Annotated in this window: 186 protein-coding genes and 1 pseudogene (1 of these 187 cut by a window edge); 167 read left to right on the top strand and 20 right to left on the bottom strand. The window is 53.1% G+C overall.

The genetic code is table 11. The features are described from left to right. From PT964_RS04505 to PT964_RS04425, 17 genes are all read left to right on the top strand, one after another. Positions 1 to 504 carry the 3' portion of a sugar phosphate isomerase/epimerase family protein gene (locus tag PT964_RS04505; protein ID WP_274362136.1) on the top strand. 258 nt of this gene lie to the left of the window's left edge, so only the last 504 of its 762 coding nucleotides appear in the window; the start codon falls outside the window, past its left edge; its stop codon occupies positions 502 to 504. Between the two features lie 22 nt (positions 505 to 526). After that, positions 527 to 895 (top strand): sensory rhodopsin transducer, encoded by a 369-nt coding sequence (locus PT964_RS04500; RefSeq protein ID WP_274362135.1) that lies wholly within the window; start codon positions 527 to 529, stop codon positions 893 to 895. A gap of 206 nt (positions 896 to 1101) precedes the next feature. Continuing rightward, positions 1102 to 2061 carry an acetylxylan esterase gene (locus PT964_RS04495; RefSeq protein ID WP_274362134.1) on the top strand — a complete coding sequence of 320 codons (960 nt, stop codon included), beginning with the start codon at positions 1102 to 1104 and terminating at the stop codon, positions 2059 to 2061. Positions 2062 to 2148: 87 nt separating this feature from the next. After that, positions 2149 to 2472, top strand: coding sequence for a YbjQ family protein (locus tag PT964_RS04490; RefSeq protein ID WP_274362133.1), 324 nt, complete (start codon positions 2149 to 2151; stop codon positions 2470 to 2472). Continuing rightward, a complete protein-coding gene (locus PT964_RS04485; protein WP_425262670.1) occupies positions 2469 to 2702 on the top strand; it encodes a hypothetical protein in 234 nt (77 codons plus the stop codon). Before PT964_RS04490 ends, PT964_RS04485 begins: the two co-directional genes overlap by 4 nt. A 553-nt stretch (positions 2703 to 3255) precedes the next feature. Beyond that, positions 3256 to 4884, top strand: coding sequence for a helix-turn-helix domain-containing protein (locus PT964_RS04480; RefSeq protein ID WP_274362132.1), 1629 nt, complete (start codon positions 3256 to 3258; stop codon positions 4882 to 4884). A gap of 172 nt (positions 4885 to 5056) precedes the next feature. Beyond that, positions 5057 to 6460 (top strand): ABC transporter substrate-binding protein, encoded by a 1404-nt coding sequence (locus PT964_RS04475; protein WP_274362131.1) that lies wholly within the window; start codon positions 5057 to 5059, stop codon positions 6458 to 6460. Between the two features lie 118 nt (positions 6461 to 6578). Then, positions 6579 to 9560 carry an extracellular solute-binding protein gene (locus PT964_RS04470; RefSeq protein ID WP_274362130.1) on the top strand — a complete coding sequence of 994 codons (2982 nt, stop codon included), beginning with the start codon at positions 6579 to 6581 and terminating at the stop codon, positions 9558 to 9560. A 17-nt stretch (positions 9561 to 9577) separates the two neighbouring features. Beyond that, a complete protein-coding gene (locus PT964_RS04465; protein ID WP_274362129.1) occupies positions 9578 to 10528 on the top strand; it encodes a carbohydrate ABC transporter permease in 951 nt (316 codons plus the stop codon). A gap of 13 nt (positions 10529 to 10541) precedes the next feature. Further along, positions 10542 to 11405, top strand: coding sequence for a carbohydrate ABC transporter permease (locus tag PT964_RS04460; RefSeq protein ID WP_274362128.1), 864 nt, complete (start codon positions 10542 to 10544; stop codon positions 11403 to 11405). A 12-nt stretch (positions 11406 to 11417) separates the two neighbouring features. Further along, on the top strand, positions 11418 to 12839 hold the full coding sequence (locus PT964_RS04455; RefSeq protein WP_274362127.1) for an SMP-30/gluconolactonase/LRE family protein: 1422 nt from the start codon (positions 11418 to 11420) through the stop codon (positions 12837 to 12839). Continuing rightward, the gene (locus PT964_RS04450) at positions 12836 to 13483 is read left to right on the top strand and encodes a Yip1 family protein (protein WP_274362126.1); all 648 of its coding nucleotides are present in this window, start codon (positions 12836 to 12838) and stop codon (positions 13481 to 13483) included. The genes PT964_RS04455 and PT964_RS04450 overlap by 4 nt, the downstream gene beginning before the upstream one ends. Before the next feature lie 11 nt (positions 13484 to 13494). After that, positions 13495 to 15729 (top strand): DUF5696 domain-containing protein, encoded by a 2235-nt coding sequence (locus PT964_RS04445; protein WP_274362125.1) that lies wholly within the window; start codon positions 13495 to 13497, stop codon positions 15727 to 15729. Between the two features lie 2 nt (positions 15730 to 15731). Continuing rightward, positions 15732 to 16595 carry a carbohydrate ABC transporter permease gene (locus PT964_RS04440; protein ID WP_274362124.1) on the top strand — a complete coding sequence of 288 codons (864 nt, stop codon included), beginning with the start codon at positions 15732 to 15734 and terminating at the stop codon, positions 16593 to 16595. Positions 16596 to 16614: 19 nt separating this feature from the next. Then, on the top strand, positions 16615 to 17595 hold the full coding sequence (locus PT964_RS04435; RefSeq protein WP_274362123.1) for a carbohydrate ABC transporter permease: 981 nt from the start codon (positions 16615 to 16617) through the stop codon (positions 17593 to 17595). A 183-nt stretch (positions 17596 to 17778) separates the two neighbouring features. After that, positions 17779 to 18789 carry a medium chain dehydrogenase/reductase family protein gene (locus PT964_RS04430; RefSeq protein ID WP_274362122.1) on the top strand — a complete coding sequence of 337 codons (1011 nt, stop codon included), beginning with the start codon at positions 17779 to 17781 and terminating at the stop codon, positions 18787 to 18789. A 13-nt stretch (positions 18790 to 18802) separates the two neighbouring features. Next, positions 18803 to 19198, top strand: a complete 396-nt coding sequence (locus PT964_RS04425; RefSeq protein ID WP_274362121.1) for a MerR family transcriptional regulator — start codon at positions 18803 to 18805, stop codon at positions 19196 to 19198. A gap of 51 nt (positions 19199 to 19249) precedes the next feature. Here PT964_RS04425 and PT964_RS04420 read toward each other — a convergent pair whose 3' ends face one another. Together PT964_RS04420 and PT964_RS04415 are read right to left on the bottom strand one after the other, a co-directional pair. Then, positions 19250 to 19624, bottom strand: a complete 375-nt coding sequence (locus PT964_RS04420) for a RidA family protein (RefSeq protein ID WP_274362120.1) — start codon at positions 19622 to 19624, stop codon at positions 19250 to 19252. Positions 19625 to 19740: 116 nt separating this feature from the next. Continuing rightward, positions 19741 to 21153, bottom strand: a complete 1413-nt coding sequence (locus PT964_RS04415; RefSeq protein ID WP_274362119.1) for an ABC transporter substrate-binding protein — start codon at positions 21151 to 21153, stop codon at positions 19741 to 19743. 230 nt (positions 21154 to 21383) lie between these two features. On the opposite strand from PT964_RS04415, the gene PT964_RS04410 reads away from it, so the two are divergent. The 29 genes from PT964_RS04410 to PT964_RS04270 all read left to right on the top strand — a co-directional run bounded on the left by PT964_RS04410 (position 21384) and on the right by PT964_RS04270 (position 59611). Then, complete coding sequence (locus PT964_RS04410) at positions 21384 to 22520, top strand: ABC transporter ATP-binding protein (RefSeq protein ID WP_274362118.1); 1137 nt, start codon at positions 21384 to 21386, stop codon at positions 22518 to 22520. Then, positions 22517 to 25507, top strand: coding sequence for an extracellular solute-binding protein (locus PT964_RS04405; protein WP_274362117.1), 2991 nt, complete (start codon positions 22517 to 22519; stop codon positions 25505 to 25507). Before PT964_RS04410 ends, PT964_RS04405 begins: the two co-directional genes overlap by 4 nt. A gap of 3 nt (positions 25508 to 25510) precedes the next feature. Beyond that, positions 25511 to 26503: a carbohydrate ABC transporter permease gene (locus PT964_RS04400; RefSeq protein WP_274362116.1), complete on the top strand. Its 993-nt coding sequence runs from the start codon at positions 25511 to 25513 to the stop codon at positions 26501 to 26503. After that, complete coding sequence (locus PT964_RS04395; protein ID WP_274362115.1) at positions 26504 to 27358, top strand: carbohydrate ABC transporter permease; 855 nt, start codon at positions 26504 to 26506, stop codon at positions 27356 to 27358. Positions 27359 to 27380: 22 nt separating this feature from the next. After that, positions 27381 to 29408 carry a YIP1 family protein gene (locus PT964_RS04390; protein WP_274362114.1) on the top strand — a complete coding sequence of 676 codons (2028 nt, stop codon included), beginning with the start codon at positions 27381 to 27383 and terminating at the stop codon, positions 29406 to 29408. Continuing rightward, the gene (locus PT964_RS04385) at positions 29401 to 31665 is read left to right on the top strand and encodes a DUF5696 domain-containing protein (RefSeq protein ID WP_274362113.1); all 2265 of its coding nucleotides are present in this window, start codon (positions 29401 to 29403) and stop codon (positions 31663 to 31665) included. Before PT964_RS04390 ends, PT964_RS04385 begins: the two co-directional genes overlap by 8 nt. Next, a complete protein-coding gene (locus PT964_RS04380; protein ID WP_274362112.1) occupies positions 31662 to 32552 on the top strand; it encodes a carbohydrate ABC transporter permease in 891 nt (296 codons plus the stop codon). Before PT964_RS04385 ends, PT964_RS04380 begins: the two co-directional genes overlap by 4 nt. After that, entirely contained in the window at positions 32549 to 33532 is a 984-nt protein-coding gene (locus PT964_RS04375; protein WP_274362111.1) for a carbohydrate ABC transporter permease, read from the top strand. Before PT964_RS04380 ends, PT964_RS04375 begins: the two co-directional genes overlap by 4 nt. Positions 33533 to 33566: 34 nt before the next feature. Then, the gene (locus tag PT964_RS04370; protein WP_274362110.1) at positions 33567 to 34337 is read left to right on the top strand and encodes an IclR family transcriptional regulator; all 771 of its coding nucleotides are present in this window, start codon (positions 33567 to 33569) and stop codon (positions 34335 to 34337) included. Between the two features lie 24 nt (positions 34338 to 34361). Next, positions 34362 to 35207, top strand: a complete 846-nt coding sequence (locus PT964_RS04365; protein ID WP_274362109.1) for an SMP-30/gluconolactonase/LRE family protein — start codon at positions 34362 to 34364, stop codon at positions 35205 to 35207. A gap of 79 nt (positions 35208 to 35286) precedes the next feature. Then, the gene (locus tag PT964_RS04360) at positions 35287 to 36057 is read left to right on the top strand and encodes an IclR family transcriptional regulator (RefSeq protein ID WP_274362108.1); all 771 of its coding nucleotides are present in this window, start codon (positions 35287 to 35289) and stop codon (positions 36055 to 36057) included. Between the two features lie 15 nt (positions 36058 to 36072). Next, on the top strand, positions 36073 to 36615 hold the full coding sequence (locus PT964_RS04355; protein ID WP_274362107.1) for an RDD family protein: 543 nt from the start codon (positions 36073 to 36075) through the stop codon (positions 36613 to 36615). A 162-nt stretch (positions 36616 to 36777) separates the two neighbouring features. Beyond that, on the top strand, positions 36778 to 39036 hold the full coding sequence (locus PT964_RS04350) for a ligand-binding sensor domain-containing protein (RefSeq protein WP_274362106.1): 2259 nt from the start codon (positions 36778 to 36780) through the stop codon (positions 39034 to 39036). An 18-nt stretch (positions 39037 to 39054) separates the two neighbouring features. Continuing rightward, the gene (locus tag PT964_RS04345) at positions 39055 to 39792 is read left to right on the top strand and encodes a glycerophosphodiester phosphodiesterase (protein ID WP_274362105.1); all 738 of its coding nucleotides are present in this window, start codon (positions 39055 to 39057) and stop codon (positions 39790 to 39792) included. A gap of 19 nt (positions 39793 to 39811) precedes the next feature. After that, positions 39812 to 42124, top strand: a complete 2313-nt coding sequence (locus tag PT964_RS04340) for an FAD-dependent oxidoreductase (protein WP_274362104.1) — start codon at positions 39812 to 39814, stop codon at positions 42122 to 42124. Continuing rightward, positions 42121 to 42873 carry an SDR family NAD(P)-dependent oxidoreductase gene (locus PT964_RS04335; RefSeq protein ID WP_274362103.1) on the top strand — a complete coding sequence of 251 codons (753 nt, stop codon included), beginning with the start codon at positions 42121 to 42123 and terminating at the stop codon, positions 42871 to 42873. The genes PT964_RS04340 and PT964_RS04335 overlap by 4 nt, the downstream gene beginning before the upstream one ends. Beyond that, a complete protein-coding gene (locus tag PT964_RS04330; RefSeq protein WP_274362102.1) occupies positions 42870 to 43652 on the top strand; it encodes a creatininase family protein in 783 nt (260 codons plus the stop codon). The genes PT964_RS04335 and PT964_RS04330 overlap by 4 nt, the downstream gene beginning before the upstream one ends. Further along, the gene (locus PT964_RS04325) at positions 43649 to 44770 is read left to right on the top strand and encodes a hypothetical protein (RefSeq protein ID WP_274362101.1); all 1122 of its coding nucleotides are present in this window, start codon (positions 43649 to 43651) and stop codon (positions 44768 to 44770) included. The genes PT964_RS04330 and PT964_RS04325 overlap by 4 nt, the downstream gene beginning before the upstream one ends. A gap of 36 nt (positions 44771 to 44806) precedes the next feature. Beyond that, positions 44807 to 46078, top strand: coding sequence for a Gfo/Idh/MocA family protein (locus tag PT964_RS04320; protein WP_274362100.1), 1272 nt, complete (start codon positions 44807 to 44809; stop codon positions 46076 to 46078). A 7-nt stretch (positions 46079 to 46085) separates the two neighbouring features. Next, the gene (locus PT964_RS04315) at positions 46086 to 47393 is read left to right on the top strand and encodes an aspartate aminotransferase family protein (RefSeq protein ID WP_274362099.1); all 1308 of its coding nucleotides are present in this window, start codon (positions 46086 to 46088) and stop codon (positions 47391 to 47393) included. A gap of 5 nt (positions 47394 to 47398) precedes the next feature. Continuing rightward, complete coding sequence (locus PT964_RS04310; RefSeq protein WP_274362098.1) at positions 47399 to 48844, top strand: M81 family metallopeptidase; 1446 nt, start codon at positions 47399 to 47401, stop codon at positions 48842 to 48844. 18 nt (positions 48845 to 48862) lie between these two features. Next, a complete protein-coding gene (locus PT964_RS04305; RefSeq protein WP_274362097.1) occupies positions 48863 to 50113 on the top strand; it encodes an FAD-dependent oxidoreductase in 1251 nt (416 codons plus the stop codon). 28 nt (positions 50114 to 50141) lie between these two features. Beyond that, positions 50142 to 51275 (top strand): M14 family metallopeptidase, encoded by a 1134-nt coding sequence (locus tag PT964_RS04300; RefSeq protein ID WP_274362096.1) that lies wholly within the window; start codon positions 50142 to 50144, stop codon positions 51273 to 51275. 7 nt (positions 51276 to 51282) lie between these two features. Then, positions 51283 to 53097, top strand: coding sequence for an FAD-dependent oxidoreductase (locus tag PT964_RS04295; RefSeq protein WP_274362095.1), 1815 nt, complete (start codon positions 51283 to 51285; stop codon positions 53095 to 53097). 46 nt (positions 53098 to 53143) lie between these two features. After that, on the top strand, positions 53144 to 53926 hold the full coding sequence (locus PT964_RS04290) for a LamG domain-containing protein (RefSeq protein WP_274362094.1): 783 nt from the start codon (positions 53144 to 53146) through the stop codon (positions 53924 to 53926). Then, a complete protein-coding gene (locus PT964_RS04285; protein ID WP_274362093.1) occupies positions 53923 to 54960 on the top strand; it encodes an efflux RND transporter periplasmic adaptor subunit in 1038 nt (345 codons plus the stop codon). Before PT964_RS04290 ends, PT964_RS04285 begins: the two co-directional genes overlap by 4 nt. 45 nt (positions 54961 to 55005) lie before the next feature. Next, positions 55006 to 57906 carry an ABC transporter permease gene (locus PT964_RS04280; protein WP_274362092.1) on the top strand — a complete coding sequence of 967 codons (2901 nt, stop codon included), beginning with the start codon at positions 55006 to 55008 and terminating at the stop codon, positions 57904 to 57906. A 2-nt stretch (positions 57907 to 57908) separates the two neighbouring features. Beyond that, the gene (locus PT964_RS04275) at positions 57909 to 58931 is read left to right on the top strand and encodes an efflux RND transporter periplasmic adaptor subunit (RefSeq protein WP_274362091.1); all 1023 of its coding nucleotides are present in this window, start codon (positions 57909 to 57911) and stop codon (positions 58929 to 58931) included. Between the two features lie 101 nt (positions 58932 to 59032). After that, positions 59033 to 59611: a hypothetical protein gene (locus PT964_RS04270; protein WP_274362090.1), complete on the top strand. Its 579-nt coding sequence runs from the start codon at positions 59033 to 59035 to the stop codon at positions 59609 to 59611. A 51-nt stretch (positions 59612 to 59662) separates the two neighbouring features. Here PT964_RS04270 and PT964_RS04265 read toward each other — a convergent pair whose 3' ends face one another. Both PT964_RS04265 and PT964_RS04260 read right to left on the bottom strand, forming a co-directional pair. Beyond that, positions 59663 to 60952 carry an alpha-L-fucosidase gene (locus tag PT964_RS04265; protein WP_274362089.1) on the bottom strand — a complete coding sequence of 430 codons (1290 nt, stop codon included), beginning with the start codon at positions 60950 to 60952 and terminating at the stop codon, positions 59663 to 59665. Between the two features lie 239 nt (positions 60953 to 61191). After that, on the bottom strand, positions 61192 to 62001 hold the full coding sequence (locus PT964_RS04260; RefSeq protein WP_274362088.1) for a LysM peptidoglycan-binding domain-containing protein: 810 nt from the start codon (positions 61999 to 62001) through the stop codon (positions 61192 to 61194). A gap of 166 nt (positions 62002 to 62167) precedes the next feature. On the opposite strand from PT964_RS04260, the gene hflK reads away from it, so the two are divergent. From hflK to PT964_RS04245, 3 genes are all read left to right on the top strand, one after another. Continuing rightward, entirely contained in the window at positions 62168 to 63181 is a 1014-nt protein-coding gene (hflK, locus tag PT964_RS04255) for an FtsH protease activity modulator HflK (RefSeq protein WP_274362087.1), read from the top strand. Beyond that, positions 63178 to 64050, top strand: a complete 873-nt coding sequence (gene hflC / locus PT964_RS04250) for a protease modulator HflC (RefSeq protein ID WP_274362086.1) — start codon at positions 63178 to 63180, stop codon at positions 64048 to 64050. The genes hflK and hflC overlap by 4 nt, the downstream gene beginning before the upstream one ends. A gap of 84 nt (positions 64051 to 64134) precedes the next feature. Next, the gene (locus PT964_RS04245; RefSeq protein ID WP_274362202.1) at positions 64135 to 64305 is read left to right on the top strand and encodes a hypothetical protein; all 171 of its coding nucleotides are present in this window, start codon (positions 64135 to 64137) and stop codon (positions 64303 to 64305) included. 57 nt (positions 64306 to 64362) lie between these two features. Here the strand turns inward: PT964_RS04245 and PT964_RS04240 are convergent, their stop codons facing one another. Together PT964_RS04240 and PT964_RS04235 are read right to left on the bottom strand one after the other, a co-directional pair. Beyond that, positions 64363 to 64905 (bottom strand): hypothetical protein, encoded by a 543-nt coding sequence (locus tag PT964_RS04240; protein ID WP_274362085.1) that lies wholly within the window; start codon positions 64903 to 64905, stop codon positions 64363 to 64365. Positions 64906 to 65500: 595 nt separating this feature from the next. Next, positions 65501 to 66013, bottom strand: coding sequence for an SRPBCC family protein (locus tag PT964_RS04235; RefSeq protein ID WP_274362084.1), 513 nt, complete (start codon positions 66011 to 66013; stop codon positions 65501 to 65503). Positions 66014 to 66629: 616 nt separating this feature from the next. Between PT964_RS04235 and PT964_RS04230 the strand changes: the two genes are divergently transcribed. The 12 genes from PT964_RS04230 (at position 66630) to PT964_RS04175 (ending at position 85513) form a co-directional block, all read left to right on the top strand. Beyond that, complete coding sequence (locus tag PT964_RS04230) at positions 66630 to 68462, top strand: assimilatory sulfite reductase (NADPH) flavoprotein subunit (protein WP_274362083.1); 1833 nt, start codon at positions 66630 to 66632, stop codon at positions 68460 to 68462. 40 nt (positions 68463 to 68502) lie between these two features. Then, positions 68503 to 70227: an assimilatory sulfite reductase (NADPH) hemoprotein subunit gene (gene cysI / locus PT964_RS04225; protein ID WP_274362082.1), complete on the top strand. Its 1725-nt coding sequence runs from the start codon at positions 68503 to 68505 to the stop codon at positions 70225 to 70227. A 149-nt stretch (positions 70228 to 70376) separates the two neighbouring features. Continuing rightward, on the top strand, positions 70377 to 71693 hold the full coding sequence (locus PT964_RS04220; RefSeq protein WP_274362081.1) for an MFS transporter: 1317 nt from the start codon (positions 70377 to 70379) through the stop codon (positions 71691 to 71693). Between the two features lie 23 nt (positions 71694 to 71716). After that, positions 71717 to 72631 carry a polysaccharide deacetylase family protein gene (locus PT964_RS04215; RefSeq protein WP_274362080.1) on the top strand — a complete coding sequence of 305 codons (915 nt, stop codon included), beginning with the start codon at positions 71717 to 71719 and terminating at the stop codon, positions 72629 to 72631. Between the two features lie 472 nt (positions 72632 to 73103). Beyond that, positions 73104 to 75443: an alpha-L-rhamnosidase-related protein gene (locus PT964_RS04210; RefSeq protein ID WP_274362079.1), complete on the top strand. Its 2340-nt coding sequence runs from the start codon at positions 73104 to 73106 to the stop codon at positions 75441 to 75443. A gap of 127 nt (positions 75444 to 75570) precedes the next feature. Continuing rightward, positions 75571 to 79560: a DUF5722 domain-containing protein gene (locus PT964_RS04205; protein WP_274362078.1), complete on the top strand. Its 3990-nt coding sequence runs from the start codon at positions 75571 to 75573 to the stop codon at positions 79558 to 79560. 106 nt (positions 79561 to 79666) lie between these two features. Then, entirely contained in the window at positions 79667 to 80848 is a 1182-nt protein-coding gene (locus PT964_RS04200) for an enolase C-terminal domain-like protein (protein WP_274362077.1), read from the top strand. 15 nt (positions 80849 to 80863) lie between these two features. Continuing rightward, the gene (locus PT964_RS04195) at positions 80864 to 81634 is read left to right on the top strand and encodes an N-acyl homoserine lactonase family protein (RefSeq protein ID WP_274362076.1); all 771 of its coding nucleotides are present in this window, start codon (positions 80864 to 80866) and stop codon (positions 81632 to 81634) included. Between the two features lie 39 nt (positions 81635 to 81673). Then, a complete protein-coding gene (locus tag PT964_RS04190) occupies positions 81674 to 82696 on the top strand; it encodes a zinc-dependent alcohol dehydrogenase (RefSeq protein WP_274362075.1) in 1023 nt (340 codons plus the stop codon). 20 nt (positions 82697 to 82716) lie between these two features. After that, a complete protein-coding gene (locus PT964_RS04185; protein ID WP_274362074.1) occupies positions 82717 to 83472 on the top strand; it encodes an SDR family NAD(P)-dependent oxidoreductase in 756 nt (251 codons plus the stop codon). Positions 83473 to 83606: 134 nt separating this feature from the next. Further along, positions 83607 to 84707: a GntR family transcriptional regulator gene (locus PT964_RS04180; protein WP_274362073.1), complete on the top strand. Its 1101-nt coding sequence runs from the start codon at positions 83607 to 83609 to the stop codon at positions 84705 to 84707. Between the two features lie 95 nt (positions 84708 to 84802). After that, positions 84803 to 85513: a gamma-glutamyl-gamma-aminobutyrate hydrolase family protein gene (locus PT964_RS04175; protein WP_274362072.1), complete on the top strand. Its 711-nt coding sequence runs from the start codon at positions 84803 to 84805 to the stop codon at positions 85511 to 85513. 48 nt (positions 85514 to 85561) lie between these two features. On the opposite strand, the gene PT964_RS04170 is transcribed toward PT964_RS04175, so the two are convergent. Next, entirely contained in the window at positions 85562 to 88438 is a 2877-nt protein-coding gene (locus PT964_RS04170; RefSeq protein ID WP_274362071.1) for a family 78 glycoside hydrolase catalytic domain, read from the bottom strand. Positions 88439 to 88663: 225 nt separating this feature from the next. Between PT964_RS04170 and PT964_RS04165 the strand changes: the two genes are divergently transcribed. Next, positions 88664 to 89386 (top strand): YebC/PmpR family DNA-binding transcriptional regulator, encoded by a 723-nt coding sequence (locus tag PT964_RS04165; protein ID WP_274362070.1) that lies wholly within the window; start codon positions 88664 to 88666, stop codon positions 89384 to 89386. A gap of 98 nt (positions 89387 to 89484) precedes the next feature. After that, positions 89485 to 90465, top strand: a complete 981-nt coding sequence (locus PT964_RS04160; protein WP_274362069.1) for a Gfo/Idh/MocA family protein — start codon at positions 89485 to 89487, stop codon at positions 90463 to 90465. A 73-nt stretch (positions 90466 to 90538) separates the two neighbouring features. On the opposite strand, the gene PT964_RS04155 is transcribed toward PT964_RS04160, so the two are convergent. From PT964_RS04155 to PT964_RS04140, 4 genes are read right to left on the bottom strand one after another with little or no spacing between them, the layout of a single operon-like run. Further along, positions 90539 to 91612, bottom strand: a complete 1074-nt coding sequence (locus tag PT964_RS04155; protein ID WP_274362068.1) for an ABC transporter substrate-binding protein — start codon at positions 91610 to 91612, stop codon at positions 90539 to 90541. Continuing rightward, positions 91609 to 92364: an ABC transporter permease gene (locus PT964_RS04150; protein ID WP_274362198.1), complete on the bottom strand. Its 756-nt coding sequence runs from the start codon at positions 92362 to 92364 to the stop codon at positions 91609 to 91611. The genes PT964_RS04155 and PT964_RS04150 overlap by 4 nt, the downstream gene beginning before the upstream one ends. 44 nt (positions 92365 to 92408) lie before the next feature. Then, entirely contained in the window at positions 92409 to 93215 is an 807-nt protein-coding gene (locus PT964_RS04145; RefSeq protein WP_274362067.1) for an ABC transporter permease, read from the bottom strand. Beyond that, on the bottom strand, positions 93205 to 94308 hold the full coding sequence (locus tag PT964_RS04140; protein ID WP_274362066.1) for an ABC transporter ATP-binding protein: 1104 nt from the start codon (positions 94306 to 94308) through the stop codon (positions 93205 to 93207). Before PT964_RS04140 ends, PT964_RS04145 begins: the two co-directional genes overlap by 11 nt. A 314-nt stretch (positions 94309 to 94622) precedes the next feature. On the opposite strand from PT964_RS04140, the gene PT964_RS04135 reads away from it, so the two are divergent. Together PT964_RS04135 and PT964_RS04130 are read left to right on the top strand one after the other, a co-directional pair. Further along, the gene (locus PT964_RS04135; protein WP_274362065.1) at positions 94623 to 96020 is read left to right on the top strand and encodes a Mur ligase family protein; all 1398 of its coding nucleotides are present in this window, start codon (positions 94623 to 94625) and stop codon (positions 96018 to 96020) included. A 127-nt stretch (positions 96021 to 96147) separates the two neighbouring features. Beyond that, positions 96148 to 97515 carry a YheC/YheD family endospore coat-associated protein gene (locus PT964_RS04130; RefSeq protein ID WP_274362064.1) on the top strand — a complete coding sequence of 456 codons (1368 nt, stop codon included), beginning with the start codon at positions 96148 to 96150 and terminating at the stop codon, positions 97513 to 97515. A gap of 48 nt (positions 97516 to 97563) precedes the next feature. Here PT964_RS04130 and PT964_RS04125 read toward each other — a convergent pair whose 3' ends face one another. Next, complete coding sequence (locus PT964_RS04125) at positions 97564 to 97725, bottom strand: hypothetical protein (RefSeq protein WP_274362063.1); 162 nt, start codon at positions 97723 to 97725, stop codon at positions 97564 to 97566. Here PT964_RS04125 and PT964_RS04120 point away from each other — a divergent pair, their 5' ends adjacent. Continuing rightward, complete coding sequence (locus tag PT964_RS04120) at positions 97726 to 98859, top strand: YheC/YheD family endospore coat-associated protein (protein WP_274362062.1); 1134 nt, start codon at positions 97726 to 97728, stop codon at positions 98857 to 98859. A gap of 37 nt (positions 98860 to 98896) precedes the next feature. Here the strand turns inward: PT964_RS04120 and PT964_RS04115 are convergent, their stop codons facing one another. Both PT964_RS04115 and PT964_RS04110 read right to left on the bottom strand, forming a co-directional pair. Further along, on the bottom strand, positions 98897 to 100252 hold the full coding sequence (locus PT964_RS04115) for a YheC/YheD family endospore coat-associated protein (protein WP_274362061.1): 1356 nt from the start codon (positions 100250 to 100252) through the stop codon (positions 98897 to 98899). Between the two features lie 87 nt (positions 100253 to 100339). After that, positions 100340 to 100540 (bottom strand): spore germination protein, encoded by a 201-nt coding sequence (locus PT964_RS04110; protein WP_274362060.1) that lies wholly within the window; start codon positions 100538 to 100540, stop codon positions 100340 to 100342. A gap of 174 nt (positions 100541 to 100714) precedes the next feature. On the opposite strand from PT964_RS04110, the gene PT964_RS04105 reads away from it, so the two are divergent. The 31 genes from PT964_RS04105 to PT964_RS03955 all read left to right on the top strand — a co-directional run bounded on the left by PT964_RS04105 (position 100715) and on the right by PT964_RS03955 (position 142138). After that, complete coding sequence (locus PT964_RS04105) at positions 100715 to 101101, top strand: VOC family protein (protein ID WP_274362059.1); 387 nt, start codon at positions 100715 to 100717, stop codon at positions 101099 to 101101. A 130-nt stretch (positions 101102 to 101231) separates the two neighbouring features. Next, entirely contained in the window at positions 101232 to 103070 is a 1839-nt protein-coding gene (locus PT964_RS04100; RefSeq protein ID WP_274362058.1) for a glycoside hydrolase family 127 protein, read from the top strand. A 15-nt stretch (positions 103071 to 103085) separates the two neighbouring features. Next, positions 103086 to 105869, top strand: coding sequence for a glycoside hydrolase family 2 protein (locus PT964_RS04095; protein ID WP_274362057.1), 2784 nt, complete (start codon positions 103086 to 103088; stop codon positions 105867 to 105869). Continuing rightward, a complete protein-coding gene (locus tag PT964_RS04090; protein ID WP_274362056.1) occupies positions 105869 to 106951 on the top strand; it encodes a Gfo/Idh/MocA family protein in 1083 nt (360 codons plus the stop codon). The genes PT964_RS04095 and PT964_RS04090 overlap by 1 nt, the downstream gene beginning before the upstream one ends. A 174-nt stretch (positions 106952 to 107125) precedes the next feature. Further along, on the top strand, positions 107126 to 108094 hold the full coding sequence (locus PT964_RS04085) for an ABC transporter permease (protein WP_274362055.1): 969 nt from the start codon (positions 107126 to 107128) through the stop codon (positions 108092 to 108094). Between the two features lie 17 nt (positions 108095 to 108111). Then, a complete protein-coding gene (locus PT964_RS04080) occupies positions 108112 to 108990 on the top strand; it encodes a carbohydrate ABC transporter permease (RefSeq protein ID WP_274362054.1) in 879 nt (292 codons plus the stop codon). Positions 108991 to 109072: 82 nt separating this feature from the next. Next, on the top strand, positions 109073 to 110686 hold the full coding sequence (locus tag PT964_RS04075; protein WP_274362053.1) for an extracellular solute-binding protein: 1614 nt from the start codon (positions 109073 to 109075) through the stop codon (positions 110684 to 110686). A 141-nt stretch (positions 110687 to 110827) separates the two neighbouring features. Next, positions 110828 to 111844, top strand: coding sequence for a LacI family DNA-binding transcriptional regulator (locus tag PT964_RS04070; RefSeq protein WP_274362052.1), 1017 nt, complete (start codon positions 110828 to 110830; stop codon positions 111842 to 111844). Positions 111845 to 111863: 19 nt separating this feature from the next. Further along, entirely contained in the window at positions 111864 to 113855 is a 1992-nt protein-coding gene (locus PT964_RS04065) for a right-handed parallel beta-helix repeat-containing protein (RefSeq protein WP_274362051.1), read from the top strand. Positions 113856 to 114248: 393 nt separating this feature from the next. Then, positions 114249 to 114704, top strand: a complete 456-nt coding sequence (locus PT964_RS04060) for a VOC family protein (protein ID WP_274362050.1) — start codon at positions 114249 to 114251, stop codon at positions 114702 to 114704. A gap of 154 nt (positions 114705 to 114858) precedes the next feature. Further along, positions 114859 to 115797: an aldo/keto reductase family protein gene (locus PT964_RS04055; RefSeq protein WP_274362049.1), complete on the top strand. Its 939-nt coding sequence runs from the start codon at positions 114859 to 114861 to the stop codon at positions 115795 to 115797. A gap of 637 nt (positions 115798 to 116434) precedes the next feature. Continuing rightward, entirely contained in the window at positions 116435 to 117277 is an 843-nt protein-coding gene (locus tag PT964_RS04050) for a phytanoyl-CoA dioxygenase family protein (RefSeq protein ID WP_274362048.1), read from the top strand. A gap of 48 nt (positions 117278 to 117325) precedes the next feature. Next, positions 117326 to 118732: an ABC transporter substrate-binding protein gene (locus PT964_RS04045; RefSeq protein WP_274362047.1), complete on the top strand. Its 1407-nt coding sequence runs from the start codon at positions 117326 to 117328 to the stop codon at positions 118730 to 118732. 75 nt (positions 118733 to 118807) lie between these two features. Continuing rightward, positions 118808 to 119683 (top strand): carbohydrate ABC transporter permease, encoded by an 876-nt coding sequence (locus tag PT964_RS04040; protein ID WP_274362046.1) that lies wholly within the window; start codon positions 118808 to 118810, stop codon positions 119681 to 119683. A gap of 12 nt (positions 119684 to 119695) precedes the next feature. Continuing rightward, the gene (locus PT964_RS04035) at positions 119696 to 120538 is read left to right on the top strand and encodes a carbohydrate ABC transporter permease (RefSeq protein ID WP_274362045.1); all 843 of its coding nucleotides are present in this window, start codon (positions 119696 to 119698) and stop codon (positions 120536 to 120538) included. 3 nt (positions 120539 to 120541) lie between these two features. Beyond that, positions 120542 to 121570, top strand: a complete 1029-nt coding sequence (locus PT964_RS04030; protein ID WP_274362044.1) for a LacI family DNA-binding transcriptional regulator — start codon at positions 120542 to 120544, stop codon at positions 121568 to 121570. 20 nt (positions 121571 to 121590) lie between these two features. Continuing rightward, positions 121591 to 124080, top strand: a complete 2490-nt coding sequence (locus PT964_RS04025; RefSeq protein WP_274362043.1) for a glycoside hydrolase family 38 N-terminal domain-containing protein — start codon at positions 121591 to 121593, stop codon at positions 124078 to 124080. A 93-nt stretch (positions 124081 to 124173) separates the two neighbouring features. After that, positions 124174 to 128499 carry a right-handed parallel beta-helix repeat-containing protein gene (locus PT964_RS04020; protein ID WP_274362042.1) on the top strand — a complete coding sequence of 1442 codons (4326 nt, stop codon included), beginning with the start codon at positions 124174 to 124176 and terminating at the stop codon, positions 128497 to 128499. Between the two features lie 250 nt (positions 128500 to 128749). Continuing rightward, positions 128750 to 129880: an ROK family protein gene (locus PT964_RS04015; RefSeq protein ID WP_274362041.1), complete on the top strand. Its 1131-nt coding sequence runs from the start codon at positions 128750 to 128752 to the stop codon at positions 129878 to 129880. Between the two features lie 19 nt (positions 129881 to 129899). Then, on the top strand, positions 129900 to 130640 hold the full coding sequence (locus tag PT964_RS04010) for a 6-phosphogluconolactonase (protein WP_274362040.1): 741 nt from the start codon (positions 129900 to 129902) through the stop codon (positions 130638 to 130640). Then, positions 130637 to 131533, top strand: a complete 897-nt coding sequence (locus tag PT964_RS04005; protein WP_274362039.1) for an ROK family protein — start codon at positions 130637 to 130639, stop codon at positions 131531 to 131533. Before PT964_RS04010 ends, PT964_RS04005 begins: the two co-directional genes overlap by 4 nt. A gap of 18 nt (positions 131534 to 131551) precedes the next feature. After that, the gene (locus PT964_RS04000) at positions 131552 to 132937 is read left to right on the top strand and encodes a family 4 glycosyl hydrolase (protein ID WP_274362038.1); all 1386 of its coding nucleotides are present in this window, start codon (positions 131552 to 131554) and stop codon (positions 132935 to 132937) included. A 158-nt stretch (positions 132938 to 133095) separates the two neighbouring features. Beyond that, positions 133096 to 133830: a phytanoyl-CoA dioxygenase family protein gene (locus tag PT964_RS03995; protein WP_274362037.1), complete on the top strand. Its 735-nt coding sequence runs from the start codon at positions 133096 to 133098 to the stop codon at positions 133828 to 133830. Between the two features lie 33 nt (positions 133831 to 133863). Continuing rightward, positions 133864 to 134382 (top strand): glucose-6-phosphate isomerase family protein, encoded by a 519-nt coding sequence (locus PT964_RS03990; RefSeq protein ID WP_274362036.1) that lies wholly within the window; start codon positions 133864 to 133866, stop codon positions 134380 to 134382. A gap of 174 nt (positions 134383 to 134556) precedes the next feature. Further along, entirely contained in the window at positions 134557 to 135771 is a 1215-nt protein-coding gene (locus PT964_RS03985; protein WP_274362035.1) for a hypothetical protein, read from the top strand. A 315-nt stretch (positions 135772 to 136086) separates the two neighbouring features. Further along, complete coding sequence (locus tag PT964_RS03980) at positions 136087 to 136566, top strand: hypothetical protein (RefSeq protein WP_274362034.1); 480 nt, start codon at positions 136087 to 136089, stop codon at positions 136564 to 136566. A gap of 22 nt (positions 136567 to 136588) precedes the next feature. Then, complete coding sequence (locus tag PT964_RS03975) at positions 136589 to 136786, top strand: hypothetical protein (RefSeq protein WP_274362033.1); 198 nt, start codon at positions 136589 to 136591, stop codon at positions 136784 to 136786. Beyond that, entirely contained in the window at positions 136786 to 138312 is a 1527-nt protein-coding gene (locus PT964_RS03970) for a glycosyltransferase family 2 protein (protein ID WP_274362032.1), read from the top strand. The genes PT964_RS03975 and PT964_RS03970 overlap by 1 nt, the downstream gene beginning before the upstream one ends. Positions 138313 to 138321: 9 nt before the next feature. After that, positions 138322 to 139593, top strand: coding sequence for a nucleotide sugar dehydrogenase (locus tag PT964_RS03965; protein ID WP_274362031.1), 1272 nt, complete (start codon positions 138322 to 138324; stop codon positions 139591 to 139593). After that, positions 139590 to 140567 carry an NAD-dependent epimerase/dehydratase family protein gene (locus tag PT964_RS03960; RefSeq protein ID WP_274362030.1) on the top strand — a complete coding sequence of 326 codons (978 nt, stop codon included), beginning with the start codon at positions 139590 to 139592 and terminating at the stop codon, positions 140565 to 140567. Before PT964_RS03965 ends, PT964_RS03960 begins: the two co-directional genes overlap by 4 nt. Further along, positions 140561 to 142138, top strand: coding sequence for a glycosyltransferase (locus PT964_RS03955; protein WP_274362029.1), 1578 nt, complete (start codon positions 140561 to 140563; stop codon positions 142136 to 142138). The genes PT964_RS03960 and PT964_RS03955 overlap by 7 nt, the downstream gene beginning before the upstream one ends. On the opposite strand, the gene PT964_RS03950 is transcribed toward PT964_RS03955, so the two are convergent. Beyond that, positions 142123 to 142827 (bottom strand): replication-relaxation family protein, encoded by a 705-nt coding sequence (locus PT964_RS03950; RefSeq protein WP_274362028.1) that lies wholly within the window; start codon positions 142825 to 142827, stop codon positions 142123 to 142125. The two genes, PT964_RS03955 and PT964_RS03950, sit on opposite strands and share 16 nt — an antisense overlap. Positions 142828 to 143058: 231 nt before the next feature. On the opposite strand from PT964_RS03950, the gene PT964_RS03945 reads away from it, so the two are divergent. From PT964_RS03945 to PT964_RS03900, 10 genes are all read left to right on the top strand, one after another. Further along, positions 143059 to 146478, top strand: coding sequence for a PAS domain S-box protein (locus PT964_RS03945; RefSeq protein WP_274362027.1), 3420 nt, complete (start codon positions 143059 to 143061; stop codon positions 146476 to 146478). A gap of 271 nt (positions 146479 to 146749) precedes the next feature. Then, on the top strand, positions 146750 to 148966 hold the full coding sequence (locus PT964_RS03940; protein ID WP_274362026.1) for a hypothetical protein: 2217 nt from the start codon (positions 146750 to 146752) through the stop codon (positions 148964 to 148966). 39 nt (positions 148967 to 149005) lie between these two features. Beyond that, the gene (locus tag PT964_RS03935) at positions 149006 to 150175 is read left to right on the top strand and encodes a HEAT repeat domain-containing protein (protein WP_274362025.1); all 1170 of its coding nucleotides are present in this window, start codon (positions 149006 to 149008) and stop codon (positions 150173 to 150175) included. Between the two features lie 88 nt (positions 150176 to 150263). After that, a complete protein-coding gene (locus PT964_RS03930) occupies positions 150264 to 151664 on the top strand; it encodes a glycosyltransferase family 2 protein (RefSeq protein ID WP_274362197.1) in 1401 nt (466 codons plus the stop codon). A 27-nt stretch (positions 151665 to 151691) separates the two neighbouring features. Continuing rightward, positions 151692 to 152501, top strand: coding sequence for a response regulator transcription factor (locus PT964_RS03925; protein WP_274362024.1), 810 nt, complete (start codon positions 151692 to 151694; stop codon positions 152499 to 152501). Positions 152502 to 152533: 32 nt separating this feature from the next. Then, entirely contained in the window at positions 152534 to 153889 is a 1356-nt protein-coding gene (locus tag PT964_RS03920; protein ID WP_274362023.1) for a nucleotide sugar dehydrogenase, read from the top strand. An 89-nt stretch (positions 153890 to 153978) separates the two neighbouring features. Further along, positions 153979 to 154788: a hypothetical protein gene (locus tag PT964_RS03915; RefSeq protein WP_274362022.1), complete on the top strand. Its 810-nt coding sequence runs from the start codon at positions 153979 to 153981 to the stop codon at positions 154786 to 154788. Positions 154789 to 154794: 6 nt separating this feature from the next. Next, positions 154795 to 155556 carry an NTP transferase domain-containing protein gene (locus PT964_RS03910; RefSeq protein WP_274362021.1) on the top strand — a complete coding sequence of 254 codons (762 nt, stop codon included), beginning with the start codon at positions 154795 to 154797 and terminating at the stop codon, positions 155554 to 155556. 14 nt (positions 155557 to 155570) lie between these two features. Next, positions 155571 to 156947, top strand: coding sequence for a phosphoglucosamine mutase (glmM, locus tag PT964_RS03905; RefSeq protein ID WP_274362020.1), 1377 nt, complete (start codon positions 155571 to 155573; stop codon positions 156945 to 156947). Positions 156948 to 156959: 12 nt separating this feature from the next. Further along, positions 156960 to 157850 (top strand): hypothetical protein, encoded by an 891-nt coding sequence (locus PT964_RS03900; protein ID WP_274362019.1) that lies wholly within the window; start codon positions 156960 to 156962, stop codon positions 157848 to 157850. 39 nt (positions 157851 to 157889) lie between these two features. Here PT964_RS03900 and PT964_RS03895 read toward each other — a convergent pair whose 3' ends face one another. Continuing rightward, positions 157890 to 159314 carry an S-layer homology domain-containing protein gene (locus tag PT964_RS03895; protein WP_274362018.1) on the bottom strand — a complete coding sequence of 475 codons (1425 nt, stop codon included), beginning with the start codon at positions 159312 to 159314 and terminating at the stop codon, positions 157890 to 157892. Between the two features lie 176 nt (positions 159315 to 159490). Between PT964_RS03895 and PT964_RS03890 the strand changes: the two genes are divergently transcribed. The 23 genes from PT964_RS03890 to arfA all read left to right on the top strand — a co-directional run bounded on the left by PT964_RS03890 (position 159491) and on the right by arfA (position 189924). Next, the gene (locus PT964_RS03890) at positions 159491 to 160402 is read left to right on the top strand and encodes a dienelactone hydrolase family protein (protein WP_274362017.1); all 912 of its coding nucleotides are present in this window, start codon (positions 159491 to 159493) and stop codon (positions 160400 to 160402) included. A gap of 156 nt (positions 160403 to 160558) precedes the next feature. After that, the gene (locus PT964_RS03885) at positions 160559 to 161542 is read left to right on the top strand and encodes a LacI family DNA-binding transcriptional regulator (protein ID WP_274362016.1); all 984 of its coding nucleotides are present in this window, start codon (positions 160559 to 160561) and stop codon (positions 161540 to 161542) included. A gap of 43 nt (positions 161543 to 161585) precedes the next feature. Next, the gene (locus PT964_RS03880; RefSeq protein ID WP_274362015.1) at positions 161586 to 162893 is read left to right on the top strand and encodes an ABC transporter substrate-binding protein; all 1308 of its coding nucleotides are present in this window, start codon (positions 161586 to 161588) and stop codon (positions 162891 to 162893) included. A gap of 12 nt (positions 162894 to 162905) precedes the next feature. Continuing rightward, positions 162906 to 163805: a carbohydrate ABC transporter permease gene (locus PT964_RS03875; protein WP_274362014.1), complete on the top strand. Its 900-nt coding sequence runs from the start codon at positions 162906 to 162908 to the stop codon at positions 163803 to 163805. 18 nt (positions 163806 to 163823) lie between these two features. After that, on the top strand, positions 163824 to 164663 hold the full coding sequence (locus tag PT964_RS03870) for a carbohydrate ABC transporter permease (RefSeq protein WP_274362013.1): 840 nt from the start codon (positions 163824 to 163826) through the stop codon (positions 164661 to 164663). 106 nt (positions 164664 to 164769) lie between these two features. Next, the gene (locus PT964_RS03865) at positions 164770 to 167226 is read left to right on the top strand and encodes a GH116 family glycosyl-hydrolase (RefSeq protein ID WP_274362012.1); all 2457 of its coding nucleotides are present in this window, start codon (positions 164770 to 164772) and stop codon (positions 167224 to 167226) included. Beyond that, positions 167223 to 168314 carry a GTP-binding protein gene (locus tag PT964_RS03860; protein WP_274362011.1) on the top strand — a complete coding sequence of 364 codons (1092 nt, stop codon included), beginning with the start codon at positions 167223 to 167225 and terminating at the stop codon, positions 168312 to 168314. The genes PT964_RS03865 and PT964_RS03860 overlap by 4 nt, the downstream gene beginning before the upstream one ends. A 46-nt stretch (positions 168315 to 168360) precedes the next feature. Next, positions 168361 to 168735, top strand: a complete 375-nt coding sequence (locus tag PT964_RS03855; protein WP_274362010.1) for a DUF488 domain-containing protein — start codon at positions 168361 to 168363, stop codon at positions 168733 to 168735. 85 nt (positions 168736 to 168820) lie between these two features. Next, positions 168821 to 169909 carry a GntR family transcriptional regulator gene (locus PT964_RS03850; RefSeq protein ID WP_274362009.1) on the top strand — a complete coding sequence of 363 codons (1089 nt, stop codon included), beginning with the start codon at positions 168821 to 168823 and terminating at the stop codon, positions 169907 to 169909. Between the two features lie 133 nt (positions 169910 to 170042). Then, entirely contained in the window at positions 170043 to 170738 is a 696-nt protein-coding gene (gene araD / locus PT964_RS03845) for an L-ribulose-5-phosphate 4-epimerase (protein ID WP_274362008.1), read from the top strand. Positions 170739 to 170755: 17 nt separating this feature from the next. Next, complete coding sequence (locus PT964_RS03840) at positions 170756 to 172468, top strand: ribulokinase (RefSeq protein WP_274362007.1); 1713 nt, start codon at positions 170756 to 170758, stop codon at positions 172466 to 172468. Then, positions 172462 to 173952 carry an L-arabinose isomerase gene (gene araA, locus PT964_RS03835; protein WP_274362006.1) on the top strand — a complete coding sequence of 497 codons (1491 nt, stop codon included), beginning with the start codon at positions 172462 to 172464 and terminating at the stop codon, positions 173950 to 173952. The genes PT964_RS03840 and araA overlap by 7 nt, the downstream gene beginning before the upstream one ends. Positions 173953 to 173982: 30 nt before the next feature. Beyond that, positions 173983 to 175152, top strand: coding sequence for a sn-glycerol-1-phosphate dehydrogenase (locus tag PT964_RS03830; protein WP_274362005.1), 1170 nt, complete (start codon positions 173983 to 173985; stop codon positions 175150 to 175152). Positions 175153 to 175738: 586 nt separating this feature from the next. After that, positions 175739 to 177154 (top strand): ABC transporter substrate-binding protein, encoded by a 1416-nt coding sequence (locus PT964_RS03825; RefSeq protein WP_274362004.1) that lies wholly within the window; start codon positions 175739 to 175741, stop codon positions 177152 to 177154. A 101-nt stretch (positions 177155 to 177255) separates the two neighbouring features. Beyond that, positions 177256 to 180246, top strand: coding sequence for an extracellular solute-binding protein (locus tag PT964_RS03820; protein ID WP_274362003.1), 2991 nt, complete (start codon positions 177256 to 177258; stop codon positions 180244 to 180246). Further along, positions 180243 to 181202 (top strand): carbohydrate ABC transporter permease, encoded by a 960-nt coding sequence (locus PT964_RS03815; protein ID WP_274362002.1) that lies wholly within the window; start codon positions 180243 to 180245, stop codon positions 181200 to 181202. Before PT964_RS03820 ends, PT964_RS03815 begins: the two co-directional genes overlap by 4 nt. Before the next feature lie 3 nt (positions 181203 to 181205). Beyond that, positions 181206 to 182069: a carbohydrate ABC transporter permease gene (locus PT964_RS03810; RefSeq protein WP_274362001.1), complete on the top strand. Its 864-nt coding sequence runs from the start codon at positions 181206 to 181208 to the stop codon at positions 182067 to 182069. 11 nt (positions 182070 to 182080) lie between these two features. Next, positions 182081 to 183574, top strand: a complete 1494-nt coding sequence (locus PT964_RS03805) for an SMP-30/gluconolactonase/LRE family protein (protein WP_274362000.1) — start codon at positions 182081 to 182083, stop codon at positions 183572 to 183574. Further along, positions 183571 to 184185: a Yip1 family protein gene (locus PT964_RS03800; protein WP_274361999.1), complete on the top strand. Its 615-nt coding sequence runs from the start codon at positions 183571 to 183573 to the stop codon at positions 184183 to 184185. The genes PT964_RS03805 and PT964_RS03800 overlap by 4 nt, the downstream gene beginning before the upstream one ends. Positions 184186 to 184195: 10 nt before the next feature. Further along, positions 184196 to 186502 (top strand): DUF5696 domain-containing protein, encoded by a 2307-nt coding sequence (locus PT964_RS03795; RefSeq protein ID WP_274361998.1) that lies wholly within the window; start codon positions 184196 to 184198, stop codon positions 186500 to 186502. 2 nt (positions 186503 to 186504) lie between these two features. Continuing rightward, positions 186505 to 187383: a carbohydrate ABC transporter permease gene (locus tag PT964_RS03790; protein WP_274361997.1), complete on the top strand. Its 879-nt coding sequence runs from the start codon at positions 186505 to 186507 to the stop codon at positions 187381 to 187383. A 3-nt stretch (positions 187384 to 187386) separates the two neighbouring features. Further along, complete coding sequence (locus PT964_RS03785; RefSeq protein WP_274361996.1) at positions 187387 to 188364, top strand: carbohydrate ABC transporter permease; 978 nt, start codon at positions 187387 to 187389, stop codon at positions 188362 to 188364. Between the two features lie 45 nt (positions 188365 to 188409). Further along, positions 188410 to 189924 (top strand): arabinosylfuranosidase ArfA, encoded by a 1515-nt coding sequence (gene arfA / locus PT964_RS03780; RefSeq protein WP_274361995.1) that lies wholly within the window; start codon positions 188410 to 188412, stop codon positions 189922 to 189924. A gap of 46 nt (positions 189925 to 189970) precedes the next feature. Here the strand turns inward: arfA and PT964_RS03775 are convergent, their stop codons facing one another. Then, entirely contained in the window at positions 189971 to 190891 is a 921-nt protein-coding gene (locus PT964_RS03775; RefSeq protein ID WP_274361994.1) for an ArsR/SmtB family transcription factor, read from the bottom strand. A 195-nt stretch (positions 190892 to 191086) separates the two neighbouring features. On the opposite strand from PT964_RS03775, the gene PT964_RS03770 reads away from it, so the two are divergent. Then, the gene (locus PT964_RS03770; RefSeq protein ID WP_274361993.1) at positions 191087 to 193108 is read left to right on the top strand and encodes a transglycosylase domain-containing protein; all 2022 of its coding nucleotides are present in this window, start codon (positions 191087 to 191089) and stop codon (positions 193106 to 193108) included. A 172-nt stretch (positions 193109 to 193280) separates the two neighbouring features. After that, on the top strand, positions 193281 to 193484 hold the full coding sequence (locus PT964_RS03765) for a hypothetical protein (RefSeq protein WP_274361992.1): 204 nt from the start codon (positions 193281 to 193283) through the stop codon (positions 193482 to 193484). Between the two features lie 641 nt (positions 193485 to 194125). On the opposite strand, the pseudogene PT964_RS03760 reads toward PT964_RS03765, so the two are convergent. Then, positions 194126 to 194575 (bottom strand): annotated as a pseudogene (locus tag PT964_RS03760) (GNAT family N-acetyltransferase); the annotation flags it as partial. Positions 194576 to 194713: 138 nt separating this feature from the next. Here PT964_RS03760 and PT964_RS03755 point away from each other — a divergent pair. The 10 genes from PT964_RS03755 (at position 194714) to PT964_RS03710 (ending at position 204936) form a co-directional block, all read left to right on the top strand. Further along, positions 194714 to 195496 carry a phytanoyl-CoA dioxygenase family protein gene (locus PT964_RS03755; protein WP_274361991.1) on the top strand — a complete coding sequence of 261 codons (783 nt, stop codon included), beginning with the start codon at positions 194714 to 194716 and terminating at the stop codon, positions 195494 to 195496. Positions 195497 to 195744: 248 nt separating this feature from the next. Continuing rightward, entirely contained in the window at positions 195745 to 196647 is a 903-nt protein-coding gene (locus PT964_RS03750) for an AraC family transcriptional regulator (protein ID WP_274361990.1), read from the top strand. Between the two features lie 129 nt (positions 196648 to 196776). Further along, on the top strand, positions 196777 to 198744 hold the full coding sequence (locus PT964_RS03745; protein ID WP_274361989.1) for an ABC transporter substrate-binding protein: 1968 nt from the start codon (positions 196777 to 196779) through the stop codon (positions 198742 to 198744). 82 nt (positions 198745 to 198826) lie between these two features. Next, complete coding sequence (locus PT964_RS03740) at positions 198827 to 199825, top strand: ABC transporter permease (RefSeq protein WP_274361988.1); 999 nt, start codon at positions 198827 to 198829, stop codon at positions 199823 to 199825. Beyond that, entirely contained in the window at positions 199822 to 200988 is a 1167-nt protein-coding gene (locus PT964_RS03735) for an ABC transporter permease (protein ID WP_274361987.1), read from the top strand. Before PT964_RS03740 ends, PT964_RS03735 begins: the two co-directional genes overlap by 4 nt. A 20-nt stretch (positions 200989 to 201008) precedes the next feature. Continuing rightward, positions 201009 to 202013: an ABC transporter ATP-binding protein gene (locus tag PT964_RS03730; RefSeq protein WP_274361986.1), complete on the top strand. Its 1005-nt coding sequence runs from the start codon at positions 201009 to 201011 to the stop codon at positions 202011 to 202013. A 15-nt stretch (positions 202014 to 202028) separates the two neighbouring features. Continuing rightward, positions 202029 to 203048 (top strand): ABC transporter ATP-binding protein, encoded by a 1020-nt coding sequence (locus PT964_RS03725; RefSeq protein ID WP_274361985.1) that lies wholly within the window; start codon positions 202029 to 202031, stop codon positions 203046 to 203048. Beyond that, entirely contained in the window at positions 203045 to 203380 is a 336-nt protein-coding gene (locus tag PT964_RS03720) for a hypothetical protein (protein WP_274361984.1), read from the top strand. Before PT964_RS03725 ends, PT964_RS03720 begins: the two co-directional genes overlap by 4 nt. Continuing rightward, complete coding sequence (locus PT964_RS03715) at positions 203352 to 203804, top strand: hypothetical protein (RefSeq protein ID WP_274361983.1); 453 nt, start codon at positions 203352 to 203354, stop codon at positions 203802 to 203804. Before PT964_RS03720 ends, PT964_RS03715 begins: the two co-directional genes overlap by 29 nt. Then, positions 203797 to 204936 (top strand): acyltransferase family protein, encoded by a 1140-nt coding sequence (locus tag PT964_RS03710; protein WP_274361982.1) that lies wholly within the window; start codon positions 203797 to 203799, stop codon positions 204934 to 204936. The genes PT964_RS03715 and PT964_RS03710 overlap by 8 nt, the downstream gene beginning before the upstream one ends. 45 nt (positions 204937 to 204981) lie before the next feature. Here PT964_RS03710 and PT964_RS03705 read toward each other — a convergent pair whose 3' ends face one another. Next, complete coding sequence (locus PT964_RS03705) at positions 204982 to 205809, bottom strand: phytanoyl-CoA dioxygenase family protein (RefSeq protein ID WP_274361981.1); 828 nt, start codon at positions 205807 to 205809, stop codon at positions 204982 to 204984. 144 nt (positions 205810 to 205953) lie between these two features. On the opposite strand from PT964_RS03705, the gene PT964_RS03700 reads away from it, so the two are divergent. The 25 genes from PT964_RS03700 to PT964_RS03580 all read left to right on the top strand — a co-directional run bounded on the left by PT964_RS03700 (position 205954) and on the right by PT964_RS03580 (position 229980). Next, positions 205954 to 206847 carry a helix-turn-helix transcriptional regulator gene (locus tag PT964_RS03700; RefSeq protein ID WP_274361980.1) on the top strand — a complete coding sequence of 298 codons (894 nt, stop codon included), beginning with the start codon at positions 205954 to 205956 and terminating at the stop codon, positions 206845 to 206847. Between the two features lie 72 nt (positions 206848 to 206919). Then, positions 206920 to 207840 carry an NHL repeat-containing protein gene (locus PT964_RS03695; RefSeq protein ID WP_274361979.1) on the top strand — a complete coding sequence of 307 codons (921 nt, stop codon included), beginning with the start codon at positions 206920 to 206922 and terminating at the stop codon, positions 207838 to 207840. 197 nt (positions 207841 to 208037) lie between these two features. Next, complete coding sequence (locus PT964_RS03690; protein ID WP_274361978.1) at positions 208038 to 209093, top strand: Gfo/Idh/MocA family protein; 1056 nt, start codon at positions 208038 to 208040, stop codon at positions 209091 to 209093. 37 nt (positions 209094 to 209130) lie between these two features. Continuing rightward, positions 209131 to 210237, top strand: coding sequence for a Gfo/Idh/MocA family protein (locus PT964_RS03685; RefSeq protein WP_274361977.1), 1107 nt, complete (start codon positions 209131 to 209133; stop codon positions 210235 to 210237). Between the two features lie 49 nt (positions 210238 to 210286). After that, the gene (locus PT964_RS03680; RefSeq protein WP_274361976.1) at positions 210287 to 211090 is read left to right on the top strand and encodes a sugar phosphate isomerase/epimerase family protein; all 804 of its coding nucleotides are present in this window, start codon (positions 210287 to 210289) and stop codon (positions 211088 to 211090) included. Between the two features lie 22 nt (positions 211091 to 211112). Beyond that, a complete protein-coding gene (locus PT964_RS03675) occupies positions 211113 to 212516 on the top strand; it encodes a sulfatase family protein (RefSeq protein WP_274361975.1) in 1404 nt (467 codons plus the stop codon). An 86-nt stretch (positions 212517 to 212602) separates the two neighbouring features. After that, on the top strand, positions 212603 to 213601 hold the full coding sequence (locus tag PT964_RS03670; RefSeq protein ID WP_274361974.1) for a Gfo/Idh/MocA family protein: 999 nt from the start codon (positions 212603 to 212605) through the stop codon (positions 213599 to 213601). Between the two features lie 29 nt (positions 213602 to 213630). Continuing rightward, positions 213631 to 214200 carry an adenylyl-sulfate kinase gene (cysC, locus tag PT964_RS03665; protein ID WP_274361973.1) on the top strand — a complete coding sequence of 190 codons (570 nt, stop codon included), beginning with the start codon at positions 213631 to 213633 and terminating at the stop codon, positions 214198 to 214200. Continuing rightward, a complete protein-coding gene (locus PT964_RS03660; protein WP_274361972.1) occupies positions 214197 to 215645 on the top strand; it encodes a sulfatase family protein in 1449 nt (482 codons plus the stop codon). Before cysC ends, PT964_RS03660 begins: the two co-directional genes overlap by 4 nt. A gap of 5 nt (positions 215646 to 215650) precedes the next feature. Next, the gene (locus tag PT964_RS03655) at positions 215651 to 216562 is read left to right on the top strand and encodes an AraC family transcriptional regulator (protein ID WP_274361971.1); all 912 of its coding nucleotides are present in this window, start codon (positions 215651 to 215653) and stop codon (positions 216560 to 216562) included. A gap of 40 nt (positions 216563 to 216602) precedes the next feature. Beyond that, complete coding sequence (locus PT964_RS03650) at positions 216603 to 218021, top strand: sulfatase family protein (protein WP_274361970.1); 1419 nt, start codon at positions 216603 to 216605, stop codon at positions 218019 to 218021. Between the two features lie 106 nt (positions 218022 to 218127). Next, positions 218128 to 219015, top strand: coding sequence for a carbohydrate ABC transporter permease (locus PT964_RS03645; RefSeq protein WP_274361969.1), 888 nt, complete (start codon positions 218128 to 218130; stop codon positions 219013 to 219015). Positions 219016 to 219066: 51 nt separating this feature from the next. Next, positions 219067 to 219876, top strand: coding sequence for a carbohydrate ABC transporter permease (locus tag PT964_RS03640; protein ID WP_274361968.1), 810 nt, complete (start codon positions 219067 to 219069; stop codon positions 219874 to 219876). A gap of 18 nt (positions 219877 to 219894) precedes the next feature. Next, positions 219895 to 221355, top strand: a complete 1461-nt coding sequence (locus PT964_RS03635; RefSeq protein ID WP_274361967.1) for an ABC transporter substrate-binding protein — start codon at positions 219895 to 219897, stop codon at positions 221353 to 221355. 65 nt (positions 221356 to 221420) lie between these two features. Further along, the gene (locus PT964_RS03630; protein ID WP_274361966.1) at positions 221421 to 222179 is read left to right on the top strand and encodes a DeoR/GlpR family DNA-binding transcription regulator; all 759 of its coding nucleotides are present in this window, start codon (positions 221421 to 221423) and stop codon (positions 222177 to 222179) included. A gap of 122 nt (positions 222180 to 222301) precedes the next feature. After that, positions 222302 to 222973: an AlkZ-related protein gene (locus PT964_RS03625; RefSeq protein WP_274361965.1), complete on the top strand. Its 672-nt coding sequence runs from the start codon at positions 222302 to 222304 to the stop codon at positions 222971 to 222973. A 174-nt stretch (positions 222974 to 223147) separates the two neighbouring features. Next, on the top strand, positions 223148 to 223405 hold the full coding sequence (locus PT964_RS03620; protein ID WP_274361964.1) for a DUF1450 domain-containing protein: 258 nt from the start codon (positions 223148 to 223150) through the stop codon (positions 223403 to 223405). Positions 223406 to 223446: 41 nt separating this feature from the next. Continuing rightward, positions 223447 to 223908 (top strand): GNAT family N-acetyltransferase, encoded by a 462-nt coding sequence (locus PT964_RS03615; RefSeq protein WP_274361963.1) that lies wholly within the window; start codon positions 223447 to 223449, stop codon positions 223906 to 223908. A 43-nt stretch (positions 223909 to 223951) separates the two neighbouring features. Beyond that, positions 223952 to 224263 (top strand): DUF1806 family protein, encoded by a 312-nt coding sequence (locus tag PT964_RS03610; protein ID WP_274361962.1) that lies wholly within the window; start codon positions 223952 to 223954, stop codon positions 224261 to 224263. Further along, positions 224260 to 224970, top strand: a complete 711-nt coding sequence (locus tag PT964_RS03605) for a PIG-L family deacetylase (protein ID WP_274361961.1) — start codon at positions 224260 to 224262, stop codon at positions 224968 to 224970. The genes PT964_RS03610 and PT964_RS03605 overlap by 4 nt, the downstream gene beginning before the upstream one ends. A gap of 18 nt (positions 224971 to 224988) precedes the next feature. Beyond that, positions 224989 to 225915: an acetamidase/formamidase family protein gene (locus PT964_RS03600; protein ID WP_274361960.1), complete on the top strand. Its 927-nt coding sequence runs from the start codon at positions 224989 to 224991 to the stop codon at positions 225913 to 225915. A 159-nt stretch (positions 225916 to 226074) separates the two neighbouring features. Continuing rightward, positions 226075 to 226929: a sugar phosphate isomerase/epimerase family protein gene (locus PT964_RS03595; RefSeq protein ID WP_274361959.1), complete on the top strand. Its 855-nt coding sequence runs from the start codon at positions 226075 to 226077 to the stop codon at positions 226927 to 226929. An 8-nt stretch (positions 226930 to 226937) separates the two neighbouring features. Continuing rightward, positions 226938 to 227714, top strand: a complete 777-nt coding sequence (locus tag PT964_RS03590) for a glucosamine-6-phosphate deaminase (protein ID WP_274361958.1) — start codon at positions 226938 to 226940, stop codon at positions 227712 to 227714. Then, positions 227711 to 228880, top strand: coding sequence for an N-acetylglucosamine-6-phosphate deacetylase (locus PT964_RS03585; protein WP_274361957.1), 1170 nt, complete (start codon positions 227711 to 227713; stop codon positions 228878 to 228880). The genes PT964_RS03590 and PT964_RS03585 overlap by 4 nt, the downstream gene beginning before the upstream one ends. A 17-nt stretch (positions 228881 to 228897) precedes the next feature. Further along, entirely contained in the window at positions 228898 to 229980 is a 1083-nt protein-coding gene (locus PT964_RS03580; RefSeq protein WP_274361956.1) for a Gfo/Idh/MocA family protein, read from the top strand. A gap of 47 nt (positions 229981 to 230027) precedes the next feature. Here the strand turns inward: PT964_RS03580 and PT964_RS03575 are convergent, their stop codons facing one another. Further along, entirely contained in the window at positions 230028 to 230525 is a 498-nt protein-coding gene (locus PT964_RS03575; protein ID WP_274361955.1) for a hypothetical protein, read from the bottom strand. Positions 230526 to 230686 lie beyond the last annotated feature (161 nt).

The following is a 230686-nucleotide window of genomic DNA, read 5'->3' as shown; positions in this document are numbered from 1 at the left end:
GGAAACCGGTACATCGGAATAGGAGGAATACCGAGCGAATACCGCGGCAGCGGGGATGGATACCGGGCGTTTGCGAAGGAGGCTTCGGAAATTGCGCGGGCCGTTGCCGATCAAGGGATGCGTTTTATTTATCACAACCACCATTTCGAATTCGAAAAGTTTAACGGGCAAACGGGAATGGACATTTTGTTTGCGGAAAGCGATCCGCATGCGTTTCATTTCGAGCTGGACACGTACTGGGTTCAAGCCGGCGGAGCGAATCCGGTCGATTGGATCCGCAAGGTGACGGGCCGAATGGGCGTCGTTCATTTGAAGGATATGGCGATTGTCGACAACAAGCAAATATTTGCGGAAATCGGAGAAGGAAATCTCGATTGGAACGCGATTATCCGCGCCTGCCGGGAATGTGGCGTCAAATGGTACGTGGTCGAGCAGGACACGTCGCTTCGCGATCCGTTCGAGAGCTTGGAAATCAGTTATCAAAACTTGTTGACATATATTTGAGATGAAACGGGAGGGCTAGGAAATGAAAAAAATCGGGGAAAAGATTTGGTTTATTCCGGACGGGTACATCCCGCCGACAAGCTCCGGCTCGATGGAGAGCCATGAGTCGGTCTGCGTGCTGAATTGTTCGCATGAAGAAGCGCTGCTTCGGTTTACGATTTATTTTGAGGACCGCGACCCGCTGGAAAACATTCAATACGTCGTTCCCGGCAGGCGCACGAAGCACATTCGCACGAGCTCGCTTTCCAGCAACGGAACAGGCATTCCGGCCGGTGTGCCTTACGCGATTGAGGTGGAAAGCGATATCCCGGTGATCGTGCAGTACAGCAGGCTGGATACGACGCAGGCGGAGAACGCGTTGATGTCGGTGATCGCCTATCCGCTGAAGTGACGGAGGGGAGCCGCTATGCCTATGGAAAACAGCATGTTCGCCAACTTTCGCGCAGCGATGAACTGGCTGGAAGAAGGAAAAATCAAGCTGGACGCTAACGACAGTGCTTGATTGGAGTGCTTTGTAAAAATAGAAGGATTTCGCGGACGGCGTATGGAAATAGGTAACGAAGCTTGCACTTTTTATCCGAAGGAGTCGTTGCTTTCGTGAACGCCATCCGTAAACGTATTGAAGATTTGCATCGATATATGCCGCCGTTGACGAACGACCCGGCTACTCTCGACCGATTCTGGGACGCCGTCGAGGCCCGATACGGAGCGAAACCGCTCAACGGCACGATTCGCGCATCGGAAAGCCCGATGTGCGGAGTGGACGTGTATCATGTCTCTTATGAAGGATTTGACGATACGCCGATTTACGGCTGGTACCTCGTGCCGGCGTTTCTGAAACAAGACAAATATCCTTGTGTTGTCATCTATCAAGGCTATACGGAAGATAAAGGGATGCCCGAGCGGTATGCGCCATGGCTGCTGCTCGGGTATGCCGTATTTGCCGTCGATCCGAGAGGTCAAGGCGGAGAGACGGGAAATCGATTGGATTACGACGGCGGGGGCATTAAGGGCTGGATTACGCAAAATATTACGGACAAAGACCGCTGTTACTATTTGGCGCTTGCGGTAGACAGCGCCAAAGCCGTCGATTGGGTGAGCGGCCGTCCCGAAATCGATCGCGGAAAAATTGCCGTCATGGGTGCGAGCCAAGGCGGCGGTTTGGCGCTGCTTACGACGGCGATCAGCGACAAAGTATCGATGACGATCGCCGACATTCCGAATTTATGTCATTTGGACTTCGGCATAATGAATTCAACAGGATCGCTTACGGAAGCCTCCGAATACGTGAAACGAAATCCGCCCGTTTTGGAGAACGTGCTGGATACGCTGTCCTACTTCGATATTATGAATCTCGCTCATCGTATTCGCGTGCCGGTACATTTTTCCGTCGGATTAAAGGATTTGGTCTGCTGGCCGGAGACGATTTTCGCGGCTTATAACCGGATCGCCGGCGAAAAAACGATCGAGGTGCACCCTTTCTCCGGGCATGAAGTAGGGGAGTATCAACAACGGTTGACGATGCAGCGGTTGAAGCGATGGGCACAACATTCATGAATTCGGACGAATTTTGGTGGACGTTATATTCCTTACATGGTAAGTTAATCCTATAATATATTAATTATATTAAAGGAGAATCGGCACATGATTATCGTAACGACGGAAAATATCCCTGGCTATCAGGTGAAAGAAGTTCTAGGCACATGCTTCGGACTCATTGTAAGAAGCCGCGGCATCGGAGCCGATATTCTCGCATCGTTCAAGGGACTGATCGGCGGGGAAATCAAGCAGTATACGGCTATGCTTGAGGATTCGCGCAAGGAAGCGATGGACCGGATGGTCAAAAATGCGCAGGCTATGGGAGCAAACGCCATTGTCATGGTTCGGTTCGACTCGGGCGAAGCGGGTCAAAACATGTCCGAGGTGTTGGCTTACGGCACGGCTGTGGTGGTGGAAAAGCGCAATTGATGTGGGTCTGGATCGGCGCCGGTTATGTGCTTTTTCAAATCGCGTTTTTGTTGACGGTGCTTATATTGTCCAAGAGGAAAGACCGGCGGTATAAAGCAAACATTCCGGCTGCGACAGTTCCCGCGGGATTTGTGCCGACGGCGGAAGTGCAGATCGACCCGGTAAGCGGCAAAAAAACGAGAGTGTATTACAATGCGAAAACGGGCGACCGATTGTATTTGGAAGAATAACTGCATGTGTAAGGACGACCGAGTGTCCGTTAAGCGTATTTGGGGCATACGGCAAAAAGGAAAAGAGCATATGTTTAAAAGGGAGATTGTCTCTTTGATTAGCCGTCGACAGCTGCGTGACGGCCGAATAAGAGAAAATCTCCCTTTCTTATTGTCTTATCATGCCGCGTTAAAAATAAAGTGTTTGATTTTGTTGAATTTTGAAAGTTACTCGTCTTACAATCATTCACTCGCGGCAATAATATGACATATCATATATATCAACCATGCATAGTTCGGCGTTTTATGACTATGTTCAAAATAGATATATCCGATAAGGAAAATTATCGACAATTTTCTACACTTTCACTTCATAAAATATATGTATTGAAACTGCAAGTTATAATGCATATAATATTACATATAATAATATATTGATAATACATGATATTAATTGTAAGTGCTTACATAGTTTCCTTGACAAAATGCCATACTATTTTATTTTTCCATCATCGCTCAATAGAAGTTTTTCCAGGGATTTGCCAAATTAAGACGGGGGAGAAAATTCAGAGAGATGAAGATGTATTCGCTATTGGTTGTGGATGATGAAAAATGGGTGCAACAGGAAAAAAACGGCACGATCAATTGGGAATCGGAAAAGATCAGGCTGATCGGCTCGGCGGACGTTCATGAAGAGGCCTGGAACAGGCTCATGCTAAACGTGCCGGACATTCTAATTGCCGATATTCATACGCTCGGAGATGACGGTCTGGCCCTGATCGAGAGCATTAAGAACGTCAATCGGCGAATTAAAGTGATCGTCCTGAGCAAGTACAGCGATTTTTGTTACGCCCAAAAAGCGATTCGCTGCGGGGCTTTCGATTATGTGCTGAAGCCGATTAAGGAAACCGAGCTGCTTGAAGTGTTAAGAAGGTGCGTCCGCGAGCTGGATCGGGAAGAACAAGTGCGTAATCGGCCGGGAATGTCGACCGGTTTTCTGCAAAGAAGCTCAGCTTTGGCGGATCCTCGTCTGATGGAACTGGCCTTAACGGGACAACCCGCATACCCCCTGGGCAGGATGGAGAACGAAGGCGGAACGTACGACTCACACACAGGTCCCGGGAACATGCTGCTTGCAGTAGTGAAAATTTTGGACTGGGGCAAAGTGAGAACGCACGGCAGAGACCGGCCGGCCATTCGCTACGATTTGGGCAAGCTGGCCGAAGAGACGTGCGCAAGGTGGGGGGAGGCCCTTTCCTGCCCGCTAAACAACCACGAAGATGCCGATTTGGTCATTTTGTACAACGGCTTGACGGATGAATTGCATGAAAAGAAGGAAAAGAGTTTTGTCAAAGGTCTGACCTTGTTTGCGCAAAGCGCCGGACAGCATTTGGACGTGCAGCTGAGTGTGGGCGTCAGCGGGGAGTTCTCTTGGGCGAAGCTTCACCAGACGTTCGACGAAGCGGTTCATGCATGCGCCTATGCCTACTACGAAGGTCCCGGCAAAATCCACAGCGTGCGCAAGCTGCCTAAGCTTCCCGGCGCCAAGCGGCCGTACAGAGGTCCGAACGCTTCATGGGAGAACCGGATTTTCCATGCCATGAAGCTGGGAGACATCGAACAAGTGCAGCATCTTGTCGAAGAGCTTTGCGAGCATGTTCGTGCTTCCAAAGATAAATACGCCCCTTTAAGCGTTTACCGGGGGTTAACCTCATTAATAAGAAATGTCATACATAGGTGGGCGGCTTCGTCTCCGAACGGACCGGAGCGCCTGAACGGTCCTTTTACGGTGCAGCTTCCCGCCGACGGCTTCTCGGGATTGCGCGATTATTTGGGCCCGATGTTTCAAAAATATTGCCACGAAGCGAAATCGGGCGGGAGCCGGAATAAAATTATCGAGCTCGCTCTGGATTATATCGAAGAGCATTTTACCGAAGACATTATGATGAGCATGGTGGCCAAGGACCACTATGTGAACCCTTCTTATTTCAGCAAGCTGTTTCATGAAGAAACGGGAGAAACGTTCAGCAAGTATGTCGCTCGGTTGCGCATTGAAAAAGCAAAGCAGTTGTTAAAGAATTCCACTTTAAAAATCTACGAAATAACCCTCCAAGTCGGATATAACGATTTTCGGCACTTCATCAAGACTTTCAAACAAATGGAAGGTATTACCCCTGCGCAGTATCGGAATTTGGGCAGTTAATGATCTGTAAATGATTCCGCTTTTCTTCGGCACATTCATTTTTCTCAGCAAATAAAGAAACAAAAATACTACACAAAATACAAAAATAACCGCCTTTATACCCCAAAATAAAACGCATACAATGGGAATGCGTCTAAAAAAAGTAATTTATTACATGAGGGAGGAAAAAAGGATGGCAAAAAAGGGACCAATCGAAGCACCTTGGAAAAAGTCTCTTGTTATGCTGCTCGCGGTCATGTTGTCCTTGTCCGTCTTCCTGGCGGGCTGCGGAGGCTCGAACGGAGGCAGCGGAGGCAATGGCGACAAGGCGGAAGGCGAAAACAAAGCCGAGAACAAAAACAGCGGCGAGAGCAAAGGCAGCGGCGAGAAAGTAACGCTTACCATCTGGTATTGGGGGGGCAAAACGAAAACAGATTTCGAAACCATTATGATCCCGGCGTTTGAGGAGAAGCATCCGAATATTAAAGTCAAATATATGCAAGATGAAGGCGGTACCGACAAGCTGACCACCTTGATCGCCGGAGGCACTCCGCCGGACGTTGCAATTCTTGACCGTTTCATGACAGGGGCTTTCGCAGCGAAAGGATCTCTGGAAGACTTGACTCCGTATATCGCGACGGACAATGAAATCGCAGCCGAGAACTATTACCCCAGTACTTGGGCGGAAGGCGGCTTTAACGGCGGTCAGTACTCCATTCCGTGGGGGACCGACGACCGCGCTTTGTATTACAACAAAACATTGATGCAAGAAGCGGGTCTTGATCCGAACAAACCGCCGACAACGACAGCCGAGCTGGATGCGATGGCGGAGAAAATTACGAAGAAGACGGCGAACGGGCAGTATGAGCAGATCGGCTTCATTCCTTGGATGAACCAAGGCTCCATTTTTGCCTCGGCCTGGAACTTCGGCGGAAAGTTTGAAAACAACGGCGAATTGACTCCGAACGATCCGCAAAACGTGAAAGCGCTTGAATGGATGGCAAACTACGCGAAAAAGTACGATATGGCGAAAATCAACAAATTCAACGAATTGTTGGGCCAAAGCGGAATAAACCCGTTCTGGACCGGTAAAGTCGGATTCGTCGTCGACGGTAACTGGATTTTGAACGATTTGATCAACAACGACAAGGTGAAACCGAAATTCGAATGGGGCACCACCCCGATGCCTGCCGGCGACGGTGCCGAGCTGACAACTTGGTCGGGCGGATTCTCCTTCACGATGCCGAAAGGTGTGAAGCATCCGAAAGAATCATGGGAGCTCATCAAGTTTATTACCGGTTACGAAGGCACGCTGCTCTGGGCTAAACGTCCCGGCGCTCAAAACGATATAAGCGCAATGCCGAAAGTGAATGAGGATTTGAAGCTTGCCGACAATCCGAACCTGAAGACGTTCCTGGATATGATGCCGAAAGCGCACTACCGTCCTGTTTCCCCGGCCGGACAAAAATTGTGGGAAGAAATGTTCCGCGTGCAGGGCATGGCGATCGACGGAAAAGGAGAGCCCAAGAAGCTGCTTGACGAAGTGAAAAAGAATGTCGATAACGAGTTGAAGAAGCTCGAAGCGCAAAATCAATAATAAAGAAAGATCGATGAAAGGGGTAGAATCGACTACCCCTTTCCTATGTTGACTGAATTCGAACATGAATAAAGGGAGTCGAACCAGAAGGATTTGAATTGCAAAGAGGTGAAGGTTTTTGAAATGGAATCGGGAAAAAAGGCTGATGTGGAAAAAAATCGTCATGGTCTCGCTCGTATTTCTTACTTTTTCCGTAACCTTCGGTGAGAACCTTCCATCGCATGCCGCCGAACGTTTGCGGGACCGAAATCAGAACCAAGGAAAAGTCGTAGCCGGTTTTGACAGCTTATCGATTGACGATATTTTGCAGCCGACCTATGGGAAAACGTTAGCGGCGTACCAGAAGCAGGGGTTTGTCCCCGCCGCCGGACCGGATATTGTCGTTCCAGCCGGGCAGTTTTCGGCTTACGGCGGTTCCAAGCCTGCCTCGGAATCCGTGGACGGCCGATCTTCCGTGCTTTTATGGGACGAAAAAACCGAGTGGATCGAATGGACGTTCGATGTGCCCGAAGACGGGCTTTACAATCTGGAAGCGGATTATTACCCGCTTTCCGGAAAAAGAAATCCCATCCAACGCGAACTGCTGATCGACGGGCAAAGCCCGTTTCGCGAAGCGCAGCGAATATATTTTTTTCGCAATTGGGTGGATAGAGGAGACCCGGAACGGAACAACCAGGGCGACGATGTGCGGCCGAAGCAAACCGAGAAGCCGATATGGATGAGCACGCCGGTTGTGGACGGCAACGGCTTGTACACGCAGCCTTTTCAATTTTATTTCAGCAAGGGCACGCATGTAATTCGCATGAAATTCCTGTTGGAACCGGTTGCCTTTGATCAAATTAGGGTCACGGCGCCCGAGCAGCCGCCGAGTTATGAAGAAGTGAAGCAAACGTACGAATCCAACGGGTATAAGGAAGTTAAGAATATTAATGTTAAAGTGCAGGCGGAGAACAATCCGGACAAATCCGACCCGACGATTCGAAGGGAAGCCAACGGCGATCCGTTGATGGAGCCTGCGGGGAACGGCAGAATCCGTTTGAATGCCTTCGGCGACTGGCGCTGGAGGAAGGGCGGACAAAAGGCGACGTGGAGCTTTGAGGTGCCGGAAGACGGTTTGTACAAAATCGGCTTGAAATTCGGACATTGGTGGGGAGACGGACTTCCTTCGTTCCGACAAATTCTCATTGACGGCAAAGTTCCGTTCAAGGAGCTGGAGCTTTATCCGTTCACGTATTCGCGCAGCTGGCAGATGGAAACGCTTCATCGCCAAGATCAGGAGGGCAAGGACGCAGAACCGCTGCTGTTTTATTTAACGAAAGGCGAGCACACGATTACGATGGTCGCGGAAGTGGGGCCTTACCAGCCGATTATGGAAAATTTGACGGCCGATACGCAAAAGCTGGCCGATCTGTACCGGCGCATCATTATGGTGACCGGACCGACGCCCGATCCGAACTTCGAGTATGAACTGGGCAAGAAGGTGCCCGACTTGGTTATGGAGCTGAAAAGCCTGGCCGACGATTTGCTGGTGCAGATGGATGAATTGGAGAAAATATCGGACCAGCGTCCGAGCGTGATCAATACCCTTCGGATGATGAACCACACCTTCGAGAGAATGGTAAAAAATCCGGATATTATTCCGCGGCAATTATCGGAACTCAGCAACAGCCAGACGAATTTGAGTACGCTGCTGATGGGGCTGAAGGAAGTACCGCTCGTTCTCGATTACATCGTGGTCAGCTCCCCGGATACGAAATATCCGAACGTGAAATCCAACGCATTCCAGAAGGCGATCAGCACGTTCAAAAACTTCATGGCCTCCTTTACGAAGGATTATACCGGTGTGGGCAGCGTTTACGGAAAGGACGGAAAGAGCAAGGACAACGGACCGGTCATCAACGTTTGGGTTTCCAGAGGCAGGGAATGGGCCGAAATCATGAAGGATTTGGCCGAGGAAGATTTTACGCCGAGCACCGGCATTCGCGTTAACGTCAACACACTTCCTGCGGGACAGCTCAATTCCGGTTCGGTCAACACGTTACTGCTGGCCGCAAGCTCGGGACGGGCTCCCGATGTGGCGACGGGAGTCGATGCGCATTTGCCTGTCGAATTCGCCATCCGGGATGCCGCCGTCGATTTGTCGCAATTTCCGGATTACGAGGAAGTGAGCAAGCGCTTCCTGCCCGGATCGCTTCTTCCCTTCAAATACAATGGAGGCAATTATGCCCTCCCGGAAACGCAAGATTTCAACGTGCTCGTATACCGTAAAGACATTTTGAACGAACTGGGCGTCAACATTCCGCAAACCTGGGACGAGGCTTATGCATTGCTGCCGATTTTACAGCAAAACGGTATGCAGATGTATTATCCTCCGACTTATTTGGGATTTTTGCCGTTTCTTTATCAGAACGGCGGCGATTTCTACAACAAAGACGGGACAAAATCCGGACTGGATACACCTCAAGCGTTTAAGGCTTTCCAGGAATGGACGGAGCTGTACACCAACTATAAGTTCCCGGTTATCGCCAGCTTCTTCAACCGGTTCCGTACCGGCGAAATGCCGATCGGCGTTGCCGATTATTTGACGTATGTCCAGCTGTCGACAGCCGCGCCGGAATTGATCGGACGTTGGGGCATCACGCCTTCGCCCGGCCATTTGAAGAGCGACGGGACGATTGACCGTACGACGGGCGGAGCCGTGCAATCCGTCGCGATCTTTAAACAGTCGAAGCGTCAGAAGGAAGCATGGGAGTTCTTGAAATGGTGGACCAGTACCGACGTCCAGGTGCAATTCGGGCAGGAGCTTGAAGCGCTGCTTGGCGTGGAAGCCCGCTGGAACACCGCAAACATGGAAGCGTTCAAGGAGCTGCCTTGGCCGCCGGAAGATTTGCAGGCCTTGACGGAGCAGTGGAAATATTACAAGGAACAACCGTATGTGCTCGGCGGTTACTATACGTCGCGCAACATCGACAACGCCTGGAACCGCGTCGTGCTCGGCGGCATGAACACACGGGAGTCGCTGGAACAGGGCATTAAGGATATTAACAAAGAGCTTGAAGCGAAGCAAAATGAATTCGGTTTTTCTCCGGATCAGGAATAGCGGGAGGGGGTATCGATATGCAAAACAGCGTAGAAGTGGAAAACCCGCTTCGGCTGATGCCGCATAGAGCCAAAAGGTTTTTATTGTCCAGTACCGGAAGAAAGGTGGCGCTAGGCTATTTATTCCTTAGCCCCTTCCTTATTCTTTTTATTACGTTCACCGTCATTCCTGTCGTTCAATCGGTCTATTTGAGCTTTACCTATTACAATATGCTGCAGCCGCCCAAGTGGATCGGCTTAACGAACTACAGCGTGCTGTTTCTCGAAGACGACATTTTTATCAAATCTCTCAAAAACACATTTGTGTTTGCCGTAGTTGCAGGCCCTCTCAGCTATTGTCTGTCATTCTTGCTGGCCTGGGTCATCAATACGCTGCGGGCTAAGATGGTCTTTTCCTTGGCTTTCTATGTCCCGTCGATTACGAGCGGCATCGCGTTGTCGATCGTTTGGCTTTATATTTTCTCCGGCGACAGGTACGGGCTGTTAAACAATACGCTTCTGAACTGGGGCATGATCAGCGAGCCGATTCTGTGGAACACCGACCCCGATACGATAATGCCGGTCATTATTGTCGTTTCTCTTTGGATGAGTATGGGGACGGGCTTTCTGGTGTTTCTCGCCGGCTTGCAGAATGTTTCGCCCGAACTGTACGAAGCGGGATCGATCGACGGTATTTCCGGCCGCTTTCAGGAATTGTGGTACATTACCATTCCTTTGATGAAACCGCAATTGCTGTTCGGCGCGGTCAACTCCATTGTGGCCGCCTTCGGCGTATTCGATATCGCCGTGGCAATTTCCGGTATGCCGAGCCCCAACTACGCGGGACATACGATCATTTCTCACTTGTTCGACTACGCCTTTATCCGGTTTGAACTCGGATATGCGTCGTCCATCGCGGTGTTCCTGTTCTTTGTTACGTTCGGATTAGGCCGCATTGTGATGAAATTGCTGTCATCAAAAGATCAATAAGGGGGCAAAGGACGTGTCGACAAATTATGCGAAATTTGTTACCCGCTTCAACAGGGGATTATTGTATGTATTCATGATCGCACTGGTCGGCTTCACGGCATTGCCGATCGTCTACATGGTATCAACGGCGTTTAAACCGCTGGATGAGCTGTTCCTGTATCCGCCGCGTTTCTTCGTACAGAAGCCGACGCTGCGCAACTTTTTTGATCTTCTGACCGCAACGGACAGCTCGATCGTTCCTTTCTCGCGCTATATTTTCAACAGCTTGTTTGTTTCGGGCTCGATTGTTGCAGGCACGCTGTTTGTCAGCTGTCTGGGCGCGTATGTGCTGTCCAAGTTCAAGCTGCCGGGCGCAAACGCCTTATTTGCCGTCATCTTGTCGGCGCTGATGTTCTCGCCGCAGGTCACGCAAATTCCGACGTATATGATCGTCTCCAGCTTAGGGATGGTCAACACGTATTGGGCGTTGATATTGCCGAAAATCGCGGTGGCCTTCAACATCTTTTTGATGAAGCAGTTTATCGATCAGATTCCCGACGTTTTAATCGAAGCGGCGCACATCGACGGCGCTTCGGAATGGAAAATTTTCTGGAAAGTCATTATGGCCGTCAGTAAGCCGGCATGGTCGACGCTGATTATTTTTACGTTCATCGCGAACTGGAACGATTTCTTCTCAGCTCTCGTGTTCACGACCAGCGAAACGATGAAAACGCTGCCTCTGGCGATCCAGACGCTTGCCGGCGGACCGGGTGTCGTCGCGCGGTCGGGGGCGCTTGCCGCCGGTACGTTCCTGATAACGCTGCCGCCGATCTTGATCTTCTTGCTGTTCCAACGATTGGTTATGAACACGATGGTTCATTCCGGTATTAAAGCTTAGGGGGAGGAAACGATGAAAAAAAGATTAGCAGCGGGAATACTCGGATGTCTGCTGTTTATGATATACGCCTTGCCCGCTTACGCTCTTCCGGAAATGTCCTATACCCTCGACCCTATGCACGGATACCGGATTCCCATTCCGCTAACGTATACCGTGGATAAAGTGATCATCGATGTAGGCGAACCGGGGTTGAGCAAGCCGAGCGACCTGTTTATCGACAAGGACGGTTTGCTCTACGTGGCCGACACGGAGAACAACCGCATCGTCAAGCTGAATGCCGACGGCAAGGTGCTCGGCATCTACGGGGAGGAGCAGGGGCTATCCTTCAGCAGACCGCAAGGGATTTTCGTCGATGATTACGGCCACATGTTCGTTGCCGATACGGGAAACGGAAAAGTCGTGCATCTGTCGCCGGACGGCGAGTTTATCGAGGAATTTGCGAAGCCGGAGTCCAAGCTGATTAGCGAAGATATGGATTTCGCTCCGGATAAGGTCATTATCGACCGCCGCGGATATTTGTACGTGCTGAATAAGACCGATTACAGCGGCTTCATGATGATCGACGCGATGAACCAGTTCCGCGGCTATATCGGGGCAAACCGCGTTCCGTTCAGCTGGAAAAACCTGCTCGTTCGCGTGCTGGCTACACCGGAGCAGCGGGAGCAGCTGAACAATGCCGTACCGCCGCAAAACTCGAATATTACGATGGACAACAAAGGGTTCATATATGCCCCTACTGTGCTGATTGAAAGCGATCAAATCAAGAAATTCAATGCGATGGGCGAGAACATTTACACGAAGAAATTTTATGGCGAAAATTCGATCGATAGCGGAACGCTTGAGGTGCCTTATTTTGTCGATTTGGCCGTGGATCAGTATGGCATCGTCAATGCGCTTGACGCTACGTCGCGGAAAATTTACCAGTATGACCAGGAAGGCAACCTGCTGGCCGTATTCGGCGGTCATGGCGACGTAAAGAGCCGCTTTGAATATCCGATCAGCCTTGTCGTCGACAAATCCGGCAATATTTATGTGCTTGACCGGGACCGCAACAATATTCAAATGTTTAAACCTACTAGGTTTGCACAGCTGATTCACGAAGCAAGCCAGCTGTATTTCGACGGACGCTACCAGGAAGCTATGGAGCCTTGGAAAGAAGTTCTGAGAATCGACGAAAACTATCCGTGGGCCCACCGGGGCGTCGCCAAAGCGCTGATGAAGGAAGAAAAGTGGAAGGAAGCGATGAAGGAATTCAAGCTGGGCGAGGACCAGGAAGGTTATTCGAAAGCGTTCGCGGAATATCGGCACGACCTGATGCGCAAATATCTCGGTTGGGTTTTGCTTGCGGCTGTAGCGATTGTGTATGTGATATACCTCATTGTGAAGTGGCTGCGTCGTGTTACGAATAACGTCATAAGGAGGTATGGCTTTTGAACAAATTAGCTTCGATCAGGCAGTCCGGGCTGCGTTCTTTCCGATTAGGGGTCGCGGTGCTTTTCCACCCGATTGACGCGTTCGAAGAACTGCAGAAACAGCGGAATGTGGCCGCGGCCTTCATTTTGATCCTTCTGACTTTATGCGTAAGAATTATTACCATTTACATGACCAGCTTTCACATTACGGCTTTGCAGCCGGAAGATGCGAATTTAAATTTGGAGCTCGCCCGATTCGTCTTACCGCTTATTTCGGGAGTCATCGCCTGTTATTTGATCACGGCGATCATGGACGGCGAGGCCCACTTTAGGGACGTATTTGCGGCGATGTCTTTTTCACTAATCCCGTATATCGTCTTTACAATACCGCTGGCGCTCCTTTCGCTGATCATTTCGAGGGGGGAAATCGGCCTTTATCACAGCTTGAACGCCATTGTTTGGATCTGGGTCGCCATACTGATCTTCATCCAGATTAAGGTTTTGAACGATTACACCTTTAAAAAAACGGTCGGCGTGACTCTATTGTGCATTTTTGCTTTTATCATCTTCTGGGGAACCGTCGGACTTGTTTTCGCGTTGACGAACCACGTGCTTCAGTTCATTGACGAAGTTAGCATCGAAATCCGATATTTACTGGAAAATTGAGGGGGGATACCATGCTAACGGTAAAAGCCAAAAGGTGGGTTTACTATATAACCGTAGGCATTATCAGCGCGGCTATTATACTTCTGGCCCTGCCCTCCGTGCTAAGATCCATCGACAAAGTCCGTCAGGAGATGAGTGAGCAGACGGCGGAGGCCGCCATACCGGAGGATGCCGAAATTCCGCCCCCGGTACAGCAAAGCGAATACGAGAAAATCGGCGAATCCGATCGGCTTATTCTGTACTTCCGATCCTCCGATTCCGCCATTAAAGTGCAGGATAAAACCAATGGATACCAATGGAAATCGGCGGTATCGCTGGACGATGTCGAGACGGACGGGAACGAGCTATGGACGGCGAGCAGTCAGTCGATCTTCCATATGACGTATACGGATCCGAGCTTGCCGGCGCTGGAAACGCAGGAAACGAACTCCGTGATCGAACAGCCGAGCTTGAGCACGACCCCGATGGACAACGGCATCTTGGTGCATTATGAGCTGCCGAGACTGAAAATCAGCTTCGATATGAGCTTTCAATTGAAAGGCGATGCGCTGGACGTGACGATTCCGGCCGAGTCGATCAAGGAATCGAAAAACAACTGGATTATGTCGATCGCTCCGCTGCCGTTTTTCGGGGCGGCATCGGACCATCAGCAAGGCTACGCCTTTTATCCCGACGGTCCCGGGGCTATTTCGTACTTCAAGTCCAATCATCCGAACTATTTGAACCCGTATAAGGCAAGCGTGTACGGTCCGGATACGATTACGTTCAACTACTTTAACCGGAGAGAGCAGAGCGCCCTTCTTCCCGTCTTCGGCTTGAAGGTTGAGGACAACGCCTTCCTCGGCATGATCACCGACGGTGAATACGATGCGAATGTGCTCTATTCCCCGAGCGGATATTTGATCAATTTGAACCGCGTTTCGTCCGAGTTTGTTTACCGGCGGGATTATGAAGCGGTGAAGCGGAACGGCAACCTGACGAAGCAAGCGGAGAAGGAATTGATCCGTGAAGACCATACGGTCCGCTATGTGTTTTTCAGCGGGGATGATGCCGATTACAGCCGAATGGCTGCCGCGTACCGCAATTTTCTCGTCGATGAGAAAGGGCTGAAGTCCCGCATTCAACAAGGCGATCCGATCCCATACGGGCTGGATCTGCTAACCGGCATCAAGAAGCATCAAATCTTGATCGATGCCTACATCTCTACGACAACGTTCTCGCAGGCGCAATCGATTATGGAAGACTTGAAGAAGCGGGGCGTAGAGCGAATATCCGCCAATTTGCTTGGCTGGACGGGCAAAGGCTACCTGGAGTACCCTTCCGACGGCAAGCCTGCTCCCGAGTTAGGCGGCATGAGCGGCTTGCAGAAATTAAGCGATTTTACGAAGAAGAACGGCTATCAGCTGTTCCTTCAGGATAATTTCATCGAAGCGTGGAAGAACAGCGGCGGTTTCTCGACCCGCACCGATGTCGTGAAAGGAGCGAACCATTTCGCCGTTACGGACCGTTTCAACGAAATGTTCTACCTGAATGCGCGCAAGCGCAATTTGGCGTTCCAGAACCATTATTTGGATCCGTTAAGCAAGCTGAACATTACAGGCATTAACTTTGACGGAATCGGATCGCTGGTTTATTACGACTATAACGACGATTACCCCCTGCTCAGGGAAGGCACGGCGAAGCAATGGCTGGAGATGATGGACACCTCCCGCAAGCAGTTCGGAGGAGCGGCGGTCGTCGGCGGCAACGGCTACGGCATTCTGATGGCGGACCGCGTGTTTGACGCCCCAATGGACGACAGCGGCTATTTCTTTACGGACGAAGTCGTTCCGTTCTATCAGATGGTGCTTCACGGCTACGTGCCGTATTCCGGAAATCCGCAAAACCTGTTCTACGATCCGGACCTGCAATATTTAAAAATGGTCGAATACGGCTACATGCCTTACTACCAATTGACGGCGGACCATTCCGAGGAACTGAAGGATACGTATTACAGCGATTTGTTCAGCTCCGACTACGACAACTGGGTCGATCGCTCGGTAGAGCAGTACAAGGAAATGAACGAGAGGCTGCGGCCTCTATGGCCGCAAACTATAGTAGGGCACCGGAAAGTACAGTCCGACGTGTATGAGACCACGTACGAGGACGGCACCCGGGTCATTGTCAACTACTTGCCTCGCGGAATCATCGTCGACGGACATACGATTCCCGAGAAAGACTTTATCGTCGTGCCAAAGGGGGGTTGAGCATGAGAAGAATAAGTCTCGAAAGGAAAAAAATGTTTGCAGGCTATGTATATATCGCGCCGTGGGTCGTTGGGTTTCTGTTATTTATGGCTTATCCGCTCGTTTACTCCCTGTGGCTGGGCTTCCATGAGGTTGTAGGCGTCGGCAACTTCAAACTGCAGGCTGTGGGCTGGGCGAACTTCAAGAAAGCGTTCGTGTTGGACACCCAATACATTCCTCTGTTTATTACAGTCGTTCAGGACGCGCTGATCAATACGCCGCTTATTATCGTATTTTCCCTGTTCATCGCTATTTTGTTGAACCACAAAATTAGAGGAAGAGCGTTCTTTCGGGCGGCTTTCTTCCTTCCCGTACTGATCGGTACGGGGCTTGCCATGCAGCAGCTGCTGTATGCGGGCGTCGGAAAAGATACGCTGGTCAACGGGATCGGCGTGCCGGACGAAGTGTTCCTTTATATGGGGCCGACGTTTTCGCAAATTATTTTCGATATGCTTAGCCGTCTGACGGTCATCTTCTGGAAAACCGGCGTGCAGGTGCTGCTCTTTCTTGCCGGGCTGCAAGGGATATCACTCTCTCTATATGAATCGGCCCGGTGCGACGGGGCGACCGAGTGGGAAATGTTTTGGAAAATTACGCTGCCGCTCATTTCCCCGATCATATTGCTGAACACGGTATATACGTTCGTCGACTCCTTCACCGATATCAACAACCGGATGATGGTGTACATCAAGAATACGGCATTTACGAAAATCGAAATGGGCTACGCTTCTGCCATGGGCTGGATTTACTTCTTGTTTATCTTTCTGTTATTAGTCATTGTATTTGTCTCCTCCAGACGCGTAGTTGTTTATACGGGGGAAAAATAAGCAAGGGAGTGAATGCAGCGTGAATCCTATATCGAATCCCGGCCAATCCGTTACGGAGGCGGGCGGACCGAAAACCGCCGACAAAGCGGGCGCCATGTTGAGGCGTTTGCAAAGCCGGGCCATCAGCAAAAGCCGCTGGTATAGCATTATATACCAAATATTCGTATATGTTATTCTGATAGACTTGGCTTTCGTATTCTTGTATCCGTTCATTTACATGATTACGACGGCTCTAAAGCAGCCGGTCGATCTAATGAATTTTACCATCAAATGGATTCCGACAAGCATGGCGTGGGAAAATTTCTATTACGGCGCGCTAGGCTTGCAATATTGGACTCACTTTAAAAATTCGGTCATCATCTCCGGTCTTAGCGTCATCGGTCAGGTCATTTCGTGTTCGTTCGTGGCCTACGGATTTGCCCGGATCCGCTTTCCCGGACGCGAGCTTCTGTTCTTTCTTTGCATGTTTACACTGATCATTCCTCCCCAAACGATCATCGTTCCGATGTTCATGCAATATAAGGGAATGGGATGGCTCGACAGCATGCTCCCCTTGATTGTTCCCAGCTTTTTGGGGAACGGGCTGCGCGGCGCATTGTTTATCTTTATTTTCCGCCAGCTGTTTCGCAACCTTCCTTGGGAGCTGGAGGACGCTGCGCGGGTGGACGGCTGCGGAACGTTCAAAGTATATTGGCGCATTATTTTGCCTTTGACGCCGCCGGCGATCGTTGTCACAACCTTGCTGTCGTTGGTATGGCACTGGAACGATTTCTTCGAGCCGTCCATCTTCCTGTCTTCCGACACAAAGTTCACGCTTCCGATGATGCTGCCGCGTCTGTACCAGTCGCTGGACCAGATGTCCGGCCGAAGCTTCGAAGTATTCAGCTTGACCGTCATTATGGCGGCGACGTTCCTGGTGTTGCTGCCGATGCTGATCGTTTACTTATTCCTGCAGCGCTACTTCATTCAAGGCGTCGAGCGCTCCGGTTTGGTGGAATAAAAAATAGATTTCAGGGACGTTATTCGACCCGCCGGATCGTCCGTCAAAGAAGTCAATGGGAGGGAGGAGACGATGTCTCCTCTTTCTGTATAAGCGAAATGGAGATGCATGAGCGAACCTTATTGACTTAGAGCCGACTCTAACCTTTATAATCCGATACATCAATAAAAAGGGGAGATGTCGATGCATTATTCACGTATAATAGTAAGACGATATGGCGGTCCCGAGGTGCTGGAGCGAGTGAACGAACCGCTGCGTTTACCGCAGCCGGGCGAGGTTCGAATCAAGGTGCAAGCCGCGGGGGTTGCGCTTGCGGATGTCATGCGAAGAGAGGGCGTCTTTCCGGAATCGCCGACTCCGCCGTTCGTCCCCGGCTATGATGTCGTAGGCATAGTTGACGAAACAGGCGAACGTGTGCAATCGTATGGAAAAGGCGATCGCATCGGCGTCCTTTCGAACGGCACGGGCGGTTACTCGGAAGTTTTGTACGCCTCCGAGGAACAGCTGATTCGGGTTCCCGATTCGGTTGACGCCGCCCAAGCTTCGGCCGTAATGCTTAATTATGTTTCCGCGTATCAGATGCTTCATCGTCTGGCGGCCGTAAAGAAAGGAAACAGCGTCCTGATCCATGGAGCGAGCGGGGGCGTCGGAACCGCGCTGTTGGAATTGGGACAAGCGTTGAAGCTTACCATGTACGGCACCGCATCGGCATCGAAGCATCGTATCGTATCACAATACGGAGCGATTCCGATCGATTACCGCAGCGACGATTTCGTCAATACGATCCGCCGGCTCGAACCGGCAGGAGTGGACGCCGTATTCGATCCGATCGGCGGCGGCAACTGGCATCGCTCGTTTCAAACGTTAAACCGCAACGGACGGTTCATCGGGTACGGCTTCACGTCCGCTTTGTGCGATCCGACGGACAAGCAGTGGATGGACGATTGGAAGACCGTCACGGAAACAGGCGCTACGCCGAAAGGCCATCCGGCCTTCATATACAGCATTACTTCGTTAAGAAAGGATAAGCCGGATTGGTTTCAACAGGACGCAGCGATTCTCTTCTCCATGCTGGAGAAGGGCGAAATCAAACCATTGATCTCGCACCGCGTACCGTTTGCCGAAGCGGCGTCCGCACAGCAGCTGTTAAAAAACTCGGAATCGGCAGGAAAAGTAGTTCTTATAAGCTCCTAAGGAGATAAAATGGATGTACACCATCGGAGAAATTTCGAAAATGACCGGGATATCCGCCTTCACGCTCAGGTACTACGAAAAAATCGGAGTTTTGCCCGAGCCCAAGCGCGGCAGCAACGGAATTCGGAGGTACGATGAAGAGGATCTTCGATTCATTCGGTTTGTTGACGGTTTGAAGCAAACAGGCATGAAGCTTCAGGACATTGCGGCGTTCGCACAGGACGGCTGCCTGCTCAGCAAACAGCCGACGGACCCCGGAATAAACCGCATGCTTCATAAGAGAATCGACTTGCTGTCGCGGCATTTGGAGCATTTGGACCAGCAAATCCGGAGGCTGGAAGAGGTGAAAGCAGTCGCGCATGAGAAGAACGCTTATTATGTAAAGCTGTCGGGACGGCCGGAGCCATGAAAAAAGACCGCGGAACGGCTGCGAAACGCAAAAAAACCGCGGTCTTTACGCTTACTTTCTTAGCTTTGCGATGACATCGATTTCCACCAACAGATCAAAATTCAATTGACAGTATACCAGAGTGCGCGCCGGATAAGGGCGGGGGAACAGCTCGGCATAGATCCGGTTGAACGCCTCGTAATTTCTGCGATCGGACAAATACACATTGACCTTCAGGACGTCCTCCAACGTGAGATTCCATTGAGCCAATATATCTTGAATGTTTCGGACCGTAAGCTTGGTCTGGCTTTCCAAATCGACCGCCGTTACTTCCCCTGTACACGGGTCGCATCCGCCTTGCCCCGATACGAACAGGAGAGTTTCCGACTGAGTCGCTACGGAAAAGGGGATAACGTCTGTACCGTACAGGTTGGTTCTCTCATCCAATATTCATGTTCCTCTCCGTAGAAAATTCACTTATGATGTAGTAAGAACGGGACCGCCCCTCATACGCGAGGGTTTCGGCGGCCCCGACCGTCTTTATCATTTCAATAATGCCCGCACTACCAGCCCAATGCTTTGCGTGTTTCCGCCGCTTTCTTGTTGTACTCCTCGACGAACGGAATCACTTCGCTGAAATTGCCGCCTTCGTTCATCATTTTTCCGATTCGGGCGCTCACGCTGTTCACATAATCGCCGAGATCCATTACGTTCATATCGTTCCAGTAGCAGCACATTTGGGCGCTCATCTTGACGTTTTCGATGTTCTTTCCTTTCCAAATCGCCGCTTGATCGTAGTAGGCGTCGATTTCCGGGCTTTTCACCCAAGAGCCGGAACCGTTGTCGATGCTCAGCTTTTGCGCCTTTTCGCTGAAGAGGAAGCTAAGGAACATGAACGCTTCTTCTTTATGCTCGGATGCTTTCACCATGGACATCGGTCCAACTTGATGAAGCGTCACTTGACGCTGCGAGCCGCGCGGGAACGGAAGAACGTCCCAGTCGAAGGTCGCCTGTTGAAGCGTCGGGAGAATCCAGTCAACGCCGGTGATGAACAAGAAGTTGCCGTTTACGAAATTGACGGCCGGATCGCCGGCAAAACCGTTTTCCTTGATTTGCTCCGGGTTCGGCTGCACGTTCCATTTGCGGATCAAGTCTTGAGACCATTGAAGATCCGCAAGCACCTCAGGCGAATCGGCGACGCTCTTCGTCCGGTCTGCGCTCAGCAATCTTGCGCTGCCGGCGCTGCCGTTGGCGATCGCACGAATGTCGTTCATATCGCCGGCAAGCCCGAACATGCCCCAATCGTTGGCATCCTTGTTGGTCGCCTTCTTGGCCATTTCCAGCAGGTCGTCGTAGGTCCAGTCGCTGCCAGGCATTTCCATGCCGTACTTGCTTAACAATTCTTTGTTGACGGCGATCCACATCGGAATATCGGTCCACGGCAGGGCGTACGTTTTGCCGCCGGTGCTGAACGATTCCAGCAATCCCTCAACCAAATTCGAGTTTTGGATTCTCTCGTCCTTATCGAGATAAGGCGTCAAATCTTCCAACAGATCGTTGCCGTTCGTTACCCATTCTGACAAGCCGCGATCCAAAATAACCAGGTCGGACTTCTCGCCGGCGATGATGTTATTAATGACGGCTTGGTTAATGGACGTATTTTCCGTAACCGTAATCCAAGGATACTCCTCCATGAATGCGGCGATTGTCGCCTTAAGCGCCGGAGAGAAAAACCACCCGTGAATCGTCAGCTCTACCGGATCATGCTTCTCGGGCTCCGGCTGCGGTTCCGGCTCATCGGTTGCCGTTCCGGTATCCTCAGCGGCTGGCGTATCCGTCGAGGTCGCTTCCGGCGGATCGCCGGTTGCATTCTCCGAGCCCGAATTTCCTCCGCCGCCGGTACAAGCGGATAAAACCAACAAAGCTACAAGCAAAACAGCCACAACACTTCGATGCTTCAGCCAACGTAAACTCAACTCAATCCCCCCAAAATGAAAGTGGTAAGCGCTTCCTTAACGCCATAAAAAAATGGCCCGATTGGAAGTTCTTGCCTAGATTTTAACACGACCTTTTTTCAAGTCAACAAAAAAATTTCACATATGCTAATTTTATTTTTAAAATTGGTCTGTCATTTTTTGGAGTTAACCGTTATAATTTCACGTATATAAATCAAATTCATAGATTTTAAGTTCATGGGGGTAACCGTATGGGTAACGTAGCGTTCAACCATGTGTACAAATTTTATAAGGGGGAGAGCCGGCCGTCAGTCAATGACTTTCACCTGGACGTTGCCGACGGCGAGTTCCTTGTGATGGTTGGACCTTCCGGTTGCGGCAAATCGACGACCTTGCGGATGCTCGCCGGCTTGGAGGAAGTTACGAAGGGCGACATATTCATTGACGGCAAATTCATGAATTTCGTATCCCCGAAAGACCGCGATATCGCCATGGTGTTTCAAAATTATGCCCTTTACCCGAATTTGACGGTTTATGAAAATATGGCGCTGGGGCTGCAGCTTCATAAGGTTGCGAAGCACGAAATCGAGCTGCGCGTAAACCGGGCGGCCAAGATGCTTGAGATTTCGCAGTTTTTAACGAAGAAGCCGAGCCAGCTGTCGGGCGGGCAAAAGCAGCGCGTTGCGCTGGGCCGCGCTTTAGTTCGGGAACCGAAGGTTTTCTTGATGGACGAACCGCTGTCGAATTTGGACGCGAAGCTGCGGACGCAGACGCGAATGGAAATCAGCAAGCTGCACAATCAATTGAAGACGACTTTTGTTTACGTAACGCACGATCAGACGGAAGCGATGACGATGGGCACGAGAATCGTCGTGATGAAAGACGGCAACATCCAACAGGTGGCTCCGCCGCAGCTGCTGTACGACGAGCCGCGCAATATGTTCGTTGCAGGCTTCATCGGCTCGCCGCAGATGAATTTTATCGAAGGCGCCATTGTAGAACAGGACGGCCATTATTTTTTCGATACGAAGCGTTTGCATTTGAGAATTCCGGAGAGCCAGATCCGGCACATTCGAGCGGCACAAACGAACCTAAGGCAGGTCGTGCTCGGAATTCGTCCCGAGTACGTTTCTTGCGAGCCGTGGGCGATCGATCAATACCTTGAGTGGCATGTTTCCGCGGTCATCGAAATGCGGGAGCCGATGGGCTCCAATACGTATTTGTACGCCGCCGTCGGCGAGCATTCTTTAACGTCCAGGACGGAGCCGCATACGGCTATACAGCCGGGCGATCATGCGAAGCTCGTCATCCGGATGGATAAAGCGCATTTCTTCGACCGGGAAAGCGAAGTTTCGTTGGCGGCGCTGGCGATGGAGGATCGGCAATGAGAAGAAGGAGACGACTACGGACGATTGCAATCGCTTTCAGTTTTTTGCTTGTTGCGGCGTTGTTCATCGGTTGGCGGATGTCGACGAGCGAATCGGCTGCATATCCTGAGCTTCCACAAGAAACGCTTTTTAATAGCATCGGTACGCCGAACGGAATCCCATCCTATATCGAATGGCAGCGAAGCGAAAGCGTACGATCGATGCCGGCGGCGGACGGATTGGAGACGACGGTGCTTGCAACGGATTACAGCGCGGCGTCGGAGGAAGCGGACATCGCGAAGCGGCACGACGATACGTTGTCTTCCGATGTGATCGACTGGAACAATGCGGACGGGTGGCTCGAGTGGGAGATGGAAGCCCCCGCGGACGGCCTGTACGAGTTGATTATCCATTATGCGCCGATTCCCGGAAGCTACTCGCAGATCGTTCGCGGCATTCAAATCGACGGACAATTCCCGTTTGCCGAAGCGGAGCGGATCGGGTTCGAGCGGATGTGGCAGGACAGCAAATATCCGTACGACCGCAATTCGATAAATAACGAAATTCGTCCGGTTCAAACCGAATGGATTGCTTGGAACAAAAAATCCGTGTCCGATTTTTCGCTTTCTTCCGAGCCGCTGCGCTGGTCACTGACGAAAGGAACTCATACGATCCGGTTGGTCGGCGTCAGCGAGCCGATCTCGCTATACTCTATTACTCTTGCTTCGCCGGAGAACATTCCTGCGTATTCGGAATATGCAATTGAGCATCGGAGCAATAACGAAGCGAATCTGTGGTACACGTTGGTGGAAGCGGAACGATTTGCGTATAAATCGGCGCCGGGCATTCGCACGATCAGCGTTAACGAGCCTTATGCTTCGCCGGACCCGCAAGGAAGAATCGTATACAACGCGCTGGGCGGGAGCTTCTGGCAAAGAGCGGGCGAATCCGTCACATGGGAAATTGAAGTGCCCGAAACCGGCCATTACGCAATCGATCTGAAATATTTCCAAGGCTACAACGGGAACGCAAACGCTTACCGGACGATTGCGATCGACGGGAAAGTCCCGTTTCGGGAAATGCTTCATTATCGCTTTCCGCCGAATATCGCAATGGAGATTTCGCCGCTCTCCGACGAAAACGGCAGCCCCTATTTGTTTTACTTGCCGAAAGGGACGCACCGGTTAACGATGACGGCGGACAATTCGCTGATTCGCCCGGTTATATTGGCGCTTGGCCGGCTTAACGAGAGGCTGTCCGATATCGAGCGAAAAGTGCGCGTCATCTCAGGAAATTACGGTTACGCCGGGTCCGTCAATCTGGATACGGCCAGAGTGTGGGAGATGGAAAAGTACGATCCGAACATGGAGGAGAAGCTTCAAAAGCTTAAAGTCGAGCTCAAAAGCATCAGCGATTATTTAAAAGGGTTGAATCAGGGCTCGAACGAAGCGACGACGGCGTTGGACGGAGCGGTCAGCCGGCTCGGGGATTTGCTGGAGGACGTAAACAATTTGCCGAACGAGGTGTCCGCCTTCGCGGAAATCAAATCGGGCATCAATACGTGGACGCAGTCGATCGAAAATCAGCCGATGCATTTGGATTATATTGTCGTGCGTACGCCGAATGCCGATCCGGGACTCAAGGTGCCTGGACTGTGGGATAAGGTTCAATATTCGACCGTAAATTTTGTCCGCACGTTTTTCCAGAAATACGATACGGACGATTCCTCAGACGATGAAGCGCTGACCGTTTGGGTGCAGCGCGGCCGGGATTACGTGGATTTGCTGGAGGCGATGATCGAGCAGGATTTTACGCCGAAAACGGGCATTAAAGTGAACTTGAATCTCGTTCCGAGCCAGAACGTGCTGCTGATGAGCACGGCGGCTGGGCAGCAGCCGGACGTCGCGCTCGGTGCGGGCATGGAAGTGCCGGCGGATTTTGCGATGCGGGGCGCAGCGCTGGAGTTGTCGGCATTCGATGACTTTGAAGAAGTATCGAAACGGTTCAACCCCGGAGTTATGCGTTCATACGCGTACGACGGCAAAGTGTATGCCCTGCCCGAAACGGCGACCTACAATATGCTGTTCGTCCGAACCGATATATTGGAGGAGCTTGGGCTCGAGCCGCCGGATACGTGGGAGGATGTGCTCGACATGCTTCCTGCGCTGCAGGAGAACGGGATGACCTTCATGTTCCCGAAAATATCGACGCTGCAGGAGGGCGGGACCTCCTTCATGACCCGCAAGCCCGATTTTATAACGCCGTATTATCAGCACGGCGCCGAATTTTATACCTCCGACGGGCTGCTTCCGCAACTGAACTCCGAAGAGGGATTTGCGGCGTTCAAGATGTGGTCGGACTGGTTCGCCAAATACGACTTGCCGAAGGACGTGCCGGAATTTTTCAACCATTTCCGCTTCGGCGGCATGCCGGCGGGCGTCGGCGATATATCGATGTATATCCAGTTATCCGCAGCGGCGCCGGAGCTGGCCGGACATTGGAAGATGCTTCCGATCCCCGGGATGAGTCGTTCGGATGGGACTGTGGAGCGTTGGACGTCGCAAGGGGTCGCATCGGCGATGATTTTGAAGGCGAGCGACAAGAAAGAACAAGCGTGGGAGTTTTTGAAGTGGTGGACGTCGGACGACGTGCAAGGAAGGTACGGCCGGGACATCGAGTCGTTTGCGGGCATAGCGTATCGGTGGAATACGGCCAATATCCATGCGCTGCAAACGTTGCCTTGGGCAAAGGAAGATTTGCTCGCGATCAATGAGCAATGGCGGTGGGCCAAAAATATGCCGTTCGTTCCCGGCTACTACATGCTGCCGCGCGAAATGGACTTCGCCTGGAACGAAACGCTGCTGAACGGCACGCCTCCGAGAGAAGCGTTGGAAGATTCGCAAATGTCGCTATTGCGCGAAATGCTTCGCAAGCAGCTCGAATTCGGAATCAAGCCGGGCGACGATTTGGATATTGCGCCGTACGACAAGCCGTACGGAAAGGAGTAGTCAATGGAACCTGCACAATACACACCGCAAAGCGGCGCATCGCCGTCCGTTCCAACGAAGCAAGGCACGCCCCGGTTCGTACGGCGCATCGTCAAGTTTGCCAAGGAATGCTGGAGGGACCGTCTTTCGTATTTGTTTCTCGCACCGTTCTTGCTTTGCTTTACCGCATTCATCGCCGTGCCCGTATTGATGGCCGTATTTTTGAGCATGACGTCCTTTAACGGCATCGGCTTTCCTTCCTTCATCGGACTGAATCATTATATCAACATGCTCACGCAAGACTTTATTTTCATGAAGTACACGCTGCCGAATACGCTCAAGTTTGCCGTGATCGTCGGCCCCGGCGGCTATATGCTGTCGTTCGTGTTCGCATGGCTCATCCACCAGCTGCCCGGAGGGCTGCGCGATTTTTTCACGCTGGCTCTCTATGCGCCGTCTTTGGCTTCCGGGGTAGGATTGTCCGTCATCTGGATCTCGACCTTCAGCGGGGACCGGGTCGGTTATTTGAATAATGCGCTCATGCGCTTCGGCGTCATCGATACGCCGGTTTTATGGCTGCAGGATCCGAAATATTTAATGTGGATCATGATTATCGTCACGCTGTGGACCAGTATGGGCGTAGGCTTCCTTGCCATGCTGGGCGGTTTGCAAACCGTAAACACGGAGCTGTACGAGGCGGGAAGGATCGACGGGATCAAGAACAGTCTGCAGGAGGTTTTCTACATTACGATTCCGTCCATGAAACCGCAAATGCTGTTCAGCGCCGTCATGGCGATCGTAGGAACCCTTAAAGCCGGAGATATTTCCTCGTTGCTTACGGGGTTGACCGTAACTCCCAATTATGCCGGCCATTTAATCACCAACCATATTGAGGATTACGCATTTCTCCGGTACGAGTGGGGATACGCTTCCGCATTATCCGTCGTTTTGCTTTTGATGGGTTACGGGCTGATGAGAGTCAGTTACGCGCTGTTCCGGACGAAGGGGGATGAGTAGATGCTTCGCGCCGTTCGTAAAATAACGCTCCCTCAGTGGCTGCTGCTGATCGCCCTGACCTGCATAGGCCTGTTTATGTTTATTCCGATCGTGTTTCTGTTTAATAACGCCTTCAAACCGTTAAACGAGCTGTATTTGTTTCCGCCGACGATTTTCGTCCAGCATCCGACGACGCGCAACTTCGAGTCCTTATTTCTTCAGGCCGCTTCGGGAGCGGTCCCTTTTACGAGGTACCTGTTCAACAGCGTCGTCGTTTCGGTCAGTACGCTTGCCGCCGTCATTTTGGTCAGCACGATGGCCGGATACGTGTTGTCGAAGCACCGGTTTCATTTTAAATCGATCGTCATGGGCGTCATTATGATCTCGCTCATGTTCGTGCCGGAGATGGTGCTCATTCCCCGTTACTTGGTCGTGAGCGGCTTGGGGCTGAAAGACACATATTTCGCGCTTATTCTTCCGTTCGTCGCATCTCCCGTGGCCGTATTTTTAATGAAGCAGTTCATCGATCAGATTCCGGATGCGCTGCTCGAGGCGGCGAAGCTGGACGGAGCCACGGATATGTATATTTTTACGCGCATCGTTATTCCGCTTACGGCGCCGGCGGTGGCTACGATCTGCATTATTACGTTTCAAGCCGTGTATATGGATACGACGACGTCCATGTACTATATTACGAAAAATACGATGAAGACGATGGCCTTCTATATGACGTCGTTCACGGTGAATATCCCCGGCGTCGCCGCGGCAAGCATCGGAGCTGCGATTTCGCTGCTGCTGTTTTTGCCGAATTTGATTCTGTTTCTGCTGTTTCAACGGAAGATGATCCAGACGATGCTGCATTCGGGCGTGAAATAAGATGGGGAAAGGGGAACAGCAAATGCGCTGTATAACGAAAATCATTGCCGCCATATGCTTGCTTTGCGCGCTCTTTCCGTCCGTTTCCTCCGCCCAGCTGCCGTACGATACGTGGTTCGTTGACCGCCAGAACGGCGGCGTATCGCCGATCCAGCCGATTTATATGCCGAAAAAAATTATCGACGGCAACCGGATGGACGTGCCGTTCTCCGCGCCGAGCGACATCTTCATCGCGGGGAACGGCCATGTGTATGTCGCCGATACGGGCAATAACAGGATCGTCGAGCTTGACGGAGAAGGGGAGTACGTGCGCAGCATCGGAATGGAGGAAGGCGAGGGCAAACTGAATGCGCCGGAAGGCGTATTCGTTGCAGAGGACGGGACGATCTACGCTGCCAATACGGGCGGCCGGACGATCAATATGTATTCGGCGTCCGGGCAGCTGCGTCACGTATTTCAAAAGCCCGAATCCGAGCTGTTGTATGAGGATTACCACTTTCTGCCGACCAAACTTGCCGTTGACCGGCGCGGAGTCATGTACATCGTCGTGAAGGATACGTATCAGGGATTGTTCCGGATGAATTCGAAAGGGGAATTCACGGGCTTCTTCGGAGCGAACAAGGCAAAGCTGACCTGGCTCGACCGGTTGAAACGGGCGGTCTTGTCGAAGGAGCAGCTGGCGAAGGAAGCGCCCAAACGTCCGAACGCCATCGAGAACGTTACGATGATGGAGGACGTATTCCTGCTCGTGACAAGCTCCGGCACGGTAAGCGACGGTCAAATCCGCAAATTGAACGCGGGCGGTGCCGACGCTTTTCACAACAAGCGGTTCGACCCGGGACTCATCGATACGGCTGTCGATTCGCAAGGCTTTTTGTATTCGATCAGCCGAGGGTTCGGGGACGTTACCATTTTCGATCCTACCGGTTTTCAACTCATATTTTTCGGAGCAGGAGACAGCAATGCGCGCCAGCACGGCGTGACCGGCTTTCCGACAAGCATTGCCGTCAGCCCCGCCAATGAAGTGTGGATCGCCGACAGCGCGCTAAATTTGCTGCAGGTGTTTGAAAGAACGAGCTTCGGCGAAACGTTCCTCAAAGCGAACGAGCTGTATTTTCAAGGGGAGTATGAAAAAAGCAAGCCGTACTGGGAAGAAGTGACCCGGCAGAACGGAATGATGGACATCGCGTTCAGCGGACTCGGGAAGAACGCGCTGCACGAGCGGAATTACGCGAAAGCCGTAAATTATTTCCTGGAAGCAAGAGATGCGAAGGGGTATTCGGACGCATTCTGGTACGTGCGGTACGTATGGATTCAGCGACATTTCGTGCTTGCTCTCGTCATTGCGGTTGCCGTCTTATGGGGCTTGAGGCTGCTCATCCGTAAATGGAGGAGCTATGCCGCCAAGCGGGAATGGCCGCCGCTGCTGCGCCGGTACGCCGCCGAAATCCGCGACGCGTTTTACGTCATGTTTCATCCTTACGAGGGGTTTTATCGGCTGAAGGAGAGGAAAATTTCCTGGTTCGTCATTTTGATTATTTTGTTGTCCGCGCTGGGCGTGAATCTGTATTCGGTGTTCGGCGCAAGCATCATTGCGTTCCCTTACGATATTGCAAGGGTGAATATTCCGCTGCGGCTCGGACTGCTCATAGTGCCGTGGATCACCTGGGTCATCGCCAACTATTTGGTAAGCTCGGTGAAAGGCGGGGAAGGCCGGTTTCGCGAGGTCGTTCAGGCCAGCGCGTTCGCAATTATGCCTTATGTATTGATGATGATCCCGATTACGGCGATTTCCAACATAATCGTCTTCGAGGAGTGGATCGTATACGATCTGCTTACGCAAATCATGTGGTTCTGGATACTGCTGTTATTTTTTGTCATGACGCAGGTGACGCACAATTTCGATTTTTTGGAAACCGTCAAAAATATCGCCATAACGGTATTCACCATCGGAGTGATTTGGATATTCTTAACGATTATTATCGCGCTGACTGTCAATCTATACGACTTCATTCAGCAGATTTACCGGGAGGTGATCTTCATTGCTTAAGCGGATTTGGCCGGAGAGCGGTTCGTTGCGGCTCTTGTACCTTCTTGCGGTGGGTGTTTTGCTGATGTCCGCCACGGTAACGATCGTAAGGTGGGAACGCCTCCCCAGCTTGAAAGAAATGAATATCGGCGAGCCCCCGGACCCAAGCTTTAACGTTGCGCAAGGTCAGCCGTGGAAGCCGGCGACGGTGCGTTCGGACGGCTTCGCCGAGATTTCGCAGAACGATCGGTTTGTCCTGTATGTCGAGCCTGAAACGAGTCAAGTGGCGGTTCTCAACAAACAAAGCGGTTTTCTTTGGAGAAGCAACCCGTCAAAGGAACATATCGAGCGCGAAACGGTGTCGGGGACGCAGCTCCAAAATCTTGAGTCTCCGTTTATTTTGGAATACGTCTCCGGCAAAAACACGCGGCGCATCCAAAGCAATTCGCTCGATCCGAAGCTTTCCTTCGGTTACATTGCGATCGACGGGGGCATCCAAGTGACGTATACGTATCAAAATCCGGCTTTGTCGTTTGTCTTGCAGTACAAGCTGACGGACTACGGCTTGGAGCTGCTCATTCCGGATCAAGGCATTCAAGAGTCGGAGCAGGCTAAAGTTTTCGCGATCAACCCGCTCCCGTTCTTCGGCGCCGTGTCGGGCACGGAGGAACAAGGGTATATGTTCGTTCCTGACGGGCCGGGCGGGTTGATCCGCTACGACCGCCATCGTCCGGCCAACGTAAGAGGCTATGAATTTCCGATCTATGGGGACGACCCGGCGCATTTAAAAGAAGGGTTTCGAAAACCGAAGCGGGAGCAAATCAGCTTTCCGGTATTCGGCTTAACTCGCGGGGACCAAGCGTTCGTCTCCATTGTGAAGGAAGGCAAAGGCAACGCGAGCGTTAAGGCTCTCCCATCAGGCATCGTCTCGACGTATCATTCGTTAAGCGCGAACTTTACCTATAGGGAAGAGTACGGGCGCAAGGTGAGCGAGTTGTCGGGGGAAACCGTCAAAGCGGTTGAAGATGGCCGCGTGAGGGTGGACCGCCGCATTGAATATAGGCTTCTCTCCGGCGCCGATGCCGATTATGCAGGCATGGCCCGCTCCTACGGTCAATATTTGGAGGAGAGCGGGGGGCTGCCGAAGCGTCTGCAGCCGACCGACCATATCCCGCTGCAGCTTTCGGTCATCGGCGGCGGAACGAAGCGGAAATTCGGAGGCTACCGTTATGAACCGGCAACGACGTTCGCGCAAGCGGAAGAAATCGTCGATCGGCTGATGGAGCGGGGCGTGGCAAAGCTGCAGGTCGTCTACCAAGGCTGGCAAAGCAGCGGCCGCGAATTTACGGATCAGCGATTTCCGATCGTGAAGGAGCTCGGCGGAGCGGACGGGGCCAAGCGGTTCGTGCAACGCATGAACGAACGGGGGGTTCAGGTTATGTTCGAGGATTTCATCGGCTGGAAAAAGCCGGAGTATTCCGACTTCACGATGAAATCCGACGGCATTCGCAGCATCGATTCCACCGTGCTGCAAGGGCGATTCCGCTTTAACGACAATTTTACGATCATACCGGGCCTACTTGGGGATTTCATCGTGAGCCCGAAGACGGCCATCCGCAAGCAAAAGGAAGTGATCGACGCGCTGGAGTACATCGGCGTGAACGGGATTCATTATGCGGACGGACCCGGCAATTTATTGTTCAGCGACTATAACCCTGCCGCCCGTCTTTCGCGGGAGGATACGGCATTCTACTATAATGCCTTGCTGGATTATACCAAAAGCAGACTTGGAACAGTCGGAGTGACCCGCGGAAACGATTATGCGTTAAGCCATTCGAATCTGATAGAGGCGTTTCCGTTCGAGTCCAGCTACGATCTTGTCGTCGATGAAACCGTTCCTTTTTATCCGATCGCAGTCCATGGCTTTGTCGAATATACGACCAGACCCGGCAATTTGCGCAACGACCCGGCCGTCGATTTTCTGAAGTCGATCGAGTACGGCGCCTTACCTTCCTTTAAGGTAACGTATCGACCGAGCCGCGTGTTAATGAATACCGATTACGAATACGTCTACAGCGGCGAATTCGCCGTCTGGAAAGATCGGATCGCGGAGGAATACAAGCAATTCGATAAGCTGGCGCGCGTGGTTCATCAGCGGATTACGGACCATGAGCAATCGGAAGACGGCGTCTTCGTCACGACGTATGAGGACGGGACGAAGGTAACGGTGAATTACAACACGAAACAATTTGACGTCACGGGAGGGAAAGCGGAATGAACGAGGAGGAACGGCGCAAAGGATACTTGTTATTCCGATGGAAGGAATACGGTGTCGGTTACTTGTTTATGCTTCCTTGGATCATCGGGTTTTCCGCGTTTGTGGCGTTCCCGGTCGGCTGGTCGCTGTACAACAGCTTCAACAAAGTCATGCTCACAAGCACAGGGTTTAAGTATACGTGGGTGGGCTTAGATAACTATTATCGGATGCTGTTCCAAAACAACGCGTATCCGATTTTGCTGATCACGTATTTTCAAGAAATGATTCTGATCATACCGTTAATATTAATCTTCTCGTTCTTCGTCGCGCTGCTGCTCAACCAAAGGTTCCCCGGCCGAGGATTCATGCGGACCGTCTTCTTCCTTCCGGTCATATTCGCAACGGGCCAGGTGCTGATGGAGCTGTTCAATCAAGGGGCGGGCGAGCTGCCCTTTATGGACCAGTACAATGTGACGGAAATCGTCGACCAGTTTTTCAACAACTCGGTCGGGGATACGATTGTAAGCATCCTCGGCAAAGCGGTCATTATTTTATGGTATTCCGGCGTCCAAATTTTAATTTTTCTCGCGGGCTTTCAGACGATCTCAAAGACGCTGTACGAGGCGATCCGCGTGGACGGCGCCTCTCCGTGGGAAAGCTTTTGGAAAATTACGTTTCCCGGCATGATTCCGTTCGTCGGGCTTAATGCGATTTATACGATCGTCGATCTGTTTACGTATCCTTTTAACCCGGTGCTGGAGTCGGTAAAAAATAATATGTTCAATGCCACGACGGGCTACGGATACGCGAGCGCTATGGCATGGTTGTATTTCGGTCTCGTTCTGCTGCTGATCGGCATCGCGATGGGGCTAACGGTTCGGGCAACGAGAGGAGGCGGTTCGCTTTGAAGCTGGAGGAAACGGTACGGCAAATCAAGCTGGAGGTGTCGAGCGCTTTATCCGGCCGCAAAGCGCAGCAGCTGAAACGATTCGCGCTCGGGCAAAACTTGAATGACGGGTGGGTCGCCAAGGTCATTATTTTGCTGCTGCTCACGGTTATCGCATTTCTTTATATCAAGCCGATCATCTATATGGTCTCCACCAGCATGAAAAGCTTGGCCGATCTAATCGACCCGGTCGTGGGCATTATTCCGAGAAACGTGAACGCCCAAAACTTTATCGACGCTTGGAACGGACTCGTATATCCGCAGTCGTTCGCCAGCACGCTGACGATCGCGCTGTTCGGCTCGTTGTTTCAGGTCGTCTCTTGCTCGATAACCGGCTATGCGCTTGCCCGGCTGACGTTCCCGGGGAAAAACGTGTTCTTCTTTCTGACGATCGTCACGTTCCTGATCCCGCCGCAAATTACGATCGTTCCGCTGTATATGATTTTCCAGAAGCTCGGCTGGCTTCATACGCCGTTCGTATTTCTCGTTCCGGCGCTGCTCGGGCAAGGGGTGCGCGGAGCGTTGTTCGTTATTATTTTCCGGCAATTTTTCTTGTCCCAGCCGAAGGCGCTCGAGGAGGCGGCGAAGATGGACGGCGCTTCCGTGTTCCGGCTGTTTTTCCGAATTATGCTGCCGCTCGCCGGCGCATCGTGTCTTGTAGTCTTTCTGTTTTCCTTTATATGGTACTGGAATATGTACTACGAGGCGACGCTGTTTTTAAGCAAAGGGTTTACCCCGCTGTCCATTCGGCTGAACGCTTTGGAAATGCAGCTGATCGGCAATCAAGCGCTCACGTTCGGCGCCGATGCGGGCAAGGATCCGATCGCGGAAGGGCCGAAAATGGCCGCGGCCTTCTTGATCATTCTGCCTCCGCTGATCGTATATATGTTTGCTCAGCGTTGGTTTACCGAAGGCATCGAACGTACGGGCATGGTCGAATAAAAAATGATGAATATAGGGGAGAAAGGTGAAGCGCATGGCACAGCAAACGCCCAAGGTGAAGTCGGCGGACCGCGTATTGGATATTTTTGAATTGTTTACAGGGGAAAAGGATTCGTACAATTTGACGGAAATATCGAAAGCGCTAAATATGCCGCCGAGCAGTACGTATTTGATTATGCAAAATATGCTGAACAGAGGGTATTTGGAGACGGACCGGTCGGGCAAGCAGTTCCGCATCGGATATAAGCTGTTTACGATACGCTCCGGATATATGCGAAGCACGAGCTTGACGGGCGAATTCAACCAAATTGCCGAGAAAATTGTGGACGATTTGAACGAAACGGTGAGCCTGGCCATTAAAGCGGGGGATCAGCTGCTGTACATCGGGGAGAAGGTGAGCAGCCATGCGCTGCGTTTTACGCCGAATATGGGAACGACGCTGCCGCTTCATGCGACGGCTTCCGGTAAAATTATGCTCGCCGACCTGACGATGGAGGAGCTGCGCATGTTGTATCCGACGGAGGAGCTGGGGCAAATGACGGGGAAGACGATCTCCTCCTTCTCCGAGCTGCTGAAGGAGCTGGATAAAGTGAGAGAGCGGGGCATCGGCTACAACTTGGGCGAGACGGTCGACGGCGTCCATTGCGTTGCCGGGCCTGTGGTGGATGCCGAAGGAAGAACGGCTGCCTCGATCAGCATTTCGATTCCGATCGTGCGCATTACGGATGAAATATGGGAGAAGGTGCACTACTGGATCAGAAGATCGTGCGAGGAGCTAGGCGTAAAGGTATACCGTCAGCAATAGCGCATAAAGGGGAGAAGTAAGCCTATGGAATCCCTGTCGTTTCGATCGATCGAATTCACGAAGCGGGACAGCTTTACAAGAGGCATCGAAGGGCCGGCGTGCGACGCGCAAGGAAACGTGTACGCCGTCGCGTTCAAGCACGAGACGCCGCGGGCGATCGGGCGGGTGAACGAACGCGGGGAGGCGAGCCTGTTCGCCGTGCTCCCCGAAGGCAGCATAGGGTGCGGGATGCGGATTCATCCGAAGCGCGGCCTAATTTACGCAGCGGATTTCGCAGGACACAATGTGCTGCAAATCGAGCTTTCCACCGGAGAAATCGCCGTACTGGCCTACGAGCCGCGCATGAACCAGCCGAACGATCTGGCCATTACTTCGCAGGGAGTATTGTTCGCCAGCGATCCGAATTGGGACGCTTCGACGGGACAGCTGTGGCGCATCGATCCGGACGGAGGCATAAAGCTGCTGGAGTCGGGCATGGGGACGACGAACGGCATCGAGGTCAGCCCCGATGAACGGACGCTGTACGTCAATGAAACGATGGAGCGGCGCATATGGGCATACGATTTGTCCGGCGATTGCGAGGTCGGCAATAAACGGTTATTTTACCGGTTCGAGGACCATTTGCTGGACGGCATGCGCTGCGACGCCGCCGGCAATTTGTATGTGACCAGGTACGGCAAAGGCTGCATCGCCGTCATCTCCCCGAGCGGGGAACTGCTTACGGAAGTCGGCCTTCACGGCAAAAACTGCACCAACCTAACGTTCGGCGGCGCGGACGGCCGAGACTGCTACGTCACGGTCGGCGATCACGGCAACATCGAGCGGTTTCGCACGGACATCCCCGGGCGCTGCTGGACGATGTGGCGGTAAGGCGAAGGAGCTGTTAAGGAAGATAGACACTAGTATGAAGTTTGGATACAATATGTTCGGGGAAAGAGGGGGGATATCCTTGGAACAATCGTCGCCAAAAGTAAAATCGGCGGACCGCGTTTTGGACATTTTCGAGCTTTACACCGGAGAGAAAGATTCTTATACGCTAACGGAGATTGCCAAGTCGTTAAACATGCCCGCCAGCAGCGCATATCAAATTTTGCAAAATATGTTAAGCCGGGGCTATCTCGAGTCGGACAGCACGGGAAAGCATTTTCGCCTTGGATACAAGCTTTTCGAAATTCGGGTTCAGCACCGGAAAAGCACTTCTTTGACCGCGGAGTTTTTCCACATCGCCGGGAAGATGGCGGAGCAGCTGAACGAGGTCGTCATGCTGGGCGTTCGGAGCGAGGATAAAGTCGTATATATTGCGGATAAGCAAATCGCGCAGCCGTTCAGAGTATCTACGAGCTTAGGCTCGGTATTGCCGCTGCATGCCTCGGCGTCGGGAAAAATATTGCTCTCCCGATTGTCGGAGGAGGAGCTTTCCTCGATCTACCCGAAAAAGAAACTAAAAGCGTTTACAAGCAAGACGATCACCAGTCTGGATGCGTTAAAAGCCGAGCTCGTGAAGGTGAGGGAAGAGGAGATCGCCTACAACCTGGGCGAGTCGGTGGAGGGCGTTCACTGTATGGCCGGTCCCATCTACGATATGGAGGGGAATGTGGTCGCATCCATCAGCGTGTCGATCCCCGTCATCCGCATCACCGACGAACTATGGGAAAATACGCGGTTCTGGATCACGAAAGCGTGCAAGGAAATCAGCAATAAGGTGTACTTGCAAAATTAAGCGCGGAGGCAAGTGATGAGATTATCGATAACAAGGCTCATGGCCTATTGGGTCGACTTTGCGCTTGCTGCATTTGTTCTTGTCGGAGCGCAGCTGCTAACGTATTATGCGACCGGCGGGTATCCGTTCGACACGTTTGCGAACGGGTACGAAATCGAACGGTGGGTGCTTCTCACGATGTCATTGCCGGTGTGGGTTTATTTTATTGCCGCCGAGTATTTCTTTTCCGCTACGATCGGGAAAACAATTTTCAAACTGGCTGTTTTCGATGCGAATGGCGGCAAACCGCGCTTGCTTCAAGTCATCGGAAGAACTTTCGTGAAATTGCTGCCGTGGGAAATGACGCATTGGATCGTTCTAGCGCCTGAACCGTGGTGGAGCATTCAGCAACCCGAGAACATGAATTTGATCTGGATCCCGAACGCCATGATGCTGGTCTATATCGTTTCCTTGTTTTTAGCCGGCGGAAAGCGCGCGCTCCATGACTTTATTGCAAGAACCGCAGCAGGTCAGAACGATAAAAATTGTAAAGCCGCAAAAACCGAAGCGTCAGCCTAACGGCTGGCTTTTTGTTTTTTTCACAAATAAAAAAAATATAGATATACATGAAAAAATCGTTGACTATCGATAACCGCAAAGATAGAATTTCTTTAACAACTGGAAAAATAAGCAAGGGGATTAAAGAGCGGATACTCAGTCTAGTCTAAGGGGGCACTATTGATGCGACAACAGTTGCTGGCGGCGCTGCCGGAGGAGCATACGCGGTTTACGCAGCTGCCGAACGAGCTGGGGCACAATGCGGTATGGGATTTCGTAAAATCGCCGGACGGACGGTTTTTTGTAAGCGTTTGCGGGGAAAACGAGAAGCCGTTGACCGCGCTGCTCTACGAGTATTATCCAAAGACGGGCGAGCTGCGGCTCATCTTTGACGTGGCAAAGGCTTGGATTGTTGACGCGCAGCAAATGCCGCCCAGCAAAATTCATACGAGCATCGATTTTATGCCGGACGGACGGCTCATTCTGGCTACCCATAATACGGCCCCGGCGCCCGGGCACAAGCAATGGATGTTCGAGCAGTATTACGAGCATCCGTGGGAGGGCTATCCCGGTTCGATCCTTATGTTCGTCAATCCCGATACGAACGAAGTCCAAGTCCGGGGCATTCCGGTTCCGCGGGAGAGCGTGTACGGCGGCATGCTTGGGAACGATCCCCGGTATTATTATTTTCTCGGCTATATGAGAGGGCATTTTTACCGATTGGATTTGGAAACGAACGAAGTGAAGGATTACGGAAAGGTGTCCGAGTTTTCCTCATGCCGACTTGTGAAGGACAAGAAGGGGCGCTTCTACGGAAGCTCGTACACCGGGGGGATCTGGAGGTACGATCCTGAGACGGACAGCATCCAAGATGTGAAAGCGAGCTTCACGTCGCCGAACGGCACGAAGCATCGGAGGCAATTTATTTTCGCCGTTCATTCCCCCAAGGATACGATCTTTATGGTGGATAACATGGACGGCGAGATGATCGAGCTGCATCCGGACACGCTGGAGATTACCCGCCACGGGCACATTCATCTTCCCGGGCAAATTCCGGTCAACCCGTACGGAATCGGCGGTTTGGCGGCTGACGAACATTTCGTTCTTTATTACGGTTTAAAGACGTTTGACGGCTATTGTCCGATTCGGCTCGTCCGCTGGGACGTGTATAACGGCGGTACGCCGGAAAATCTCGGATTGATTACGTATGCCGGCAAAGATTCGCAATATGTTTGCGAAATGATATTCGATTCCGACGGCTGGCTGCATATGGTCGACGTCTGCGGAGAGTTTTCGCCTTACATATTGGCGGTTGACGCGAAGAAGCTGCAGCCTCCGGGAGCGGATGCTCCGGCTGCGGCATTACGGCCGTATTCCGAGCCGGATTACAACGGAATCGGCGTTCCCGCGTACATGCATATCGTCGCCGAACATACGCGCACGCTGCCGCTGCATCAGCATATGGATTGGCATGACACGGCGGTATGCCACATGCGGGTTGCCGGCGGGAAGCTGCATTCGGTGAACGGGCGCAACCGGGTATTGCTGATCGAATCGGATATCGGCGCTAATGCGCCGTCCGGCATCTCCGTTCTTTACGATCAAGCGGCTCCGCGATCTTGCGTCGATGCGGATGACGGTACGACGGCCGTATTGACGGCGGATGGGAACCTGCTGATTGCCGATTTGGCGGCGGGCGTCGTCCGGAAACAGGTTTCGCTGAAGGATGGTGCAGTGCTTGCGGCGCTCATTTGTTTCCTTGAGAAAGATATGCTGCTCGCGAACGATGCCGAGGGCTTGCTGCACGTGATCGATGCCGGCGGGGACGGCCGTTCGGACATGTTACCGGGCGTGCGCTTAGCTTCGGAACAAAGCACGGTCATTCGGCTCGACGATGAGAGGCTGCTGTTGTCGGGAAATAACGACGAGCTGCTGATGTACATCCTGAAGGATCGCTCTGCGGTCATGCTTCAGGTGAAAGCCCCATCCGTTCGGGGCAGGTCGTTCCTTGCGGCCGTAACCGGCGGAGCGCCGCTTGCGGACGGAACGGTCGTTGCAGGAACGTATGACGGGATGCTGTTCAGCCTATCGCCCGATTTACGGAAAAGGACTTGTTACGGACGATTGCATTCCGCCGGGATGCTTCGTAATTTGATCCGGCTCAGCGGCAGCGAAGTTGTCGGCGTATACGGAGGAGAACGGGATGCGGGGCACGTATTCCATTTCTCGCCCGATTCCGGCTTTGTCGATTTGGGGAGGCCGCGCGTCATTAAAGACAACAACGATCTGCGCCAGATCGATGCGGAATGGGCGAACATTCACTTCATTTCGTGCTTGGCTTATTCCCCGGAAGACGACATTTTGGCCGTAGGCTCCGGAGAACTGTACGGCAGCATCGTTCACTATCAAGGCGTAGTCCGGCCGAACGATTCGAATCCGTAAGACGGGAGGGTGGTGGTCATGCTGAAAATACAAGGCCATCGGGGCTCGTCGGAGGCATATCCCGAAAACACGATGCTATCGCTTCGGGAAGCGTATAAGGAAGGCGCCGACGGTATCGAGATGGACGTTCGACGGGCGGCGGACGGCGTGTTCATTCTGATGCACGACGCTTCCGTGGACCGGACGACGAACGGCGGCGGGTTGATCGAGCGTTTGAGCTACGGAGAATCCTTGCGGCTGCTCGACGCCGGAGCGTGGAAGAGCGAAGCGTTCGCCCGCCGGGAGGATACGAGGGTGCCGGCTTTAATCGAAGCGCTGGAAGAGTTCAAAGGAACAAACGTCGATCTCGTTCTTCATCTGAAATGCGCGGAGGATGACGCCGTTCCGCTCTTGCGGCTCGTTGCCGAACGAGGAATGCTGGAGCAAGCCGTATTTTTCGGAAGACCCGGCGCCATCAATCGGATCAAGCGGGAGGAGCGGCGGGCGCGAACGCAAAATGACGGAGCGCCCGGGGCGGAAGATTACGGGCCGATTTTGGATAACGCCATTGCGCACGGTCACGATGCGGTTAGCGTGCATCCGTCCGTCACGCCGGAGATGGTCGAGCGGATCAGACGGCATCGCAAGCTCGTTCATTGTTCTTTTTTATATGACGATTACGAGGAGCAAACGAGGCATTTGGCGCGGCTCGGCGTCGATGTCGTACTGGGAAACAATGTGAAGCGGATGAGGAACGGTCTGGAGCTGCTAGATTGATAGAATCGAGGCGATTGAAGTGCAAAATCAAGGAACGGCTCGCTCGGACTACCGGCAGGCGGAGGAGCGTTACGACGTCGTCGTTTGCGGCGGCGGCTTGGCGGGCTTCTGCGCGGCTGCGGCGGCCGCACGCCATGGCGCGCGCGTTTGCCTGGTGCAGGACCGTCCGGTGTTCGGCGGCAACAGCTCGTCGGAAATCCGCGTTCCGCCGCAGGGCGCTGCAAGCTTTCATGCTTACGCCCGGGAGACGGGCATTATCCACGAGCTGCTGACGGAGGAACGGGCGCGGAATCACGAGGAACCGACTTGGGACAACGGCTGGATCAACAGCGTATGGGACATGGTGCTGTACGATACCGCCATGCGGACGCCGAATTTGACGTTTCGGCTGAATACGGCCGTAACGGGCGTGCGGATGAAGGATGAACGCACGGTGGAAGCCGTCATCGGCCGCGTCAATCAGGCGGAGACGGAACTTGCGATTTGCGGCGATCTGTTCATCGATTGCACCGGGGACGGCATCGTGGCGGCATTCGCCGGCTGCGAGTGGCGGATGGGAACGGAAAGCCGCGCCGAATTCGGCGAGCCGCATGCGCCGGAGCAAGCGAGCGATGCGGTCATGGGCAACTCGATTCATTTCAAGGCGAAGGATATGGGTCGTCCCGTGCCGTTCAAAGCGCCGGAATGGGCCGTCTATTACGACGATCCGGACTTCTTCTACAAGCAAGGGCGTTGGCCGGGGGAAATCCGAAGCGGCTATTGGTGGATCGAGCTATCGGTGCCGTGGCATACGATTTACGACAATGAGACGCTGCGCCACGAATTGACGAGGCACGTGCTCGGCATATGGGATTGGATTAAAAATCGGGATCCGGAGCTGAGCGTCGCGGCGGCGAATTATGCGCTCGATTGGATCGGCCAAGTGCCGGGCAAGCGGGAAAGCCGGCGCATTATGGGCGAATATTTGATGACGGAGCACGATCCGCTCCAGAAGACGGTTTTCCCCGATGAAGTTGCCTACGGAGGCTGGTTCGTCGACCTGCACGAGCCCGGCGGTTTGCTGGCGCCGTTCAGCGAACGGGCTGCGGCGGAGGGGCATAACAGCGCCTACGCCGCCAAAAGCTACGTCGGCCCTTACGGCATTCCGCTGCGCATCCTGATTGCCAAAGGGATGAACAACCTGATGATGGCGGGCCGCAACGTCAGCGTCACGCACGCGGCGCTCGGGACGGTTCGCGTCATGGGCACGACGGCCGCGATGGGGCAGGCGGCCGGAACGGCGGCGGCCGTGGCGGTCCGCGCCGGCATACCGGCCCGCGACGTGCCGGCGAAGGCGATCGCGGACGTGCAGCAAGCGCTGCTGCGCGACGGCTGCTTCCTGCCGAATGTCGCGGCTGACGACCCCAACGACTTGGCTCGTTCCGCTTCGATCCGAGCCAGCAGCGAGGCGATGCTTGCCGGCTCCGAAGGGCCGTGGCAGCAAGGCGCGGATGCGCTGACGCAGCGAAGGGGGCAATGGATCGCGGTCGGCGCTGAGCGCATCGACAAGCTGTCCGTCGCTCTAAGCAACGAGACGGACTCGGAACAAACCGTAGAGGCGCGGCTGTACGCGGTCGATCATATTTGGGATTACCGGGTCGAGCCGGGCGAGCCGCTGGCAGCGGCCGTTCTGACGGTGAAGCCGGGGCTTGAGCAGTGGGTGGAGTGGCCCGTCGGTTTGGACGTAACGGCGCTGCAAGGCTCCTACATCCGGCTCGACCTGCTGGCGAATCCTCAAATTCGCTGGCATGCTTCCGAGAACGTCGTGCCGGGGCATGTGAGCGCCTACGACCTCGGAACCGGGCAAATGCGCAGGTACGGCGGGGGCGAGACGCTCGGCTTCCGCATCGAGCCGCCGCAAGCTTGCTTCGGCGCCGAGCAAGCGCTTACCGGGGTGACGCGGCCTTACCGATCCTCCAACCTGTGGCGCTCCGACCCGTCCGAACCGCTGCCGCAGTGGCTGGAGCTGTCATGGGGGAGGCAAGTGACGATCGGGCGCATCGAATGCACGTTTCCCGGTCAGCTGCTTAGGGATTATCGGAATTATCGCGCGCTGTACAGAGATCCGCAATGTCCGAAGCATCTTTCGTTCGAAGCGTTCATTGACGGCCGTTGGACGAAAATCGGCGAGAAGGATGAGCAGTATCACCGCCGAGCCGTGATCGTGCCGGAACAGCCTGTCGTAACCGACCGGCTTCGGGTATCGGTATTGTCCACGAACGGAGACCCGTCCGCAGCGATCTACGAAATTCGGTGCTATTCGAGTTCGAACGGAGAAGGTGAGCGAGGTTGAACACGCTTCAAGATAAAGTCATTTTCATTACCGGCGCGCTCGGAACATTGGGCCGAAGCGCCGTCTCGATGTTTTTAAGCCGCGGGGCGAGCGTCGCCGCGTGCGACCTCGCCGGAATCGAAAACTGCCCTGACTCGGAACGGCTCGCGGAGCAGTACGGGAAGGAGCGATTTCTGTTCGTAGAGGCCGACGTTTGCGACGAAAACAGCGTCATTTCGATCGTATCCGAGATTGAACGGAAATTCGGCCGATTGGACGGCTCGTATCATAACGTCTACACCAACGTGTGGAAGCCGGCACTGGAGCTGACGCTGGCAGAATGGGAGGCTTCCATCCGCGGGACGCTGACCAGCACTTTCATTGTTTGCAAGCATGTGTTGCCCTTGATGATCCGCTCGGGGGGAGGCTCCATCGTCAATACGTCTTCGATTCTCGGGCAGATCGTTTCTCCGGGCTGTCTCGCGTACGGCGCAGCCAAAGCGGGCGTCAACCAATTCACGAAAGTGCTGGCGGCCGACTATGCGCGGTACGGAATCCGGGCCAATGCGCTCGTGCCCGGCGATTTCAAGCCCGACGACATGCTCGCGGGGCTGACGGAGCAAGCGAAGGAGACGATCCGCAGCGTCGTTTGGCTGGGACGGAGCGGCAGGGCGGATGAGATCAACGAGATGGCGGCGTTTCTGCTCTCGGACGCTTCTTCTTATATAACCGGCGCCTTATTGCCTGTGGACGGGGGCTTTCATCAATGAAACCGTTATTACTGCATTACTGCACGCGGGAAGAAATTTCGGAGATGGCCGGCCGAGGCTATGCCGTCCTTATCCCGCTCGCCGCAACCGAGCAGCACGGCCCGCATCTTCCGGTATTTACGGACAGCTTGATTTGCGAGCACATCGCCGTCCGGGCGGGCGAGCTCGCAGCCGCGCACGTTCCGCTGCTGATTTCGCCCGTGCTGACGTTCGGCTGCTCGCAGCATCATCTTTCCTTCGGCGGCACGATATCCTTTACGTCATCCACCTATTTGCAGATGCTCAGGGACATCGGCGAAAGCTTGGTCACGGACGGCTTCCGCAAAATGATATTCCTGAACGGACACGGCGGCAACGAACCGATCATGCACCAGACCGCCAACGATTTGGCCGTCAACTATCCGATATGGACCGCTTCCGCATCTTATTGGAGCGTAGCGGGCGATGCGCTGCGCTTGGTGAACGCGAGCGAGGTCGGGATGGTGCCGGGTCATGCGGGAGGGTTCGAAACGTCCGCGATCATGGCGATCCGGCCGGAGCTCGTTAGGACGGATCGAATCGGCGCGGAGCATACAAGCCGACCTTGGATCAACTCCGGTCCGCCGGGCGCCTTCATCGGCAGGCACCAAGAGCTGACCGGCTGCGACGGATATACGGACGCTGCGGCGGCCGCATCGCCGGAGAAGGGCGGGATGTATCTCGACGCGATAATCGGCAGCGTGGCGCAGTGGCTCATTCGGACGGTCCGCGCCATGGAAGAGGGGGAGATAGGAAGATGAACGAAACGGGCAGGCGCGCCGCGAAGAAGGTTGCGGTCATCGTTACAGAGTACCGGTTCAACTCGCATGCCGATGTCATACTGGGACGGCTGCTCGGCGATTTTTCTTACGAGCCCAAGGTTCAAGTCGTGTCCATCTACACGGATCAAGCGCCTCCCGAGGATATGAGCAGAGAGGCGGCGCGCCGGCTCGGCATCCCGATTTATCCAACCATTCGGGATACGATTCGCGCGGAGCATTGCCCGGAACCGATCGACGGAGTCGTCATCATCGGAGAGCACGGCAACTATCCGAACAACGAGAAGGGACAGACGCTTTACCCGAGACGCCGCTTTCTGGAGGAGACGCTGCTCGCGCTGGATGAACTCGGACTCGCGGTGCCGATCTTTTCCGACAAGCATTTTTCCTACGATTATCGAGAGGCGGTGTGGATGTACAACGAGTTGAAGCGGCGTAACATACCGTTCATGGGCGGCTCCTCGATTCCTCACACCGAGCACGTGCCGGCATACGACCTACGGAAGCTTCGCACGCTGAAGGAGGTGTTAGTCATCAGCCATTCGACGCTGGTCGAGGCTTACGGCTTTCATGCGCTGGAGGTGCTGCAGTGGGCAGCAGAACGGCGGAACGGCGGGGAAACCGGCGTCCGGACGGTCTCGGTAACGAAGGGAGAAGCGGTATGGTCGGCGATGGACCGCGGCGAATGGCCGGAGGATTTGATGCTGCAGGCGTTATCCGTTTATCCGGGACTGCCCTCGGTTCACCCGCGCGAAATCGAACCGGGCCCGATCCTGATGTTCATCGAGTACGAGGACGGTACTAAAGGCTACATCGTTCAATTCAAAAGCTTGGTCGAGCAATGGGGCTACGCCTTCCGGAGCGTTGACGGCGAAGTCGTTGCGGCGCTTTGCAACAGTCAGCTGGACCGGCCGTTCGATCATTTCGAGCGGCTCACCCGAATGATCGAAGAGATGATCGTCACCCACAAGCAGCCGTTCCCGATCGAGCGCACGCTGCTCACCACCGGGCTGACATGTGCCGTGGTCGACAGCTTCCACTACGGCCAAACCATCGAAACGCCCGAGCTAAGCATCGTTTATGGCGCGGGATCGGAATAAACAGTCGGCAATAGAGAAGGAGGGGATCGGGCAATTATGAATGTAGTGAAAGTGGCTTTGATCGGCGCCGGATTGCGGGGGCAAGGGTATACGGAGTACGCCTTGGAGCATCCGGACGAAATGCAAGTCGTGGCCGTAGCGGATCCGAACGAGAACCGGATAAGGAAGATGGCGGAAAGGCATGGCCTGGATGAAAGTATGCTATTCGCCGATTGGCGAGAGCTGCTTGCCGGACCGAAGCTGGCGGATGCGGTACTCCTATGCACGCAAGACAAGATGCACTTCGAGCCTACGATGAAGGCGCTGGATGCGGGTTATCACGTGCTGTTGGAGAAACCGATGTCGCCCGATCCGAAGCAGTGCATAGAAATGGGCGATAAAGCGAAGGAGCTCGGGCTCGTGTTTTCGATCTGCCACGTCCTCCGCTACACCCCGTTCTTCGGAACGCTGAAACGGCTGCTGGACGAAGGGGCGATCGGCCGTCTCATGTCCATTCAGCACAATGAGAATGTCGGCTACTGGCATCAAGCGCATAGCTTCGTGCGCGGCAATTGGCGAAATTCGCAGGAGTCGAGCCCGATGATTCTCGCCAAGTCGTGCCACGACATGGATATTTTGCTTTGGCTCGCCGGTGCGGACTGCGTGAGCGTATCGTCCTTCGGCTCGCTCTCCCATTTTCGCGCCGGGAACGCTCCGGAAGGCGCGCCGCAGCGGTGCACGGACGGCTGTCCGGCAGCGGATACATGCCTATATTACGCGCCCGACGTGTACTTATCCGAAGACCCGGGATGGCTGGCGGAGGCGATCAGCGACGACCCGAGCTACGAAGCCCGGCTGAAGGCGCTGCAGGAAGGGCCTTACGGACGATGCGTGTACCGGTGCGATAACGACGTCGTCGACCATCAGGTCGTCAATTTGGAATTCGCCAACGAGGTGACTGCCGCCTTTACGATGACGGCGTTCACGAACGAAATTTCCCGAACGCTCAAGCTGATGGGAACCGAAGGCGAAATTCGCGCTTCGATGGAAAACAACGAAATTGAGCTCATCCGTTTCGGCGCGGGCAAGCGGGAGATCATCCCGCTCGACGGGAAAGCGGATTCCGGCCATGGGGGCGGCGACGGCGGCATCATCAGCGATTTCGTCCGCACGGTGCGTGAAGGCGGCAAAGGAAAAATGCTAACGGCGGCGGAGCATTCGGTGCAAAGCCATCTGATGGCGTTCGCGGCTGAGCAAGCGCGGGTGAACAAGAATGTCATCCATCTTTCGGAGTTCAAACAACAGTTCAGCCGTTTCTTAACGAGGTGAATTATTCATGACATTTACATTTAATCGCAGCAAAGAAATGTTCGAGCAAGCGAAGCAATACGTCGCCGCAGGCGTTGCCAGCAACCTCCGCCTAGCAATGAAGCCGGTTCCGTTATTTATCGATCATGCCGAAGGCTCCCGGATTACCGACGTCGACGGAAACACGTATATCGATTACATCATGGCGTACGGTCCCCAAATATTGGGGCATGCGCATCCCCGTTTTGTAGAAGCGATCCGGCGGCAAGCGGAGAAGGGGCAGGCGTACGGAGCCCAGCACCAAGGCGAAATCGAATTGGCCCGCAAAATTACGGAGCATGTGCCGTGCGCCGAACGGGTCAGCTTCAGCAGCACGGGGTCCGAAGCGGTTCACGTCGCGCTGCGGCTATCCCGGGCGTTTACCGGCCGCAGCAAAATATTGCGCTTCGAAGGCCACTATCACGGCTGGTTCGATAACGTGAACGCGTCTGCAGCCTCCTCGGCTGCCGGAGAAGCCGTCCCCGCAACGGAAGGGCAAGACCCGTCTTCGCTGCGCGAAGTCGTGCAAATTGCTTGGAACGATCCGCGTGCGCTGGACGAAGCGTTCGAGCGGCATGCCGGGCAGCTGGCCGCCGTCATTACGGAGCCGATCATGTGCAATTCCGGCTGCTTATCGCCGCTCCCCGGGTATATGGAACGGCTTCGTGAGCTGACCGCCGCCCACGGCATCGTGCTCATTTTCGACGAGGTTATTACCGGCTTTAGGCTCGGACTCGGAGGCGCGCAGACGGCACTTGGGATAACGCCGGATCTGGTGACGCTCGGCAAAGCGGTTGCCGGCGGCATGCCGCTGAGCGCGGTCGCGGGCAGGAAGGACATCATGGAATTGATTGCGTCGAACCGGGTCAATCATATGGGAACCTTGAACGGCAATCCGCTGTGTACCGCGGCGGCGATAAGCACGATCGAAGTGCTGGAAGCCGGCGGCGGGGAAGTGTACGACAGGATGTATGAGCTGTCCGATCGCTTAACCGTAGCGATGCGGCAAATTGCCGCAAATGAGGACATTCCGTTCCTGATCAACAGCCGCGGTCCCGTATTCCACACGATGATTACCGATGAACGGCCGGTTGAACGATACGAGCAATTCGCGCGCAGAGACGCCAATAGATTCGCCGAGCTGGCTGAAATTATGCTGGAGGAAGGACTGATGGTCCGGCCGAGCGGGCTATGGTATATTTCCGCCGCCCATACTGAAGAAGATATCGATCGCACGGCGCATCTATTCGAAAAAAGCGTGAAACGCCTCAAAAAAGAAAAGCCGAAACGGCGGTGAAAAATATGAAAATTGCAGTCGGAGGCATGTTCCACGAGACGAACACGTTTGTTCCGTTGCTGACGACGCTTCGCCATTTTGAATGCTGCGCCTTGGCAAGGGGCAATGAACTATTGGAACGCTACGAAGGGACGTCCGGCACATGGGGCGGCGTGATCGACCGGTCGCGGGAGCTTGGGCTGCAATTGGCGCCGGCCCTGTACGCGGAGGCGGTCCCGGGCGGAATCGTCGAACACGAATTGTTCCTTACGCTTTCCGACGAGCTGATCGACTCGCTGGATCCGTCAGCCGACGGCATCCTGTTGGTGCTTCACGGCGCCATGGCGACAACGCGGGAGCAGGACGCCGAAGGCTGGCTGCTCGGCCGAATCCGGGAGCGCATCGGCCCCGACAAACCGATCGTCTGCACCATAGACCTTCATGCGAACGTAACGCCCGAAATGGTCTCCCTCAGCCAGTGCTTGGTCGGGTACGATACGTATCCCCATACCGACTACTACCCTCGGGCAATAGAAGCGGTGACCGTTCTTCACAACATTCTTCTAAACCGCATCAAGCCTACAGCCTGCCTCTATAAACCGTCAGTCATGCCTTCCGTTCAATCCATGCTAACCGACGTTTCACCGATGAAGGATCTTATGGATATGGCGCATGCCGTCGAACGCGAGAGCGGCGTCGTGAACGTCAGCGTCACCGGCGGATTTCCGTACGCAGACACGTACTGGTCCGGCGCGGGCTTTATCGTCACGACGAACGATGACAGCGCGAAAGCGCAGCAGTGGGCAGGCATGCTCGGACGGCATTTGGAGGAGCGGAAGGAGCGGTTTGTCGCAAGCCTGCCGTCTCCGGAGGAAGGCATCGTTCAAGCGAAAGCGATGAACAGCTATCCGGTCGTTCTTGTCGATTCCAGCGACAACGTCGGCGGCGGATCTTCGGGGGACGGAACGGATGTGCTCGCGGCCATTCTAAGGCACGGTTTGAAGGACAGCTTCGTGATGATCGCCGATCCGCAAGCCGTGAACGAAGCGATAGCGGCCGGCATCGGGAACGTGCTCACGACAACGGTCGGAGCCAAGACGGACCGGCTCCACGGAGAGTCCGTTCCGGTCACAGGCAAAGTAATCCGCATCAGCGACGGCAGTTACCGCAGCGAGCGAACCGGGGAACTGAAATATATGGGGAAAACGGCGGTGATCGACTGTAATTCGGTTTATATCGCCTTAACGACGGAGAGAGTTCCCGCCTTCGATTTGGCGGCGGTCGAAAGCTTGGGAATCCACCTGAAGCACCTGAAATATATCGCGGTCAAAGGCGCCGTTCAATGGAAATCGTCGTATGGGAAAATTGCGAAAGCTTCCGTCGAGGTCGATGCGGCGGGCGTGACCTCCGCCGATTTCGGACGTTTCGAATACAAGCATTTGCGCAGCGGCGTATATCCGATTCATGGATGATGAAGGAGGAGATATCTTTTGGCAAGCTATCAGTTTCAAAGAGAAGTGCCGGTATACGCTAAAGCGGACATTGTTGTAGCCGGCGGGGGCCCGTCGGGAGTGGCCGCATCGATTGCGGCGGCCCGGTGCGGCAAAAAAGTGATTCTCATTGAGCATTCCGGTCAGCTGGGAGGCATGGGGACGTTAGGGAACGTCAGCGTGTTCATGGGGATCGGCAATGTAACGGGAATTTATAGGGAAATTATTTCCGAAATGCTTCCGGCCCAATCGGTTCCCGAAAATCATCAAGGTTCGATCTGGCCGCAGTACAATCCGTTTCGGCTGCGACATTATTTGAATCAAAAGCTGGAGAAGGAAGGCGTGGAGGTGTTGTTCCACGTCAGCTTTGCCGGCGCGGTCAAAGAAGGAGACGCGGTCAAAGCCGTCATTGCGAACTCCAGGGAAGGCTTGGTCGCATTTGAAGCGGACGTATTTATCGACTGTACCGGGGACGCCCGGGTGGCGATCGATGCCGGAGCGGAATACACATCCGGCCGACAATCGGACGGAATGACGCAGCCGATGACGCTTATGTTCATGATGCAGGACACCGGAAAACCGGTGGAGCGCCATTTGCCCGAAGACTGCTATCGATATGAGGACGTCGCGGACCTGCCGCAGGGAAGGCGCCTGTACTGGGAACGCGGCGAAGCCGGGACGCTGCTTGTCAACATGACCCGCGTCAGAGGCAACGGAGCCAAGATTAAGGATGTTTCCTTTGCGGAGCGGGAATCGCTCCGGCAGGCGTTCTCCGTTGCGGACTATTTGCAGCGAACCGGCTTCGAAAACTATATGGTTTCGCACATCCCCGGTCAGGTGGGGGTAAGGGAAACGAATCAAATCGTCGGACATTACACGCTTACGGAAGAGGACATATTGTCGGGCCGAAGATTTGACGATTGCGTCGCCCAAACGAACTATGAAATCGACATCCATAATCCCGACGGAAAATCGGGCACCGACGAACGGAAGGTGGAAGGCTACGATATCCCGTACCGCTGCATGCTTCCTAAACATATCAAAGGACTGCTAGTCGCCGGGAGGGCGATTTCGGCCACCCACGTCGCCATGTCTTCAATGAGGGTGCAAGCGACCTGCTACGCACTCGGCCAGGCGGCGGGGATTGCCGCTTCGATCGCGCAGGAGCGCGGTATTTCGCCGGAGGACGTATCGGTGGAAGAGCTGCATCAAAGGCTGCGGCGGCAAAACGTCGTTTTTTACAAAGCGTAATTGCGGCGAACGGGAGCGTGACGAACGAATGCCGAGTCTGCACCTATCGAGCCGTTATGCCGGAGGGAATATTCGCCTGATTCGTATCGAGGACCGAACGCGGGTCGTAAGGCTGGAGCAGGATTTGCGCGACACGCCGAACGGGTGGTTTTATTGGAGCTTTTGCGCTTGTTTCGATACCGAATCGTCCGCTTCCTCCGCTCCGTGCACGTACACCTTTGAATTCATGAACGGCGAGGTCGTCGGGCCGTGGGGGCCCGCCGTCAGCAAAGACGGCGTACGCTGGGAATGGCTTGGGACGGAATATACGATGTCGCGGACGGCGTTCCGTTATACGTTCGAAGCGGGGGAATCCGTATATTTCTGCTTCTGCATGCCGTATCAGCTTCATCATTTCGAGCGGTTTTACGCTGAGATCGCACCCCATCCGCTTGTTCGAAGGGAGGTGCTCGTCCTAACCGAGCAGCTTCGGCCGGTACCGCTGCTGCGGATCGGAAATCCGTCGGCCGATAGGCATATCCTCTTGACCTGTAGGCATCATGCGTGCGAATCCACCCCCTCGTACCTGCTGGAAGGCTTAATTACGCACTGTATAACGAAATTGAAGGCATCCTTTTTACGGCACATTCTTATTCATTACATTCCTTTCGTTGATCTGGACGGCGTCGAGAACGGAGACCAAGGCAAAGGCCGGGTGCCCCACGATCATAACCGCGATTATATAAAGGAGCCGCTCTACCGCACGACGGCAGCCATCATGGACTATGCGGGCAAGCTGAAGCCTGAGGCCGGCATCGACTTTCACAGCCCGTACAAATGGGGAGACCGCAACGACGCTCCGTTCATCGTCAAGCGAGGCTCGCCGATGAAGGAGGAAAACGAACGGTTCGGCGCAATGCTCGCAGCCGCGGGACATCGAACGGAAGGTTCCGAAGGGCGCATCCGGTACGACCCCGTGCACGACATTGAGATGGGCGAGGACTGGAATACGCCGCACGGCACGAACTGCAGCGCCTTCTTTGAGAGGCTGGGCGCAAGGCTCGCGCTCACATTGGAGTTTCCGTACTTCGGCTCGGAAGGAACGGTTTTTACGCAGCAAAGCTGCAGGGCATTCGGTGCCGATGTTGCCGAAGCGCTGCAAGCTTATTTGCTTGAGAGGTGAAACAGGGTTGGGAAACGATGAGGTAAAGGAGCTTACCGCCGGGCTGCTGGTTGCCGGGGGCGGATTAGCGGGCGTTTGCGCGGCGCTGGCTGCGGCCCGGAACGGCGCGAAAGTGGTGCTCGTTCAAGACCGTCCCGTGCTCGGGGGAAACAGCTCCTCCGAAGTGCGCATGCACGTTTCGGGAGCTTCGGTCAGAGGCAAGGAGCTCGAGACGGAGGCGCGGGAAAGCGGCATCATCGAGGAAATTATGCTGGAATGCTCCGTTCGCAATCCGCAGCGAAGCGCCAGCATGCTGGATTTGATATTGTACGAAAAATGCCGCGCGGAAAACAACCTTACTTTGCTGCTGAACACGACGGTAGTGGGAGTCGAAATGGACGGCAGCCGGATCAAAAGCGCTTATGCCGTTCGGGAAAGCACGGAGGATCATTTCGTCATTCGCGCGGAGCTGTTTGCCGACTGCACGGGCGACGGCCGGCTGGGCTGCGAAGCGGGCGCGCTGTATACGACAGGACGCGAAGCGTCGGAGGAGTATAACGAAACCGGCGCCAGGCGGAACCGGGACGCTCACCGGCTAGGCTCTTCCCTGCTCTTCACAGCGAAAGACATGGGGAGGCCTATGCCGTTTATCGCTCCGCCTTGGGCGCGAAAGTTCACGGAAGAGGATCTGCAGTTCAGGGACCACAGCCGATGGGAATACGGCTACTGGTGGGTGGAATTCGGCGGAACGCTGGATACGATCAAAGATAACGAACGCATTCGCGACGAACTGCTTTCGATCATGCTTGGCGTCTGGGATCATATTAAAAACAGCGGGCACCACCCGGAATCCGCAAGCTGGGCGCTGGATTGGTTCGGATTTTTGCCGGGCAAGCGGGAATCGAGACGATTTATCGGGCAACACGTGCTGACGCAAAACGACATCGAGCAGGCCGTCCACTTTCCGGATGTCGTAGCGTTCGGAGGATGGTCGATGGATACGCATCCGCCCGCCGGAATCGACGCGAAGGACGAGGAGCCTTGCAATCAGCCTTATATGCCTTACTTGTACGGAATTCCGCTGAGGTGCATGATCAGTAAAAATATAACGAATCTCATGTTCGCGGGACGCAATCTATCGGCGACGCACATTGCTTTTTCGAGCACGCGCGTGATGGCTACGTGTTCCGTAATGGGAGAGGGGCTCGGGACGTTCGCCGCGATCGCCCTTCAAAGCGGAAAAGCTGTGGACGATGCCTGGCGGGATGCAGATACGGTGAAGAAGACGCAGCGGCAGCTGATCCGTCAAGGCGCGTTTCTGCCGGGGATCGCGTTCGAAGGCAACCTTGCCGCGAAAGCGCGAATCCGTGCGTCTTCCGAGCAGGAGGTCGGTAAGGCGGAGAACGTGGCCGACGGGATGACCCGTTCGGTTCATGGAGAAAGGGGTGTCCGACCGGATTTGGCAAAGCCGGGGACGCACCGCTGGATGTCGCAGCCGGGCGACCCGAGCCCTTGGCTTACGCTTAACTGGGATACGCCCGTCGATATAACGTCGATTGCTATAACGTTAGATACGGGGCTTCATCGTCACCTCGCGCTAACCCACCAGGATAATCACTATATGAGAATGAAATGGGGGACGGCTCAACCGGAGACGCTGCGGGAATTCAAGCTGCTGGCCGAGCATGCGGGAGGGACGACGGTGCTGGCTCACGTGAAGGACAATTATCAAAGGCAGCTGCATTTCCCGTTCCGATTGGAAGGAATTTCCGCCATCCGAATCGAAGTGATTGCCACGAACGGTCTCGATCATGCCAGAATCGTCGAAATCGTTTGCGGATAAAAGCTTCCATTTACAAAATTGCGTCGAAGAGCGGGGGGTTATCAGCATGAAGGGGAGCAGCGCAGAGCAGCGGTTGCTATCCGTTACGGCTTGCCCGGGTCTTGTCAGCTTTTGGGATTTTCGGGAAGCTCCCGGGGAAGATAGAGTTTCCCTCGGACCTTACGAATATAGGCTGCAAGAAATGAACGGACCGGTCGCGAACGCCGGGGAAGGCGTATTCGGTCCGCATGCGGCGGACGTCCGATTCGGACAATGGTTCCGCATCCCTCGGCGGGATTGCCCCGCCTTAAACGTAACCGGACCGAAGGCTCAGGTGTCCGTCGCGGCTTGGATCAAACGGGGCGCTTCCGCATATGACGGCTGCGAAGCGGTCGCCGGCTTCTGGAACGAAACGGAGCGAAAGCGGCAATATTGTTTGTTTTTAAATTTGAAAATATGGGACAGCAGCGAACAGGTTTGCGGACACGTCTCCTCCGTCGGCGGACCGACGCCGGGTTATATGTATTGTATGGACGCCTCGATCGGAAAAACTCCGGTCCCGCGCGGGAAATGGCAGTTTGCCGCGTTCACCTACGACGGGAAGTTCGCCAAGTCTTATTTGAACGGACGGCTCGATGCACGCGAGCGGTTTAACCCGTACCGCTACGACGAAGGCATCTTCGACGGCGGCGAGGACGGGGCGGACTTCACCGTGGGAGCGGTCGACCGGTCGGGTGAACCGGGTAACTTCTTTACCGGACTGCTCAGCGGACTTGCCGTCTTTAACAGGGCGCTGTCCGAAGACGAGCTTTGGCGCATGGCGCAAGAGACGATGGGGAGAGCGGAATGACGAGCAGGTTGCAGGGCAAGCGAAGCGGAAAAAAAGCGGTGCTCTTCAGTTTCATCGCTCTCCTGGCTTTTGCGCCCGCCTGCAGCTTGCTTCCGAAGGAAGAAGAGGTGCTGAAGCCGCCGCTCGTCACGCCGCAGAAGGAATCCTACAATATTTATGAAGTGATGCGGGGCACCGTAACGCGTCAAGTGAAGGGCACCGGAACGATCGAATCGACGAAGACGACGTATCAGCAATTTAAGGGAGTAACGGGGAAAATAACGGAAGTTCACGTTCGCCCCGGAGACCGGGTCGTTACAGGACAGCCTTTGATTACGCTGGAAAATGAGGGGCTCGATATTGCGGTACTGGAAAGAAAGAGGGATGTGGAGGCTGCAAAGCTGGCCCTCGAACAAGCGATGAAAAACCGGGAGGAAGCCGCTGTTCGAGTGCGGGCGCTGGAGCTGCAAATTGCCGAGCTGAAGCTGGACGATATTCGCAAACAAGCGGAGGGCAAGGTTATGCTGGCCGAGACGGACGGCGTCATCAGCGCCATGGAGAAGGCGAAGCCGGGAGATGAGGTCCGAAGCGGCATCCGTTACGTTACGATCGCCGATCCGGACAGCGTGCGGCTTTCGTATACGTCAGGCGCCTCAGGCGAGCTGCTGGAGGTGCAGGTCGGCATGAAGGCGGAAATCGTCTATCGAGACCGGCGGCTGCTCGGCACCGTTACGCAATGTCCGGCTTCCGCTCCGTATACGGAGGATCCGCAGCTTAGCGAAAAGTACGGAAGAACGGTGTACGTCAAGCTGGACGATGAAAGCTTCATCCCGCCGCTGGGCGAAACCGCCGATATGACCATCGTCCTTCAGCGAAAAGATCAGGTGATCGTCGTACCGAGAAACGCGCTCATCAGCTTTTTGGACCGAACGTTCGTAAAGGTGCTGGAAGGGGAAAGCGTAAGGGAAATCGATGTGGAAAAAGGAATCGAATCGCAATCGGCCATCGAGATCGTGAAAGGACTTACCGAAGGCCAGAAAGTGATCCTCCAGTAGCCGCTTGCCGATCGAGGATGAATGTCCGAGGAGGATGAACAAGTCATGGCGTTACTGTTGATGATCGTTCGCAGAATGGCGCAGAACAAGTGGCTTACGCTCAGCCTTCTAAGCGGACTCATCTTAACCGTCGCTCTTGCGAGCAGCATTCCCATGTATACCGACGCGATTCTGCAGCGCATGCTTGTCAAGGATTTGGAGCGGCTTCAGACGACAACCGGCACGTATCCGGGCGTGCATTACAGCAAAGCGTACATGGGCTCCACATCGTTCTGGGATGAAGGCGACTATAAGCCGGAGGTTCGTCCCGAGGTTATGAAGCGGCTGGAACGCTTTATGCTAAGCACGGCCGCGCCGGATTTCGGAATGCCGGTTCGATTGGCGGTAAGGGAAGCCGCAACCGATTTGTACTCCATCGAACCAGAGGATGCATCCCGGGTCGATGCGAAGACGAAACGGAGGATTCGATTATCGGCGAGAACCGGGCTATACGATCATATTCGCCTGAAAGACGGCCGGCTACCCGCGAAGGAGCCCGTGAACGGCGTCTACGAGGCGCTCGTTGCGGAAAAGTCGTTGAACGACTTGAACATGGTGCTTGGCAACACTTTCGTCATATCGGACGATGGGGCCAAGACGAAGATCAAGCTGAGGCCGGTCGGCGTCATCGATCAGAACGATTACGCCGATCCGTATTGGTACGATTCCGTTGCGGAATACGCCAATACGTTTCTTTTGGATGAGGAGCTTTTCGACCGTTCATTCGTTACGGGCGAAGTGCTGCCCGCCGCAAGCGTGAGCTGGCTGTTCGTCCTCGATTACTCGAAGATGGATTTGACGGGCGTGCACCGCTTCGTACAAACAAGCGAACGAATTGACGGCTATTTGACGGAACGCTTTTCAACGTTTGTAACGGATGTGCCCGCGCTGGCGACGGCGGAAGCGTATTTTAAACGGGAAGCCGATGCAAGGCGAATGTTATGGTCGCTACATGCGCCCGTTCTCATTATGCTTGCTTTATATTTGTATATGGTCGCCAATTTGATTGCGGAGCTGCGTAAATCGGAGATTGCTGTGCTGAAAAGCCGGGGGGCGAGCCGGCTGCAAATCGTGCTCGCGCAATGGCTCGAAGGCTTGCTGCTCGGCGCCTTCGCCTTATGTGCCGGCCCGTTCGTCGGCCTGCAGCTGACGAAGCTGCTCGGCGCATCGAACGGCTTTCTTGAGTTTGTCGACCGGTCGGCGCTGCCGGTTGCCGTTACGGCGGATTCGCTTCGGTATGCCGGCTATGCCGTTGTCTGCTCCGTCGGGATGACGCTGCTTCCCGTATTCGCTGCGGCCCGAGCCACGATCGTCGATCAAAGGAAAGCGGCGGCCCGGCGCCGGCTACGGTCGTTCTGGCACCGCTTTTATATGGATGCGGTGCTGATCGCCGTTGCGGTGTATGGGCTCCGTCAATTCCAGAGACAGCGCCATGACTGGCTGAAGCTTCGCGCCGACGTGTCGGAGCTTGCCGTCGATCCGCTTCTTTTCATCGTTCCCGCACTATTCATTATCGGCGCCGGGCTGTTTGCATTGCGGCTGTATCCGTATGCGTTACGACTCATCTACCGGCTTGGAAGAAGCAGGTGGAGCCCGGTGCTGTATTCCACGCTGCTCCAAGTAGGGCGCAGCGGAACGATGTACCAGTTCGTCATGATGTTTCTCATCTTCACGATTGCGACGGGGCTGTTTAGCGCAAGCGCCGCCCGGACGATCAACAGCAATACGGAACATAAAATCAGGTACAAGAACGGGGCGGATATCGTACTGACAACGGATTGGGTAAGGGAAGCCGCGTCCTCTTCGATCGGCGGGCCGCCGGGCGCAGCGCCTGACGCCGCCGCGGGGAACGCCGTTTTCGGAAGCTCCGGAAAGGTTCGGTATCTCGAGCCTCCGTTTCAGCCTTTTACCGAGCTTCCCGGTGTGGAGTCCGCTGCGAAAGCTTTCGTTAAACATAACGCAACGTTCGCCTTCGGCAAGGAGCGGGGGAAGATCCGCCTGATGGGCATCGATACCGCCGCCTTCGGCCGGACCGCTTGGCTAAGGGACGGTTTGCTGGACTATCATTTTTACGAATATTTGAATTTGATCGCGCCGGATCCGAAAGCCGTGCTCATATCCCGTTCCATGTACGACAAAGGCGTGAAGCCGGGAGATACGATTTCCGTCGGCTGGAGCGGCGTCGACTCCCGGCAATTTACCGTGTACGGCGTGATCGATTATTGGCCGGCTTTTGTTCCTAGCGCCGCTCCTGCAGCGAATGACGGGAAGCCGGTTCAAGAGCCGTTACTTGTCGTCGGCCATCTGGATTACATTCAGATGGCGCTTGCGATCGAGCCGTACGAGGTTTGGATCAAGCTGAAGGAAGGGGCTTCGCGTCAGGCGTTTTACGATGCGCTTTCGGCCAAGCGTATAAGGCTGCTTTCCGTTACGGACACGCAGGAACAAATCATGCTCGCCAAGAACGATCCGTTTCAATTGGCGATCAATGGGGTCATGACGCTCGGATTTCTCATCTCGGCCGTTATTTGCTTTGTCGGTTTTCTGCTGTACTGGGTGCTCGCTTTGACCGGAAGGATGCTGCAATACGGCGTATTTCGGGCGATCGGCGTGTCCTTCCGGCAGCTGGTCGGAATGCTTGTCACGGAGCAAGTTCTGACGTCCGTTGCAGCGGTATTCGTCGGCGGCTATGTCGGGCACTTGACCTCCTCGTTGTTCGTCAAGCTGTTTCAGCTTTCCTTCGACCCCGCGGAGCAAGTGCCTCCGTTTAAGGTGACGTTCGATCCGAACGATTCGCTTCAATTATATATATTCATCTCGATTTTACTGATCGTCGGCTTGGCGATTCTAGGCCTGCGGGTTTCGCGCATCAAGCTTCACCAAGCGATCAAGCTGGGGGAGGATTAGCGATGCGGCGCGTTGGCAGGAGCTGTTTACGATTCGCCGCAATGCTTGCGGCATTGTCCGGTTGCGGCTGCTCGATCGTCCCTAGTCATGAACCGTCCAAGCCGGAGCTGATCGAACCCGCCAAAGTCAATGCGAATTTTGCGGCTGTACAACGCGGGGACCTTGTAGAGGCAATGCACGGGGTTGGCGTTGTCGTCCCCGCGTCCACCGATTACTTGGTTTTCGAAACGGACGGGACGCTGTCGGAACGTTTGGCGGTTCAAGGAGACATTGTCCGAAAAGGCGATGTGCTGATGAGGCTCGACCCGGGCAAAGACGAGCTGCAGCTGCTGCAGCAGAAGCTTGCCCTGGAGAAGGCGCTGGCGGCGCTGAACGAGTCGCTGGAAAGCGTAGACGCCGGCACGATTCGAATTGCGCGGCTGAGTGTGGAGATCGAGAAGCTTAAGCTGGAGCGTCTGACGGAGCTGCGAAGCAAGCGAGTCCTGAAGGCGTCGGCCGACGGAATCGTAACGTTCATTGACGATCTGAAGCCGGGCGATCCGGTCGCCGCATATCGCGAAATCGTCGGCATTGCGCGAACCGATCGGCTGCAAATCAGCTATATCGGCGATTTCAGGGCTTTTTCCAGCCGAATCAAGATCGGAATGCCTGTGGAGCTGCAAATCGGGGGAAAGGCCGCAAAAGGCAAAATCGCTGCTGCGCCCTGGACCGCACCGGTCGATTTGTATCCGGAGCGTGCGGCCGTGTTGGACAAAACGTTGCTGCTGGACTTCGACGGTTCGCCGCCTACAGGCATCGCCATCGGCGATTATATCGATTTCCAAATCGTGTTGAGCAGCAAGCCGGACGTGCTGATCGTTCCCCGCGGAGCGCTGCGCAAATATCAGGGAAGAACGTATGTGCTTGCCGCGGACGAGAACGGAAACGTGCAGGAGGTGGATGTGCAGCCGGGCTTGACGACACAGACGGAGGTTGAGATCGTCAGCGGTCTCAGCGAGGGGCAGCGTGTCGCCGTGTATCAATAGGCGGGCGAATAACTTTTTCGGGCGGTAATTGGATTGGCCTAAGCATGGCGGGGTTTTTGTCATATGTTGTAAAAAACTACTCCCTTGGAGGGTGGCAGCATATGACGAAGACCGGGAGCAAAACCGTTCGGTTCGTTCATTACCGCACGGTGCAAAAATTGGCGGCGCTTATGGTACCGTTTTATAAAACGATTGCCGGAAACCATGATTACGCTGCGAGGTGGAGTAAAGCGGTCATAGCGACGGATGTACAACGGATGGAGCGCATGCTGGCGGCTGTTTCGCCTAAGACCGAAGGACTTCCGCTGGCGTCGAACGGAATCGGATATTTTGTATCGATTCCCGCCGGAATTCGTGACATCCAATTGACGAACGGGACGACAATCCCTCCAGGAACGGTACAATTCACGTTCGAAACCCGAATCCACCGGGCGATAGCCCGAGCCGTGCTGCCTTTGTATCGCGAATTGGCGCGAAATTGCGGATTTGCGAGAGCGCTTGCGAGAGCGATCCGAACGAACGATGCGAAGACGGTAAGGATGATGGTCAGAAGCCTTGTCCGAACTTCCGCTTTGCGATCGGTCAACGTTGATGTGGAGGACGGCGGGTTAGCGCTCAATTTTAAATACAGGAGCAGTAAATATATATACAGAAACTTATTGTTCCGCGAAACCGATTAATAGAAACGGCATGAAGAGGGCTCCGTATGACGGGCCCTCCACATTGTCCGATCAGTTATGGGTTACGACCGCGCCGGAGCCGCCGTACATGTCGAGCTCGCCTTCGAGCTCAAGCTTTAGAACGGTTACGTGCTCGTGCGCATCCTCCGGCTTCATATAGATCCATGTCGTGCCCGGAATGTTGAACCACGGCACGCCGCCGTGAATTTCGTGCGTAAGCTCCTTGCCCGAATGCAGCACCGTGATTCTTTTGATTTTATTGGACAAGCCCTTCAGGCAGACGCTTTCCTTCGGATCGTCATAGAGGAACAGATAGAGCGTTTGCCGATCTTTGGATACCGTGCTTCCGCCAAGGAAATAGCGGGGAAGGATGCCTTCGGTCGTAGGGTAGACCGCCTCTTCGTGCGTGCGGATCCATTCGCCGAGACCGAGCAAAATGTCCTCCTGCCGCTTGTCAACCGTTCCGTCCTCCATCGGGCCGATGTCCAGCAGCATGTTGCCGCCCATCGTAATGCAGTCGCAGAACATGCGGATGATTTGCTTCAGCGTCTTATATTTGTTGTCCGCCGGCTGATAGCCCCACGAACGGTTGATCGTCGTGCAAAACTCCCACGGTCCTTCCGGACGGGTGATCGGGATGCCTTGCTCCGGCGTCTTATAGTCGCCATGGCCTTGCAGCCGCGAGTTGATGATCAAGTCGGGATTGAACGATTTCAAGTAGTGCTTGAATTCCGGCAGGTTCCACTGCTCCGCGCTGCGTTCCCAGTCGCCGTCGAACCAAAGCAGATCCACCTTGCCGTAGTTTGTCAGCAGCTCGCGAAGCTGATTGTTGTTAAACTCAAGGAAACGCTGCCATTTCGCCTCGTCCTGGACGCCGTCCGCCGGGTTGGAAAACCGATTTACCTTGCTGAGGTCGTCCGGTGCTTTGCCTCCTTCGAAAACGCTTGCATAATCCGGATGAGACCAATCGATCAACGAATAGTACATGCCGAGCTTGATGCCTTTTTTGGTAACGGCTTCGGCATATTCTTTGATCAGATCGCGCCCTGCGGGGGATTTCTTCACGACGTTCAAGTCGGAATACTTCGTATCCCAAAGCGCTACGCCGTCGTGGTGCTTCGTCGTGAGCACGGCGTATTTGGCGCCCGCTTTTTCAAACAAATCGGCCCACTTGTCCGCGTCGAAGTTTTTCGCCGTGAACCCGTCCAGCTGCTTTAGGTAGTCCTCGTGAGAAATTCTTCCGTGATAGAACGACCAAGATTCCGAAATTCCGTTAACCGCATAAATTCCCCAATGAATAAAAATACCGAGCTTTGCTTCTTCAAACCACTTCTGCGACATCTAAGCTTCCTCCTTTGGTATATCTAATTTTAATTTCTTACGTCTGAACCGTAATGTCAAGCAAAATTTCACGGTCAAAAGATATATCTTTTGAAAAATACGTTAAAACAAAGAGGCCGCCGTCAAAGATCAAACGGCAACCTCGTATCAAAAGCGAGTTTTTGATTATACGGCCCACGGACACAGCCCTAACTTCTAAAAAACACCGGCATTTGCCGTTGTTTTAATAGGCAAGGAGGTTAAAAAAACCGTATCCTCACTTCCACCAAATCGATGATGCGGCCGTCTCTTGCGCTTCTTGCATACACCCACACTTCGCCGGAACGGGTCGTAGGCTCTCTGTCAAACAAGATCGCCCCCGAGAACGTGCCGAATTGCGGTGCCCCCGCGCTGGTCGTTAAAGCCCGTTCCCGGGTGACGACAATGCCTCTGTCGTCCCGCACCTGATACAGAATCGTCGCTTCGAAGGCGCGGGCAAAGCCTTCCAGCGCTTGGCCCGGTCCGATTCTTCTTCCCGGCAGCGGACGGAGTACGACGATATTGTCCGACGACGGCAGCGGAACGATCAGCCGGAAGCCGACATAAATCAGATCGGGCGAAAAGCCCGGCCGGTTCCGGTTTGCGCGGATGATTTCGGACATAGGGACGCCCAAGCTTCTGGATATGGAATATAATGATTCCCCTTCTTCGACATTGTATATGACCGCCGGAACTATAAGGGGCGTCCCCGCATATATGACGTTGGCATTCGTAATCAACGGATTCATCCCGACCAGCAAGTCGGGCGTTGCGGAGAACCGTAGTCCGATCGTGTATAAGCTGTCGCCGGGATGAATGATGTATGAAACCTCGTTCCGTTGCTCCACGCCGGTCTCCGAAACGACCAGCACCTGACCGGGATAAATCAATTCCGGATCGGTAATCGGCGGATACAGCGCGTTCGTTTGCTCCACCAGCTGAACCGTGCTCCCGAACCGGCTGGCGATGGAGAAGATCGTGTCGCCGGGCATGACGGTATATATGTGATGAGCTCCCTCCAAAATAGCCATTTTTTCCGTTCACTCCTCAAAAATTTTCCTATAACGTAACATATACAATTCACTTGGGAATGTGCCTATAAACGCTCGAAAAAGTGCAATATTTAACGAAAAACGAAACGTATCGCCTATAACGAACGTACAATTGCTTATCACGACAACAAGAAAGGGGATTTCAATGGAAGTGTTTCAAGGGGGAGCGAACGGGGAAATCCGCAAAGTGCCGAACGTGCCCAAGCATTTCATCCGAAATGCGGTCCTAGGTGCGGTTGCCCTGATCGTCATTGTGATCGGGTGGTCGATGTTTTATACGGTGCAGGAGCAGGAGCAGGCGGCGATTTTGACCTTCGGGCAATATACGTCCACCGAAGAAGATGCGGGACTTCATTTTAAGCTGCCTTATCCGATTCAGGACGTCGTTATCGTTCCGGCGAAATTGACGCAGCGGATTCATGTCGGCTACCGCGAGGTGAACGGGCAAATTCGTCCGGTGGAAGAGGAAGCGCTGATGATTACTGGCGACGAAAATATCGTCTCGGCCGATGCGGTCGTCGAATGGAAAATCGCCGATGTAAGGGACTATTTGTATAACATTGATGATCCGGAGCACTTTTTGCGCAATTCGTCCATTGCCGCGATCCGCTCCGTAATGGGAGCCTCCAAGCTCGATTATGCGATTACGGACGGCAAGACGGCGATCCAGACGGAAGTAAAGAAGAAGCTGGAGCAGATGCAGTTGGATTATAAGACCGGCATCATGATTATCGATTTGAAGTTCCAGGATATCGAGCCGCCGGAAGGGCAGGTTCAGGAAGCGTTTAAAGAAGTGACGAACGCGCGCGAGGAAAAAAATACGAAAATTAACCAAGCGCAAAAATATGTGAACGAACGGCTTCCGAAGGCGAGAGGGGAAGCGCAGGCATTGCTAGAAAACGCGGAAGCGGTGAAGAAGTCGCGTATTTTGAACGCGGAGGGGGACGTTGCCAAGTTTAATGCCGTATATTCGGAATATACGAAAAACCCGGGCGTTACGAAGAGCCGTCTCATTCTGGAAACGCTCGAGAAAATTTTGCCGAACGCCAAAATCGTCGTTACGGACGGCAGCGGGAATACCGTTAACTACTTGCCGCTGAATGAGCTGATGCGTTCTTCGGGCGGGGCCGGCAATACTTCCGGAGGTGAAGGACGATGACTACAAGAACGATCGGCTTTACCGCCGCGGGCATTGTTTTGATTCTGATTGTGTTGTTCGGCTCGATGTTTATCGTTCCGGAGAACGAATATAAGGTCGTGCTGAAATTCGGAGAGGCGGTTCGCATTCATCAGACGCCGGGCATTAAATTTAAAATTCCGTTCATTGAGTCGGTAACCTCGCTGCCGAAATACCAAAAAATTTACGACAGCAATCCGACTCCGATATTGACCAAAGACAAAAAACCGATCAACGTGGATAACTACACCGTATGGCGTATCAGCGATCCGCAGAAATTTTTGCGCACGCTGCGCACCGTTTCGTCGGCGGAGGGACGAATCGGAGACGCGGTGTACAACTCCGTCCGTCGCAAGCTTTCGGAAACCGACTACGGCAATATTATTAGCGAAAATACGGCGCGCGGCGATTTGAATACCGAAATTACCGCGGAGGTTGCCGATGTCGCCAAGCGGCAAAATTACGGCATCGAAATTATCGACGTTCGGATCAAACGGACCGATCTGCCGGATGAAAATAAGCAAAGCGTCTACAACCGGATGATTTCCGACCGGCAATCGATCGCGGCGGGCTACTTGTCGGAGGGCGACGAGCAGTCGCGCAAAATTACTTCGAATGCGGACCGTCAAGCGCAGGAGCTGATCGCGCAGGCGGAATCCGATGCGAAGAAAATTATGGCGGAGGGCGAGCGGGAGTCCGCTAGAATTTATAACGAAGCGTACGGGAAGGACCCCGAGTTTTATAACCTGTACAGAACGTTGGAAAGCTATGTGACGACCTTTAAGGGGGAACCGATCATTATGCTTCCGATCGATTCGCCGTACACGCGGATTTTACTAGGGAAAGAATAAAATGATCGCTGACGGAATAATGGACAACGGTATTGAATAACGGATCGTTTTGGGAAATAATATGGAAAAGAGGAGGTGCAGGCCGTGGCCAATAAAGTATCGTTGGCGGAAGCCATGAAGCAAAAGCTCGCACAAAAGAAAGAAGCGCAAGCCTCCGTGAACCAGCAAAAACATGCGCAAAACGGGAATATGCAGATGAAGAGCCAAATTGCGAAAAAACCGAGCGCCATGAAGCGGCGCATGGGCGGCGGATGATCCGATGTCGACGCGAAAAGACCCGGGGAAGCTTTTCCCTCGGGTCTTTTTTCATATTTATTTCAGCGTAAAGCCTAGCAAAACATGTTTCATCAGCTCGTTGGTTATGCTCAGCGCCTCATCTTTGCTTTGCGCCGGCGCGGTAATCATGAACCCGTCGTCCCCGGTCCAAACCTTGCTTTCTCCGTCTTCATCCACAAGCTTCGTAATGGTAACCTTGCTGAAGTCGTCATTCACGTACATTGTGCCGTAAAGGAAATGCTTGATTTGGCCGCCATCGGAGTAAGCGTACGCGAGCAACGCCCCCCCTTGCATATCGAAACTACGATTTATTTCCCTATATTTCTCCGGAACAGGAATGTTCTCCCCGGAAATATCGATCGTGCCTTTGAAGGATTTCATTCCGTTCAGCTTCTTTCTCGTCTCGCCTTTGATTTGAACGGTCACGGGTTTGACGGTATCCCGATTTTGTTCGCCTAATTGATACAGCAAACCGTCCAATGAAAAATCGTATTGCTTCGGATAAGTAGAAATGACGGCGAAAACCCCGGCGCTTGCGATTAGGAAAACAATGAAGCTCCACAATACTCTTTTGAACATGGGTCGCCTCCTTTGTGATGTTAGCGATGCGTTTGCACCGACTTTTGGCGCTTATGCAGGGCTACGGCCGATATCGCGCCACCGCAATTAGCGGAACAAGATGACCGCTAAAACTCGTCTCACCCCTAAAAACGGCGAACTAACAGAATCAAGTGTCCGCTAATTGCCCGGAAACTGCCGAAAACCGGCGATTTTGGCGATTTAACGGACATCCGGTTCCGCTAACAAGCCCTAATTCCCAGATTCGACAAAATTAGCGGACATCCGGTTCCGTTAGCACAAAGCATTACGAGTCAATCTTGTAAAAAAGCTGAACCGAAACGCCGTTAACGTCCTTGAAAAAATAATTTTGGGTATTGTATTCATTCTATGAGCAATGTCGTTCGTTTCTGCAGGCCAAAAGCCCGCCACCAATAGTATCGATCGAATCGAGAAAGCTTTTGGCATACGCGGCATATTCGTCGTCACCGCGATGCCAATTATCATGAGAAAACAAAGTACTAGACTGACGCGAAATACGAAACAGCAGCAGCCATGGACGAGAAAATAAAGTCCTAGCCTTCTGCTGTTTTATTGAACAAATATTCCCAAATTTCTAATTCAGGGAGACAAGATAGTCGGCAAGCTTATCGAAGGTAACCTCAAGATCTTGTTGAAGCTTTGGAGCCATACCTTTATAGGTTTCTTGTTCCTCAGCTGAAGCGTTCACAGGGCAACCCTTCAGTTTTAAAACAGTTTTACCTTCGTCATCTTCTAGCGTTATGATATTCATAATTTCAAGAGGCCAGCTCACGCTAAAAGGCGCACGGACGGTATTGCCTTGCTCATCGGAAAAGGATCGGATGTAAGCCACTTTCTCAGGTTCGACAACATCTTGGTATGCAAATTTCCCCCACATCACCTGATTTCCGTCAGCAGACGTCTGAATACCTAAAAACTCGCCGCCTGATCGAGCGTCCATTTTAACGATTTCAAGCGTGACCCCTTTTGGTCCCCACCATTTCGCGAAATGTCCGAGTTCTGTCCATGCTTTAAATACAAGTTCGCGAGGGGCATCGAATACACGGGTAATTGCAATTTCGAACGATTGATTCAGATTGTTATTCATGAAAATCCTCCTTGTTTTTCATGTAGCGGAAACAGGCCCCTTCACAAAGAAGAGTTCTGCCACGACACATGATCCAGCTTCGTACTTGGGTTTCCGATCGTCGACGCTGCTGGCAATGGCTGGCCAAGCACTTTCCATCAGCTGGTAGATGTTACGTCCAACTAGCAGACCATCGGACTGGTCCATCAGGTTCACCGTATACTGGCGGAGCTCCTCATCCGAAATCACCTGCGTGTGGTCACAGCAACCGCCGAGTATCACATTCAAGGATTAAACGTCCCATATGCAGCTTACTTAAGTCTACATTTTAACATCCAAAATAGGCACGGTTTCTCATGGATTGCTAATGTGCACAGTACGGGCCATGCCGAATACATCTTTATTTTCTCAATCTACAAGCCGTCAACGGACATCAGCTCTTGAGCGATTAATTTTCTCATCTGCTCTTCTCTTCGATTGCTCCTTATCTCAATTCGGATTTATCAGCATTCCTGATGAAATCTATAAAAATCATTGTGATTGACCAGTTCCTTCAATTGTGGTAGGTTCTAAAGAGTTACATTAATTTGATGAGAATACTAGGAATTAATAAGTAAGCAGCGCGAGGTGGGTATTGTTGGTACTTCAAGTGACAAACAGTCCGTTTAATGAGGAGCAAGTGCAACTGCTCAATCGGCTTTTGCCCGCATTAACGGAATCACAACGTTTCTGGTTAAGCGGCTACTTGACGGCTTTGCAGGGAGCATCCGCTTCAACCGCTGCGAATGCCGCGCTCGTTGTTCCCGCATTGGCAGCGGCTGCACCGGCTTTGTCCAAAGAAGTGACTGTGCTGTTCGGTTCCCAAACCGGCAACAGCTCCTCGCTCGCCAAGAAGCTGTCGAAGATGCTGACGGAGCAAGGCTTTCAGGTCACTTTATCCTCAATGAGCGATTTCAAGCCGAACGGGCTTAAAAAGGTTCAAAATCTTTTGGTTATCGTAAGCACGCATGGAGAAGGCGAGCCGCCGGACAATGCGATTTCCTTCTACGAATTTTTGCACGGCAAGAGGGCGCCGCAATTGGAAGGCGTCAATTATTCCGTCCTTGCGCTCGGCGATACTTCTTACGAATGGTTTTGCAAAACCGGGAAAGACTTCGATCAGCGCTTAGAACAGCTTGGAGCCAAACGGCTCGCTCCGCGCGTCGATTGCGACGTAGATTTCGCCGAGCCTGCGGCGGAATGGATGAAGCAGGTGCTTGAGTCTTTGCAAGCGAACACGACGGCAGCTTCGCCGTCCGTTGCCGGCATTTCGATTCCGGCAGCCGCAGCGGATGCCGAATCGGAATATTCAAGGTCGAATCCGTTCCAGGCCGAGGTGCTTGAAAATTTGAATTTGAACGGCCGCGGCTCCCGGCGGGAAACGAGACATCTCGAGCTGTCGCTCGCCGGCTCCAACCTGCAGTATGCACCGGGCGACAGTCTCGGCATTATTCCGGAGAACCATCCGGTTCTCGTCGACGAGCTGATCGCGGCGATGGGATGGAGTCCCGAAGAGCCGGTCGCCGTAAGCAAAAGCGGCGAAACGCGCCCGCTTCGCGAAGCGCTGCTTCGCGTGTTTGAAATTACGGTGCTGACCAAGCCGCTGCTGGAGCAGGCTGCGAAGCTGACCTCCGGCACCGAGCTGAAGGGGCTTGTAGCGGCCGGCCGCGAGCAGGAGCTGAAAAGCTATATCAACGGAAGGGATTTGCTCGATCTCGTGCAGGACTATTCTTTGCGAGGCGTGCCGGCGAACGAATTCGTCTCGATCCTTCGAAAAATTCCGCCGCGTCTGTACTCGATCGCAAGCAGCCCGAAGGCATATCCTGACGAGGTGCATATAACCGTACGGGCGGTTCGTTACGAATCGCAGGGAAGAAGCCGTTACGGAGTTTGCTCCGTGCAGCTGGCGGAGCGCGTGCAGGCCGGCGATGCGCTGCCCGTGTTCATACAACAGAACGACAATTTTAAGCTGCCGGAAAATCCGGACATTCCGATCATTATGATCGGGCCGGGGACGGGCGTCGCTCCGTTCAGAGCGTTCCTGGGCGAACGGGAGGAAACGGGTGCGGAAGGGAAGACGTGGCTGTTTTACGGAGATCAGCATTTTTCCACGGACTTCCTGTATCAGATCGAATGGCAGCGCTGGCTCAAGGACGGCGTGCTGACGCGTATGGACGTCGCCTTCTCGCGCGATACCGACAAGAAGGTGTACGTGCAGCATCGGATGCTCGAGAAAAGACGAGAGCTGTATCATTGGCTGCAAGAAGGAGCTTACGTCTACGTATGCGGCGATGAAAAGCATATGGCGCACGACGTCCATGCGGCGCTCGCTTCCATTATCGAGAACGAAGGCGGATTAAGCGCGGATGAAGCCGCGGAATATTTGGCCCGGATGCAGCAGCAGAAACGTTATCAAAGAGATGTTTATTAATCGATAAGTTTCCGTACTGGAAAGAGAGGAGATAAGCCGAATGTCGGATAACAATTTGCTCTCCCCGAACAGCGCGCCGCACAGCGACGTGGAGGAGATTAAGCGCCGAAGCAATTATTTGCGCGGTTCCCTCGCGGAAACGCTCGATGACCGGATTACCGGCTCCATACCGGAGGACGATAATCGGCTGATGAAATTTCACGGCAGCTACATGCAAGACGACCGGGATTTGCGCAACGAACGGCAGAAGCAGAAGCTGGAGCCTGCTTACCAGTTCATGGTGCGCGTTCGCGCGGCCGGAGGCGTCGTAACGCCGGAGCAGTGGCTCATGATGGACCGGATCGCGCAGCAGTTCGCGAACGGGACGATCCGCCTGACGACCCGGCAATCGTTCCAGCTGCACGGCGTGCTCAAATGGAATATGAAGCATCTGATCCGGGAAGTGAACGATGCGCTGCTCAGCACGTTGGCCGCTTGCGGCGACGTGAACCGGAACGTCATGTGCAACCCGAATCCGTACCAATCGGAAATTCACGGCGAAGTGTACGAGTGGGCAGGCCGCATCAGCGAGCATCTCAATCCGCGGACCCGAGCGTATCACGAAATTTGGCTCGACGGCGAGAAGGTGATCGACAGCCGGGATACGGCAGTGGAAGAGGAGCCGATTTACGGCCCCGTCTATTTGCCCCGTAAGTTCAAGATCGGCGTCGCCGTGCCTCCGTCCAACGACGTGGACGTGTTCTCCCAGGACTTGGGGTTCATTGCGATCGTCGAGGACGGGAAGCTGAAAGGCTTCAACGTTGCGGTCGGCGGCGGCATGGGGATGACGCACGGCGATCCGAACACGTACCCCCAAGTGGGGCAAGTGATCGGCTTCTGCACGCCGGAGCAGACGATTGACGTAGCGGAAAAAACGGTCACGATTCAGCGGGATTACGGCGACCGGGCGGTCCGGAAGCATGCGCGGTTCAAATATACGATCGACGACCGCGGCATCGATTGGTTTATCAATGAGCTTCATCAGCGTCTCGGCTGGAAGCTCGAGGATGCGCGGCCGTACCGTTTCGACCACAGCGGCGACCGCTACGGCTGGGTGAAGGGCAGCAACGGGAAATGGCATTTCAATTTATTCGTTCAGAACGGCCGGGTGAAGGACGAGGAAGACTATCCGCTCATGACCGGACTGAGAGAAATCGCCAAAGTCCATACGGGCGATTTCCGTCTCACGCCGAACCAGAACTTGATCATCGGCAGCGTCAGCAGCCAAAAGAAGAAAAAGATCGAGGAGCTGATCAAGCAATACGGCCTAAACGACGGAGCCCGGCATACGGCGCTGCGGAGAAATTCGATGGCGTGCGTGGCGCTGCCGACGTGCGGTCTTGCGATGGCGGAGTCGGAGCGCTATCTTCCTTCGCTGCTGGATAAAATCGAGCCGATGCTGGCTGAGGCAGGGTTGAGCGACGAAGACATCGTCATCCGGATGACGGGATGCCCGAACGGCTGCGCCCGACCGATGCTTGCGGAGCTTGCGTTCATCGGGAAAGCTCCCGGAAAGTACAACATGTATTTAGGCGGCGGATTTGCCGGAACGCGGCTGAATAAGCTGTATAAAGAAAATATCGGCGAGTCCGAAATATTGGAGTCGCTGGGACCGATTATTCGGCATTACGCGAAGGAGCGCCGCGAAGGCGAGCATTTCGGGGACTTTACGATTCGTGCCGGGTATGTGAAAGAAGTCCGGTCCGGGCAAGACTTCCATTCCTAATTCGATTGCGCGATGCGTGAAAGGGTCAGCCGTTTGACGGCTGGCTTTTTTCATTCGTTACGGCAGTCTAGAGATGTAAAGATCCTTCTTGTTTTCCATAACTTTCAAAGATAGTATAGGGAAAAGGGACTATAAGGAGGATAAACGCGATGAAAGCAAAGTGGACTAACTCCGCATTTGCATACGCTTTTGGAATGCTCGCCATGATGATTCCCGGACAAGCGTTCTTGTCGTTTCACAGCTATTATTTTGTCGATAAGCTCGGGCTCGCGGTCGCATTTGCAACCATCGCGAGGTCGATCTATTTAGTATGGGACGCGGTCAACGACCCGCTCGTCGGGTATTTATCCGACGGCACAAGATCGCGGTACGGCAGGCGGAGGCCGTGGATGCTTGCGGCGCTTCCCGTATATATGCTTTCGTTTATATTCATGTTTTCGGCTCCCGGCGGAATGAGCGATAACCAGCTGTTCGTTTGGTTCCTTCTTGCCCTTATTATTTTTGAGAGCGCTTCCGCCGTATTATGGGTCAATTACGGAGCGTTGTTCCCCGAGCTGTTCAAAGGGGATCGGGTCCGCGCCAGAGCGTCCGCAGTGAAACAAGGCTTTCAAATCGTGGCGATTTTGATCGGAACGGCGGCGACTCCGCTCATTTACGATGCTTACGGCTTCCAAGCGATGGCTATATTGTACGGCGTCTTGTTTGCCGTCTTTATGATGTTTTGCATATCCTCTGTCAGAGAGGACGAAGAAGCTCAGAAGGAGCCCCCGCTGCCGTTTAAAGAAGCATTCCGCGAAACGCTGAAAAATAAACCGTTTTGGATATTTAACATTGCGAACTCGTTCGCTCAAACGGTGAACGGTTTGCTTAGCTCGGCGATTCCTTTTTACGCGAAGTACGCTCTGAAAATTCCGGAGGCGCAAGTATCGATTTTGCTCGCATCGATCTTCGTGTCCGTCATACCGCTTGTTGCGGTATGGTATTGGATCGTCAATAAGACGGGGGTCAAACGAAGCTGGCGAATTTCGCTTGCCGTTTACGGCCTGTCCGTCATACCGTTGTGGTTTGCCGAAGGGCTGGCGGGCGGGGTGGCAGCCGGCATTATGGTCGGCTTCGGGCTATCCGGCTTCCTCGTTACGCCGCCCGTGCTCAGCAGCCAAATTATCGACCGGGATTACGAAAAAACGGGGCGCAGAAGAGAAGGGATCTACAGCTCGGTCGGCGGATTCATTACCCGTTCCAGCGGCTTGTTGTCCGCCGTTGCATTTTGGACCGCGAGCTACTTTTTCGGTTATATTAGCGGCAACGAACCCGGCGGCAACCCGGAGGCGGCGTTCCGTTACTTGATTTGTATCGTGCCGCTCGTCCTGATGGCAGTCTCTTTCTCCATTTCGCTTCTGCTGAAAGGATATGACGGGAACGGCAGCGCTCCGGCGGCGAACGGAAGCAGCGTACAACAAGCTTAACGAAGGAGAGGAGGATCGTAAGCATGGGCAAGTTTCTCATTATGAACTGCGACGATTTCGGGCAATCCCGTTCGGCGAACGAAGCGATCGTTCATTTGCTCGAGGAGCGGAAGGTTTCCTCCGCGACGATTATGGCCCCGGCGCTCGCCTTCGCAGAAGCGGCCGAATGGTGCCGGAAGCAGTCCGAACCGATGGTCGGCCTTCATTTAACGTTCACGAGCGAATATGACGGCTTTCGTTACAAAAGCCTGACGAACCGGGAATCGCTTCACGACGACAGCGGATATATGCCGAAGACGAATCTCGAGTTCGAGCGGAAAGCGAAACCGAAGGACGTCAGACGCGAGATGGCCGCGCAGTTCGAAGCGGTGCGCCGGGCGGGCATCCGCATTACGCATGCGGACAATCACATGGGGAGTTTATACGGGCTTGCCACCGGTCGCAGCTATCTACCGGACGTGTTTTGGCAATGCGCGAGGCGAGGGCTGCCTTTCCGAATTTTTCGAAACATATATGAGAAGGACGATTTCCTTGCATCGATCCCGAACGCAAAGCAAACTTTGGATAAGGTCGTAACGGTTGCCGACGTTCTCGGCGTCCCGATGCCGGATTACTTGCTGAGCCACCCATACGACGTCCAAAAGGGCGAAACGTACGGCAGCTTCAAAAGGATGATCATAGAGAAGCTTTACGAGCTGCCCGATGGGATCAGTGAAACGTATATTCATCCCGCCGTTGAATCCGCAGAGCTAAAGAAGCATGTGCCGTCTTGGCAAAAGCGCGTATGGGAATTCAAGCTTATGCTGGATGAAGATTATGCCTACGCGCTGAAGGACGCTAAAGTAACGCTGACCGATTACCGGTATGTTAAAGCACATCGGAGAAAACCGCGTTTGCCCGCCATCGTTAAGCTTCCGGGCCTATTGAAAAGCAAATAAGCCTAGTGTTGTTGAGTAAATGTCGTATCGTGTCTTCGGCGATCGCTTTCGGCGATCCCGGCGGCACTTTTTTTTTCGCCTTCCGATCTTTATGTCTCCATTTCTGCGTCCCGCACTTTTGGCAAAAGGATGTTTATAAAGTGTCGTCCGTTTTCCATAATGAAGCCGAAATTTCGCTGACTTCCGATATTATGGTGAAAGTGTGTTCATAATCGGCATTTTATACGACATGTTTTGAACAGCGGACTGCCATAAATAGATTCGCAACCAGTAATAACCTCTTCAGTTCGACCAAACCGCAACAGCTTATGAACAGCCTTTTTCCAAAACACCGATACAAAAAATCGTTAACAAAACAAAGTATATACTTTTAACGAAAAAGATTGAATCATGGACTATCAAAGTATATAATTACAAACAAAACGTATACGTAAAATTGTAATATATTGATGTCATGATAGGAGCGAAACACATGAATCATCTTTGGAACGCGAAATGGATTTGGGTCGATTTGCCGGAATATACGCCGAACGTTTACGCCGAGGCTCGGACCGTCTTTACGATCGATACGGCGGTCTCGGCTGCGTCGCTGCACATATCGGCCAATCAGGAATATAGGGTGTTTATCAACGGCGAGGAAGCCGGAAGGGGGCCGTCGCCGGCGGACAACGATTGGCAATATTACGACACGTACGACGCGGCGGAATATTTGATCGAAGGGAATAACTGTATTGCAATACTCGCTTACAACTTCGGAAGCAAAGAAATCGTCACCGGCCAGCGCCAAGGTCCGGGAGGAATCATCGCGCAGCTTGATGTCCGAACGGAAGAAGGGGAATTATGCGTCGGGACGGACGAAGCGTGGAAATGCAGACGCTCTCCCAGATGGGTGCAATCGGTATCCCGGATGCATCTGTGGAACGGCTTTAAAGAAATTTATTTGGCGCAGCGGGAGGACGGCTGGGAATGTGCCGGCTACGACGATTCGGCGTGGGAGAACGCCAAGATCGTCTGCGCCGCGGAGCAGACGGGTTCGCCTTGGCCTAGATTGCTGGCGCGGGAAATTCCGTTCCTGCATCGGGAACGGATCAGGCCGTCCTCGATCGTTCGTGTGGAAGAAAACTTCGGCTCCTTACAAGGAGAGAGGCTGTTTTTAGCAGATGTGGACGAGGATGAGGCGGCAACAACGATGACGATCGATGCCTCCGTCCCGGGATCGCTGCCGGGGGTAGTTTACGATTTTACCGCCGTGAAGGTCGGATATCCCGAAATCGTGCTTGATGCCCCGGAGGGCGGCGTGCTGCAGCTATTTTACGGCGAATCGCTCGAGCTGACGCTGCTGGATACGTTCGTGCTCGGGAAAGGCGAAAACCGCCTTACGCCGTTCGGACGGCGGGCGTTCCGTTATTTGATGCTGTCCGTTCAAGCGACGCCTGCGCCGATCCGTATCTACGATCTGAGCGTCACATTCGTGCATTACCCGTTCGCCGCGGAAGGTACGTTCGACTCCAGCGACCCGCTGCTTAACCGGATATGGGACGTAGGGCGCTACACGACGATGGTCAACAGCCAGGACCATTTGGAGGATTGCCCTTACCGCGAGCAGGCGCTATGGGTCGTCGACGCGGTCGTCATGTCCAAGGTCATTTACCATACGTTCGGCGACAGCGCGCTGCTTCGCAAATGCCTCCTTCAAGGAGCTCGAATTCAAAATCCGGACGGCTCCATTCCCGGCACCGGACCCGAGCGCAATTCGTTCCTGCTTCCGGACTTCAACGCCTACTGGTTTTTAGGCGTATACGACTACTGGCGTTATTCCGGCGACGATCGGGCGATTACGGAGCTGTGGGGACCGATACAACGGTTGATTCGGTGGTTCCGCGATCAAGAGGACGAGAACGGTTTGTTTTCCCGCGCCGACCGTCCCGGATGGTGGTGCTTTGTCGATTGGGCCGAGTACATAGACAAAAGAGATAAAGTGACCGCTATCTCTTGTCTTCACTATAAACTGCTGCGCAAGGCAGCCGAGGTTGCCGGGAGAATCGGTGAGACCGGCTTCGCCATCGATTGCAATCAACGGGCGGACCGCTTGCGGGAGTCGATCCGGACGAATCTTAGGGTTCCCGAGAAACATGTGTTCGCGGACTGCTTAACGGAAGACGGATTGTCCCGGCAAATTACGTATCAGACGAATTTTATCGCGATTTGGTGCGGGGTGATGACCGAGGAGGAAGCGGAGCATTTCATTACGCAAGTGTTTATGAAAGGACAATGCCCCGAGCTGAAAGGCGCTTTCTTTTACCATATCGTGCTGGAGGTGCTGTTCGAACGCGGGTACGGGGAAGCGGCGCTCGACATCATCCGCACCTACTGGGGCGAGATGCTGGCCAGAGGCGCGACGACGTGGTGGGAAACGTTCGATCCTTCGACGCCGCACTGCACGATTCCCAGTCCGTTTCAGGGCAACACGCCGACCTATTTGGCGGATCATATTCCGGTCAGCCATTGTCACGGATGGGGAGCGTCGCCGACTTACCTGCTGACGCAGCGGGTGCTCGGGATCGACGTAAGCGGCTTGTCGGAGCGCATCGTTCACCTCACGCCGTACACAACAAATCTCGAATGGGCGAAGGGCACCGTGCCTACCCCTTACGGTCCGATATCGGCCGAATGGAAAAGAGGCGGCGGCTCGTCCGTCTTTACCGCCCGGCTTCCGCGGGAGCTTCAATGGAAATCCGACCGGCTTGAGCAAGTGATGGAGGTTGAGCAGGGAGACACCGTGATCGTCAGCGGTGTAATGATAGAGGCATAACTACAACGCTCCCTTGAAGGAGGGGATGCCGCGGCACAAGCACAAAAGCACACACTCGCAAGGTTGGATTCGCAAGGTAAGACACCTAACGAGCGCGCATACGGAACAAAAGTAAAGGAGGAGTACGATGAGAAAGAAAGCAAGGTTTCTTTCCGTTTTTGCAGCCGTCCTGCTTGTATGCCAAACGCTTTTGACCTCCGCGGCATCTGCGGCAGCTTACGATCCTGCACTGACGGAGAGCGGGCATGTACTGAAAGGAACTCATATTTATTCTTCGCTTATTATTAACGATTTTAACACGCCGGAGGATGTCGCCCTTTGGAAAGCCGGTGAAAATACGCGCAGCATAAGCTTCGCAACGTCCATTTTAAACGGGCCGGGAAACACGTACGAAGGCGCGGGAAGCTTGGAGCAGCGGCCGACTCAAGTAAAGGCGTACGAATGGCGGACGATTTACCGCGAATTTACACAGCCGCTCGATCTTTCCGAACACCGGTTTTTGGCGTTTGCCGGCAATAGCTGGGGCTTTCGCCCGGGCGATTATTTCATGAAGGTCCGGTTGTACAGCAACGATCAACTGTTTGAATCGAACGTGAAGCTCAAGCCCGATTCGTGGACGACCGCTTTTATCGATCTGGCCTCCTGGCCGAACCGGAATGCGATAACGAAGATGGACATCTCGTTCATGTTCAACTACGACCTGGAAGGCTTGCCGCCGGGATCGCCGGGGTACGACTACTGGGACGGAAGGTTCCAGATCGATTACATAACGGCGACCAACATCTTAGACTTCCGCTTCTCGCACGACGGCATTACGGAAGGCTTCGAAGCGTACCAAGGCAACGTCGGCGCCGCGCAAGGCGTGCTTCGGTATGCGCCGGCTGAGGCCGGCTCCTATCTGCTGTCCCCGATCATCAAGGAAAATATCGACGAGCGGAATACGCTGACGGTGAAGCTGAAGAACGGATCGCCGGCTGCGCAAGTGAAGCTCTCATGGATTACGGAACAGGATCAAGCTTGGGATGAGGAAAAATCGAAGGTGTTCGCCATTGCGCCAAACAGCGGCAGCAGCGTTACCTACGATTTGAATATGTCCGACAAGAGCGGTTGGTCCGGAAATTTGCGCCGCTTCAAGCTGGAACCGCTATTTCCGGACGAGGCGGGGGGAGTGCTCGAAATCGATGAGTTTGAGTTCAACATTTTGCCTGAATTGGTCGGAACGTTGTACGGCTCTATGAACGACGTTCGAATCGCAGACGGGCGTACCGTTCGTGTAGACGGCAGCGTGGATGCCGAAGCGGCCGCCGCACATCCGAACGCGGAGCTCGTGCTATATGAGTTACCTGCCTACGAAAGCTTCCAAAGCGGCGCGACGGAAGAACATGCGGTTGCGACAACACCGGTTGCGGAACGTTATTCCTTCGAGGTCGGGCTGAACGAAGGCGAGCGAACCCGTCTGTTCTCCAAATTTTTCGTCGCTATCAGGGACGGGGATGAGCTGCTTCCGGTCGATGTGCCGAAATATATCGTCAATCCGGATGCGCTTGCCGAAAGCCGGTTTCCGTTCCCGGAGCAGGACAGCATAAAGGGGTTGCAGGTGCAGTATACGGACGACGCGGAGGAGCTCGGCATTCGGCATGCGGCGCTGAACGTTTCGTACAACAGTTATTTGTACAAATCGAATAATCATCCAGACAACACCATTGTGTACCGGTTTAACGGAGAAAATTTTTACATTAAGAAAAATGAAATCGAACGGCTCGACCGCGATATTAAGAGCTTGTCGGACAACGACGTCGTCGTATCGCTCATTCTGATTATGTATCGGTCGCTGGACCCGGATACGCCGAATGACATTCTGCTGCATCCGGATTCGGAGCCGGGCGGCATCGTGTACGCCTTTAATACGAAAAATGCTCAGGGCGTCAAATATTTTACGGCGTTCACCAATTTCCTGGCGGAACGGTATTCGAGAGCCGACGAACGGTACGGCCGGGCGGTCAACTATATCGTCGGCAACGAAGTCGGCCAAAACAAAGTGTGGTACAACATGGGGCCGAAGCTCATCCATGACTACGTAGACGATTACGCCCGCACGCTTCGGTTGGTCAATACGGTTGTAAAGAGCCACTACGACGGCGCGAGAGTATACGTTTCGCTGGACCACTTCTGGGACGAGGATATTCCTTCCACTTCGCTATGGAAGTACGACAACCGGAAAATTATCGATTTGCTGTCGGAAAAAATTCGCAGCGAAGGCGATCTTCCGTGGAACGTCGCATTCCACCCGTATCCGGAAAACTTGTTCGACGCGAAATTTTGGGAGGACGAATCGCCGACGTACGATTTTGAGACGGACCGGATCACCTTCAAAAACCTTGAAGTGCTCGTCGATTACATGAAGCAGGACAATTTGCTGTACAACGGCGCGATGAGGCGCATTATTCTTTCCGAGCAAGGCTTCCACAGCGAAAACACGCCGGAAGGTCAGCTCGTCCAAGCGGCGGCTTACGCGTACGCGTATTACAAAATTAAATTTTTGGACGGCATCGATTCGTTCATCATGCACAGGCATGTGGATCATGCGCAAGAGGGCGGGCTCAATCTCGGCTTGTGGACGAATCTTGCAGGGCAGATCGCTACGCCGGACCAGCACAAGAAAATTTACGACGTGTTCAAGTATATCGACACGGAAAAATCGCTCGAGGCGACCGAGTTTGCCAAGGCTGTAATCGGGATCGGCGATTGGGCGGACGTGATCCCGGGCTTCGACCCGGTCCGGCTTACGGACAGGGAGCTGCCGGCGCAAGCGGGCTCGGAGCGCGTCGGCAAGCCCGTTCAGTTCGTCGAACTATCCGGATTTGAGGACGGAACGGACGGCTGGCAGCGGGCGGATAACAGCCAAAACGTCGAAAGAATTACGAGCGACGCGTTCAGCGGGTCCGCATCGCTTCAGGTGCGCTTCAATGAGCTGGCCAAAATGTGGCGCGGCGCCGACCTTCAGCTGTCCGAACCGATCGACGCCGCCGCCGTGCCGAATTTGTCGCTTGCATTAAAGCCGCTCGGGACCGAATCTAAAGATTCGTATTACGCAAAGGTGAAGGTGTACAGCGGTTCGAAGGTCATGGAAACGACCGCCCCGCTCAGCCAAGGGGAATGGAATCATATATCCTTGAATCTGGAAGGCTGGGATGGCATCGCTTCGATTGACCGCATCAAGGTATGGATGAATTCGCCGACTACGAGCCGCTGGAACGGTTCGATGCTGATCGACGCGGTCGGCTTTTCGAAACGGATTGCTCCGGACGGCGGACAGTCGAATGTCGATATCGCGGCAGAGCTTTTATCGGAGCGGCTGGAGCCGGGGGCGCAAGTGTCGGTCAAAGTAACGAATCTTGACGCTGCACGGCTGACGGGAGACATTGAAATTGCCGCGAGCGATACGATTTCTTTCTCCGAGAGCTCGCTGCATGTGAACAAAATCGCCCCCGGCGAGTCCAAGACGTTCACGCTTACCGTATCCGCCTATAACCCGGCCGCAAGCGGTGAGATCAAGGTCGCATTCTTGTATAAGGAAACGGTAATCGAGCAGGTGCTGGCGGTCGTTAAGGATACGGGCGAGGGCAATGTGCCTGTTAACGAGAAGCTGCTCTACAACTTTGAGAACGGAACGCAAGGCTGGCAAGCAGTTAGCAATATCGACAACGTCGGCACCGTCGAAAGCTTCCTGAACGGGCCGAACAAACCGATCCTCGGCAGCTTTGCATTCAGTGCCCGTTCCTCGATCGTAGCGGCGGACGCATGGAGGGTAGTAAGTGTCGTATTGGATCGGCCGCTGGATTTGACGGAAGCCCAAACGTTCTTCTACCACATCGATTCTTATGGCGGCGTTCCCGGGGCATCTTATGAAACTATGGTTACGCTGTATAGCGGCACCGACAGCATTGCTCAAACCGTAGCCATGGGTTCGGATCGGTGGAACCGGGTCAGCCTCGATCTAGAGGGCTGGGCGCTGAAAAACAACGTTACGAAAATCGAAATCGGCTTCCGTGCAGTAGGCAGCAGTATCGCGTGGAATCCGGAATTTCAACTGGATTACATCGGATACGCCAAGTAACTGAAATATGAGTTAACTCATCAGACCGCCGACACCTAGAAGCAACTATGGTTGCTTGCCGTATTGAAACGAAAAAAGTAATTCACATAGGGAAGGCGGTATATCCATGAAAATTACGAACGTCAAAGTGTACATTTCAGGACGGAAAAATCCGGCGGCAGCGCCGGAAACGAACAAGCAGCCGAAGAAGGGCTCCTGGTTGTCCGAGACGGTGATCGCGAACCCGATGTCGATGTATCCCGAATATTTCGACCGCAGGTCTTCCTGGCTCGGCATGGGGGGACGCACCATCGTCGTGCTGGAGACGGACGAAGGCATCTCCGGTATCGGCGAAACCGCCTCCGGCATGGCGACAGCGCCGATCATTAAACAGCACTTGAGCCGTTTCCTGATTGGGCAAAGCCCGTTTCAGGTGGAGCGGCTATGGGACATCATGTTCAAGTCGACGCTTCCGTACGGGCGGAAGGGGGCGCCGATCATGGCGATTTCCGCGGTGGACCTGGCGCTTTGGGACTTGATCGCGAAGGCGAGGAACGAGCCTCTCTATCAGACGCTTGGCGGGCCGGTGAAGGATAAGGTGCAGGCTTACTGCACCGGCAACGAGTTTGAGAAGACGAAAAACCGCGGCTTTCTCGGCCAGAAGCTGGCGATGCCGTACGGGCCTTCCTCCGGCTATGAAGGAATGCAAAAAAATGCGGAGCTGGTGCGACAAGCGAGGGAAGCGCTCGGACCGGACAAAGAAATTATGCTCGACTGTTACATGGCATGGAACGTCGAGTATACGGTGCGGATGGCCGAGCTTGTCGCGCCGTACCGCGTGAAGTGGATCGAAGAAACGCTGCCGCCGGACGATTACGAGGGTTACGGAATCATCAACCGGAAGGTGACGACGTCCGCGATTGCGACGGGGGAGTACGAGTATACCCGTTACGGCTTCCAACAGCTGCTCGATGCTAGGGCGGCGGAAATATTGCAGCCCGATATCGCGTGGTGCGGCGGTCTTACGGAAGCGAAAAAAATAAGCGCGATGGCTTCCGCCATGCACATTCCCGTCATACCGCACGCGGGCGGACTGCAGCCTTGGGCGCTTCATCTGATCTTTGCGGATTCGAACATTCCGATGGCGGAGTTCGCTTATGTGAACGGGGCGGACAAGGAAAATTACGATCCCGTGTTTTCGGGCATTCAGATGCCGAAGGACGGCTGGTTCTCGCTTCCGGAAGGAATCGGCGCGGGTATCGAGTTCAGAGAGAACGCGTTCGACCACATTGTCGAATTGGAATTGTAAAGGAGGCCGGAGCGGATGGGAGAAACGAAATCGGTCTACAGCGTGCGCTGTCTAAGAACGGCAACGCATACGGCCCCCGAACCGGTCTTCCTCTATATGAAGGGCTTTGACCGAACGGTCGACGTGTATTGTTATTTTTGGCTCATTCAAGGGAACGGGGCAACCGTATTGGTCGATACCGGGATGGGCGGCGATTATCCCGGCAAGCTGCAGGAAAGCGCGCGGGCGATCGAAAAGGGCTTTCCGGTGCCGCCGGGCGAAGATACGTTGTCACAGCTGGCGAAGCACGGACTGCGGCCGGCCGACATCGACATCGTCATCTTGTCGCACTTGCACTACGATCATATCGCCAACGTGCAGCTGTTCGACAAAGCCAAAATCGTCGTCAACAAGAAAGGCTGGGAAGCTGCGCAACTTCCGGTTCACCCGGTGTTCGACGTGTTTCCGAAGGACGTGCTCGGCTACATGACGTCCCGCATGGCTTCCCAGCTGCACCTTGCGGAAGACGAGGAAGAAGTTTTATCCGGGATCGACGTCCTATGGACCGAAGGGCACACACGCTGCTCTCAAGCCGTGAAAATTCATACCGCCAAGGGGAGATTGATTTTGACCGGAGATGTCGCTTATTTGTACGACAATATCGAGCTCGATCACCCGATCGGCCTAGGCGTCAGCCTGTACGAATCGGTCGAAGCGCTGCGAAGGCTGAAAGCGGAAGGCGATTTGCTGCTGCCCGGTCACGACAAGCGGATTCTGGAACGATACCCGGACGGAATTATCGCCTAAGAGGCGGAACAGATCAAGCGAGAGGGGCGCATCGCGGGAATGATGAAAGCATTGCTATGGACCGCGGCGGAACGGATGAATTACATTGACGTGCCGCAGCCGGAGCCGACTGAAGATGAAGTACTGATCAAGGTCGATACGGTGGGCATTTGCGGCAGCGAATTGGAAGGGTATTTGGGGCATAACAGCCTCAGAAAGCCGCTGCTGCTGATGGGGCACGAATTTGCGGGGACGATCGAGCGGACCGGCAGCGCGGCGGCGGGCTTCGTTCGCGGACAGCGGGTCGTCGTTAATCCGTTGTCGTCGTGCGGAACATGCGCCCAATGCCATAAAGGACTTTATCAGCTGTGCAGCGGACGGACAATCATCGGCATTCACCGGCCGGGAGCTTTTGCGGAATATGTGACGGCTCCGGCTGCAGGCGTATATGTGCTGCCCGAGCATCTTCCGTTTGAGACGGCCGTGCTGACCGAACCGCTCGCATGCTCGCTCCGCGCCGCACGCAGAGCGATGGAAGGCCATGCGTTCGCGAACGTCGCCGTTATCGGCGCCGGAGCGATCGGGCTGCTCACCGCGATGTCGGCCCGCATTCTGGGGGCGTCGCGGCTGTTTGTGCTCGACGTGAACGCGGCGCGGCTCGAAACGGTTCGGAAGCTTGAAGTGGGCATCCCGATCGACTCCTCCAAGCCGGACGCAGAAGAGGAGCTCAAGCGGCTAAGCGGGGATAAAGGCATCGACGTCATCATCGATGCGGCAGGTTTTCAGCAAACGCGGTCTCTGGCCGCGCGGCTCGTGAATTCCGGCGGCGACATTATGAATATCGGACTCGGCATCGACGGCACGGTCCTCCCGATCAATCAGTTCATTCGCGCCGAGGTGGATGTGAAAGGCTCCTTCTGCTATACCCGCCAGGATTTTCAGGATGCGCTCGACCTACTCTCCGCCGGGAAGGTAAGCGAAGCGGGTTGGACCGAAATCCGCCCGTTATCGGAAGGGCCGCGTTCCTTCCATGAGCTCGTGAACGGTCAGGTCGCCGCCGGGAAAATTATTTTGAAGCCGTAAACTCTACTGGAGGAAGACCTATGAAATTAGCGGATCGGGTAGCGTTGGTGACGGGCGGCAGCCGCGGCATCGGAGCGGGCATCTGCAAGGAGCTTGCCAAAGAAGGCGCCATTGTTGCGGTAAACTACACAAGCCATGCGGCGCAGGCGAACGAGGTGGCCGGCGCGCTGAGGAAAGAAGGCTATCTTGCGGCGCCGTTTCGTGCGGACGTGTCGAATAAACAAGAGGTCGACCGCATGATCGATGAGGTCGTTCAAACGTACGGCCGGATCGACATTTTGGTAAACAACGCCGGCATTTGTCCGTTTGCGGATTTTTTCGACATCGATGAAGCGACGTGGCGGAAGACGATCGACGTCAATTTGGCCGGAGCGTTCTTTTGCTCGCAAGCGGCGGGGCGTTACATGCGGGATCAAGGAAAAGGGACGATTATTCATATCGGCACGGTGACCGCTTTTCGCGGAGGCAAGGAGCAAGTGCACTACGCGGCCAGCAAAGGAGGGCTCAATTCGCTCACTTCCTCCATGGCCGTTGCGCTCGGGCCCTACGGCATCCGGGTGAACGGCATTCTATGCGGAGGCGTCCCGACCGATATCAATAAGCATCAGTTCGCTCCGGGGACGCATGTCCCGAAGGCGAAAATCCGAGCTCTGCCGGCGGGAAGAATCGGCGATCCGGAGGATTTGGGGAAAGCGGCCGTCTTTTTCTCCTCGGACGACAGCGAGTGGGTGACGGGAGCGCTGCTGGCGGTAGACGGCGGGGCGCTTGTGATGTAATGCAAGCCGGCATGACTTCCGGGGCGATCATAATGTAACTCCCGCACGGCGATTATATCCAATTCGTATGGAATTGCTCATTGCCGTCGCATAAAGTATACTTAAAGGCATGACGGGCGGGAGATGACGTTACCATGGATAAAACCGAGAAAACCCCATTGTACCAATATATAATCGACGATATTAAAGGAAAAATCGCACGCGAAGAGCTTCAGCCGGGAGATCCGCTGCCGACGCAAATCGATCTGGCGAAAATGTACAATATAAGCGAAATTACATCCAGACGCGCCCTTTCGGAATTGGTGAAGGAAGGATACATTTATCGGATTCGGGGCAAAGGCAGCTTCATTAAAGAAAAGAAACCGCAGCTCGACGACGACGTTTCGATCCGAACGATTTATTTCGTGCACAATCAAATTTCGATCGATAAATTCAATTTCCGGTTTTGGAACGATATGCTGGAAGGAATCAAAGAGGTTTGCGAGGAAAACGGGGTCGACTTTTATTTGTGGGATTCCGGCGATTCCGACCGGCTTCCGGACGACCCGAATGCGGCTTTCATATTGAACACCCGGCCCGATTTCCATTTGAAGACGCTCGAAACGTGGAGAAACGAAGGCCGTCGAATCGTGACCGTGCATTTCTATTATCCGTACTTACATATACCTTATGTGATCGTAGACAATTTAACCGGCGGATATTTGGCGACCCAGCATCTTATTTCCTTGGGACATCAACGGATCGGCATTATTTTGACAGGCAAATCGCTGATCGACTTGAACCAGGAGTTTTCATTGCGCTTGCAAGGGTACCGGCTTGCGCTTCAGCAGCACCGCATACCGTTCGAGTCCGAGCTCGTTTGCGTGATGGACGGTTCGTCCGAGAGCACGGAAATGGGGTACGAAGGGTTCAAAAAGCTGTTTTCCGCCGACCGGCCGCCGACCGCTGTATTTGCGACCAGCGATTATAAGGCGATCGGAGCCATGCAAGCGGCGCGGGAAATGGGGCTTTCCGTTCCCGAAGATGTGAGCCTGGTCGGTTACGACGACATGCCGGTCAGCCAATACACGCATCCGAATTTGACGACGATCAATCAAAATTCGATGCGAATGGGCCGAAGGGCGGCGGAAATATTGCTGCACGAGCTTCCGGGAAAGCCGCAATCGCTCGTAAAAGACGAAATCGTCCCGAAATTGGTCATTCGGGACAGTACGAGCGAGCTTCAAGGGGACTAAATCTGCAGGAAGGGAAAGCTGCCGCAGAACGTCCGCCGCATGCGACGTCATATAATGAATACGGTTGATACCATTTGCGAAGGGCGGCGGAACGTATGATGAAGCGCAAACCGGTAATCGGAGTGACCTCCAGCCTGATCGACGACCGGATTACCGTTCACAAAAGCAACATATACGCGATTTCGGATGCGGGAGGCGCGGCGTTCGTGCTGCCGAATAGTTCCGACCGCAGTACTGTCTTGCAATTGGCCTCGATGATGGACGGCCTGCTGCTGACGGGGGGAGGGGATATCGACCCGGATTTGTTCGGTGAAGAGCCGCACCCGATGCTAGGCGAAATTACGCCCGAACGGGACGCTTTTGAAACCGCAATGATTGAAGAAATGCTGCGGCTCGACAAACCGATTCTTGGGCTATGCCGCGGCTGCCAAATGTTGAATGTCGCCATCGGCGGCGACATGTATCAAGATATTTACAGCCAGCACGAAGGCAATCTGCTTCAGCATAAACAGAACGCACCCGTCCGGCACGGCAGCCATTGGATTGAGATCGAAGAACATTCGCTGCTGCACCGCATCATGAACGAAAGACGGATCAGAGTAAACAGCTTCCATCATCAAGCGGTCCGAAACATCGGCAGCGGATTTACGGCTTCCGCGGTTTCCGGCGACGGAATCATCGAGGCGATCGAGAGCAAGCGGCACCGGTTCGCGCTCGGCGTTCAATGGCACCCGGAGCACATGACAACATCAGACCCGCATTCGGGAAAGCTGTTTCAAGCTTTCGTCGATGCTTGCGGCAAGTAAACAAACGGGCCGCCCCGAGTCGCGAAAGACTCGGGGCGGCCCGCGAATTTATACGACTCGGCGTTCCACCGTCATTTCCCAGCCGTCCGGCGCTTCGGCGACAATGTCGACATGCTTCGGCGCCTCGATCCGAAGCGACAGCTTGCCTTCTTCAACGACTCGCCAAGCAACGTCGATGCGGCCGTCGTGCGGCAATGGAACGGAGCCGCTTGCCCACTGCAAGCCGCACGGCTGCGGGGAGACCCGTACGCTGGACCACCCCGGCGCAAGCCCCTGCACTCCAAGCACATACGCGCCAAGGAAGTAAGCGGGGCCGGCCGACCAAGCGTGGCAATGGCTGCGGGTCAACATGTTCGGATTCGTGACATGACCGCTCCACGGATACATTTCCCAGCAGCTCGTTGCGTCGTTTTCGATCATAAAGCCGTAATTTTGGCGCAGATCGTTCATAAGAATGTCGAGCCGTCCCAGCTTGGCCAGTGCTTCATAATAGAAGAAAGACATGAAGGGGCTTCCGACTTGAACGAACGATGCGGGAGGATTCACGACGTACTGCTCGACCTTGGTTTTCCGATCGCCGGCCGGAATGTCGCATAGATACGCTACGATCTGAGACTGCGCGCTTAGGGTGGCGGAAGGCTTGCCGTCCGCGTGAATGCAGTCCAGGTAAGCTTCGCGCGCCGGGTCCCAAAGATAAGTATCGATCGCCTCGCGCAGCTTTACGGCCGCGTCTGCAAATCGCTCCGCCTGCTCGGTGTCGCCGGCCAGCGCTCCGATTTCCGCGCCTTCCCGGAGCGCCTTCACGAAAAACATATTTTGCGGAGTGACGACGCCGCCCCACGGCTGTTCGAAAGGAGCCCAGTCCAGCAGGTTCCAGCCGTTATGCACGAAAAGCCCTTGTTCGTTCATTTTGCTCAAATATTGCGTTAGCGTAAGCTTCACGTGCGGCCAAATGTCCGCGATAAACGCCGGATTGCCGTTGTAGCGGTAATACTCGCGGCACGCGGAAACCCAGAAGAACGTCCAGTTCGGAATGACGCTATTCCAGCCGCTAGGCACCTGGTCCGCATATAACGGCGTTTGAAAGGAGGAGCCGGGCACCAGCTTTAGACAGCGCTCCACTATTTCCTGCGCGCCGAAGGCGTAATAGTTGACGAGCGCCTCGTTGCGCGCGTCTCCGACCCAGAACGCCTGCTCGTAAGCCGGGCAGTCGACGAACGTGTCCTCCATGCAAAGCCGCGCCGTATCGCGGCTGATGCTCCATATGTCGTTCAGCAGCGCATCGCTGGAGCGGAATTTGCCGACCTCCGCCACCGGATAATTGCTTTGCAGCAGCTTCACCTCGTACAGCTTTACGGGACGCTGCGCACTCCGAAATGTCAATGCAACGTAACGCAAGCCTCTCCTGACGAAGGACGTATACGATTGCCGGCCTTCGCGGCACGTGTACCGGAACGTATTGTCCAGTTCATACGTTTGCTGCCGCCAGCCGTCCTTCATATATTCGAAGCCGTATCCGTCCACAACCGTTCCGGCGGCCGCATCGAGTTCAAAGCTGACGTAGCCGGACAGCTCGCGACCGAAGTCGATGACGATTTCCGTATCCATGCCGTCGTACGCCGGAACCCAAGCACTGTCAGGCCCTGCAATGACGGCATGCTGCATTGAGGCAGGAACGGAGTGCGTCTGCTCCCGTACTTTCCACACGGAGGCGGTGAATACGTCGTTCCGATTGACAAACCGCGGTTCGATCGGCCGAATCCATGCTTCGAACGGCTGCAGCTGTTCGGCGGACGATACGCCGCGAATCCGTTCGAAATCGGAGTGAATGTCCGTAACGCCGCGACCGGGCCGATGATCGATAAATTCGGCCGTGCCGAACGGACCGATGGCCGTGAAAGGCGCGTCTCCGCCGTCAGGCGAGCTTACCTCGAACGGCTCGCTGCAGTCGAAGCCGATATGGAAGCCGTGACCGTGGCTGACGGCGGATACGTCGATCAGCAGAAAGTGTTCGCCTTCCTCCAGCGGCAACGTAACGAACCGTTCCGGATGCTCGCCGAAGAAGCTTTCCGCTTCGCACAGCCGTCCGTCGATATAAAGCTTATACGGTATTCTTCCGTTATCCGCGATTCCGATCGTAAACGAGGCGGACTTCTTAAGCCGCACATTCGCCGCCACGTATCCGATAAACTGCACGTTGTTCGCATGCTCCGCGCTTTCCGGCACCATGATGCCGCGCAAGTCGAGCACCGCGCTCCATACGGGCGGCTTCACCGCGCTTATGCTTTCGACGCGCGCCGGATAGACGGGCTCCTCCGTAAGATACGGGATGGGGCGCTTGATCAGCTTTGTCCACGGCTCCATGCCGGCGGGACCGATCGTTACGGCCTGTTCCCATCGGCTGTCGTCGTATCCGGCTTCCGTCCACGACCCGTCTCCGTTTCTTGCATCGACAACCTCCGTAAATCCGAGCTGGCAAGAGATGCGGGACGAGCTGGAATCGTACCACGGATGAACGGACGTTCTCCAACTCGAGTCCGTCGACAGCGTTAACGGATCGCCGTCATGCGCATCCAGCTGCAGCAGCAGCCCGCCCCGTCCCCGCACATATTGAAAGGTCGATATGCCGTAGTGCATCACGAGTACGGCAATGACCGTTTCTTTCCCCGGCTCGAGCAAATGTCCGACCTCGTACTCGTCGTAAGCCAATTCGAAGGGCCAAGAGCGCACGGGGCCGCGGCCGATTTGCTTGCCTCCTACAAACAGCACATAGCGGGAATCCGCCGTTATGCGAAGCGAGGCTTGTCCGATCTTCCCCTGCGGCGTAACGGCCCTGCGGAAGCAGCGCCATTCGTTTCTCGGACTTTGCGGTCCGCTTCCCCAAATCCATGATGCTTTCCATTCCGGCAATCCGATGCTCTCCATGACGAATATCTCCTTATTTCCATTATTTTCGCAGCAGTCATTTTCATTATATAGAAAGAACGCAAGGAAGGAAGGGGGAAATCGGACATGCAGCAGGGGGATACGGACAAGTTGCCGTGCGGATTAAGCTTGTCCTCGTCCCGTCGAAAAGGATATAATGTATTGCATAAATATTATCATTCGCGTTTCGTCGAAATCCAAGTTACTAAAGAAAGCGGGTAAAGCATGGGTCGTAAGTGGAACAACATTAAAGACAAGAAAGCTTCGAAAGACGCAAACAATAGCCGGATATACGCCAAGTTCGGGATCGAAATTTATGTGGCGGCCAAGAAGGGCGAGCCGAATCCCGAATCCAATCAAGCGTTGCGAGTGGTGCTGGAACGCGCCAAAACATACAATGTGCCGAAGGCGATCATCGACCGGGCGCTGGATAAGGCCAAAGGCAGTTCGGACGAGAAGTATGAGGATCTCCGTTATGAAGGCTTCGGGCCGAACGGGTCGATGGTTATCGTCGACGCGCTGACGAATAAGGTAAACCGCACGGTTTCCAACGTACGCGCCGCTTTCACCAAAAACGGCGGAAGCATGGGCGTCAGCGGATCCGTTTCCTATATGTTCGACCCGACGGCCGTAATCGGCGTCACGGGAAAATCGTCCGACGAGGTGCTCGAGCTGTTGATGGAAGCGGATGTGGACGTTCGGGACATCGCCGAAGAAGAGGAGGCGGTCATCGTCTATGCCGAGCCGGATCAGTTCCATGCGGTGCAGGAAGCGTTCAAGAACGCCGGCGTTACCGAATTCACGGTCGCGGAGCTGACGATGCTTCCTCAAAATTACGTTACGCTTCCGGAGGATGCGCAAGCGCAATTCGAAAAATTGATAGACGCTTTGGAAGATTTGGAGGACGTTCAACAGGTGTATCACAATGTTGAATTCGAAGACGAATAAATTTGAAATTATAGAACCGATCCGGCCGTTATTGCCGTACGGTTCTTTTTTTTCTGGTAAAATGGGTAACAAAGGCTTTCCGAGGGAGGGGAAGAAACATGAAGAAGCTGAGATGGGGAGTACTGGGCACGGGCAAAATCATTCAAAAAACCGGCGTAGCGATCCGAAGAACGACGAACGGCGTTTGGTTCGGCGTAGCCGGCCGGAACGTTGAGAACGGCAGGAAAGCGGCGGAGGCCTTCGGAGTCGAAAGAGCCTATGACGGCTATCAAGCGCTCATTGACGATCCGGAGATCGACGCGGTTTACATCGCGCTGTTAAACCATCTTCACATGGAATGGGCCGTAAAGGCGGCTAACGCCGGCAAACACGTTTTGCTTGAAAAGCCGTTCGCTTTAAACATGCGTGAGGCGCTTGCCATCCGATCCGCCGCGGAGGGAAGCGGCGTTCAAATCGCCGAAGCGCATGCATGGCGCTACCATCCCGGTCACGCGGGCGTAAAGAAGATGGTGGAGGAGGGACGGATCGGGGAACTCACGATGATGCACGCCCACTTCTCCTTTGCGGCGGACGCAGCCAGCACAAGGCTGGTCAAGGAATGGGGCGGCGGCTCGCTGTATGATGTCGGGTGCTATCCGGTCGCTTGGAGCCGGTACTTCATGGGGGAAGAGCCGACGGAGGCGGAAGGAAAGGCGTTCTGGGACGAGCGGACCGGCGTGGACCGGCGGTTTGCGGGAGCTCTTTATTTCAGCGGAGGGAAAGTGTCGCACATCAGCTCCGCTCTCGATATGAAGCTCGGTTCTTTTTATTCGCTTCTGGGGAGCGAAGGGAAGATCGATGTCCGGTTCGACGTAACGCCGGATCAATTGACGATTCGTGCTCAAGGACCGTCACCGTCTGAGGAGCGGACTTGGGCGACGGACCGGATTCAGTTTTACACCGATCAAGCGGAGGAGTTCGCCGCTTGCGTGCTAAAGGGAGAAGCGCATCCGTACGGGATCGGCGACGCCATACATAATCAGAAAGCGATCGACGCGCTGTTTTTGTCGGATGCCGAAAATCAAAGAATCGTGTTATAGTTGCCGAAACAAACCACCCCCATGTTCTCAAAAGCGCGGAGCTAATGAGACAGGGAGGTGGTGGTTTTCGTCGTTATTTCGTATGCATCTTAAATTCCAGGAACAGCTCGTTATAGCGGACAAGCATTGTTTTGCCGAGATTTTCGTACACTTCGAGCTTCTCCGTAAGCTCCGGCGAAGGGTAGAAGCGCTCATCCTCGGCAATGTCCGGCGGCAGCAGCTTCAGCGCTTCCCGGTTCGGCGTGGCGTATCCGACATATTCGGCGTTCCGTGCGGCAATTTCGGGATCCAGCATGAAATTGATGAATGCGTGGGCGCCTTCCACATTGGCGGCCGATGCCGGGATCACCATATTGTCGAACCATACGTTGGAGCCTTCCTCCGGGATGACGTAATCGAGCTTTTCGTTCTCCCACATCATTTCCGCGGCGTCACCCGACCATACGACGCCGACAGCGGCTTCTTCGCCGGCCATCAGCATCTTGATTTCATCGCCGACGATGGCCTTCACGTTCGGCATCAATTCGTCAAGCTTGCGCTTGGCTTCCCGCAAACGGTCTTCGTTCGTTTCGTTTAATGAATACCCCAGGCTGTTTAAGCCCATCCCGATGACTTCCCGGGCTCCGTCAACGAGCAAGATTTGATTGCGCAACTCGCTGTCCCACAAATCGTTCCAGCTCGAGAACGTTTTGCCGCCGAGCAGCTCGGGGTTATACACAATGCCTACCGTTCCCCAGAAATAAGGGACGGAATACTCGTTTCCCGGATCGAACGGCAAGCCCATAAACCGGGGATCGATCGCCTTCAAATTCGGAAGCTTGCTGTGGTCGAGAGGGAGGAGCAGGCCGTCCTCCTTCATTTTGCTGACCGCATATTCCGAAGGCACCGCGACATCGAAGACGGCCCCGCCTTGAGCGAGCTTCGTCATCATCGCTTCATTGGAATCGAAGGTTTGATAGATGACCTTAAGTCCCGATTCTTCTTCGAATTCCGCTATTAAATCAGGATCGATATAATCGCCCCAATTGTATACGACCAGCGTGCTGCCTCCCGAATAACCTTCCGCCTCGTTCAAGTATGCGATCAAATATAATAACGCTGCGGAAGCGGCGAGAACGGCGATAAAGGCGCGAACGAGCGATTTCATCGTCCCACCCCCGATCGGCTTGCGCGCAGGCCGCGCCGCTGCATAAAGTAATATCCGATGACCAGCGCAATCGTTAACAGGAACAACAATGTCGACAAGGCGTTAATCGACAAGGAAATACCTTGGCGCGCGCGCGAATAAATTTCCACGGACAACGTGGAGTACCCGTTCCCGGTAACAAAGAACGTGACGGCGAAGTCATCCAGCGAGTAAGTTAACGCCATAAAAAATCCGGCGAATATACCCGGCTTCATATAGGGAAGAATGACCCTCGTCAATACATCCAGCCGGCTTGCGCCGAGGTCTCGCGCCGCATCGACCAGCGTCGGACTCATTTCCTGCAGCTTGGGCAAAATCATAAGCACGGCGATCGGTACGCTGAAGGCGATATGAGAAAGCAATACGGACGTAAATCCTAATCGAATGCCGATCAACGTAAACAGAATGAGGAACGACGCCCCGATCATGACGTCCGGGCTGACGATCAGCACGTTGTTGAGCGTCAGCAGCAACTTTTTCACTTGTCTTCGGCGGACATACAGAATGGCCAGCGCGCCGCAAATTCCAAGCAAGGTGGACGCCGCAGCCGACAGCAGGGCGATGACCAGCGTATTCAACACGATAATGATGAGGCGCGTATCTTGGAATACTTCCTTATACCAGTCGAAAGTAAAACCGTCGAAGCCGTGCATCGTTCCTCCGCTGTTAAACGAATACAACGTTAAATAAAATATCGGCGCATAAAGGATCATAAACACGACGGCTAAATACAGCTTGCCGGCGATTCCGCTCGTCTTCACGGCTGTCTCACCCGCTTTCCGCTGCCGGTTACGGCCATTATGACCGCCATCGCAGCAATGAGAAATACCGCAATGGTGGCGCCCATACCCCAATGCTGAGTTACTAAGAAGTGTTGTTCAATGGCCGTTCCAAGCGTAATGACCCGGTTTCCGGCGACAAGACGCGTAATCATAAAGAGCGACAACGCGGGAATGAATACCGCTTGGCAGCCCGACTTTACGCCGTCGATCGTGAGCGGGAAGATGACGCGCCGGAACGTCGTCCACGCCGAGGCGCCGAGATCCCGCGATGCGTCGACTAGCGCGGGGCTAAGCTCCTCCAGCGCATTGTAGATGGGCAAAATCATAAACGGTATAAAGATATAGACCGCAACGAACAGGAAGCTGAAGTCGGTAAACAATATTTGCTTCGCGCCGATGCCTGCGAATTCCAAAAATTGATTCACGGCGCCGTACGTTCCGAAAATACCGAGAAATGCATAAGCCTTCAATAATAAATTAATCCAGGTCGGCAAAATGATCAGCAGCAGCCAAAGCTGCTTATGCCTGGTCTTGGTAAGAAGGTACGCGGTCGGATAAGCGACGGCAAGAGAAAACACTGTAATGAGAAAAGCGTACCAGAACGAGCTTACGGCCATTTGCAAGTAAACGGGCTGAAAAAAAGCTTTATAATTGCTGATGGTGAAGTTGCCTTCAATGTCTAAAAAGGAATAGTAAACGATCAGCAGCACCGGAGCCGCCACAAAGAGCACAATCCACAACGCGTACGGAACTATGTATAAGTTTCTGCTGTTACCGCTCATGCCGCACCTCACCGTATGTGCCGAGCCTTTTATCGAATTCTTCCTCGGTTTCGCCGATCCGCATCACGTGAATCGCTTCCGGTTCGAAATGCAGGCCGATTCGTTCGCCGACGGTGACTCTTTTCGTGGAATGGACGAGCCATTCGTTCCCCGCATCGTCGAAGGAGCAAATTTCGTAATGAACGCCTCGGAACAGCTGCGAATCGACGCGAACCTGCAGCTTTCCTTCTCCTGCCGGGCGAATTTCCAAATCCTCCGGGCGAATGACAATTTCCACCGGCTCGTTCTTCGCCATTCCGCCGTCCATGCATCGGAACGTCTTGCCGGCAAATTCAACGACGAAATCGTCCGGCATTCTCCCAGGGACAATGTTCGACTCTCCGATAAAATCGGCGACGAACCGGTTGATCGGTTCATCGTAAATATCCGTCGGCGTTCCCGATTGCTGAATGACGCCTTTATGGAGGACGAATATTTCGTCCGACATCGCCAGCGCTTCTTCTTGGTCATGGGTGACGAAAATAAACGTGATGCCGAGTCTCCGCTGCAGCTCGCGAAGCTCGTACTGCATCTCCGTCCTTAGCTTCAGGTCCAGTGCGGACAGCGGCTCGTCCAACAGCAAAATTTCCGGTTCGTTCACAATAGCCCTTGCGATCGCCACTCTTTGACGCTGGCCGCCCGACATTTCATGAATCTCTCTGTTTTCGTAGCTTTCCAGATTGACGAACCGCAGCGCTTCTCTCACTTTGGTTTCGATATCCGCTTTTTTCAGCTTCTTCACGCGCAGCCCAAAAGCGACGTTCTCAAACACGTTCAAATGAGGAAACAACGCGTAATCCTGAAAGACGGTATTGACTTGCCGCTCGTTGGCGGGAGTGCGGTTAATCAGCTTGCCGTTGAAATAAATACGGCCGTCCGACGGCTCCATAAATCCTGCAATGAGCCGTAGGATCGTCGTCTTGCCGCAGCCTGACGGACCGAGCAAAGTATAGAACTTCCCGCGCTCTATTTCAAAGTTAACCTGCTTTAATACTGTCGTATCGTCGTATTTCATGCTTACATTTTCAAATCGTATAATCGGTTGGTCCTCCATAGCAGCCTCCTAAGATGCAAATCGTGGATTTTTCGAGCATATTATAACTCATTTCGACAAGCGGTTATATAATGTTTGGCAAAAATCCGTCAAAACGTTCGTTCAGCGCTGGGAAAGAAGCGAAATTATTTCCCGAGCAACCGCAGGAAGTATGCTATTTCGCTCGAATTCGACATTTTTGTATTTTTTCGTCTCAAATCGTTCATCCGCTTTATTATTAAAGCTGTTACAAATAAGCCGAGCTCTACATATGATAGCATCAATAGAGAAAGCTGGTAGAAATATAGGCGCGAGCAAGGAGGCGGTAACGGGGGATGAAAACGTTAGAGGTGGACGATCTTCTCCAATGTGTCGACGGCAGGCTGGTGCAAGGCCGCAAAGATCAGAAAGTATTTCGTGCGACCGCACGCCCGGCGGACATTCGCAGCCATACGGTTTACTTCCATCTTCGCAAAAAAAAATATGAAGCTTTCGACTGGGCATCGCTCCGGTTGCGAGGCGCCGTTATTATTACCGACCTTCCCGAACTCTTTATGAAGCATGCGGACCAACAGACCGCCATTATAGAAGTGAATGACAGAAGAAAAGCCTATTGGAGCTTTATCCGGTATTATCGCGGCTTATTCGACATCCCCATCATCGGCATTACCGGCACATCGGGGAAAACGACGACGACGGAGATGATAAGGCACATGTTGTCCGGTTCGGTTGAAGTCAGTTCAACGCGGGTCGGCAGAAACGCCCTTGCCAACAGCTTTAAATATTTGATGAGCATCGATGATCGCAAGGGGGCGGCCGTCTTTGAATTGGGCGTTATCCGTCCGGGCAATATTGCGACCAGCTGCGCTTACTTTAAACCTACGATAGGCGTCATTTTGAATATAGGAGCCTATCACCTGCAGTTTTGCAAGACGCTGGACAATTATATCAAGGCTAAAGCGGAAATCGTTGAAGGCATTGCAGAAGGCGGAACTTTAATTATTAATGCGGAAGACGAGAACATAAAGAAAATCAGCCTCGATTCGTTCAAAGGCCGGCTTGTAACGTTCGGATTTTCGGAGCGGGCGGATTTTTGGGCGGAGCAGCCGGCGTATACCGATCGCGGCATGGAATTTTTGCTAAGGTTTCGCGATGAAGCTTATCGCGTCGCCGTTCCGGGCTTTGGAACTCATACCGTAAGCAATGCGGTTGCGGCCATCGCCGCTGTATACAGCGCCGGAATCGGAATTCGGGAAGCGGCCGAACGATTATCTGCTTTTCGCCAGATTAAGCAGCACCTGCAATTTCGCAACGGACCCGGCGGATGCGTCATGATTGACGATACTTGGAACTGCACGCCCCTTTCGATGCAAGCCGCCCTGGAAGTTTTGAAAGCGACGGGCGGCATCAGAACGAAGGTGGCTTTGCTCGGCTTAATGCCGCAGCTCGGCGAAGAAGCGACGGGCGAATACGACCGAATGGGGCGCATTGCTGTGGAGCTGGGAATCGATCGCATCATCTTGCTCGGAGAAGCGAAAGCAATCGGAGAATCGGCGCTGCAACTCGGAATGAATCCGGAGCATGTTGTTTTTTGCGAAACCGCCGATGAAGTTTTCGAAGCGCTTCGACCGCATTTTCACCCGGATGCTCTCATTCTGCTGAAAATACCTTATAAATATGTTTATATTTATCGCTCGCCCTTCCGTAAACTGATGAGCGCACTATTTACGTAAAGCAAACCGATTCGTTGCCGCCGATCGAACGGATCGGTTATTTTGTGCGAATGACAGCGGCTATTTGTCTAAACAAGCATGGCTTCGGATTCATTAAATGGTTAATGAAAGGAGTTGGTCACGTGCCATGCCGAACCGATTGAAGCTTTCAGTCTATGAAGACGATGAGGAAAGCATTCTGCTAAGTAAAATAATCGGAGACGAGTATCCGGGCAAGGTTGAGGTCTGTTACGGCGTAAAAAAAATAGATTGCAAAGCGCTTTGGAAGGATGATGCGGCGATTGACGACGGCCCGATTCAATTCGGCATCTCAACCGCCCTTAATGAAAAGCTAAAAATTCCCGGCGACATTACGTTTCAATACAAGTGGGACGGAAAAAATATAACGATCGGCCCTACGATCGGACTTCTATTCGGCAGAAAGGCAAAAGATTATACTCCAGGCTTTATGGTTGAGCATTACAGCGAACGAATCGCCTCTTATCCGGAATACGAGGGACTTGTCATAGCGTACTCCATCAATTCGGTGCAATGGAACACTTCCACAGTCACCGGACTTTATTATAATCCGATACGGAAAGAATGGATTCCGTGCGAAACGACGATTCCAAAGACGACTTACCGAAGACATATAAGGCAGCTTAACTTAAGCAAGTTCCGCGAGAAGCTTTCCAGACGCGGCGGCATGATGTTCAATTCGATTCGATATTCCAAGTGGAGGGTTCATCAAATCGTTAGAGAGAGTCCGCTTCTACGAAAATATTTGCCGCCAACGATCCTTATGACCGATTCGAAAAGCTTGCTCGATTATGCGGAACGACATCGCTCGATCATCGTTAAACCGGTTGACAGCTCTCAGGGGAAAGGAATTGTATCGATTAAGAGGTTTCAAGAGGGCCGTTCCAATCCGCAATTTCAAGTTACGGAATACATGACGGAACGTCTGGTGCGAATAAACCAAGTGTACGATGGAAAAAAGATGCTGCGCTGGATCGAGTCGAAATTTATGAGACGAAGAAGAAGGCATGTCGTTCAAAGGATGCTCCCGATCGCCACAATTGACGGAGCGGTATTCGATATTCGGGTGATCATGCAAAAGTCCATAACGAACGAATGGTTCTGTGCGGGTATTGAATGCCGGCTCGCAGACCCGACGAAAGAAATCGCGAATTTGTCGGCCGGAGGCAGCGCTTTATCGTTGGAAGAAGCCGTCAACCGAATGGATCGGATTAGGATGGACCCGGACCGATTGAAGGATGAGATTTTATTTTTTTGCAAGGAGTTTTGCCGCTGGATGGATCAGCTGAGAGGACAAAGCTTTGCGGAGTACGGCTTGGACCTGGCATTGGACCGGAATGCGAAGCTATGGTTTATCGAAGCGAACTTCAGGCCGGGCTGCAAAGGCTTTAAAAGCTTCGATCCCGTCAAATACCATGAAATCAGTAAGCAGCCTCTTCGATATGCCGCCGCCGTTCAAGGATTTTCAGTACATTGAGCGGCGAAAGGGGCGATCTCCATTCATATTCAAGCGAAGAGAGGGCTCTTATCCAAGCTGCTCGTTCCCGAATCGCTTCTGGGTACGGATCGGCCCGGGCGATGCCGCGTTCTGCTTAAGATGGGAGCGTACGAGCGGGATATTCATGTTGAAGCTCATGCCGACGGAAACGAGGAGAAAATTTGCCTGCCGCAAGACATACTCCGCCATGTGAATTTACCGGCTTCTTTGCCTTATGAAGTCGCTTGGAACGGGAATCGGCTCCAGATCGGTCCGGTGCTCGGCTTGCTGGCGGCGACGAAGGATTCGCATTTGACCCCAAGGGCATTAGCCGGTTTATTCGACTATGTTGCAAAGTATGAGCGCATCAAGGGCGCCGTAATCGCATTTTCCTTGGAGGGGATGCTGGAGCAGGAGAAGATGGTGAGAGGCTACCTGTACGATCCCGAACATCATAGCTGGAAGTACGGCGTTTACGTGTTTCCGGACGCCGTTTATTTCCGAAGAGCTTTTGTAAGCCCTAGAATGCGGGGCAAGCTGAGTCAGTTGACCGGCAATCGGTTTTTTAATTCGCACATGTTTACCAAGTGGAGCTTGTACCGGTGGCTCAGCCGCTCGCCGGACGTTTCCGTTCATGTGCCCGAGACGGCGCTGTTATCCGATTCAAGCGCCGCCGCAAAGCTTGCGGAGCGGCACGAAAGAGTGTATGTAAAGCCGTACCGGGGGTACCGCGGACTTGGGATATATACGGCGGAGCGTACGAAGGACGGTTACTTTCTGAAGCTGCGCGAGCGCGGCAGGACGATCGGCAGGCGGTTTTCCGATTGGGATGAACTGTATCGGTCGCTGACAGCGGAATTGAATGCGGCAAAGTATATTATTCAACAAGGTTTGCATTTGTCGAACATAAACGGCCGCATCTTTGATTTCCGCGTGATTGCTCAGAAGGATCATACGGGGGAATGGACAATTCAGGGCATTCTCGCAAGAATTGGAGCGAGAAACAGCGTTGTCAGCAACGTTTCCAGAGGCGGAGCGGCAAAAATCGCAAATCGCATGCTGGCGAAATACTACAACGGAGAGGAGCGCGCCGAACAAACCGTAGAACGGATCGCCGAGCTGGCGTTGCGGCTGTGCGCGGAGCTTGATAAAACCGGTTATATTTATGGGAATATCGGGATGGATATAGCGCTTGACCGGTTCGATCGGCTATGGCTGATTGAAATCAACACCGTTTATCCCGATCATACGATTGCACTGGACGCCGGCGACCGCGAGCTGTATGAGAAGGTAATGGCCGCACCTTTGCTTTTCGCCAAATGGCTGGCAGGCTTTCAAGGGTAACAAAAAAAGGAGCGGGGAGCCCGTTCCTTTTTTTCGTTCAACCGTGAAAACCGGATATATATTTCGCAAATCGAAGCGGGTTCGTGACAATCGACTGGTACAGCCGCCGATCGTTGACATGAAGGGGGAAGCGGTGATACGTATCCAGCGTGTTTGCTTCTAAAATCCAAATGTGACCGGTTTCGTCCACCATCAGATCAATGCCGAGATCCCCGTAAAGGCCGTATGCGTCAAACACGTTGCCCAGATCCAGCGCGATTTGCTCTATATCGCATGCCATTCGCTCCGCATCAGCGTCGCCGATTCCGAAGAGCAGCCGAAGCGCTTTGTTTGCGGGCAGCAAATAGCCGGAGCTCGTAAAATTCGATATAATGCTGCCGGGTTTGCCGAACTTGGCAAAAATGGCCGTACAATCCCATCGGTTAAAATCGCTCTTTTGAACAATTGCCCGAAAATCGACGACGCGGTTTTCGTAGCGTTTCATCGTAATGGCTTGTTGTACAATGTAATCACTCTGCGACAACCCGTCGATCCATTCCGCAAAGCTGCCCGTATGCTCGAACCGGAGCTTGGAAACCGCCCTGCGTGTTTTTCCGCGAACCGGAGTAATGGCGCAATACCGGCCGTTCTCTTTCTCCAGCCGAACGACTCCTTGGGAGAGCGTCCCTCCGGCAGGCTTGAGGTAAACCTTCTCATGAAGCTGCAGCATCCGGTCGATCGTATGGATGTCCTTCAGCGGCTCGGTATGCGGAAGATGGGGGAGCAGCTCGGGGATCGGCGAAAGCCGTTCCCACAGCTCGCGCTTATTGAACGACCCTTCCGTATAAGGGTTGAAGATGCGTCCGCCGGACGACTCCTCGATTGCCTCGAATCGTTCTTTCGTCAGCACGGCCCGGTTATAAGCGGAGTCGGGGAAAGGAAATATACCGGGATGCCACTCACCGGTTCCGGTGCCGCCAAGATGATAGCAGAATCCTATGACGGTGCGGGAACGAACGTCTATCGAATCTTTGGCGCATATATATAATAATCCGTCACGCAGTTCCGAATGCCGGAAATAATCGCGAAGCCGGCTCAGCTTGCGCCCGTTAAGCTCTTGCCGAGTATAATTTACAAGAAGGGCGATGACGGGGCCAAGCCTAAGCTCGTTTCCGCGTTTTATGACTTGAAAGGTTAGCTGATTCGGGAACTCAAGAGGCGACCGGAGCTTCTGCGATATGCCGATTACATCCGGCGCACAGTCTTCGCAGACCGTTACCGCCGCTTTCCACGATTCGCCGCCCAGAGACACAGTTATCTTTTGTCCCTCTCGCAGATCAAATTTGTTCGCCGTATGCTCTGCAAGGCGAATATAGCTTTGTCGGTTGTCGTTTTCCAACCATTCAATGCGCATGCCTTTCGCCTCACCACCGAATATTTTTATTTATTTCTTACTTATTCACTGCGTCGGGGGCGGGTTTGGACGAAGGCGTTTATTTTTCTATGTTGTAACTCCCGCACTGCCGTTCGTTATGGTGATGTTCACCCCGGTAAACGTAGATGATAAGTCTCCCGTGTTTCCGCCGCCAGATCCGCTGATCGACTTGGAAACGGAAGCCGGTGCGATAAATAAGACGTTTCCTCTGTTTATGATTCCGGAATTCGTATTGATCCGAATAATCGGTATCAATGTCAGCGCCATATTCTTACCTCCTTTTGACAGAGAACCTGCTGTTATACCGTATGAATCGGAAACATGATCTGCTTGTTTCTTCTCCTATCTTTGAAAACTATTATTTAGGGCTCTTACCCTAAGATTTGGGATATAATAGGTACATTGCGGACAATATCTTCGAAAAGGGAAAGGGACGAGCAGATGAACAACCAAACAAACGGAAGCACCCGTATTGCCCCCTGGCTTACCGTAAGCGACGCGGAAAGAGCAATACTTTTTTACAAAGCGGCATTTGGCGTAACCGTTTTGTATTCGTTGGAAGAAAGCGGGAAAACGATCATTGCCGAGCTGGATGCCGGCGAAGCAAGCTTTTGGATTCAAGAGGACCCGTCCGTTTCACTCGATGCGTCCGGACAAGGTGCGGTTCGCTTCATTTGGACCGTTCCCGACCCGGATCTGGCGTTCGACCGGGCGCTTGCCGCAGGCGCATCGCCCATTGTTCCCGTCCATGAGGCGCACGGCTGGCGCATCGGCCGTCTGGTTGACCCGTTCGGCTATCATTGGGAAATCGGTAAGCGTCTTTCGTAGAACGTAATAAATTAACGATAAAAATGAAATGAATGGATTGGAAAGCGTTGTCAAATAGTGGCGCAATCGATTACAATGTTCGTGTAATCGATTGCGCTTTATTTATTTCCGAAAAAGGTGGTTGATGATGATGACCGTTGCCATTAAAAAATTTCCTTATCAAACGTTAACGGAGGTTCCGTTCACAAGCGTTTCCATCAACGACCGGTTTTGGAGCGCCCGCTTGCGGGCAGCACAAAAATCGACGCTCGCAGCCTGCATCGCGCAATGTGAAACTACGGGAAGGATTTCGAACTTCGCCAAATCTGCCGGCTTGATGGAGGGGGAATTCGAGGGCATTTTTTACAACGATTCGGATGTATACAAGGTGCTCGAAGGCGTTGCGTATTCGTTGCTGGTTGAACCGGATGCCGAGCTGGAAGCGCAAGCGGACCGGATTATCGAGCTCATTGCGGCCGCCCAGCAGGAGGACGGATATTTGCAGACGTTCTTTACGCTCAAGGAAGCGGAAAATAAATGGACGGATATGAACAAGCACGAGGAATATTGCGCCGGCCATCTGATCGAAGCCGCGATCGCTTACTACCAAGCGACCGGCAAACGGAAGCTGCTCGACACGGCCATTCGATTGGCGGACCATATCGAATCGTTATTCGGACCGGGCAAGCGCCACTGGGTGCCCGGCCATCAGGAAATCGAGCTTGCGCTGGTGAAGCTGTATGCTGAAACGAAGGACGAGCGGTATTGGAAGCTCGCATACTGGTTTTTGGAAGAGCGCGGGCATGGGCACGGCGTCGGATACAGCTGGGTAAGAGAAGGATGGGGCGCCGCTTATAACCAGGATGACGTTCCGGTGCGACACATCTCCAAAGTGACGGGACATGCGGTTCGCGCGATGTATATGTATGCGGGCATGACCGATATTGCCGCGCTGACGGGCGATCCGGAATACATCGGCGCGCTGGGCCGAATTTGGTCGAACGTGGTGGACCGCAACATGTACGTCACCGGCGGCATCGGTCCTTCCAAGCACAACGAAGGCTTCACGGACGACTACGACTTGCCGAACGATTCCGCGTATTGCGAAACGTGCGCTTCGGTCGGAATGGTGCTTTGGAACCATCGGATGAATCTTCTTCACGGCGACAGCAAATATGCGGATATCGTGGAACGGGCGATGTACAACGGCTCCATCTCCGGCGTGGCGCTTTCAGGCGATAAATTCTTTTATGTGAATCCGTTATATTCGGACGGAACCCATCACAGGGTCCCCTGGTATGACTGTTCTTGTTGTCCTACGCAAATCGCCCGATTCATCCCGTCGATCGGAAATTATGTTTACGCGGTAAAGAACAACGATATTTATATTAATCAATATATTGCCGGAGAAGGAACGCTCGGGCTAGAACAGCAGGTCGTAAAGCTTCGGCAGGTTACGGATTATCCGTGGGACGGCGACATATCCGTAGTGATCGACGATTGCAGGCCGACGGCATTCGGCATTCACGTCCGGATTCCCGGCTGGTGCAAAAGCTACGAGCTTCAAGTGAACGGTAAACCCGTCGTCTCGCCGATTCGGCGGCAAGGCTATGTGGTGCTCGAGAAGGAATGGGCGGCCGGAGATGAAATTCGGCTTCGCCTGACGATGCAAGTCGAGCGTGTACGTTCTCATCCGCACGTCAAGTCGAATGAAGGAAAGGCTGCATTGCAGCGCGGTCCGCTCGTGTATTGCGTCGAGGAAACGGATAACGCTCGTTTCGATGAAATAACGATCAGCTCGGCCACCAAGTTCCAAGCCGTATTTGAAGAAGATTTGCTTGAAGGGGTAGTAGCGGTGTACGGCTTCGACAAAGATTCGGAACTTGGGATCAAAGCCGTTCCTTATTACGCATGGGACAATCGCGAGGCCGGCAGGATGCAGGTGTGGATACCCGAACAGCTTGACGAATCGCTTTTATATCGCGATTGAGGAGATGATCCGAAAGTGACGGAGCAAAGCATCGGCTTATGCGGAAGCTGGGACGTACTCATCGACTTCGACGATCCGGCGGATGACGTGGAAACCGCGGCTGAGCGCGCACAATGGCGCGGCTGTCACGTGCCCGGCTGCTGGGAGCAGGTCGAGCCGAACAAACAGGCGGACGGGCCGGTATGGTATCGTAAACGATTCACCGTGCCGGAGACATGGAGCGGCGGCCCTGTCGCCCTTCAGTTTGACGGCGTGAATTATTATTGCGAAATATATGTTAACGGAGAGCTTGCCGGACGGCATGAGGGAGGCTGGAGCGGCTTCCAAGTCAGGGCGGAAAGCCTCCTGCGATTCGGCGAAGATGCCGACAATGAGCTTTTGGTAAAGGTTTATAAGCAAGGCGGGCTGTTCCCGCTGAGACAATGCTTGGCGGGATTTTTACCCGATGTCGGCGTCATATTCGGCGGCATTTGGAAGCCGGTTTTCGTCAAGAAGCTCCCTGAAATCGAGGTTCAGGAGCTGTTCGTCAAACCGAGAATCCGCCGAGCCGGCATCGAAATCGAATACACGCTTCGCTCCCCGGCGGAAGTGAAAGCTCCGTTCAAGCTTCTTATCGAAGTGCGGGATCCGTCCGGCCGGTTAACCGGAAGCAAACAGATCGTCCATGACGGATTTGCCGAGGGTGAAACCGTTGAAGCCGCTGAATTTATCGGAATCGAAGGACCCGGGCCGCTGCAGCTATGGAGTCCCGGCTCTCCCGCGCTGTACAGCGTCGAACTGAAGTTGTTTCAAGAAGATACTGCGGTACACGGCTTGACGAAACGGTTCGGCATGAAACAGGTGGAAATCCGAGGCGATCAGGTTTACCTGAACGACTCGCCGATTTACCTGCGGGGAGCGCTTCATTGGGGCTGGTACGGCGATCATATCGCTCCGATTCCAAGCAAGGATGAAATACGCGATGAGCTGGCGAAAGTAAAAGAAAGCGGCTTTAACCTCATCAAGCATTGTTTGTACGTACCGGTTCGGGAATATTTCGAGCTTGCCGACGAGATGGGCGTGCTGCTTTGGCAGGAGCTGCCGATGTGGCTGCCTGAGGTTACTCCGCAGTTCAAGCAACGCGTGTTTGCGCAGTATGAAGATATCATCCGCGAAATTCGCAATCATCCGTCGCTCATCGTCTGGACGCTCGGCTGCGAGCTCGATCAGTCGGCGGATTCCACATTTCTAAGCGAACTGTACGACTTGGCGAAGCGGCTGACGGACGGGGCGATTGTGCGCGACAACAGCGGTTCCGGCGAATGCTACGGCGGGCTTTTACAGGAATATGCGGATTTTTACGACTATCATTTTTATACGGACATCCATTTTTACTCCGACTTGCTCAGCCAGTTTGCCGGTTCGTGGCGCGAAAGCAAGCCGTGGTGGTTCGGCGAGTTTTGCGATTACGACGAATTCCGCGATTGGGACCGGACGATTGCTGCATGCGGCGGCCAGCCGCCTTGGTGGCTGGGCACCGACACGGCTGTCAATCCGGTCGCGGGCGATACCCGGTTTCAATATAGCAGGCAAAAGGAGAAGCTGGAGCGGATTGGCCTTCCGTTCAAAGACGAATATTTATGGCAAAATGCGAACAAAAGCGGCTACGTCTACCGCAAATCGGTGCTGGAGCTCGTCAGAACGTACCGAAAGGTGACGGGATATGTGCTTACTTCGATCAAGGATACGCCGATCGCGTCAAGCGCCGTGTTTGACGATTTGGGACAGCCGAAGCAGAAGCCGGAGCTGCTTAGACGCTTTAACGAAGACACTGTCATTACGCTGACTTGGGACCATCGGAGAAATTGGGTGAACGGGGGAGACCGGCTTATTCGATGGGACCCTTATAATTACGTGGCGAGGGAGTTTATACGTCCGCATTTCTTTGTATCCCATTACGATGCCGGAACGCCGATTCAGGGAGGACAGCTCCGATGGAGCGTGCATACGGCCGGAAGCGATGCGCCTTTGGCGCGCGGCGAATTCGCTTCGATCGAGCTGAATGCAGGCGAAGCGAAGGAAATCGGCGTAATCGAGGTCGCCGCCCCTGAGACGGATCAACCGACGACGGTCACGTTATTCGCAGAGCTGTCGTGGGGGAGCGAGCCGTCACAGCGCATATGCAACGAATGGACGTTCTGCGTATTCCCGCATCCGAAGCTTACAGCGGAGGAGCAAGCCGCCGTAGCGGTCGACGATCCGGCGGGGATATTCGCCGGCTTGGAGAAGCTGTACCCCGACATGAAGCGATCTTCCTCGCGTCACGCCTCCTTCGAAGGTGCTTGCGTCATCGTAACGACCTTCCTTCGGGAAGAGCACGAGCGCTTTATGAATGACGGCGGGCGGGTATTGTATGTGCAGCGCGGATCGAACGGATATTTCGACGTCAAGCCGATGCCGTTTTGGAGAGAGTCGCTGCAGCTTTATTACCGTCACCCCGTAATGGACGCTTATCCGCATCAGGATCATACTTCGCTGACGATGTTCGGCATCGCTTCGGACACGGTATTCGACCGGGAAAAGCTTCCGGCCCATATGCCGCTGATGGAGCGGCTCGACGCAAGGATGTTTGCGCTTGACAGCTACTTATTCGAAACGGAAGTCGGCGAAGGGAAGCTGCTGGCGACGACGCTGCGGTTCGAAGGCGGGCTGGGCAGCCAACCGTCCGGTATTGCGTACAATCCCGGCGGACGTTATTTGCTTGAAGCATGCTTGAAGCACTTGTTGGAGCGAAGCGGCAAGAAAGGCGGTGCGTCTTAATGGAAGGGCATGGGCGATTTACGGCAATCGGCAAGACGTTCGGCATCGGCGTGATCGGACTTGGAGAAGGCAAGGCGTTGGTGAAAGGGCTGCACGGACATCCGGAGCTTCGCGTGGTCGCCGTATGCGACGTTAACGAGACACTCGTCGCGCAAATCCAAAGCTTGTACGCCGTTCCATACGGCTATACTCGGCTGGAGGATATGGCGGCCCGGGAAGACATCGATATTATCGCCATCTACACGCCGGATCAGCTGCATCTGCAGCATATTCAAGCATGCATTGCCGCGGGGAAGCACGTATTGTGCACAAAGCCGCTTGTCAATTCGCTGGAGGAAGCGAAGGAAGTCATCCGGTTTACGGAAGCGAATCCCCGAACGAAGCTCATGGTAGGGCAAAGCTCCCGTTTTTTCGGTCCGATGCAGGAGCAGCGGAGAGCGTTCGAATCGGGAAAGCTCGGAGAGCTGAGCTTTGCGGAAACCCAGTATGTGCACGATATGCGCTGGTTTTATAACAATCGGCCTTGGGCGAGGGAGGGCGGCTTCGACTTGCTGTTCGCCTGCTGCTCCCACCCGGTCGACTTGATTCGGTGGTATATGGGAGACGCCGTAGAAGTATTCGCTTATGCAAGCCTTTCCTTAGCCGGAAAAGCGGCGAATTTTCAAGGATACGATACGTTTATCGTCAATATGAAGTTCAAGTCCGGCAAAATAGGCAGGGTGCTTGGCTTTTACGGGTTGGAGCAGCCGCATCAGCAGCGGCCTTGGATCGAGGTGGCCGCTTATGGCGAGAAAGGGACGTATATCGCTAAATATCCGCAACTGGAGTCCATTATTAAATACGAAGGCGAGCGGGAAAAGGTAGAAACATATTTCGAGGACATATACCATTACTTTCAATTTGAAGGCGTCAATCATCATGCGGGGGAGTTCGTAAACTATGCGGAGCATTTCGCCAGGTCGATAGCGGCAGGGAAGCACGCGTCCCCCGATGCGAGAGACGGTTACAATACGATCGCGACGCTGGAAGCCGTCCGCCGTTCGATCCGTGAAGGAAAACCGGTAAAGGTCGAGACGTTGTAGAGTTATAAATTTATACGAAATATTTTTGTGTAATCGATTGCAAAAGCGATATTCCGGTGTTACACTATCCCTAGAAATTGAAGAAACGAGAGAAAATGTTCATTTCGATCAAGTTTTATGGAATCGTTTACAGTATTTTGCAATCGATTGCGCGAACTGGGGGGCGGGTATGTAATGGCGCAGTTTCATGCAGCAAACCGGCAAATTGCCGAGCTTCCGGCCGGCCGCAAACGAACCCGGCTGGACAACTTCAAGAAAGAGTTTCATCGCGGAAAATACATTTATCTCATGCTGCTTCCCGTCGTCGTATATTATGTCATTTTTCATTACTTTCCGATGGTCGGCATCGTGATCGGCTTCCAAGACTATACGCCGGGACTCGGTTTTTTCGAGAGCAAATGGGTAGGCTTTAAGCATTTTATTAATTTCTTCGATAGCTATTATTTTTGGAGACTGATCCGCAATACGTTTTTGCTCAATTTTTGGCTGCTCGTATTCGGGTTCCCCGCTCCGATTTTGCTGGCGCTGCTGCTCAATGAAGTAAGGAAGAGCTGGTTCAAGAGAAGCGTGCAGACGATCACCTACATCCCGCATTTTATTTCGATGATCGTCATCGTCGGCATGATCAAAGATTTTTTGTCGAGCGACGGTCTGGTGAATCAATTGAGAGCTTTTATGGGATACGAGTCGATCTCGTTTCTGCAAGCCGCGGAATATTTCCGGACGATTTATGTTACAAGCGATATATGGCAGTCCATCGGATGGAGCTCGATCATTTATTTCGCCGCATTGTCTCATGTAAATCCGGATTTGTACGAAGCGTCCGAGATCGACGGGGCAGGCCGATTCAAGAAGATGTGGCACATTACGCTGCCCGCCATCCAGCCCACCATCGTCATCTTGCTGATTTTGACGATCGGCAATTTGCTCAGCTCGGGATTTGAAAAAATATTGCTGCTGTATCAACCGCTTACTTACGAAACGGCCGACGTCATCTCTACCTACGTGTACAGGAAAGGGATCGAAAGCTCCTCCTTCAGCTTTGCGACGGCAGTCGGGCTATTTAATACGATCGTGAACTTTACGCTGCTCATTGCCGCAAACCGCATCAGCAGAAAAGTATCCGAAACGAGTCTTTGGTAGAGAGGAGTCACAGGCTAATGCTATATAAACCGACGTTGGGCGACCGGCTGTTCGACTCTTTGATCTACGTTATATTGACGCTGTTAATGCTTTCTACGTTTTACCCGCTCTATTACATATTTGTCGTTTCTCTCAGCTCGATCGGGGAAATCGCCAAGCACGGCTCCGTCATGCTGCTCCCGAGAGGCTTTACGCTTGAGGCGTACGAAGCGGTCATACAAAACCCGAACATATTGAAGGGCTTCCGCAACTCCGTCTTCTACGTGGCGGTCGGCACCGCCATCAATATGGTACTGACAACGTTCGCCGCGTACGGCTTATCGAAGAGATGGCTGAAGGGCCGAAGAATCATCATGTTCATGATCGTGTTCACGATGTTTTTCAACGGCGGACTGATCCCGAGCTTCCTTGTCGTTCAGAAGCTGGGGCTGTACAACACCGTATGGGCGCTGCTGCTTCCCGGAGCGATGTCCGCTTGGAACATGATCATGATGCGAACTTATTTCATGGGTATATCGGAAAGCTTGGACGAGTCGGCGCGGATCGACGGAGGAAACGATTTTCAAATCTTATTTTGGGTGTACTTGCCGATCTCGCTGCCCATAATGGCCGTCATGGTTTTGTTCTATGCCGTCGGCCATTGGAATTCGTGGTTTGCCGCATCGATTTACTTGCAAAATCGGGACTTATACCCGCTGCAGCTTATTTTGCGGGAGATCCTGATCCAAGGAAGAATCGCCGATTTCGGCGGCGATACGACGAACGTAACGCAGCAGGTCGCGAAAAATTTGAAATACGCAACGATCATTGTGAGCACCGTTCCGATTTTAATCGTGTATCCGTTCATTCAGAAATATTTCGTAAAGGGGGTCATGCTCGGCTCGTTAAAGGAATAGCAAGTCGTGCTTTAGGATTTACGGTTTATTTCGCAGGTTCACTATTTTCAGCCCGACCGGGTAGAATGAAGGGGGATTTTGCATGAAAACGGCCAGTAAACTGTTAAGTATCGCACTGATTGTTGTTCTGGCATTTACCGTCGTTGCTTGCAGCGGCGGCAACGATTCCGCATCAACTCCGAACGATTCGTCATCGGACAATACCTCAGAGAAGACGCAAAATGATAACGGCGACGCGAAAAGCTCCGGAGACAAGCTTTCGAATTTCAGCATTTGGACGTGGCTGGGCACAGTAGAGGTTTGGGGAGGCAAAAGCTACGACGAGGTGCTTGCCTACCAAGAAATGGAGAAGCGGACGGGAGTGAAGGTGAATTACATACATCCGACGGGAGACGCGGTCGAAGCGTTTAACCTGATGATGACGTCCGGCGAAATGGCAGATGCGATTTGGTACAGCTGGAGGCCGGACCGAACGGCGCAATATTATGAAGCGAACCGGATCATCGATATTTATCCGTTAGTGAAAGAGCATGCGCCGAATTTGATGAATTTGATCGAGAACGATCCTCAGCTTAAGAAGCAGCTTATCGATCCGCAAGGCAGAATGTACTACATGCCTTGGATTACAAAGGACCGCTTTCTGGCGTTCGGCGAAGGGATGGTCATGCGGGAGGATTGGCTCAAGCAAATCGGCAAGGACGTTCCGAAGACGAACGAAGAGCTGTATGAAACGTTGAAAGCAATGAAGGCGGCCGGCGTAAGCGGCGGGAAGCCGTTCGTCGGATTGACGGGCTATCCGGGTCAAATGTACAAATTGTTCTACGGCTTCGGCGTGGCGGACGATTGGTTCCTGGAGGACGGCAAGGTCGTTTACGGGCCGACATCGCCTCGATATAAGGAAGCTTTGAAATGGTTCAAGAAAATGTATGACGAAGGCTTCATCGATAAAGATTACTTGACCAACGAGCAGGACATTTACTTCAAGCATCTGGTAGACGGCCAAAGCGCCGGCATTATCGACAACATCGAGGTTGCGGGCACCGTCATGAAGATGGCGGCCGACGCAGGCGCCGCTTTCAAGTTCATCGGCGTTCCGTATATGCAATACGAGGGGAAATCCGTATCCTTGAACTCGACCGCCAAACGCATCGCGCAGCCGTACGGCTTGGCTATTGCGAGCACGGCGAAGCATCCGGAGCAAATCGTCGAATATTTGGATTACGGCTACAGCGAGCCGGGACAAATATTGTTCAACTGGGGCATTGAGGGCGACACGTTCTTGGTAGCCGGCGGCAAAAAGACGTACACCGATAAAATTATGAAAGCGACGGAGTATGTTCCGGGCGTCGAAATGACGAAATACGCAAACCCGGCATGGCTTACGGTGACCGACCCGGACTATGCGAAAGCGCTGCTGGACGATGAAGGCTTGAAGATCAGGGAAATTTGGGCCGATGTGGACATTTCGAAGGCGTTCGAACCGATTCTTTACTTGACGAAGGCTGAGAACGAGATCGTTGCGAACACTTCGACGGATATCGCAACGTTCAAGAATGAAATGCGGGATTCGTTCATTACCGGCCAGAAGGATATCGATCAGGAATGGGATAAATATGTAGAAACGCTTAGATCCATGGGCATTGACGAATTACAGCAGGTTCAGCAATCGGCATACGACAGATTTATGAACCAATAAGAGGAAGCGGCAGGGACCCCTCTTGTCTCGGACGGAGGGGCATTCCTGTTTCGGCGATGTTGCTTCACAGGATGCAATCGATTACGATTGTGGTAAGACATGACTTTCAGTCATGAACAACCGGATCGGTAAGGTGAAACGATGGTCAGCATTTACGATATTGCCAAAGTAGCGAACGTATCCGCAGCAACCGTATCGCGCGCTATTGCAAACAACGAGAAAATCAGCTTGCAGGTGAGGGAGCATATTCAGAAAATCGCCGATGAAATGGGATATCGCCCGAATCTCGTCGCTAGAAATCTGAGACAAAAGTCTACTTCCATGATCGGCCTTATATTAGATGACGTTTCGGATGAACTGGGCGGTTTTATCGCGAAAGGCGTCGAGGATGAAGCGAGAAAATCGGGCCTGAGCGTTCTATTATGGAACATCCAGCACGAAGCTTCGAGCGAAAAGGCGGCGCTGGACTATTTTTCGAATTTGAAGCTCGACGGCGTCATCGTTGCGGAGACGACACTGAATTCCGTAGACGATTTTCCCGAGCTGCAAATGCCGATTGTTTTCATCAATCGTACCGGGACCGAGCAACAACCCGTTCACAGCGTAATGACCGACGATTTTGCCGGCGCATATGATGCAACCCGTTACTTGCTAGGACTCGACCATCGAAAAATAGGATATATTAACGGCCCGAAGGATTGGAATGCGAGCTCCACGAGGCTGGCGGGTTATCGGAAGGCGCTTGGCGAATACCGAATCGAACCGAACGACGAATATATCAAGCATGGGGACTGGTACGAGGAATCGGGCTACCGGCTGGCCAAAGAGCTGCTGCTTCCGGAGGACCGGCCAACCGCTATATTTGCTTCCAGCGATATGATGGCTTTCGGCGTGCTGGATGCGGCGCGCGAGCTCGGCATCGCGGTCCCGGACCAATTGTCCGTCATGGGCTACGACAATCGACGGATTTCCATGTATTCGCGGCCTCGGTTAACGACGATCTCGCTTCCGCTGTATGAGGTCGGATGTGCGGCCGTCAACATTTTAACCGATTGCATTTCGAACAAAGACAATCCTAACGAGCGTCACCAAAGTCTATTGATCAAAGGTAACGTAATAGAAAGGGAAACAACCGCGGTAATGAGAGGCCAAAAATGACGGTTGGGAGTTGACTCATATGACACACGTTGTGAAGCCTAAGGTGAAGCCGTACCCGGGGATGATCATTACGGAAAGCGTAACGTTCGAGCCCGGCGAATATTCGTTTACCGACGGACGCGGATTGATCGTGGCCGGCGACGGGATCGAGATCGACGGGAACGGAGCGGTCATCCGGGGCAGAGGGAAGGAAGGCAATAAATACAGCTACTGGGGAATCGGTCTGTTTGCGAACGGCCGAAGCCGCGTCACGGTTTCGAATTTGACGATCAGCGGCTTTCAAATCGGGATGAAAGTCATGAACGGTACCGAGTGGGCGATCGTCGGCAACGATCTTTCCCATAACTATACGGATCCGGATTTCGGCTGGGGAGACGGCGAGCCCTTCGGAGCATTGGTTTTGGAACATGTGTCGCACAGCCGGATTACGGGCAATAAAGGCAATAAAGTTTGGAACGGCTTGAACATGAAAGACTGCGATTATAACGTCGTTACAGATAATGAAATGGGACATTGCACGAACGTATGCTTGAAGCTTTGGAGATCGTCCCACAATGAAATAACGAATAACGTCATGAATTACGGCATTCGCATCTCCCCTGGAGAAGTGCATGCGAGAGACTCTTCGTCGGTGTTAATTGAGAACGGTTCCAATTACAATGTGTTCAAGCATAACGATTTTACTCACGGCGGAGACGGCGTGTTCATCCGGTCGTTGAACGGCTGGGTCAGCCGATTCAATATTTTTGAGGGCAACGATGCTTCCTATGCCCATAACAATGCTTGGGAAGTGTGGGATCCGGACAATACGTTCGTCAATAACAAGGGCAATTACTCCAGCTACGGGTTTTGGCTCGGCGGCTCCTGCCACGCGGTGCTGATCGGGAACGAGGCGGCTTATAACGGCACGAGAATCGCCAACGCGCCCGAGCCGTTCGGCAACGCCGGCATCGCCGTCGTGAACGGGTCGAGCAGCCATTTCGTCATGCGGAACAACTATGTCCACCATAATAAAAGCGCGGGAGTGGCCATCGGTTTCAAGGAAGGGTATGAAGCGTACCACTGGATTATCGAGCAAAATACGATCACGGATAACGCAACGTACGGCATCTTTTTGAAACACTCCAATTGGATACAAATATCGGGCAACACGTTTGAAAACAATGCGCTGGGCGATGTCCATCAGGACGTGAACGTATCGAATGTCATCCTGCGTCCGCTGCCGGCTAAAGAAGTTACGGGGACACCGCCGAAAGCGATCGCGAAGGTTACGACGCTCGAGCCGGCAGCCGGGCGGCCCGTGCGGATCGACGCCGGCATGAGCGAGAACCCGGACGGAGGAGAGCTGTCGTTCCGATGGGAAATGGGGGACGGTACCGTCCTGGAAGGAGCGGAGGCCGTCCATACGTATGCCGAATCAGGCTTTTACCGCGCCGGATTGACCGTAACGAACGGAAGCTTGTCCGATTTGACGTGGATCGATCTTTATGTCGTTCCGGACCGTTCTGCGGTTGTTCATACCGTGGATATCGGCTCTGCCGGCATTGCGGAAGATCATTGTACCCGCTTGCGGCTCGACGATCGGCACTGTGTGCAAAGCGGTCCTTCGGCACATATCGAATCGGTTTCTACGTTGTCCCGGGTGCGATTTCCTATTTCTTGCCCGCGACTTTCCGATGCGAAGATGCTTCAATTTTGGATGAGCTATCGGCATGAGGTGAGGGACGGCTTCGGTCACGGCATGCTGACGGTGCGTTTGGGGCAGGATGGCGACAACTATATCGAGTACATAAACAACGCCCCGATTTTCAACTGGGGAAAAATCGCTTCCGAAGCACGATACGGCTGGAGGCCCATGCAGATCCCGATTGCAGACCGGGGCACGGTTGAAAGCTGGTCCGTAAGCAGTAAGGGGGCTCCCGACCTCAATAAGCTTCAATATGTAGAAATACAGATCGGATCGCATGAAGGGCGATATCATATTTGGCTGGATGAAATTGCGTTTCTATAGTCACGAATCGATAGGCGAGGAAGACGTTCCATTACCCGTTAGGGGTGGGGCGTCTTTTTGCACCCCGGCCCCCGCGTTGGAGTCAAGGCGTTTTTAGCATCACTAGGAGTTGCTATCGGGCACTTTTTCAGCCGTTTGCAAATTCTAACACCACGTGGTGTTGCTATTTGAGATAAAATTGGCTTTTTTACACTAATTTCGTCTGCATAGTAACACCAAGTGATGCTATTTTTCCGGTGAACGGTAAAATGTCGCAATAACAACTTGTAGTGTTGTTACATCCGCGCTGTTCGACGGACAACAGTTCGGTAAAAAGCGAAAAGTCCCAAAACAATGGAATATAGTGGTATCATAGAGGAGTACTACTGACTCTGGTTGGAAAGGGAGAATGAGATGAACAACGGCGTACTCGGCAATCATTTTATTACCCAAATCGGCATTATCGTGCGGGATATCGAGAAAACATCCCAGGCTTATGCGGATTTCTTCGGAATCGAGAAGCCGCAGTGGTTTTGGACCGGGCCGCTTGAGGAAACGAACACGCGGTATAACGGCCAACCTACTGAGGCGAGAGCGAAGCTGGCATTTCTAAACATGGGGTCCTTGCAACTGGAGCTGATCGAGCCGGACGAACATCCGAGCACATGGAGAGAGTTTTTGGACAACTACGGCGAAGGCGTTCAGCATATCGCATTCGTTGTAGAAGGGATGCAAGACAAAATCGCCGCAATGGAAGCCAAAGGAATGCCGCTCATCCAGAAAGGCGATTATACAGGCGGGCGCTATGCGTACATGGATTCGATGAAGGAGCTTAAAGTCATTCTTGAACTGCTGGAGAACGATAAATAAATGTAAGTGTTGATAACGGGAGCGAATCGGGGGCCGGGCTTAAGTAGCGGCTTCAAGCAACGGAGCCGAGCCGGTTACATATCGTTGAGCTTGACGTTTCTCAAGAGGAAAGCGTTGCCAAGGCAGTAAATCAGTTTTAGATGGAGGCGGAAACATGAAATATCGCAAATTAGGCAAAACCGGGCTGAAGGTCAGCGAGATCAGCTTAGGCAGCTGGCTCACATACGGCGGCTACGTAGAGCAAGAGAACGCCGTAAATTCCATCCATAAAGCGTATGAGCTAGGCATTAATTTCTTCGATACGGCGAATGTGTACGAGCGCGGCAAAGCCGAAGAAGTCGTAGGCGAAGCGCTCAAAAGGTATCCGCGGGAATCTTATGTTCTCGCGACGAAAGTATTTGGAGTAATGGGAGACGGACCGAACGACCGCGGCTTGTCCCGAAAGCATATTACGGAGCAGTGCCACGCCAGCCTCAAGCGCTTGGATATGGATTACGTCGACATTTACTATTGCCACCGGTTCGATCCGGAAACGCCGATCGAAGAGACGCTTCGGGCGCTAGACGATCTTGTCAGACAAGGGAAGGTGCTTTATGTCGGCGTCAGCGAGTGGACCGCCGCACAAATGACGGAAGCGTTGGGGGTGGCCGATAAGTATTTGCTGGACCGCATCGTTGTCAATCAGCCGGTTTACAACCTGTTCAACCGGTATATCGAGAAGGAAGTCATTCCGTTAGGCGAAGCGAAGGGCATCGGCCAAGTTGTGTTTTCGCCGCTGGCGCAAGGCTTGTTGACCGGTAAGTATAAGTCGGTGTCGGACATCCCTGCAGAAAGCCGCGCCGCGAAGCTCGAATGGGTGAGAAAAGGAATTACGGAAGAGAAGATCGGCCAAGTGAACCGGTTAGCCGATATCGCGAGCGAGCTGAATATTACGGTCGGCCAGCTGGCGATCGCTTGGATTCTTCGCCAGCCGAACGTAGCAAGCGCACTCGTAGGCGCAAGCCGCCCTTCGCAAGTAGAGGAAAACGCGAACGCATCGGGCATTGAGTTGTCTCCGGAAATACTTGAGAGAATCGATACCGTATTGGCATAGAAACGACAGTGACGAGCCCCATACCTTAACTATGGGGCTCTCATGCTGTATTACCGACTACCTCGAACGGAACTTAATTCCGTTGCAACCTCCATACCGTCAAACTAGCTGCTTCCAACGCAACCCAGGGGTCCAAACCCAAAGAGCACGAACTAAGTCTGAAAACTTACGTGCCCATAGCTCTTTACTAGGGGCTCTATTACATGGGATTCGGACTTGTGATGAGTATGTTACACATTTTTCCTTGTTACACGTTTGTTCCATAAAGATTGGTAATTAGTTCGTCAAATGTCAATCGTATCATTTTATCGGATGACTGTATTGACTTTGGAATAAATAGGATACTATACTTTAAATTAAATAAAGCGCTTTCATTTCTTGTGAATCAATATGTAAATGTTAGCAGCATTGATGTAACCGTATGTAACGTTTTTCCATCCCCGACATCGTTGTTTCTTCAAAACAATATGTTCCGTATCCGACCTGCCAATCAACCCACTACTACTCACCACCGTTCATGCGATTCCTTTTCACTAACATTCATGTTACGATCCTACCCTTCTTTATATACGTAAGTGCTTACTATTGGATAACAACAAGATTTTACATACAAACATTACATAGAAGGAGGAGAAAAATGAAGTTAAGCAAAGACGAACTGGAAAGCGGGATGCTGCGGCCCGATACGCTCGAGCTTGCGGTGAATTTAGTCAAAGTCAACGGATTCGTGCTGTTTGAAGAGGCTATTTCAAGAGAAATAATCGATGACATGTATGCGAAATACCTAGACATTCTTAATCCTTATTTGGAAGCTCACGGGGATGAAATCTACAACCAGCAAACCGGATTTAACGCAGGAACGAATCACATTCGCCTTTTTTTACCGTTCATTCAACCGTTCATCGACTCCGTCATCATTGACAACCCGATCGCCATGGCTGTTATTGACCGAATTCTCGGGGACGATTGCATTCTCAATTATTTTGCAACGAACACGTCTTTACCCGGTGGAACGAAGTGTCAGCCGGTGCACTCCGATGCGGGCGCTATGTTCGGCAACCGCTGCTCGTTTAATTTGCCGGTCACCGACCTCGTGCTCAATGTGCCGCTTGTCGACGTGGACGAAAACAACGGCCCGCTCGAAATTTGGCCGGGTGGAACACATTTGCTTCCGGACTATACGAACGGTCCGAATCCGCCGTTCAACAAGGATGAGCTGGCGGTTCATATGCAGTCGCTCAAAGTATTTATGCCGGCCGGCTCGATCGTTATCCGGGATATGCGAACGTGGCACCGGGGGACGCCGAATCGCTCGAACGCGCCGCGCCCGAACATGGCTCTCGTATATTCCGCCGCTAACAGCAAGGTGAAAGGAAACATCCGAATTCCGCAAGAAACGTACGATTTATTGTCGGAGAAGGCGCAGCGGCTTCTGCGCTTTGAGAAGATCGGACACAATGTCATCGAACCGTACCATTAAAGCAAGCGGGAAAAGAACACAAACTATCCGGAATGAGAGGTCTTTAACATGAGACGATTATTGACTTTCCTATTCGTAGGCGTGTTTGTCTTTACTTTGGTCGGGTGCAGCGGAGGCAATGCGGGCAGCGGAGGTAAAGGAGCGGATTCCGGCAACGGCCAGAAGGATACCGCTTCTGCGGATAACGGCAAGAAGGAGGCGCCGCCCGCCAAGGACAGCAAAGTGGAAAAAAATAAAGACGGCGCCGTGCTGATCAAATTTCCGAGCTATAAAACAGGAAACAACGTAGGGGCGAAGTTTTTCCTCCCTCAGTTGGACCGATTCAATGAAAAGTATAAGGGCAAATACTTTATTGAAGTCGAAACGATCGTACAGGACGAATACCCCAACAAGCTGAAGCTTCTTTACCAGCAAGGCAAAATGCCGCCGCTCGTTGAAGTCAGCGGGGACAAAGAATTTATGCAAATCGTCCTCGACAACGGGGATCTGCTCGACTTAAAACCGTACATCGACAATGCGCCGGAAATCAAGAACGTGCTGATTGACGATTCGGTTGCGTTCAATACGGATAAAGACGGCAAAATATTGTCGCTGCCGCTCGCGTTTCAGCGTCCGATCGGTTTGTACTACAACAAGGAAATATTCGCAAACGCGGGGCTGAACGGCTTCCCGAAAACTTGGGACGAATTCTTCAGCGCACTGGATAAGCTGAAGGCGACGGGGAAGGTGCCGCTTTCTTTGATGACCGGCGAGAACGCGTGGACGACGATGCTGTTCGCTACCGCCATGATGGCTTCCGATCCGGAGGGCTACAAAATTCTGAATTCGAAAGAGATTGTGAAAGACTTTAACTCCAAAATTTGGATCGACACGTTCGCCAAGGTTCAACAGATGCTTCAGAAATATTCGTCGGAGACCGCCTTGGGCGCACCGTACGCCGTTGCGGCGAACGAGTTTTTGAGCGAGAACGCCGCGATCATCGCGAACGGGCCGTGGATGGTGTCCGACTTCAGCGATACCGACAAAACTTCCGAAGGCTTTAACAAAAAGGTAGGATCGGCCATTTATCCGGGAGGCATCGCGCTCGGATCGACCGACGGCTACTGGTATTCGATTCCGAAAAATACGCCGCAAGAAATCGTCGACGGATTGATCGAGTATTTCAAATTTATTTACTCGCCGGATGAGCTGAACGCGTTCTTGGTCGCTGAAGGCGGGTTCGCTCCGAAGGTTCCGATGCCGGACGAATACAAGCAGCAGCTGGACCCGATTCTGGCCGAGCTGAACGGGGCGCTCGAGTCCGATATGAAGCAGTTGTCCCGATTAATCTATGACATCGTTCCGCAATCCGTATCCGACTTGTTTGCCAAGAACTTGCCGTTGCTTGTCACGAACGATATGACGCCGGAGCAGTTCTGCCAAGCGATGACGGAAGCCGCACAAAAATTTCAGTAACAATAGATGAGAGAATGAGAACGGGTCTGGCAGCAGACCCTTCTCATTTTCGGCCATTGCGAGAGGGGTGTGCCCGTGCAAAAATACAATCGGCTGTGGATTTATTTGTTTATTTTGCCGACGCTCGTCGTATTCTTGTCTTTCTACCTCGTTCCGATCATCACGGTATTTACAACCGGCTTCACGGAATGGAACGGATTCAACGCGCCGCGGTTTATCGGCTTTGAAAATTACAAAAAAGTTTTTTATTACGACAATACGTTCTGGGTTTCGCTTACAAATTTATTTTGGTGGTCCGTTTATGCGGTGTTTGTCCATGTGCCCTTCGGCGCGCTTGTCGCTTTCATTCTTTACAAGCAGCCGTTCGGCTGGAGATTCGTCCGCGGCGTGTTTATGATTCCGAACGTCATCGCGATTTCCGCTTGGGCCATTATTTATCGGTTTATTTTCAACGATCAGGTCGGGCTGCTCAACAACTTTATCCGGAAGATCGGCTTTCCCGAATTTCATGTGAACTGGTTCTACAACGGAAGCTACGCATTTAGCGCCGTAACGTTGACTTGGGTGTTTTATGCGGTCATTGTGACGCTGCTGGTGTTAACCGATTTGATGGCAATCCCTAAGGAATTGCATGAAGCGGCCCGAATTGACGGCGCATCCGAATTGAAAATCAATTTGCTGGTCAATTTGCCGCTCGTTCGAGGGGCGATCGGCACGTCCATCATATTGTCCATCATTGCCAGAATTACGATGTTCGAAGCGATATTCCTTACGACGAAAGGCGGGCCGGGCAATACTACCTACAACATTTCGTTACTGCTGTACGAAGGAATTATTAATTACGAGAACGGCTATGCCAACGCGGTTGCGACGATCATGGTCATTCTGGGCGTCGGGGTCATGGTGCTCACCACCAAAGTGTTCAAAATGAATCGAAGCGCCTACAACTAGGGGGTGATGGAGATGAAGCTTGTAAACCGCACAGGGCATTTGATTGCCTGGACAGCAAATTACATCGTTCTATTGTTTACGGTGGTTGTTTCCATCGTTCCGATCGTTTGGATTATTGTCTCTTCCTTTAAATCGAATAAGGAAATTTTGGGCAATCCGTTCACGCTGCCTACGTCGATCAACTTTCAAGCGTACTACTCGGTGCTGAAAATGGCGGATTTTATGAAATATACGACAAACTCCGTCATCGTGGCGACCACTTCCACGTTAGTCGCTCTATTTTTTTATGCATTGGCCGCGTATGCGTTCGCGAAGTTCGAGTTTTGGGGGAAGCGGTCGTTTTTTATTTTGTTTTCCATGACGCTGCTCATACCCGGATTCGCCACCGCACAGCCTATTTTCTCGCTCATCAATTACTTGGGGATCTACGATACGAAATTGGCTCTGATCGTCGTGTATATTTCCGGCGGGCTCGCCATATCGCTGTTTATTTTACGGGCCACGTTCATGAACATCCCAAGGGAGCTTGACGAGGCGGCTTATATTGAGTCGGCGACATTTTGGCAAGTATTTTTCCATATTAATTTGCCTTTGGCGAAGTCCGGCTTGGCGACTGCGGGCATCCTTATGTTTCTGGGAAACTGGAACGAATTTTTCTACGGGTTCATGCTGACGACGTCGGCGGAAAATCGTACGCTTCCCGTGGCGCTGCAATTTTTCAACGAGCAATTTTCTTATAACTATACACAGCTGTTCGCCGCTTTGACGCTTGTAACGATGCCGAGCATAATCATTTACTTGCTTGCTCAGGAGCAGGTGCAGCAAAGCATGGTCAGCGGCGGGATCAAAGGATAACGTATGGCGACGATGCGCGATGTGGCCAAATTGGCTCAAGTTTCCGTAGCCACCGTTTCCCGGGTGTTGAATAAAAACGGTTATGTTCTGAAAGCGACCGAAGAGCGGGTTTACGAAGCGGTTCGGCTGCTCGGCTATGAGATGAACGGAACGCCGAAGGTGCTGGCAAGCGAAAGACCGGTCCGGGCGATCGCCTTGTTCGTCCCCGATATCGCCAATCCTTACTTCGCGGAAATGGCCAGAGCGATCGAGGACATCTCGCGCGCTAACGGCTATCATATCATTCTGTGCAATTCCGACGATCAAGGGCATAAAGAAAAGTCTTACCTCGAGACGTTGTCCAAAGGAAAAATAGAAGGGATCATCTTCATTTCCACTTCGCTTTCCCCAAACGACATGATCGAGGTGGAGAAATATCGAATCCCCTATGTGTTCATCGACCGGGCGCCGAACCATGAGCAGCGAACCGTTGTGCGCGTGAAGGATTATGAAGGCGCCAATATCGCCGTGCAGCATTTGCTGGATATCGGGTGCCGTAAAATCGCCCATATTTACGGCCCGCAAGAATACAGCTCGGCAAAAGAACGGTTAAAAGGGTATGAGGATGCGGTTTCCAAGCATCCGTGGTATTCCCCCAGTTTGCTGGTGCCTGGGTATTTCCGGTACGAAGGCGGCATGCGCGCGGTCGAGGTGCTGCTCGAGAGACATCCCGACGTCGACGGCATCTTTATTGCGAACGACATAATGGCGGTCGGCGCTTTGAAATCGCTTCATCAATTGGGCGTTAAAGTGCCGGAGCAAATTGCGGTTTGCGGCTTCGACGGCATCGCGATGACGGAGCTTGTAAGCCCGGACATTACAACGGTTGCCCAGCCGATCAAGCGAATCGGATGGTATGCCGCCGAGCTGCTGTTCAAAAAAATGAGCGGCGAGCTCGCCGAGGATCGGGTTCATGAGCTCGATGTCGAGCTTATATCCAGAAGGTCAACGTCCAGAATGCATGATCCGGGCAGCACTGCGGCAATCATGTAAAACGGAGAGGGGAGCAGGTAATGTCGAAGGAGCCCTCATTTTATTACTTTATGTGCAATCATTGGACGCAAGGCGGCATCGGTTTTGCATTTCCGTCGGGCTGGTACAACGACAACTATTATCGTCGGACATTTTCTTCCGTGTATACGATCGAAAAGATGCTGGATGCAGCGGATCAATATCCGGGGATGAAAGTGTCCATGGAGCTCGACGCCTACGCCTATGAAGAGGTGGAGAAGGAAGCGCCGGAATGCATCGCTAGGCTCAAGGAATACATAAAACAGGGCAAGGCCGGTATCGACGGCGGCACATACGGTCAGCCGTTCGGGCAAGATTACGGCTGGGAGCCGAACATCCGTCAATTGACGTACGGACGCAAGACGATTCGGCAAGTGCTTGATGTCGACGTCAGAACGTTCCTGGTAGAGGAGCAGTGGTTTCATCCGCAGCTTCCGCAGCTGTTAAAGAAAAGCGGGTTTTTGAACGCATCGTTGCAAAATCAAAATTCCGGCCAAGTGAAGCCGATGAACACGGCGATGATTCGCTGGAAGGGGATTGACGGCACGGCCGTTCCGGCGATCCCGGCGAACGATTTGATGGTTTCCTGCGTTCGTCAATATACGAGCTACGACGAATACAAGGAAAGATTGGAGCTGTACGAGAGGCCTCTGCTGTTCCAGTGGGTGGAAATATGGCCGCCGGGCATGGACTGGGGAGCGAGCGTTACGCCGTTCGAAAAAGCGATTCGCCAAGTGGAGCTATGGGGCGGCCAAGTTGTCCGCAGCTTGGACGAATATTTTGAGCGGGAGTCGGCCGGCAGAACCCTTGAGGAAGTTTATATTTCACTGGATGAATCGAATTACGCAAACAACTGGTATCAAGGGGGCGGATGGGGGTACGACGGCGACAAAGTGATCGTGTGGGATGTAAAGGCGGAGCAAGCTTTGCTCGCTTACGAAGCGTTGGCCGCTAGGCAGACCTTCTTCAAGCAGGAGTCCGCCTACCCTGAAGCCGTTCTGGATCGGTTATGGCGTAAATTATTAGTATTGCAAAATCACGATTTCTCGGTGGCGCGCAGCTATCGAGCCGTTACGGAAGACGGGCTCGTGACGGATGCGGGGTCGCTGGGAGTTGCCGAGTATCAAAAAATAGTTGCGGAGACGGAGCGTTCGGCGAAGCAAATCATTGCGGAGTCGGATCGGGCCGCGGACGGGAACGGGGAATTTGTAACCTTCGCAAACCTAACCGGAATCGAACATCGGCATACCGCCGCGTTCAAGCTGCTTCGGAATAAACCGGTAGCTTTCGTTCAAAATGGGAAACCGGTGCCGTTCGACATTACAGCTTCGGGCAACGGAACTTGCGAAGGGTATGTAACGGTTGATTTGCCGGCATTCGGGCTGGCTTCCGTACAAGTGTTAGTTCCGAAGGAGAATTCCGCCGTACCGGCCGCGACAAAGGTTCGAACCGGTCAAGATTGGATCGAAGACGATCGGATTCGCATCGAGTGGGTGCCGGGCTCTTGGGCTGTAAGGATCCGCCGCAAGCTAACCGGCGAATCCGTAGATTTTATCGGGTTTACGGGGCCGATCGGCAAAATGAACGAGCACGGCGGGCCGTTCCCGGCGCTCAGTCCCGCGCATGAAATTTTTACGTTCGCCTTTGACGGAACAACCCATTCCCCGGATCAATTGTCCGTATCGCGTGTGCAGGCGGCAGTAGTGCGGCACGGATCGGTAAAGTCGACGTTAGCATTAACGTGCAAGCTGCTGACGCTGCATACGACCGATACGCCGGTCGCTTTCGCGGAAGCTAAAGTTACGATCGATCATGCGACAGGTGCCGTCGAATGCGTTTCCCATCTGTATACCGGCGTCCATTTATCCGTGCAAAGCCACGCCGTCTTTCGACATAACCTTCCGGGAGCCCGTTATTTCAGAGATTTTCCTTTCGGCGAAGAGGAAGCGTTCGTGGAGCACATTTATCCGAATTCGTATACGAGAGTGACGGGGGACGAACAAGGGTTTACGCTGGTCCACCGCGGGACTCAAAGGGTGAAGCTCGTAAAGGCGGAAAGCGGCGGAGAAATTCGCCACTTGCTCGCGAGGGATCGCGTTCACGGCGATTACGAATGGAAGTTTTACCTGCGCTTCGGCCGGCATCAACCGTGGGAGAGCGCCCGGTATGCAAAGACGGACCGTGCGTCCACCCCCATGCTTGGAACGAAGGCGAACCTTTCGGAGCGGTTGTTGGACATATCGGATGCGCGGATTATATTATCCGCCTTCTATCAGGCGGAAGGTAAAACATATGTAAGGCTTGTGAATTACTCGGCAGAAACGGTCGACGCCGGCATTGCGATCCTTAGCGAGGCCGGGGCACTGCAAACCGTGAATTTTATGAACGAACCGATCCCCGGTAATTTCACCTGGAAAGCTGTCGATGGAGAAACTCGTATTACCGCTGCATTCGCCCCGTGGGAAATTGTAACGCTGCAAGTGACAGTCTGACAGATAAGATTGGAAAGGAGGTGAGCGGAGCGGCTTCAGGCTAACTGCAAGTTTACGTATCGATAACAATTTTTGAACGGGAGGGAAGTAAAGATGGCATGGCGGAAGCGGTTTGCAGCGATAATGGTCTTATGTCTCATTTTTTCTGTTTTTTCAGCTTCCAATAGGTTTGCGAACGTTTCGGAAGCATCCGATACGTACGTGTTTGATCTATCTCACGACAACCCCACCTCATGGGGCTTTACTTTAGGCACGAAGGACGAAATCAAACGCTGGCAAACGTTCACCGCGCTGCATGACGGAAGCTTGCAGCAAATCGGGTTGCTGCTCAGAGAAAAATTCGGAGAGGGAACGTTGACGCCGTTAATTGTCGAACTGTACGCAACGGAAGACGGCAAGCCGACCGGTTCCCCGCTTCGAACCGTAAGTGTTCCTCCCGAAGAAGTCGTGTTCGGCGAGGAGCTCAAAGTCGCTCTATCCTATGACGGTCTCATTCGGGGCACGCAGTATGCGGTCAGCTTGACGCAGGAGACGCTCTCGGACAACGGAGGGTTACATAATTATTCATGGCCGACGAGAGAGGTGAACGCCGGCGAAACATTCGGCAAATATGCCGCCGGCGGCTGGGTCGACGAATCGTTCTTGGGAGATGGATGCATGAAGGTGTACGCAAGCTATGAACGGTCCGCTTCCGTTCCTACTACGATTACGCTGTCGCCGAAATATTTGAACGTAAGTCCCGGCGAAACGGCGGAGCTTCAAGTGAGCGTTGCGGACCAGTACGGAACGGCGATGAACGATGTGCCGCTTGTTTGGAGCAGCGACGACGTTACGGTTGCCGAAGTCGTGTATGGCCGTGTAACGGCGGTCGGAGCCGGAACGGCAACGGTTACCGCGTCCGTTGACGGCGGCTTGTTCGCCGAAACGGTCGTCACCGTATCGGATGAAGAGGGCGTCGTTCCGGTCCCGGGCATGGTTATTACCGAAAATACGGTGCTGAAGCCCGGATTGTACGATTTCTCCTCGGGTGAAGGCATCACGATCGGCGCGGACGGAATCGTCCTTGACGGCAACGGCGCCGTACTGATCGGCCCAGGCAGTTTGGAGCAAGGCGCCGCAAGCTTTAAGGGGACGGGCATTCGAAGCGACGGGCACAGCGATGTCACTGTTAAGAACGTTGCCGTTAAAGGCTTCCAAACGGGCATGCATGTGAAGAACGGCAGCGGATTTACGATAACCGGCAACCGGTTGTCCGATAATTACACGAATCCGGATTACGGGTGGGGCGACGGAGAAATGTTCAGCGCGCTGCTGATGGAGTCCGTTCACGACAGCCTGATTGAAAACAACCGCGGGAACAACGTGTGGAACGGGCTGCATATGCGTCATAGCGATCATAATACGATTCGAAACAACGATTTCAGCCGCACGAGCAACGTAAGTCTCAAGATGTGGAACGCATCGGGCAATGTGATCAGCGACAACAACTTCAGCTACGGCATCCGCATTGCGCCGGGCGAAGTGCATGCGAGGGATTCGACAAGCATGCTTATGGAGTCCGGATCGAACGATAACCGATTGTACCGGAACGATTTTACGCACGGAGGGGACGGCATTTTTATTCGCGTGCTGAACGGATGGGTGTCGACCGGAAACTATTTTGAGGAAAACGACACCTCCTACGCAAACAACAACGCGATTGAAAGCTGGTCTCCGGGCAACACGTATGTCCGAAACATCGCGAACTACTCCAGCTACGGATTTTGGCTCGGAGGCTCGGACCATACGGTGCTCATCGGCAACACTGTGCGCTATAACGGAGGGTATGGCGGCGTCGGCCGAAACAATGCGCCGGAAGCGTTCGGAAATGCCGGAATTGCGGTCGTGAACGGAGCAAGCAGCCATTTTGTCATGAAGGATAACGATATTCAGTACAATAACGGGCCTGGGGTGGCGATCCGTTACAACGAGGACTATCCGGCTTATCACTGGGTCATTCAAAATAATACGATCAAGAACAACAAGAACGATCCGAGGGGCTATAAAGGATACGGCATCTATATCAAAAATGCGAAGTGGCTTGATATCGCAGGAAACGACATATCGGATAACGACGCGGAACCGATCAGTGTCGACACCGGCGTGTCCGACGTATTTATGCGGGAAGCGTCAATGACCGACGAAGAGCCTGTGGCGCATATGTCCGTTTCGAGCCCGACGGTTGCCGTCGGACAGCCGATCGTCTTTGACGCGAGCGGAAGCGCGGATCCTCAAGGCTTGATGCTGCATTATCGCTGGGATCTGGGAGACGGGACGATCGAAGGAGAGGAGGCGGTAACCCACACGTTCGAGAAGCCGGGCTTTTACCGGGTCGGCGTTACCGTCAATAACGGAAAGCTCGCAGAGCTTGCCTTTGCGGATGTATACGTTCACGATGCCCGCCCCGAAACGGGCACGGAGCATGGAACCTCGGAATGGGAGCTGATTAGTTCGGATCCGGCCGCGCAGCTTGGATTTGATGAAGTCAATCGCGTGCAGGGCGGTTCTTCGGTTTATGTGTCCGCACGGGACGGCGGCAATCATACGCTTGTGTACCCGCGAAAGAAAGATTGGAACGCCGATTTGACGAATGTCGATACGATGTCGTTCTGGTTGAAATACAATGCGGAGCATAGCAGCGATTCGAACAACAAAAAACCGGTCGTTCGCCTGCATCAGGACGCGTCGAACTATTACGAGTTTACGCCAAGCACCGCTTTCCTGGAGCAGCTGCTCGCGCCGGTCAGCGAACAGCGTTACGGCTGGAAGGAGATCCGGTTTGCGCTCGGCGGCGAGGATGACGTTTGGAGCCGCGCCGCGGTCGGCTCGCCGTCCATGAGCCATATCCAGTATATCGCCATCGTGGAAGGACCTAGCTCCGGCGGTCGCTCCGATTTTTGGCTGGACGGTCTTCAGCTGTACAAGGCGGACCGCCGTGTCGACCGGAGCGTGAACATGGCCCGAAATGCCGCACTGGAAACGGACGAATATCCGAGACCGATCGGCACGCCTTCGGATCCTCAGAAGCCGGAATCCGGCCTTTGGGCTCCGTTGAAAGGCACCTTCGAGTTTAAAGGCAGCAGCACGCCAAGGTGGATTCCCGTACTTGACGGCGCATCTTCGGAGGAGATTTGGTATGGTGTCGAGTTTTCGAGCCCGAGAATCATAGACCGTGCGGACGTTTATTTCTACCATAATCCAAGCGGAACACCTTCGACGGACACAGAGTGGAAGCCGGATTTATTCCGCATCGAATATTGGACCGGCAAGCATTGGAAGCCGGTGAAACCGGCCGATGGCGGCGGTGCGGTAAAACCGAATCGAAACACCGTTCGTTTCAGCTCCGTCGAAACTGCCAAGCTGCGGGTCGTCATAACGCCGCATCGTTCGGAGCAGAGGGTATTGGCGCCTTCGATCTACGGCTTCGCCGCTTATCATTCGGCGAACGTCGCAGGCAGCGCATTCGGCGACAGCGACACCTATATTACGGCGGTTTCTTCCGCGTCGCAGCCGGTAAACTTGAAAAAAATCGGCTTATGGATCAATCGGAAAGGCACGAATTTGTCCGATCCTTTGTTTGAAATTTACGAGGCTAGCGACGGGAAGCCTGCAGGCGAACCGCTGGCCATCGTATCGATCCCGAAGGAAGAGGTAAAAGCGGGAGCGGAAACGGTCGTCGACGTGAATGTCGGAGGACTAACGCCGGGCAAGCAATACGCCGTCGCATTCACGCAAACGGTGCTGGCGCCCGACGGTTCCGGCGACCATTGGCGCTGGCCGACCCGCAGCATCGGGCTGAACGAAAGGTTCGGCAAATATGCCAGAAGCAGCTGGGTGGACGAATCGTTCCTCGGAACCGGCTGGCTGAAGCTGTACACCGACAACGGAACGATCGATTATTCCCATCCGAATCCGAGCGGGGGAGGATACGGCGTCGGTCATTTGGACGAGGCGAAGCGCTGGCAGACGTTCACCTTGCCGGACGATAACGTGTGGGAAACGATCGACGGATCGATTCAAGACGGTAACGGCTGGGTGTCCGGCGAAGCCGGAAATAACGGCGAAGCATGGGTGGAGCTGCGGTTCGCGGAGATGCAGACGTTGAACAGCGCGAACATTTATGTAGGCGAGAATGAGGAGGAAGGCATCGCTCTTCCTAAAGAGCTGCGCCTTCAGTACTGGAACGGTGAAGGATGGCAGGACATTAAGGAAACCGGCCCGAAGGTACGCATTATACAAGAGGGCTTCCATCATTACCGCTTCCAGCAAGTGCGGTCGGACCGGTTCCGCATACTCGTTCCGCTGGATGGCTCTCAGCAGGCGGAAATTCGAGAGATCGAGCTGTACAATTCTAAAACTTCCGGCGATGTGAACATATAATTTGTTGATTTCGCTCGCAAGACCCGACGCCTAGCGTATATCTTCACGCTAGGCGTTTTTTTCTACGACTGACGAATTCACATACAGAATGCTTCATGTTCCTGATTTGCTTTCACCGCTCATTTTCTTGATTACAAGAAATTCATTGACGCAATGTCAAGAGACTATATAATAAAGAGGCGGACAATTATTAAATTAAGTTAAATAATTAAGTTAAATAATTAGACAACCGATTCGAAAGGGGGTAAACATGAAGTCATTCCTCCCGAACAACATCAAAGACGAAAACCGGAAAATCATTTTTGACATCGTGATGCAGCATCCGGAGCTGGCTAAGGTTGAAATTACGGAAAAAACGGCGATGAGCTTCGTAACGGTCAGCAAAATCGTAAGCTTCTTCGAGAGCATCGGCCTGCTAATCGCAACGGGCGAAAGCCGTGAAGGGTCCGGCGGCCTCGGCAGAAAACGTACCGTCTACCGGTTCAACGAAAACAGCTACGCCGCTATCGGAATCCAAACGATCGGGAAAAAAATGACCGCCCTGCTTGTCAATTTGCACGGCAACATCATCGACTCGCATTCCATCGATACGCCGATACCGTTCTACAGCGATGAATTTGCCGCGGCGTTCGAGGAGATCGTCGCCCGGATGCGAAATAAAGCGCTGGAAACGGGAACCGCGATTTTAGGAGCCGGAATCGGCGTGGACGGTGCGATTAATATTCGCAAGAAAATGATCCGGATCAAGACGCAAGACCATCAAGAGCAGGATTACGATTACGAGCCGATTGTCGAACAGCTGCGAAACCGGGTGAACCTGCCGATCTTGCTGGAAAACGATGTGAACGCGTCCATATTGGCGGAATTCCGCAGCTTGGAGAACGCCGGAGAAGCGCCGAACGACCTCGTACTCATAGCGGCCGGCGACGGAATCGGAGCGGGCATTATTCTAGGCAAAGAGCTTCACCGGGGAATGAATGCAAGCGCCGGAGAATTGGAGTACATGTGCTTCGATCCGGAGTTCAAGAAGTCGCCGTCGTCCGTCGGATGGCTCGAAAGCACATTGGGTCTCGAAACGCTGCTCAAAACGTATGACCTAAGTTCGGAGCGGGAGCGGGAAGCGTGCGCGGACTTCGTTTCGCGCCGCTTGGCGATGGTGATCGCGAGCATTATCAGCCTGCTCGATATTCACAGGATCGTCATCAGCGGCAAAACGGCGGCTCTGTTTCCGGAGCAAATCTTAAGCGGAACAAGAGCTTACGTGGAGCAGTATACGGAGCTGACCCCGGTAATTACCGTCAGCGATTCCGCGTATTCGACCGCGATCGGCGCGGCTACACTCATATTGCAGCAGGAAATGCTTCGCGTCTTATCCGCCTAGAGAGGAGTTGTACTGCTCCATGATACGTATTTTTGAAAGCGAAGAAGCTTTGGCGCAAGCGATTGCGAATGAAATGCTTCATCGCTTGCGCCATGACGATACGCCGGTTTTTTGCCTGGCATCCGGCAGTACGCCGCAGAAGAGCTACCGGAAGTTTGCGGAAGCGGTCGAACGGGACAGCGCCATCGGGAAGCTCAGAATCGTAAGCCTCGACGAATGGGTCGGCGTTGGCCGAAGCTCGGAAGGCAGCTGCTACCAAATGCTGAATCAAGATTTGTTCTCGCTCGTGCCGCTGGACCGATCCCGCATTGAGTTTTTTGACGGAACGAAGGCGGATTTGCAGCAGGAATGCTTACGCATCGATCGTTACATCGAATCGCATCCGATCACGTTCAGCCTGATGGGCGTCGGAATGAACGGGCATATCGGATTGAACGAACCGGGGTATCCGGTACTGAACCATAGCGGCGTCGTCGATTTGTCCCTCACAACCAAGGAAGTCGCACAAAAATATTTTCACAAGCCGACCGTGTTGGAAAAAGGGATCACCCTCGGGCTAGGTCAAATCATCAAGAGCCGAAGAGTCGTTGTGGCGATTACCGGGGAACGAAAGTCCGGCATCGTCGCGGACATATTTAACCGTCCGGAAGCGAAGCTGCCGGCCCAGTCGCTGCTCGGCTACGAGCACATCGATTTCTTTCTGGATGCGCAGGCTGCGAAATATGTTGCCGACGACATCTTAAAGGAGCAGGGGGCATGAAAAGCAGCGTGATCGGTGTCGATATCGGCGGCACCAATATAAGGGTCGGACGGATCAACGACAAGCTGGAGCTCGTGCGGAAGGAAACGGCACTGACGGAACGGTTCCGAAGCGCCGGCGAGCTGTTTGCCGGCATTCGGCGGATGATCGACGACATCGATCAAGGCCGGGAAGCGGACATCATCGGAATGGCTCTTCCCGTGCCTTGGAGGAACGATGCCGAGCGGCTTGTCGATGTAACCAACATTCCGTATTTGGAGAATGCTTCGATTCAGGCGATTCGTTCCTATTTTCCGGAATATGACGTTTATTTTGAAAACGATGTGAACGTCATCGCCATGCTTGAATCGGAGCGGGGGGCGGCCCATGGCGTCGAGCACTCGATGTATATATCGGTGAGCACCGGGATCGGGAGCGGAATGATTGTGGGCAACGCCGTTTTCCATGGTGCGCACGGGTATGCAGGGGAAATCGGGAGTATGTTCATATCCGATAGCGGCACTTTGGAGGAGCTTTGCAGCGGGAAAGCGTTGACGGACGAAGCGATAAGACTTTTCGGGAACGAAGCCAAGGCGCAAACGTTGTTCGAGCGGTATCACGAGCGCGATGAACAAGCGATTGATGTCGTCGAGCTTTGGGTGGAACGCTTTTCAAGGGCGCTCGCTTCGCTCATGCATACGATCGACCCGGATCTGTTCGTGCTCGGCGGGGCTGTGATCGACAACAATCCGTGGCTCATTGACAAGGTTACGGTAAACGTCAAAACGAAAGTGTTCGAGCATTTGCGCGACAAGGTTCGCATCGCACGCCCCGCTTTCGGAGCCGAAGCCGGCATCATCGGTGCGGGGTACACGGCATACAAGCAATCTCGGCGCCTTCGCGGCAAAACATGAATTAGAGGAGAGACGAACATGAGAAAAATGAAAATCGCGTTAATCGGAGCAGGCAGCATATCGTTTGCGTTAGGAGCGTTAAACGACATCGTGCTGTCCCCGCGCTTGAAGTCCGAAACGGAGCTCGAAATCGCGCTGATGGACATCAGCGAAAAGCATGTGAACAAAACGTTTGCGTATGCGAAAGAATTGTTCGATACGTTCTCCCATTCTGCGAATATTTGGGCGACTACCGATCTGGAGAAGGCGCTAGCCGGCGCGGACTTTGCGATCGTCGCCATCGAGGTGAACCGTTACTTCTATTGGTCCCAAGATTTCCACATTCCGCGGCGCTACGGCAGCAAGCAAATATATGGCGAGAACGGCGGCCCGGGATCGATGTTCCACACGCTGCGCAATTTGGGGCCGATGCTGGAAATCGCACGAATGATGGAGAAGGTGTGCCCGAACGCATGGTTCATCAACTATACGAATCCGGAAGCGAAGCTGGTTGAGGCGATTTCGAAGCTGACCTCCATCAAAGTCGTCGGTTTGTGCCACGGCTTAGATATGGGGATTCATCAGCTGGCCGAGTTCCTCGAGATGAAGCCGGAAGAGCTCGAGGTCGAAGGCGGCGGCTTGAACCATTTCGGCTTCTTTACGAAGGTTCAAGAGAAAGCGACAGGCAAGGACTTGTACCCGTTATTCCGGGAAAAGGAGCAAAAGGCGAACCGGCTCGCGAACTTCGACCACATTGCGCTGTCCCGGACGATGTATCATATTTACGGCTATTATCCGTATCCCGGCACCAATCATATCGGGGAATACATTTCGTATGCGGAAGATTTCTACGCGGGCTTGCCGCTGCAATACCGGTACGATCCGATCCGGGAAACGCTTTGGGAGAAAGGCTCGAGAACGCCGGAATTCGTTTACTGCGCAGGCGGCTGGAGCTTGGACAAAAAGCTGTTCGAGCCGTCAATGACGCAAGAAGAATGGGCGGAGCAAGCATATGTGTTCAATAAAGAAAAGGTTTGCAAAAGCCAAGAGTATGCGATCCCGATTATCGAAGCGATTTTCTTCGACGATGAAATTCAAATCAACGCGGCGAACTTGCCGAATAACGGGGCCATTAAAGGCTTGCCCGACGATATGGTCGTAGAGACGCAAGCGATCGTAAACGGGAAAGGCATCGTCTTGCGGCCGATGACCGTTGAGCTGCCGACGGCTTTGATCGGAACGATTCATATTCAAGGCACGATTCATAAGCTGCTGCTGGAGGCGTTCGTAGAGAAGTCGAAAACTAAGCTGCTTCAGGCGATTTTGCTGGATCCGACCGCGCCTTCATATTATCAAGCTTGCGCGATGATCGACGAAATGTGCGAGCGTCAGAAGGACATTCTTCCTGCGCTGGAATGGAAGTAACCGAATAAGGGATGCGGCTTTTCGGGTGAAAAGGCGCATCCTTTTTTTTATGATTTTTCACGATTTTTTGTTTGAAAGGGATTACATTCGGCGGGATGAAAAGGTATGATTCAGGTATCCGGCGGCAAAAAACACGTTACAAATCGGAGGTATGATCGATGAGCCTGTTGACGAACGAAGACATTGCCTTTTACCGCGAGAACGGCTACTTGCTTTATCACAAGCCTTTATTTCCGAAGAACATGTTCGAGGAGCTTCAGCAAATCTTCGAGGAGCAGTTGGCGGCGAAGGGAAGCAAGCTTTCGGACGAGCTGGACACTCCCCACTTTCGGGAAAACCGGCTGTTGAAATTTTTGCTGAGCGATCATGTGCTCGATCTCGTAGAGCCGTTGATCGGACCGAACATTGCGCTTTGGTCGAGCCATTTCATTTCTAAGGACCCGTATAAAGGGAGAGCGACGCCTTGGCATGAGGATTCGGCTTATTGGAAAAACCGGCTCGGCAAATACGACAATATCGTTACCGTATGGCTCGCTATTGACCGAAGCACGAAGGAAAACGGCTGCATGCGCGTCATACCGGGCACGCATCACAACGGCTTTTCCGAATATGTCCCCGTAGATTCCTCCACCAATACGTTCGGCTCGCAAATTACGCAGGCGGATGAAAGCAAAGCCGTTTATTTCGAGCTGGAGCCGGGAGAATGCTCGTTGCACGACGGCCGCATCATTCACGGCGCCGCGCCGAATATGAGCCCGTATCGCCGCTGCGGGTATACGATGCGCTATTTTTCAACCGATACGTATGTAAATCCGGATAAAAATAAAGGGCATAACATTTGGCTCGCCCGCGGCAAAGATTTGGCAGGAAATCGTTACGCCAACGACGTATAGGAAAAAATCCCGATCGAAGGAAGTGAACCATGCATGTCGATCAACCGCTGTTTTTCGATTCCGTTAACCGTTCAAGGCTATGCCGATCAAGGCGCTTTGGTCACGGTGCGCAAGCTGTCGCAGATGAGGGATTTGTTTAGCGACCCGAAGGCTGTCGCCGATTTGCTGGAGCATGACGATCCGGTCATCTATGAGGTTTACGAGCTGCCTCACCCTAACGATGCGAGCGATCTGTTGGTGAATATTACGGTGCTTTATCCCGGATTTGTCGGCGGCGAACGCTATATGACGAAGGGGCACTTCCATCGAAACCCGGACACCGCGGAAGCCGTCATCGGGCTGGAGGGGGAAGGAGAGCTGATCGTTCAGCAGAGGGACGGAGTTCTTCAGCGTTTGCCGGTAGGACCGGGGCGCATCAGCTATGCCGGCGGAGGCTGGGGACACCGGGTGATCAATACGGGCGGGCAGAAGCTGGCCTTTCTATCCGTCAGCGGCGCCAATATCGAGCATGATTATGAGACGTCGGCAATATTAAATTTTAAACCGCAGTAAGCCAAAGCAAGCAGAGTGCATCGGCATTTTGCTTGCTTTTTTCTCCAAGCTTCATAAACGATGGGAAAAAGTATATCATTGGGTTATAATATCCTATAAAAATTATATCATTTACGTTTCATTTCCTTGTTTGCATAGTTTGCATGCATGATACGTACTGGAGGTCATTTCACCATGAGCGAGATTTCTCGTAATGCCCGTTTCCAAGAAGAGGAAGCCTTAAACGACGTATGGCGCGAGTATGTTGAAACCGTGAAGAGGGACGAGCAGCGGAAGGAACAATTGATCGGCAAAAAAATGAGCTATAACGGCAAGGAGATGATTTACGATTATTTCGTGATCGGCGAAAAGCCCGAGGGCGGGTATCCTTTGTATATTGCGCTTCACGGCGGAGGCTCCGTGCCGAAGGAATTTAACGACCGGCAATGGGAGCGGATGAAGAGCTACTACCGCGACAGCGTAGATCAAGGAATATATGTCGCTGCTCGAGGCATTGAAGATGTATATAACACGCACTCGTTGCCGGAGTCGTTTCCACTCTATGACCGTCTGATCGAAAACATGATCGCGCTCATGGATGCCGATCCGAACCGAGTTTATATTGTCGGGTTTTCGGCGGGGGGAGACGGCGTTTATCAAATTGCGCCAAGAATGGCCGACCGGTTTGCCGCGGCCAATATGTCGGCGGGACATCATAACGGCATATCGCCGAGAAATTTGTATAATCTTCCTTTTTTGCTGCAGATGGGCGAGAACGATACCGCTTATAACCGCCATCTCGAAGCTCCCAGATTTGCCGGAGAGCTGGATCGTTTGCAGCGGGAAGCAGGCGGCGGGTACCCGCACGACATCTTTTTGCACAAGGACATGCCGCACAATTTTCCGGACAATGACGCCGAGCGCAAACGTAACGCCGTGCTTGAAAGCCCGGCCGAGTGGCTGAAGGGCAATGCAAGCGGCACGGTGTTAAAAAATACGAATGCCGTCGATTTTCTGAAGCTGCACGCTCGAGACCCGTATCCGGCTAAAGTCGTTTGGGATGTTTCGACGCGGGCCGAATTACGGAGCGTGAAGTCGTGGTATTGGCTTAGAAAAGAGACGCAAGCCGAAACCGGAAGCATCGTTGCCGGCTATGATCGCTCCGGCAACCGGATTACGATTGAAAGCGCCGTTCCCGGCGGGTTTACTGTTCTGCTGAACGGGCATATGGTCGATCTTTCAAAGCCCGTAATCGTAGATGTCATGGGCGAGGAACATGTTATTGCAATCCGACCTTCTACCGACATCATGAAGGAAACGGCTTACGAGCGCGGTGACCCGAATTACATTTTTTCCGCAGGGATTACGGTCGCCAGTCAAGATGGTAAGTGGGTCGTCGAGTCTTTATAATATGTATCATTCAAAAAAAGCAGCTGCCGAACATTGCGTTCGACGGCTGCTTTTTTGTGTCGCTCTGGGTTCCCTAGCGACACCCGGGATGAAAGCGGTAATTTTCCGGATTCATTGCGGTTTTTCGGTCCGAAACGGAAGTAGCGACGCAACGGCGAAAAATAAAACGATTCGATTTGATGAAATCACCCAAGCATTCAATTTCCAGAGTACATACAGTATTTTAGATTTCCGGAAAGGAGGGTCGGGAAAAACCGTTTCGCAGCGTTCAACGGTCATAGGCAAATAGGCTTCAATTCAGAAAGGAGCATGAGCATGAAAGTATCGTTTCAAGGCAAAGTCAAGCTGCAAGGCCAAGTGAAGATGGATCGCAAAGCCAAGTCAACCGCAAAGACACCGGCGAAAGCGAAGCCGGCGCCGAAACCGGCTTCGAAACCGGCTCAGAAGCCTTCTCTGCAGGCAATTCGCCGGGCGGTTCGTCTCGAGATGAACAGAGGCATCCATCGAATGGAGCGAAACCTGCGTGCATTGCGGGTCGGCATTCGCCGGGACGTTCGTAGAGAATTGTATTCCCCGAGATTTGCAAATATGATTCGTGACGCGGTAAACGGCTTCGATGAGCTCAGAGAACAAGCCAACCGATATTTGAATCAAAACGTCATCATTACGACGACGGCCGGTCCGATATCCGGTACTCTCATTCGCGTCGGCGCTAGCTTCATGGTCGTTCGGGAAACGGACTCTACGCTGCTGATCGTTCCGTTCGGAAGCACGGCGTCGATTCGCCCACAATAAAGAAGTCAGGAGGAATGCGTTTATGTTTGACAATGAATTGCGGCAATATGTCGGCATGCAAGTTCAAGTCGTGACACCTGGAGATTCCATCACCGGCATGCTCCTCTCCGTATCGGACGGGGCAGTCCAGGTCAGAACCGCGCAATATCCCGGCTATGGCGGAGCGGAGGACGTAACGGTTGTCATCGGAACGATTTCTTACGTCAGAGTATTCGAATGATGTCCGATCGTTCCCGGATTTCCGTCATCATCCCTGCAAGAAACGAAGGGAAACAAATTCGCAGCGTGGTCCGGGAAGCGAAGAGGCTGCAGCCTCTTGAAATCGTCATTGTATTGAACGGTTCTACGGATGAAACGAAATCCGTGTGCCGTCAGGAGGGCTGCAGAATTATCGAATACGAACGCTCGCTCGGGAACGATGTAGGGAGAGCGGTCGGCGCCTATTATGCTCAAGGGGACGTTCTTCTCTTCCTCGACGGCGATATCCCTATTGAGCATCATCGGTTGTCGTTATTCGTAAAAACGATTGAACAAGGACATGACGTAGCGCTGAACAATTTGTCGTGGTCTCTTACGTTAACCAAAGTTCCTCATGTAACTGCAGCAGCGAAATATGTGACGAACCGACTGATAGACAGACAGGATCTTACCGTCAATTCGTTGATCGCCATTCCGCATGCGATGAGCCGCAAGGCCGTGCAACAGATCGGGTGGCGCAATTTGGCAAACCCCGTGTTAGCGCAATGTATTGCCGTAGAAAAACGTCTATCCATTGCCGCACCCGTTTCGATAAATGTCATCTCCTCCAATCGGCCGCGGCCCGATCACAGCAAGTATTCCGACAACGCAGTGTTTCCCGATTCGACTACCCGCATCTTGGGAGATCACTTAGCCGCGTTATCCCACGTCATACAGCTTAAAGGGGAACGTGGAGGATTTCCCGAAGGAGCCCGCAATCGCGGGTTCCTTCAATCCTACAAGCCCGTTACACCGGCGGCAAAAGCGAAAAGAAGCGCAATCATCCCCGTCGGGCAGGAGGGAGATACGATTCAAGACGTCATCCGCTCCGTTCGAAGAGCGGGGGTGGACGAAATTATCGTTGTAGCCAACGGTTCCGATTCAAAGACCATTCATCAAGCGCAGCAAACCGGAGCCAAAGTTTTCGTCTTTCGCCACGCGCTCGGACACAATGTCGGAAGAGCGATCGGCGCGGCGTGCAGCACCGGCGATATATGCGTGTTCGTCGACGGAGATTTCGTTATCCCGCCGGAGGATATTAAACCGTTTATAGATGCCGTCGAGAACGGAACCGATATCGCGCTGAACAAGCTGGATATGTTGTTCGAGCGGTTTCAGCCGGCGGATCCGATCAGCGCAGTGAAATACTTTGTCAACATCTGCATGAAGCAGCCGCAGCTGCTCAATGCATCGATGACTGCGGTGCCGCATGCGGTACACCGCAGGGTGATCGATCGTATCGGTTGGCGGTCCTTGATGATTCCGCCACTTGCCCAAGTGAAGGCCGCAACGGGCGGCGCTCGAATCAGGCCGGTTCATTATGTGGATGTGATCGCCCCGAACCGTCCGAGATCGGACCATATGCCGGTGAACGGACGAATTGAGGCATTCGACCGAATTTATGGCGACCACATGGAAGCTATTGCTTATTTGATTCGTAAGAACGGTCCTCGCGGAGGATTCGCAGACTTTCGCCATTATGAAATCATGAAACGCCTGAGAGGATGAGACGACTGTATGAACAACGATCTTCAGGTTGCCGTCATCGGCTTAGGGTATGTAGGCCTGCCGCTTGCCGTGCACATGGCAAAAAAAGGCTTCAAGGTTATAGGCTTCGATAAAGACTTGATTAAAATAAAAAAGCTGAATTCCGGCAGAAGCTACATCCCGGATGTAGCCTCCGATGAAATATACGAATTGATCAATCGGTCGAAGCTGCAGGTTCTGTTGCCTTGCAGCGCGATTAAGAAGGCGGAATACGTCGTCGTAGCGGTACCGACTCCGCTGCATCGCAACGAGCCGAATCTCGGCGCCGTCAAATCGGCCGCCAAATTTATTGCAAGAAATCTGCAGCGGGGTCAAACGATCGTCTTCGAGAGCTCGACGTATCCGGGCACGTTAGAGGAAGAAATCGTGCCGATCTTGGCGGAGTCGGGCCTGAAAGAGGGCGAAGACTATTATGTAGGATATTCCCCGGAACGGATCGATTCCGGAAGCCGCTTCGAGATGGAGCAAATTCCGAAGGTGGTCAGCGGGTTGACGGAGCGATGCCGTGAAAAAATCGAGCGCTTATACGGGAAGCTGTTTACACAAACGGTGCCCGTAAGTACGCCGAGGGTGGCGGAGATGTGCAAGCTGTTTGAAAATATACAGCGGCTTGTGAACATTTCTTTAGTGAATGAGATGGAAATGCTTTGCACCGGATTAAATATCGATTTCCGCGAATGCTTGGACGCCGCCGCTACGAAGCCGTTCGGATTCACTGTTTATTGGCCGGGTCCGGGGATCGGAGGCCACTGCATCCCGGTCGATCCTCTCTATTTCCAATGGAAGGCCAAACGGCACGGCATGAAGAGCAGCCTGATCGAGGCCGCCAGCCGAATCAACCGGCAAATGCCGTACGAAATCGTCGATCGGATCGTTGCATCGATGCCGGATGGTGCGGACGAAGCGGAGCAGACGATCTTGATCATAGGGGTTGCTTACAAGAAAGACGTAAACGATACCCGCGAATCATCGGCGGTTGAAATTATTCGTTTACTAGGAAAGCGCCCGTACCGGATTTACTACCATGACCCATTCGTACCGGATCTGAAGGTGTCCGGGAAAAAATACGTTTCGAATTCGCTGACTCCGGATTTGATCAAGAAAGCGAACGCAGTCGTTATTTTAACGGATCATTCCGGCATTGACTGGAGCATTGTTAAGAAGCACGCGCGCAACATTGTCGATACCCGAGGCGTGATCCGAACCGTGCAAACCGTGAAAACAGGGGGGACGAACGAGTGAACAATCGTTGCCTCATTACGGGCGGTGCCGGGTTTATCGGTTCGCATCTCGCGGAAGCGCTCAAGGAAGCCGGCTATCGAGTGACCGTCTTGGATTGCGTTGAGCCTCCTGCAACGGTATGTTTAGGCTACGGCTTTGTTAAAGGCAGCGTCCTGCAGAAGGAGCTGGTTGAAGAGCTGGTTGCGGACCACCACTATGTATTTCATCTGGCGGCGCTGCTGGGCGTCAAACGTTCGATGTCGGATCCGGTAGGGATGATCGAAAACAATGTGCTCGGAACGATGAACGTGCTTCAGGCTGCGGTAAAATCCGGAAGCAAGGTCATATTCGCATCTACGTCAGAGGTTTACGGAAAAGCGGAACCGCCTTTCCGCGAGACGGACGATCTTGTGTATGGCCCTACCACCAAGCTTCGCTGGAGCTATGCGATCTCCAAGTCGCTGGAAGAATCGCTGTGCCTAGGTTACGGGCTGAAGGGACTTCCCGTGACCGTCGTGAGATATTTTAACGTATACGGTCCTCGGCAAAAGGAAGGGGCTTACGGCGGCGTCGTCCCGAGATTTATCAAGGCGGCTTTGACCGGTGAAGACATTACCGTATACGGCGACGGGACACAGACGAGAAGCTTTACTTTCATTGACGATGCGGTTCGGGCTACGATCGCGGCGATGGATCCGAAAGCAAATCAAACCATCGTCAACATCGGCAATTCTTACGAGATGAAGATCAGTCAATTGGCTTTATTAGTCAAAAATTTAGCCGGTTCGCGATCGTCCATCATATATGTTCCGTTCCAACAAGTATATCCCCGCGGCTTTGAGGAAATCCCGCGGCGGCTTCCGGATTTGGCTCTCAGTTACGAATTATTACATGTTCAGCCTTCCGTTCCGCTATTCGCAGGGCTGTCCCGAACGATCGCATGGTATCGGGAGAGAATGGACCAAAGCGCATCGGGGGGCGGCCGGCTATGGTGACAAGCGCCGCAAAGAAGCTGTCAATTGTAATACCTGCCAGGAACGAAGCGGAAACGCTGCCCGAAGTGCTGGCTTCATGCCGAAAGATGAGCCCGTATGAAATTATCGTCGTCGCAAACGGATGCCGCGACGATTCGATACGAATCGCCGGACGTATGGGTTGTAAAGTGATAGTAGAGAAAGATCCTCTAGGCAACGATGTAGGCCGGGCGATCGGCGCCTCGGCCGCATCCGGGGATCTCATACTGTTTTTGGATGCGGATTTCGCGATTCCTGCGGAGCGGCTTATCTCATTTGTCCGGCCCGCGGCAACGGGCCGGGCCGACGTTGTGCTTAACGATCTTGACGAGCTGTTTGTCGAGAAGAAGAGTCCGCATTCGACAACCGTTTGGCGGCAAGTATTCAATGCGCTCATAAGAAGAGAAGATTTAAATATAGATTCGCTGTTGTCGGTGCCGCACGTATTGACGCAAAGAGCGCTTCGGCTGGTCGGCGCCGCCGCTTTGGCAAATCCGATCGCCGCACATGCGAAGCTTATCGCAAGCGGGCTTCGCATTTGTCACGACGATCGTATCGACGTCATTCGGCCGAACCGGTTTCGCCCCGAGGAACACAACGGTTCTCCTTTGATATTATCCCCGTCGGAAAAACGCATCATCGGCGATCATTTGGCGGCTTTCGCCGAGCATGTCCGGGATCGGCGCGCCGGGTTTACGGACGGCGGCAGACGAAGAGACATCGTCGATCGGATAAGCGGCGGGCAAATCCGAATGCCGATCGTATCCGCGGGGTGGGGCAAACCGGATAGCTCACTATACAAGGGGAAGCGGTTATCCGTCATCATCCCCGCGCAAAATGAGGAAAAGACATTGGTCCAAGTCATTCGGGAGGCTCGTAAAATCGAACCGCTGGAAATTATCGTCGTCGTTAACGGTTCTTCCGATTCGACCGCGAAGCTTGCGATCCGCGAAGGAGCCAAGACGATTTATTTCAACGAGGCGCTCGGCAACGATACGGGCAGAGCGATCGGCGCCATGGCTTCGCAGGGCGATATTTTATTGTTCATCGATGCGGATTTCGCTATAGAGGCACCCGACTTGTACCCTTACGCGAAAGCGGTCGCGGAAGGCGTCGACGTAGCCCTCAACGATTTAAACCATTATTTATTTTTGCGGTTTCCTTTAAATGTAGTGACTTCATTTAAATATGCGGTGAATTTGGCTTTGGACCGGAAAGGGCTTGGCGTCGGCTCGATGGTCGCCGTCCCCCATGCGGTAAGCCGCAAGGCGTTAATCTGCGCCGGCTCCCGAATGCTCGTTTCGCCGGTTGCCGCCCAAGCGAATGCGATTCTGCACGGATGTACGGCGGAATGCGTATATCGCACGGAAGTGGATAAGATGAACAAAATTCGTCCCGATCAACACTTTTCGCTTACCGGGTATTCGCCCGCCGTAGCTAGAATTATGGGGGATCACGCCGAGGCATTGGTTCAGATCGTTGAAACAAAAGGGCCGCGCGGTCCGTTCCCGGACTTCGCACGGCGGTTGGATAAACTTCAAGGGATTCGCTGAACGCGAGTCCCTTGAAATATGATGGACGGGTCGCAAATAAATTCGTCGAGCGTATGAACGACCGCGGGCACATTGAAGCTTCGGGCAAGCTTGTCGAAGCCGTTCTTTCGATGCTCGGTAATCGTCAAAAATAAGATGATCGGCCGGTGTTCCGAATAATGCTCGGAATACAGCCTAAGGTAATGCTCCATCTTCGTTTCTTTAATGTATGCCATGCTCTCCGTTTCCCGGTCGACCTCCAGAAATATTTCAATAGGAAGGCTTTCCCCGTTCAGCAGGTACACCGCATAAGCGTCGGGAATACATTGGTAAACCTTTTTGTTCAATCGGAAATTGCAAAGCGTCCCGATCGCGGCGGTTTTCAGTCTGGCATATACTTCCGACACAAAAATTTGATGCAGCGTTTTTTCGTTCTTCCGGTACGTCTGAATATCGTCGCAGCCAAGCCGGTACTCGATTTCTCTGGCGCCCGCCTTCGTTAAATAATAAATTTTTTGGTCATACTTGCTGGGCTGCCAGGAACGGATCCAGCCCTTCGCCTCCAAATCGCAAAGCTTTCTTCTGGTTACTTTTATACCATACGTTCCGTCATAGCCATGGACTAGGTGAATTTGCGAAGTGGTCATAAATCGTATGTGAGCCAGCGTGCTCAAAATGCCGGCGTCACGATCGGTCAATATTTGAAGCATTGGGCTTTTCCCCCCGAACGGACTAGTAATATAGAGGGACTATGTGCTTTTCAGCGGCCAGTCTTATTAGTTAGTAACGTTAAATTTCTGACTAGTAACCACATTATGCGGCCGTCGCCCGCGTTATTAACAAAAAACGTCAGGCATTGCGGGAAAATTTGAAATATATACATAACAAGTGGGGGGGAGAATGAGAAGAGGAAAGAAGGAGAGGGGAGATGAACCATATTCATGGCTTTTACTTATGACACTCATTTAGTTGTTCTATCGCTTGCCGTTTCTTTTCTTTCTGCATACACCGGAGTCAGGCTTCTGCGCTTCATCCATCAGATTCACGATTCCTCACGCAACAAATGGATCGTCGTATTTAGCGCCGTTATGGGCATCGGTATTTCGTCCGTACACTATATCGGCATGATCGGCTCTCATGTCGGAGGAATGATCGTCAATTACAATCCGGCCATGATCATCGTTTCATTATTAACGCCTATGTTATCGACGTACATTGCTTTTCATGGAATGAACCCAGACAAGATCGGCAGAGTTGCCGTTGGCGTAAGTTCACTGGTGTTGTCCGTCGGGATTTGCGGAATGCACTTTACCGGCATGTCTGCGTTGGAGATGGAAGGGAGCCTTCATTATCATTTCGGCTTGCTGTCGGTTGCCTTTCTATTATGCTTCGGAATGACCTTTATCGCATTTGACGCGTTCTTCTACGCAAAAAAGAAAGCGTCCGATTTGTTGACGATGTTACTGTTCGGAGGCTCGATTTTCGTTCTGCATTACGGCGCCATGCTGGCGACTACAGTGAATATTCCGAAGTATGACGCACATTCGTCATGGAATTATTACAGTATGGCCATGTTCATCGGATGGGGCACCATGCTTATGTCTATCATCGTCATCTTTCTTCTGGTTATTAACAAACGATTGCTGATGCAAATGAAACATTTGTCTGAAATGAAAACGATGATGTTCGATTTTTTCGAGCAGACGGACGACTGTATTTTCATCATAAATACGGATGATGAAAGATACATGATTACGGGGGCGAACCGTGCCGCGTCGAAGCGGCTGGGCTATTCCAAGGAGGAGCTTCAAGCAAAGTCGCTGTTAGATATTACGGCGGAAGAGCAGGTCGATGTCGTTAAACAAGTGCTGGACCGATTAAGTGCCGGCGATCACGATTCGAATAACCTGGAGATCGTAATCGTCACTAAGAACGGCGAGAAAACGGTGAACCAGCTTATTTTCCCGTATAAGCTGGAAGCATTTCGAAGAAGCGTCGTCTATTTGAAAGACATCACGGTCAATAAACGCTTGGAGTCGCTGCTGCTCAAGGAAAAGTCGGTGCTTGAGCTCATTGCGAGAGACGCGCCGCTGCCCGATGTGCTGGAGAGCATATCCGCCAATGTCGAAGAGCAGCTGAGAGGCTCGAAATGCGCGATTCTTCTGCTGGATGAGTCGAAACAAGTTTTGCGGCACGGCTCATCCAAAGGATTTCCGCAACAATATCTCGAAGCGACGGACGGTTTGCGGGTCGGAGAAAACGAAGGCTCATGCGGAACCGCGGCTTATCGCAATGAAACCGTTATCGTATCGGACATATCCACGAGCCCGCTTTGGGAGAAGTATCGGCCGATCGCTCTGAAATATCAGCTGCTGGCTTGCTTCTCTGCGCCGATCAATAGAGCTGACGGCACCGTTGCGGGAACCTTTGCGATCTATTTCGATCATTGCCGGGAGCCTTCTTCCTACGACTTGAAAGTTCTTGAGAAAATGGTGCATTTGACGGCTCTTTGCATTGAATATAAGCGTCAAAAACAAGCGATCGAACAAAAAAACGAAGAAAAGTTCAATTTGATCGTCAGCAATATTTCAAATTTAATATGGCTCGTTGACGATACCGGGCTGATTCATTATGCGTCGCCGTCAAACGGCAGGCTTCTGGGCATACAGCCGGAGGAGATGGTTGGCGGGCACTTGTGGAGATACATCGATGTTCAGGATATCGTTCCTGTACAGGATACGATTTCAACGGTCAAGAGCATAGGCAAAGAGCTTACGATCGAGTTTAGGATCGGCAACCGGAGCGGCGAGACGCTTACTATGTACGCAAGCATTAATCCGCTCAAAGAGACGGAATGCGGACAGGAAAGCTACCTGATCGTCGCCAAAGACATTACCGCAAAGAAGCTCGCCCAGCGGCTCCGGGAGGAAAGCGAGCAAAGATACCGCTCATTGTTCACTTATCATCCGGCGGCCGTTTTCTCATTCGATAAGGAAGGGCATTTTATTGACGGGAATGAAGCGGTAGTACGCGTCACAGGCTACGAGCTGCAAGAGATCGTCAACAAACCGTTTGATATTATGGTGATGGAGGAAGAACAGGCTAGAACGCGGGAGCACTTTCAACTGGCCGCATTGGGGTTCCCCCAATCCTATGAAAGCACGGTGCGGCACAAAAACGGCCATCCCGTATATCTTTCCATAACCAATTTACCGATTATTGTGGACGGGCAAATTGTCGGCGTCCACGGCGTCGCTCATGACATAACGGAAGAAAAGCAGATGCAGGAAGAACTGGCGCGGCTGGCAGCCGACCTGGAAGAGGTGGTCCAGCAACAGAACGGGTTATTATTTAAATTAAAAAAGGCAGGAGACCGTTTTATTTATACGATGGTCAGAGGCAGTTTATTGAACCGTCTCGGCTATCGTTATGAGGAGATCGTAGGCAGCGAATGGCACAGCTTCTTGCAGCAGGAGCCAAGCATGAGTTCTTTCGAGCCGTATGTTCGATATTATGAGGAGGTGTGGAACGGAAAGGAGCGGGCCGCATTTTACATTGAGATTGCCGGCGGGATTTATATCATCTCGCTGAGGCCGATTCGAAAAAGCGGCAAAATCGCCGAGATCGTCGGATTTTGTTTAAAATATGACGAGTTGTATCCGACCGAAGGATCGCCAAAACTGTTTATGAGCGAGGCGTCTACAGCGCAAAATTTGGCCCTTATTCCCAAACGATGCGAGCTGACGAGCATTCTCGAGAACATGATCTCTTCGATCGACGGTTCGGAACAAAGAATCGTATTGCGTGCGAACGATGTGAATCTTTGGCTGCTCGGCGAACGGGAGAAGCTTGAATTTGCTTTCAGCACCATTGTTCAGCGAATGATCGGCGCGCATCCCGGCAAGCTCGTCATCGACATCGAGAGGGAAAAGGGGAATGTAACCACCTTGTTTTATTTCGACTCGATGGACGACAGCGTGCGGTCACAAACGGATTGGTCGTCCCCCGGACCCCAATTTCCGCTGGAGCTGGCGATCAGCCGGATCAATATTGAAGAGGTCGGAGGACAGCTGCTGTTGTACCACCATGCCCGGTTGGAAATGGCCAAAGTCGTTTTACCCGATATACCGGCGGGTTCGACGGAGAAGCAGCCGGTTTCGCCGCGTCTGGATAAATTAACGAGGAGAGAGCAAGAAGTATTCAATCTCGTAGGAGTCGGCAAAACGAACAAGGAAATTGCCGCCGAGCTGTCCATCAGCGAAAATACGGTAAAAAACCATATTGCGAATATTTTTAACAAATTGGACATTTACGATCGAATGCAAGTCATCGGGTTTTTCGGCAGTGCCGCGGACCAATAACCGCCGGCATTTCAGCGCCTTTGTACAGGGCGCTTTTTTCTTTTTTACGCTCTAGTTTTTATATTCATTCGACACTGTTTTCACACTTTTCTAACAATTTATCAGAAACGTTCATAATGTTCATACTTCGATAACAATAATCTTTAAACGGTTACATTATTTAATAGTTAGGAAACAGACAAACCGACAATATATCTCTTAAAATGACAGCAAGGACTTTCCAATTCAGCCTCCTGCAAAATACGGATTGATAGAAAACGGAGGTAAAAGGATGCATAGAACGTCGAAAAAACTCGTCAATCTCGGCCTCATCATCGTTGTCGGCGTGTCGGCTGCCGCATATTTTCTATGGCCCGTGTCGGCAAAGGTAGAAAGCGCGAAAACTTCGGAAGGAACACATGTCAAATTCAGAGCCGCGGGCGCAAACATGGAAGTATACGACGATCAAGCGTGGAAGCCTTATTTTGCAAAAGGGGTTAATATGGGCGCCACCGTTCCGGGACATTTTCCGGGCGAACTGGCCGTTACCAAAGCCGATTATTTGAGATGGTTCGGGATGATCCGGGAGATGGGCGCTAACGTAATCCGGGTATATACCATATTGAAGCCGGAGTTTTACGAAGCATTGGTTGCATTTAACGCCAAGCATCCGGATGATCCGTTGTTTTTCATTCAAGGCATCTGGAGCCCCGAGGAGCAATTGATCGAAGGGCAGGATGCGTACGACCCGGAAATTACCGCTCGTTTCGAACAGGAGATCAAAGATGCGGTGTCCGCCGTCTACGGCGAGGCGAAGCTCGAAGCGGAACCGAATTCCGGTAAAGCGAGCGGCAATTATATATTCAATGCAGGTCCCTATCTGATGGGATGGATCGTGGGAACGGAATGGGATCCAAAGATGGTGGATCGGACCAACAAGAAGCATGCGGACGCTCCGGACTATAACGGCGCCCATTTTCGAAGCAAACCCGGAGCAAGCGCGTTTGAGAAATGGCTGGCCAAGATGCTGGATACTGCGGCGCAATCGGAGCTGGAGCAAGGCTGGCAGCATCCGATCGCCTTCTCCAACTGGGTTACGACGGATCCGCTTGAGCACCCGGGCGAGCCGTTAGTTGAAGAGGATTTGGTAAGCGTCGATCCGCTGAAGCTGGAGCCGGTTCATTGGGAGGCGGGTTATTTCGCTTCGTATCACGTGTATCCGTATTATCCGGACTTTTTCACCTTCGATAAAAGCTTCCAAACGATGACGGGCGAAGGCGGAGAGGCGGACAGCTATAAGACGTACTTACATCGGTTAAAAGAGTACCACGCCGAGCTGCCGATCATGATTACCGAGTACGGCGTTCCGGCGTCGATCGGGGTCGCGCATACCGGACTTTTAGGACGAAATCAGGGAGGTCATGACGAGAAGCGCCAAGGGGAAATCGACGCGGAGCTGTTCCGGCAAATTCATCAAGCGGGTTATTCCGGCGCCATCTTGTTCACATGGCAGGACGAATGGTTTAAGAAGACGTGGAACACGATGCAGTATGACGTGCCGGACCGCAGAGCGTATTGGTATAACGCGCTTACGAACGAATCGTTCTTCGGCGTACTGGGAATGTTCCCAAGCAAGGACGGCAAAATCCTGATCGACGGAGATGCTTCCGATTGGGATCGGCTGACCGATAAGAAAAAGCTGGACATGCATGCAGACGGGTTTGAAGAAATTACCGTCACCCATGACGAGGGGTACTTGTACTTATTCATGAAATTATCGAAGCCGTTCGATCCGTCGCAGCAATCGATATATATCGGAACGGACACATTGCGGGGCGGGAACCGGCATGCGCCGGAGCTCCACGGAAAGACGCTGGACGAAGGCTTGGAAACGCTGGTGGAATTGTCGAACGAGCAGGAAGGGCGCATCACAATCGCTTCCAATTACGACTTTCATAGTCGTTTATACAGCGAAGCCGGAATGGCCCCGATCGACCCTGAGGCGTTCTCGGACGATTCGGGAATATTTCATCCTTGGAAGCTGGTCGTGAACTATGAATTAGGGTATCCCGACTCCCGATTCGACCATCCGTTCACCGATATCGAGGTCGGAACGCTGCAAAGAGGCTTCAGCGATCCGTCGAATCCGGAGTACAACTCCAAAGCGACGTGGCAGGCGAGCGGCAGCGTGCTGGAAATGCGAATTCCATGGATGCTGCTCGGGTTCAGCGATCCAAGCTCGTTATCTGCGATCAATTATGAAAAGCCGAAGCAAAGGAAGCTTCAGAGGAGCATCGTGGAAGGGATTCGATTCGTTCCATGGATCGTAGACAAAGCATCGGGCAGCGTTACCGGACTGGACGTTGCGGGGGACGGGCCGTATCCCGTATCAAAGCTTCCTCTTTATACGTGGGAGGGCTGGGAAGATGTCGATGTGAACTATGTGGAACGCCCTAAACAAAGCTATTACACGATGCGGAAAGCGATGCAAGAAATAGATTCCGAATAATATTTAAAACAATCGAAGCAGCGAAAGGAGCCCAATCATGTGTTTACGCTTATGAACACAGCTATCTATTTCTTGTATGTTTTGATTGCGGTCAATATCGGGTTTGCCGTCGTCATCTACGGAATCAAGCTGAAAAATATAAGGAAGCGCAAAATGTACGAACGGTTTCATCGGAGATTCAAGGAGTATTTGATTTATATTCAAGCCAATCTGGACAGCGACGAGCCGCTCCGGGAGCCGCCGGTCTCTATGAATCCATACGAGAAGCAGGCGCTGCAGGAGAAGCTGATCGATATGATCGAATCGTTCGCGGGGGTTCATCGGGACAAGCTGATCGAGCTGTGCGGAAGGCTGGGCTTCATAGAAGCCCATATTGAAAAGCTGAACGGCAAATCTTACCGCGCGAAAATCGATGCGGCATACCATCTGGGCTGCATGAGAGTGCGCCAAGCCGTACCGGCTTTGCTGGAGCTGCTCCGCCGCCACCCGCTGGATTCGTCCCTCTTTGTCGTCGCGCGCGCGATCGCCAAATGCGCACGAAACGTCAAAGACGTGAAGGAAATGGTAAGAATCATGCTGGCGCATAACACAAGCTTTCCCGAGTTGATCGCGGACATGATCGAAGAAGCTCCCGTCAATCAGGCGGCGCTGTTCGCCGATTTCATTCAAGACGATCAGCCTGGGATCATCCGAATCGGGCTCGCCGGACTCAAAGAGTACAATAGCCCGAAAATCGCGGCGGCCGTTTACCGGTTAATGGATTCAAGCTTGGAAGATATCCAAAGAAAAGCAATACAAATTTATTTGAAATCGTCCGCAATATTGCCGAGGAACGTCGTAAGCCGGTTGATCGGGCATCCGAACGCGGACGTTCGCCTGATGACCGTTCAAGCGTTGTCGGAGCTGAACAATACGTTCTACTTGCCTGAGCTGCAGAAGGGGCTGGAGGACCGCGATCAACGCGTCGTTTATGCCAGCGCGATGAGCCTGATTCGGAACGGAGAGGAAGGAATATCCGCCTTCTGCCGTGCCGCGAGAGATGATCGGGACCGAAGCGGCGACACGTTCCTGCAGGACATTATCGAGGAAGAGCTGCGGCTGCTGTCGACGAAGCTGCATGCGCTGGATCAGCTGAAGCTGTACAACTCGCTGCTGTATGCGTATGAAAAGACGTTCGGCAAAAACAAGCATTTGTATCGCGTCGTATAGCGGTGCATGAGAAGGGGGGGACATGATGGGTAAAGATATAGTCAGAGTTATTGCCTACTATTTGGAAAAGAGCTCATGGCTCGATGGCGTGCGGCAGTTTTTGCTCGGATACGGCATGTTCGCCATGTTTTACGTGATCGCGATTACGTTTATCTATTATCTTATTTTCGGTCTGTCGATCCGCAAATCGTTCGCTCTCAGGAGAGGAATTCGATATAACCGGATCAACAAATTGTCAGGCTCCGGCCATGTGCCGCCGGTGTCCTTATTGGTTCCGGCTTACAACGAGGAATTGACCATCATCGAGAATGTAAGGTCGCTGCTGTCGCTCAACTATCCGGAGTACGAGGTCATTGTCGTCAACGACGGTTCGAAGGACGATACTTTCCAATCGATGATCGACGAGTTTCGTCTCGAACGGATCAATCCGATCCTGGGAAACCGGATCAAGACGGGCAAGATCAGAGGGATTTACCACAATCCCGAATACCCGAACCTGTACTTCATCGATAAAGAAAACGGCGGGAAGGCGGATTCGTTAAACGCGGGAATCAATTTGTCCCACTATCCGTTAATTTCGACAATCGATGCGGATTCGCTGCTTGAGAAAGACGCCTTGACACGAATCGCGCGGGTGTACATGGAAAATCCCGAAGACACGGTGGCGGTCGGCGGCAACGTGAGGATCGTCAACAGCTGTACCGTTGAAGGCGGCATTGTGAAAAATATTACGTTCCCCAAAAAGCTTTTCCCGGCATTGCAAAACGTGGAGTACATTAAAGCTTTCCTGGGGGGACGCATCGGATGGAGCTCCATTAACGGATTGATTATCGTCTCCGGCGCGTTCGGAGTGTTCCAGAAGGATAAGGTCATCGCCGTGGGCGGCTACAGAGGCGGATATCCCGGGGAAGACATGAACATCGTCATTAAGCTTCACCGTTATTGCTTGGAGAACAACATTCCTTATCGGGTCGCCTTTTGCCCGGATGCGGTATGTTGGACGCAGGCGCCCGATACGTACCGGATTCTTAGCAGCCAACGGAAACGGTGGGGCCGCGGCAATCTGAAAAATATGATCGAAGAAGGCATCCATATGGCGTTCCGCCCCAAATATAAAATTTTCGGGCTGCTGACGCTGCCTTACAACATTATTTTTGAAACGCTGAACCCATATATACGCATTTCCGGTTTGATCGCCATTTTGGGTTATTGGCTGTTAAGCATGACGGACTGGACGACGCTGGCCATTTTCGCCCTCGTGAACTTTTTCTCATGCTTCGTGCTAAGTCTAGGCGCTTTATTTATCGAAGAATTCACCTTCAGCCGATATCCGAAAGTCGGCGATCTCAATAAAATGCTGCTGTTTTCCGTATTTATGTTTCTTGGGTACAGGCAGCTGGGGGTATGGTGGAGATTAATGGGTCACATCGAGTTTCTCCGGAACAACAATTCTTGGGGAACGATGGTCCGAACAAACTTTAACAAGTGATGCCAATAAGGAGAGGAAGAGGAGAGCATGACCGTATTTGTACGAGACCCGATTCAGCATTTTACCCGGCAGCTATTGGTAATGACACAGGCTTCCTATGTGAAGAGCAGCGCGTGCGGTTTGATCGTGGCCAAATGTACGAACGACAATCCGAGGTTTTTGGTTCAGCTGCAATCCTATTTAACGAAGAACGAGCCGGAGCTTGTAACCGAATGTTATTATGACGATCAATCCCGGGTACTGGGCGTCGTATTGGAAGACCGCAGGTTGGCGGGAACCCATTATTCGTCACTCGTTTGCAAAGAATTTCTGGAGCGGCACGGGCTGCTGGACGGTCAAATGTTTGTCGCAAGCTTTCCCGAAAGCGGCGAACCGTCCGAGCGAATCATTTCCCGGTTGTTCACTGCCGTAGCTCACGATCACGGGGAGAGCAAGGATATCAATCTGTATGCGGACAGAACGGAATCAGCCGGCGTTTCTTCCATACTGATTGCGGATACGGAGGAGACGAGCCGACAATTCATTAAATTGCGGCTTGAAATGAAGGGCTATGAAGTATTCGAAGCGAAAGACGGCTCCGAAGCGCTGGAAAAGTTCACACAGCATACACCCGATTTGGTCATTACCGAGCTCAATTTGCCGGTAATCGACGGATATCAATTGATTCATCGAATAAAAGAAGAGCATGACAGCGACGGCAAAGTCATCGTGCTCACGGATAAGCATTTGACGAAGGATATGAACCGCGCGTTCGAGCTCGGGGTAACCGATTATGTGACGAAACCGTTCTCGATCTCGGAGCTGGAGTGGAGGATCAGAAAGCTGCAGTTTTCTTAAATAAAACCATATTTACGGAAGGGGAAATGTTTATGTCTTATTTTACCGGATTGAAGGAGAAATTGCAGAACAAATCGGCCAAGGTAGGGGTGATCGGCCTCGGTTATGTAGGTTTGCCGTTGAGCATGGAGATGGTGAAGGGCGGCTTTACCGTGTACGGAATCGATCTCGACGATCGGAAGGTGGAGTCGCTGCGCGAAGGGAAGTCGTACATACAAGACGTTCCGAGCGCCATGGTTGCCGACGCGGTTCATGCCAATATGTTTCTTCCGACGACCGATTACAGCGCCATTCGCATGCTGGATGCGATCAGCATCTGTGTGCCCACTCCGTTAAGCGAAAATCAAGATCCGGATACTTCTTATATCGAAAGCGTAGTCGTCCAAATTAAAAAGTATTTGAAAAAAGGCGCGCTGATCATACTTGAAAGCACCACTTACCCGGGCACCACCGAAGAACTGATCCAATATGAGCTTGAGGCGCAAGGGTTGGAGGTCGGCAAACACTTTTTCCTTTGCTTCTCGCCCGAGCGCGTGGATCCGGGCAATAAAAACTTCAGCACCTACAATACTCCGAAGGTGCTCGGCGGCACGACCGAGGCTTGCAAAGAGCTGGGGGTTCTTCTATACAACCATGTCGTGAAAACCGTCGTTCCCGTTTCTTCCCCCAAGGTGGCGGAAATGTCCAAATTGCTCGAAAACACGTTCAGAAGCGTGAACATCGCTTTCGTCAACGAGCTGGCGATGATGTGCGACCGGATGGAAATCGACGTATGGGAAGTCATTCGCGCCGCCTCTACGAAGCCTTTCGGATTTATGCCGTTCTACCCGGGTCCGGGAATCGGAGGACACTGCATACCGCTCGACCCGATGTATTTATCATGGAAGGCGAAGGAATTCCGGTTTTACAGCAAATTTATCGATCTCGCCCAATCCATTAATGAAAATATGCCGGAATACGTCATTCATAACGCTTCCCAAGTGCTGAACATGTACGCGAAGTCGATTCGGAATTCGAAAGTGCTGATCTTGGGCATGTCCTATAAGCCGGATGTCGACGACCTTCGCGAATCGCCCGGACTTGAAGTGTACAAGCTGTTCAAAGACAACGGGGCTTATGTGGATTACTACGACCCATACGCGACCAATTTCAAAGATGAGCGGGGCCAAACCGTTCACTCCGTTACCTACGATACGGCCGCCTTCTCCCGATACGATTGCATGGTGTTGATTACGAATCATCGCTGCTTCAGCTATCATGAGCTGGCCGCGCTGGGCGTGCCGATCATCGATACCCGCAACGCATTCGCGGAGGTTCAATCGGACAATATTTATAAGCTTGGGACGGGCATCAAAAAAGCGGAAGTGAAAGTGGCTGTCGGGATATAAAAGCATACCGGTCGATCGTAATCGGCTTGACCGTTATACTTGTTTTTCTTTTACTATGGTCCGCGATAGCCGCCAAGCGTTCCGGTCCGATGCTTAAGGGGACGTGGATTTGGGACACGCCTTCCATTGTTACGTTTAAGGATTCGATTTTGGACTTCTCCAAGACGAATGGAGTGACCCATATTTACTTGTACGTCGACCGCAAACGGGTTTCGCCGAACGATTATTCGCGCTTTATCAAAGCGGCGGCCGATCAAGGAATACGGGTCGAGGCATTGGGAGGAGAGCCGGCCTGGGGATTGAAACAGAACAGACGGCAGCTGCAGGATTTCATCGAATGGGTTGCAAGCTACAATACGAACGTTAGCGAGGGCGAACGTTTCAGCGGCATTCATCTGGATATCGAACCGTATTTGCTGCCGGAGTGGAGCGCCGAGAAAATCCGCGTCATCGAAGAGTGGCTTTCGAATATGGATTTCGCCGCGAATGAAGTCAAACGGTTAGGAAACGGCATCGGCGTAGCGTTGGACGTACCGTTCTGGATCCAATCGATCGAAGTTCCGGGCTACGATCAGCTTCGCGTCGGCACGTGGATGTTAAAGCGATTCGACACGCTGGTCCTGATGAATTATCGGGATGCCGCAGACGGACGCGACGGCATTGTATCGAACGCGATTCCGATGCTGGAAGAGGCGACTTCAAGCGGCAAAGCGGTCGTTGTAGGTGTGGAAACCGCACCGAGCCGCGAAGGGAGCAAAACGACTTTTTATGAGGAAGGGTACGAAATTATGGAGCGGGAGCTGAACAAATCACAAGCTCATTTCGAAGCCTACGGCGGCTTCAAAGGCTTCGCGATTCACGGCTTTCCGCACTGGTTTCGTTCAGCGAAGGGGGAGTAGGCTTACATGAACACATATGCCATTATACTGGCGGCGGGGAAAGGCACCCGCATGCAATCGAACATTCCTAAAGTGCTGCACCGTGTAGGCGGCATACCGATGATCGAGCATCTCGTTTCCAAGCTGGAATCGATGAATGTGGACGAAATATTCGTCGTGATCGGGTACAAAGGAGACATGGTGAAAGCTTATCTCGGTTCGCGCGTCACGTACGTCGAACAACCGAAGCAGCTCGGTACCGCGCATGCGGTAAGCCAAGTGTCTCCGTTATTGAAGGACAAACAGGGTGCGACTCTAGTGCTTGTCGGCGACACGCCGTTGATTAAGCAGTGGACGATGGAACGGTTAATCCAAGTCCAGCGCGCCAAACAATGCGCCGGCGTCGTGCTTACCGCCTTGATCGACAATCCCGGGGGGTACGGAAGAATTCTTCGGGACAAGCTTACCGGGGAAGTGCTGGGCATTGTGGAAGATAAAGACGCAACCATCCATCAGCGCCTCATCCGCGAAATCAATACGGGCATCTTCTGCTTCGACAACGGCAGTTTGTTCCAGGCGCTGCCGAACATCAAAGACGACAACGCCCAACGGGAATTTTATTTGACGGATATTATTCCTTATATGCGCTTGGCGGGAACGATTGCAGGACAACCGGGCTTTGAAGCGGTCACTTTGCCGGATGCGTCCGAAGTAGCCGGCATCAACAACCGGGAGCAGCTCGCTGCCGTCGAATCGTTCCTGCAAGTAAGAACTCAAGCTGTTCTGTAAAGGGGGGGGGGATTATGGGTAAATATTTCGGAACGGACGGTATACGAGGCGTTGCGAACACGGAGCTAAGCCCGGAGCTCGCTTTCCGGTTAGGACGTTTAGGCGGGTACGCGCTCGTTCGCAACAACAACGGCAACCGTCCGAAGGTCGTGATCGGCCGGGACACCCGCATCTCGGGAGAGATGCTGGAATCGGCGCTTGTCGCCGGTTTGCTGTCCATCGGTGCAGTGGTCCTTCGCTTAGGCGTCCTGCCGACTCCGGGAGTCGCCTTCGCGACGAAGGCGCTTGGAGCGGATGCGGGAGTTATGATTTCCGCGTCGCACAATCCGCTGGAGGATAACGGAATTAAGTTTTTCGGCGCGGACGGATATAAGCTGTCGGATCAGCTGGAGGCCGTTATTGAATCGCTGCTGGATATGAAGCAAGAGACGGAGCAGGCGATTGAACCGGCGCCTCGGCCGACCGGCTCGGGAATCGGAACGGCGCAGACGATTTCTAACTTCGGCGATCGCTATGCCGCTTATTTGAAATCGACGATCGAGCAGCCGTTGAACGGGCTTAAGGTAGTGCTCGATTGCGCGAACGGGGCGGCTTCGTTCTTGGCGTCCCGAATATTCGCAGACTTGGGCGCGGAGACCGTCGTACTCGCAAATACCCCGAACGGGCTGAACATTAATGAGAAGTGCGGCTCCACGCATCCCGAGCATATCCAGAAAGCCGTTATCGAGCATAACGCGGATCTCGGACTTTCCTTCGACGGGGACGCCGATCGGCTGATCGCCGTGGATGAGAAAGGAAACATCGTCGACGGAGATCAAATTTTGTATGTACTGGCGGGGTATATGTCCGATCGCGGCCGTTTAAATCACGATACGGTCGTTACGACGGTAATGAGCAATCTCGGTTTCTCCCATGCGATGAAAAACATGGGCGTTGAAGTCATCCAAAGCAAGGTCGGCGACCGGTATGTGATGGAGCGAATGATCGAAGGCGGATACAACCTCGGCGGAGAGCAGTCCGGCCATATTATCATGCTGGATTACGCGACGACCGGGGACGGCATGTTAACGGCCGTGCAGCTGGCGAATATTATGAAGGCCGAATCGAAGCCGTTATCCGCTCTGACCTTAGGCATGAAGAAGTACCCGCAGCTATTGGTAAACGTGCGGGTGGACAATAAACATTTGCTCAAAGGAAACAAAAAAGTCCAAGAAGCGGTCCGCATGGCGGAACAACGAATGGGCGGCACAGGAAGAATTTTAATTCGTCCTTCCGGTACCGAACCGCTGATCCGGGTTATGGTGGAAGGACCGAACGAACGGGAGCTGCCTGAGCTGGCGGATTCCATCAAGGAAGCCATTATATCGGAGCTTTCGTACAGTTTGGTGTAAGGAGAATATGCGATGAACAAATTCGGAATCGCCGTTTCTTTAACAATCGGACTCGTAACCGGAATGATCGGCGGAATGGCCTATGCTTCCGCCGGGCAAGACAAAGCGTCGGTGAAGGAGGCTGCATTCGCGGCATCCTCTTTACCCGGCGGAGGACTGAGGGTACCCCATAATGAAAGACTGCATTTGTCAACGGATCGGAAGTGGATATTTTCCGAGGGGCATTTGTCGGACCTCATTCGATTGCAATGGACGGCAGACCGCGCAAAACCGGCACTTGCATGGGCGGACGAAAAGGGCATGGATAAAGCGGCCATTATCGCCCATGCGAAAGCGAACAATCCGGAGCAAGCCGATCATAACCATATTTCGATCGAGACGACGATGTCGCCGGAAGGGGAGCAGGCGAATCAGCTGTTTACGCGGCTGGAAATACCGTTCGATCAAGACGTAGCGGAAATTCGGACGCACTCCTCCAATTTTAACGTTGTGGACGGGATTCTTAGAGTCGCCGGCTCGGACGGCGTAAATCGCGATTTGCAGTTCGCCGAAACGAAGGAGGGGAATGTCGTTACCCCGCGATGGGCGATGCGGGCCGACACGACGAAGGAAACCGGATCGGAAGAGGGTTCGGATTTGCGAGTTATTCGCTACGACGATTCGGGGGAAGTCGTCGATACTTCGCTGTTCATTGACAGAAGCAGCGGCAATGTCGGGATCGGCAATACGGATGCGACGGCGAAGCTGGATGTGAACGGCGACCGCATTCGCATTCGGAATTCCATGACGCCCGCCTCTTCGTCCGCTGAGGGGAACGTCGGCGACATTGCGTGGGATGACGGTTATCTTTACATTTGCGTAGCGGAGAACACTTGGAAACGAGCGGCGTTGGAATCGTGGTAAGCCGTTATTAAAAAAAGTCTAAAGCTTGGGCATCAAGCTTTAGACTTTTTCTTTTTTGATGTACGACAGAAACGTGTTGTAAACGATATTGATCAAATCTTCCCTTGTAATTTCATTCTTGTAATCGTCGCGGCGATCGACCAGCTTAGCGTCGACCATCGCCTTCACCCAGCCGCGCGCCCAAACGGAAGCGCCTTGTACGTCCGTTCCGTCCGCTTCGGAAAGGCCGATCATCTTCGCCATTACAATCAATGTTTCTTCGACGGTAATATTCGCATTCGGAATAAACTGACCGCCGCCCTTGCCGTTCATAACACCCAAGCTATAGGCGGTTTCCACCCATCCGTAGTGCCAAGCGTCGGGCGGAACGTCCTTAAAATGCGCCGTGTTCGGTGTAACCAAATTGTTATCGCTGTAGCCGCCGATTCTTGCCGCAACCGCTGCAATTTCCGCTCGGGTCGCATTCCGGCCGTAGCGCGCGCTGCCGTCCGCATAGCCATTGAATATCCCGGCCGCTTTCAATACGTTGAATTGATTATCCAAATTTTGCAGCATCGCTTTAAATGAATCGTACGTATGTAAGGCAACGCCCGCAAAGCCGGGGTGATTCGAATAATGGCGTCGGATCGCTTCCATTTGTTCCGTCAAGTAATTGATTTTTTTATTATTGTATGTAATTGTTTCCGGAATCGAGTTTCCGTTCGCCGGCATCGTCTCAACTCCGATATAAGCTTTCTTTCCGGCGGTCGAAGCATAATCGACATCGGCCGCCGACAGCTTGATTTGACCGGCGGCGTTGTCCCGATAAGCCATAATCGAAACGGAATCGACGAGATCGAGAATATGGTGGCTTAGCGGCTTTCTTTGCTTTTTATATTCGATCGTCAGCGGCTTTTGTCCGCTTGTATACCAGAACGGGACTGCCGCGTTCAGTTCAAAGCTTTCACGGACATCTGCCGGTATTTTGTTCGCCGCAGCTTCGAGCAATCTCAACATTTGCATGCCGATCGATCCGGCATTGTCTTTAAAATCGGGTAACGTATAGGGCTCGATATCGTACTGCAGCCCGTCAAACCCGTCAGACGTCTCCGACGAAAGATCCTCATTAAAATCTAAAACCTGGTTCAGTTGATCCAAAGCATACGAATGATTGTCCTGCAGAGCCCAAGAGGCGTTCCCCGCAAGCGCGAAAACTTTGATTCTATGCTTGTGCGCTTCCCGAATCAACTCGGCGTAATCGTCCGGCCGGTCCTTTAACGTATTTCTCGTCCCGACAAACAGCAAGCCGATATTGTTTTTCAATGAAAAGTCGATGAGCTCTTGTCTTTGCGCATCGGTCGACATCGATGTATAGAAGTCCCAAACCCACATCGCATTGACAGGATTGCTTTGTGCTTGGGCCGGGGCGCCGTAAAGACATGTCAGAAGCGATACGACGCATGCAAGCCTGACGAATGTTTTCATCTTTCATCTCCTATTGCACGGCATTAACAGTGACTTAGACGATTGTATCGAAAAAAGGTTTCGCGCCTTCCAATAATCGGGAGAAAAGGCCCGGTATTCACAGCGATAATAAAGGAAAATCGTAGCACGACCAGAATATATTCCTAAGAAACGCATTGGAAAGGGATGTATAGTTGATGAACATTGCGGACAAAGAAGCACGCCGCCAAGAGCTGTACGGTTTGTTGGGGGACCTTCCGGACCGAAACGTCATTACGGCGAACAAAATCGACGAAGAAGTGCATGAAAGCTACACGCTGGAGCGATTGCAGCTCGATCTGAACGGAATGGAGACGGTTCCGGCGTACTTCGCGAAGCCGCGGCGGGCGGAAGGTCCGACTCCCGTCGTTCTGTTCAATCATTCCCATGGCGGCAACTATCAGCTGGGGAAGGACGAGCTGATCAAGAGCAACGTGTATATGTACAAAAAGCCGTATGCTGAAGAGCTTGCCGCGCTGGGCTTCGCTTCTTTTTGCATCGATATGTGGGGCTTCGGGGAAAGAAGAGGCAGAACGGAGAGCGAAATTTTTAAGGAAATGCTCTGGAACGGCCGGGTTATGTGGGGAATGATGGTTTATGACAATCTAAGGGCGATCGATTATTTGGCATCCCGAGACGATGTGATCGCGGACCGGATTGCGACGCTCGGCATGTCGATGGGAAGCACGATGGCTTGGTGGACGGCCGCGCTCGATCCGAGAGTGAAGGTTTGCGTCGACATTTGCTGTCTTACCGATTTTCATTCGTTAATCGAGTCGCGCGGCTTGGACGGACACGGCATTTATTACTATGTACCCGCTTTACTGAAACACTTTACGACCTCCGAAATTAACGCGTTAATTTCACCAAGATGCCACTTAAGCACGGCAGGCAACTATGATTTGCTGACGCCGCCCGCCGGATTGGATATCGTCGACAAGCAGCTTCAAGAAGTTTACCTTCGCGACGGAGCGCCGGACAACTGGAAGCTGCTGCGCTATAACGTCGCCCACTTGGAAACCGCGGAAATGCGCAACGAGATCGTTCGGTTTCTTGCCGAACGTTTATAATCAAACGAACAAGACGGGGAACGTCCCTTGCCCTTGCGCATGGGACGTTCTTTGCGTTCATCAAAACTAATAAACATACGTCGGATTCTTTTGAATAAACATTTACTAAAACTGCGGCAATCGAACGTAAAGAAATTACGAAACGAAGGAGCGGCAATGTCAAAAAAGTTGAATAAATCTACGATAAAACAAATTGCAGAATTTACCGGATACTCCGTTTCCACCGTCTCGCTGGCCTTGAATCAGAAAGGGTCGCTGTCCGAACAGACGAGAGCGAAAATTTTGGCGGCGGCCGAAAAGCTTCAGTACATACCCCCTGTAAACAATGACGTTCAATTTATTCGGCTGTTGATTGAGGAATCGTCCGAATCGGTGTTTGCGGATCCGTTTAACGGCGCGATTATACGCGCGATCGAGCAGGAATGCCGCGGGCTCGGCTATGAACTTGTCTTAACGTTCGTAAGCGAGAAAAATAACCCGGACGCGTGGACGGTCGGGGCGTCGGGTTTGCTGCTTTTAGGCAGCGGATTAATTACCGATGAATTGCTGCTTAAGCTGAAAAAATCGCCCGTCCCGGTCATCCTGGTCGATAACTACTTGCATTGCGGCGGGTTTATCAGCATTTACGCGGATCACTACGGCGCCGGCTACATCGCAACGCAATATTTGATCGAGCAAGGTCACCGAAGCATCGGGTTTATTTCCGGTCCGTCAAAGTACAAAACGTTAACGGACCGGTTCGCCGGGTATTGTTCCGCCTTGATTGAGCACGGCATTCCGCTGAATATGGAGTTTATTTCTCCGAACTTCGATAAGCAAGAGAAGAAGGGCTACCTGGAAATGAAGCATTTGCTGAATCGCCCGGAGCGGCCGACGGCTGTTTTCGCTTGCAGCGACAAGGCTGCGCTCGGCGCGTACAAAGCTTTGGACGAAATGGGGTTGAAGGCTGGGGAAGATATTGAATTAGTCGGCTGCGATAATATCGAAAGCTTGCGAAATTTGCCCGTCCCGATCGCGACAGTCGACATACCGAAGTCGCAGGTCGGCAAACAAGCGGTTCGGACGCTGCTTGAGGCAATCAACGGGAACGACTATATTCGAAAGATTGTGATTCCGCCCAGCTTAGTTTTTCATGGATGAATGAAAGCCCGGCAGGAAAAAAATCAGTTTCGGAGGGATGAGTATGAGTGACGACAAACAAATGTCCAGAAGAGAATTTCTTGGATGGCTCGGTAAAGCCGGGCTTGTCATCGGGTTCGGCGCATCGGGACTATTAGCCGCTTGCACTTCCAAATCGTCAGGGGGTTCTTCGGGAGGAAAAGCGAAGCTTGTTTTCGCCCGATGGGGGAACGGCAACGATAAGGAGGAATGGGATAAAGTTTTGGACGGCTTCCGCAGCGAAAACCCGGAGATTGAGGTGGAGCTGCTGTACGTGCCGGGAGACAGTTGGGGAGGGTATTTCAATAAATTGTCCACCATGATTGCGGGAGGGCAGCCGCCGGACGTGGCTCACATCGCTATTGAAGGCACGCAGCTGTTCGTCGCGAAAGATATGGCTCTCGATTTGACGCCTTTCATGGAATCGGACCCGGTAAACGATCTCGATGACATTCATCCGAAAATTCAAGAAGCGTTTATCGTAAATAAGAAATATTATGCTCTAACCTTTGCATGGAATAATATGGTCACCTATATGAACACCAAGATGTTAAGCGAAGCCGGACTGCCGGTACCGAAGCCCGATTGGTCCGGGGACGACTTTTTGAATTATTGCAAAGCGCTGACAAGGGAAAAAGACGGAGAGAAGGTGTTCGGCTTTATCGTTCCGAGCGGCTGGTTTCTCATTGAAGCCTGGCTGTTTAACAACGGCTCCGCCATTCTAAGCGACGATATGACCAAGTGTACTTTAAATGACCCGGCTAACATCGAGATGTTCCAATTTTTCCACGATTTAATATACAAACATAAGTACTCTCCGTCGCCTTCCGAAACCGGAACGATGGGCGACGCCTTCCTTCAGCAGCATGTCGCGATGCACAGCGCGGGAAGATGGCCTGTCAAAGGATATCTCGATCAAAATTTCCGCGATTTCGACATTCAATACATTCCTAAATTCAAAACGCAGCAGACGATCTACGGGGTGGACGGATTCCCGATCTTAAAGGCGAGCAAGCATCCGAACGAAGCCTGGAAGCTTATCAAATATTTAAATGGCGTCGGCCCGCAAAAGACGTTGGCGTCCACTTGGTCGATTCCTTCCCGCAAGGCGGTGGCCGATGAGGTCATCCCTAAGGTTCCGCCGGCAAACGGAGGCATTTACTACGAAAGCGCCAATACGGCTCGACCGGTGCAAGCACCGCCGACCTTCAACAAGCTGGACTCCATTTTCAATCGATATGTAAGCGCTATCTGGGCCAACGAAATGAAAGTAGAGCAAGCGCTGAACGATGCGACGAAAGAAATGCAGGCCGCACTCGATGAAGGGATATAAAAGGTGCTGCGTATGGCGAGTTACTTGTTAAAAAAAGAAAAGTCAAGGGAAATAGCGGCGGCTTATTTGTTCATAGCACCCAGCATTATCGGGTTTTTGGCTTTCATCGGCATTCCTGTAATCGCTGCGGTCGCATTAAGCTTTACGAGATATGACATTTTGACACCCGCCCGATTCGTATGGTTTGACAATTTTACGGCTCTGTTGTCGGATAAGCGGTTATTTATTTCTTATCTCAACACCGTCAAATTTTTATTTTTGCTCATCCCCATCAATATCGTGCTTGGACTACTGTTAGCCCTTGGCGTACACCGGGTGCTGTCCAATAAGCTTAAGTACTTGTTTCGAACCGTGTTCTTCTTTCCGACGATGGTCACGACCGCCTCTGTGGCGCTGGCTTGGGGTTATCTCTTAAACAAAGATTACGGCGTCTTGAACTTTTATTTCGGAAAGCTCGGCATCGAACCGATTCCCTGGCTTAACTCGGCGGTGTGGAGCATACCTGCGATCGTGCTGTTCAGCGTCTGGAAAGGAGTAGGAAGTTCGTTCATCTTCTTTCTCGTCGGCTTGCAAAGCATCCCCCGGGACTATTTCGAGGCTGCGGAAATCGACGGTGGGAACAGCCGGACCGTATTTTGGAAAATTACGCTGCCGCTGCTTACGCCTACGATATTTTTCATCACGACGATGGGACTCATCGGAGGCTTTCAAATTTTCGACGAACCTTTCCTGATCACCAAAGGCGGACCCGGCGACAGCTCGCGGACGATCAACATGTATATTTATGAGCACGCGTTTCAATTTTTTGAGATGGGATACGCATCGGCGGTGTCGCTCACCTTGTTTGTCATCATTCTCGTGTTAACGATGATTCAATTTAGGCTCGGGAACCGCTGGGTGCATTATCAATAAAGGGGAGGGGAACCGCATATGACGAGAGCGGCGCCGTCTAAAAGCATCGGACAATTGGCAATATCGATCATTCTTATCGCTGCGGGCTTTTTGATGATTTTCCCCTTCCTATGGATTTTTTCGACCTCTTTACGTCCGGCGATGGAATCGTTTAAGCTGCCCCCGGCCCTATTCCCGACGCGATACGATTGGAAAAATTACGCATACGTTTTTGAAGCTGTGCCGTTTTTTCACTTTTTCCTCAACAGCTTGAAAATAGCGCTTTTTATTACCGCGGGGCAATTGGTCACATGCGCGACGGCAGCGTACGCATTCGCAAGGTTGCAATTTCCGGGGAGAACGGCGCTGTTTCTCCTCCTGTTATCCGGTCTCATGATTCCGTCGCAGGTGACCATCATTCCGCTGTTCATCACGATCAAAAACCTCGGCTGGATGGACACGCACGCATCGCTCATTGTTCCTGCGCTTGTGAATCCGTTCGGCATCTTCTTATTGCGGCAGTATATGATGACGATCCCGAAAGAACTGGAGGAGGCGGCAAGGGTGGACGGAGCGAGCCGATTTCGCATCTTTTGGAATATTATGATGCCGATTGCAGCCCCGGCGGCAGCCGTCGTAGCCGTGTTTACATTTATCGGTTCGTGGAACAATTTCTTCGGTCCTCTGCTTTTCTTAAATACATACGAAAAAATGACGCTCCCGCTAGGCCTTACGATATTGCAAGGGTATATGGGCAACGGAAATCCTTCCGCCATATTAGCGGGGGTCATGATGTCCATCGTGCCGGTTCTCCTGTTTTACATCTTCAGCCAAAAATATTTGATTGAAGGAACGACGCTGGGAAGCATCAAGGGTTAGATTATCGAAAACTTGAAGGAAATTAAAACGCTTACAGAGAACAATGAAGATGGAATTGGACTTGATATTGAGAAAGTTAAATACGGATAAGGGCGGAGGGGTAACTATGGTTTTTTCAAAGGAAGAGCTGTACGATTTCGGATCTCAAAGGACGTTCACGGGTGAAGCGGACGAAGCGGCGTTTCTGCTAGGCGGGATCGGAGCGGGCAACGTATCTCTCGGCAGCCGCGGCGAGCTGAGAGACTGGGAAATATTCAACAAGCCGGGAAAAGGCAGCAAGCTGGCGAACACGTACTTTGCGATTTGGGCGAAGCCGGAAGGCCGCGATCCGGTCGTGAAAGTGCTGGAATCCAAGCTGAATCCTCCGCATGCGCTCTCGCACGGGTACCATCCGAACACCGGGGCGGGGCTGCCGCGCATGGATAAATCGGTTTTGCGCGGGGAATATCCGATTGCCTGGATCGATTTCGAGGACGCCGACCTGCCCGTTCATGTCAGTTTGGAAGCTTATACTCCCTTGATTCCGCTGAATGAGGAGGATTCCGGCATTCCAGGCGCAATCTTTACTTATCGGGTAACGAACCGGACGGACCGCCCCGTTGACGTAACGATTGCAGGCTCGATCATTAATCCAATCGGAGGCATCGAATTCGACCGGTTCGGAAATTTGAACTTATCGAATGCGGGGCAAAACGTCAACGACTTTAGGCAGGAAGGAAGCTTATCCGGTCTGTTTCTGCATTCGCATAAATATGCGGAGAACGATTTGAGCTTCGGTAACGTATCATTAGTTACCGCGAACGCAAACGTAACGTTCAAACGGGCATGGCTTCGCGGGGCATGGTTCGATTACCTTCAGGAATTTTGGGACGATTTGTCGGATGACGGCCGATTGCAGGATTTGGGGTATGAAACGCCGTCGGAAGACCATAAGACGGATACCGGCACGCTGGGCATATGCGAGCGGCTTTCACCCGGTGAAACGAAACAAATCCGGTTTATGTTAACCTGGTATTTTCCGAACCGGGTGAACGGCTGGAACGAGCATGTCCGGGTGAAGGAGCCCGGGCGCGAGATCACGCAAAATTACTATGTAAATAGGTTTGACAGCTCCTGGGCGGTTGCGGTTTATTTGGAAAACAATCTGGAGAGGCTGAGAGCGCAAACGTTTGGTTTTCATGACGCGCTTTTTGAAGGAACGCTGCCGAATTATGTCATTGACGCGTTGGCCGGCAACATGCCGGTGCTGCGCAGTACGTCTTGCTTTTGGTTAAAGGACGGGAGATTTTTAGGGTATGAAGGCTGCTTCGACGATGCGGGCTGCTGCGACGGAACATGTACGCACGTTTGGAATTATGCGCAGACGTTAGCGTTTCTCTTCCCGAGTCTTGAGCGAAATATGCGGCGCACGGAGCTGCTGGAAGAGGTGAACGGCGATGGGAAGATGAATTTCCGCGCCTTCAAAATGTTCGATTCCGAATGGATGTGGCACGGCAAATCCGCGCCGGCTGCCGCTGACGGGCAAATGGGCACCGTGATGCGCGTATACCGGGAATGGAAGCTTTCGGGCGACGACGAGTTTTTGAAAGAGCTTTGGCCGAATGTAAAAAAGACGATCAAATACGCATTCATCAACTGGGATGTCGATGGGGATTTCGTGCTGGACGGTGAGCAGCACAACACGTACGATATTGAGTTTTACGGACCGAATCCGTTAACGGGCATTTATTTGCTCGGCGCGCTGCGCGCAGGCGAAGAGATGGCGCTGTATTTGGGGGAGACGGACACGGCCGGCCAATACCGAGACGGATTTGAACGAAGCGCGAAGCGGCTTGACGAGCTGCTCTGGAACGGCGAGTATTACGTTCAGCGCCTCGATGACGTAAATCAGTACAAATACCAGCACGGGTTGGGCTGCCTTTCGGATCAGCTGCTTGGCCAGCAGCTGGCGCACCTGTACGGGTTAGGCTACCTGCTGCCGAAAGAACGGGTGGCGCAGGCGATCCGTTCGGTTTATAAGTACAACTTCAAAACCGATTTTACCAATCACGTGAACTGCCAAAGAACCTATGTTCTAAACGATGAGCAAGGCTTGCTGCTATGCTCATGGCCGAACGGGGGAAGACCGCGGCTTCCGTTTGTATACTCCGATGAAGTTTGGACCGGAATCGAGTACCATGTAGCTACACACTTGATTTACGAAGGTTTTATCGAAGAAGGATTGACGATCGTAAAGGCTGTGCGAGACAGGCACGACGGCATTCGGCGCAATCCTTGGAATGAAGTGGAGTGCGGACACCATTATGCCCGTTCCATGTCAAGCTGGGGGCTACTTGTGGCGCTGAGCGGTTTCGAGTATGACATGGCTCGAGGGACGATGAAATTCGATCCCGTGCTTTCCAAGGACAATTTCTCGACGTTCTGGAGCACCGGTAAGGCGTGGGGCACTTATTCACAGAAGAAAAATGACGACAGCGGCGAGGTTGAAGCCGAAGTGAATGTGTTGTACGGCGATATAAGCGGCGTAACGGTTTATGCATGCGGACGGGAGCTGAGGTTGTGAAACAAACGGCGCTTGTTTTGCTAAGCGGTTTTTTGGGAGCAGGAAAAACGACCTTGATGCTGTCCGCAGCAGAGCTGCTGCGATCAAGAGGCAGTCGAGTCGCCTGCGTGACCAACGATCAAGGCTCGCAGCTGGTCGACTCGAAAATGGTGTTAAAAAAGGAAATACCTCTGCAACAAATCGAAGGGGGGTGCTTTTGCTGCCGGTTTGACGAATTGGTCGATTCGATCAATGAAATCATTACGCGGCATCGACCTGATGTTATTTTGGCGGAAGCGGTGGGCAGCTGCACCGATCTTGCGGCTACCGTTGTCAAACCTTTGCAATCGTTCCACGGCGACCTGCTGAAGGTGTTGCCGCTGACGGCCGTGGCGGACCCTATACGGTTGTCGGAGCATTTGTCGCAAACATCGCATTTCAGTCCCGAAATCTCATATGTGTTTCAAAAACAGCTCGAAGAAGCGCGTTACATCGTGCTTAATAAATCGGATACGCTTTCGGATCATGAGGTGAATCATTTATGCGATCAATTAGGTAACACATATCACAATTCAGATCCGATCCCCTTATCGGCCTTAACCGCTAATGGGGTGGAGCGATGGATACAGAAGCTCTTTATTGAGGATGTATTCCGGCCGGTTCACGTGCTGGACATCGATTACGATACGTACGCCGAAGGGGAATCTCATCTCGGCTGGTTGAACGCCGGCGTTACGATTGAAGGCAAGATCGATCATGCGGATGAACTTTGCCTTGCGATGTTCGGTGCTTTGGTTACAGGGTTGTCGGAACGCGGTGCTCAGATCGCTCATTGCAAGCTTTGGGCACAGGATGATAGGATGGAGTTTAAGGTTAGCGCCGTTAACAATCATGCGATTACAGTGGACCGAAGTCCCGCCGAGGCTTGGTCGTCCGAACGGCTTACCCTTTGGCTGAATGCGCGCGTTTATTCCGTGCCCGAGCAGCTTCTTCATGTTTTTGAAGAAACGATGCGCGGCATTAAGGAACGTTATGCGGTCAGGGTAGACGTTAAGCAAGCGGATTGTTTTGCGCCATCGCGCCCGGTGCCTACATACCGAATCGTTTAACGCAGTATGAATCAACGAATGATTTCCGACAAATAAGGTGAAACGGATGCAGAACATTAACGTGAAACGAATTTATGAGGATGCCGAAAGCGGGGACGGTGCGCGAATTTTAGTGGACCGCATTTGGCCTAGGGGAATCTCGAAAGAGAAGGCCCGGCTAACGGCATGGATGAAGGAAATCGCCCCCAGCACGGAATTGCGAACTTGGTTTCATCACACGGCGGAGGGAATGCCGGATCGATTCGAAGCGTTCAAAGAACGTTACATGGTGGAATTATCGGATGCGGAGCACCAGGAAGCTCTGCAGAGGCTTCGCGATTTGGCCGCACGGGAGACGGTCACGCTGTTGTATGCCGCGAGGAACGAACAGCTGAACCATGCAACGATCCTAAAACAATATTTGGAGAATCAAGAAGCCTGAAGGGACACTTCAGGCTTCTTGAATGTACATACAACCTTGTTGTGTTATAATCGAAACCAACGATGAAAACATTCTGGGGTGTACGATGAACGACAGACAACCGCCGAAATATATGCAGCTTAAACAGGAGATCTTATCTTGGCTAACCTCCGGACAGTTGAAGCCTAACGATCAAATGCCGTCCGAGCATGAAATCGCGGGACGGTTCGGAATGAGCAGACAGACGGTCCGCCAAACACTCAGCGAGCTGGAGAAGGATGGATGGCTGTACCGCCTTCAAGGTAAGGGCACGTTCGTAGCGCAGCCAAATACCGGAAGTGCTCAGGAAACGCAAACGATCGGTATGATTACGACGTATATTTCGGATTATATTTTCCCGCATATCGTGCGCGGCGCGGAAGGTGCGTTAAGACGCCGCGGCTTCGGCCTTACGCTGTCGAGCACCGATAACGACAAGCAAAAGGAAAGGGAGAATCTCCAATTTTTTCTTTCCCACCGCACGCGCGGTCTCATTATCGAGCCGACCAAAAGCGCGCAAGGCAACCCGAATCTGGACTTATATTTATCGCTGCACGTTCAAGGAATTCCGTTCCTCATGATTAACGAGCGGTATCCGGAGCTGCATTGCCCTTGTCTCAAAATGGACGATGAAGCGGGCGGATATGCGGCGACCAAGCATTTGTTCGATTTGGGCCACAAGCATATTGCCGGTTTCTTCAAGACGGACGATCTTCAAGGCGCAAATCGGTTGAAAGGGTTCATCAGAGCGCATATTGAGCGCGGTCATCCGCTGCAGCGCAGCTCGGTGACCCAATATACGACGGAAACGAAATCGACGCTTCCCTACGAATCCGCCTTATCGATGCTTCAGCTCGAGGAACGGCCGACCGCATTCGTATGCTACAACGACGAGCTTGCGGTCCGGCTGCTTGAAGCGGTTAGACGGACCGGTTTATCGGTACCGGAGGATTTGTCGATCGTCGGGTTTGACGATTCGTCGCTGTCGACCGCGACCGAGGTGAAGCTTACTACGATCGTCCATCCGAAGACGGAAATGGGAGAGGCGGCGGCCGAAATGCTGCTTAGCATGATGGAGGGCAAACCGGGCGATACCGTGAAAGACATCATATATGTGCCGGAGCTCGTCGTCCGGGATTCTACGAGACCGATATAATAATACTATACATAAGCCTGTACACTTGTATGTACAGGCTTATTTGTTTTGTAATATTTTTATAGCCAAGTTGTACGTACAATTGTATAATTGGTGTTGTGAATGTCAGATGGGCGGGGAGGGCGGATCGCAGTTGTTGGAACAATTGAAGCAAGAGGTGCTTGAAGCGAACTTAGACTTGCCGAAGTACAAAATGGTTACGTTTACGTGGGGGAATGTAAGCGGAATCGACCGGAATGCGGGGCTCGTCGTCATTAAACCGAGCGGGGTCCCATACGAAGAGCTGAAGCGGGACGATATGGTCGTCGTAGACTTGGAGGGCAATTTCGTAGAAGGCCGTTACAAACCGTCGTCCGACACTCCGACGCACCTGGTTCTATACAAAGCTTTCGATCGGATCGGAGGCATCGTGCACACCCATTCCCCGTGGGCTACGAGCTGGGCTCAGTCGGGCCGCGGCATTCCGGCGCTCGGCACGACGCATGCGGACTATTTCTACGGCGAAATCCCTTGCACCCGGCCGATGACGGAAGCTGAAATTGAAGGCGCTTACGAGCAGGAAACGGGCAACGTGATTGTAGAAACGTTCCGAACAATCGATCCGAACGCCGTTCCCGGAGTGCTCGTTCATTGCCATGCGCCGTTTACGTGGGGCAACGATGCGCACGATGCGGTACATCACGCGGTCGTGCTGGAAGAGGTGGCCAAAATCGCGCATCGAACGGTTCATTTGAATCCGGGCGTGCAGCCGATGGATCAAACGCTGCTCGATCGCCATTATTTGCGCAAGCACGGCAGCAATGCGTATTACGGACAAACGAACCGGTAAAGGAGTTGGAGAAGAGCATGGGTAAAAAATATGCCATCGGCATCGATTACGGCACGCAATCCGGACGCGCGGTGCTGGTCGACTTGGAGAACGGGGCGGAGGTTGCCGATCACGTCACCCCTTACCCGCACCTTGTAATTGACGAAACGCTGCCCGGGTCGGGCCTAAAGCTGGAGGATGATTGGGCGCTGCAGCATCCTGCGGATTACATCAAAGTGTTGACCGAATCCGTTCCGGCCGTCATTCGTCTGTCGGGCGTCGATCCCGCGGACGTGATCGGCATCGGCATCGATTTCACGGCTTGTACGATGCTTCCGGTGAACGAAGACGGCGAGGCTCTTTGTTTGCTGCCTGAGTTCAAGAACCACCCGCACAGCTGGGTTAAGCTTTGGAAGCATCATGCCGCACAGGACGAAGCGAACCTCTTGAACGAAATTGCCGCCGCCCGCGGCGAGAAGTGGCTGCCGCGGTACGGAGGAAAAATTTCCTCGGAGTGGATGATCGCCAAAGTATGGCAAATTTTGAACGAGGCGCCGGAAATCTACGAAGCGACGGACCGGTTTTTGGAGGCGACGGATTGGGTCGTATCGAAAATGACGGGAAATATCGTCCGGAACAGCTGTACGGCCGGATATAAATCGATATGGCATAAACAAGAGGGATACCCTAGCGGCGATTTCTTCAAATCGCTCGATCCGCGGCTCGAACGGTTGGCGGAAACGAAGCTTCGCGGGGAAATCGTGACGCTCGGCACGAAGGCCGGGGAGCTAACCGCCGACATGGCGGAGCGGATGGGTTTGCATGCGGGTACGGCGGTAGCCGTAGGCAATGTCGACGCGCACGCGGCCGTTCCGGGCGTCGGCGTCGTTACGCCGGGCATGCTTGTGATGGCGATGGGGACGTCGATCTGCCATATGCTGCTCGGAACCGAAGAGAAGGAAGTCGAAGGAATGTGCGGTGTCGTCGAAGACGGCATTATTCCCGGGTATCTCGGTTATGAGGCGGGGCAGTCGGCGGTGGGCGACATTTTCGAATGGTTTGTGGAGCAAGCGGTTCCGGCTTACGTCAAAGAAGCGGCGGAACAAGAAAGCGTTTCCGTTCATGAATGGCTGGAGCGGCGGGCCGCCGCATATCGACCGGGCGAAACCGGGCTGCTGGCGCTCGATTGGTGGAACGGCAACAGGTCCGTATTGGTGGACACCGATTTGACGGGCTTGATCGTCGGCATGACGCTGCTGACGAAGCCGGAAGAAATGTACCGTGCGCTGCTCGAAGCGACGGCATTCGGAACGCGCAAAATCGTCGATGCATTCCATAACAACGGAGTAGAGGTTAATGAGCTGTACGCCTGCGGCGGACTGCCGCAAAAAAATCGATTGCTGATGCAAATCTATGCCGATGTGACGAACCGCGAAATTAAAGTCGCCGCCTCGAAGCAAACGCCGGCGCTCGGTGCGGCTATGTTCGGCGCGGTTGCGGCGGGGAAAGACAAAGGCGGCTACGATTCGATCGTCGATGCGGCGCAGCGAATGGCGCGCGTACAGGAAGAAACGTATAAACCGATTCCCGAGCATGTGGCGGTTTACGACAAGCTTTATAAAGAATATTCGAAGCTTCACGATTATTTCGGACGCGGCGAGAACGATGTGATGAAACGTTTGAAAGAAATGAAAGAGCACTCCAAAACCTATAATCGTTCGACACTCGAGGAGGATGTTTTGCAATGCTGACGGTGAAGCCTTATCAATTTTGGTTCGTGACGGGAAGCCAGCACTTGTACGGACCGGAAACGTTGCAGCAAGTGGAGGAGCATTCGAGGAACATTACTTCCGGCTTGGACCGGGATGACGCAATCCCGTTCAAGCTGGTGTTTCAGCCGGTGCTGACAACGCCGGACGCCATTCGACGGTTAATGATCGAGGCGAACACGGACGACAATTGCGCCGGAATTATTACGTGGATGCATACGTTTTCGCCCGCAAAGATGTGGATTTCCGGGCTGTCCCAGCTGCAGAAGCCGCTGCTTCACCTGGCGACGCAGTACAACCGCGACATTCCGTGGGACACGATCGATATGGACTTTATGAACCTGAATCAGGCGGCGCACGGCGACCGCGAGTACGGCTTTATCGGCGCCCGCATGGGCATCTCCCGCAAAGTCGCTGTCGGCTATTGGGAAGATCCTGCGGTTCGCCGGCGTGTAGGCGATTGGATGCGTACCGCGGTTGCTTGCGCGGAGAGCCGCGCGCTTAAGGTCGCGCGTTTCGGCGACAATATGCGGCAAGTCGCCGTAACCGAAGGCGATAAGGTCGAGGCGCAAATTCAATTCGGCTGGTCCGTCAACGGTTACGGTGTAGGCGATTTGGCGCAGCGCGTCAACGCGGTTGAAGAGAGCGCGGTGAACCGTTTGATGGATGAGTATGCCCAGCTTTATGACATTGCGCCGGAAGGGCGGAAGGACGGGGCGGTTCGCGATGCGATTCGTTATCAAGCGCGAATCGAGTTGGGACTGAAAGCGTTCCTTGAAGAAGGCGGATTTACGGCGTTTACGACAACGTTCGAGGATTTGCACGGCTTAAGGCAGCTCCCCGGACTGGCGGTACAACGCTTAATGGAGCAAGGCTACGGCTTCGGAGGGGAAGGCGACTGGAAGACGGCCGCGCTTGTCCGTTTGATGAAAATTATGGCGGGCAACGAGGGCACGTCCTTCATGGAAGATTATACGTATCACTTGGATCCGGCGAATGAGCTCGTGTTAGGCGCGCACATGCTGGAAATTTGCCCGACGATCGCCGCAGATAAGCCTAAGCTCGAGGTGCATCCGCTCGGCATCGGGGGCAAAGAGGATCCCGCCCGCATGGTGTTCAACGGCAGATCGGGTCCGGCCATCAATGCTTCGATTATCGACATGGGCAACCGGTTCCGCTTGCTCGTGAATGAAGTGGAAGCGGTGCGGCCTGACCAAGCGATGCCGAAGCTTCCTGTCGCCCGCGTGCTTTGGAAGGTGCTGCCGAACCTTAAGGAAGGCGTCGAATGTTGGATTATGGCGGGCGGCGCCCATCATACCGGATTTTCTTACCGTGTAACGGCGGAGCATATGTCCGACTTTGCGGAAATGACAGGCATCGAGTGCGTCATTATTGGAAAGAACACAGCCCCTTATGCGCTGCGCAATGAATTGAGATTGAACGATATGGCGTGGCGTCTCCGGTAGCTTTACCGTCAGAACACGGGAGGTGCGTCAATGGCTCACATATTGGAAGTTATTAAAGAAGCGGCCGCGCTTGCGAACGAACCGACGGACCACGTCGCGTTCCCGGAAGTTGTTTTGCTTAAGCCCGGCGCGGTCGCCGATGCGGCAAACTATATGGCGGAAGCGATGTACGGGCGAATTTCGCTCGTCGCCGATGCCGATACGTACGAAGCGGCGGGAAGAGCACTTCGCAACCATCTGCTGGCGAGAAGGGTTTCGGTCGAGTTGACGATCGTTAAGCCGAACCCGCTCGGCGATGTTGTAGCGGATGAAGCGTCCGTCGTCCAAGTGCTGCTTGACGTACAGCGCTCGAAGGCCGAGGCGATCGCGGTTGCCGGGGCGGGAACGCTGCACGATATCGCCCGTTATGCCGCATTTACCGCCGGTCTTCCGTTCGTGTCCGTCCCGACGGCTCCGTCCGTTGACGGGTTTACTTCTAAGGGGGCGCCGCTGATCGTTCGCGGGGACAAAATAACGGTCCCGGCCGTCGGCCCCGCCGCCATCTTCGCGGATACGGACATTTTGCAATCGGCTCCTCCCGTCATGGCCGCCGCCGGCTTCGGCGATATGCTCGGTAAATATACTTCGCTATTCGATTGGAAGTTCGGCAGCCTATGCGCCGGAGAGCCTTATTCGCCTTTGGCGGCCGGCATCACGGAGCAAGCGCTGCATGCTTGCGTCACTCATGCCGCGGAAATCGGCAGGGGTACGGAGGAAGGAATCTCCGTGCTTACCAAAGCGCTGATCGAATCCGGAATCGCCATGCTTATTTTAGGGCAGTCCCATCCCGCGTCGGGAGCGGAGCACCATCTGTCCCATTATTGGGAGATGGATTATATTCGAACCGGCAAGAGACAGCTGCTGCACGGTGCGAAGGTCGGCGTAGCTTGCACGCTGATCTCCGATTTATACCGCCGAATTGCGGAAGATGGGCTTGAAGAGATCGCGCATGAAAACTGCGAAGCCGTTCGCCGGCTCATCCGCGATTCGATTCCCGAGCCGGATGAGCTTCGAGCGCTCCTGACGGCAGTCGGGGGACCCGCGACGCTGGAGCAGCTCGGCGTGGCTCCCGAGCTCGCGGCAAATAGTCTTCGTCATGCTCATCTCGTGCGGCCGAACCGAAGCACATTATTAAAAATGTACAATGAGAGGTTATCTTAGCAACGTTAAAAAGAGAATTAAAAACAGTATATTTAACCCCATTCCTGTTAAGGTTTGGGTATTTTTATAGCCGATTTCGTTAGGTCTAAATAAGTATATTAATGAAATAATTATTTTGTCATGTATCGCAGTAACTTTATGTAAGCGGTTAAATATTTGTTGTTGACAAGAAAATTGACGCTTAGGTATCATGTTAAGGTAAATATTATTATTTAATACACTTATTAATAATAATTCAACAAATCGGAAAGCGGGGCTGCCGGCATGACGAACCGAGTTACGATAAATACCGACATGACGAAGGGAAAATTAGCCGACATATTTACGGACATTTCTCGGAGCATTTGGGCCGTTGCGTTTACGAGGGCTTATGAGTGTTAGAAGCTGAAACTTCGTCCGATGTCCGTTACCGTGCTCAAGGTTGAGAAAAGCGTAATGACGGGAGCAAAGCTCCTAGCTTCTGCATCGTTCAAAAGCGCATGTTTAAGCTCTTGAAAGGAGGGATGCCGAGTATTTCCAGTCAGCAAGAGGATTGCCGGACAGCAAAATCTATTTTTGTAAGGGCATACAATTGAGGAGGGTTCGAATGAAAAGGATGATCAGCAGCGCAATCATGTTATTGTTGGTTCTTTCTTTAATGCTTTCCGCTTGCGGCGGCAATACTGCGGCACCGCCGGACTCGACGGATCCGGGGACGGCCGAACCGGCCGATACGACGGAGACGGCGGGCGAAGAGACTCCGGCCGATGTAGTCGTTGAAGAGGAAGTGAGCGTCAACGATCTTATGAGCGGCAAAGAAGCTTCCGGAGAAGTCACGGTTTGGACGTTCGTGGCGGAAACCGAAGAAATCGCCAAAGCTTTCATGGAACAATATCCGAATATTAAGGTCAACGTCGTTAATGCAGGCTGGGAAGTTCACGACAAGCTCGCGACAACGCTGGCGGCCGGCACCGGAGCTCCGGACATCGCGATGGTCGAACAAGGGCAGTTCCCGAGATATGTAACGGGAGACGTACTGGAAGATTTGCTCATGCCGCCGTTCGAGGCCGGACGCTATGAAGAATTCGTATCCGAATACAACTGGAACCGCTGGAAGTCCATTGACGGCGCCAAGCTGTACGGAATGCCGTGGGACGTAACGCCCGGGGTGCTTTACTACCGGTCGGATATTTATGAGCAGCTTGGGCTTCCGAGCGATCCGATCGAATTGTCGCAATATATGACCGACCCCGAAAACATTCTCGCGATCGCACAGACGTTAAAAGCCGACGGCAAGTACTTCATGGAATGGGGTGACGGACCGGTTCATTGGGGCGGCGACGAAGTCGGCTACTTCGATACGCAAATGAAATGGACTCGCAATACCGACCGGCTCGTCGAATTGCTCGATGTGACCAAGCGCGGCGAACAGCTTCAGTGGTCGCCTTATGTGTCGGCATTATGGAGCGATGAAGGAAAAGCGATGGTGAAGAAGGGCGAGCTGACGGGAATCGTGCTCGGTTCCTGGGGTGCCCGTGAAATCGAAAGAACTTGGCCGGAGCAAAAAGGCAAATGGCGAGCGACGACGATGCCGCTCGGAATTCATGCGGGCCTCGGCGGATCCACGTTCATCGTGCCGAAGCAGGCTAAAAACAAAGAGGCGGCTTGGGCGTTCATCCAATGGGCGACCATTTCCGAAGACGCGTGGAAAATTTGGACGAAATATTCGGTTCAGCCGGGCTGGAAGCACATTCAGGAGCTTGACTGGTACATTAACCACACCAATGAATTTTTGGGAGGCCAAGAAGACTACAGGTTCTACCAAGAGGTCGAGAAAAATATTCCGGCGAGAACCTTGAATCCGCTTGACGGTAAAGCTTGGGAGATTTGGCTGGAAGGCGTTCAAAGGGCGATCAAAAACAACCTCGATTCCAAAGCGATCATTCAGGAAATCGATGAGAACGCGCAAAAGCAGCTGAAGCCGGACATAGACAAAATCTTGAAAGAAGAATTCGGTCAATAAACAAATCGGTCGATTCGCCCCCTTAGCGGGGGCGAATCGAGTTATACGCAGTGTTATGAAGGCTATGATTTAAACCCGTAAAGAAATGGGGGGAGCTTCACGTGGTGCGGTTGCTGCGAAAGTACCTGGTCAGCATCATTGTAGTGCTTGTCCTGGCAGTCTCGTTTATACTGTGGAACCATTCCAGAGCATTCGACGATACCGTTATGGCGAGTATCCCGAAGTACACGGATGTAGACGTTGAATCGATATTGGCCGAAGACGATATCAGAAATAAATTGGAGCCGTCCTATTTCAAATATGTTGAAGCATTGTCCTCGGGAGGCGCCAAAGATACCGACGGGTTTGAACTTACGATCCCCTCCGCGGAATACGCCGCGATCAGCAGCAACGGGACGCGCTTGGAATCCGGGTTAGGCGATAAACAAGGCGCCGTCTTGGCTTTGATTGAAGAAAACAGCTGGGCGGAATATACCGTTGAAGTACCCGAAGACGGATTTTATCAGCTCGGAATGACCTTTTATACGATGCCGGGCAAGAGGTCTTCCATCGTAAGAAGCGTACAGGTTGACGGAGAATATCCCTTCTTTCAGGCAAAAAAAATTGAATTCCAACGAATGTGGCGAGAAGCCGGAGAGACGTGGCATGACAATCAAGGGAATGAATTCAATCCTCGCCGGGAAGAAGTTTACGGCTGGCAATATAAAGATTTTCGGGATGCGGAAGGAAAAGTCGGCGAGCCGCTTCGTTTCTACATGACAAAAGGAAAGCACACGATCCGGATCAACGCGATTCGCGAACCGGCGGCGATCGGACAATTGAAGGTGTTCTCGCCGATCCGATTGCCGTCCTATGAAGAGGTTCTTAAACAATACGAAGAAAAAGGGTATACACCGGTTTCGAATCGGGTGATAAAGGTTCAGGCTGAACAAGCCTCGCTCCGTTCGGACCCGACGCTGAAACGAATCGAAGACCGCGAGCCGATTACGGAGCCGTTCAACAGCAATGCGGTCGTATTAAACAGCTTCGGCGGCAGCGGCTGGCGCAACGGCGGGCAGTGGGCGGAGTGGGAATTTGAAGTGCCGGAAAGCGGCCTGTACCATATCGGGATGCGTTTCGGTCAGTGGTTTTTGAACGGCATTCCGGTGCAGCGGACGGTAACGATCGACGGTAAAGTGCCTTTTAAAGAAATGAATGAAGTGCTGTTTAAATATGTCCCGGAATGGCAAATCAAAAAGCTCGGCGATGAGACGCCTTACTTATTTTACTTGGAAGAAGGCAAGCATACGATCCGGTTGGAGGTGCAGGTCGGCTCGCTCGGACCGATCCTGGAGTCGATCATCGATACGACCCATAAGATTTCCTTGCTCAGCCGGGAAGTCATACATATTACCGGCACGAACCCGGATCCGAATGCGGATTGGGAGCTGGAGCGAAATATTCCGAATCTCATTCCGAGACTTCATATGATGGCGCAGGATTTGGATGACGCGATTCAAGCGCTCTATGAGCTTGGCGTACCGCAAGGCAGCTCCGAAGTCAGCACGTTATACGAGGCGCGCGACCAAATTTTAAGCCTGGCGAAGGACACTACGACAATTCCCGGCAGACTGCAGGCGATTACGGATCTTCAATCGGCATTGGGACTGTGGGTAAACGGCTTGAGCAAACAAAGCCTTGTCCTGGACTACTTGATCGTTCAATCCCCGGACCGTCCTTGGCCGAAGGCGGCCGCTCCTTGGTATATAAGATTAGGAACGAGTGTTAACGATTTGATTCGCTCCTTCACGAAAGATTACGGCGGCGTAGGGAACATTTACGCGGAGGAAGAGGCGCTCGACGTTTGGGTTGCCCGGGGAAGAGACTGGGTCGACATTACCAAACAAATGATCGATGAAGAATTTACGCCGGAAACCGGAATTAAAGTCAATGTGAACGTCATTCCGGCGCAACAGATGCAGCTGCTGCTGCTTGCGAGTACGGCGGGCCTTGCTCCCGACGTCGCTCTTGGAGTAGAGGGCGAGGTTCCGATCGATTTTGCCGTGCGCAACGCATTGGTAAATTTAAACGAGTTTCCGGATTATGAGGAAGTAGCCGCACGGTTCCGTCCGGGAGCGTTAATTCCGTATAAGTACGACGGCGGCGATTTCGCACTGCCGGAAAATCAAAATTTCTATATGCTTTTCTATCGAAAAGACATCATGGAACAGCTTGGGATCGCCGAAGAAAACATTCCGCAAACGTGGCAGGAAGTGATGGACTTGATTCCGCTGCTTCAGCAAAACGGAATGGACTTCTTTTATCCGCATGCTCCGAATAACCCGAACAGTGCGATCAACGAATTCGCTCCGTTCTTGTTCCAGCATGGAGGAAACTTCTATAACGAGGATGGTAGAACGTCCGCATTGGACTCTCCGGAGTCATTGGAAGCGATGGAAATGTGGACCGGTTTGTTTACGAATTACAAGATCCAAAAGCAAGCCGATTTCTACAATCGGTTCCGTTCCGGCGAAATGCCGATCGGCGTTGCGGACTATTCCACTTATGTCTTGCTGTCTACGGCCGCTCCGGAACTGACCGGCTGGTGGGGAATGCAGCCGATGCCCGGCATGAAGCAGGCGGACGGTCAAATTAACCGTTCCACGGGCGGACTTGCGCAAACCGGCATCATTTTCAAGAGCTCCGACAAGAAAGAAGAAGCTTGGCAATTTTTGAAATGGTGGACCGGAGCGGATGCCCAGGAACGATTCGGCTCCGAGCTCGAAACGTTGCTGGGCGTCGAAGCAAGGTGGAATACGGCGAACATCGAGGCGCTCAACCGATTGCCTTGGAATAAAGAAGATATCGACGCCATCATGAAGCAATGGGAATGGTTTAGGGAGCGCGAGGTTGTTCTTGGCGGTTACTATACGACCCGCTATATCGGGAACATGTGGAACGAAATCGTGCTGAACGGAAAGCTGCCGCGCGAAGCCGTCGAAGACGGGGTAAGAGAAATCAACAAGGAGCTGCGCAAAAAGCGGGAAGAGTTCGGCTTGAACGACGGGCCGTCCGTCCGGGCGGGCTTGGAACAGGAGGCGGCGAAACGATGAGCACCCAAAAGAATGCGATCGCTGCGAATCAAAGTCCGGCGAGAGCGCTTGAACCGGGGAAGTTGGCCTTATTGTGGTCCGAAGTGAAACGGAACAGGGTCTCCTATTATTTCCTTGCCCCGTTCCTTATCTTGTTTACGTTCTTTACGATTGTTCCGATCGTCACTTCGGTCGGTTTGAGCTTCACGTACTATAACATATTGGAATCTCCCCGGTTTATCGGGATGTCGAACTACAAATTATTGTTCGTCGACGACGACATCTTTCTGAAAGCGATCGGCATTACGCTCAAATTCGCATTTGTAACGGGGCCGCTCGGTTATATTTTGGCGTTTCTGCTGGCGTGGTTAATCAGCCAAATCCCGATTAAATACCGATTTTTTTACACGCTGTGCTTTTATACGCCTTCCATTACAAGCGCGGTCGCCATGTCCGTCGTCTGGCTTTATTTGTTCGCCGGCGACCGGAAAGGGCTTCTCAACTATTTCTTGATGGATCTCGGCATTTTGGACGAACCGTATTTGTTTCTTCAGAATGTCGACTCCATCGTGCCGGTCATCATTATCGTCTCGCTATGGATGAGCATGGGAGTAGGCTTTCTCGCCTTCTTGGCGGGGCTGCAGAACGTGCCCAAAGATCTTTACGAAGCGGGAGCGATTGACGGGGTGAAGTACCGTTGGCAGCAGTTGTTTTATATAACGATCCCTTCCGTTAAGCCGCAGCTGTTGTTCGGCGCGGTCATGCAGGTGGTGTTTTCGTTGCAGGTGTTCGATGTCAGCGTGCAGCTGGTCGGTTTGCCAAGCCCGCTGTATGCCGGCCATACGATTCTTGCCCATCTGTTCGATTACGCGTTCATTCGGTTCGAAATGGGCTACGCTTCCGCAATCGCGGTCGTACTGTTTATTTTGATGCTCGGATTAAACCGCCTCATTTTCAAATGGCTCGGGAGGGATTAGCAGATGGATGGCATGGTCAAAGGTAGAAGAGTGGACTGGGGCGGCGTCTTTCTATATACATTTCTGACGGGCTTCGGTTTACTGATGCTTGCTCCATTGGTATACATGGCTTCAACCGCCCTAAAGCCGATCAGCGAACTGTTTTTGTTTCCGCCTCGATTTTTCGTCGTCAATCCGACATTGCTTAACTTTCGCGACTTGCTGCTCATTACGGGCACTTCGTTCGTCCCGTTCTCAAGATTTATTCTTAACAGCGTCGTCGTTACCTCCGGGATCGTGTTTTTCGGGGTCGTCATTTCCGCGATGGCGGCATACCCGCTTGCCAAACACGAGATGCCCTTCAAGAAAGAAATATTCGGCATGATTGTAACGGCTCTCATGTTTTCGCCGATGGTATTGCAAATCCCTCAATATTTGCTCATCAGCAAAAGCGGCTTGATGAATACGTATTTCGCCATGATATTGCCTTACTTGGCGGCGCCGATCGGCATGTTTTTAATGACGCAGTTTCTGAGGCAAATACCGGATGCGCTGCTTGAAGCGGCCCGCATGGACGGGGCGTCGGAGTGGAAAGTGTTTTGGACGGTCATTATGCCGCTCTTGAAGCCGGCGATCGCGACTTTCGCCTTGTTCAGCTTTATCCAGGCATGGAACGATCCTTACCCTGCGATGGTGTATACAACCAAAGAGGACATGAAATCGCTCCCGCTGGCGATTCAGACGATCAGCGGCGGCGCCGGAGTCATCGCGCGGGTCGGCACGTTGGCGGCCGCAAGCTTCTTGATGATCATTCCGACCATCGTGGTGTTTATTATCACGCAGCGCATGGTTCTACAAACAATGGCCCACTCGGGACTGAAAGAGTAGGGGGGACCGATTTGAGACGCGTAGTAACCAAAATGCGGTCTTCGGTATGTACTGGCGCGCTGGCCGCTCTGCTCGCGCTGCTGGCTCCGGCACAGGCATGGGCGGAAACCCCTTACGAAGGCTATACGTGGAATAACCAAGGGGAAGCCGTTCATTCCGTTAACGGATATATGTATGTGGATTCGATCGAGGGCACCGATTTGCCGACGGGAGCGTTCAACAATCCGGAAGATATTTTTATCGCTTCGGATGAGACGCTGTACATTGCGGATACGGGAAACAGCCGGGTCATTCATATGGACGCGAACACTCGGCAGGTGATTAAGGTAATCGGCACGGAGGAAGGACCAGGCATGCTTTCCGAGCCGAAAGGGGTATACGTCAAGAACGACGGAACGATTTACGTTGCCGATACGAAAAATCATCGAGTGGCCGTATTTGACAGCGACGGAAAGTTTACGAAGCAATTCACGGTTCCTAAAAGCGCCCTTCTAGGGCCGAACTTTGCGTACTCCCCCTCAAAAATCATATTGGATAAACGAGATTATATGTTCGTCATCAGCGACGGAAACACCCAAGGGCTTATGCAAATCGATCAAAAGGGCGAATTTAAAGGGTTTTACGGTGCCAACCATGTAGGCTTCAGCTGGAAACGGCTGTTCATCAAGCTTGTGGCGACGAAGGAACAGAAGCAGCGGTTGTCCACGGTAAAGCCGCTCGCTTTCTCCAACGTAGACCAGGATCGGTCGGGTTTTATTTATACGACGACGTTCGGCGAACCGTTCAATCAAGTGAAGCGATTATCTCCGGTCGGAGTCGACACGCTGAATCCGTCTCCGAAAAGATACGGCGACAGGTTTGACGTCGGCCCCTTTATGACGGCGCAATTTGCGGATATTACCGTAAGCGGGGACGGACTCATCAGCGCATTGGATTTACAAACAAGCAAAGTGTTCCAATATGACAAGCTGGGGAATTTGCTGTTTGCCTTCGGCGGAACCGGAGACCAGAACGGATTGTTTGTAACGCCTTCGAGCGTGGACCAGACGTCGGACGGAACGATCTATGTCGCGGACAAAGGGCGCAACCGGATCGACCGCTTCCGCACGACGCCTTTCGCCGATTTGGTTCACGAAGCGTCCCGATATTATGTGGACGGACGATACCAGGAGGCGGAATCGTTGTGGCTTCGCATTCTTGAATTGAATGCCAATTACGATATGGCCTATTTCGCGATCGGAAAGTCGCTTTATAAATCGGAGCGTTATAAAGAAGCGATGGAATATTTCCAATTGGCGCATGCCAAAGGAGATTATTCGGCAGCCTTCCGCGAATACAGGAAGGAGTTCACAAGAGAGCATTTCACTGAGATTGCCGCCGGAATCGTCCTTCTGATCCTATTGCTTCGTTACGCTGTTCCGAACGTATTCCGGGCCGCAAGAAAAGGCTGGAGGAAGCCGGGCATCGTCAAAGCGCCGGAAGTCGGGGAAGGGGATGTCCAATGAATACCGTGCTGATGATGCGAAAGGTACTGTTGCATCCGTATGAATTTTATTATGAAATTCAGGAGCCCGGCCGTTTGAAATGGTCTCAAGGAATCATACTGGTGCTGCTGGCTTTCGTAGCGAGAATGCTTTCGCTTGTCGTTACAAGCTACCCGTTTCAAACGAAAGAGCCTTATGAAATTTCCTATATTTATGAGTTCATCTGGATCGTCGTTCCATTCGTAACGTGGACCGTCGCCAACTGGGGAATCAGCGCAATTCTTGACGGCGAAGGGAAATTCAAGGAAGTGTTTGTCGGCGGCGCATTCGCGCTGGTGCCTTATATTTTATTTATCGTGCCGATTGCGTTCTTTACCAACCTGTTGTCGTACAGCGAACAATCGGTGTACACCTTCCTTACGGCCGCGGTATATTGCTGGGTAAGCTGGCTCATTCTTGCAAAGGTAAAAATCGTGCACGATTTTGAGATCAGCAAATTAATTCTGATTACGCTGATCAGCCTCGTCGGCATGGCCGTCATTTGGTTCATAGGGATACTTATGTACGGGCTCGCGAATCAGTTCATCAATTTCGGGATCGACCTGATCAAAGAGATAAGGTTCCGCATGTAGGAGGGGAAGTATGAACAAACGACATCACAAAGTTTGGATTGCGAGCGTAGTTTTAGCACTGGCTCTCAGCATGATATACCCTTATGCCGGAATTGCCGAGGAGAACGATCAGGCCGAGCGGCAGCAGCCCGCCCAAGAGGAGCCGGAGCAAGCGGGAGCGGCGGAAGCCAAGCCTGCGCCGAAGCTTCAATTGAAGCTGAAGCTTCCTCCGAAAGAGCCCGCAGTCATGACGAAGGCTGCTGAAAACAGCCGGTTCGAGCTCTTGATCGATGCCGAGTCGGGAAGCATTAAGGTTGTCGATAAAAAGACAAAGAAGGAATGGACCAACACGCCGCAGGCGGAAGGGATTTTGCCGAACAACCAAAGCTTCATCGATTCGCCTGTTCATATCAAATATACCGAGGGCGCGGACATTTCCCAAACGTACACCTTAAAGCCCGATGCGAAGACAAAGCTGACCGTTCAAAACATCGATCAAGGCGTAAGAGCCGAGTTTGAGCTTGAAGCGTTGAAGCTGTCGTTTCATATCGAATATCGTTTGCTCGATGACGGGCTGGAGGTGACGATCCCGTATTCGTCGATCAAGGAAGGCGGGACGGCGAGGTTGATCGGGCTCGAGGTGCTCCCGTTCTTTAACGCAGGAAGCGAGACCGAGGAGGGAGCGTTATTTATTCCGGACGGCTCCGGCGCGCTCATGATTTTCCGAGAAAACCATCCGAAATATTACAGCGGGTACTCCGAGCCTGTTTACGGTCCCGACTTGGCGTTCAAAACGCAGTCGTATACCGACATTACGCAGATGTGGCGCAGGGAGAAGCCTCCTAAGGAGTCCATCGCTTTGCCGGTATTCGGCACTTACCGGAATGGAACGGGGTTTTTAGGAATTATTACGGAAGGCGATAAGGATGCCTTGATCAACGGCATTCCCGCGGGAATTCGCAACATTCCGTTGTACCGGACGTCGGCCGAATTCATATACCGGAAATTCGACGTCATCTTTATCGGAAGCTCCGGACAAATTCCGTTGTTCCAAGGAGCCAAGACGGAAGGCGACCGGAAGGTGCGTTACGTCCTTCTTGAAGGCGAGGATGCGAATTATGTCGGGATGGCCAAAGCATACCGGGACTATTTAATGAAAGAACAGGGCGTCAAACCGGCGGTTCCGGAAACTATGCCGATGAACGTCCGTTTGCTCGGCGGAATTTTACGCGACGAAATCATCGGATCCACCTTTATAAAGATGACCACCTTCGATCAAGCGAAATCGATCATCGACGAATACGCCGCCAAAGGCGTAAACAACCTGCAGCTTACGCTCACCGGTTGGTCCAAGGGCGGATTATACGGCAATCAACCGGATCATTTCCCCGTCGAGAAAAAGCTCGGAGGCGCGAAGGGGTTGAAGGAGCTTACGAAATATGCCCAGGCTAAAGGCGGTTCCGTCTATCTTCAAGCGAACTATGTGAAGCCGTACCAGGAAAGCAAAGGCTTTTCCGCAAGGAAGGATACGATTCGGGGAATCGACCGCGAAGCGATGGAGGTTTTCAATACGTTCGCTAACAGCGGAGTTACCGATCGCCGCGAGAAGTTTTATTTGATCAAGCCCGGCCAAGTGAGTGAAAGAAGAGCGGAGCATGAACTGGACGAATTTGCGGGTATAGGGGCGGCGGGAGTTTCGCTGAAATATATGGGGGACACGTTGTATTCCGATGTCGATCCGAAAACGCCGCTAAGCCGCCGCCAAACGGCGGACGCTTGGGTGAGCGTGTTGGATAAGTTTAAGAAAAAGGTCGGCCATACTGCAGTTGATTACGGTTTTGCCTATACGCTGGGCCATGTGGATCGAATCGATAACGCGCCGCTTGATTCCAGCCGCTTCGTTTATACCGACCTTACAGTGCCGTTCTTCCAGATTGCACTTCACGGACTAGTGCTTTATGCGGCGGAACCTTCGAATTTGCGCGACGACTCCCGGGTGCAGTTTTTACGGGCCATTGAATACGGCGCAACTCCAAGCTTTGAATTGACCTATGAACCGACCAGCAAATTGCAAAGAACGATGGAGGACCGTTTGCTCAGCTCCGGCTTCTCGCACTGGCTCGAGCCTTCCGTCGCCGAATACCGGGAATTTGCGAAGCTATATGATTTGGTCGGGGATCGGCAAATCGTGAATCATGAACGATTGAGCGAACAGGTGTATCGAACGACGTATGCGGGCGGAACGCAAATTATCGTCAATTACGGCGCCGAGGCGGCAACAATCGGCGGCATATCCGTAAAGGGGCTTGATTACGCAGTAACGGAAGGAGGGAGTTAGAGGTGAACAGTCGCTTTCGATTGTCGATGAGAATCCGGCACATCTTTGAGGGATACGCGTTTATCTCTCTTTGGATCGTAGGTTTCCTCTTATTTATGGCGATCCCTCTTGCAAGATCGTTTTATTATTCTTTGCACGTACTGAAGCCTTCGCCGAACGGACTCATCGCGAACTACGTCGGTTTGACGCACTACCGCGGCGCTTTCACGACGGACATTCATTTTGTGCCGCTGCTGCAGCAGACGTTAACGAGCATGCTGACACAGGTGCCGCTGATTTTGATCTTCGCCATGTTCAGCGCCTTGCTGCTAAACCGCAAGGCTTACGGGAGAATTTTTTTCCGCGGCGTGTTTTTCCTTCCGGTCATTATCGCCTCGGGCGCCGTTCTCCGCAAGCTATTGCAGCAAGGAGCGGTAAACCTTCCGATCTTCTATCAATACGATCTGTTCGGACAATTGAGGCCGTTCATTCCTGCGAGCATTTTGGAGCCGCTGCTGAAGTATGCCGATTCGCTGACGCTAGTCATGTGGGATTCCGGGGTACAAATATTAATTTTTCTTGCCGGCCTCCAAACGATATCGCCTCAGCTTTATGAAGCGGCGCATTGCGACGGCGCAACGAAATGGGAAAGCTTCTGGAAAATTACATTTCCGATGATTATGCCGATGATCTTCGTCAACACGTTGTTCAGCATTGTCAATTCGTTTACGAAGCCGGACAATCAAATCATGAATCACCTTCTGAACGTTGTGTTCCGATCGAACGATTACGGTTACGGCTCCGCCATCGGCTGGCTTTATTTCATCTTCATATTCATTGTTCTTGGAATCGTATTTTCCTTATTCAAAAAAGGCTTGGCCGCTACGGACGGGAGGATATAGAAGATGAACACGACAGTCATCCGATCCATAAGGCAAGCCGTCGACAAGAATATAAACCGAAAGACGGCCGTTGTAAGGCGAGTGAAGCAAGCGTTCGGAAATATTGTTTTCTATTTGTTTTTATTAAGCTTGTCTTTCGTTTTCCTTTACCCGCTGCTCTACATGATATCGCAATCGTTAATGAGAGTTCAGGACGTTTCCGACGCGACCGTTCAATGGATCCCTAGAGCGCCCACTTTCCAAAACTATGTGATTGCGTTCAACGCGATCAAATATTGGCAGGGCTTCACGAACAGCGCCATCATTTCGTTCGGAAGCGCAGTTCTTCAAATTATTAGCTGCTCGATCGTCGGCTACGGCTTTGCCAGGTACCGGTTTCCCGGACACTCGTTTTGGCTGGCGCTCGTCGTATTTACGTTCCTCGTTCCGCCGCAAACGATCGTTGTGCCGTTGTACATCTTTTTCAGCGATTTGCATTGGATCAACACGCATTTGCCGTTTATATTCCCGTCCTTGTTCGGTCACGGCTTGAAGGGCGCGCTGTTCGTGCTTATATTTATCCAGTTTTACCGGAGGCTGCCGGCCGTGCTCGAAGAAGCGGCCAGAATCGACGGAGCGGGGGCGTTCCGAACCTATTGGACGATTATGTTTCCGCTCGCGAAGCCGGCTATGCTTGTCGTCTTCCTGTTTTCCGTCGTCTGGCATTGGAACGATTTATTCGAGCCGAACACGTATTTAATGATTCCGCAATACTTCAACCTTGCGCAAAATATGTCGGTTTTTAACGGAAACGCCAATGCGGGGTTGAATACGATGGCGCAGTCAATGTCGGCAACCGATGCGCTCGGGATGGCGCCGACCATATTAAATCAAATTATGGCGGCCGTGCTGATGTCGATTTTGCCGATCTTAATTTTGTACTTGTTCGTTCAGCGGCATTTCGTCGAAAGCGTCGAACGGGCAGGAATCGCAGGGGAATAATTTCCATTATTCATACATTCATTCAAGTAAAGGGAGAGAAGCTCAATGACACAACAAATGAAAGCGAAGATGATTTTGGATCGGGAGTTTCGCATTGCGGAAGTCGACAAGCGTATTTACGGCTCGTTCATCGAGCACCTCGGCAGGGCGGTTTACGGCGGTATTTACGAGCCAGGGCATCCGACCGCCGACGAGCACGGATTTCGGCGCGATGTGATGGAGCTGGTGAAGGAGCTTCAAGTGCCGATCATTCGATATCCGGGCGGCAATTTCGTATCGGGCTATAACTGGGAAGACGGAGTCGGACCGGTCGAAGAGCGTCCGCGCAGGCTGGAGCTGGCGTGGAGAACCGTCGAGCCGAACGAAATCGGCACCAATGAATTTGCGGCGTGGGCAAAGAAGGCGAACTCCGAAGTTATGATGGCGGTGAACCTCGGCACGCGGGGAATCGACGCAGCCAGAAACTTGGTCGAATACTGCAACCATCCGGGGGGCTCTTATTGGAGCGACTTGCGCAAGAAGCACGGCTACGAACAGCCGCACGGCATAAAAACGTGGTGCCTCGGCAACGAAATGGACGGTCCTTGGCAGATCGGACATAAGACGGCTGAGGAGTACGGGCGACTTGCCGTCGAAACCGCCAAAGCGATGAAGTGGGTCGACCCTGCCATCGAGCTCGTCGCTTGCGGCAGCTCCAGTGCCCAGATGCAGACGTTCCCGCAATGGGAAGCTACTACGCTGGAACATACTTATAACGCGGTCGATTATATTTCTCTGCATCAATACTACGGAAACCGCGACAACGATACGCCGGATTACTTGGCTCTGACGCTCGATATGGACCATTTTATCAAGACGGTCATTTCCACCTGCGATTTCATCAAAGCGAAAAAGCGCAGTAACAAGACGATCAACCTGAGCTTCGACGAATGGAACGTATGGTACCACTCCAACGAGGCGGACCGGAAAATCGAGCCGTGGTCCGTTGCGCCTCCGCAGCTGGAGGACGTGTATAATTTCGAAGACGCGCTGCTCGTAGGCAGCATGCTGATCACGTTCCTGAAGCACGCGGACCGCGTCAAGATCGCTTGCATGGCTCAGCTTGTCAACGTCATCGCGCCGATTATGACGGATAACGGCGGCAAAGCTTGGAGACAGACGATTTTTTACCCGTATATGCATGCGTCGGTGTACGGCCGCGGCGTATCGCTGCAGCCGGTCGTATCCTCTCCGAAATACGACAGCAAGCGGTTTACCGATGTGCCGTATTTGGAGACGGCGGCGGTATTCAATGAAGAGCGGGAAGAGCTGACCGTCTTTGCGGTGAACCGGCATTTGGAACAGTCGCTGCCGCTGTCATGCGATGTTCGCAGCTTTGAAGGGTATCGGGTAGTAGAGCATATCGTGCTGGAGAACGACGATTTGAAAGCCGTCAACACGGCGGAATCGGAGGCGGTGAAGCCGCATACGGGCGGAGACGCGCGCATGGCGGACGGCGGAGTCGTCGAGGCGGTATTGCCGAAAGCGTCCTGGAACGTCATACGTTTAGCGAAGCAATAATCAATTACGGACTGCCGTTCCTTGTGAACGGCTGTCCGTTTGTCCTTCACTCCGGGTGCTCGCCGGACGAGTAGTACAACTGAAACACGATGTCCTGATTGTAGTTTCCGAAGCCTGACCCGAAAATCGTAACCCCGCCGATATGTTTCGTGTCGTCCATGCACGATATTCGAAACGTCCATTGTTTCTTGCGGATCTGTATGTCACCCAGCGTCACGTTGGAAATTTTATTGCCGTCAATAAACGTTCCGTTGTGCGTAATTCGCAAATGCTTAAGCAATCCGTATTGATTGATGACGTCCGGCCACCAGACGGGAGTATATTTCCCGCGGTTGTCGCCGAAATCGCCGGGGCTCGTCCACGTCCCGAGCTCGGCTCCGTTCAGCAGGAACGTAATGTCGGAAGGCCAATTATTGTTCGTATTGGGCGCTTCCGAAGCGAGCTCCATCGATATGACCAATTCTTCAGGGTTTTGACTGGGCAGCAAAAAATTCGGAACCTTATATTCGATATACCCTTTGCCGAACCATAATATTTTCGCGTTGACGCGGTCGGCATCCCAGAAGTATCTCGGTTCGTCGAATTCGCCGATCAGCCTTTCGGTCGTGGCCAAACCGCAGGTCGGATGAATTTCGAAATCGGTATAATGTCCGACCGACAGCTCCGTACGATGGTATTCCCGATTGATTTCTTCTTTTTGAGGAAACTCGATTTCTATTTTATCTACGCAAAGAATGCATAGTTTTTGAATGCCGCCTTTTCCCCGAACCATTTCCGTCCGAATAATGCCCGCTTTCTCCAGCTTCTTCGTATGCATCGTCATAATGGCGCTGCTCAAACCAGCCGCTTCCGCAAGCTCCTTAACGTTCATCGGCTCTCTCGCCAACAATTGAATCATGCCAAGACGAACGTCGCTTGCCAAAGCTTCGTAAACGGGCAATGAGCCTTCCGATATGTCCAGTTTCATGTTATACCCCCGGTGACCAGCTGTTAAAAAACGTTTGCCGTCAGAATTGATTAATATAAATGTTATACAAATAATATACAACTTTATAACCTTGACCACAATATCTCAACGCCATCATACCATTCAAGTGCAACACCCCGAAAGCGGCCGGCCAATCCGAATAGTATAGAAAAAGATAAAAGGGATTTGGTCATTATGAAGCTGAAGGTTGTGGCATGGGGGATCGTATTCGTCATCGCCTTTGTTATGATTGCAGGGATCGGTGGCGCAGGTTATGCCGCTACATTGGACGTGAGCGAGCTGTCACAGCCGATGAGCCGGCCGACGATCGTGCTGGATCGGAACGGGGAAAAAGTATACTCGTTATCGGTAGTAAAGTCGCAGCCCATTTCGATATCGGAAATGCCGGACGTGCTCCTTGAGGCGATTGTCGCGGTGGAGGACAAGCGGTTTTACGAGCACTCCGGGGTGGACATAAACTCGATCGTTCGCGCGTTATATAGAGATTTGAAGGAAGGCGAATATGTCGAGGGCGGGAGCACCATTACGATGCAGCTCGCCAAAAACGCCTTTTTATCTTCGGACAAAAGCATCAAGCGGAAGCTGAAGCAAGCGGCTTACGCGTTAAAAATCGATATGAGCTACAACAAAGATCAAATTTTGGAGCGTTATTTAAATACGATTTATTTCGGGGAAGGCGCTTGGGGCGTTCAAGCCGCAAGCAGAAAATATTTCGGGAAGGACGCGAAGCAGCTGACGCTCGAGGAAGCGGCTCTGATTGCAGGGCTGCCGAAGGCGCCGAGCAAATATTCGCCGGTTCGAAATCCGGAAGGAGCGTTCGAACGGAGAAATCTTGTATTGAAGCTGATGCTGGAACAAGGAAAAATCAGCGTGCAGGAGTTCAACGAAGCGTCCAAGAAACAAATCGTGCTGCAGCCCGATGAAGAAGAGAAGAAGCAAGCAAAATATGCATCGTATGTCGATGCCGTCATCGAAGAAGCGATTCGCGAGTACGGCATCTCGGAGAAGGAAATTATGTCCGGAGGGTGGACGATCGTGACGGAGATGGATCGGCGCGCTCAGGAAATAGCGGCGGATGTATATTCCGATGCGAGCAAGTTCCCGGAATCGGAGAACGGCCAGCTGCTGCAGAGCGGCTCCGTCTTTCTGGACCAGCATTCGGGAGGCATCGTCGCGCTTGTCGGCTACCGGGGAACGGATGCGACTTACCGCGCGTTTAACCGGGCTACACAGCTGAAGCGGCAGCCGGGCTCCGCTTTTAAACCGATTGCGGTGTACGGACCGTCGCTCGAGGAAGGCTACCATCCTTACTCCGTTTTGTTTGACGGTCCGCTTGACGTAAACGGTTATCGTCCGCGCAACTGGGACCGGCAATATCACGAGGAAGTGACAATGGCGGAAGCGATCCGACAGTCTTGGAACATTCCGGCGGTTTGGCTGTTGAATGAAATCGGCGTCGAGAAGGGGCTCCGTTTCGCCGAGAAGCTGGGGATCCCGCTGACGAAGGAGGACCGCAATCTCGGTCTCGCACTTGGCGGTTTGTCCGAAGGCGTGTCGCCGATGCAGATGGCGCAAGCGTTCTCCGCCTTCGCAAACAACGGAACGATGCACGACGCCCACACCATTCGGCTGATCAAATCGCCGGACGGAACGGTCGCAGGAGAATACAACCGGCAGCCGAACCAAGTGATGGAGCCGAATCACGCATACACGATGACACTGCTGCTGCAACACGCGGTGGCGGAGGGGACCGGCAAGAAGGCGGCAGTCGCCGGGCGGCCGACGGCGGGAAAGACGGGAACGACGCAGCTGCCGGATACGAAGGAATTCCAAGGAATCGCCGGAGGGGTGAAGGATGCTTGGTTTGTCGGTTATACGCCGGAGCTTACCGGTGCGGTGTGGATCGGCTACGATCGAACCGACCGCGAGCATTACGTAAAGACCGGAAGCGGAGCGGCAGCCTCGGTATTTCGGGAAATTATGAGCGCGATCGTTGCGGGGAAGGCGCCGTCCGAATTTACCGTGCCGGAAGGCTTCCAGAGCTATATGGCGAGCTGGAAGAGCAACGGATATACGAAGGGCAATAAGGACGATCAAGAAAAGAAGCCGAAAGAGGGCAAAAAGAAAAAGGACAAAAAGAAAAAGGAGAAAAAGAAGGAACGGGGAAAAGAGAAAAAGAAGGAGCGCGACGATTAACGAGCCGGCCGTCAATAACGACGGCCGTTTGTTTTTGTATGAGGCGGCGGGTGGGGAAGGTTTATCCGTTATAACGGTTCGCGGGGTATTTATTTGCCGGAAATAAGGCGGTGGTGTGGAAGTAGCTGATCGGAACGTATTTATTTGAGTGCGGCAGGCGTATCTTGAAGTAATGTTGGCGGATATAACGGATCGCGAGGTACTTATTGCTGAAAATGCGGCGGCGGTGCGGGGAATAGCGGATCAGAAGGTATTTATTTGGGTGCGGCGGGCGTCTCTTGAGGTGATGTTGGCGGATAAAACGGATCGCAAGGTACTTATTGCTGAAAATGCGGCGGCGGTGCGGTGGATAACGGATTGGCTGGTATTTATTTGAGTGCGGCAGGTGTATCTTGAGGTGATGTTGGCGGATATAACGGATCGCGAGGTACTTATGTGTTGAAAATGCGGCGGCGGTGCGGGGAATAGCGGATCGGAAGGTATTTATTTGGGTGCGGCGGTCGTATCTTGAGGCAATGTGAGCGGATATAACGGATCGCGAGGTACTTATGTGTTGAAAATGCGGCGGCGGTGCGGGGACTAGCGGATCGGAAGGTATTTATTTGGGTGCGGCGGACGTATCTTGAGGCAATGTGAGCGGATAAAACGGATCGGGAGGTACTTATGTGTTGAAAATGCGGCGGTGGTGCGGGGAATAGCGGATCGGAAGGTATTTATTTGGGTGCGGCGGACGTATCTTGAGGCAATGTGAGCGGATAAAACGGATCGGGAGGTACTTATGTGTTGAAAATGCGGCGGTGGTGCGGGGAATAGCGGATCGGAAGGTATTTATTTGGGTGCGGCGGACGTATCTTGAGGCAATGTTGGCGCATATAACGGATCGCAAGGTACTTATGTGCTGAAAATGCGGCGGCGGTGCGGGGGATAACGGATCGGAAGGCATTTATTTATAGGAAAGTATGCTATATGGGTGCGGCCGTCAAAAATGACGGCCGTTTCGTAATTTAAGTGGAAGAATTTCCAATCTTGTTTAAGCAGCCCATATACAAAATGATCAATAAAATGGTCGTATATCCATTCGGATTGCCGAACTAAACCTTCATTGGTAAAGCCTAATTTTTCAGGGATGGCCCTGCTTTTTATCATTATTCCGTTCCCTTGATACGGTTCTCCCAACCAATAGCCTATACTGGTCTTCTTGTTTGCCCAATCAATCGAATGATGTCCGATACAGCCCGCAATTTTTCCTCTATACCATATTCCTGCGTTGAAACCGTAATTAAATGCATATAGTTTCTGACAATAATCAATAAACGACCTCGTATTCTCTACTTCTTTCGTGCCGTCAACCCAAGGGAGCCGCTCGCGAATATAATGCCTGGAACGATCCGTAAGCAGAAATAAGCTCTCGGCATCACTCGGCTCTAGTAATTTGAGAACAATATATCTGTCTACCTTCAGAAACATAATCATTTATCACCTTCTCCCGCTGTTGAATTTATTATAAACAACAATCTTGTTCGAAAAAGGAATAACCGGCATATCCGCGAATAAAGCATAAACAAGAATTGAGGCGATATTGACAGTTGAAAGGGGAGATTGAAGTTGCTGCACGATCCGATGGTATTGAGCCGGGACAAAATCGAATTTTACCGGGAGAACGGATTTGTACAAGTGGATAACGTCATTACCAAGGATGAAGTGGAGGAGCTGCGCAGCTATTTGTTTGAAGTGATGAACGGCGGCGCCGCCCGTTCCGTCCAAACGGACCGGGAGGAAGGCGCGTATTACAAGGTGCTGAACCAACGGGTAAACACATGGAGAGATCACGGCGGAATCGCGAAATTTGTACTAAGCCGCCGATTTGCGGACCTGGGGAAGCAACTGACCGGCGCCGAAGGAATTCGTTTGTTCCACGACCATGCGCTATACAAAATGCCGGGAGACTCCAAGCCGACGCCGTGGCACCAGGACTGGCCTTACTGGCCGATGAACGAAACGGGCGCCTTCTCCATGTGGCTTGCCCTCGACGATGTGGACGAAACGAACGGCTGCATGATGTTCGTCCCCAAAAGTCAAAAAATTAAAAACTTGAAGGGCATCAGCCTCGTGACCCCCGAGGATATTTTCGCATTGGAGGGTGCGAGGGAGGCGGACCGCAACACCGCGGCAATCGTACGGATGAAGGCGGGCAGCTGTACGTTTCATGACGGACTCACGTTTCACTATGCCCATGCGAACCGAACGGACCGGCCGCGCAGGGCGCTTGCCGTCATTTATATGCCGGACGGTACGACCTACAGCGGGGCGCCGCACATTTGCACGGACGGACAACATTTGCAAAGCGGCGATCCGATCCGGGGCGGTCTGTTCCCGAAGCTTGCATAGCTTCCGCATACCTGCTCAATCAACTTCATACCTTTATTCGTTTCAGCCCGTTTCAACCTCGCGTTGGCGGGCTTTTTCAATACAAACGAAGAGAAACATAAACCTCGATTTTTGAAAACCAACATTTTCAAAAATAATCCAACAGCTTCGACACGACCCGAGGAATTTTTTAAAAATTTGGCGACTATAATATTCCCAACTCCATTGAAAGGGCTTACAAGTTCTTTTATCCATTGGGGGTGGACGCATTGGAAAAGCTAATGCTCAGAAATTACTTGGAGGAGCCGCATTGCATTCCTTTCTGGATCCGCCGCACGATTCATACGAAGGATAATGCTCCGAGCATGCACGTTCACGATTTTGTAGAGCTGGTCTACATTGTGAGCGGAAACGGAAAGCATATGTTCGAGAATGACAGCTACGACATTCGCGGTGGCGACGTTCTCTTCATCAACCCCGGCGAAGCCCATACGTACCAATTGTCGGAAGGCGAATCGCTGGAAATCGTCAATTGCCTCTTCGTTCCGGACCTCGTTCAACACACTTGTTTACACGGCTTGGGTATTTCCGATTCGGCGGACTTTTGCTATATGAAGCCGTTCCTAAGCACTCATCAGCACTTCAACCATCGCCTCCAATTAGACGGAGAAGGCGCTTCAAGAGTATTGCATTTGTTGGACGACATGATCCGCGAGTATGAAAAGCACGAGTCCGGTTATTCGACGATGCTGCGGATCAAGCTGTTGGAGCTGCTTGTGCTTCTGTCGCGCTATTTTACAAAAAAAACGAGCCTTAACCCGAGAAGCAACGGAAAGAAGCTGTTGATTCAGCGAATCATCGGGTATTTAAACCGCAACTACGAGAAGAAGCTTTCCATCAATTTGCTGAGCGATTTGTTCAATCTTAGTCCGAGGCAGCTGAATCGCGTGTTTAAGGAAGAGACGGGCATGACCATTTTTGAAATGATCCATAACATTCGCGTGGAGAAAGCGAAGCAGCTTTTGTCGGAATCCGACGAAAAGGTGATAACGATCGCCGGAAATATCGGGTATGAAGACCCCGCTTTCTTTAACCGCCTGTTTCAGCGCAAAGTAGGTTGTCCCCCTGGAAAGTACCGCGAAATTGCGCAGAAGGAATATCGAATACCTTAGCGCGGAATCCGGAAATCGGGATGTCTATATAAGCTATGATTTTTGCGATATCCGCAATGAAAGGCCGGAAAAGCGTGTGTTACTGTGATTGTAGCTTTGAATTTCCATACCAAGAACAGGAGGCTCTCCATGAAAAGGGTGTTCACGGTATTACTCATGCTATCGTTAATACTCCTCAGCTTGGCCGGTTGCTTTGGCGGTTCTGAAAGCGGTTCCAACACCGGCGATCCGGGCACGCAAACAAACGATCCGGCGGATGAGGGGACAGATCCGGTAGGCAGCGGAGGAGGGGGAGGCGAAGAACCGCAGGTAGACCTCGGTTCGATCGAGTTCCATCAAGCGCCGATGCTTGACTCTATGGGCCTGCCTCCGGTAAAGGACCGTCTTCCGAAAAATCCGAAGCTGACGAACGAAATGCCGCTTACGATGCTCGATTACGAGATCGGCACCTACGGCGGGACGCTTCGGACCGTAACCTCGGCGATCGATTGGGATGCAGACGTATTCGTGATGAACAACGAACCGCTGCTGAACACGCCGGGCATTCTGGGCGAGGAAATTACCGGAAACGTACTGGAAGGGTACGAGGTCAACGATCAGCAAACGGAATTCACGTTCCACATGCGCGAAGGGCTCAGATGGTCCGACGGCGAACCGGTGACGGTCGAGGATGTCCGCTTTACGGTCGAGGATTTCTTAATGAACGAGGAGCTTACGCCCGTATTCCCGGTATGGCTTAGAGACGGAGGCGAAGCGTCCGGCAAGCCTTTCCAGTTTGAAATTGTGGACGATTTCACGTTCAAGCTCAAGTTCAATTCGCCGTACGGCGGTTTGCCGATTCGGTTTGCGATCCAAGGGTGGCGCGGCTATACCGAGCTGATCAAACCGGCTCACTATTTAAAGCAGTTCCACAAAAAGTATGCGGACCCGGATGTGCTTGCAGCGGAAATCAAGAAAGCCGGGTTCGAGCCGGAGGAATGGCCGGCGTTCTTCAACGATAAAGACATTACGAACTGGGATTTGACGAACCCGAAGGCACAAGGCTTCCCGGTGCTTTATCCTTGGGTATTTAAGCAAAAAACGGAAACGACGGCGATTTTCGAGCGCAATCCGTACTACTTCAAGCTCGATGCGCAGGGCAACCAGCTTCCTTACATCGACCGAATCGAGAGCACGCTGGTGCAGGATATCGAAATCGTAACGTTGAAGGCGATTGCCGGAGAAGTGGATTTTATGCGCGAATCGGCAGCGCTCGTCAAGATGCCGCTCTATAAGGAGAACGAGGAAAAAGGCGGATATACGACATTGATGGCGAAGATGCACGTAACGCCTACCGATATTTTCCTAAACTTGACGTATAACGACGATACATGGAAGAGCGTCGTCCAAGACAAACGGTTCCGTCAGGCGCTGAATTACGCGATCGATCGGGACGAAATTATCGATTCCATCTATTACGGCTTTGCGGAGCCTTCGCTCATCCTCGACAACACATTCGATCTGGATGCGGGCAATAAGCTGCTCGACGAAATGGGCATGAAAAAGGGTACGGACGGCTTCCGGACGGCGCCGAACGGCAATCCGTTCTCGATCCCGTTCGAGGTCGGCGCACAGGCGCCGGACATCGTACCGCTGACGGAGCTCATTGTTGAAATGTGGCAGCAGCTCGGCTTGAAGGTGACGATGAAGACGATCGACCAGGCGCTTTGGAGCACGAGGAATAACGCCAACGAGCTGCAGGCGACCATGATATGGACACATACCCCGTTATGGTACATGGGAGACTGGGGCCAAGGAAACTGGGGCCGCCTCTGGCTCGATTTCCGGGACAGCGCCGGAACGAAGGGCGAACAGCCTCCGAAAGACGTACAAAAGCTGTACGATTTGATGACGAAAGTGTCAACCGCCCCGCCGGAAGAAGGCAAAGCGGCCATCGACGAGCTGAAGCAAGAAATCAAGAACAATGTTTGGTACTTCCCTCATATCGGCAACGTGACGCAGCCGATCATCATCAACAAAAATTTGGGCAACGTCTCCGATAAAGGGTTTGCCATTGCCGCCAACTTCAGCGGAGAGCAGTTCTTCTTCAAAAAATAACACCGGTGAGACGGTATAGGCAGCTCGTCTGCCTATACCTTCGCACTTTTACAACGGTTCAGTTCCTAAGGAGCGTGAGGGGATGTTATCGTATATCGGACATCGTGTGCTGCAGCTCATACCGCTGCTGATCGCCATCACCATCATCGTGTTTATGATTATCCAGCTGCCGCCCGGCGATTATTTGACGACTTACATCTCGCAATTGGAGCAATCGGGCTCCGACGTGGACGAGAGCATGGTGCTTCGGTTAAAACAGCAATACGGGCTGGATAAATCGATGCCTGAGCAATATTTCATCTGGATGAAAAACATCGTTACCAAGGGGGATTTCGGCCGCTCCTTCCAGTGGAATCAGCCGGTGTCGGAGGTGATCGGGGACCGGCTGGCCATGACGATGGCGGTATCGTTGTTTACGCTGCTGTTTATGTGGCTGATCGCGGTGCCGATAGGCATTTACTCCGCCACGCATCAGTATTCGCCGGCGGATTACTTGTTTACGTTCCTTGCCTTTATCGGCTTGGCCGTACCGGGATTTTTGCTGGCGCTGCTGTTCCTATATTTCATCTTTGTGAATACGGGGGCTGTGCTAACCGGCCTGTTCAGCCCCCAGTTCCAGGACGCGCCGTGGACGATGGCGAAATTTCTCGACTTTTTAAACCACCTATGGCTCCCGATCTTTGTGATCGGCAGCGGCGGTATGGCCGGATTAATGCGGATTACGAGAGGAATGCTGCTTGACGAGCTGCAGAAGCAATATGTCATTACGGCGCGCGCCAAAGGCTTGGGCGAGAAGCGGCTGCTGTTTAAATACCCGGTGCGCATGGCATTCAACCCGCTCATCAGTACGATCGGCTGGATGCTCCCGGCGATCGTTTCGGGGGAAGCGATCGTATCGATTGTCTTGAATATGCCGACGATCGGTCCGATCATGCTGCGGGCGCTCATGTTCCAAGACATGTACCTGGCGGGAAGCTTCTTGCTCATCGTCAGTGTGCTGACGGTTATCGGAACGCTGATATCCGATCTGCTGCTTGCCGTTATCGATCCTAGAATCCGGTTTGGAGGGGTGCAGGAATGAACACCGTTCCGGGACGTTCCAATAATCTTTTTTCTCGGTTTCGCAAATCGAATAAACCGAAGGCAGGCGACAATCAGCAGCAATACGAGGTTGCTTCGCAATGGCAGCTCATGTGGTGGAAGTTTAAAAAGCATCGGCTCGCCATGATCGCGGGCGTTTGTCTCATCCTGCTATATTTGCTCGCCGTCTTTTGCGAATTTTTGGCTCCCACGGTTCCGCTCGCGAGATATACCAATTATAAGGAGGCGCCTCCGGCCAGAATTCATTTTTACAGCAAGGAGGACGGCTTTAGCCTGCGACCCTTTGTGTACGACATGAAAAGAGAAGTGGACAAAAAGACGTTCCGGCGCACGTTCGTGGAGGACACCTCCAAAAAATACCCGATTCGTTTTTTTGTAAAAGGAGAGCCGTATAAGTTTTGGGGGCTGTTCAACACCGATATTCACCTGTTCGGAACCGGCATCAAGGACGCTCCCTTGTTCCTGATGGGGACCGATGAGCTCGGCCGCGACTTGTTCAGCCGGGTATTGTACGGGTCGCGGATTTCTCTGTCCTTCGGCTTGCTCGGCATTACGCTGACGTTAATACTCGGCCTGCTGCTGGGAGGTATATCCGGTTATTTGGGAGGCATTACCGATACGGTCATTCAACGGCTGATCGACCTGATGATCTGCATTCCGACGATTCCGCTTTGGATGGCGCTCGCTGCGGCGCTGCCGAGAGACTGGTCGTCGCTGCAAATCTATTTCGGAATGATCTTGATTTTCTCCGTCATCGGATGGACCGATCTGGCGCGCGTAACCAGAGGCAAGATTTTATCGCTTCGCGAAGAAGACTTCACGATGGCCGCCAGGCTGTCGGGTGCGAGCGATTTCCGGATTATTCGCAAGCATCTGCTGCCGTCGTTTGCCAGTTATATCATCGTCAGCGTTACGATTACGATCCCCGGGACGATATTGGGAGAAACGTCGCTAAGCTTTCTCGGCCTCGGCCTTCAGCCGCCGGTAGTCAGCTGGGGCGTCCTGCTGCAGGATGCGCAAAACATACAAGCGCTGGCGCACCATCCGTGGCTGCTGTGGCCCGCGGCTTTCATCGTAGCAACGGTGCTTTTTTTCAACTTCTTGGGCGACGGACTTCGCGATGCGGCGGATCCTTATAAATAACGGAGGACGGTGAGGCTCACATGCAGCGTTCCGAACAAACGATATTGGAAATCCGGAATTTAAAAACGCACTTTCAATTGGATGAAGGTTTGCTTAAAGCGGTCGACGGGGTGGACCTTACGCTCGACCAAGGGAAAACGCTCGGGATTGTGGGGGAGAGCGGCTGCGGAAAGAGCGTGACCTCTCACTCTATTCTCCGGATCGTACCGAAGACTGCCAAAGTGGAAGGGGAAATATTGCTTCACCGAAAGAAGGGGCAAGGAACGGTCGATCTGGCTAAGCTGAACCCGATGGGCAAAGAAATCCGAGACATTCGCGGCGGGGAAATTTCGATGATTTTTCAGGAGCCGATGAAGGCGTTCTCGCCGATTCATACGATCGGCAATCAAATCATGGAATCGATCATGCTCCACAACGACAAGGACAAAAAGCAAGCGAGGGAAATCGCTTTAGATATGCTGCGGAAGGTCGGCATGTCCAATCCGGAGCAGCGCTTGAACGAATACCCGCATCAGCTGTCGGGGGGCATGCGGCAGCGCGCGATGATCGCCATGGCGCTATGCTGCAACCCGTCCATCTTAATAGCCGACGAGCCGACGACCGCGCTGGACGTTACCGTCCAAGCCCAAGTGCTCTCGTTGATTAACGAGCTGAAGGCTACGATTCAAACCTCCGTCATCTTCATCACGCACGACCTCGGCGTCATTGCCCAAATGTCGGATGAGGTGGCGGTGATGTACCTAGGCGAGGTTGTCGAATATACCGATGTGGATACGCTGTTCCACGGCGCGCGCCATCCGTATACGTCCGCGCTGCTTAAATCGATTCCTTCCGTCAGCAACCGGGACCGAAAACTGGAATCCATCGAAGGGACAGTCCCGATCCCGATCAACAAACCGGCGGGGTGCGGCTTTTACTCGCGATGCAAGAAGGCGCAGGACGGCGTCTGCAACGCGGCGCCGATTCCGATGAAGAGGCTTGGGGACCGCCATTACGTACGCTGCTTGTTTGCGGAAACGAATTAACAAGGGGGCACAAGCATGGATACCAAGCAACCCATCTTGGAAGTCAAATCGATGAAAAAGTATTTCCCGATCAAAAAAGGCTTCTTGAAACAAACGGTCGGTTACGTAAAAGCGGTCGACGACGTCAGCTTTCAAATGTACGAAGGCGAAAACCTCGGGCTGGTCGGCGAGTCGGGCTGCGGCAAGACGACGCTCGGCAGAGCGATCCTTAGGGCGATTGAGCCTACCGATGGAGAGGTGTTGTTCAAGACGAAATCCGGAAACGTCGTCGATGTAACGAGGCTGGACAACCGGAAGCTTCGAGCCATCCGGAGAGACGTCCAAATGATCTTTCAAGACCCGTACTCCTCGTTAAACCCGCGGATGACCGTACTCAATATTGTCGGAGAGCCGCTCATCTGCAACAACATCATGAAGGGCGAGCCGCTAAAGGACCGCGTCCGCGAGCTGATGGAGACGGTCGGACTCGACAGCCGGCACCTGGAGCGCTACCCGCATGCGTTCAGCGGCGGCCAGCGGCAGCGGATCGGGATCGCCCGGGCGCTTGCGACAAATCCGCGGCTGATCGTCTGCGATGAAGCGGTGTCCGCGCTGGACGTTTCCGTGCAAGGGCAAATTATTAATTTGCTGCAAGATTTGCAGGAGCGGTTCGGGCTTAGCTACATCTTCATATCGCACGATTTGGGTGTCATCCAGCACGTATCCGACCGGGTCGGAGTCATGTACGTAGGAAAGATGGTCGAACTGGCCGAGACGGAGCGGTTGTTCGGCAAGCCGAAGCATCCGTATACGGAAGCGCTGCTCTCCGCGAGGCCGATTCCGGATCCGCGCAAGAAAGCTGCCCCCATTCTGCTTAAGGGGGAGGTGGCGAACCCGGCCAAGCCACCGTCGGGCTGCTATTTTCACCCGCGGTGCCGGTATGCGACGGAGCTGTGCAAGAAGGAGGCGCCCGAATTTCAAGAGGTGGAGCCCGGACATTTCGCCGCATGCCACCATGCGAAAGAGCTCGATTTGCAAGGAGCCGCGGAAATATGATCGGAACCGTCCTTTTATTGTCGCTGCTGTTTATCGTCACGCTGGTATGCGGCACCGTGCTGCTGATGAAGCTGTACATTGCGCAAACGATCGGCAAGAAGCATAAAGAATTGGAATCGATTTTAGATACGAGGGACGTGCCGGAGTCATGGCTTCGAAAGGAGAAAGGGGCTTCGTTAATTCACGACCGGCTGGAGAAGCTGGAGCGATATGTCCGCAAAACCCGTCTGGTCGACGGCGAAGAGACGCGATCCTATTTGCTGAGCGAATTGTCGTCAATCAAAGAGGAGTGGATGCGGCGTCATGACATCGAATTTGCAAGAAGCGAATAGAAGAACGCTTTACATCTACAAGGTTGTTTCCCTGGTGCTCACCGCGGGCATCGGGGCGCTCGGATTGCTGATTTGGTTTTACGTGCGGGAATGCGTCATGACGATGCTGATGGTGTTCGGGGCGGACCCATTTTCCTGGAGGGCTGTCGATAACTTCTCTACCATACTGCTCGGTATGCTGTGGCTCACTCTCGTGTTGATCAGTCCGCACCTCATGTTGAAAGGCGGCGCCGGCATCCGGTTCTGGAAACATGCCGCGCTGCTCTTCGGCGTTCTGCTTGCGGTGTTGCTGGTAAGCCAGCTTATTCCTTGGGCTTTAGGCGCTGCCGATCCATCTGCCGGGTCGCTGCTGCTCATGGCGGCGGAAGCCGCCGGCGGTTTGCTGCTGACCGTGTTTTATTTTATAGGGAAATCGGATGGATAGAAATGTCGGATTGGATGCGGCTAGGGCGGCGGCGATCATGCTTGTCTTAATCACCCATGCGTCAACCTTTTTTTTCTTGGATCATTTTGACGTGCTGGCGTTCAGCTATGTGACCGGCTATTACGGAGTGGAACTGTTTTTCGTGCTCAGCGGCTTTTTGATCGGCAACATCCTAATGAAGGAAGTGGTTGAAGGAGGCTCGTGGAAATCGCTGCTACGCTTTTACGTCAGGCGCTGGCTCCGGACGCTTCCGCTTTATTTATTCGTGCTGCTCGTGACGTGGCTGCTGCTGCATAGACCGTTTCACTGGGCTTATCTAGTGTTTCTGCAAAACTTCCACGAATCTGCGCTGAACACGTTTATGCCCGTATCTTGGAGCTTGACGATCGAGGAATGGTTTTATTTTGTCGTTCCGCTTCTGCTGCTTCTGCTTTGCGCCCGGTATTCGGGAAACAAAGGGACGCTGCTGATCGGCTTCTGCCTGTTCATCATGCTCTTAGAGGTTTCGGCCCGTATGTGGGTTGTTATGTCGGACAATCCGGTTTGGGACTACGGAGTGCGGAAAAGTATTCCGCTTCGGATCGACAGCTTGGTTACGGGCGTATTGCTGGCAGCTTTCCAGAGGTATTACCGAAACGTCTATGAGCGCGCGCTGTCAGGCCGGGCGGCGCGGGTTGCAGCAGCAGCCGCCTTAGTGTCGTGCGGTATTATTGTTTTTACCCACATCAAAGCGGGTACGATGGATCAGTCGTTTTTTGCGCGGACGTGGCTGTTCACGATCGTATCCGCTTCGTTTGCGGTATGCATCGCCGGTATGGAGCGCAGCGGCTTCGGCTCCATCGTTAAAGGACGCACGGTAAAAGCCGTAACGTTCCTTAGCGTGACATCGTACGCAGCCTACTTGACGCATTGGGAAATATTTATTTATTATAAGTCGCTAGTGGAGAAGCCTTCGCTTTTATCCAGCGTCTTTTTGTGCGCTTTTGCGCTGGTTGTCGTGTTCGCGGCGTCCTTTTTGCTTCATAAGCTGCTTGAGCTGCCTTTCATGAATGCGAGGGAGCGGCTTCCCGGATTTTTGTCCGGGTCCGCGCGCGGCGAATCGAATCAAGCAAACCGGAATACGGCGCTATAAAAAAGAAAGGGGTACCCGCGAGCCAACGGCGAATACCCCTTCTTTTTATCCTTTCGAATATACGACCGGGAAATGGGCTCCTTGCAAAATTTCGCCTTTGCTCACCTCGACGAACCGGTGCATCGGGTGATTCGCGGTCGGCTCATAACGGGTATGCCCCGGCATATAATGGACCGCGATCGCTCTTCGTTTCAGCTGGGAGCGATTGTGCGGAGAGCCGTGCCATGTGAGACAGTGGTGGTAGCCGACTTGACCTTTCTTGATTTCAAAAGGGACCGCTTCCACCGCGGCGTCATCCGGAAGCAGCTCGGGCTGTTTGTGTATCGGTTTAAAGTCAGCGTCCCACGACAAATACCGTTGCTGGTTGCCCCACTTATGGCTTCCCGGCACCATCCACATGCAGCCGTTCTCGATGACCGCGTCGTCGAGGGCGACCCAGGCGCTGACGAGGTCGGCAGGCTGAATGATCGGCCAAAGCGGATGGTCCTGATGCCAGCCCGTAGGCCCGCCCGAAACCGGCGGCTTGTATTGCACTTGATCATGCCAGATGCGGAGCGTATCCGTCTTGCTGAGCTGCGAAATTTCCTCGCAGATGACGGGATGCTGGGCATGCCGGTAAAATGCGTCGCTCGCCATCCAAATGTTGACGATTTGAACGACCTTTTCCGTCACCGTCATCTTCATATTATCGTAGAGCGAGTCGCTGCCGCCTTCCAGCATATTGCGGTTAAGGACGGGCTTTTTTACCGACTTTCCTTCCATGACCAGATCCAACTCGGCTCGAAGCTCCTCCACTTCTTCGTCGCTTAGCACGACGTCGCCTTTTAAAAATCCGTTTTTTTCGAATTCATTCAGCTGAGCTTGTGTTAACATAGGTTTATCACTCCCTTGAACCAGTTCGGTTGTTGTTGACATCATCTTACAAAAAAGCTGAGACCGGCGTATTTAGACATATTCAAAACAAAATTACAATTTTTCCAGATCGGAAGACAGGCTTTGCCGCCGGGAGGGATTGCCTTGAAAGTAGGGACGCTGACGGATTTGACGCCCGCTTTGAATTTCGCCAGCCGGGCATTCGCGAGGCCGGGCGACCATTGGGGGCCGCGGATCATTCCCGACTGCCAGTTTTTTTATGTCATATCCGGCGAAGCGACGCTCCGGCTCGGACCGGACCATTACCGGGTACTGCCGGGGGAGTGCGTATTTTACGGGCGAAGAAGCCCTCATGTGCTGCGGACTCCTTTGTTTACCGAATATTTCAGCATTCACTTCTCATGGCATGAACCGTCCGCCGCTTCCGTTCATCCCGCTTACGGCCTCCAGGAGGTGGGGGAAGATGAGCTGCAAAACCGCTCTGAGACCTATGTGCTGGAAATTCCGGGGCACGGGACCGTTGCGCTTCCGAACCATTTTTCGCTGCCGGGAATGGAGCCGTTAATGATGCGGATCGTCAAAGAGTATCAGCAGGAATCGCTCGGTTCTCCGTTCTTGCTGAGGGGGCTGTTGATGGAGCTGCTCGCGTCGGTTTTGCGGCAGGTAACGAGGCAGCCTTCAGCCGGTACGGCGGCAAGCAAAATCGAGCCTGCGCTTCATGCGATGAGAGAGCAGCTCGCCAAAAACTGGACCGTATCGGAGCTGGCCAAGCTGTGCGGTTACCATCCCAGCTATTTCACGCAGCTGTTTTTTCAAGAGCTGGGCATCAATCCGAAGCAGTATTTGATCACGGAGCGGATCCGTCTTGCCAAGCAAGCGCTGCTTCGCGGAGAACCGATCGAAACCGTCGCCGAGCGGCTCGGGTACGGGAGCGTTCACTATTTCAGCAACAACTTTAAGAAAGAAACAGGCTTGACGCCGGGCGAATTCAGGCAGACGCCCGTTCATTCCCGGGACCGTTCGGAAGAAAAAGGGTAATGAGCGGGTTATCGTGAATACATATTTGTGAAGTTAAAAAGTTGAAAACACATTGCGAAGGGGAGAGGTACAATGGCGAAAGTAATCGGCAGCGGCAGTTACGTGTATGAGATGAATACGGAATGGGCGCAAGTCCCAAGCTCCGTCAAGCTGGGATACACTCACGGCATCGTCGTCGATGCGGAGGACAATGTTTACGTATTTCATACCAATGAACAGGCGGTGCTGAAATTCGACGAGAACGGCCGCTTCGTATCGTCCTGGGGAGACGAGTTCGCAGGCGGAGCCCACGGTTTTTATTTGCATAAGGAAGGCGATCAAGAGTTTCTTTACATAACGGACACGGCCAGAGGATTGCTTGTCAAAGCGACGACGGGCGGGGAAAAGGCGCTCGAGCTTGGCGCCCCGGATTTGCCGGACGTCTATGACGAACAGCGAAAATACGTACCGACCGATGCGGCGGTTGCCCCGAACGGGGATATTTATGTCACGGACGGCTACGGGCAAAACTGGATTCACCGCTACCGCGCGGACGGAACGTACATCGGTTCGTTCGGCGGAACCGGGAGCGAGCCCGGGAAGCTGGCATGTCCGCATGGCATTTCCTTCGATGTTAGGCGCGGCGAGCCCGAGCTGTATGTGGCGGACCGAAGCAATCACCGCATACAGGTGTTCACGCCGGAGGGCGAGCACAAGCGGTTTATCGACGAAAATATGGATATGCCGTGCAGCTTTTATTTTCACGGGGATGAAATGTACTTCCCCGATCTGCACAGCCGCATTACGATTTTCGATAAAGAAGACCGCTTGATCACACACCTGGGGGAAGACCAGCAAGCATATAAACAGCAGGGCTGGCCGAATCTTCCGCCCGCCTATTTCCGCGGCAACCGGTTCAGCTCTCCGCACGGCGTTTGCGTAGATTCGAAAGGCAACATATATGTGGCGGAGTGGACGGTAAACGGAAGAATTACAAAGCTGACAAAAAAATAACGATCTCAAACAAAAGCGTCCGGACAGCATGAAAAGCTGTTTTCGGGCGCTTCTTTTTTTGAAACTGTCCGAATCGAATATGCAGATGTCCCGATCAACCATGAAGCGCCGGACGCAACTGTTTATCATGTCAGTAGGGAACGTTTCCAAGCAAGCTGCTTTGAATTAAGGAAGAGAGGTGCGGAATGAGGACCCGAATGAACGTAGGCATTCTCGGATTCGCGCACGGTCATGTAAACGGTTACTGCGAGGAATGGGCGAACCGTCCCGAAGACGGCATATCGGTCGTTGCCGGATGGGATCACGATCCGAAGCGGCTTACGGACGCATGCCGCAAATTCGGCTTGGACGCCTGCGATGACGCCGCCTCGCTGCTGGACCGCGCCGACGTCCAAGCGGTCGTTATCGCTTCCGAAACGTCGCTGCATGCGGAATTGGTCGAGCTTGCCGCTTCCAAAGGCAAGGCGATCGTGCTGCAGAAGCCGATTGCGTTGACCGATGCGGAAGCGGAACGGATCGTCGCGGCAGTTAGGCGGTACGGGGTACCGTTCACCATGGCTTGGCAGATGAGGGTGGATCCGCAAAATGCGCAAATGAAGGAGCTGCTTGAAGGCGGCGAGTTCGGCAAGGTGTTCTCCGTTCGCAGAAGGCACGGGCTAGGCGTCGGATTAAGCGCTGATTTTTCTCAGTCTTGGCATGTGGACCCGAAGTACAATCGGGACATTTGGGCGGACGATTCGTCGCACCCGATCGATTTCCTGCATTGGCTGCTCGGCGTGCCGGAAAGCGTGACCGCGGAGGTGGAGTCGTTGTACAATCCGGACATTCCGATGGACAACGGCATCGCCATATTCCGCTACCCGGGAGGACCGTTAGCCGAAGTGAACTGCTCCTTCACCTGCACGGCCGCCGAAAACTCGACGGAAATCGTATGCGAACGCGGAACGATCGTTCAAAATTACGGCGATGCGGTCAGCTGCAATGCGCCGAGGCCGGAAGGAGCGCCGGGGCTCAAATGGTATTTGGCGGGAACCGGGCAATGGACCGCAAGCTCCATAACTACGCCGGACAATCACTTCATGCGCATTAAAGGATTGGCAAAGCCGCTTGCGGATTTTCTGCACGGCGACCGCGAACCGATCGCGACGGCGGAGGAAGGGCGCACCTCGCTCCGAATGGTGCTCGCTACATATGTTTCGTCGAGAGAAGGGCGCAGAGTTTCGTTGAATGATCCGGCGATATCTGAAGTTTGATCATTACAAACCTTAACCCGAAAGGAAGGGCTTATTCATGGCTTTGAAAATCGGAATTGTCGGCATGGGGGGGATCGGCAACCTCCATGCATCCATTTGGAAAAAAGATGAGCTGGCCGATTTGGTCGCCGTTTGCGACGTTGTAAAGGATAAAGCCGATCAGGCGGCGGAACGGTTCGGCGTAAAGGCGTACTACAGCTTGAAAGACATGATCGAAAGCGAACCGGATTTGCAAATCGTCGACGTGACGACAGGCGGCATCGATAACGGAAGCTGGCATTATGAGCCGGCCATGGAGGCGGTCGGTTACGGCAAGCATGTGCTCGTCGAAAAGCCGCTATGCCACGACATCCAAGAGGCGAGGGAGCTTTACGCGCTGGCCGAGAAAAAGAAAGTGTATCTGGGCTGCAACCTGAACCACTATTTCACGGAGCCGGCGCAGAAGGCGAAACAGCTGATGGATAACGGGGAAATCGGAGAGCTCGTATACTGCTTGGCGAAGATGGGCTTCAACGGCGGGGAAGCCGGCTACGGCCTGGCGGGTTCGCCGAAAATCAAAGGCCATCCTTACTTCCATATGAAGGCGTTCCTGACACATCCGTTCAGCGTGATGCGCCACTTCTGCGGCGACATTACGCACATTCAGACGTTCTCCGATACGCCGGGCTTCCGCAGAAACAAAGGCGACGTGATGGTATCGATCAACAGCATCCACGTGAAATTCGCGAACGGCGGTACCGGATACTTGCTCAGCCAGCGCGGCGACGCCGTGTACGGGCTTGGCGGATGGTGGAGTCTTGAGGTCGGCGGCTCGAAGGGGACGTTCACTATCGAAAACTGCGTGGAGAAGCTTTCCTACTGGAAGGCGGAGAAAGGCATCCCGGCGATCAGCGTGCAGCCGGAACCCGAAGTAACCGATTACGGGACGAACGACTTCAACAGCACGTTCGGCAACCGGCTTCATGCATTCCTGGAGGATATTACGAACGGCGTGCCGCGGGAAAATCTTCGTGCCAATGGCAGAGACGCGCTTGCCGTGCTGGAGTATACGTTTGCGGTCATCGAGTCTTACGAGCGCGGCGGCGAGACGGTCCGTCCGCATCGGCTTCCGCCGCTGCACGGCGACCCGTACACGATGCTGTAAGCCGAACGCGTCATGAATTGCGAAACGAGGAGCAAAGGGGAGATACCGTTTGATTAAATTAGGGGTCAACACCGTTCTGTTCAGGCAGTTCGATTTCGCCGCTGCGGCGCGGCATATTGCCCGCTGCGGGTATGACGGCGTCGAAATATCCGCCATTCAAGGCATGTGCGAGCATCTGGATTTGAGCCGCTGGAAGGAACAGAAGAACGAGCTGCGGCAAATCGTGCAGGACAACGGGCTCGAGTTTTTATCGACCGAGGTCGCTTCGTTGAACGAGGAAAGGCTGCTTGTCGCTTTCGAGGCGGCGGCGGAGATCGGCATTCCGATCGTCAACGTAGGACCCGGCGGCAAGAGCGGGGTCGAGGAGGATGTGGCGGCATCGATCGACAACCTTTCGAGATTGGCGGAAAAAGCCGCATCGTTCGGCGTTACGCTATGCGCGAAGGCACACGTCGGCAACGCGATTTACAATACGCCGACGACGCTTCGCGCCATGGAGAGCATATCGTCGCCTGCGTTCGGGATCGATATGGACCCGAGCCATATTCACCGCGCGGGCGAGAACGCCGAAGAGGCGCTTCCCGCCGTGCTGAGCAGAGTGAAGCATATTCACATCCGCGATTGCAAAGGCCGCGAGCAAGGGCCGGGGCCGATCGAACGGCAGGCGTGCGGGCGCGGCGACATCGACTTGTTCGGTTACTGCAAGGCGATGGTCGACGGCGGCTACAACGGTCCGGTCGTGCTTGAAGTGATCGGCGCTTCGGCGGAACATTCGCTTGCGGATGTGTCGATCGTTGCTGCAGAATCTTACGGCTATTTGAATTCGATCTTGAAGCAATTAAACGCCCGATAAGAACAGGAGGAGAACGTTTGCTATGGGACAGAAGAAACCGAACCTGATCGTATTTGGAATCGACAGCCTAAGACGCGACCATATGAGCGCTTACGGCTATCACCGGTTAACGACGCCTCATTTGGACCGATTCGCGAAGCAGGGCGTGCTGTTCGAGCAGCATTTCAGCCCGAGCATTCCGACGACGCCGGCTTACGCGTCCATGCTGACCGGCATGGACACGTTCGGCACCGATGTCGTCGCGCTGCGGCACGCCGGTCCGCTGGGCCCGCATGTCAAGACACTCCCCGAGGTGCTCGGCGAAGAAGGGTATAACACGACATGCATCGGGTTTACGGGCAATCCTTCTTCACGCGGCTTCCAAAAATATATCGATTACGAATCGTGGCAGCCGGACCCGGAAACCGGGCGGTCGCCGAAAGCGCAAAATTTGAACGAGAAAGCGGTGCCCGAGCTCGAAAGATTGGCTGCGGACGACAAGCCGTTCTTCCTGTTTTTGCGCCATATGGACCCGCACTCGCCGTATTTGCCGCCGGTACCGTATGAGCGGATGTTTTACGGCAGCGACGAGAAGGATCCGGACAACAAATCGATGGAGCCGGTGTACAACTTTAAGCCGTTCGCGGACTTCTTAAAGTCGTGGATTCCGGAAGGCGTCACCGACCATGAATATGTAACCGCCCAATACGACGGCGCGGTGGCGTATATGGACGCTTGCATCCAGACGCTGCTCAGCAAGCTGGAGGCGCTCGGCTTGGAAGAAGACACCGTCGTTGTCGTTACCGCCGACCATGGAGAGACGCTCTATGAACACGACTGCTATTTCGATCATCACGGGCTTTACGACTGCACGCTCGTCGTGCCGCTGATCGTCCGCTACCCGGGACGATTGCCGGCGGGTACGCGCGTATCCGACGTTTCTTTAATTCAAGACATTATGCCGACCGTGCTCGAATTGCTCGGCATATCGCCGGAGATCGCATTCGACGGAAGCAGCCTCCTTCCGGCAATCGACGGAAAGCGTGAGAAAATCAGCGAATTTTATATAACGGAGTGCACATGGATGCGCAAGCACGGCTGGCGGACGCCGGAATGGAAGCTGATCTGCGCGCTTGAGCCGGATTTTCACTTTAAGCCGGAGGTGGAACTGTACAATCTCATCAGCGACCCGGGTGAGAACGTCAATCTCGCGGAGCGGGAGCCGGAAGTCGTGAAGCTGCTGCAGCAGCGGATGGAGGATTATATCGCCAAGCGGGAGTCGCAAACCGGCCGGCGCAACCCGATCTATACGAATACGAATTGGCACGGGACCGGGAAAATTTTTACGTCTTCGCAAGAGGCATACGATTCGTTGTACATCGGCTCCATCATTAATGCCCGCTCTCTTCAGCAAAAGGAGAAAAAAGAGGAGCAGGCCAGCAAGTAACAACGTGCGGGGGTTGATGCCGGGACCCGGAGCCTTCGGTTCCCGGGAACCCGGCTTCTTCAAGCCCGCGGGAAGGAGGAGCCGCGATGATTAAAGTCGCCGTCGTCGGCGTCAACAATATCGGAAAAATTCATTGCCGCAGCTATGTGCAGCATCCGGATACGGAGCTCGCCGCGGTATGCGACCTTCTTGACGAACGCGCGAACTCCGCCGGCCGGGAATTCGGGGTTCCCGCTTATACGGATCTTAGGGAAATGCTGGGCAAGGAGGAGATCGACGTCGTTGCGGTCGCAACGGCCGGAGTAGAGAACGGCAGTCATCATTTCGAACCGGTCATGACTGCCATCGAGGCCGGAAAGGACGTGCTGGTCGAGAAGCCGATCTCGAACAGGCTCGAAGAAGCGAAGCGGATGGTGGCCTATGCCCGCGAGAAAGGAGTCCGCCTCGCTTGCAATTTGAACCACCGCTTCACTCCCGCCGCGTTCCGGGCGAAGGAGCTCGTGTCCGAGGGCAAGCTCGGCCATTTGCTGTTCGTCAATATGCGCCTGACGATTCAAAACCCGAACGACGCCACTCCATGGCTGCATATGCGGGCGCTGCATCCGCATTCGATCGACGTCATGCGATATTTCGCCGGCGACGTTCGGCGCGTGCAAGCGTTTATGACGAAGGCGCCGGGACGAAGCTCGTGGTCGACCGCGTCGGTCAACATGGAGTTCGCTTCCGGGGCCGTCGGCCATTTGACGGGCAGCTACGACATGTCCATGCGTCATCCGATCGAATATTGCGAGGTCGCCGGTACGGACGGACGTTTCGTCATCGATAACGTATATGAGAGCATGACGTATTATCCTCATCAATCGAACGATTTGCTCGTATTGAAAAACCCGCTTTTCGGCGGGATGCAGGGCTTTAACGATACGTTTACCAGACGGATCGCCCGGTTTATCGAACAGGTGAAGGAAGGTGCGCCGCCGGAACACATCGATGGCTCCGGAGCGGATGCGCTTGCGGCGCAAGCGGTGATCGAGGCGGCAATACAGTCGCACATGCAAGGCGGATTTCCGGTCGACGTGGACGGATAAACATATTTCCAGCAAAGGAGCCGGAACGAATGGGGGCTAGCGAAGGAAAGGTGCTTTGGTTTACGGGCTTGTCAGGCTCGGGGAAAACGACGACCGCAAAGCGGGTAGCTGCCGATTTGCTTCATCAAGGCGTGCGTGCCGAGCTGCTCGACGGCGATGAGCTTCGCGAAACGATTTGCAAGGGGCTCGGCTTTCGGCGGGAGGATCGAATCGAAAACATTAAACGGATCGCCTATGTTTCCAAGCTGCTTTCCCGAAACGGAGTTACCGTTCTAGTTTCCGCCATTACGCCTTATCGGGAAATGAGAGATTTGCTGCGGACATCCGTCCCGGGATACGTGGAAATTTACGTCAAGTGCCCTGTGGAAGAGTGCGAGAAACGCGAGGTGAAAGGGTTGTACGCAAGGGCAAGAAGGGGAGAAGTTTCATCCTTCACCGGCATTTCCGACCCGTACGACGTGCCGGCTTGTCCGGATCTCGTCATCGACACCCAAACGAACACGGTGGAGCAAAATGCGGCGGACATCCTTGCCTGGCTGGAACAACAAACCGCCCGCGCGTCCGTCCCGGCGGTCGGAGAGGAGGAGAGAACGGTATGAACATTATCCTTGTTTCTCTCGACACGCTAAGGGCTTCCAGACTTAGCTGCTACGGATACGGGAAGCCGACAAGCCCTTATCTCGACGCCATCGCTTCTCAAGGCGTCTTGTTCGAGCGAGCCTATGCGGCCGATATTCCGACGGAAGTAGCGCATACCGGCATTTTCACCGGCAAGGTCGGTCTCACGACAGGCGTCGTGTCGCACGGCTCGGAGCTGACGCGGCTGCCTAAATCCACTCCATGGCTGCCGGCCATGCTTCGCTCCGCAGGATTTACAACGGCGGCGGTGGACAATTTGTACCATCTGAAGGAATGGTTTGCGAGAGGGTACCGTTATTACATCAACAGCTCGGGCAAAACGCGCTGGATCGACGGGAAAACCGTCAATGGGCTCGCATTGCCCTGGATCGAGCAGCATAAGGACGAACCGTTTTTTCTATTTCTTCACTATTGGGATCCGCATACGCCTTACTTGCCGCCGGAGCCGTACGCGGCGCAATTTTACGATTCTGGTAAAAATCCGTACGACCCGGACAACCGCAGCATGGAACGAGCCTACAATCATCTCGCGTATCCTTTTTTTAAACACCATCATTACGATTTGATCGGTCCGGTCACGGACAGCGCCTATTACGACGCGCTATACGACGCGGAAATTCGTTATTTGGACGACCGGCTGCAGGAGCTGGATCTGCATCTGGAGAAGCTGGGCATCCGGGAAGATACGCTGCTCGTTCTGTTCGGAGATCACGGCGAAAGCTTGACGGAGCACGACATTTATTGGGACCATTGCGGGCTATACGAGCCTACTGTGCACGTTCCGATCATCATGCGATGGCCGGGGCAGATCCCGGAAGGGCGGAGAGTTACGGGGCTCGTGCAGCAGGTCGACCTGCTCCCGACCTTATTGGAGGCCGCTCGCGCCGCCGCTCCGGAAACAATCGAAATATCCGAGCTGGCGGAGCCGGAAAGCCTCGACGGCCGCAGCTTGTGGCCCGCCATTCGCGGGGAAGCCGAACGCACGCACAAGGAAGTTTATTTAAGCGAGTGCGCATGGCAAGCGGCTAGAGGAATTCGCACCGAGCGTTATAAGTTTATACGTACGTACGACTCCGGCCTGTTTCATAGACCGGAGCAGGAGCTGTACGATCTCGCAGCGGATCCGGAGGAGAAGGTCAATATTGCGGCCGAACAGCCGGAACTTGCGGGCGAATTGGGGCGGCGGTTGGAACGATGGATCGATGACAAGCTGGCCGGCCGTAACGATCCAATGACGATTCAATTGAAAGAGGCCGGGCTGCCGTTTCGCAGACGGATCGAGCAAATTTTGAACGGTGTCGGTATGACCTGGGAGCAATGGTACAGCGATCCGCGCAGAGAACGATTCGACGAGGCGCAGCGGATCGCAAGGTCAAGGCAAGCGAAGCAGGAAGACGGGCGGTGAGATGTGTGAATAAGCTGATCAGCAGCCAGTTCATGAACGAAGATTTTCCTTTCTGGATTACGCGAACGATCCACTCTTCGATTCAAGAGCACAGCCATGAATTTATAGAGCTTGTTTATGTAGTCGGCGGCAACGGAATGCATTGCTTCGAAGGGACGCTCTACGAAATAAAAGCAGGAGACGTGTTTATTATTAACCCGGGGGAAACGCACTCGTACGCATTGGAAGCCGGAGACAAAATCGAAATCATCAATTGCTTGTTTATGCCTTCCTTCATTCCCGACACCTTGCTTCGGGAGCTGGAAATAACGGGTTCGATGGACTATTTTTACGTTCATCCGTTTCTTTCGGACGACATCCGGTTTAATCACCGCTTGAACGTAAGCGGACGGGAAGCCGCTCACGTGTTAGCGCTGCTGGAGGATATGATCCGCGAAATCGGAAGCGCCGGCATGGGGCATAAGACGATCATCCGTTTGAAGCTGATCGAGCTGCTGGTTCTGCTGTCCCGTTATTACAACCATATGGGAATGCAGCAGAAGGTACTGCCGCTGCGCAAGCAGGAGAGTCAAATGACGGCGCGGCGCATCCACGGTTACATGGAGCGCAACTACGATAAAAAAATATCGCTGCAGTCGCTATCCGAGCTGTTCAACATCAGCACCCGCCAGCTGAACCGGCTCGTTCGGCGGGAATACGGCCGAAGCGTAATCGAAATATTGCATGACATTCGCATCGGCCGCGCCCGGCATTTGCTGCTCGACACGGAGGAGAAGGTGATCGCGATCGCGGCGATGGTGGGGTATGACGATCCTTCCTTCTTCAGCCGTCTGTTTCAACGGCTCACAGGCTGCTCTCCGAGCCAATATCGAGTGGAAGGGCAGAACGGAGGCGCATCCCGCGAATATATCGGATAATTCATCGCGGACATACGGCACGGAAGGAAGGGAAGAAACCATGAGAAAGGATACGCCTCCGAACTTGTTGATCATTACGGCGGATCAGCTGCGTTACGATTGCATCGGCGCAAGCGGCTTCCATCCGGTTCATACGCCGAACCTTGACGCGTTATCCAAGGAAGGCGTTACATTCAGCAGCGCCTATTCCCATTTCCCGGTTTGCTGTCCGGCCCGACAGTCGCTGCTGAACGGGAGACGTCCGGAAGCGTTCGGCGCTCTTTGGAACTTCAACGGCGCTCTTCCGACAGGCTCCTTGCAGCCTTCGGATTTTACTTGGACGCGCACGCTGGCCGAGAACGGATACGATTTAGCGTATTTGGGCAAGTGGGGTGTGCATCCGCAGCTGGATGCGACGGCGTTCGGCTTCGATCAGGTGATCGGGGAAGAACGATACCGGGAGTTCCGCAAGCAGCGTTACCCGCACGTCGCGTACACGAGCGGATTTTTCGGGGAACCGAACCCGATTCCCGTGGAAGACAGCTCTACGCATTGGTTCGCCGGGCAAGCGTCGGAGCAGCTGCGAAGGCTGCAGAGCGGCGGCCGTCCGTGGCATATGGCGCTTCATTTTTCCGAGCCGCATTTGCCGTGCCGTCCTTCGGGGAAATTTGCAACGATGTACGACCCCGCTTCCATTCGGGAATGGCCGAGCTTTCGCGAGACGTTCGCGGGGAAGCCGTATATTCAGAGGCAGCAGCTGTATAACTGGGGAATCGAGAGCTTATCTTGGGAGGACTGGTCACCCGTCGTCGCAAGGTACTTCGGCATTATATCGCAATTGGACGAAGCGATCGGCATCGTGCTGCGAACGCTTGAGGAGACGGGCGCGGCGGAGCATACGATTGTCGTGTTCACGGCCGATCACGGGGATATGTGCGGCTCGCATCGAATGATGGACAAACATTACGTGCTTTACGACGATGTGGTTCGCGTGCCGCTGATTGTCCGATTGCCGGGTTTCGGTGCGGCAGGCGCAAGGAACGACGAATTCGTATACAGCTTGTTGGATATGGCCCCGACTGTACTGGAGCTGCTCGGGTTGGAAGGACCCGCACCCGGATACTTTCACGGGGCGTCGTTCGCTCCGCTGTTAACCGGCGGCAGGAACAGCCAGCCTCCGAGGAACGCGGTCGTGTCCGCCTACAACGGACAGCAATTCGGGCTGTACACGCAGCGAATGATCCGGACGAGACGATGGAAGTACATCTGGAATACGACGGACGTCGACGAGCTTTACGATTTGGAGCGCGATCCCGCCGAGCTGATGAATGTAGCGGCCGACGAGCGTTGTTCCGCGACGCTTCGGGAGCTGCGCTTATCGTTATACGAGCGTCTGCAGGCGGACGGAGATCCTCTTGTCGCCAACGAGTGGATGCGAAGACAGCTGACGGAAGAACGGAAGCTGAGCCGCTTATCCTGAGGACTTGTCGGAATTCGCCTCCAATATGGCGCTATGAACCATGACCCGCCGCCGCTCGGTTTTATACAATGAATTCAACCGGAGAGATAGAGAGGAGTGACGAGAGTTGCCGACCGTTCGGCGAAGAAGCGCCGTCGTTTATTTGAAAGCGTTCCTATTTTTGACGCCGATCTTTATTTCTATGATTTTGTTTAAATATATTCCGCTCTTCTCAGCGTTCGTGAAATCGATGTACGAATGGAACGGAGCGAACGTCAACCGGTTCGTCGGCATGAGCAACTTCTCCAGGCTGTTCTCGGATCCGATTTTTTATGAAGCGATGGGTAACATTGCATGGTATACCGGAAGCTTCGCATTGATACAAATTACGCTTCCGCTGCTTGGGGCGCTTCTTGTGCACCATGTAGCCAAGCGGAAGCTGCAAAACGCGTATAAATTTATGTTTTTGCTGCCGCTCGTCGTACCGTCCATCATCATTTTTTTATTGTGGCGATGGATTTATATGGGTAACGGCATCATCAACACATTCCTGGAATCGGCGGGGCTGGGCTCCTGGACGCAAGCCTGGCTCGGTGACAGCGGCACCGCGCTGTGGGCCATCGTGTTCGTCAATTTCCCGTGGGTCGGAGGCATTTCGTTCCTCATCTTTCTGGCGGGACTCGTCGCCATTCCCCGCGAGCTGTACGAAGCAGGCTATATCGATGGGATGGGAGTCGGTCAAAGGTTCGCCTATTTGGAGCTGCCGCAGCTTGTCACGCAAATTCGTCTTGTGCTTCTGCTTGCTTGCATAAACCAATTTCAAAGCTTTGAAAATGTTCTCGTACTGACAAACGGCGGTCCGGGGTACACGACGCTCACTCCGGCGCTTTATTTATATAAAAGAGGGTTTGAATATAACGAATTAGGGTTTGCCTCCGCGATCGGAGTCGTGCTCTTCTTGACCATGCTCCTCTTTACGCTGGCGGTTAACCGTTCGTTCCGCCGAAGATCGTAAGGAAGACACCGAAGATTCCGTTACAAGGAGGGGTTCCCCCTGCAAAGGCCGATGCTCAAATCGTCCGCGCATCATCTTGCATTGCTGTTCCTGCTCGCGCTTACGCTGCTGCCGTTCTATATGCTGCTGATCTCCTCGTTGAAATATAAGGATCAGATGGTACACAGCTTCTGGCGGCCGGCTATGCCTTTACACCTTGATAATTATGGGGAAGCGTTCCGTCAATTGTGGCCGTTCCTCGGCAATTCGATCGTCATCACTTCAGGCATCATCGCATGCGTGCTTATTAATTCCACTTTGGCGGCCTATGCGTTCGCCCGGTATTCATTTCACGGCAAAGAGCTGCTCTATTATTTCGTTCTCCTGTTAATGATGGTTCCAAGCTTCTTGCTGCTGATCCCGCAATTTGTTTTATTTAAGCATCTCGGATTGATTAACACGTATTGGGCGCAAATATTCGGACCGATGGCCGGCGCGTCCTCCACGGCCACCATGCTCATTCGGGCGTTTTTCGAGGATTTATCGGATGCTTATATGGAAGCGGCGGAAATGGAAGGCGCGGGCGACTTGACGATCCTCACGCGGATCATGCTCCCGTTATCCTTGCCGATCTTGGCCACCGTATCGATCATGAACGCGCTGCTCGGCTGGAACAACTATATTTGGCCGCTCGTCATCACGTCGGGCGACCGCGTAAAGCCGGTCATTCTTGCCATCAGCAGCGTCACCGGCCCGCTCGACCAGGTGCAGGGCATTCAATTTGCCGGCTTCGTCATTGCTTCCATACCGCTGCTCGCATTGTTTATCGCTTCGGGCAAGTCGTTCGTAGAAGGATTTACGGCAGGTGCAGTCAAAGGATAAAGAAAAGAGGGAGTCGCATTGGGGAAGAAACATACCGGAAAAGGTAAGCTACCGGCAGCCGTCGCCGCAATAATCGCAATGGCCGCATGTATTTCATTGACCGCTTGCAGCGGAGGCAGGGAGAACGCTGAGTCGTCCGGCTCTACCGTGGAATTGAACGTTACGGTCATGATGGAAAGCCAGGGAGACCAGGATGAAATCAAGGCTTGGGAGGAAATCGTTTCCGCATATCAGGATATGAATCCGGACGTAACGATCAACCTTGACACGCAGTTTTTCCCGGGAGTGGAGCAGCACCGCACATGGGTGACGACGCAGCTGATCGGAGGCACGGCTCCGGATATTTTTACGACGCGTTATATTTGGGACCAAGAGGATTTGAAAAAGGATTTACTGCTCGATTTAACGCCGTATATGAAAGAGAAGAACAAATATGCGGACGATCAAGTCTGGGATGCCATGTTTCCGCAAACGGTGCTGAAGCAGCTCGTAGGCGCCGACGGGACGTATGCCAGCGTTCCGACCTTCGTCAATGTCGTGCGGGTGCTGTATAACAAGGATTTATTCAAAAAGGCGGGCATCGCCGCCCCGCCGAAAACGTGGAGCGAATTTATGGACGCGCATGAAAAGCTGAAAGCGATCGGGGTCGTTCCGTTTGCGTTCCCGAATTCGAAGCCGGGCGACTACAATTACAGCTGGTCGATCCGGATATTAACCGAGGAGCTGGTAGCGGGAGATTACGGGGTCATGGACGCGGACGGAAACGGAAATATCGAAGTAAACGAATATGTGAGGGCCGTCGATCAAGGGATTATCGATTTGGAGAAGTCCCCGTACCGCGACGTATTCTCGATCGTGAAGGAATGGAGCGGCTATTGGCCGAAGGGGTTCAACGGGCTCGATTTCGACTCGTCCTCCGATATGTTCCTTCAAGGAAAAGCGGCCATGGTCATGAGGACGTCGGGCCAAAGCAAGCCGTTATTCCAATCGGAAGCGCGAAAGTTTGAAATCGGCGCGTTCCCGCTTCCGTATTTGACTAAGGATAACCATCCGAGCGCTTCAGGCAAATTGATGGAAATCGGCGGCGTGCCGGCGGGCAATCTCGCCGTACCGAAAACGATTGCACCCGAAAAATTGCCCGCGGCTATGGACTTTCTGAAGTATGCAACCTCTCCCAAGGTACAGGGGATTTTAGCCGAAAGGCTGTTTAGGACACCGATTATCGAGAAGGCGGACCTGCCGGAGCAGATGAAGGGCTTTGCGTTTGTCGGCGACCGTATGCTGCTCAACATTTACAGCGGCGAAGTGGATAAGAACGTAACGGAAAACAATCAAAAGCTCGGCCAGCTTTATTTGGAAGGGAGTTTGTCGCTTGACGATTACGTCAAACAGCTGAAGGAGATCATGCAAAGCGGCGTGAAAGAGAAAATGCAAACGAATCAGTGGGGACCGGATAACGATTACGGGCGAAAGCAATAGAATATAGCTTTTGGAACCGGGAGTGAAAGCGCAATGCATAACCCGAAGAGAAGAAGAGGTACATTATGCTGATTGCTGAACGCTATGAGAAAATCGTGCAATTGGTCAATGACAAGGGAAGCATTCGGGTAAGCGAATTAAGCGAATTGTGCGACGTTACGGAAGAAACGATTCGCCGGGATTTGGACCGGCTGGAGCAGGCGGGAAGACTTCGGCGTTCCCACGGCGGAGCGGTGAGCGTGAAGGACAGTCATCCGGAAACGCCTTATTTCGAGCGTGAAATTATACATGCGGAGGAAAAAAAGCGGATCGCCGAAGAAGCCGTCAAACGGATCGAGCCGCGCGAGCGCATATTGCTGGACGCCAGCACGACAGCCTGGTATATGGCGAAGCTCGTTCCGGATATCCCGCTTACGGTGCTGACAAACTCCATTAAAGTGGCAATTGAGCTCAGCGGCAAAGAAAGGATCGAGGTGCTTTCCGCCGGCGGCCTGCTCGCTTCCCGCTCTCTGTCCTTTGTCGGCCCGCTGGCGGAGCGGTCGTTGGATTCGTATCACGTAAATAAAGCGTTTCTGTCCTGTAAGGGCATTCATCCCGAGCGGGGGATCAGCGAATCGAATGAGCTCCAGGCCAGGGTGAAGCAAAAAATGGTCGGTATGGCGGATGAAACGATATTGCTGGCCGATTCGAGCAAATTCGGCGTGCAGGCGTTTACGCAGTTTGCGGAGTTGGCTGACATCGACACGATCATTTCCGACCGTTCATTATCCGATGAGATGCTGCAAATGTTTGCGAGCCGGGGAATATCGGTCATTACGGTTTGAGAATAGGTGAGGAAGCCTCCTTTTCGATCGGAAAGGGGGTATTCCTTGTTACATAGCAAAAAAAGGAAACGGCCGCATCTAAATCGAATTATGAAATAAAAGATGAGTAAGGGGTTGTTTCCATGCAAGTATTTAGGTACGAGGAATTTGTACAATTCGTAGAGAAACATAAGATTTTGCCTTTCTCGGAGTTCGTTCCCGAATATCCGTCGCTGACGGCGGCGGCGGCCAATAACGATTGGCATTCCGGTACGGATACGGATCCTTGGCTATGGCGGATTCGAATCGTTCATGACGGCGTCGCCGCTTACGGTAAATTTTTCGGCGCTAAAGCCTGTTTTATTCATAAAGATTTATTCCCTGCGGTCAGGACCGTCTTAACGAACGGCAAATCGGTCGATCAAAGATATGAGGACGGACTTCTTTCAAGAACGGCTTATCGGATGTATCAAGTCTTGACGGAGGAAGGAAATATCGATTCAAGAAATTTACGAAAAAAGACGGGGCTTCAAGCAAGAGAGTATAAAAAAGAGTATGAAAAATCGCTTGTAGAGCTTCAAAACTTTGGCGACGCAGTCATTACCGGAGCGTCAAAACAGAGTGAAACCGATTCGGGCTGGAGCAGCATGTGTTACGAACCGTCGGACATGTGGGTGAAGTCCGTTCAAGGGGATGACATCGAGCTTTCCGTTGAAGCTGCGAAAAAGCGGCTGACCGCGGTATTATCCGAAACGTGCTCCCCAAAATCGTTTGCATTTTTCGCTAAAAAATTGAAAGTTAAAATAATGGAATAGTGAAAATTGTTGCTAGATTAATTTTTAATTGGCGAACTTGTGGAAGAAGATTGATAGGTTTATCATTATTCTAACTTCGTAACATTATCCAATGAATAGATGGGGATAATACGATAAGTGAGTACCAATGGAGGCTTTGAACAAGCCCGAGCGTTAACTAAAGGATGTGACAGCATGAATCTTGGCATCGTCGTCATTGAAGTATGCGAACGAAATGAAATCGCTCTTCAACCGTTAGAGGAGTTCGAGGATAAATATATTGAGGTTGCCGTCCAACGAACCGATTGCTTAAATATGTGCAATTTGTGCCGGGCAAGACCATACGCTTTAATTAACGGGGATCGGGTATATGCAACAACGCCGGAAGAGTGTTTGCAAATGATCGATAAAGCCGTCAAGGAACAAATCGATCTTTTTTATAATCCGCAATGACCCCTTGTGAGATAAATTTTGTCCGACCTGGAGGAATCGAATTGAATATCGAACTGAAACCGGTTAACCGGCATAATTGGTCGTCTGCGCTTTCCCTTCGCATTATGGAACATCAGCAATCGTTCGTTCCGGCCGTCGCCGTGTCCCTTGCGAAAGTATATATTAAACCGGACGGCGATGACGTGGAGTATATTCCTTTTGCGATCTATGACAAGGAAAAGATGGTAGGGTTTATTATGCTTGCCTATGAAGAAAATACAAGCGACATGTATTGGGTTAACGGGTTTCTTATCGATTCCGCGGAACAGGGAAAGGGCTACGGCGGAGCCGCACTCCGGCAAATGATCTCCTGGATTTCTGATAAGTTCCCGCAATGCAGGGAAATCCGCCTAACCGTACATAAGGATAACGCTTCGGCGAAAAGGTTTTATAAAAACAGGGGATTTACGGAAACCGGGGGATGGTTCGGCGAAGAAGAAGTGCTTAAGCTTGATGTGAAGTAACGATTTCGGGAATGAATATGATTCGGAAAGAGAGTCGGATGCGATGATCAAAATAGACAAGCCGAAAGTAGAATCCGAGCTTAGGAGCTTTATAGGGAGTAACGCCTATATTCACAGCGAAGCGACTTCTTTCATGTTCGTCCGCAATTATAAGGTTAGCGTTACTCATGCTTTTATAGCGGGAGATGGCCCGTATCGTGCCGCGCTGCGATTCGACGGTCACGGCTGGCTTCGAATGGAGGCGCTTACACATTATGAGGCGGCTGGGGACGGCAGGCTTTTGCTGGCCGGATTCGACGATAAAGGCCGAATGCATACCGCATTACACTTAGGAAAGGAGCCGTTTCCGGAATGAACAACAGCGAAAGAGCTTCAAAGCGCAAGCTTCTTGCGGTATTCGCTCATCCCGACGACGAAACGTTTATATGCGGAGGAACGCTTGCCAAATACGCAAGTGAGGGCGCCGAAATAACGCTGGTAAGCGCCACCCGGGGAGAAATGGGACGACGCATGGGAAATCCGCCTTATTTACATCGGGAATCGATCGGGGCGGCACGCGAACAGGAGCTGCGGCAAGCTTGCGAGAGCTTGGGAATTCAACAGCTCATTTTCTTTGATATCCGCGATAAGACAGTTGAATTTGTCGATGAAATGAGCTTGATCGTGAGAATCGAGGCTCTTATGGCGGAATTGGATCCCGACGTTGTGCTGACGTTCCATGAAAGGCTGGGCGGACACCCGGATCATTGTGCGATCGGTAAGGCAACGACGGCCGCTTTTCGCAAAGCGATGCGCAAAGGCTCTTTATATTTCATTACGTTCGGCGACGCGATGGAACGCCCTGAAATATATGGTTATACTGCTGCGGACGTCGTCAAGATTGACGTTCATGCTCACCGGGAAGCGAAGCTTGCGGCATTCCGCGCTCATCGATGTCAGACCGAAATCGATGAATGGGTATGGTTGCCCGACCAAGAGGCGCTGGAGAGGTTCGGGAAATATGAATACTTTTTAAAAGGGAATCGGGAGCAACCGGTACGGGATTCATGCGATTTATTCTAATGATGGAGAGGTGATTTTATGGCTGTTTATGAATGGAAGCCGGACAAATATTGGAATACGATCGGCTCGCATGAACCGGTGCTGATCATTGAAGACGGCGATCGGGTAATCACATCAACAGTAGATGCACGCGGTTGGGACCGGGCCGGCGAGCAGGCGGCGCCGAGAGGGAATCCGATGACCGGACCGTTCTATGTGAAAGGCGCGGAGCCCGGCGACACGCTTGCCGTCCGCTTCGAATCGATTATACCGAACCGCGGATGGGCATGGGCTACGGACGTGCTCGCTTCGAACGTCGTCGACCCGACGTATGCAGCAAACCTTCCGAAAGAGCAAATTAAGAGATGGGCGATCGATGAGGACCGCTGGACGGCAAGTCCCGAACAGGAAAGCGGCGCTCTAGCCGGGCTGCGGCTTCCGCTTGCGCCTTTTTTCGGTTGCTTCGGCGTGGCTCCGCCCCGAGGGCAAGCGATCTCCACTGCAACCTCCGGACCATACGGCGGAAATATGGATTATAGAGGATTTGGAGCAGGCGTTACCGTCTATTTGCCGGTGTTTGCCGAAGGCGCGCTGTTTTTCCTCGGTGACGGGCATGCGCTCCAAGGGGACGGAGAAATTGTCGGTACAGGCCTCGAAATTTCGATGGATACGACGTTCACGGTTTCATTGCTAAAGGGGCGTTCGATCGAATGGCCGCGCGGGGAAACGGACGATTCGATCTTTACGGTAGGCAATACCAGGCCGCTCGATGAAGCTCTTCAACAAGCGACGACGGAGATGCTTCGCTGGCTGACTTCGGAGGACGATTATAAACTAAGTATTCAAGAAGCGAGCCAGTTGATGGGACATTGCGTGGAGTACGAGATCGGCAATGTGTTTAACCCTGCCTATACGATGGTTTGTAAAATGAAAAAAAATCGGCTCCCGGCCAAAACGAATCAATAAATCATATTCAATTACAAACTCACCGCTGCTATTCCATAAGAGAAAAAGGTGGGTTTTGATTTATTAGGTTCATTAATTAAATTATATTTATATCATTAATTAAAAGATTTATCTTATTAATTATTAGCAATCTATTAACATGCGGAAGGAGTTGTGCCTTTGATTGCAGACCGATTGGGAGTATTGACGGACGAAGTGTCCGAGCGTTACGAAGAAGCGCTTGACTGGGCCGCGGAGCAAGGACTAGCGCATGTAGAAGTTAGAATCGTCAACGGGCGGAATGCCGCACAGCTAAGCGATGAGCAAGCGCACGAGGTGCGACGGCTGGCAGAAGCCAGAGGACTGTATATTTCCGCCATCGCATCGCCCCTGTTCAAGTGCGCATTGGACCCTTCCAGACCGGTTGCTTCTGGCGACACGTTCGGGCAGCCGGAGGAAAGCGTTGAAGCTCATCACGAAAAGCTCAGCAGAGTTATTGCTATCGCCAAAATACTCGGCACCGAACGGATCCGAATATTTTCGTTTTGGCGGGAAGAGCATCCGGAGCTGCACCGTGAAGAAATCGTTCGTCACCTGAGCTTGGCGGCAAAAGTAGCGGAAGAGGAAGGAGTGAAGCTTCTGCTGGAGAACGAGCCGTCCTGCAACGGCGGAGTCGCAGAGGAAGTGGCTGACCTTGTCCGTTCGGTCGATTCGCCCGCATTGCGTGCCTTGTGGGACCCGGGCAACGAAGCTTATGCGGGCAAAGAAGCGTATCCGGCCGGGTACGGCGCAGTGAAAGAGCTGATCGGCCATGTCCACCTGAAGGATGCCCATTTCGGGCGAAACGGTGAGGCACGGTGCGTACCGCTCGGATCCGGCGACGTTCCGGTCATCGCTCAGCTGCGGGCGTTGGCGGCGGACGGATACGACGGATTGTATACGATCGAAACGCATTTCATCCCCGCATGCGGAAGCCGGATGACCGGCACGCGCATGACGCTTGAAGCGCTAAAAGCGCTTCTGAAGGAGGTGTAAGTTTACAGATGCCGCAGAAGCCTATTAAAGCTGAAACGGTAGATCGTTTGAAAGTTCGCATTTATGAAAGCCGCAAAGAGATGGGTGAGGCGGCGGGCGAGGAAGCTGCCGCGAAAATCAAAGAGCTCTTATCGAAGCAACAGTCGGTTCGAATTATTTTCGCCGCTGCTCCTTCGCAGAATCAATTGCTGGATCGGCTCGCTGCGGACCCGGACATCGAATGGCGGCGCATTACCGCTTTTCATATGGACGAATATATCGGCTTGCCGGAGGGAGCTCCCCAAGCGTTCAGCCGTTATTTGCGCGAGCGGTTATTCGATCGGGTGAAGCCCGGCATCGTCCACTTGATCGACGGCGCGAACACCGCAGAGGAGGAATGCGCCCGCTACGAGTCGCTTCTGAAGGAAGCGCCGATCGATATCGTATGTTTAGGCATCGGGGAGAACGGACATATCGCCTTCAACGATCCGCCTGTTGCTGATTTTAACGACCCTGTTCTTATGAAGGCAGTCGAATTGGACGACGTTTGCCGGCAGCAGCAGGTGAACGACGGCTGTTTCCGGACGTTCGACGAAGTTCCGACTCATGCGCTGACGCTGACGATCCCGGCGCTGCTTACCGCCGCTAATCTGTTCTGCGTCGTTCCCGGTCCGACGAAACGGCAAGCCGTTGCGCGCACGCTGCGAGACCCCGTCTCGACGCATTGTCCGTCGACCATTCTAAGAACCCACGCCGACTGCACGTTATACGTAGATATCGACTCTTATGGAGAACCGCGGCCATGAGACTGAATGCGCTTCACTATCGGACCGGACAACCGATTGCGATTGAAATCGAGCATGGAACGATTGCGCGTATATTGCAGGCCGATGCTGAGACTGAGCAAGTAAACCGTGGCGCGCTTCCTTTTGCCGCACCGGGGTTAATCGATCTGCAAATCAACGGATACGCCGGATTCGACTTCAATGTCAACCCGTTAGAGCCCGAACGTATAGGGAATACGGTTCGGAAGCTATGGAAAGAGGGGATTACAAGTTTCTATCCGACGGTGATTACAAACCGGCCGGATTCGATATATGCCTCGATGAAAGCCATTGCGCAAGCTTGCGAGCTCGATGAAACGGCCGCCGGCGGAATTGCCGGAATTCATCTGGAAGGGCCGTTTCTTTCGCCGGAAGACGGAGCGCGGGGAGCCCATCCGAAGGAATATGTAAGGGCACCGGATTGGGATCTGTTTTGCCGCTGGCAGGAGGCGTCCGGCGGCCGCATCGCCATCATCACGCTATCCCCCGAATGGGAGGGGAGCGGCGATTTTATCCGCAAATGCACGGAACATAACATTACGGTTTCGATCGGCCACACATCGGCGACCTCGGAACAAATTAAGGAAGCGGTTGCATGCGGGGCGCGCATGTCGACGCACTTAGGGAACGGCGCCCACTTGACGCTTCCCCGGCATCCGAATTACATATGGGAGCAGCTTGCCCAAGATGAGCTGTGGAGCTGCGTCATCGCGGACGGCTTTCACCTTCCGGAACAGGTGCTGAAGGTCGTCCTGAAGGTAAAGGGACCGAGAGCGATGCTGGTCAGCGATGCCGTTTCATTATGCGGCTTGCCTCCCGGCGAATATACAACGCATGTCGGCGGACGGGTCGTCTTAACGGCTGAGGGCCGGCTGCACCTCGCGGAGCAGAAAGAGCTGCTGGCCGGTTCGGTGCAGATGCCGCTTCAGGGAATCGGCCGTTTGTTAAACAGCGGGCTTGCGTCATTGCCGGAAGCGTGGGACATGGCGTCGGTCAGGCCGGCAAATTTCATGGGCTTGCCGGCATCGGCCGGATTGACCGAGGGAGCGCCTGCCGACATCGTTCTATTCCGGGTTGATAACGGAACGTTGAAAGCAGAAAGAACCTATAAATCGGGAAAACTCGTTTATTCATCGACAATTCAATAAGGAAAGAGGACTGCCTAATGAGCTCAAACCCAATAAAGGTCGGCATTATCGGCCAAGGCCGGAGCGGCCGCGACATTCACGGCCATCTGCTTGTTCAGCTTCCGGAGCATTATCGTATCGTCGCGATCGCGGACTCTATTCCCGAACGCCAAGAACGCGCGCGGAACGAATACCCAGGCTGCAGCGCCTACGCTGCGTGGGAGGAGATGGTCGAACACGAGCGGCTCGATCTGATCGTCAACGCGTCGCCCAGCCATCTCCATTTCCCGATATCGCTTGAATTGTTGAACCGCGGCTTTCACGTTCTGTGCGAGAAGCCGCTTGCCAAATCGCCGGAGGAGGTCGACGAGCTGATTGCGGCTTCGAAGCGTTCGGGCAAGGTACTCGCCGTGTTCCAGCAATCTCGCTATCATCCTGCATTCGTACAAATCCGCAAAGTGATCGAATCCGGCGTATTAGGCCGCATCGTACAGGCGGATATTAGCATGAACGGATTTTCGCGCCGATGGGATTGGCAGACGCTCCAAAGCAACAACGGCGGAAGCCTGATGAATACCGGACCGCATCCGTTGGATCAAGCGCTTCAGCTATTCGGCACCGATGCGATGCCGCAAATTACTTGTATTATGGACCGCGCCAATACGTTCGGGGATGCGGAGGATTATGTAAAGCTCATTATGAGAGGCGCCGGGCGGCCGACCATCGACATCGAAATTTCATCCTGCTGCGCATATCCTCAAGACGCGTTCAATATCCAGGGGACGAACGGCGGACTTCGCGGCAGCGCCGATCGTCTGGAGTGGAAATATTTCAAGCCGGAGGAGGCGCCGTTCCAGCAGTTGATTAAGGAGCCGCTGTTTACAAGCGACGGTTTGCCCGCTTATTGCAGCGAAACGCTGCTATGGCATTCCGACAGTTGGACGATGTCGTTGCCGGAAGGCCGCAGCTTGTTCGAATATATGACCGAAGCTTTGTACCGCATGCTCTACAACACGTTGACAACGGGAACCGAACTCGAAATTACGCCGGAGCAGGTTCGTCAGCAGCTGCGGGTGATGGAAGAGTGCAGGCGCCAAAACCCGCATATTTACAATATTTGATGACAAAAGAAAAAGCTTTTATCCGGCAATACACCGGATAAAAGTTTTTATTTTCTGCGGCCTTTGCGGGAAAGCCTGCGGCAGCGGGAAGGTTTGCAATGACATTTGGCCCCGTCGATAAAATGCAATGTTTTGAGCACTTTCGGCGCTTCTGCCACGAGTTTTTTCAATATCCGGATCGGACGGCCGTACTTTGCGTAATCATAGTCTTGCTTATCCGGCTTTAAAAACGCGTCAGGCAGCTCTTCGGGCAAAAGATAACCGTAGGTTAAGCCTTTATATTGGCACAAGAAGGTAACCGGAGAGTCTTTAAAATAACGCTCCCAGGCATTCCCCGTCAATTTCGAGATGTCGATCGTAAAGATCGGGTCGTATATTTTGCCCTTATATCGGAATCGAAACGAAAGAAACCTTTCCTGCGGTTTTCCGTAGATTTTCCGGTCCACCACGGTATAAGACTTCCACCAACGCGGAATGACGATGGCAAAGCCGAACTTCCGATTCCGGTAAACAATCGGTTTTGTCAGCCTCGGCTTCCTGTTCACGGTGTTCACCTATTTTCTATGGGTTTTTCCCCAATATATGTAAAGGCGGCGGAAACGTGCAGCCCGCATATGTTACAAATAATGAAAAACCGTCCCCAGCTAAGCTAATGGGACGGTTTTTTTTCTACAACTGACCAATTAACGTACAAAACTTAGTTTCA

This window comes from Paenibacillus thermotolerans, assembly GCF_028745515.1.
Classification (GTDB): Bacteria; Bacillota; Bacilli; order Paenibacillales; family YIM-B00363; genus Paenibacillus_AE; species Paenibacillus_AE thermotolerans.
The sequence above is the reverse complement of the archived record's forward strand: the minus strand, read 5'-3'. Positions and strand labels throughout refer to the sequence as shown.

Coding starts and splice junctions, on each gene's coding strand:
- PT964_RS04055 (WP_274362049.1), top strand. CDS start 114,859: ATGAAATATCGCAAATTAGGCAAAACCGGGCTGAAGGTCAGCGAGATC.
- PT964_RS03715 (WP_274361983.1), top strand. CDS start 203,352: ATGACATCGAATTTGCAAGAAGCGAATAGAAGAACGCTTTACATCTAC.
- PT964_RS04270 (WP_274362090.1), top strand. CDS start 59,033: ATGACGAAGACCGGGAGCAAAACCGTTCGGTTCGTTCATTACCGCACG.
- PT964_RS03625 (WP_274361965.1), top strand. CDS start 222,302: ATGCAAGTATTTAGGTACGAGGAATTTGTACAATTCGTAGAGAAACAT.
- PT964_RS03705 (WP_274361981.1), bottom strand. CDS start 205,809: ATGTTAACACAAGCTCAGCTGAATGAATTCGAAAAAAACGGATTTTTA.
- PT964_RS03970 (WP_274362032.1), top strand. CDS start 136,786: ATGTCCGATCGTTCCCGGATTTCCGTCATCATCCCTGCAAGAAACGAA.
- PT964_RS03765 (WP_274361992.1), top strand. CDS start 193,281: ATGTTGGCGGATATAACGGATCGCGAGGTACTTATTGCTGAAAATGCG.
- PT964_RS03810 (WP_274362001.1), top strand. CDS start 181,206: ATGGATGGCATGGTCAAAGGTAGAAGAGTGGACTGGGGCGGCGTCTTT.
- PT964_RS03630 (WP_274361966.1), top strand. CDS start 221,421: ATGCTGATTGCTGAACGCTATGAGAAAATCGTGCAATTGGTCAATGAC.
- PT964_RS04300 (WP_274362096.1), top strand. CDS start 50,142: ATGCCGAGTCTGCACCTATCGAGCCGTTATGCCGGAGGGAATATTCGC.
- PT964_RS03600 (WP_274361960.1), top strand. CDS start 224,989: ATGGCTGTTTATGAATGGAAGCCGGACAAATATTGGAATACGATCGGC.
- PT964_RS04130 (WP_274362064.1), top strand. CDS start 96,148: ATGCCGAACCGATTGAAGCTTTCAGTCTATGAAGACGATGAGGAAAGC.
- PT964_RS04410 (WP_274362118.1), top strand. CDS start 21,384: ATGGGTAACGTAGCGTTCAACCATGTGTACAAATTTTATAAGGGGGAG.
- PT964_RS03670 (WP_274361974.1), top strand. CDS start 212,603: ATGATTAAAGTCGCCGTCGTCGGCGTCAACAATATCGGAAAAATTCAT.
- PT964_RS04180 (WP_274362073.1), top strand. CDS start 83,607: ATGGATAAAACCGAGAAAACCCCATTGTACCAATATATAATCGACGAT.
- PT964_RS03725 (WP_274361985.1), top strand. CDS start 202,029: ATGGATACCAAGCAACCCATCTTGGAAGTCAAATCGATGAAAAAGTAT.
- PT964_RS03870 (WP_274362013.1), top strand. CDS start 163,824: ATGACGAGAGCGGCGCCGTCTAAAAGCATCGGACAATTGGCAATATCG.
- PT964_RS04075 (WP_274362053.1), top strand. CDS start 109,073: ATGAAAACGGCCAGTAAACTGTTAAGTATCGCACTGATTGTTGTTCTG.
- PT964_RS03690 (WP_274361978.1), top strand. CDS start 208,038: ATGAACGTAGGCATTCTCGGATTCGCGCACGGTCATGTAAACGGTTAC.
- PT964_RS03640 (WP_274361968.1), top strand. CDS start 219,067: ATGCTCAAATCGTCCGCGCATCATCTTGCATTGCTGTTCCTGCTCGCG.
- PT964_RS03980 (WP_274362034.1), top strand. CDS start 136,087: ATGAAAGTATCGTTTCAAGGCAAAGTCAAGCTGCAAGGCCAAGTGAAG.
- PT964_RS04150 (WP_274362198.1), bottom strand. CDS start 92,364: ATGATCCTTTATGCGCCGATATTTTATTTAACGTTGTATTCGTTTAAC.
- PT964_RS04215 (WP_274362080.1), top strand. CDS start 71,717: ATGGGCAAGTTTCTCATTATGAACTGCGACGATTTCGGGCAATCCCGT.
- PT964_RS04020 (WP_274362042.1), top strand. CDS start 124,174: ATGGCATGGCGGAAGCGGTTTGCAGCGATAATGGTCTTATGTCTCATT.
- PT964_RS04310 (WP_274362098.1), top strand. CDS start 47,399: ATGAAAATTGCAGTCGGAGGCATGTTCCACGAGACGAACACGTTTGTT.
- PT964_RS04430 (WP_274362122.1), top strand. CDS start 17,779: ATGCATTATTCACGTATAATAGTAAGACGATATGGCGGTCCCGAGGTG.
- PT964_RS04010 (WP_274362040.1), top strand. CDS start 129,900: ATGATACGTATTTTTGAAAGCGAAGAAGCTTTGGCGCAAGCGATTGCG.
- PT964_RS04080 (WP_274362054.1), top strand. CDS start 108,112: ATGCTATATAAACCGACGTTGGGCGACCGGCTGTTCGACTCTTTGATC.
- PT964_RS04320 (WP_274362100.1), top strand. CDS start 44,807: ATGAATGTAGTGAAAGTGGCTTTGATCGGCGCCGGATTGCGGGGGCAA.
- PT964_RS04090 (WP_274362056.1), top strand. CDS start 105,869: ATGGAAGGGCATGGGCGATTTACGGCAATCGGCAAGACGTTCGGCATC.
- PT964_RS03735 (WP_274361987.1), top strand. CDS start 199,822: ATGAACACCGTTCCGGGACGTTCCAATAATCTTTTTTCTCGGTTTCGC.
- PT964_RS04195 (WP_274362076.1), top strand. CDS start 80,864: ATGGGAGAAACGAAATCGGTCTACAGCGTGCGCTGTCTAAGAACGGCA.
- PT964_RS04110 (WP_274362060.1), bottom strand. CDS start 100,540: ATGGCGCTGACATTGATACCGATTATTCGGATCAATACGAATTCCGGA.
- PT964_RS03775 (WP_274361994.1), bottom strand. CDS start 190,891: ATGAAACTGGACATATCGGAAGGCTCATTGCCCGTTTACGAAGCTTTG.
- PT964_RS03795 (WP_274361998.1), top strand. CDS start 184,196: ATGAACAAACGACATCACAAAGTTTGGATTGCGAGCGTAGTTTTAGCA.
- PT964_RS04015 (WP_274362041.1), top strand. CDS start 128,750: ATGAAGTCATTCCTCCCGAACAACATCAAAGACGAAAACCGGAAAATC.
- PT964_RS04290 (WP_274362094.1), top strand. CDS start 53,144: ATGAAGGGGAGCAGCGCAGAGCAGCGGTTGCTATCCGTTACGGCTTGC.
- PT964_RS03840 (WP_274362007.1), top strand. CDS start 170,756: ATGGGTAAAAAATATGCCATCGGCATCGATTACGGCACGCAATCCGGA.
- PT964_RS03830 (WP_274362005.1), top strand. CDS start 173,983: ATGGCTCACATATTGGAAGTTATTAAAGAAGCGGCCGCGCTTGCGAAC.
- arfA (WP_274361995.1), top strand. CDS start 188,410: ATGACACAACAAATGAAAGCGAAGATGATTTTGGATCGGGAGTTTCGC.
- PT964_RS03890 (WP_274362017.1), top strand. CDS start 159,491: ATGAACATTGCGGACAAAGAAGCACGCCGCCAAGAGCTGTACGGTTTG.
- PT964_RS03585 (WP_274361957.1), top strand. CDS start 227,711: ATGAGACTGAATGCGCTTCACTATCGGACCGGACAACCGATTGCGATT.
- PT964_RS03950 (WP_274362028.1), bottom strand. CDS start 142,827: ATGCTTCAAATATTGACCGATCGTGACGCCGGCATTTTGAGCACGCTG.
- PT964_RS04165 (WP_274362070.1), top strand. CDS start 88,664: ATGGGTCGTAAGTGGAACAACATTAAAGACAAGAAAGCTTCGAAAGAC.
- PT964_RS04370 (WP_274362110.1), top strand. CDS start 33,567: ATGGCACAGCAAACGCCCAAGGTGAAGTCGGCGGACCGCGTATTGGAT.
- PT964_RS03850 (WP_274362009.1), top strand. CDS start 168,821: ATGAACGACAGACAACCGCCGAAATATATGCAGCTTAAACAGGAGATC.
- PT964_RS04330 (WP_274362102.1), top strand. CDS start 42,870: ATGAAACCGTTATTACTGCATTACTGCACGCGGGAAGAAATTTCGGAG.
- PT964_RS04400 (WP_274362116.1), top strand. CDS start 25,511: ATGGAACCTGCACAATACACACCGCAAAGCGGCGCATCGCCGTCCGTT.
- PT964_RS04200 (WP_274362077.1), top strand. CDS start 79,667: ATGAAAATTACGAACGTCAAAGTGTACATTTCAGGACGGAAAAATCCG.
- PT964_RS03885 (WP_274362016.1), top strand. CDS start 160,559: ATGTCAAAAAAGTTGAATAAATCTACGATAAAACAAATTGCAGAATTT.
- PT964_RS04210 (WP_274362079.1), top strand. CDS start 73,104: ATGAATCATCTTTGGAACGCGAAATGGATTTGGGTCGATTTGCCGGAA.
- cysC (WP_274361973.1), top strand. CDS start 213,631: ATGGGGGCTAGCGAAGGAAAGGTGCTTTGGTTTACGGGCTTGTCAGGC.
- PT964_RS03990 (WP_274362036.1), top strand. CDS start 133,864: ATGTCGATCAACCGCTGTTTTTCGATTCCGTTAACCGTTCAAGGCTAT.
- PT964_RS04155 (WP_274362068.1), bottom strand. CDS start 91,612: ATGAAATCGCTCGTTCGCGCCTTTATCGCCGTTCTCGCCGCTTCCGCA.
- PT964_RS03910 (WP_274362021.1), top strand. CDS start 154,795: ATGAACACATATGCCATTATACTGGCGGCGGGGAAAGGCACCCGCATG.
- PT964_RS04260 (WP_274362088.1), bottom strand. CDS start 62,001: ATGGCTATTTTGGAGGGAGCTCATCACATATATACCGTCATGCCCGGC.
- PT964_RS04045 (WP_274362047.1), top strand. CDS start 117,326: ATGAGACGATTATTGACTTTCCTATTCGTAGGCGTGTTTGTCTTTACT.
- PT964_RS03955 (WP_274362029.1), top strand. CDS start 140,561: ATGGTGACAAGCGCCGCAAAGAAGCTGTCAATTGTAATACCTGCCAGG.
- PT964_RS04325 (WP_274362101.1), top strand. CDS start 43,649: ATGAACGAAACGGGCAGGCGCGCCGCGAAGAAGGTTGCGGTCATCGTT.
- PT964_RS03895 (WP_274362018.1), bottom strand. CDS start 159,314: ATGAAAACATTCGTCAGGCTTGCATGCGTCGTATCGCTTCTGACATGT.
- PT964_RS03985 (WP_274362035.1), top strand. CDS start 134,557: ATGAGCGAGATTTCTCGTAATGCCCGTTTCCAAGAAGAGGAAGCCTTA.
- PT964_RS03710 (WP_274361982.1), top strand. CDS start 203,797: ATGGATAGAAATGTCGGATTGGATGCGGCTAGGGCGGCGGCGATCATG.
- PT964_RS04265 (WP_274362089.1), bottom strand. CDS start 60,952: ATGTCGCAGAAGTGGTTTGAAGAAGCAAAGCTCGGTATTTTTATTCAT.
- PT964_RS03730 (WP_274361986.1), top strand. CDS start 201,009: ATGCAGCGTTCCGAACAAACGATATTGGAAATCCGGAATTTAAAAACG.
- PT964_RS04205 (WP_274362078.1), top strand. CDS start 75,571: ATGAGAAAGAAAGCAAGGTTTCTTTCCGTTTTTGCAGCCGTCCTGCTT.
- PT964_RS03920 (WP_274362023.1), top strand. CDS start 152,534: ATGTCTTATTTTACCGGATTGAAGGAGAAATTGCAGAACAAATCGGCC.
- PT964_RS03880 (WP_274362015.1), top strand. CDS start 161,586: ATGAGTGACGACAAACAAATGTCCAGAAGAGAATTTCTTGGATGGCTC.
- PT964_RS04145 (WP_274362067.1), bottom strand. CDS start 93,215: ATGAGCGGTAACAGCAGAAACTTATACATAGTTCCGTACGCGTTGTGG.
- PT964_RS04035 (WP_274362045.1), top strand. CDS start 119,696: ATGAAGCTTGTAAACCGCACAGGGCATTTGATTGCCTGGACAGCAAAT.
- PT964_RS04000 (WP_274362038.1), top strand. CDS start 131,552: ATGAGAAAAATGAAAATCGCGTTAATCGGAGCAGGCAGCATATCGTTT.
- PT964_RS03900 (WP_274362019.1), top strand. CDS start 156,960: ATGAACAAATTCGGAATCGCCGTTTCTTTAACAATCGGACTCGTAACC.
- PT964_RS03785 (WP_274361996.1), top strand. CDS start 187,387: ATGAACACGACAGTCATCCGATCCATAAGGCAAGCCGTCGACAAGAAT.
- PT964_RS04085 (WP_274362055.1), top strand. CDS start 107,126: ATGGCGCAGTTTCATGCAGCAAACCGGCAAATTGCCGAGCTTCCGGCC.
- PT964_RS04160 (WP_274362069.1), top strand. CDS start 89,485: ATGAAGAAGCTGAGATGGGGAGTACTGGGCACGGGCAAAATCATTCAA.
- PT964_RS04220 (WP_274362081.1), top strand. CDS start 70,377: ATGAAAGCAAAGTGGACTAACTCCGCATTTGCATACGCTTTTGGAATG.
- PT964_RS04490 (WP_274362133.1), top strand. CDS start 2,149: ATGATTATCGTAACGACGGAAAATATCCCTGGCTATCAGGTGAAAGAA.
- PT964_RS04100 (WP_274362058.1), top strand. CDS start 101,232: ATGACCGTTGCCATTAAAAAATTTCCTTATCAAACGTTAACGGAGGTT.
- araA (WP_274362006.1), top strand. CDS start 172,462: ATGCTGACGGTGAAGCCTTATCAATTTTGGTTCGTGACGGGAAGCCAG.
- PT964_RS04185 (WP_274362074.1), top strand. CDS start 82,717: ATGAAATTAGCGGATCGGGTAGCGTTGGTGACGGGCGGCAGCCGCGGC.
- PT964_RS03855 (WP_274362010.1), top strand. CDS start 168,361: ATGCAGAACATTAACGTGAAACGAATTTATGAGGATGCCGAAAGCGGG.
- PT964_RS04140 (WP_274362066.1), bottom strand. CDS start 94,308: ATGGAGGACCAACCGATTATACGATTTGAAAATGTAAGCATGAAATAC.
- PT964_RS03865 (WP_274362012.1), top strand. CDS start 164,770: ATGGTTTTTTCAAAGGAAGAGCTGTACGATTTCGGATCTCAAAGGACG.
- PT964_RS04030 (WP_274362044.1), top strand. CDS start 120,542: ATGGCGACGATGCGCGATGTGGCCAAATTGGCTCAAGTTTCCGTAGCC.
- PT964_RS03965 (WP_274362031.1), top strand. CDS start 138,322: ATGAACAACGATCTTCAGGTTGCCGTCATCGGCTTAGGGTATGTAGGC.
- PT964_RS04475 (WP_274362131.1), top strand. CDS start 5,057: ATGGCAAAAAAGGGACCAATCGAAGCACCTTGGAAAAAGTCTCTTGTT.
- PT964_RS04060 (WP_274362050.1), top strand. CDS start 114,249: ATGAACAACGGCGTACTCGGCAATCATTTTATTACCCAAATCGGCATT.
- PT964_RS04235 (WP_274362084.1), bottom strand. CDS start 66,013: ATGAATAACAATCTGAATCAATCGTTCGAAATTGCAATTACCCGTGTA.
- PT964_RS04050 (WP_274362048.1), top strand. CDS start 116,435: ATGAAGTTAAGCAAAGACGAACTGGAAAGCGGGATGCTGCGGCCCGAT.
- PT964_RS03875 (WP_274362014.1), top strand. CDS start 162,906: ATGGCGAGTTACTTGTTAAAAAAAGAAAAGTCAAGGGAAATAGCGGCG.
- PT964_RS04390 (WP_274362114.1), top strand. CDS start 27,381: ATGCGCTGTATAACGAAAATCATTGCCGCCATATGCTTGCTTTGCGCG.
- PT964_RS04425 (WP_274362121.1), top strand. CDS start 18,803: ATGTACACCATCGGAGAAATTTCGAAAATGACCGGGATATCCGCCTTC.
- PT964_RS03650 (WP_274361970.1), top strand. CDS start 216,603: ATGAGAAAGGATACGCCTCCGAACTTGTTGATCATTACGGCGGATCAG.
- PT964_RS04115 (WP_274362061.1), bottom strand. CDS start 100,252: ATGCGCATTGAATGGTTGGAAAACGACAACCGACAAAGCTATATTCGC.
- PT964_RS04480 (WP_274362132.1), top strand. CDS start 3,256: ATGAAGATGTATTCGCTATTGGTTGTGGATGATGAAAAATGGGTGCAA.
- PT964_RS04440 (WP_274362124.1), top strand. CDS start 15,732: ATGAGAAGAATAAGTCTCGAAAGGAAAAAAATGTTTGCAGGCTATGTA.
- PT964_RS03800 (WP_274361999.1), top strand. CDS start 183,571: ATGAATACCGTGCTGATGATGCGAAAGGTACTGTTGCATCCGTATGAA.
- PT964_RS04500 (WP_274362135.1), top strand. CDS start 527: ATGAAAAAAATCGGGGAAAAGATTTGGTTTATTCCGGACGGGTACATC.
- PT964_RS03945 (WP_274362027.1), top strand. CDS start 143,059: ATGGCTTTTACTTATGACACTCATTTAGTTGTTCTATCGCTTGCCGTT.
- PT964_RS03825 (WP_274362004.1), top strand. CDS start 175,739: ATGAAAAGGATGATCAGCAGCGCAATCATGTTATTGTTGGTTCTTTCT.
- cysI (WP_274362082.1), top strand. CDS start 68,503: ATGTCGGATAACAATTTGCTCTCCCCGAACAGCGCGCCGCACAGCGAC.
- PT964_RS04445 (WP_274362125.1), top strand. CDS start 13,495: ATGCTAACGGTAAAAGCCAAAAGGTGGGTTTACTATATAACCGTAGGC.
- PT964_RS03590 (WP_274361958.1), top strand. CDS start 226,938: ATGCCGCAGAAGCCTATTAAAGCTGAAACGGTAGATCGTTTGAAAGTT.
- PT964_RS04135 (WP_274362065.1), top strand. CDS start 94,623: ATGAAAACGTTAGAGGTGGACGATCTTCTCCAATGTGTCGACGGCAGG.
- PT964_RS03915 (WP_274362022.1), top strand. CDS start 153,979: ATGCTTAAGGGGACGTGGATTTGGGACACGCCTTCCATTGTTACGTTT.
- glmM (WP_274362020.1), top strand. CDS start 155,571: ATGGGTAAATATTTCGGAACGGACGGTATACGAGGCGTTGCGAACACG.
- PT964_RS03940 (WP_274362026.1), top strand. CDS start 146,750: ATGCATAGAACGTCGAAAAAACTCGTCAATCTCGGCCTCATCATCGTT.
- PT964_RS04355 (WP_274362107.1), top strand. CDS start 36,073: ATGAGATTATCGATAACAAGGCTCATGGCCTATTGGGTCGACTTTGCG.
- PT964_RS03925 (WP_274362024.1), top strand. CDS start 151,692: ATGACCGTATTTGTACGAGACCCGATTCAGCATTTTACCCGGCAGCTA.
- PT964_RS03995 (WP_274362037.1), top strand. CDS start 133,096: ATGAGCCTGTTGACGAACGAAGACATTGCCTTTTACCGCGAGAACGGC.
- PT964_RS04315 (WP_274362099.1), top strand. CDS start 46,086: ATGACATTTACATTTAATCGCAGCAAAGAAATGTTCGAGCAAGCGAAG.
- PT964_RS04005 (WP_274362039.1), top strand. CDS start 130,637: ATGAAAAGCAGCGTGATCGGTGTCGATATCGGCGGCACCAATATAAGG.
- PT964_RS03815 (WP_274362002.1), top strand. CDS start 180,243: ATGAGCACCCAAAAGAATGCGATCGCTGCGAATCAAAGTCCGGCGAGA.
- PT964_RS03975 (WP_274362033.1), top strand. CDS start 136,589: ATGTTTGACAATGAATTGCGGCAATATGTCGGCATGCAAGTTCAAGTC.
- PT964_RS04240 (WP_274362085.1), bottom strand. CDS start 64,905: ATGTTCAAAAGAGTATTGTGGAGCTTCATTGTTTTCCTAATCGCAAGC.
- PT964_RS04285 (WP_274362093.1), top strand. CDS start 53,923: ATGACGAGCAGGTTGCAGGGCAAGCGAAGCGGAAAAAAAGCGGTGCTC.
- PT964_RS04465 (WP_274362129.1), top strand. CDS start 9,578: ATGCAAAACAGCGTAGAAGTGGAAAACCCGCTTCGGCTGATGCCGCAT.
- PT964_RS04125 (WP_274362063.1), bottom strand. CDS start 97,725: ATGGCGGAGTATGTCTTGCGGCAGGCAAATTTTCTCCTCGTTTCCGTC.
- PT964_RS04070 (WP_274362052.1), top strand. CDS start 110,828: ATGGTCAGCATTTACGATATTGCCAAAGTAGCGAACGTATCCGCAGCA.
- PT964_RS03675 (WP_274361975.1), top strand. CDS start 211,113: ATGGGACAGAAGAAACCGAACCTGATCGTATTTGGAATCGACAGCCTA.
- PT964_RS04380 (WP_274362112.1), top strand. CDS start 31,662: ATGAACGAGGAGGAACGGCGCAAAGGATACTTGTTATTCCGATGGAAG.
- PT964_RS04175 (WP_274362072.1), top strand. CDS start 84,803: ATGATGAAGCGCAAACCGGTAATCGGAGTGACCTCCAGCCTGATCGAC.
- PT964_RS04280 (WP_274362092.1), top strand. CDS start 55,006: ATGGCGTTACTGTTGATGATCGTTCGCAGAATGGCGCAGAACAAGTGG.
- PT964_RS04275 (WP_274362091.1), top strand. CDS start 57,909: ATGCGGCGCGTTGGCAGGAGCTGTTTACGATTCGCCGCAATGCTTGCG.
- PT964_RS03770 (WP_274361993.1), top strand. CDS start 191,087: ATGAAGCTGAAGGTTGTGGCATGGGGGATCGTATTCGTCATCGCCTTT.
- PT964_RS03605 (WP_274361961.1), top strand. CDS start 224,260: ATGAACAACAGCGAAAGAGCTTCAAAGCGCAAGCTTCTTGCGGTATTC.
- hflC (WP_274362086.1), top strand. CDS start 63,178: ATGACTACAAGAACGATCGGCTTTACCGCCGCGGGCATTGTTTTGATT.
- PT964_RS04170 (WP_274362071.1), bottom strand. CDS start 88,438: ATGGAGAGCATCGGATTGCCGGAATGGAAAGCATCATGGATTTGGGGA.
- PT964_RS03660 (WP_274361972.1), top strand. CDS start 214,197: ATGAACATTATCCTTGTTTCTCTCGACACGCTAAGGGCTTCCAGACTT.
- PT964_RS03720 (WP_274361984.1), top strand. CDS start 203,045: ATGATCGGAACCGTCCTTTTATTGTCGCTGCTGTTTATCGTCACGCTG.
- PT964_RS04350 (WP_274362106.1), top strand. CDS start 36,778: ATGCGACAACAGTTGCTGGCGGCGCTGCCGGAGGAGCATACGCGGTTT.
- PT964_RS04025 (WP_274362043.1), top strand. CDS start 121,591: ATGTCGAAGGAGCCCTCATTTTATTACTTTATGTGCAATCATTGGACG.
- PT964_RS04395 (WP_274362115.1), top strand. CDS start 26,504: ATGCTTCGCGCCGTTCGTAAAATAACGCTCCCTCAGTGGCTGCTGCTG.
- PT964_RS04455 (WP_274362127.1), top strand. CDS start 11,418: ATGAAAAAAAGATTAGCAGCGGGAATACTCGGATGTCTGCTGTTTATG.
- PT964_RS03685 (WP_274361977.1), top strand. CDS start 209,131: ATGGCTTTGAAAATCGGAATTGTCGGCATGGGGGGGATCGGCAACCTC.
- PT964_RS03745 (WP_274361989.1), top strand. CDS start 196,777: ATGAAAAGGGTGTTCACGGTATTACTCATGCTATCGTTAATACTCCTC.
- PT964_RS03740 (WP_274361988.1), top strand. CDS start 198,827: ATGTTATCGTATATCGGACATCGTGTGCTGCAGCTCATACCGCTGCTG.
- PT964_RS03695 (WP_274361979.1), top strand. CDS start 206,920: ATGGCGAAAGTAATCGGCAGCGGCAGTTACGTGTATGAGATGAATACG.
- PT964_RS03580 (WP_274361956.1), top strand. CDS start 228,898: ATGAGCTCAAACCCAATAAAGGTCGGCATTATCGGCCAAGGCCGGAGC.
- PT964_RS04345 (WP_274362105.1), top strand. CDS start 39,055: ATGCTGAAAATACAAGGCCATCGGGGCTCGTCGGAGGCATATCCCGAA.
- PT964_RS04065 (WP_274362051.1), top strand. CDS start 111,864: ATGACACACGTTGTGAAGCCTAAGGTGAAGCCGTACCCGGGGATGATC.
- hflK (WP_274362087.1), top strand. CDS start 62,168: ATGGAAGTGTTTCAAGGGGGAGCGAACGGGGAAATCCGCAAAGTGCCG.
- PT964_RS04105 (WP_274362059.1), top strand. CDS start 100,715: ATGAACAACCAAACAAACGGAAGCACCCGTATTGCCCCCTGGCTTACC.
- PT964_RS03610 (WP_274361962.1), top strand. CDS start 223,952: ATGATCAAAATAGACAAGCCGAAAGTAGAATCCGAGCTTAGGAGCTTT.
- PT964_RS04190 (WP_274362075.1), top strand. CDS start 81,674: ATGATGAAAGCATTGCTATGGACCGCGGCGGAACGGATGAATTACATT.
- PT964_RS03620 (WP_274361964.1), top strand. CDS start 223,148: ATGAATCTTGGCATCGTCGTCATTGAAGTATGCGAACGAAATGAAATC.
- PT964_RS04405 (WP_274362117.1), top strand. CDS start 22,517: ATGAGAAGAAGGAGACGACTACGGACGATTGCAATCGCTTTCAGTTTT.
- PT964_RS04365 (WP_274362109.1), top strand. CDS start 34,362: ATGGAATCCCTGTCGTTTCGATCGATCGAATTCACGAAGCGGGACAGC.